A 229362-nucleotide genomic window follows, 5' to 3' on the forward strand; every position below is an offset into this window, starting at 1 on the left:
CGCTTGTCCGGGACGACGACCGCGTATGCGGTGACAGCGGGGCGCCATCCTTCCCCTCAGGGAATCCCTATCGTATGGTCGTGCCCAACACGCCCGAACCCACCGGGCCATCCGGAAACGCATATGCCCGAACCCGCCTGGTCGCTGCACTCCCGCCTGAAAGAGGACACGATCGACATCGGCGATTTGCCGCTGTCGAAGGTGCTGGTCATCAAGGACGCGCATTATCCCTGGCTGCTGCTGGTTCCTCGGCGCGCCGATGCGGTCGAGATCATCGATCTCGACGAGGTCCAGCAGGCACAGCTGATGACCGAGATCTCCCGCGTCTCGCGCGCGTTGAAGGAGATCACCAGATGCGACAAGCTCAATGTCGCGGCGCTCGGCAACCTCGTGCCGCAGCTTCACGTTCACATCATCGCGCGCCGCACCAGTGACGCCGCCTGGCCGCGCCCGGTCTGGGGCGTGATGCCGCCATTGGCGCATGACGCCGCAGAGGTTCAGAATTTCATCAGCGCGCTTCGCCGCAAGATCTGGTTGGGTTGAAAGAACGATAATGTCAGCATTCAACGCATTTCCGCTGGGACAGCCGGCCTTCGTCACCAACATCCTCGACCGCGCCGCGCATCTGCGCCGCGACGACCAGAAGCTGTTCGCGATGGAGCAGAAGCCGACCTCGCGCGCCTATGTCGTTTATCGCGACTCGCTGCTGGTCAAGCGCGAGGGCGACAGGATTCGCGCGCTGCTCTCGATCGACGAGGCGCTGAAGTGCGGCGCCAATCCCGGCACGATCTTCCTGGGGCTGCGCGACGGCGCCGCGATGTTCGGCATGGGTCTGTCGCAGGCCGCCGCCGAGAAGCTGGTCGGACGCGAGGACTACACCGTGACCGAGCTGCGCGGCATGGCGATGCAGGGCGCGATTCCCCCAGACGAGCTGTCGGCGATCGCGATGGCGAAGTCGATGGTCGGCTGGCACCAGCGCCATGGCTATTGCGCCAATTGCGGCACGCGCAGCGCGATGAAGGAAGGCGGCTGGAAGCGCGAGTGCCCGGCTTGCAAGGCCGAGCATTTTCCGCGGACTGACCCTGTCGTGATCATGCACGTCGCCTCCGGCGACAAATGCCTGCTCGGCCGCCAGAAGCAGTTTCCGGCAGGGATGTATTCCTGCCTCGCCGGCTTCGTCGAGGCCGCCGAGACCATCGAGGACGCGGTGCGCCGCGAGATCCTGGAAGAATCCGGGATCCGCTGCACCGACGTGCAGTATTACATGACGCAGCCCTGGCCCTATCCATCGTCGCTGATGATCGGCTGCAGCGCGCGAGCTGTGAGCGAGGACATCGTCGTCGATCACTCGGAGCTTGAGGATGCGCGCTGGTTCACGCGCGAGGAGGCAGCCCTGATGCTGACGCGGACGCATCCGGACGGGCTCGCCGGCCCGCATCCCTTCGCCATCGCCCATCACTTGCTCGGCCGCTGGGTCCACGACAAGAACTGACTGCCGATGGCGCTAGCTGTGACCGCGCCGCGCATCCTCTGCATCGGCATTCCCGTGCGCGACCTCACCTTTCGGGTCGAGGCCGTGCCGGCGCGCGGCAGCAAGGCCAACGCCAGCCACCTCGCCGAGATCTGCGGCGGCAACGCGCTCAATGCCGCGATCGCGATTGCGCGGCTTGGTGGTCACGTCTCGTTCGCGGGGCCGATGGGCGATGCGCGGGAGATGTCGAGCGGCTTCATCCTCGCGCAGATGACGCAGGAGGGCATCGACACCACGCATATCGTGCGCATGCCTGATATGACCACGCCGGTCTCGGCGATCATGATCGAGCCCTCGGGCGAGCGGACGCTCACGATCTATCGCGATCCCGGCCTGTGGCGCGTGAAGCTGCCCAATGCCGACGAATTGCTGGTCGACTGCCGCGCGGTCCTCGTCGAAAGCCGTTGTGCCTCATTCTGCGTTGATCTCTGCGCCGAGGCTCGGCGACGCGGCATTCCCGTCATCGTCGGCGTCGATCGCGCGATGTCGTTGCAGGACGGCCTGCTGACCGCCGCCTCGCATCTGCTGTTCGCCAGCGAGCAGGTGCAGGAGACCGCCGGCATCGCCGACGACGCCAAGGCGTTGCAACTCCTGGCCAGACTGACGCCGGCCTTCCTTGCCGCGACCCGCGGTCCGCTCGGTACGATCTGGCTGAACGAGGCAGGCGAGCCGAAAGAGACCGCGGCCTTCCCGGTTCAGGCGGTCGATACGCTCGGCGCCGGCGACGTCTTTCATGGCGCCTTCGCGCTTGGCCTCGCCGAGGGTAAGGGGGTGCCGGAGGCGCTGCGATTCGCCGCGGCCGCTGCAGCACTGAAATGCACCCGCCATGGCGGCGGCATGGCAGCACCCCAACGTATTGAAGTTGAAGGGTTTTTGCGAGGGAGGCCCTAGAGCAATTCCATCGATGCGCCGAGATTATGGGCTTGATGGGGAAAGATTTTCTCTATATCAGGGAAATCAGCCCCTGAAATGGAACAAAGTTCTTCAAATGACCGACCTCGCCGTCCAGATCCCCGAGACCAGCCGCCGCCTCGATGCCATCGACCGCAAGATCCTGATGGTGCTCCAGGAGGATGCCTCTCTGTCCGTCGCCGAGATCGGCGACCGCGTCGGCCTGTCCTCGACGCCCTGCTGGAAGCGCATCCAGCGCCTGGAGGCCGACGGCGTGATCATCAAGCGGGTGGCCCTGGTCGACCAGAACAAGATCGGGCTCGGCATCTCCGTGTTCGTGTCGGTCGAAAGCTCCGACCATTCCGACGCCTGGCTGAAGAAATTCGCCGAAGCCGTCAGCGCGATGCCCGAGGTGATGGAGTTCTATCGCATGGCCGGCGACGTCGACTACATGCTGCGCGTCGTGGTCGCGGACATGCAGGCCTATGATGTGTTCTACAAGAAGCTGATCAGCGCCGTGCCGCTGAAGAACGTCACCTCGCGCTTCGCGATGGAAAAGATCAAGTCGGTCACCGCACTGCCGATCCCGGCGGTGGTGGCGGCTTAGCTTCCGTCACGCCGCAGAGAAGGTGTCATCGCCCGGCTCGACCGGGCGATCCAGTATTCCAGAGACGGCGACGGGATACGGAGAAGCTGCGGCGTACTGGATGCCCCGGTCAAGCCGGGGCATCACAGCGAGAGGGGTTCGCCGTCGCCTCTCAAATCGTCTGATTGTACTCGCCGACTTCCGGATGCGTGCGCAGCACGCTGTTCACCATCTCGAACATGTCGTGCATGCGCTGCTCGGAGACCGGGCTCTCGACCACAACGACGAGCTCGGGCTTGTTCGAGGAGGCACGCACCAGGCCCCAGCTGCCGTCCTCGACCGTGACGCGCACGCCGTTGACGGTGACGAGGTCGCGGATCGCCTGGCCGCCGATCCTGGCGCCCTTGGCCTGCAAGCCCTCGAAGTGCTTCACCACCTGGTCGATGACGCCGTACTTGGTCTCGTCGGCGCAATGCGGCGACATGGTCGGCGACGACCATGTCTTCGGCAGCGCGTTCTTCAGGTCCGCCATCGACTTGCCCGGCGCGCGGTCGAGCATGTCGCAGATCGCGATCGCCGACACCAGGCCGTCGTCATAGCCGCGTCCATAGGGCTTGTTGAAGAAGAAATGGCCGGACTTCTCGAAGCCCGCCAGCGCGCCGGTCTCGTTGGTGCGGCGCTTCATGTAGGAATGGCCGGTCTTCCAATAGGCGACCTTGGCGCCCTGCTTCTGCAGCACGGGATCGGTGACGAACAGGCCGGTCGACTTCACGTCGACGATGAACTGCGCGTCCTTGTGGATCGCCGACATGTCGCGCGCCAGCATCACGCCGACCTTGTCGGCAAAGATCTCCTCGCCGGTATTGTCGACGACGCCGCAGCGATCGCCGTCGCCGTCGAAGCCGAGGCCGACATCGGCCTTGTGATGCAGCACCGCGTCGCGGATCGCGTGCAGCATCTCCATGTCTTCCGGATTCGGATTGTATTTCGGGAAGGTGTGATCGAGCTCGGTGTCGAGCGGGATCACCTCGCAACCGATCGCCTCAAGCACCTGCGGCGCGAAGGCGCCGGCGGTGCCGTTGCCGCAGGCCGCGACGACCTTGAGCTTGCGCTTCAGCTTCGGACGGGAGGTGAGATCCGCGATGTAACGCGCCGGATAGTTCTCGTGGAACTGGTAGGAGCCGCCGGCCTTGTTCTTGAAATCGGCATTGAGCACGATCTCCTTCAGCCGCGTCATCTCGTCGGGGCCGAAGGTCAGCGGACGGTTGGCGCCCATCTTCACGCCGGTCCAGCCATTGTCGTTGTGCGAGGCCGTCACCATCGCAACAGCGGGCACGTCGAGATCGAACTGCGCGAAATAGGCCATCGGCGTCACCGCAAGCCCGATGTCGTGCACCTTGCATCCCGCCGCCATCAGGCCGGAGATCAGCGCGTATTTGATCGAGGCCGAATAGCCACGGAAATCATGCCCGGTGACGATCTCCTGCTTGACGCCGAGCTCGGCGATCAGCGCGCCCAGCCCCATGCCGAGCGCCTGCACACCCATCAGGTTGATTTCCTTCTGGAACAACCAGCGCGCGTCGTATTCGCGAAAGCCCGTGGGCTTCACCATCGGCTCGGATTCGAAGGCGTAGGTGTTGGGCAAAAGGACGGATTTCGGCTTCGGGAACATTGAGACGGTCTCGTGAAGGGCGGGGACTGAGGCAGCCTTAGCGAATGCAGGGCCGCAGCGGAAGGCGGGAATGAAGGCTTATGGCCGATAATTGCGGCAGTTTGGTAACGAAGAAACGTTACCGCGAGGGCGGTCGAGGCAAATAGCTATCTTGAAATGGACGGCGCTTGATCGCGAAAGGCTCCGCCTACTGCTCCAGCACCATCTGGCCGTTGGAATATTCGAAACGCTTCAGGCGGGACAGGAAGGACAGGCCGAGCAGGTTCTCCGACAGCGCCTCGTCGGGCAGAACCATGGCATCGACGTCGCGCACGACCAGACCGCCGACTTCGAGCATCGCGATGCGGGTGCGTGCGGCCTTGATGGTGCCGTTGGCGGTGGAGACGGTGGCGTTGTAATCGCTGCGCGAAGGACGCAGGCCAAAGCGGGCCGCCGAGGTCTCATTCAGCGCAACCACGGAGGCGCCGGTGTCGAGCATGAAGCCGATGCGCTGGCCGTCGATCCGGCCCTCGGTCTGGAAATGACCGCGGCCATCGCGGGAAATGGCGAGGCTACGGCCCCCTGCAGGCGCATTCGCCGCGACCGCGGTGCGCGGCACCGAGCTCGCGGAGGCGGAGCTCATCTTGTCCGCCATCTGCGCCATGAAGGTGCCGAGGCCGATCATGACGGCTGCGATGATCATAATGTTACGCATCACACCACTTCCGAGCCGGAAAGCTCGATTTCAACACGCGGCACACCAGGCCGCGAGCATTGCTGCGGCCAGAGCGATGCTATTTTGACGAAAAGGATGAGCGGACGGTTAATGCGCCCTCACGTCCCGCGCGGCTTGGCCCGCCGGGTCGGCACTGCGCTGGCCGGATCGTCTGGCCAGGGATGGCGGGGATAGCGGCCGCGCAGGTCGGAACGGACCGCGGCGTAGCTGCCGCGCCAGAAACCGGGAAGGTCGCGCGTCACCTGCACCGGGCGCTGCGCCGGCGACAGCAATTCCAGCACCAGCGGCACCTTGCCGGCAGCGATCGAGGGATGGGCGTTGAGACCGAACAATTCCTGCAGCCGCACCGCGATGGTCGGCCCCTGCTCGGCCTCGTAGTCGATCGCGAGCACGCTTCCGGTCGGCGCCTCGAAATGCGTCGGCGCCTCGCGGTCGAGCCGCGCGCGCATCTCCCACGGCAACAGCGCCATCAGCGCGTCGGAGAGATCACCGGGGGAGATGTCCTTCAGCGCGATCTTGTCGTAGAGCGCCGGCACCAGCCAGTCGTCGCGCCGCGCGATCAATCCGTCGTCCGACAGATCGGGCCAGCTGTCGCCCTCGGCCTTGCGCAGGAACATCACCCGGTCGCGCCATTGCTTTGCAGCCTTCGACCAGGGCAGCCGATCGAGGCCGGCGGCGATCAATCCGTCTGCGAAGATGCGCGCGGTGTCCTCGGAGGGCGAGACGGCCAGTGTCGCTTCGGACAGCGTGATCGCGTGCAGCGCGCGCTTGCGCCGTGCACGCAGCGCCATGGCGCCGCGGTCGAACGAAATCTCGTCGACGGTCTCGATATGCTCGGCGAAATGCCGCTCGATGTCGTCCTCAGTGATTTGCGCAGCGAGCAAGATGCGCCCGCTCGCCGCCGTACCCGTCATCTCACCGATCGCGATGTAAGGCGCGCGGGCGAGCGAGGAGGTCTGCTCGACCGCGGCGCCACGGCCGTTGGCAAGCACGAAACTGCCATTGCCGCGGTTTCGCGCGACGCGATCCGGGAACGCATAAGCGAGCATCAAGCCGGTCGAAAGATCATCCTGCGGCCCGGCCTTCTCCGAAGCCGCCACTTGCGAGGCCCAGCGCCGCGCCAGATCGCGCGCGCTGGCGGCGCGCGGCGAACGATCGCGGCGGAACTGGTCGCGCCGGTGCTCGAGATCGACGCTGTCGCCGCCAAGCCCGCGTTCGGTGATGATGGCCGCGATCTCCGCGGCGGCCTCGCCCTCCCCGACGCGATGCGAATCCACGATCATGCGCGCGAGCCGCGGCGGCAGCGCCAGTGCACGCAGGCTCTTGCCTTCCGCGGTGATGCGGCCGTCGCCATCGAGCGCGTTGAGTTCGGTCAGAAGGCTCTTGGCTTCCTTCCAGGCCGGTGCGGGCGGCGGGTCGAGGAACGACAGCGCCGAGGGGTCGGCAACGCCCCATTGCGCGAGATCGAGCACCAGCGAGGACAGATCGGCGCTGAGGATTTCCGGCTGGGTGTAGGGCGCGAGCGAAGCGGTCTGCGGCTCGTCCCAGAGCCTGTAGCAGACACCCGGCTCGGTACGGCCGGCGCGGCCGCGGCGCTGGTCCACCGCCGCGCGCGCAGCGCGCACGGTCTCGAGCCGGGTCAGCCCGATGTCCGGCTCGTAGCGCGGCACGCGGGCAAGCCCGGAATCGACCACGATGCGCACGCCTTCGATCGTCAGCGAGGTTTCCGCGATCGATGTCGCCAGCACCACCTTGCGCATACCTTTGGGTGCGGGTGCGATGGCGCGATCTTGCACCGCGGCATCGAGCGCGCCGAACAGCGGCACGATTTCGATGCTGGCATCCTGCACGCGCTCGGAGAGGAAGTTCTGGGTGCGGCGGATTTCAGCGGCGCCCGGCAGGAACGCCAGCACGGAGCCGCCATCGGCGCGCAGCGCGGATGCGATCGCATCCGCCATCTGCCGCTCGATGGGCGCGTCCGCCTTGCGGCCGAGATAGCGCGTCTCGACGGGGAAAGCGCGGCCCTCGCTCTCGACGACGGGTGCATCGCCAAGCAGCTTTGCCACCCGCGCGCCGTCGAGCGTTGCCGACATCACGAGGATGCGCAGATCCTCGCGCAGGCCGGTCTGCGCGTCACGCGCCAGCGCGAGACCCATGTCGGCATCGAGCGAGCGCTCATGGAATTCGTCGAACAGGACGGCGGCAACGCCTGAGAGTTCGGGATCGTCGAGGATCTGGCGGGTGAAGATGCCCTCGGTCACCACCTCGATGCGCGTGGTGCGCGAGATCTTCGAGCCGAACCGGACGCGGTAGCCAACGGTCTCGCCGGCGCGCTCACCCAGCGATTTGGCCATGCGGTCGGCGCTGGCCCGTGCCGCGATGCGCCGCGGCTCCAGTACGATGATCTTCTTAGCCCTCGCCCAGGGCGCATCGAGCAGCGCCAGCGGCACGCGCGTGGTCTTGCCGGCCCCAGGCGGCGCCACCAGCACGGCAGCGTTGTGCGCCTCCAGCGTGCGCGAGAGGTCGTCGAGCACGGTATCGATCGGAAGGGGTGTGTCGAAGCTGCGGGGCAAGATCTCGCATCCGTCATCACCCGCCTTGCGCGCCGGGCGGGTGATCCAGTCAACTCAGATCCCGATCATCACGAAGATCGGGATTACTGGATACCCCGCCTTCGCGGGGTATGACAATCGTGTGTGGCGATCAGCCCTGCACAGGCGGCCGGCCAATGCTGTCATAGGTGAAGCCGGCGGCTTCCATGTCTTCGGGGCGGTAGATGTTGCGCAGGTCGACGACCACGGGCTGCGCCATGACGGCCTTCAGCCGGTGGAGATCGAGCGCCCGGAACTGCACCCATTCGGTGACGATGACGAGCGCGTCAGCGCCTTGCGCGCAGGAATAGGCGTCCTCGCAATAGGTGATGTCGGGCAGCTCGCCCTTGGCCTGCTGCATGCCGACGGGATCGAAGGCTTTGACCGTCGCCCCCATGTCGATCAGGCCCGTCACCAGCGGGATCGACGGCGCATCGCGCATGTCGTCGGTATCCGGCTTGAAGGTGAGGCCGAGCACCGCAATGGTCTTGCCGCGCAGCGAGCCGCCGAGCGCCTGGCTGACCTTGCGCGCCATCGCACGCTTGCGGTTCTCGTTGACCGCCAGCACGGATTCGACGATGCGCAAGGAGACGTCGTAATCCTGCGCGATCTTGATCAGCGCCTTGGTGTCCTTCGGGAAGCACGAGCCGCCAAACCCGGGACCGGCATGCAGGAATTTGGTGCCGATGCGGTTGTCCAGGCCAATGCCGCGCGCGACCTCCTGCACGTTGGCGCCGGCTTTCTCGGAGAGATCGGCGATCTCGTTGATGAAGGTGATCTTGGTCGCGAGGAACGCGTTCGCGGCGTATTTGATCATCTCGGCGGTGCGACGCTCCGTGAACATCAGCGGCGCCTGGTTCAGCGACAGCGGACGGTAGATGTCGCCCATCACCTTGCGGCCGCGCTCGTCCGAGGTGCCGACCACGACGCGATCGGGAAACTTGAAGTCACGGATCGCCGCGCCTTCGCGCAGGAACTCGGGGTTCGAGGCCACCACGACGTCCGCGTTGGGATTGGTCTCGCGGATGATGCGCTCGACCTCGTCGCCGGTGCCCACAGGCACGGTCGACTTCGTCACCACGACGGTGAAGCCGGTAAGCGACTGCGCGATCTCGCGCGCGGCGGCGTAGACATAGGAGAGATCGGCGTGGCCATCGCCGCGGCGGGACGGCGTGCCGACCGCGATGAACACGGCATCGGCATCCGCAACCGGCTTGGACAAATCGGTGGTGAAGTCGAGCCGCTTGGCCTTGACGTTGGTCGCGACAAGCTCGTCGAGCCCGGGCTCGTAGATCGGGATCTCGCCGCGACGGAGGCTGGCGATCTTCTTCTCGTCCTTGTCGACGCAGGTGACGTCGTGACCAAAATCAGCAAAGCAGGCTCCGGACACCAGTCCCACATAACCCGTGCCGATCATCGCGATGCGCATGAAAATCCCTGTTTTAGATTGGTTAACGAAACCCCGACGCGGGGCGGTTTAGCATTTTCCCGAGGGGAGGGAACAGTCCGCAGGCAAAAAAGCGGCATGGGACTTGAACCGGTAAAGAAGTCGGAAACCGTAGAGGCCCCACACTGCCCCACACCCGAACAGGACGGGGCGGAACACGCCTCGAAAAGGGACACCATGGCACCATCAGGCACAGTCGCAGGGAGCGGAGGCACCAAAGACCGGGCTGCCGCGCGTGTCGACTGGATCGACTACGCCAAGGGCATCTGCATCATCATGGTCGTGATGATGCATTCGGTGCTGGGGGTCGAGCTCGCCGCCGGTCAGACCGGTTTCATGCATGTCGCCGTAGCCTTCGCGAAGCCATTCCGGATGCCGGATTTCTTCCTGATCTCGGGCCTGTTCCTGCCCCTGGTGATCGACCGGGACTGGCGAACCTATCTCGACCGCAAGGTGGTGCATTTCGCCTATTTCTATGTCGTCTGGGTGACAATCCAGTTCGGCTTCAAGGCGCCCGCTTTCGCGGCGGAGACGAGTTGGCACCACGTTGGCCTGTTGTATCTCGAATCCTTCGTCGAGCCGTTCGGCACGCTGTGGTTCATCTATCTGCTGCCGGTCTTCTTCGTCGTCACAAAACTGACACGCAAATTCCCGCCGCTCGCGATCTGGCTGGTCGCCGCTGCACTGGAGACGGCCCGCATCTCGACCGGCTGGACCGCGATCGACGAGTTCTGCTCGCGCTTCGTTTATTTCTATTCGGGCTATCTGTTCGCGCCCTACGTGTTCGCATTGTCGGATCGCGCACGGAAGCATCCCGCCCTCGCGCTTGCAGCGCTCGCGGCCTGGGCGCTGATCAATGCCGGCCTCGTCGCGTCGGGGACCAGCGAATGGAAGATCGTCTCGCTCGTGCTCGGCTTTGCCGGTGCCTGCGCCATCATCACGATGGGCACGCTGCTCGCGCGCGCGCAGTGGCTGAACTTTCTCCGCTTCTGCGGTGAGCATTCGATCGTGATCTATCTCGTCTTCTTCCTGCCGATGGCGGCGACGCGGACGCTGCTGCTGCGCACCGGCATCATTCCCGATATCGGCACGGTGTCGCTGATCGTCACCATCGCCGGCGTGGTCGGCGCGCTCGCGATCTGGCAGGCCGCATTGCTGTTCAATGCGCGCTTCCTGTTCGAGCGGCCCGATACGTTCTGGATTGCGCCGAAGAAGGCTGGGCCGGTGTTGCAGGCGGCGGAGTAGCTGTCATGCCCCGCGAAGGCGGGGCATCCAGTATTCCAGAGGCAGCGGTCGTATACGGATAAGCCGCGGCGTACTGGATTCCCCGCCTTCGCGGGGATGACAGTGGGGATAGCGGCGCCAGCGAGGCAAAAATCACCCTCCCAAGGCTGTCAAAGCCCGCAAAAATTCATACATTGCGGCCATGCCCAAAACATCCCCGAAGACGACCGCCAAAGCTGACACCGCGCCCAAGGCCGCCGCCGATACCAAGCCCGCCGCGACAGCTAGTGCCAAACCGGTCGCGGCCAAGCCGGTTGCAGCAAAGGCCGCCGGCAAGGGCGACCACATCTTTCTGGTCGACGGTTCCGGCTACATCTTCCGCGCCTACCACGCGCTGCCGCCGCTGAACCGCAAGTCGGACGGGCTGCAGGTCAACGCCGTGCTCGGCTTCTGCAACATGCTGTGGAAGCTGCTGCGCGACATGCCCACCGACAACCGGCCGACCCACCTCGCCATCGTGTTCGACAAGTCGGAGGTCACCTTCCGCAACGCGATCTATCCCGAATACAAGGCCCACCGGCCGCCCGCACCTGATGATCTGATCCCGCAATTCGCGCTGATCCGCGAGGCCGTGCGCGCCTTCGACCTGCCCTGCCTGGAACAGGGCGGCTTCGAGGCCGACGACCTCATCGCAACCTATGCGCGGCAGGCCAGCGAACGCGGCGCCACCACGACCATCGTGTCCTCCGACAAGGATTTGATGCAGCTCGTGAACGACAAGATCATGATGTACGACACCATGAAGGACCGCCGCATCGGCATCCCCGAGGTGATCGAGAAGTTCGGCGTGCCGCCGGAGAAGGTGGTCGAGGTGCAGGCCCTGGCCGGCGATTCCACCGACAACGTCCCTGGTGTGCCCGGCATCGGCATCAAGACCGCGGCGCAGCTGATCACCGAATATGGCGACCTCGACCAATTGCTGTTCCGCGCCACCGAGATCAAGCAGCCGAAGCGGCGCGAGGCACTGCTCGAGAATGCCGAGAAGGCGCGGATCTCGCGCAAGCTGGTGCTGCTCGACGACAAGGTCGCACTCGACGTGCCGCTCGACGACCTCGCCGTCCACGAACCCGACGCACGCAAGCTGATTGCCTTCCTGAAGGCGATGGAATTCACCACGCTGACGCGCCGCGTCGCCGACTATTCGCAGATCGATCCGTCGAACGTCGATGCCGATGCGAGCAACAGCAGCGGCGCCAAGGCCGGCAACAAGGCCGGTGACGGCGCCGCCAAGGCAAGATCGTCCGAGGCCTCCGGCGATCTCTTCGCCGCGCCTGCGGCCACCGCAACGGGCGGTGACAAGGGCGACAAGGGTGCCAGCCTGAAGGGCGCGCCGATCTCGCTGGCCGCCGCGCGGGAAGAGGCGCTGCGCAAGCTTCCGGTCGATCGCGCCAAGTATCAAACGATCAAGTCGCTCGAGGAGCTCAACGCCTTCATCGCGCGCATCCACGATACCGGTCATGTCGCGGTCGAGATCCGCGGAAACTCGATCGATCCGATGCAAGCCGATTTCTGCGGCGTCGCGCTGGCGCTGGCGCCGAACGAGGCCTGCTACGTGCCGCTTGCGCACAAGCAAGCTGGCGGCGGGGCCGGCCTGTTCGACGCCGGCCTTGCACCCGATCAAGTCAAGCATGCCGATGCGATCGAGGCGCTGCGGCCCGTGCTGGAATCGGCGGGCATTCTCAAGATCGGCTTCGACCTCAAATTCACCGCCGTCATGCTGGCACAGCACGGCATCACCTTGCGCAACACCGACGATGCGCAGCTGATCTCCTACGTGCTCGACGCCGGCCGCGGCTCGCATGCGATCGAATCGCTGTCCGAGCGCTGGTTCGGACACGCCATGCTGAAGGAGAGCGAGCTGCTCGGCAGCGGCAAGGGCAAGATCACCTTCGACCAGGTGCCGATCGACAAGGCCGCGGCGCTGTCGGCGGAAGGCGCCGACGTCGCCTTGCGCGTCTGGCGCGTGCTGAAGCCGCGCCTGGTCGCCGAGCACATGACCGCGGTCTACGAGACGCTGGAGCGGCCGCTGGTCGCGGTGCTTGCGCGCATGGAGCGGCGCGGAATCTCGATCGACCGACAGGTGCTGTCGCGCCTGTCCGGCGACTTTGCCCAGACCGCGGCCCGCGTCGAGGCCGAGATCCAGGAGATCGCGGGCGAGCCGGTCAATGTCGGCAGCCCCAAGCAGATCGGCGACATCCTGTTCGGCAAGATGGGACTGTCCGGCGGCACCAAGACCAAGACGGGCGCATGGTCGACCACCGCGCAGGTGCTGGACGAGCTCGCCGAGCAGGGCCACGACTTCCCGAAGAAGATCCTGGAGTGGCGCCAGGTCTCCAAGCTGAAATCGACCTATACCGACGCGCTGCCGACCTACGTCAATCCGCAGACCCATCGCGTGCACACGACTTATGCGCTGGCCGCGACCACGACGGGCCGGCTGTCGTCGAACGAGCCGAATTTGCAGAACATCCCGGTGCGCACCGAGGACGGCCGCAAGATCCGACGCGCCTTCATCGCCACGCCCGGACACAAGCTTGTCTCCGCCGACTATTCGCAGATCGAGCTGCGGCTGCTGGCGGAAATCGCCGACATCCCCGTGCTGAAGCAGGCGTTCCGCGACGGTCTCGACATTCACGCCATGACGGCGTCGGAAATGTTCGGCGTGCCGATCAAGGGCATGCCGAGCGAGATCCGCCGCCGTGCCAAGGCAATCAATTTCGGCATCATCTACGGCATCTCCGCGTTCGGCCTCGCCAACCAGCTCGGCATCGCCCGCGAGGAGGCCTCGGCCTACATCAAGAAATATTTCGAGCGCTTCCCCGGCATCCGCGCCTACATGGACGAGACGCGCGATTTCTGCCGGCAGAACGGCTATGTCACCACGCTGTTCGGCCGCAAGTGCCACTACCCCGACATCAAGGCCTCCAACGCCTCGGTGCGTGCCTTCAACGAGCGCGCCGCGATCAACGCGCGGCTGCAGGGCACCGCGGCCGACATCATCCGCCGCGCCATGACGCGGGTCGAGGACGCGCTGGCCGCAAAGAAGCTGTCGGCGCAGATGCTGCTGCAGGTGCATGACGAACTGATCTTCGAGGTGCCCGACGCCGAGGTCGAGGCGACGCTGCCCGTCGTGCAGCACGTGATGCAGGACGCGCCGTTCCCGGCGGTGCTGCTGTCGGTGCCGCTGCATGTCGATGCGCGCGCGGCGAACAATTGGGACGAGGCGCATTGAGGCTGCTTTCCCCGGATGCTGCGCAGCGCGCCGCCCTTCGCGGCGTGATGCGCTGCTGATCCGGGGCCCACGTCGCGCCAACTGGGTCCCGGCTCTGCGGCGCACCGTTTCACGCTGCGCCGCGTCCGGGACACGCGAGCTCAATTGTCCTCCGAGCAATTGCGCGATGGCCCGAGAAGGCCTCGCATATTAGAACCGTGCCATCTCCCGCACCGGTTCACCCATGCCCCATACCTCCGCCCTGCTCGGCTTCGCCCTCGTCTGCCTTGGCCTCGTGCTCACGCCGGGGCCGAACATGATCTATCTGATCTCGCGCTCGATCACGCAGGGGCCGGCGGCGGGCATCGTCTCGCTCGGCGGCGTGGCGCTCGGCTTCGTGTTCTATATGCTGTGCGCGGCGTTCGGCATCACGGCGCTCTTGCTCGCCATTCCCTTTGCCTATGACGCGCTGCGCTTTGCGGGTGCCGGCTATCTGCTCTGGCTCGCCTGGCAGGCGGTGAAGCCGGGCGGACGTTCGCCATTCCAGGTGAAACAGCTCGCCATCGACAGTCCGCGCAAATTGTTCGCGATGGGGTTTATCACCAACCTGCTCAACCCGAAGATCGCGATGCTGTATCTGGCGCTGCTGCCGCAATTCATCGATCCCACCGCCGGCAGCGTGCTGACGCAGTCGGTGGTGCTCGGCGCAATCCAGATCGCGATCAGTGTCAGTGTCAATGCGATGATCGCGCTCGCGGCGGGATCGATCGCGCTGTTCCTGACGAGCCGGCCGAGCTGGATGCTGGTGCAGCGCTGGCTGATGGGCACGGTGCTGGCTGGGCTCGCGGTGCGGATGGCGGTCGAAGCGAAGAAGGTGTAGCCGACGTCAAACGGCGCGCTCGTGTCCCGGACGCGCTGCAGCGCTCTTGCGCTGCTGCGCAGAGCCGGGACCCAGAAAGCCAGGAACGAGATCGCGGAGCCATGGGCCCCGGCTCTGCGCCGCACCGCTACGCGCTGCGTCGCGTCCGGGGCACGAGGCGTGGGAGTTCGCTGCCAAACTAATCCAGCTTCGCCTCCATGCCCCGCTTCACCGCCGGACGGGCCATCAGGGCCTCGTACCAGCGCTTGACGTTGGGGAAGTCGGCCAGCTCAACCTTGTGGCGAGGGTGACGCCAGGCCCAGCCCAGGATGGCAAAATCGGCAATCGAGAGGTCGCCGGCGACGAAGTCGCGGTCAGCCAGGCGGCGGTCGAGCACGCCGTAGAGCCGGCGCGTCTCCGTCATGTAGCGCTTCAGGCCGTAGGCGCGGTCGTGCTCGTTCTCGAGCGCGATGAAATGGTGCACCTGGCCCGGCATCGGGCCGAAGCCGCCCATCTGCCACATCAGCCATTCGTAGACGGGGATACGCTGGCCAAGCGATTTCGGCAGGAATTTGCCGGTCTTTTCACCGAGATAGAGCAGGATCGCGCCTGATTCGAAGATGCTGACGGGCTTGCCGTCCGGGCCCTCGGGGTCGACGATCGCGGGAATCTTGTTGTTCGGGGAGAGCTTGAGGAACCCCGGTGCCATCTGCTCGCCCTTGGTGATGTTCACCGGGATCACCTTGTAGGGCAGCCCCATTTCCTCCAGCGCGACCGAGATCTTGCGTCCGTTCGGCGTGTTCCAGGTGTGCAGCTCGATGGTCATGCCTTGTTTCCTTCCCCAACAGGTTGGCATCCACCTACTCCAGAAGGTCGCGCCCCCACAACCGGCGGTCCGGGATGGCCGATCCCTGTTGACGAGGGACGCCCCCTCTGGAATGTCGCGGCGGTCGCGGATAAATTCCGCCACTTCCAAAAACGCTGTTCGAGGGACCGCCGTGTCGAAATCTGCCTCCCGCGCCCGCCTGTTCGAAATCATCCGCCGGCGCTCCTTCGGCCGCGGCGAGGTGACGCTCGCGTCGGGCCGCAAGAGCGATTTCTACTTCAACCTCAAGCCGACCATGCTCGACCCGGAGGGGGCGACCCTGCTCGCCGAGCTGACCTATGAGGCGCTGAAGGACGACAATCTCGATTTCATCGGCGGCCTCGAGATGGGCGCGGTGCCGCTCGCCGGCGCGCTGGCGCAGATCTCCTGGATCAAGGGCCATCCGATCGCGGCGTTCTTCGTGCGCAAGAAGCCGAAGGAGCACGGCGCCAAGCTCGCAATCGAAGGGCTGCCCAGAGGCGAGACGCTGGCAGGCAAGCGCGTCGTGATCGTTGAGGACGTCACCACGACAGGCGGCTCGGCGATGAAGGCGGTGGAATCGGTGCGCGAGACCGGCGCCGAGGTGGTGCTGGTGCTGACCATGGTCGACCGCGAGGAAGGCGCCACCGACACGTTCGGTGCGGCCGGTCTGCCGTTCCGCTCGCTGTACAAGGCCTCGGAATTCTTGAAGGCGTAACGACTCTCGTGTCCCGGACGCGGCGCAGAGCCGGGACCCAGAATGTCGCGAGCATAGGCCCCGGCTCTGCAGCGCATCACGCCGCGAAGGGCGGCGCGCGGCGCTGCGTCCGGGGCGCGACAGTCCGCGGAATCCGCGCTCGTTCAACCCTCATTTACCATCCCGCTTTATGGTGAATCACGTGCTGAGACCCCCTTGGGGTCCCAGCCGGTTCGGTAGCGTCGGGTGGAGTAAGCGTTTGCGTCCAGTCCTGTCCCATGCGCGCCGGCGGCGTCGCGCGATGCTTGTGGCCGCCACCCTTGGAGCACCGCTGCTTGCGGCTCCGGCCCCGGTTTCGGCCGAAGGCCTGTTCGATTTCTTCTTCGGCGGCATGCAGCAGCAGCGGCCGCAGCGCGAGGTGCCGCAGCAGGCGAGCTCCTACGCCGATCCCTTCACCGGGCAGCAAAATGCCGCAACCCCGCAATATGTGCCGCCGACCCGCTCGGCGGCGGCCGGAGGCTCCGGCCCGGCCTTCTGCGTGCGCAGCTGCGACGGCAAATATTTTCCGCTGATGCGCGGCCTCACCTCGCCGGCGCAGATGTGTCAGGCGTTCTGTCCCGCCAGCGCGACGAAGGTCTATTTCGGCTCCTCGATCGACGGTGCGGCGTCGCAGACCGGCGAGCGCTACGCCGACAGCGAGAACGCGTTCGCCTATCGCAAGGCGCTGCGCGCCGACTGCACCTGCAACGGCCGCGAGCCGGTCGGCCTTGCCCCGGTCGATCTCGCGCTGGACTCCTCGCTGAAAGCCGGCGACGTGATTGCCACCACTGACGGCCTCGTCGCCTATACCGGCATCCGCGTCGGCAACGACCAGGCTGCGGACTTCACCCCGGTTGCCTCCTATCCCGGCCTCACCGCCCAGGTCCGTGCCCGCCTCGGCGAGATGAAGGTGGCCCCGGTGCGGGCAGAGACGGTGTCGGCAGATGCGCCCGCTGCGGAGATCGTGCGTGGAACGCTGCCCGATGTGACGGTGCCGAAGACGACGGCACAGAAGCCGGCGAAGCGGGCGGGGCTGGATTGATCTCGTGTCCCAAACGGCGCGGCACCTAAAGCGCGTTTACGCGCGTCTTCGACGCGCTATGGCGACGCGACGCAGAGCCGGGACCCAGAATGCCGCGAGATGGGCCCCGGCTCTGCGGCGCATCGCTTGGCGCGCTGCGCTTTGTCCGGGGCACGGCGATCACCTCCCGATAATCACCCCGATCACGTTCGGCGCCGCCAGGTATTTCTCCTCGATCGCCGCGCGCGCGGCGGCGCGGTTGTCCGGGGTCAAGAGGCCGCGCTTCTCGGCCAGGATCATCCAGCAGAAGCCCCACCAGTCCGTCAGCATGCCCTGATCGCCGACGAGGTCGTAGCCCTGCTCAGCCGCGAAGATGCGCGCCTGGGCTTCGTCGAGCGTGTCCAGGAACAGATGATCCTCGGTCGAGAACAGCTCGTCGCTGACGTCGTCGATGGTGTAACCCCAGATCGACTGGCACACCGCGTTGAACTCGCGGTCGAACTGGTCGTCATCGATCCTCTGGCGCCGGGCCGCCTGATGCAGCCGCGACAGCGAGCGCGCGAAATCGGCGATCCGGGTGAGGGCAAATTGATCGAAGGCGATGGTGGACATGTAGTCCTCGCAAAGTCTGACAGACGCTAGATATTGTGTCGGCAATGCGCCGAATCACAATGATATATCAAAGACTTGCTAAAGTGTTCTTAATTTGTTCCGAACCCGGCAGCGGTCCTCGAAAGTTTTGACCGCCGGAAATGAAAGGGGCCGCCTCGCAGCGGCCCCTTGCCGGTTACAATCTTGTTCGGGATCAGAAATTCCAGCCCCGGCAAGCCTAACGTTAGAGCCGACAACGGGCTTGGGCGATTCCGGAAAACTACCGAACGTAGTGCTGTCCCAATTTTTGGTCTCAGGAGCAGCGCGAGGCTGCAATGGCGTGGACGCGGCGGTCGCCGAGCAGATGGGCGACAAAACCGTTGGCCGGAAAGATCTTTGCGAAGGCGGCGTCGCGGATGCTGAGGCCGCCGGCATAGGCGCCGAACGCCGGCATCACCGCACGCATCCCGTCGGAGGCGAAGCAGCGGCGCTCCATGAAGCGGCCACGCGCGGAGACGCGCGCCTTGGGATGGAGATGGCCGGCGATCTCGCCGCGCGCCCCGGTGGGCTCATGACGGAAGGTGATCGGGCCGATCGCGACCTCGTCGGCGACGGTGCCGCCGAGATCGCGCGGCAGCATCGGATCGTGATTGCCGGAGATCCAGATCCAGTCGCGGCCGGTCTGGAGCGCCGCGACCGCTTCGCGATCATCCGGCGACAACCGCTCATGCGCGGTGCGGTCGTGAAAGCTGTCGCCGAGTGCGATGACCACGCCGGGATCATGGCGGGAGATGACAGCAGCGAGACGGCTCAGCGTTGCCAGCGTATCATAGGGCGGCAGCAGCACGCCGCGGGCGGCGAAGCTGGAGCCTTTTTCCAGATGCAGGTCGGAGACGACGAGCAGGCGCTGCTCTTCCCAGAACAGCGCGCCGGAGAGATCGGCAGCGAACGTCACATCGCTGATGGTGACTGTGGACACGCGCATGTCGTCGACGTCTCCTGAAACCTGCGCGCCAATCGTCACGTAAAACCTGCTGCTATCCCATCGCCTCTTTGACGAGCTCAAAGGCGGCTTCCGCCAAAAGCTCGTCTGCAGCTTCGCCATAGACTGACTCGCGGCCGATTTCCAGCATCACCGGCACCGCCAGTGGAGAGACGCGGTCGAGTTCCCGGTGCGTGATGCGGCCTTGGATGCGGGCAAGCATGTCGCCCAAGCGGCGCAAATCGAGCAGGCCGGTGGCGGCATCGGCGCGCGCGGCGCGCAAGAGGACGTGATCGGCCTGATGCTTGCGCAAAACGTCGTAGACGAGATCGGTCGAGAACAGCACCTGACGGCGGCTCTTCTCCTCGCCGGTGTGCCGGCGTGTGATCAGGCCGGAGATGATCGCGCAATTGCGGAAGGTGCGTTTCATCAGGGCGGACTCGGCGAGCCAGGCCTCCAGATCGTCGCCGAGCATATCAGGGTCGAACAGCGCGTTGAGATCGATCCGGCCGTCGCGGATCATGGAGGAGAGATCGCCGAGCGCCCAGATCGCCACCGCATATTCGTTGGCGACGAAGCCGAGCGGCCGTGCGCGGGCGCGCTCCAGCCGGCGCGTCAGCAGCATGCCGAGGGTCTGATGCGCGAGGCGGCCCTCGAAGGGATAGCAGACGATGTAGTGCTTGTTGGCGCGCGGAAAGCTTTCGACCAGGAGTTCGCGCACCGCCGGCACGCGCGAGACATCCTTCTGCAGCGACAGCCAGTCGCGCACCTGCTCCGGCAAGCCGCCCCAGGCGCGGCCGTCATCGAGCAACCGGCGCACGCGCTCGGCGAGATAGGTCGAGAGCGGGAATTTGCCGCCCATATAGGACGGCACTTTCGGGTCCTTGTCGTTGGCGCGGGAGACATAGACCTGGTCCTCGACCAGGGTTTCATAGCGCACCACCTCGCCTGAGAACACGAAGGTGTCACCGGGGCTCAAGCCCTCGATGAAGGCTTCTTCGATCTCGCCGAGCAACCGACCCCCGCGCGCGATCACGCCGGTCGACCCCGCTCCGCCACGGCGCGAACGCACCAGGCGCACCTTCAGCATGTCGTCCTCGACGATGGTGCCGACATTCATCCGGTAGCTCTGCCGCACCTTGGGATTGGCAACACGCCAGCGGCCCTGCTTGTCCTGCTTGATGCGGGCGAAGCGTTCATAGGTCTTCAGCGCGTAGCCGCCGGAGGCGACGAAATCGACGACGTCATCGAAATCCGTCCGCGACAAGTCGGCGTAAGGCGCGGCGGTGCAGACCTCGCCATACAGATCATCGCTGAGGAACGGCTCGCCGCAGGCGCAGCCGAGCACGTGCTGGGCCAGCACGTCGAGCGCACCGGTGCGCAGGGGTGGCGTGTCCTGCGCGTTCTCGGCAATGGCATCAATGGCGACACGGCACTCCAGCACTTCGAAACGATTGGCCGGCACCAGCACGGCACGCGAGGCCTCGTCGAGGCGGTGGTTGGCGCGGCCGATCCGCTGCATCAGGCGCGAGGACCCCTTGGGCGCGCCGATATTGATGACGAGATCGACATCGCCCCAGTCGACGCCGAGATCGAGCGAGGAGGTGCAGACCACGCCGCGCAAGCGTCCCGCCGACATGGCGTCCTCGACCTTGCGGCGCTGGGCAACATCGAGCGAGCCGTGATGCAGCGCGATGGCGAGGCCGTCGTCGTTCATGCTCCAGAGATTCTGGAACAGCATCTCGGCCTGGCTACGGGTGTTGACGAAGACCAGCGTGGTCCTGTTCGCCTTGATCAGCTCGTAGATTTCAGGGAGCGCGTGGCGCGCGCTGTGGCCGGCCCAGGGCAGCCGCTCGCGCGTGTCCAGCATCTCGACCAGAGGTGGCGCCGCGCCGCCGGCGATGACGACGTCGGCGGCAGCTTCCTTGCCGTCGGGCTGCGGCACCAGGACGCGCGCGAGCTGGTCCGGCTCGGCGACGGTTGCCGACAGGCCGATCGCGCGCATCTGCGGCGCCAGCCGCCACAGCCGCGCCAGCCCCAGCGAGAGCAGATCGCCGCGCTTGGACGTCACCAGCGCGTGCAGCTCGTCGAGCACGATGCGCTTCAGGGAGGAGAACAGGAATGGCGCGTCATCCGAGGACAGCAGCAGCGCGAGCTGCTCGGGCGTCGTCAGCAACACATCCGGCGGATAGCGCCGCTGCCGCTGCCGCCGCGACACCGGCGTGTCGCCGGTGCGGGTCTCGACCTTGATCGGCAGCGCCATCTCCGCGATCGGTCGCTCGAGGTTGCGCGCGATGTCGACGGCGAGCGCCTTGAGCGGCGAGATGTAGAGCGTGTGCAGGCCGCCGGTGCGTTGCAGGCTACGGCCGGTGGAGACGAGGCTTTTCTTGTTACCTCCCCCCTTGTGGGGGAGGTCGGCAGCCGCAGGCTGACGGGAGGGGGGTAGCCCCACGAGCGGTGCGTGTGGCCACCCCTCTCCCCGCCCCTCCCCCACAAGGGGGGAGGGAGAAGACAGCTCCACCAGCGTCGGCAAAAATCCCGCCAGCGTCTTGCCGGCGCCGGTCGGTGCGATCAGCAGGGCCGAGCGGTCCTCGCGCGCCTTCTCCAGCAGCGCCAATTGATGCGCGCGCGGCGACCAGCCGCGGGCCGCGAACCACGCGTTGAAGCGGTCGGGCAGCAGCGCAGGCGTCTCGGCCTGAATTTTGGGGATACGGCGCGTCACACCATGACAGGTAAGCCGCGAGGATGGCTTCGTCGAGGGGTGCTGCCCTCCCCTGTACGAGGAGGGCCAGCGGTCTCACGCCCCGGCCGGCACCTGATCGAGAAATCCGGTCACGCTTCGGATGCGGCCGTCCTTCAGCACGGCAAAATCAGTGCCCTTGATCGGGCTGTCAGTGCCATCGGGACCAAGTCCCCACGAAAAGCGGATGTGGTCGCCGTAGCCGTTGGGTTCGCCGATCAGGCTGAACTTGAAATCGGGAAAGCGCTGCTGCACGCCAGCGATCAGCGCCTCGATGCCGTCGCGGCCCTCGCCCTTCATCAAGGGATCGACATAGCTCGCATCCGACGTCCAGCTTTCGCTGAGCAGCTCGCGACGTCGGCCGGCCGCGCGCTCGTTCCAGAGCTCGATGTAGCGGCGGGCGACGGTGATGGGGTCGGTCATGGTGCTCTCCTTCGATGACGCCGTGGTCGGCTGTCCCTGACTATCGAAGGATTGTGCGCGCCGATCGATTACCTCGCAGGTCATCGTTGCGCGAAAAGAATGGAGCGCGATGATGCTGTCATCGCGCTCCATTCGCATGCGAATTGGTCGTGAAGATTACTTCGCGGCCGTGACCATGATCTCGACGGTGTATTGCGGCGCCGCCAGCTTGGCTTCGACGGTGGCGCGGGCGGGGGTATTGCCGGCCGACACCCAGGCGTCCCACACCGCGTTCATCTCGCCGAAGGTCTTCATGTCGGTGATGTAGATCGTAGCCGAGAGCAGCTTCGACTTGTCGGTGCCGGCCTTGGCGAGATGGCCGTCGATGGTCGCCAGGATGTCCTGGGTCTGCTTCGTCACGCTTTCGCCCGCGGCCTTGTTGGCGACGACACCGGCGAGATAGACGGTGTTGCCGTGCACGACGACCTGGCTCATGCGCGGGCCGGCTTCGAAACGCTGAATGCTCATTTACGGATCTCCTGCTGGAATGGCGGCCCTGTCTAGCCCAGCACCTCGCGCCGTGCCACCCCGGGCACGCATGCGTTGCCAGGCACGCATGCGTTGCCGGCCACGCATGCCGTCACCGCCGGGCATGCGGCATTTAAGGAAGCTGACTGAAAAAAGCCCAGATCGTCTCGGCGCCATCGATGTCGCCGTTCTGCGGCCCGAGCAAGCCGGCTGCGACCCTTGGGAAGCGGGCATCCGGAGAAAATCCGGGCATGCGATGGCCGCCATGGTTGATGCGATAGAGCACGACGTCGTGTCCCCTGGGGCAGCGCGACGAGATCCGGGTCACTGTCGATTGGTCTGCAGGCGCCTTGTCGGGCATGTCGGTCACGCTGGCATCGTCGGTCTCACAGCCATTGAGCTTGCGCCAGAAGGCCAGCGTCTCCTCGGTCGACCAGAACCCGTCCGCCGCAAAATAGCTCGACCCGCGTCCACCGGCGTAGGGGACCAGCTGGTCAGCCGTGCCGTTCATGAGCAGCATCGGCAGCGGCCGTGACGGATGGCAGGTGACGGCGGCCTCGTCGGTGAGATTCATGATCACGCTCGCACCGGCCGCAAACAGATCGGCGCGGGCGCAGGCCATGGTCATCGCCATGGCACCGCCGTTGGAGACGCCCGCGACGAAGACGCGCTTTGCATCGGCCGTGCCGTCGGCCACCAGCTTCTCGACGAGCTTTGCGAGGAAGGCGACGTCGTCGGTGCCCGCCGGCGGTCCACGCAGGGCAGGCCCCGCCTTCGTTCGCGCATCCGCCCATGCATTGTTGAGCCCGTCCGGAAAGACCACGGCCAGACCCTCGCGCTTTGCGACCTGCGGCCAGGCCGTCCGCGTGATCATGTCGGCGCCGCGCTGGGTCTTGCCATGCAGCACGATCACGAGCGGCGCTTGCTTCCTGGCCGGCAATTGCGCGGCGTAGGAGCGCTTTGCGCCGTTGACGTCGATCGTCTCGGCGGATGCAGCCGAAGCGGCGGCCAATGCCGCGACCACCGCCCCGATGCGCATCCACAGCCGCACGATCTAGCCCACCGCTTTCGCCGCGGCCCGGCCCGCATTGCGGCCCGAGAACAGACAGCCGCCGAGGAAGGTGCCTTCCAGCGAGCGATAGCCATGCACACCGCCGCCGCCGAAGCCGGCGGCTTCGCCGACTGCATAGAGGCCGGGAATGACGCTGCCCTCGGCGCCGAACACACGCGAGTCGAGATCGGTCTCGAACCCGCCCAGCGTCTTGCGGGTGAGGATGTTGAGCTTGACCGCAATCAGGGGCCCCTGCGCGGGATCCAGGATCCTGTGTGGGGAGGCAGTGCGGATCAACCTGTCGCCAATATAGCGGCGCGCATTGTGAATGTTCATCACCTGCGCGTCCTTGACGTAGGGATTGGCGATCTCGCGGTCGCGCGCCTCGATCTGCATCCTGATGTGCTCGAGCTTGAGGAGGTCGCTGCCGGCAAGCTTGTTCATCTCCGCAACAAGGTCCTCGATCTTGTCGCGTACGATGAAGTCGACACCATGGCTTTTGAAGGCCTCCACCGGCGCCGGCGCGCCCTTGTTGGTGGCGCGGCGCAAGGTCATGCGCCAGCTCTTGCCAGTCAGGTCGGGGTTCTGCTCCGAGCCCGACAGCGCAAACTCCTTCTTGATGATGCTCTGGGTCAGGATGAACCAGGAATAATCATAGCCGGTCGACATGATGTATTTGAGCTGGCCGAGCGTGTCGGAGCCCGGGAATAGCGGCGCCGGCAATCGTGTGCCGGTTGCGTCGAACCACATCGAGGAGGGGCCGGGCAGGATGCGGATGCCGTGGCGCGGCCAGATGGGATTCCAGTTCTGGATGCCCTCGACATAATGCCACATGCGGTCGCGATTGATCAGCCGCGCGCCTGATGTCTCGGTGATGCCGATCATGCGGCCGTCGACATGTTCGGGCACGCCGGAGATCATGAATTTCGGGGGATCACCGAGCCGCTTCGGCCAGTTCTGCCGCACCAGCTCGTGATTGCCGCCGATGCCGCCGGACGCCACGATCACGGCCTGCGCCTTCAGCGCAAACTCGCCGACGACGTTACGCGAGGAGCTCTTGCCGCGCTCGACGTTGTCAGGTGCGAGCACGGCGCCGCTGACGCCATCCACCGTGCCGTTGGTGATCGAGAGCGCGTCGACGCGGTGGCGGAACCTGAAGCTCAGCCGACCGCTTTTCATCGCCTCGCGCGCGCGGCGCTCGAACGGCTCGACGATGCCGGGGCCGGTGCCCCAGGTGACGTGAAAGCGCGGCACCGAATTGCCATGGCCCATCGCGTCGTAGCCGCCGCGTTCGGCCCAGCCGACCACGGGGAAGAAGCGATGGCCCATCGCCCGCAGCCAGGCGCGCTTCTCGCCGGCCGCGAACGCCACATAGGCCTCGGCCCATTGCCGCGGCCAGAAGTCGTCGTCGCGGTCGAAGCCGGCGGCACCGATCCAGTCCTGCATGGCCAAGTCGAAGGAATCCTTGATGCCGAGCCGGCGCTGCTCCGGCGAATCGACCAGGAACAATCCGCCGAACGACCAGAACGCCTGGCCGCCAAGCGACTGCTCGCCTTCCTGGTCGACCACAATCACGCGCTTGCCCGCATCCGCGATCTCGGTTGCGGCAACCAGTCCCGATAGTCCCGCGCCGACAACGATGACGTCAGTCTCTTCAGCCATGTGTTTCCCCCTCCATGTTTCCCCCTCCACAGGTTCCCCCCTGTAGTCGCCCGGATTGAAGCCAGCGGTTGTAACTGAGATCAAGGGTGTGACGCATAAGACATCATTAACTTGTTCCACTTTGGGATAGAGACCCATCGGGTGCAGCGCGGACGCAACACTGGATTTGAATTTGTTTTGAGCGAGCGGGCCTGCCTAGACAAAACCTTGGTTACGACAGACGCTAGTCGCGCATCACCACCGAACACGCAGATTCGAATTCGACTGGGGCGGGGGACAATGAAGTTTCTGACGGGGTTGCTTGCGGCGGTTCTCCTGATTGCTGGCATGGGGGCTTCTCACGCGGTGGTTCGGATCGCGGATGACCGCGGTGGCCGGATTGGAACCTACGTCGACAAATACCAGGACCTGCGGCAGTCGGGTGACACCGTCATCATCGACGGCCTCTGCGCCTCCGCCTGCACCATCGTCCTCGGCGCCATCCCGCATGACCGCATCTGCGTGACCTCGAGCGCGACGCTCGGCTTCCACGCCGCCTGGGATTTCGGCAGCAATGGCCGCGCCGTCACCAATGCTGAGGCGACCCAGATGCTCTATGCGATGTATCCCTCGCAGGTGAAGCGCTGGATCAGCCAGCGGGGCGGCCTCACCCCGCACATGCTCTTCCTGAAGGGCAAGCAGCTCCAGGCCATGTACAAGCCCTGCTACCTGGACGCGCAAGCCTCGGCCAACAAGCCGTCGCGCAGGCCCCTCCCGCAAACGGACCAGATCGAATCCGCCCGCGGCCAGCTCCTGCACTGACGCTTCCAGCCTGACGAGATCGTTCCGGCCCGCCGGCGGCGCCTTGCCCGCAGGCGGGCTAAAGCTTATCTGAGGGCTGGGAACCGGGGCCTTCGCCCCCGATCGTTGTCATGGCTCAACCACTGCACCCCTCGCATCCGTTACAGGACAATTCGCCCACTGCCGGCCGAACGCCGTTCGTGCTCCTGTTGGCGGGCGCGGGGATCGGCGGATTGCTGGTGCTCGGCGCGCTGGCCCTGTGGTTCCACTACGGCACGCAGATGTTCTTCGAGATGATCAGGACCGGTTTCGCCGCCTGCTTCTGATCCACGACAGGAAGTTTTCCGCTCATGAGTTCCGCCGCCCGTCCGCTGGTGATCGCGACCGCCTTCGCCGCAAGCCTCGTTATCGGCCTCCTGATCATGTTCTGGGCCATGGGCGGGGTCAGCAAGATGGCGCAGCCGGCCGCGATCGGCGGCCCGTTCCAGCTGACCGACCAGAACGGCAAGGCCATCACCGACAAGAGCCTGAAGGGCAAGCCGACCCTGATCTTCTTCGGCTACACCCATTGCCCCGACGTCTGCCCGACCTCGCTGTTCGAGATCTCGGAAGTGCTGCGCGCGCTGGGCAAGGATGCCGACAAGGTCAATGCCGTCTTCATCTCGGTCGATCCCGAGCGCGATACGCCGGCGACCATGAAGGAGTATCTGTCGAGTTTCGATCCGCATCTCGAAGGTCTGTCCGGCGATCCCGCCGAGACGGCCAAGGTCATCACCTCCTACCGGGTCTACGCCAAGAAGGTCCCAACCAAGGACGGCGACTACACCATGGACCACACCGCGCTGATCTATCTGATGGATCGCGACGGCCGCTTCGTGTCGCCGTTCAACCTGAAGCGGACGCCGGACGAGGCGGCGGCGGATTTGAAGAAGTATCTCTAGTTCGGCGGATCAATCGCGCCTCGTGCGCGATGCACCTCGCCCGCTTGCGGGGGAGGGAGCAGACCTTCACCTTGGCCGCATTCCGCACTCGCGTTCCCGCCGGGATGGTCTATAACGCCCTCCGATCCCAATGAAATTCGTTCATTTCCGGCCGATGGCTCCATCGCAACAGGCGAAATCGTCCAAATCTGCCCGTATCTTGCTGGCGGGGCTAGCCGTCGGCGCCTGCCTGCTCGCAGGCCTTCCCGGCGCCGAGGCGCAGGCCCCGGCCCAGCAGCCTCCAGCGGCGCCCCAAGGAACACAACAGGGGACGCCACAAGCCGCGCCTCGGGCGGTGCAGGCCGCCCCGCAGGCCGTGCCCGGCTTCTGGGACCCGCGGCGGCGACCGGAGCGGCCGGACCTGTCGCGCCTGACCGTGATCCGCTTCCTGACCGAGACCGACTATCCGCCGTTCAACTTCACCGGCGCCGACGGCAACCCGGCCGGCTTCAACGTCGATCTCGCACGCAGCCTGTGCGAGGAGATCAAGGTCACCTGCACCGTGCAGATGCGCCGCTTCGAGACGCTGGTCGACGCGCTCTCCTCCAACCGCGGCGATGCCATCATCGCCTCGATGGCGGTGAGCCCGCAGCTGCGCGCCCGGGTCGACTTCACCGATCCCTATTACCGCGTGCCGGCGCGCTTCGCCTCGCGCAAGGACGCGGTGATGCCGGAGATCCGCCCGGAATATCTCGAGGGCAAGAAGGTCGGCGTCATCGCCGGCTCCGCGCACGAGGCCTACCTCAAGGCGATGTTCACCGACGCCGAGTTGCACCCCTATCCCAACGACGACGCGATGCGCGCCGCGTTGCGCAAGGGCGAGGTCGATTTCATCTTCGGCGACGCCATCTCGCTGGCGTTCTGGATCAACGGCACCGATTCCGGCGATTGCTGCGCCTTCTCCGGCGGTCCCTTCGTCGAGAGCCGTTTCTTCGGCGAAGGCATCGGCATCGCCGTGCGCAAGGGCAACGACGTGCTGCGCCAGGCCCTGAACTGGGCCCTGTTCCGCGTCTGGGAAAAAGGCCGCTACACCGATCTGTGGCTGCGGTATTTCTCGGTGAGCCCGTTCTGACCTGGTCGCTGCTCCCTCCGCCGTCATTGCGAGAAGCCCTTGCGACGAAGCAATCCAGACTGTTTCCGTGGAAAGATTCTGGATTGCTTCGCTCCGCTCGCAATGACGACGAAGGCGGCAACACCGCCCCACAAAATTGCATTCTGCCGGGAAATCGCTATTTTCCGCGGCCCGGAGGCCCTTCTGAATGTCCGTTATCGATCCCAACATGAGCCCGAGCGATCTTCGTGCGCTCGCCGAACAATCCAACGCCTGGCCGTTCGAGCAGGCCAAGGCCATCGTCGCGCGGCTGAAGAAGAGCCCGAAGGACGAGGTGCTGTTCGAGACCGGCTACGGACCGTCAGGCCTGCCGCATATCGGCACGTTCGGCGAGGTCGCGCGCACCTCGATGGTGCGCCATGCCTTCCACGTGCTGACCGAGAACAAGGTCAAGACGCGCCTGCTGGCGTTCTCCGACGACATGGACGGATTTCGGAAGGTGCCCGACAACGTCCCCAACAAGGAGATGCTGGCCGCGCATCTCGGCAAGCCACTGACGCGGGTGCCGGATCCGTTCTCCAACGAGTACCCTTCGTTCGGTGCGCACAACAACGCACGCCTGCGCGCGTTTCTGGATCATTTCGGCTTCGACTACGAATTCGCAAGCTCGACCGATTACTACACCTCGGGCCGCTTCGACGCGACGCTGCTCAAGATGTTAGCGGCCTACGACAAGGTGATGGCGATCATCCTGCCGACGCTCGGTCCCGATCGCCGCGCGACCTACTCGCCGTTCCTGCCGATCAGCAAGACCACCGGTGTCGTGCTGCAGGTGCCGATGATCCGCCGCGACGTCGCCGCCGGCACGGTGACCTATGTCGACCCCGACACCAACCAGGAGGTCGAGACGCCGGTGACTGGCGGCAACGTCAAGTGCCAGTGGAAGGCCGACTGGGCGATGCGCTGGGTCGCGCTCGGCGTCGACTACGAGATGGCTGGCAAGGATTTGATCGATTCGGTGAAGCTCTCCGGTGCAATCGCCAAGGCGCTCGGCGGCACGCCGCCCGAAGGCTTCAACTACGAGCTCTTCCTCGACGAGCAGGGCCAGAAGATCTCGAAGTCGAAGGGCAACGGCCTCACTATCGACGAATGGCTGCGCTACGCCTCACCGGAATCGCTGTCGCTGTTCATGTATCGCGAGCCCAAGGCGGCCAAGCGGCTGTATTTCGACGTCATCCCGCGCAACGTCGACGACTATCAGCAGTTCATCGACGGCTTTGCCCGGCAGGATGACAAGCAGCAGCTCGGCAATCCGGTCTGGCACATCCACAATGGCAAGCCGCCGCAGGGCGACATGCCCGTCACCTTCCAGCTCCTGCTGACGCTGGTGTCGTCGTCGAACGCGGAGAATGCGGAGACGCTGTGGGGCTTCATTGGCCGTTATCGTCCGGGCGTCTCGCCCCAGACGCATCCGAAGCTCGATGCGATGGTCGGCTACGCCATCAATTACTACCGCGACTTCGTCGCGCCGACGAAGCAGTTCCGGGTGCCGACGGACACCGAGCGCAGCGCACTGCAGGATCTGCGCGATGCGCTGTCACAGCTTGCACAGGACGCATCTGCCGAGGACATCCAGAACGTGGTCTACGAGATCGGCCGCCGCGAGCCCTTCCTCGATCAGGTCAAGAAGGGCAAGGACGGCCGTCCCGGCGTCACGCTGGACTGGTTCAACATGCTCTATCAAGTACTGCTCGGCCAGGAGAAGGGCCCGCGCTTCGGCTCCTTCGTCGCGGTGTACGGCGTGCAGAACGCAGTCAACATGATCGACGGTGCGCTGGCGCGGAGCGCGTGAGGCCACGACTTTCTCCATCGTCGTCCCCGCGAAAGCGGGGACCCATAACCACAGGGAGAAGTTGGGCGAAGATTCGTAGTTGCGCCAGCGTTGGTACGAAGACCGCCACTCTCCGAGAGATCACGCGGTATGGGTCCCGGCGTTCGCCGGGACGACAGCGTTCATTGGAGCGTTCGCTCAGGCCGAGCGCAATACGTAGCGCCTGTTATCCTTCTGCACCGGGCGCGCGTTCATCGGATAGAGCTTTGCGAACGCGGCGACGTCGGCGGCCGACACCTGAATCGGGGTGGTCAGCAGCAGCCATTCGACCACTTCCGAACAGGGCGGCGTCGTCAGCGAGCCGGGATAGCGGAAGTAGCTGAGCCTCGGTGGCAGCATGGCGTGAGGGTCGATGCCCGCATCCGCTTTCACCGCGGGGCCTTCCGCCGCCGGCATGGTCTTGACGATCTTGCCGAAGGCCGGGTTCGGCCTGCCCTCGGCCATCAGCACGCCGACCACGGCGAGGCCGCCGGCTTCGTTGCGATGGACGAAATGCGCCTCCATCGGAAAATTCTTGCCGCCGATCATGTGCTCGCTCGGCCGGTGGAAGTGCACCTGGAGCAGCTTGTACTTGACGTCGCCGAGCATCAACGTGCTGCCTTCGGCGAAGTTGAGCTGGATGGTGTGTCCGTTGTTGACGATGGTGTCGGCGCTCTTGCCCCAGTTCAGCTTCAGAACCGGCAATTGCGACTTGATCGTCCCCTCGATGTCGATCGGCGATTGCTGCAGGCCGACCGCGCAGGCCTTGTTGGCCGCATCGAGATCGCCCCATTTGGCCGGGCCGCCGACGCCCTCATAGCTCCAATGCGCGCCTTCGGCGGCGAAGGCCGGCTTGCAGAGCGGACAAAGCGCAAGACCCGCCAGAGCCTTCAATGCGTGACGGCGATTCATCATATTCCCCCTGAGATGAATTGGATTGGCAATCTCGGCCACAACCTATGCGAGAGCGGCGGTGAGTCGCAATGGCGATGCAGGCGATCGCGGGCCGGGAGCGGATTCAGACCTTCTGGCGAAAGGTCTCCAGCACGGCGGCGACGATCTTCTGTCCGTTTCTGCGCAGCTTCCTGGAATCGTCGGCGTGAGGCAGCAGCAATCCGATCTTGCAGATCATGGCGTCGATCATCCGGCTGAGCAGATCGACATCGTCCGCGTGCAACTCGCCATCGCGCTTCAAGGCCCGCAGGGTCGCGATCAGGAGCGCGGTCGGATAGGTCTCCTCGATCTCGCGATAGCGCGGCTCGCCGAGCACGGCTTGCGCTTCCTGGATGACGATGCGCGCGTAGTCCGGCTCTTCGCAGGCGTCGAGATAGGCGTCGATGCCGGCGCTGAGACGATCCCAGATCTTGCGCTCGTTGCGAGCCGCGGCCTCGATTCTGGCCGCCGCGTCGCGCTGCATGGCGACTACGACGGCGTCAAACAGCGCCTTCTTGTCCTCGAAGTGATGGTAGAACGCGCCGCGCGTGACCCGCGCCGCCCGCGAGATCGCCTCCATGCCCGCCGCCTGAAATCCATTGGCGGCAAACGCCTCGCGTCCAGCATCGAGCAGCGCCTGCCTGGTGGCCTCGCTGTACTCTTCCCGACGACTTCTCGGAGGATCCTTCGCCCGCATCGCGCGCAACCTAACGCTTGACGCGTTGGTATCAAACCGCATATAACATACATGATGTATGTATTAGACATGTAGAATGTTATGAGGCGGACCATGGACGGCAAGCGCATGTTCGAGCTGGCAGAAAGGCTGGCAATCGCGAAAAGCCGGCAGGACATCCCAGCGGCGCTGGAGGTTCTGCATCCCGACATGGTGCTGGAGACGCCGGCCTTCGGCACCAGGGCGCAAGGCCTCGCCGAAAACCAGCGCATCCTGACGCGCTTCTTCAAGTCCTTCCCGGACTATCACGTCACCCTCGACGGCCACGCCAATTCCGCTGACACGCTGGTCTGCTGGGGCACCGCGCGGATGACGATGACGGGGGATCGCTTCGGGGCCGAGCCCAACGGGCGCCGTGCGGAGCTGCCCGTGTTCATCGCCTTCGCCTTTCGCGACGACAAGATCGCGCATAAGCGCTTCGTCTTCGATCTCTCCGAGCTCTGCGCCCAATCCGGCGTTTCGACCGACGTGGTCAGGCGCAAGCTGTTCGGCGAAGCCACGCAGGCAGCGTAGCTCGCCGACGCAACACCATCCACGAAACAGGAGCGTCAGACCATGGCCGATCCCCGCATCAAGCCCGTCGGCGACCTCGCGACCAGGCTTCTCTTCGACATCGTCGTCGACCTCGATCCGCGCATCAATTTCGGCGCCGGGCCGATCGGGCAGCGCGTGCTGTTCGGGGCGGCCAAGGGCTCCTTCGAAGGCCCCCGCTTGCGCGGCGAGGTAATGCGGGGCGGCGGGGACTGGGCGTTATTCCGCGCCGACGGCACCATGACCCTCGATGTGCGGCTGTCGCTGCGGACCCATGACGGCGAACTGATCTACATGACCTATGGCGGCCGCTGGGTGACGCCGCAGGGCTTGCGCGCCGAGATGGCGGACCCTGCGCGGCGCACCAAGGTCGATCCCGCCGGATATTACTTCCGCACCAATCCAATGTTCGAAACCGGCTCGCAGACCTATGCCTGGGTCAATGACATCGTCTGTGTCGGCAAGGGTTATCTCGTCGAGGGCGCCGTCGCCTACAAGATCTTCGAAGTGCTGTGAGACTTCCGTGGGCGCGTTGAGCGAGCTGCGTCGCGCCGGCGACCGCAATGACAGCCCCTCGCTGGCGCGGTCGCTGGTCGCAGAGGGACTGGGCACCGCCTACCTGCTGATCGCGATCGTGGGCTCTGGTATTCTCGGCGAGAGGCTTGCGGCAGGCAATGTCGCGCTGGCCTTGCTCGCCAATGCGCTCTCGACAGGTGCCGCACTCTACGCCTGATCGTCTGGCTCGCGCCGTTGTCGGGCGCCCATTTCAATCCACTCGTCTCGCTGGTGCTGGCATTTCGCGGCGACATCGCACCGCGCGTCGCCGTATTCTACGTGCCAGCCCAGCTGGTCGGCGCCATCGCTGGTGTTGCCATCGCTGACGCGATGTTCGACATGCCGCCCTACTCGCTGTCATCCCATCTTCGTAGCGGTCCCTCGCAATGGCTGAGCGAATTCCTGGTCACATTCGGCCTGATCGGAATGGTGTGGACCTGCTCGCGCATGCGGCCGTCCGCTCTTGCGGGCGCGGTCGCCGCCTATATTGGAGCCGGCTTCTGGTTCACGGCCACGGATTTTGCCAATCCCGCCGTCGCCCTGGCGCGCGCATTCACCGATACGTTCTCCGGAATTCGCCCGATCGACGTACCCGGCTTCCTCGTCGCGGAAACGCTGGGCGCTCTGGCGGCCGTGGTGTTGTTTCGCTGGCTGGTGCCGAACTTGCGCTGACGAAGAGCGAGGTCACTGGCTCGCCCACATGATGCGCGCCACCCACGCCAAATCGCTCGCCGCCATCGTGCGTCCGGCCTGCGACGCATCGAGCGGCTGAAGCTCCAGCGCCTTCGCGGTGCGACGCCCCAGCGTCGCGACCATCACCTCGCCCGCCCTGGTCTTCACCACCACGCGATCGCCTTTGCGGATCGGCGCGCCGGGTGAGACCAGGATGAGATCACCGTCGCGATAGGCAGGTAGCAGCGCATCGCCGGAAATCTCCAGCGCAAAGGTATGGCTGTCCTCGGTGGGCAGCGCGATTTCGGTCCAGCCCTTGCCGGATGGAAAGCCGGCCTCATCGAAAGCGCCGCTCGCGCCGGCCAGCGCGAAGCCGAGCAGCGGTACCGAGCGGCCGTCACCGGCCTCGTCGTCGATCAGCCGCGCAAAGCTCTCGATCGAGGCGTCGGCCGCGGCCAGCGCCTTTGCGATCGATTCGGTCGAGGGCCAGCGCTCGCGGCCGTCGGAGGTGACGCGCTTGGACCTGTTGAAAGTGGTGGGATCGAGCCCGGCGCGCTTGGCGAGGCCGGACGGCGACAGACCGGCGCGCGCCGCCAGCCGATCCAGGGCCACCCAGATCTGGTCGTGCGTCAGTATCCTCTGCGCTTTGGCCTGCCTGACCATGCAAGGTCCAGCCCGTCGCAACCCAGGAAAACTGTCCTCAAATCAACCGGTTTTCCGTTTTTGGCGCAAGAGGCGGCAGAGCGAGCGCTTTCAAGCGAAGTGGATATCGGCTCACCCCAAGAAAACGCCGCAAGAAAACGCGCCAAAACAGGAATTTAGAGCCCCGTTCCGATTTCATCGGAACGGAATAGGCTCTAAGCCTTGAGTTCGGAAGGGGCGGCCTTTACGGTCGCGCCCGGGTTTCGGGGACCCGCACGCGGCGAAAAAACCCAAGAAACTCAAAGAGCTGACTCAAAGAGCAAACAGGGCTGCGCAAGCGGTGGTCAAGATCTACAAAATCTGTCCGGCCTCGGCCTGGCGCGAGGCGGAACGGCAGGGCGTCTATCTCGGCAGCGCGGACGATGCGCGCGACGGCTTCATCCATTTCTCGACCGCCTCGCAGGTTCCCGAGACCTTGCGCAAGCATTATGTCGGGCAGCGCGCGCTGTTCCTGGTGGAGGTCGATGGCGACGCGCTCGGCAGCGAATTGCGCTGGGAGCGCTCGCGCAATGACGAGCTGTTTCCACATCTCTACGGCGAGCTCGACCTCGGCGCGGTGCTGTCGGTGATGAACCTCAACATCCGCTCCGACGGCGGCCACGACACTCCGGAGCTGTTGCCGTGATCCGCGCTTTCGACGCCTTTTCGCTGCCGGTGCTGCGCTGGCTCGATCCGGAAGACGCCCATCGCCTCGCGATCCAGGGCCTGCGCTTCCTGCCGCCGGTCAAGCCGCGCGCTGACGATCCCAAGCTCGCGATGCGCGCCTTCGGGCTCAACTTTCCCAATCCGATCGGCATGGCCGCGGGCTTCGACAAAAGCGCCGAGGTGCCGGACGCATTGCTGCGGCTGGGCTTCGGCTTCGTCGAGATCGGCTCGGTGACGCCGAGGCCGCAAAGCGGCAATCCGCGGCCGCGGCTGTTTCGTTTGGAGCGCGACGAGGCCGTCATCAACCGCATGGGGTTCAACAATGACGGCGCCGACGTCGCCTTGCGCCGGCTGGCCGCGCGCGCGCAGCATGGCGGCATCGTCGGCGTCAATGTCGGCGCCAACAAGGATTCGCCGGACCGCGTCGCCGATTACGTCAAGCTGATCGAGACCTTTGCGCCGGTCGCGAGCTATTTCACCGTCAACGTCTCCTCGCCGAACACGCCGGGCCTGCGCAATTTGCAGGAAGGCGCCCTGCTCGACGATCTCCTCGCCAGGGTGATCGACGCGCGCGAGCGTGTGCGCCAGAAGGCCGGCGACACGCCGGTGCTGCTCAAGATCGCGCCGGATCTGAGCCTCGCCCAGCTCGACGACGTCGTGCAGGTGGCACGCTCGCGCCGGGTCGATGGCATGATCGTGTCGAACACGACGATCGCGCGGCCGAGCACGCTGCGGGAGGAGATGCGCGCCAAGGAACAAGGCGGCCTGTCCGGCCGGCCGCTGTTCCGCCTGTCGACCCGCATGGTCGCGGAGACCTATGTGCGCGTCGAGGGCGCGTTCCCGCTGATCGGCGTCGGCGGCGTGGATTCGGGCGGTGCCGCGCTGACGAAGATCCGCGCCGGCGCGAGCCTGATCCAGCTCTATTCGTCGCTGATCTACAAGGGCCTCGGCCTCGTCGACGAGATCAAGCGCGACCTCACCTCGACGCTGCTCCGCACCGGGCGGGATTCCCTGTCCGAGATCGTCGGCGCGGATGCAGCGACCCTCACCGCGGAAGACTGGCCGGGGATGTAAGGCGCTCTCGTGCTGCAGAGCCGGGGCCCATGTGACGGCGAGTTCGAGGAGGAATGGGTCCCGGCTCTGCGCAGCAGCGTTTCACGCTGCAGCGCGTCAAGGACACGAGAGCTACGATTTCGAGAACGTCGCCCTGAACTGCGCCGGGTAGCGTGCGGCCTGCAAGCCGCCACGCGAGAGGTAGGAGGCCATCAGCGCGCACCACAGTCCGGCATTGCCCAGCGATTGCAGCGCCCACCAGGCGGCGAGGAAGATCAGCAGCGAAGCCAACATCAGATTGCGCATCTCGCGCGCCCAGGTCGCGCCGATATAGATGCCGTCGAAGCCGAAGGCGAATACCCCGGGGATCGGCGCGAGCACGACGAACGGCAGGAATTCGCGCGCTGCACGGCGGACGTCGTCACTCGCCGTCATGAAATCGATCAAATGCGGCCCGAACAGCGCGAACAGTCCCGACACCACCAGCGCGAAGCCGAGGCCCCATAGCAGCACCAGCCGGGTCGAATCCGCAAAGCCCTTTGCATCGCGCGCGCCAACAGCGCGGCCGCAGAGCTGCTGCGCTGCGTTGGCGAGACCGTCGAGGAAGAAAGCGCTGACCAGCAGGAAATTGTTGAGCACCGAGTTGGCGGCCAGCGTGACGTCGCCGGCCTGCGCGCCCTTGGCGGTGAAGAACAGGAACACGGCGATCAGCGCCGCGGTGCGGATCAGGATGTCGGTGTTCACCGCCAGCAACCGCAACAGCTTCTGCCGGTCGAGCAGCGTCGCGTACGGCACGGCGAAGCCGCCATCGGCATAATGGCGGCAGACGATCAAGCCGAGGGCGAACCCGACCGCTTCCGACAACAGCGCGGCGATCGCGGCACCGGCGATGCCGGTGTCGTAGACCAGAACCAGCAGGATCGTCGCCGCCATGTTGACGAGGTTGATGACGACCTGAAGCATCAAGGCCGAATTGGCGCGGGCCTGGCCGATCAGCCAGCCGAGGATGACGTAATTGGCGAGCGCGAACGGCGACGACCAGATCCGGACCTTGAAGTAAGTCTTCGCGGCCTGCGTCACACCCTCGCTGCCCCCCATGAGGTCGAACAGCAATGCGGCCAGCGGCAGTTGCAGCACGATCAGCGCGGCGCCGATCAGGCCCGCAACGATGAAGCCGCGCGCCAGGATCGCGGTCGGCTCGCGCGTGTCACCCGCACCCAGCGATTGCGCGGTGAAGGCGAGCGTGCTCATCCGCAGGAAGCCGAACAGCCAGAACAGGCAGTCGAAGATCACCGAGGCCATCGCCACGCCGCCGAGCAGCGCGGCATCGTCGAGACGGCCGATCGCCGTGGTCGAGACGATGCCGATCAGCGGCGTGGTCAGGTTCGCGACCATCGCCGGACCGGCGATGGCGAACAGTTCACGTGTGCCGACTTTGGGATGGACGGGCGCGTGCATGGTCAGAACACGACGACCATGCCGTCCTCGGCCGCCATATGGGGCAGAGCTTCGAGGCGCGACAGCATGTCGTCGCTCATATGGGTGAGGACGAGCCGCTTGGCGCCGATCGCCGGCAGATGCTGTTCCAAGGTCTTCAGGCTGAGATGGTTCTTCACCACCTTCTCGTACATATAGGCCTCGGCGATGAAAAGGTCCGCGCCATGCGCCAGCGGAATGAGCGTCTCCGTCCATTCGGTATCGGCGCTGTAGGCGAGCGTGCGGCCCTCGGCCTCGACGCGGTAGGCAAGGAAGGGGCCACCGGATTCGCCGTGCACGACCGGATAGGGCGTGACCGTCACGGGGCCGAAAGTCCGGCTTTGCTCGGGCGAGAGCTCGACGACATTTAGCTCGAAGCGCTGCTGTGTCTTCGAGGAGTGCTCGAACAGCGCCTCCATCACCTCACGCAGCCGCCTCTCGATACCTTGCGGGCCGGCGATCGCGAGCGGCCGCGTCCGCCGCGAGAATTGCGCGTCGAGCAGGAGGAACGGCAGCCCGGCAAAATGATCACCGTGGAAATGCGTGATCAGAATGAGATCGATCTCGTCACGGTCGATCTCGAGCCGCTTCAGCGCCGGCAGAGCCGACGCGCCGCAGTCGATCAGGAAGTTGGCCTCGCGCCCCGAGACGTGGAAGCAGGTGTTGAGCCTGCCGCCGGAGCCGAAAGCATCGCCGCAGCCGACAAAGCGCAATTGCATCGGCTGCGGACCCTCAAAATCTCACCGGCCGCGCGGCGTGCCGAACACGCGCGAGAGCAGCCAGATCGGGATCACGATGACTGCGCCGAGCAGGAAGTAGCGCCACAGCCAGTTGATGGTGTCGAAGCCGAGATCCCACAGCCGCTGGAACAACAGGCGAATGCTGGTGAGGATGTTCCAGGGATCGAAGCCGATCGCGGCCAGCACGACACCGACCAGGATCGAGAGCAGGACCAGGCGAAACGCGACCGCCAGCGGCGAGCCGCCGAGAAAGCGGTTCAGCCCGTCGTTGCGGCCGGCCGGCAAATCTCTGACGTCTTGGACCATCTCAAACTCCTCAGGGGATTCGACCCCATTATAGGGCACGGCGAGGCAGATGGGGAACCCGCATCGGGGCTTCAATCGGGTTACGGGAGTTTAATTCGGGCGCCTCAGACCTCGATCTCCGCCGGCTCCACCTTCAGCATCCGCTCCAGCGTCTCCAGCCGATCGGCCTCCCGCGGCGGCTTGTCCCAGCGCAGGCGGCTGATGCGGGGGAAGCGCATGGCGACGCCGGATTTGTGGCGCGGCGAGCGCTGCAGGCCCTCGAACGCCACCTCCAGCACCAACCCCTTGTCGCCCTCGTGCACGACATGACGGACGGGGCCGAACTTTTCCGTGGTGTTGCGCCGGACGAAGCGGTCGATCTGCAGCAGCTCTTCGTCGGTGAAGCCGAAATAGGCCTTGCCGACCGGCACCAGTTCGTCGCCGCCCTCGCCCGCGGTCCAGACGCCGAACGTGTAGTCGGAATAAAAGGACGAGCGCTTGCCGTGACCGCGCTGGGCATACATCAGCACGGCGTCGATGATGTGCGGATCGCGTTTCCACTTCCACCACTGGCCCTTCGGCCGGCCCGGCAGATAAGGCGCATCGCGCCGCTTCAGCATCACGCCTTCGACGGCGTCCGCGTCTTCGCCGGCACCGGCACTCGCGGGATCGGCGCGTGCGGCGGTGAGCGCGTCCCAGCTTGTGAAGGAAACCGTGGGCGACAGATCGATGCGGGGATCGTCGAGCTTCCCGATGAACGCCTCCAGCCGCTCGCGCCGCTCCGCGAATGGCAGCTCGCGCAAATCATTCTCGTCGTCGCCGAGCAGATCGTAGGCGCGAAGGTGGATCGGAAACTCCTTGATCAGCTTGGGCGAGACGACCTTGCGGTTGAGCCGCTGCTGCAGGACGTTGAAACTCTGCACACGGCCCTCACGCAGGATCAGAAGTTCGCCGTCGATCGCGCCGGGCAGGCGCAGCGACGGCACGAGATCGGGAAAGCTCCCCGTGATGTCCTCGCCAGTGCGCGAATAGAGCCGCGCGGTGACGTGGCCGCGCTCGTCGCGCCCTGCCACCGCCTGCACGCGGATGCCGTCCCATTTCCACTCGGCGATGTAGTCGGCGGGATCGAGCGCCGCGAAATCGCTGTCCTCGATCGCATGTGCCAGCATCACTGGGCGGAACGGCGCGGGATCGCGGTTGACCGGCTTTTCGCCGCGGCCCTCCAGCCAGGCGAACAGGTCGAGATAGGGCGGGCTGAGCCCCGGCCAGATCAGCTCGACCTCATGCGGGTCCTTGTCGCCGAGCGCGGCGGCCGCGGTCTTGGCGAGGCGCGCAGAGATGCCGATGCGCAGCGCCCCGGTGACGAGCTTCAGGAGCGCCCAGCGGCCGGTCTCGTCGAGCTCGTCGAGCCAGCGCTCGAGCTGTTTCGGCAGCTCGGTCTTGCCGAGGGTGCGAAGCGTGGTGACGACTTCGGTGAGAGTTGGGGGCGGTGGGTTGTTGTGGTTGCGGGCGTGAGGGGACTCATCAGCATCTCGCCCGGGGTACCCCCCTCCCTGCCCCTCCCCCGCAAGGGGGGAGGGAACGGTGAGGCTCGTGCGTCCCTCACCTTGGGAATCGCCAAGAGATATTGTGCTCGCTGACAGCGCCCCACTCCGCTGCGCTCCCTCCTCCCTTGCGGGGGAGGGTTGGGGAGAGGGGTGGCCCGGAAAAGACTGCGCATTGTCTTGCGTCTTCGGCCACATCAGCGCCACCGTCTCCGAGAGATCGCCGACGTAATCGTAACTCAACCCGAACAGCACCGGATCGGTACGCGCCGCAATGAGATCGCGGATCAGGGCGGGCTTGGCATGCTTGAAGCTGAGCGCGCCGGTGAGCGCGGCCAGCGCGTAGCCGCGGTCGGGGTCACCGACCTCGCGGAAATAGCCGGTGAGCAGCCGCAGCTTGTTGTTGCGGCCGGGCTCGTAGGCGAGACGGTCCAGCAATTCGGCGAAGCGGTTCATGCCTCGGCCTCGTCGGTGGCCGGCGCCTCGCTCTCCTCCTCGTCGCCATAGCCGACGAGATCGAGCGGCTGCGCTTTGAGGCCTTTGCTCCGGCACCAATGCACCAGCGCATCTTCCTGGCCGTGCGTGACCCAGATCTCGCCGGCACCGGTCGCGGCGATGGTGGCGGTGAGACCGTCCCAATCGGCATGGTCGGAGATCACCAGCGGCAGCTCGATGCCACGCTGCCGCGCCCGGGCGCGCACGCGCATCCAGCCCGACGCGAACGCGGTGACGGGATCAGGAAAGCGCCGCGTCCAGAGATCTGACGTGGCCGACGGCGGGGCCAGCGTGATGGTGCCGGCAAGCGCCGCCTTCTTCACGCCCTTCACCGGCCTGAGCTCGCCGAGATCGATTCCGCGGCTCTGATAGTACTCCGTGATCTTCTCCATCGCGCCATGCAGATAGATCGGTGCGTCATAGCCGGCCTGCCGCAGCAGCTTGATCACGCGCTGGGCCTTGCCGAGCGAATAGGCGCCGACCAGATGCGCGCGCTCGGGAAACAGCGCGACGGAGGCGAGCAGCTTCTTGACCTCGTCGCTCGCATCGCCATGCCGGAATACCGGCAGCCCGAACGTCGCCTCGGTGATGAAGACGTCGCAGGGCACCAGCTCGAACGGCGTGCAGGTCGGGTCGGGCGCGTCCTTGTAGTCGCCGGAGGCGACGATGCAGGTGTCCTTGCACGTCACCGCGATCTGCGCCGATCCCAGCACATGGCCGGCCGGGTGGAATTTCACGCTGACATCGCCGAGCCGGATCTCCTCGCCATAGCTGATGGCTTGCGTCGATCCGGCAAAATTCTCGCCGTAACGCAGCCGCATCATGTCCAGCGTTTCCTGCGTCGCCAGCACCGCGCCATGGCCGGCGCGGGCATGGTCGGAATGGCCGTGGGTGATCACGGCCCGCTCGACAGGGCGGACGGGGTCGATATGGAAGCCGCCGGGCTTGCAGCACAGGCCGGCAGCAACTGGCAGCAGGATGTCTTGCGGACGCATGCCTGCTATATAGGTTGCGTCATCGCATCTTCTACTCATCACCGCTTCGTTCCCTGGTTCCCGATGCCCCTCCGCCTGTTCCTGACCTCCGGCGATCTCATGGCCGACCGCCGCTTCGAGTTCGCGCGCGATCTCCAGCTCAAGGGCGACCTGCCCGCCGCCGCCGACCTCATCGAGCAGGCGATCGAGCTCGCGCCGAACTTCACCTCCGCCTGGTTCACGCTCGGCGAAATCCGTGCCCAGCTTGGCGAGCGCGACAAGGCGATTGCTGCGTTTCGCGAAGCGAGGCGGGCTGACCCCGATGACCAGCACGGCGCCGCCCTGCACCTGATGCGGCTTGGCGACGCGCAACTCGCCGAAATGCCCAAGGCTTATGTGCAGGCCCTGTTCGATCAATATGCGCCCCGCTTCGAGCACACGCTGATCAACGACCTCGGCTATCGCGCCCCATCGCTGATCTTCAAGGCGGTGCTGGCCGCGCGCGTCGCCGCCAGGAAGCCCGCGCTGTTCAAGCGCGCCATCGATCTCGGCTGCGGCACCGGGCTTGCGGCCGCCGCCTTCGCCAAACAGGTCGACCATTTCATCGGCATCGATCTGTCGGCCGGCATGATCAAGGAGGCGCGCGCCACCAACCTCTACGCCGAGCTCGAAGTCGCCGACATGATCGAAGGGCTGCGGAGCAAGGCCGATGGATGCGCGAACCTCGTCGTCGCCGCGGATGCGTTCGTCTACCTCTCCGATCTCGCACCGGTCCTCAGCGAAGCCAGACGCGTGCTCGTATCCGGCGGCGTGCTCGCCTTCACGCTGGAGACGCACGATGGCAACGGCATCGTGCTCGGCGAAGGCCTGCGTTATGCCCATTCGGCGGAATATGTGCGCGGTGCCATCGCCAAGGCCGGGCTCAAGCTGCTGACGCTGGAGCCGGCCTCGCCGCGCATTGAGAATAACGAGCCGGTGCGCGGTCTCGTGATCGTGGCCGAGAAAACTTGAGTCTAGGCGCTAGCGCCCCGTGATTTGAGCGTCATTGCGTCGCAAAGCCGTGACTTCCCACTTGCGAGCCGTGCTGCGTTCCCAGCACAATGCGCATGCCAGGGAGAAACAAATAATGACGAAGAATCCATCGCGGCGCGATTTCAGCGCCGCCGCGCTCGCCACCATCGCCGCCTCCACCTTGCCCGCCCCTTACGTCTGGGCCGCGGAGAAGAAATACGATGCGGGCGCCAGCGACACCGAGATCAAGATCGGGCAGACCGTGCCGCATTCCGGCCCCGGCTCGCTCTATGGCGTATTGGGCCGCATCGGCGAAGCCTATTTCCAGATGCTGAACGAGAAGGGCGGCATCAACGGACGCAAAGTCAAGTTTCTCACCATGGACGATGCCTATAGCGCGCCGAAATGCGTCGAGGCGACGCGGCGCCTGGTCGAGCAGGAGGAGGTGCTCGCGCTGTACGGCTCGCTCGGCACCGCGCCGCAGACCGCCGTGCACAAATATCTGAACTCCAAGGGCGTGCCGCAGCTGCTGCTCAACACCGGCGCATCGAAGTGGAACAATCCGAAAGAGTTCAAATGGACGATGGCGGGCCTGCCGCTTTATCCGACCGAGGCGCGCATCCTTGCGCGCCACGTCGTCAGCGTGAAGCCGAACGCCAAGATCGGCATCCTCTACCAGAACGACGACTTTGGTCGCGACTTCCTCGGTCCCTTCAAGAAGGTTTTGGAAGACGCCGGCGGCACCGCAAAGGTGATCATGGAGCAGACCTACGATCTCACCGAGCCGACCGTCGATTCCCAGCTCATCAACCTCTCGAAGTCGGGCGCCGACGTCTTCTACAACATCTCGACCGGCAAGGCCTCGTCGCAGTCGATCCGCAAAGTCGCCGAGCTCGGCTGGAAGCCGCTGCAGCTTCTGTCCGCCGGCTCGACCGGCCGCTCGATCCTCAGTGCCGCGGGCCTCGAGAACGCCACCGGCATCGTCGCCATCCGCTACAACAAGGAGGTCGGCCTGCCTAAATGGGAGAAGGACCCCGACGTGATGGCGTTCGAGGAATTGCGCAAGAAGTACACCCCGGCCATCGACCCCGACAACACCATTGCCTTCGCCGGCTACGGCCAGGCCGTGACCATGGGTGAGATTTTGCGCCGCTGCGGCGACGACCTCACCCGCGCCAACGTGCTGAAGCAGGCCTCGAATCTCAAAGGCTTCCACTCGCCCTACTTCCTCGACGGCGTCACCTACAGCTACACGCCCGAGGACTATACGCCGATGAAGACGCTCTTCATCTCCACCTTCACCGGCAAGGACTGGGACATCTCCGACAAGCCGATGTCGGAGTAGTCAGGGGCGCACGCCGCCGCTGGCTTCCCCTCTCCTGCTTTGCCAGGAGAGGCAGGAAGCAGGAGCGCGCTCAGGCGCTAACTTGCGACAGCCAACCGATACGCCCGCGTCGCATTCACACCAAACGCCTTGTCCCGCGGCTGCGGGCCGAGCTTTGCCAGGCAGGCCTCCAGCGCGCTCTTGATCTCGCCGTAGCTTCCCGCGAGCAGGCACACCGGCCAGTCCGAGCCGAAGATCAGCCTGTCCTCGCCGAAACAGCTCGCGGCGTGCGCGACGAACGGAAACAGCCGCTCCGCATCCCAGTCGTTCCAGACCGCTTCGGTCGCGAGCCCGGAGATCTTGCACCAGACATTGCCGCAAGCCCCGAGCGCCTTGATGCGATCGGCCCACACCTCGCTTCCGCCGTCGGCGATCGGCGGCTTGGCCGCGTGGTCGAGCACGAACCGCGCGTGCGGAAAGGCCTGCGCGGTTGCGATGGCGGCGGGCAGCTCGCGGGTGCGGACGAGGAAATCGTAGGCGAGATCTCGGGCGAAAACAGCGGTGAGGCCGCGCTGGACGTCCTCGCGCAGCAGCCAATCGGGATCGGCTTCATCGTGGACCTGGTGGCGAATTCCGACCAGCTTGCCGCCGCCGGGTGAAGCGCGAAGCCGATCGAGCGCTTCGCCGAGCGTACCATCCGTCAGATCAGCCCAGCCGACCACGCCGACGACGAAGGGATTTTCGTGCGCTATCCGCAGGAACTCCTCGGTCTCCTCGAGAGAGGAGCGGCATTGCACCATGATGCTGGCATCGATGCCGTTCGCTTTCAGAAGCGGCGCGAGGTCGGCGGGACCGAAGGCGCGGCGGATCGGCGTCAGCTCGTCCGCTGCCATCCAGGGATAGTCCGCGCGCGCCGGGTCCCAGAAATGCTGATGGGCGTCGATGATCATGTCTACGCCCCACCCGGCAGCGGCGCGCGCGCATCGACGAGGTTTCGAGCCCGCAGCTCCTGCCAGAAGGCCGCCGACACCGCCGTCTCCGACATCGCGATGTTGTCGGCAACCTCCGCGGCGTTGCGCGCGCCCATCACGGCGACCGTGACGGCCGGATGCGCCATGCAGAACTGGAGCGCGGCGGCCTTCAGCTCGGTGCCATGCTTGCGGCAGAGCGCCTCCAGCTCCAGCGCCCGCGCGACCAGCGCAGCATCGGCGTCCTGATAGTTGAACTTCGCGCCCGCATGCGGATTGGCGAGAATGCCGCTGTTGTAGATGCCGCCGAGCAGGATGCCGATGTTCTGCGCCGTGCAGAGCGGAAACAGCGCATCCAGCGCGCCTTGATCGAGCAGCGTGTAGCGCCCGGCCAGCAGGAAGCAATCGACCGGCACGGCCTCGGCGAAACGAACCGGCATCTCCGACTGGTTCATGCCGGCGCCGATCGCCTTCACCGTGCCCTCGCTGCGCAGGCGCTGGAGCGCGCGGAAAGCACCGGCGACGGCGTCGTCATAATGATCATCAGGGTCGTGCACGAGCAGGACGTCGACGCGATCGAGCCCGAGGCGCGCGAGACTCTCCTCCACCGAGCGCAGCACGCCGTCATGGCTGAAATCGAACACCGGCCGCTCGCGTGGCGTGCCCTTGTAGTGCTCGTCCTCGGCGGCGCCGCCATTCGGTGCGCGCAGCAGGCGGCCGACCTTGGTCGAGATGACGTAGGAGTCGCGATTCTGTTGCCGCAGGAATGCGCCAAGCCGCCGTTCTGCAAGGCCGAAGCCGTAGAGCGGCGCGGTATCGAAGAATCGCACCCCGAGCGACCAGGCGCGCGCGATCGTCGCCTCCGCGTCGGCATCGCTTACGGGGGTGAACAATCCGCCGAGGGGGGCGGAACCGAGACCGATTGAGGTGACGTCGAGCGAGCCGAGCCGCGACCGTTTCATGCCATATCCTTCCAACAAAACACCTCTCCCGCTCGCGGAAAATGCAAGCGGGAGAGGCACGCAGGAGCGCGGGGCTGGCGGCGCTCCTACTTCAACATCTGCGCGACGTTGTCCTTGGTCACGAGATCGAGACCGGTATAGACGATCTCCGGCACCTTCTCGCCTTTCTTGATGGCGAGCAGCGTGTCCATCGCCTTCTCGCCCATCTCGAGCGGACGCTGGCCGACCAGCGCATTGGCATAGCCGTCGCGCAGCAGCTCGAGCTGCATCTTCAGCGTATCGGCGACGACAAGCGTGAACTTGCCGGAATCGATGTCCTTCTTGTTCCTGCTGGCGAAAGCCTTGAAGCCTTCGGGCGCGAACATCGGCCAGCCGCCGATGGGAACGATGGCGGCGAGATCAGGCGTTGCGGTACGCATGTCCGTCATCTGCTGGACAGCGAGTGCGGGATCGTCGTTGCAGAAGGTCGGGGAGCCCGCGACCTCGGTCCATTTCGAGCCCTTCAGCGCCTCGCGCACGCCGTCGACACGCTCGGCGAGGTTCTTGGCGCCTGGGCCGCCCGAGACCATGGCGTATTTGCCGCCGTCGGGGCGCATCTTCACCAGCTGCTTGCCGAGCGCGACGCCGAACTCCTTATTGTTGGTGCCGATATAGGCGATGCGCTTGGAGCCGGGCGCATCGGCATCGAAGGTGATGACGGGGATGCCGGCGGCCGTCGCCGCCTCGATCGACTTGGTCATGGCCGCGACGTCGGCGACCGAGATGGCGAGACCGTCGACCTTCTGGGTGACGAAGTCCTGGATGATCTGGGCCTGCGTCGCCGGCTCATGCTCGACCGGCCCCTTGTAGATGCACTCGATGTTGCCGAGCTCCTTGGCGCGCTTCAGGCAGCCGTCGCGCGCGAAGTCGAAGAACGGATTGTTCATCGCCTTGGGCACGATGACGAAGCGGTAGTTCGCGGCCAATGCCGGCGTTGCCATCATGGCGACGGCGATGCCGGCAAGAATAAATTTCCTCATTGTCTCCTCCACCCTTGTTTGGTGCCTATCCTCTCGAAAGCGCCCGGGAAGCGGACAGGCAACATTTTATTTGTCTTCCCGAAGCGACGTCACGTCAGCTCATCCGCGAGCGGATGCGATCGACCAGCACGGCCAGGATGATGATCACGCCCACCAGCGTCTGCTGCCAGTAGGAGGAGACCTGCGCCAGCACGAGGCCGTTGCGGATCACCTCCAGCAGCACGCAGCCGACGATGGCCCCGAGCGGGCCGCCGATGCCGCCGGCGAGGTTGGCGCCGCCGATCACGGCCGCCGCGATCACGTTGAGCTCGTAGGACGTCGCCATGTTGGCGGGCGCCGATCCGAGCCAGCCGGAGATGATGATGCCCTGCAGGCCTGCTGCGAGCGCGCAGATCACATAGACCTCGATCTTCACCCGCACCACCGGAATGCCGGTCAATTCGGCCGCCTTCTCGTTGCCGCCGAGCGCGAAGACATGGCGACCGAACGCGCTGTGATGCAGCACGACGGCCATCGTCAGCGCGAGGACCACGAGATAGATGAAAGGCACGGGCACGCCGAGCACGTCGCCCGACGTGAGCGCGTAGAAACGATCGGCGTCGGGCCCGCCCGGAAAGCTGCCGCGGCCGTTGGAGACGACATAGCCGAGCCCGCGCACAATCGAGAGCATGCCGAGCGTGGTCACGAAGGGCGACAGGCCGAGCACCGCGATGCAGAAGCCGTTGACGAGCCCGGCGATCAGCGCGACGCCGAGGCCGGCGAGGATCGAGATCAGCAGGATCAGGCCGGGCACGTTGGCAATTACGGTCTTGCCGTCAGCCGCCATGTGCACGAACAAGGCCCCCGCGGGTGAGCCGGGCGCCGACAGCTCGGTCATCACCATCGAGGTGATCATGGCGGAGAAGCACATCATCGATCCCACCGACAGATCGATACCGCCGGTGATGATGACGAAGGTGACGCCGAGGGTGGCGATGGCGATGAACGAAAAGTTCTTCGCCACGTTCTGCATGTTGCCTTCGGTGAAGAAATACGGGCTGGCGAAATGCATGATCACCAGCAGCACGGCGAGCGCGAGCAGCACGTAGCCGGTCTGCGAGGCGAAGATGCCGCGCTGCCACCACCTGATCTTGCCGACATTGGTGAAGCTGATCGGAGATTCCATGGGCACGGCCATCACGCCGCCTCCTTCGCGCCGGTGATGAGGGCGGTGACTTCCTCTGGCGAGGTCTGGTGGATCGGCTTGTCGGCCCGCTTCTCGCCGCGGCGCATGACGATGACGCGGTCGCACACCGCGAACACGTCGGGCATGCGGTGCGAGATCAGCATCACCGCGACACCCTGCTCCTTGAGCCGGTGGATCAGGCCGAGCACCTGCTCGACCTGGCGCACCGAGATCGCGGCGGTGGGCTCGTCCATCATCACCAGCCGGGCATTGGAGAGCCGGGTCCGCGCGATCGCGACCGCCTGGCGCTGGCCGCCCGACATCTGCTTGACGAGATCGTCGGGGCGCGTCTCCGAGCGCAGCTCGCCGAACAATTCCAGCGCGCGCGCCGCCATCGCCTTGTGGTCGAGCAATGCGATGGGTCCGAATTTGCGCTTCAGCTCGCGTCCGAGGAACACGTTGGCCGCCGCCGTGAGATTGTCCGACAGCGCGAGGTCCTGGTAGACGACCTCGATGCCGACCGCGCGGGCGTCGACCGGTCGGCTGAAATGAACCGCGTTGCCGGCAAAGCGGATCTCGCCATGGCTGGGGCGGAAATTGCCGGCGATGATCTTGACCAGCGTCGACTTGCCGGCGCCGTTGTCGCCCATCAGGCCGACGACCTCGCCCGGCATGACCTGCATGTCGACGCCGTGCAGCGCGCGGATCGCGCCGAACTCCTTGCCGATGCCGGTCAGCTCGAGGACCGGTGTCGCGTCAGCCTTTGTCATCAGCGGCCTTCCTCAGACGTAGCGGTTGACCAGGGATTCCAGATATTCCTGCCGGCCCGAGCGCGGCTGCGGGTCGAAGCCGGGACGAAGCGCATGGTCGGCGAGATCGGCGAGCGAGCGCTGGCCGCCGAGAATGGCGCGGCCCTCGGGGCCGGCCCATCCCTGGTAACGCTCGGTGAGCGGCGCCGTGAGGGCGCCGGCATCGACCATGTCGGCGGCGGCGAGGAACGCGCGCGCGCAGGCGTCCATCGAGCCGACATGGGCGTGGATCAGATCGTCCGGATCGATCGACTGCCGCCGGATCTTGGCGTCGAAATTGAGCCCGCCCGAGGTGAAGCCGCCGCGGTTCAGGATCTCGTGAAACACCAGGGCGAGCTCCGGGACGTTCATCGCGAACTGGTCGGTATCCCAGCCGAGCAGATCGTCGCCGCGGTTGACGTCGAGCGAGCCGAACACGCCGAGCGCCTCGGCCAGCGCCACCTCGTGATGGAAGGAGTGGCCGGCGAGGATGGCGTGGTTCTGCTCGATGTTGAGCTTGACGTCTTTCAGGAGGTCGTAGCGCGCAAGGAAGCCGTAGCAGGTGGCGACGTCGAAATCATATTGATGCTTGGTCGGCTCCTTGGGCTTCGGCTCGATCAGGATCGGACCCTTGAAGCCTATTCTGTGCTTGTGCTCGACGACCAGCGAGATGAAGCGGCCGAGCTGGTCGAGCTCGCGCTTGAGATCGGTGTTGAGCAGCGTCTCATAGCCCTCGCGCCCGCCCCACAGCACGTAGTTCTGGCCGCCGAGCCGGTGCGTCACCTCCAGCGCGGCGCGGACCTGGCCTGCCGCATAGGTGAAGATCTCCGGGTCCGGATTGGTCGCCGCACCCGCCATGTAGCGGCGATGCGTGAACAGATTGGCGGTGCCCCAGAGCAGGCGGACCTTAGCTGATGCCATCTTCGCTTCGAACAGATCGGCGATCGCGTTGAGATTGGCGACGGATTCGGCGAGCGAGCTGCCTTCCGGCGCCGCATCGACGTCGTGGAAGGTGAAGAACGGCACGTCCAGCAGGCGGAACAGCTCGAAGGCGACATCGGCCTTGGCCCGTGCCTGCGCCATCGCGTCACCGCCCTGGTGCCACGGCCTCAGGAACGTCTCGCCGCCGAAGGGATCGCCGCCCGGCCAGCAGAACGAATGCCAATAGCAGACCGCAAAGCGCAGATGATCCTCCAGCCTGCGGCCATGCACGAGGCGGTCCTTGTCGTACCAGCGGAACGCGGGCGCCTGTCCCGCCTCCTTGCCGGCGAAGGCGACGGGTGCAGTTGCATCGAAGAATTTGGCTGACGCGTTCACTTAAGGGGTCTCCTTCAATGCGGGATAAAGCGCGCGCCATCGCCGATAGGCCTCGTCATAGGCCTCAGTGACGGATGCGCGGGGCGTGAAGCTCGCGAGCCGCCGCGGGCGGGTGCAGACGTCCGCGGGATCTTCGCCGGTGGCAGCGAGCCGGCCGAGCCGCGCGGCGCCGAGGGCCGCCCCCACCTCGCCTTCCTCGACGCGGTGAACGGGAATGCCGAGCACATCGGCGCAGATCTGCGCCCACAGCGGCGAGCGCGAGCCGCCGCCGACGAGATCGAGCTCGGCAACAGGCCCGCTCGCCGCACTCAGCGCCGCCAGATTGTCGCGCGCGGCAAAGGCCACGCCTTCGAGCACGGCCTGCACGATCTGCGTCCGCCCGGTCGCACCGCGCAGGCCGACGAAGGCGCCGCTCGCGGCGGCATCGTTGTGCGGCGTGCGCTCGCCGTCGAGATAGGGCAGGAATTTGATCGGGCTCGGCCCGTCGACGCGCTCGCCGAGCGGCGCCAGCAGCGCTGCGGCCGGCGTCTCCATTACGCCGGCGAGCCAGGCCAGCGAGGCCGCTGCCGAGAGCATCACGCCCATCTGGTGCCAGAGGCCGGGCAGCGCGTGGCAGAACGCATGCACCGCCGTTTCAGGCGCCGGCGCGAACCGGTCGGTGACACGGAACACCACGCCTGACGTTCCCAGCGACAGGAACGCATCGCCCGGCGCGATCGCGCCGAGCCCGATCGCGCTCGCGGCATTGTCGCCGGCGCCCCCCGCGACAACGACATCCTTCGCCATGCCCCAGCGCTGGGTGAATTCCGGCGCGAGCACTGCGCTCACCGCGCTGCCCTCGACGAGGCGCGGCATGTGGTGCAGATCGAGCCCGGTGGCATGCAGCAACAGGGGCGACCAGCGGCGCAGACCGACATCGAGCCACAGCGTGCCGGCCGCATCGGACATGTCCTCAATCAACTCGCCGGTCAGGCGATAGCGCACATAGGCCTTCGGCAGCAGCACCTTTGCGACGCGCGCGAAGATTTTTGGCTCATGCCGCGCGACCCACAACAGCTTCGGGGCGGTGAAACCGGGCATCGCCAGATTGCCGGCCATCGCGTGCAGCGAGGGGCAACGCTGCTCCAGCACGGCGCATTCGGCCTGGGAGCGCCCGTCGTTCCAGAGGATCGCCGGACGCAGCGGCCGTCCGTTCTCGTCGAGCAGCGTCGCGCCATGCATCTGGCCCGACAGGCCGATGCCGCGGACCCGCACCACCTCGCGCGGATGGCGGGCGGCGAGATCGTCCACCGCGCCGATGACTGCATCGACCCAGGAATCGGGGTCCTGCTCGGACCACAGCGGCGCCGGGTGCGACAGCGCAAGCTCGCGCGCCGCCGTCGCGAGGATCGCGCCGGCTTCGCTCACGAGCACCGCTTTCACACCGGAGGTGCCGATGTCCAGTCCGAGATACAAATCGTCCTCCCATTGCCCATTGCGGTGCGCGAGCTTGCGTCGCCTTCCCGCCAGGCCGTTCCATATTCATCTGCCGCTAAGGCAGATTGTCCCGCATCACGATGTCGATCCTGATCTTCTCCTGTTCGCGCAGGATCGGCTCGCCGCGGGCGAGCGCGAGCAGCACGCGCACGGCGGCGCGCGCTTCATGTCCGGGGTTCTGCGAGATCGCGGCATCCATCACGCCCTGCAGCAGCAGCCGGCGCGTCAGCATGGTGACGTCATGACCGACGAACACCACCTCGTCGCGGCCGGCATCGCTCAACGCTTTGGCGACGCCTTGCGTGCCGGCACCGACGTTATAAAGGCCGACAATGTCGGCATGCTTGCCCAATAGCCGCGCCAGCACCTGCTCCGAACGATCGTCCTGGTCGCGCCCTTCCAGCACCGGCAGCACGTTGAGCCCGGGGAATTCCGACGCCATCACCTGGTTGAAGCCGAAGATGCGCTCGGCATGGTCGCGCAGGCCCTGCGAGCCCGCGACGATCGCGACCTTGCCGGACCTTTGGCCGGCCAGCCGCCCGACCAGCGCGCCGGCGGTGCGCCCGGCGGCAATGTTGTCGATGCCGACATAATGGTGGCGGCGCGACGACGGCACGTCCGACACCAGCGTCACCACCTTGGTGCCGGCATCGACGAGATCGTTGATCGCGGCGCGGACGCCCGGATGATCCAGCGCCACCACGGCGACGCCGTCGTAATCGCCCGACAGCGCCTCCAGTGAGGCCGCAAGCACGGAGGGATCGAACACGTCGGTCGCGACCATCTCGACATTGAGGCGGCGGACCGAGAGCCAGGCCGACATCTCGCCGAGATAGGCCTCGATCTGCTGCATGAACGGGTTCGGCCCCGACGGCATCACGAAGGCAAAGCGGCGGGCGCGGCCGCGGGCGAGCTCGGCGGCGGCAACGTGCGGCTGGAACGCGTTGCGCTCGATCGCCGCCTTGACGCGCCGCACCGTGTCCGGCCGCACCCCCGGGCGGTTGTGCAGCACGCGATCGACCGTCGCCAGGCTGACGCCCGCCTCGCGGGCGATGTCCTTCAGCGTCAGCGCGGTCGCGGCGAGGGTATCGGCCATCGCTGAAGGTTAGCAGAGGTGTTTTGAGGTACGCAACTCATTTTGAGGACCATCGCAGCCGCAACTCAATTTCCGATTGCAGATACAGCCATCAGCTCGCCATCGGCGTCTCGCTCGAACGCAGGACGCGCGGTCCGGCCGCCTTGCCTATGGTTGCCGTTCACCGACGGCGCCACAACGGGCGTTCGCGGCAAGATCATGAGAGAGAGCCTTATGAATTGGTTGCTTGATATTTCCGAGCAGTACCGGTCACAGCTCCGGGAAGGTCCCTTCTTCAGACAAGTTGCCGGCGCGACGCTGCCAAGCGATTTGCAATGGGTTCACCAGCTCATCCACCAGTCGCGCGAATTCACCCAGGCGCTTTGTCTGCGGTCCGCGCTGTGTCAGGACAGGCGTTATCAGCCCGTCTTCGCCGAACACGCCATGGAGGAAGCCGACCATCCCGATCAGCTCGTGGCCTGGATGACCGAGCACGGATTTCTGCAAGACACTGAGCCCGGCGACGTGCCGCCGACGATCGAAACGATGAGCGCGATCTCATATTGCTGGCGCAGCGCGATGCGCGATCCGCACGATGTGCAGGTCGTCGCCCTGAACCTGCTCAGCGAGGGCGTTGCGCTGGACTTCTATTCAGCCGTGATACCGGTGCTGGACCGGCTCAGGATTCTGAGCGGACGCTACTGGAGGACCCACACCGACGTCGATGCGCACCATCTGTCGATGGGGCTGGATATTTGCGGCGATGTCGCCAGGGATTCGGACAAAGGCAAGCTGTATCAGCGCGTGTTGTGGCAGTCCGCGACGCTCTATCATCAGATGCTCAACTCCTGGGCCGGCGAACGGGTCCAACCGCTCCCGCAGCTGGCCTGAGCGTCGACCGGACCTGTCGACAGGCCATGACAGGTCTGCTCCGATCTCACAGCTTCCCGTAGGAGGCGCCGCGCCGCGTGATGATGACGTAGCGCGCGTCCTGCCTGGTTTCGTTCTCGAAGATCACCGCGCGCATCACGTCGAAATCCAGGCAGTCGCCTTCGCGCAGGCGCACCGCCTTGGCGTCGATGTGCACGGCGATCGCACCCTCCAGCATCAGGAGCTGCTGGGTGAAGGCGTTGCGGCCCCAGGGGCTGTACGGCACCCGCGCACCGGCCGGCAGATCGACGACGATGATCTCGATCCCGCTCGCCGCATCCGTCGGCGAGGCGTGCCGGCGGCGATAGCCGCTGTCGGGATCGCGCCAATGCGGCTGGTCGGCGAGCCGCACCAGCCGCTCCGGCGGCTTCTCGGCGAGCGCGACGACATCGCTCAGCGACACGTCCAGCGCCGCGCAAAGCCTGCCGAGCAGCGCCGCCGTCGCACTGCTCTGCGCCCGCTCCACCCGCCCGATCATGGCGCGGCTGACGCCGGAGCGCGCGGCCAGCTCGTTCAACGTCATGCCCGCCTGTGTCCGCAGCGTCTTCAGGCGGCGTCCGATCGCGCGGTCGAGTTTCTGCTGGTCCATGGCTTTCATCCGAACGTTGCCCGGTGTAGGGACCGCATCCACGGGGCGGGAGGGAGCTTAGAGCGGGCGGGGCATGCATGCCGAGAGCGAGAGGCTAACATATTAGAATCTTCGCCGGCGGCCACTCGCTGGGAATACTCGGGCTCGATGGACAAGCCGCAGCAGCGGAGTAGTCCCGAAGCTGATCAATATCGGCGAGCACTTCCAGCGACCAATGACCGGAAGCTTACGCGCCACCACGCAGTGAATTCTTTTCGCGCAGAGACTCTTCCATATTCAGGGTGTCGCCCTTGCCTGCATCGAGCGAATGGATGCCGCGGTCTATTTCCGACCGCAGGGCGTTGAGCTTCTCGACATGCGAAAGCAATTTCCGGCCGATCTCTTCCTGATCGGCGGCCGGCAACCGGGAAATTTGCGCAAGGGCTTGTTCGAGCGTCCTGACCATGGCTTCAGCCTACCACATTCACATTCCGCAGACTGGCCGGCCGAAAACTTGGAGCGGGCGAAGGGAATCGAACCCTCGTATGCAGCTTGGGAAGCTGCCGTTCTACCATTGAACTACGCCCGCGGATGCTCGATGCGCCTATCACTAATACAGGGTCCCACTGCCGGCGATCAAGGCATTCCTTGAAATCCGCAGAACACCCCTTGCGATGGCTAAACCAAGTTTTTAGGTACTGGGGCTTTAATACACGCTATAATTGTGCATAGTATCAGACTTATTCAATTGAGCGTTCCGAAAGCCGCGCTAGCCGCCCCGGCAAATGCGTTTGCAATAGCCCCCAAAACCTTGCCGACCGACGACCAAACTTGGGTGGCAGTTATCCACTGCTGTGTGACCCCATCCTGAGATTTGAACAACAGGATCAAACAATGACTACTGACCGTGTGAAGTTCGACATTGCTTGCGCACTAGCGGTCGTCACCCCCAGTTCAAGCCTTCCAAACATCTTCCCAAATAAGCTCGCGATTGAAGGCGAACTCAGCCGCATTCTGAGTAGCTGCATTCAAAAGGGATCGATCGGCGACTCTAGCTGCAAGCTAAGCACAGACGTCCCCCAAACGGACAACTATTCGCTCAACATTGGAAAGGACAAACTCAGACTGGCCCCTGGGGGAGCCATCATTTTAGGCGGATCCGGAGTAACGATCCAGCTACATGACCCTCGCATCAAGCGCTTCTTCGCGCTCAAAGTCCCGCGTGTAAGCGTCTTAGCCTATAAGTTCCCGCTATTCGAAGAACTGGACCAGAACAATTTTCAAACTCGATTTGAAAACGAAGTCAGGGCTTTCGAGAACGAACGGCTCATCTTCCGCCGATTATCTCATGAACACATTGCGCAGCACCTCTATGGAGGAGACAAGTCATGCGCTTTTACAGCCAACAACGCACTTACAGCCCATCTGCCATTCAGCGTCTCTGAATGGATTGACGGCGCCCGACCTCTGCACAAGTATCTTCACTCTTTTCTGACTGACACTCCTCCAGAGAAATTGTCATTTGATCGCGTAATTTCGCTTATCATTCAGAGCTTTCAGGCTTTGAGCCACCTCCAAGAGAGAAAGGTTCTTCATTGGGACATCAAGAGCGACAATCTCTTGGTGTCTGATAAGCACGCAATTAAACTAATCGATTTTGGAAATGCCAAGACGTTAGACGTATTGGACAACAGTCTGGACCTGCTAGTCACGACTACGGAGGGGAAATATCCCGCACTCTCGCAGTTCGACAAAGTTGACACTGGGCAAAGCGAGAGCCGTCGATTTCAGATAAGATTACCCCATCTTAGTTGGAACGACCCATTCATAGACTTATGGATGCTCGCTCAAGAATGGAATCGATGCCTAGCGATATCCCCGCATTTCCTCGAGGGCGACGAGCGGAACGAAGGAAGAGGGCAATTAGCTCAAGCAGATCGGACCAAACTCAACGACATCCTATCGAATGCTCGGAACTCAAAAGATATCGACCGCTTCGACTGCCTGAGACTCATCTTCGACAGAATACTGTTTCCGTTTAAGGATCGTTATCGCACGAGGTTTTCTAATGGAGCCAAGTTTAGGCCAGACGAACTTTATTTCGGAAGCCAAGACTCCTATTCCGGAGCCACCGAGGTCGTCGAAGAACTAACACGCGTAATTCTGCCCTTCGGTGATGGCTCCAGCGTACCCGAACTTCAGGTTTCGTTAGATGATATAGTTAGGTTGCCGGTCACAGGGAACAGTGTTTTCACGCCCAGAATTCAGGCCCTGATCGAGACAAGCCTTGTAAGCCCGGCAGACAAACACATTCAGCTAGCGCAGGTTAGACGAGTATTTCCAGGCGCGACCCACACTCGGTTCGAACACTTGCTAGGAACGGTGACCACAGCAACCTACTTCATACGGTCGCTCTATCTCAATGAAATGAACGCCTTCTGGCGTACATCTGTCACCGCGGATGACATCGACGCCACGCTGATCGCAGCGATCCTACACGACGTCGGACACATCGCCTTCGGACACTTTCTGGAAGAGATGTCGGACTTCTTCTCGGGACTTAACCATACCGACTATACTCTGGCGGTGCTGGACAAGTGCCTATCGTCTCTCGGAGACCCCATCACAAACTCCGTAGCGACAAAGCTCTTTGACGTGACCGAGGATTTAGCCACAGAGCTCATAAGCGTCGTCGAAAACTATTGGCTGAGACCTAATGAGAGAGACAATGGAGACGCTCGACAAGCATCCATTTTGCTCCGGAAGGTCCGCGACGTATTCAAGCAACAAACTTTCTCATCCGATCTGCCAACATATATCTCTCGTAGGGGAACACGCCAAGCAGTGAAATCTATCATGCGGTCGATCATCGATGGGCCGCTCGACGCAGACAAACTCGACTATCTGCGACGCGACGCGCTGCATGCGGGAGTGCACTTTGCTAATGGGATTGACCTTGAGAGATTCTTTGAGAGTCTCAGAGTTTGCATACACACTGACGAGAAGCAAATCGAAGCGTCATGCGCAATTGGCGTATCAGAAAAGGGCATCGCCTCTATAGAATCTATCATCACCGCGAGGTATCAACTCTTCGCAGTTGTGTACTGGCATAGAATTACGCGATCCATTACTGCGATGCTTCAACGTTTGCTCTGCGAGGCATTTCTTGCACAGACTGATAACGAATGGATGGAATTTCTCAAAGAGCTTCTCTTTATATTCCGTGAGCAAAGTGACGACCAAGCATTAGAGTGGCTGGATCGCAAACTGAGTCACATGTCGACAAGAGTGCTCTCAGAGAAGAGGGCACATTCGACCTCTCCGGGTAAGACAGTCCAGTCGCTTGTCAGCGCTTTGCGGGGCGACCGAAGAGAATATTTCAAACTCGCCTTTGAGCTGAGCTATATGACGCCAATAGCGACCGAGAATCGACAGGTCGGTTTCCCGCGAAAACGCCTGAACGAGGAGATCAGCCATAGAGTTCATGGCGACCGGAAGCAGCAGAGCGGCTTTACTGACCTCACGAAGGCGCGGCGTCATCAGATGAATCTGGCTACGTTTAGAAAAGAGCTTGAGCAGAAATTCCAAGAGACGGTACGTAGCCTAACGCGCACCGATTTTCATATCGATACGATCTTGTTGGATATTCCGGAACCTGGCAAAGATCAAATCTCGGCAATTCAGGTTGACACGCGCACCAAACGCTTTCGACCTCATCAAGAAATCCCGCAAAAGCTAGCAAAGATTTTCGGGGGAGGAGCCCCTTCGAGCAAAAAGGAGTTCGTGGAGCTTACGCGGCTGTCTCCGATAGCAAGTAGTTTGGACAGCGCACTCAATCTGTGGGCTCGGAAAATAAGAATATTTATGTCTCCTACTGATCTAAAGGCGCTTGTTTCGTTAGGACTAGCCCCTGGCGATATTTCGCTCATTTGGGAAAGGGTTCTGTTCGATCAGTTCCACATTCAGGATGAAGACCAGTCAGAGCTAAATCTCGCTCCAGCGCCGTAGCGCACCATCGATCGGAATTGCGATCCATCCGCCGCAGGTGAGCTTTTGCTTCTTGCGTAGCTGAGACGGCGCCGCGCGCCAAGCGCTTTGGCGCCGCCAGCCTCACGCTCCTTAACTTTTCGGCAAGATTTTGGGTGCGCCGGATTGTGGCGGTGTTATGATCTCGTGTCTGGGGAGAGACGTGCACTGAGTGGGGCGTGTGCATGGTGGGGCGTGGCTATTCGATATTCGACACGGCGATCGGGCGCTGCGGCATCATCTGGAGCGACACCGGCGTGGTGGCCGTGCAATTGCCGGGGGCGCGGGAGATCGACACCCGCCGCCGCATTTTTGCAGTCCATCCCGAGGCGCGCGAGCAGCGCCCCTCCGACAATGCCGAGCTTGCGATAGAGGGCATCGTGAGCCTGCTGCAGGGCAACGATCCCGATTTTTCCGAGGTCAGCCTGGATGCCGGCGGGGTGCCCGGCTTCAACCGCCGCGTCTATGAGTTCGCCTGCTCGATTCCGCGCGGGGAGACGCGGACCTATCACGAGGTCGCCAAGGCGCTGGGCGCTTCAGGCGCGGCGCATTCGGTGGCACAGGCGATCGCCAAGAATCCCTACATGCTGATCGTGCCCTGCCACCGGATGTTGGAGGCCGGCAATTACACCGACCGGCTCTCGCCTTACGGCGGGGTGATCTCCAAGCGGCGGCTGCTGGCGCTCGAAGGCGCCCATCCCGTCGCCAGCAAGACGCTGTTCGAGGTGCTGCTGCCCGTTGCCCCACCAAGGCCGTCCACCTAGATAAGGCGGCATGGACGCGACCACGCTGCTGACGTCACAATCGATGACCGTCTCCGAGTTCCGCTGCGACGCGGGACCGGGCGATACGCCATTTGCCGAATGCCGCACCGGGCATTCCATCGCCTATGTGCGCTCGGGCAGTTTTGGCTGCCATTGCCGCGCCGGTTTCTTCGAGCTGGTGGCGGGCTCGATGCTGGTCGGCGCGCCGGGCGAGGAATACACCTGCACGCATGAGCATGTCAGCGGCGACGTCTGCCTGGGCTTCTTCTTCGGCGAGGACATGGTCGACGCCCTCGGGGGACGACGCGAGGTCTGGCAGGTCGGCGCCACGCCGCCGCTGCCCGAATTGATGGTGCTGGGCGAGCTCGCCCAGACGGCGGCAGATGGCAACAGCGACATCGGCCTCGACGAGGTCGGCCAGATCCTGGCCGGCCGCTTCATTGATGTTGTGTCCGGCAGGGCGCGCAAGCCGGCGACACCCACCGCGCGCGACCGCCGCCGCGCCGTCGAGGCCGCGCTGTGGATCGACGACAATTCGCATGCCGAGCTCGATCTCGAACAGGCGGCAAAGCAGGCGGGCCTCAGCCCGTTCCATTTCCTGCGGCTGTTCTCGAGCGTGCTCGGCGTCACCCCGCATCAATATCTGGTGCGCTCGCGGCTCCGGCACGCAGCGCGGCTGCTCACCGATGACGACATCGCAGTCACCGATGTCGCCTATGACGTCGGCTTCGGCGACCTCTCCAATTTCGTCCGCACCTTCCACCGTGCCGCCGGCGTATCGCCGACCAAATTCCGCCAGGCCTCGAAGGGAGAGCGCAGCATCTTCGCCGAACGCCTCGTCCTCAACTGAGACAGGTCGGCTGCGGGGGCGGGTAATAGTCTGTTGACCAGACGGGCGCGACGCGCTGGGCTTACGGCACGCCGCGCGATATTACAACCAAAGAGCGAATCAACGCTCTTTCAGTGCGGCGACCCGGCAGATGAACAGTGCCCCGAATGACGTGATTGCGGCCACATTGGTTGCGCTTGCCGTCGGCCTCGCTTTCATCGCCGGCTGCGCCGTCTATTATGGCCGCCGGATCACCTCGCACAGGATTCCGATGCAGTGGGGCACCGACGGCCAGCCGGCCTGGTTTGCCCCACGTCTCATCGGGCTCTGGTTCAGCTTCGCCGTCACGGCGGCCCTGTCCGCGTTCCTGCTCATTCTCGCCCTTCACGACCCGCAGAAGCTCACGGCCCTGATCGTCGCCACGGTCAGCGTGATCGGAACGAACATGTGGGTTCACGTCTATCACCTGAAACGGGTGATCCGGTGGCAGTCGGAGGCGCCGGCGAACTAGCCGGGTGCCAAGCGCAAGATTCTCCAAGAGCCGCCCGCCTCGTCCCGACTAGGGTCGTCTCCGGCGCGCGCCATTTGCGGCGCGCTTTGGAAATGGAGACCACCATGTACGACCACATCGGGCTTCGCGTTGCCGATCTCGACGCCGCCACGCGCTTCTACACGGCGGTGCTGGCGCCGCTCGGTTACGTCCTGTGCTCCAGCGGCGACGGCTATGCCGGCTTCGGGCCGAAGGGCGAGCCGGCGCTGTGGCTGCACCTGAACAAGGGACGCAAGGCCGACGGCGTGCACATTGCGTTCCGCGCCGGAAATCATGACGCGGTCAAGACGTTCCACAACGAGGGCCTCAAGAGCGGCGGCCGCGACAATGGCGGCGCCGGGCCGCGCAAGGATTACAGCCCGACCTATTACGCGGCGTTCCTGATCGATCCTGATGGCAACAATGTCGAGGCGGTCTGTGCGTGAGCTTTAGCCGCCAGCGAGATCTCGTAGGGTGGGCAAAGCGACTTGTCCGACGTAGCTCGAAGAGCGAAGGCGGAAGCGTGCCCACCGACTGCTCGCGTCAATCCAAATGGTGGGCACGGCGCTACGCGCCTTTGTCCACCCTACAAAACTGTTTTTGAGGAAACTCCATGGCCTCCATCCACAACGACATCCCCCTCAATGCCCCGGCGCGCGACGTCTGGGACGCCGTGCGCGACTTCGGCGCGCTGCATGAGCGGCTGGCGCCCGGCTTCGTCACTGCCTGCACGCTCGACGGCGATGCGCGTATCGTCACCTTTGCCAACGGCTCGGTGGCACGCGAGGTGCTGGTCGATTGCGACGACGTGCGGCAGCGCCTCGTCTATGCCATCAGCAACGAGCGGCTGAAGCATTACAGCGCCTCGGTGCAGGTGCTCGCCGATGGCGAGCGGAGAAGCCGTCTGGTGTGGATCATCGATATGCTGCCGAACGAGCTTGCTGCCTATGTCGAGGGGCAGACCAAGGAGGCCGTCGTTGCGATACATAAGGCGTTCCCGCCCGATGCGGCGTGAGCCGCGGTCCACGCTTTGCCGTTCCGTGAGTTTTCTCACAGAGCTCCGCCCTCGCCAGCCGTAACCATCGCGGCGTGCGTCCGGTCGGCTCCGCGCTCCCGGCGGTGCCACGCACGCGAGGAGCATGCCATGAGAGGTGCGGACAAGGTGATCTGCCAGGCGGCCGCCGTGCTGCTGCTGTTTTCCGTCGCGAGCTCGCCGGCGAAGGCGCAGTTCCTCGGCGGCGGAGGTGCCGGTGGCGAGGACATGATGACCCAGATGGCCCCGATGCTGGAGATGATGAAGGCGAAGATGGGCAAGCGCCGCTTCGCCATGATGATGCAGACCATGGGCCCGATGATGAGCCGCATGATGGAGAATGGCGGCGGAGGGCTTGGTGGCATGATGGGCGGTGGCCTCGGTGGCCATCTCGGCGGCGGCTTTGGCGCACCCAATTACGGCGGCTACACCCCGACAGGGGGCGGCACCATGCCGGCCGGTTATGGCGGCGTTGGTGGCGGCGACATCATGGGCATGCTCGGCGGCGCCAGTGGCGGCGACATGATGGCGATGATCCCGCAATTGATGCGGCTCGCCAATGTCGGCGGCGGTAGCAGTCATCGCCGCCACAGGCATCGCTAGAGCATGATCCGGAAAAGTGCGCAGCGGTTTTCCGAAGAGATCATGCTCAAACGACAACCTGAAGCGCGATGACGATTCGACCCAATCTCATCGCGCTTTAGTCGGCAGCGCCCGATAGCACCGGCCTGATCGCAGCCTTGTTCGTGCGCGGTCCCCAGCGCGTCAGCACCACGCTGGAGAAGGAGAGCAGGCCGAGCACGACCATCGAGCTCGCGGCCAGCCAGAAGAAGCTCTGCGCGGTCGCCCCGTGGGTCGACAGCCACCAGCCGGCCGCCGAGATGTAGATCAGCCGCGCCGTCTGCGCCAGCACCGGCCCGATCACCTTGGCCGCGCCTTGCGAGGAGAAATACATCGTCGTGGCAATGCCGAAAAACGCGTAGAACGGTCCGACCGTCGAGAGATATTGATGGCTCGCCGCGCGCACGGCTGCGCTGTCCGTGAAGATGTTGATCCAGAGATCGGGGAACATCGCAACGACGCATGCCGGCGCGCCGACGGCCACGAATGCGGATGCACCGGCGATCCAGGCGACGCGCCGGGCGCGCGCAATGTTGCCTGCGCCGATCGCCATCCCCACCATTGGCACACAGGCGATGCCGAACGAAAATGCGATCGAGGTCAGCAGGAATTCGAGCCGCGCGCCGATGCCGTAGCCGGCGAGGATCGCGGTGCCGAACTTCGCCAGCATGTGGGTGAAGATCGAGATCGTCAGCACCGATTGCAGCGGCGAGAAGCAGGCGATGGCGCCGACCTTCAGGATGTCGAAAAACATCGCCCATTGGATCCGCAGGCCGCGCAGCTTCGGTGTAACCCGGGCGCGACCGGAGAACAGGTACCAGCCCATGATGCCAATGTTCATGGAATAGGCGATCAGCGCGCCGGCCGCGACGCCGCGCATGCCGAGCTGCGGCACCGGCCCGAGCCCGAGGCCGAGCGTGCCGCCGAGCACGATCTGCCAGGCCGCGGAGTTTAGGATCAGGAACGACGGCAGCTTCATGTTGCCGGTGCCGCGCAGCACGCCGGCCATGGTGTTGAGCAGCCAGGGCAGCACGGCGCCGCCGAAAAACACCTGCGTGTAGGCGACCGCATGGGTCAGCACGTCGCCGCGGCCGCCGAGCATTTCCAGTACCTTTGGCCCGAAGATCAGCATGCCCAGCATGAAGACGAGGCCGAAGCTGATGCCGATCAGGATCGCATGCACAGCGAGCGTGGCGGCGCGCTCGCGATCGCCGGCGCCCAGCGCACGGGCAATGGCGGACGCCACCGCCCCGCCCATGGCGCCGCCCGACATCGTCATGGTCAGGATGACGGTCGGAAACACCAGCGCCATCGCCGCCAGCGCCTCGACGCCGAGCCGGCCGATATAGGAGGTCTCCGCGATCACCGTACAGGTGCCGGCCGAGAGCGCGATCACGTTGGGCCAGGCGAGGGAGAGCAGCGTGCGCAGGATCGGCCCGTCCGTCAGCGCGCTTCGCAGCGGCCGCGGGGGCGGCGGCAGCGGACGCTCTTGCTCATCGACCGGGATTTCGGCGATGTCGGACATGTCCTCTCCGGGGCGCGAGCGCCATTTGCGGCGCGGCAATGCGTAGGTGTGCCATTATTTTCTTCGCGCAGAAGGCGCGGCGAGAGGCTTGTTAGCACGGCCCGCAGCGATTCCTCCTGCGCTAGCTGCAGGCGTGCCCTGCGGCAGCGCATTTCAACGGATGAAGGCTATTCGATCGTCCAGACCAACGGCGGACGGCCGCCTGCGGCGGCGCGCATGTGCACGCCGATGTGCCGCCCGCATCCCGCAGCCAGGCCTTCGAACAACCCCTCCAGCACCCTGGCGCAGGCGGGGTGATAGTCGGCGACGTCGTCCATCAGCTTCCAGCTCTGCTGGCGGATTTCGAACGTGCCTTCGGATTGCGAGGTCTCGGCCGTGTCATCCTGCGCCGCGAACAGCGCGTTCAGGAACGACGCGAATTCGCTTGCCCCGCCGCGGCTCATCTCCAGCGCGGCCGCGACGTCATCGAAATATTGCATCCCGATCAGCTTGCCGGTGAGATGCAGCAGATAGCCGGCGTCTTCCGGACCGAACAGCTGCACCATCACGGGTGCGGCGGTGCGCACATATTCCATCGCGTAGTTGCGATAGGCTTTTTCCAGGCGCGGCTTCGGCCAGCTTGCGACCGGCAGAGCCGGTGCGGTGTTGGCGTCGAACAATGGCGCTTCGAGGTGGCGCGCGAACACGAGGCGCTGGTCGAGCTCGAGCGGATGGTCGTACTGGTGATAGTAGCCTTCCAGCCCGTCCTGCCCGTCGACGCTCTGCTTGGTGCAGACGAAGCCGAGCCTGAGATCGCCGAGCGCGACACCGTTATTGGCGTGCCATCCCCGCAGCATGGCGCGCGAGACCTCGCCCGGCACGCCGCAGATCGCGGTGCCCTTCCAGATCCAGCGTGGCGGCGGATAGCGGATCCAGGCCTTGGCATCGCTCTCATACATGTATTCGACGTGCACGCCGCCGATCCAGTTGGAGAGATAGTGATATTGCGCGGCCGCCACCGCCGGCGGCAGATGATCGATCCCGAGCTTCCTGAGCCCGGGCAGGAAGCGCTCCTGCTGCTGGCGGCGGAATACGCGGAAGACGAACTCGGCGGCATCCGCAGGTCCGCGCCGCGTGACGACGGTGAGGATGAGGCCGGTGAAATAGGCGTGATAGAGGTCGGCGACCGCACGCCAGCGCTTCCATTGGGCTTGCTGCGCGGCATCCGCTGCGGCGGTCATGCGTTTCGCTCCCGATCGTTGTTGCGATCGAGTGTGTCACCGCAGCTTTCGGCAAGCAATATGACGCCCGTGCAGGGCGCCCTGCGCGATCGCCGACCAATTCCGCATCACGAAGTTTGCGGCGGCGCCTTGGCCGCGCGCTCTCGCTCGACCCGTTCGGTGACATCGCGCGCCATCGCGACCGATCCCAGAACGTTGTCGCCGGAATCCCGCACCAGCGCAAAGGTCATCTCGATGTAGAGCTTGCGCCCGCTCTTGTGCAGCGCGCGGGTCAGCGTCGGCCTGCCTGCAAGCTTCATGCTGCCGCTCGCGAGTGCGGCCTCGAAACCCTTCCAGTGCGCGGCACGCAGATGCTCGGGAATGATCAGATCGAGATTCTGGCCCAGCGCCTCCGCCGCGGAGAAGCCGAACAGGGCCGTCGCTGCACGGTTCCACCGCATGATCGTGCCGGAGCGGTCCGAATAGATCAGCGCATCCGCGACGTCTTCGGCGATCTTTGCGTCGAGTTCGGATGGGTTGCTCATGTCGTCACCTCGCATGTAGCCCGGATGGAGCGGAGCGTAATCCGGGATCGTGCCACGAGTGAGACTGCCCCGGATTACGCTTGCGCTCCATCCGGGCTACAGGATCGGGCTACACCCGAAAATGCTTCGATAGTTTGAGGCCCTGGGCCTGATAGTTCGAGCCGATGCGTTGGCCGTACATCGCGTCGGGACGGGCCAGCATCTTCTCGTAGACGAGGCGGCCGACGATCTGGCCGTGCTCGAGGATGAACGGCACTTCACGCGAACGCACTTCGAGCACGGCACGCGATCCTAGCCCGCCCGCGCCGGCATAGCCGAAGCCGGGATCGAAGAATCCGGCATAGTGCACGCGGAATTCGCCGACCAGCGGATCGAACGGCACCATCTCCGCGGCGTAGTCGGGCGGCACCTGCACGGCTTCCTTCGACGCCAGGATGTAGAACTCGCCGGGATCGAGGATCAGGCTGCCGTCCGGGCGGGCCGAGATCGGCTCCCAGAAGTCCTCGACGGAATAGCCGGAGCGACGATCGACGTCGACCACACCGGTGTGGCGCTTGGCGCGGTAGCCGACGAAGCCGTTCGCTTTCTCGCCGGAGAGATCGACGGAGACGGCGACGCCGCCGGAGAGATCGGCATCGTCGATATCGACGAGGCGCTCGGCGGCATGAAGCGCATCGAGCTCGTCGGCGTTGAGGATGGCATCGCCGGTGCGGAAGCGCACCTGCGACAGACGCGAGCCCTCGCTGACCAGCACCGGAAACGTCTTCGGGCTGATCTCGGCATAGAGCGGGCCGTGATAGCCGGCGCCGATCATGTCGAAGCGGCGGGTGCCGTCGGCGATCACGCGGGTGAAGACGTCGAGCCGGCCGGTGGAGCTCTTCGGGTTCGCGGCCGCGACGATCTCCGGAGGCAGCGCGAGGCTCTCCAGCAGCGGCACGATGTAGACGCAGTTGGTCTCCAGCACAGCGCCGTCGGCGAGGCTGAACTCGTGCAGCTTCAATTCGTCGATGCGCTCGGCGACGGTGGCGCCGGGACCGGGCAGGAAGCTGGCACGGACGCGATAGGCGATGTCGCCGAGACGCAGATCGAGGCTCGCCGGCTGGATCTGGCTCTCGACGAAATCATAGGCGGGCAGGATGAGCCCGGCCTTCGCCATCGCCGCGATCATGCGGTCGGGCAGGATACCATTGGCGTCGGGCGCGACCGTGAACGTCAACCGGGGGTCCTCATCAGGGGTCAAATGCATCCGGACATGCCGGAAATACAAGTCTTTTACGGCTATCCGATGGACGGCTTGACGGAAAGGGCATTGCGGAATATGAGCATCACTTATCCCGTGGTGATTTGAGCCGGCCGGCTTGCAGCCACGTTAAATAAGTCGCTAAACAGGCCGGGGACCTCTGTGATCCCGGCCCGTGGAGATATCCAGGCCGGTTTTTTTGTGACCGTTTTCGACAAGACGGTCATGTCGGAGGTACCTATGTCGAAGTCGACCACCAACTACCGTCCCGAAACCCGCCTGGTCCATTCCGGCACCCTGCGCTCGCAATATGGCGAGACGTCGGAGGCGCTGTTTTTGACGCAAGGCTACGTCTACGACACCGCGGAGCAGTGCGAGGCGCGGTTCAAGGGCGAGGATCCGGGCTTCATCTATTCGCGCTACTCCAATCCCACCATCGCGATGTTCGAGCGCCGCATGATCGAGCTCGAAGGCGCCGAGGCCGCGCGCTCGGCGGCGACCGGCATGGCCGCGGTGACGACCGCGATCCTGGCGCCGCTCAAGGCCGGCGACCACGTCGTGGCCTCCCGCGCCCTGTTCGGCTCTTGCCTCTACGTCGTGCAGGACCTCTTGCCGCGCTACGGCATCGAGACCACGCTGGTCGACGGGCTCGATCTCGACCAATGGCAGCGCGCCGTGAGGCCGAACACCAAGACGTTCTTCCTGGAGAGCCCGACCAACCCGACGCTCGACGTGCTCGACATTCCCGGCATCGCCGAGATCGCGCACAAGGGCGGCGCGCGGCTCGTCGTCGACAACGTGTTCGCAACGCCGATCTGGCAGAGCCCGCTCGCGCTCGGGGCCGACGTCGTGGTCTATTCCGCGACCAAGCATATCGACGGCCAGGGCCGCTGCCTCGGCGGCATCATCCTGTCCTCGGAAGCCTTTATCGCCGAGCACATCCACAATTTCATGCGCCAGACCGGCCCGTCGATCTCGCCGTTCAACGCCTGGGTTCTGCTCAAGGGCCTGGAGACGCTGGGCGTACGCGTGCGCGCGCAGACCGAGACCGCCGCGCGTATCGCCGACGTGCTGGCGAGCCACCCGAAGATTTCGCGACTGGTTTTCCCGGGCCGCGCCGATCATCCGCAGGCGGCGCTCGTGAAGAAGCAGATGCGCGGCGGCTCGACGCTGGTCGGCTTCGAGGTCAAGGGCGGCAAGCAGGCGGCGTTCCGCGTGCTCAACGAACTGAAGCTGGCGAAGATCTCCAACAATCTCGGCGACGCCAAGAGCCTCGTCACGCATCCGGCCACCACGACGCATCAGCGTCTGAAGCCGGAAGACCGCGCCGCGCTCGGCATCAGCGAGGGTTTTATTCGCTTCTCGGCAGGGCTCGAGCATGCCGATGATCTGATCGAGGATCTGACCGCGGCGCTGGAGAAGGCGTGAGGCTTTGTAGGGTGGATTAGCCGAAGGCGTAATCCACCAACTTCGTTCGGCATTCGCTGAAGCATGGTGGGTTACGGCTTCGCCTAACCCACCCTACGGCACCGCGCCTACATCGGCCGATACGTCCGCACATCCCCCGGCACGTTCACGCCTAGCTTGATCTGGCCGACGGAGCGGATGATGTCGTCGCCGAGCAGCTGGGCGAAGCAGGCGTAGCCCCAATCGTTCATGTGCAGGCCGTCGGCGATGACGAAGCTCTCGACCGGGATAGCCTGCTTCTCGTGCCAGTCGCGCATCACCTCGAAGCGCGGGAAGATGCCGACGTGACGGAGCTCGGCGACCTTGCCGAGCAGCTTCACCATCTTGCCGGCGCTCTCGGCGCGCTGGTTGACGGCCGGCGAATATTGCGGATCGACCAGCACGATGTCGGCGCCGCCGGCGGCCTGGATACGGCTGATGCCGTCCTCGACCAGCTTTGCGGTGTCGCCGGGATCGAGGTTGCGCAGCACCGCGTTGGTGCCGACCTGCCAGATCACGAGATCCGGATGCACGTCGATCACCTCGGTCTGGAGGCGCTTCATCATCTCGGGCGCATCCTCGCCGCCGACGCCGGCATTGACGACGGTGATGTCGGCGGTCGGATAGTGCCGGTGCAGCTGCGCGGCGAGGCGATTGGGATAATTGAATTCCGGCGAGCTGGCGCCGAATCCTGCGGTCGACGACGAGCCGAACGCGACGATGAGGACGGGCTTGCCGGCGACGAGCTTGCCCGCGACATGCGGCAGCGAGCCCATCGCCTTCGCACCGCCCTTCGGCGGCAGGCAGGGCACGCGATTGAAGACGTCACCGGCGGATTTGGCGACCTGCTTCACCTTGTCGATGGCGCGCGCGGTGATGCCGCGCTGCTCGGGAGAGGTTGCGGCGACATTGGTCTGTGCGGGCGAGGCGGGCGCCGGATCAACTGACTGCGCGGGTGCGGGCGTCGCCTGTGCGGCTTGCGTCTGCGCATGGGACTGCACGGCCGGCGCCAGCGACAACAGCACTGCTGCTGCAGGCGCGGCCAGCCATGCCGTCAGGCAAAAAGGGCGGAGAGAACTCATTAACGCTAGACCTCAATTTTGCTGCTGGACCGGCTCCAGATGGGCTGCGTCGATCACGAACTGTGCCAACGCCCGGCCAAGGCAATCATGAACCTGCTTCGCCAGCTCGGGCCCGCGGGACGGGCTGAACAGGTCGAACTGACCCTGATCATTCCACTGCCGCATGATCGCGAAACGATCGAACAGCGGAATATCGTGCTCCTGCGCCACGACGCGCATATTATCGAGAAATGGTTGGGCCGAGATCATCGTTTCGGTACGCGGGCTGTACTGCAAATTCATCAAGACGACGTCGGCCCCTGCCTTTTGCAACGCAATAACACCTTCGGTGACGGCGCTGCGGAATTCGTCGGGATCGATGGATCTGATGGCATCCACGGTCCCGGTCTGCCAGACGACCAAAGTAGGCGTTTTTGCTTCCATCAGCTTAACGAAGGTCGAGGCGGCCTCCTCCGCCGTTCGCTTGCTCTGTATTTCTACGGAGACGTGCAGCAGCTCTGACGGCGGCAGCTTTTCCTTCAGAATCGCTTCCATGCGCGCCGGATAGGAGCTGCCCTCCGAGGACGGAATCGTGGTCGAGCGGCTGCCGATGACCAGGATTTCGAGCGGCTTGCCGGCCTTGACGGCCTCGGCGACCTTGGGAAGCTGGCTTTCGCTGGTAAGCAGATAAGACGGCAATTCGCACGCCGCGGGCGCGGTGGCAGGCGCAGCATCGCCCGCGCGCGCCAAAGGCGCGGCGAGGCTACCGCATAGCAGGACCAGGCTCAGGAGAACCTTCGCCTTCATCAGCCCCCTCCCGCCAGATCGGCGTTGCCGACGGCGTTTTTGGTTTTCGCACCGCTCTTGTCAGCCACGCGCTTGTACCACGAAATCACCCAGGCCACGCCCCACATGATCAGGACCCCGGAGAGACTAATCAGCGCATGCATGGCTGCCCCGCCGGAGACTTCGGCGAGAATGAAATGCCCGGCGAAGGCCAGGAAGACGCCGAGGCAGAAGATCTCGAGAGAATGCTGGCCACATAGAATCAATGGTCGCAACCAGCGCGATTTCAAGCCCGGCCAATCCCGGGGGAGGAAGCGCACGGTGAGCGCGGCCAGCGCCAGGAAATGCGTGAAGCGCAGCACGTCGAGGTCGGTCTTGTCGATCGGATACATCCACTGCTCGACCCGCTTCGGCATGAATTGGGAGAGCTGCGGCACGTACCAGGTCAGCGTCACGTAGAACGCCGCGGCGAGATAGGCGATCGAGATCCACATCGTCACCGGCGAAGCCAGGATACGCGACATGCGCCGCGCACCGCCGAGCGCGCACCATGCCCCGAAGACGAACAGCAATTGCCAGGCCAGCGGATTGAACGCCCAGAAGCCGTTCGGATAGGCGGAGAAGTAGAGATCGTATTCCCAGGTGACCGCGTAGAGCACGACCGAGAGGCCGAGCGTGACGTCGGGTCGCCATTTCATCGACCACAGGATCAGCGGCAGCGCCAGCATCAGCACGATGTAGAGCGGCAGCACGTCCATGTTGACGGGGCGGAAACGCAGCAGCAGCGCCTGCACGATGGTGACGTCGGGCTGCTTGAGGAAATCCATGATCCCCATCTCTTCGGTGTAGAGCGGGTTCTCGAACCGGGTTGCGACGTAGGAGATTTCGGCGAGGAAGATCGTGAACAGGAAGACGTGGGCGACGTAGATCTGCCAGACCCGGCGCAGGATGCGCGCGGTGGCGATGACGACGCCGCTCTCCAGCATTGCCCTTCCATAGACGAAGGCGGCGGTGTAGCCGGAGATGAAGATGAAGATCTCGGTGGCGTCGCTGAAGCCGTAATTGCGGATCGTGAACCAGGTCAGCAGACTCGGCGGCAGATGGTCGATGAAGATCAGCCACAGCGCCAGCCCGCGGAACAGGTCGAGCCGGAGCTCGCGCTCGCCGATGGCAGGCAGCGTGATGGCCGGCGCCCTCGCGCGCGGCGTCGCCCCCGCGGGCCTGCTGTCCACAGCCATGCTGTCTGCAGGCCTGACATCAGCGGGCTTGACGTCAGCAGGGTTGGCGGTTCCCGCGATCGTCGATCCCGTCACTTGGTCGGCAATGGTCATCGGGGCCTAAAAACCCTTCGGCAAATCGCGACGTTGAGGAGTGTACCGGTCCGGTCGTCGTCTCGCAAAGCGGCCGGATCACGTCCGGGTGTCATTCCCCTCGAATTCTGGCGGGACGATGTCGCCAAAGCCGCCTCCGGCGTTTGGTTCCAGCGCCGGATTTCGGTATGATAGCAACCATGTACCGCGCCGTGACCCGCCAGATCGAAGTGACCGTCGAGCCGAACTTTGTTCCGGAGCAGTCGTCGGCCGACCGTTCCCGCTACTTCTGGTCCTACACCATCGTCATCGTCAATTCGGGCGAGGAGACCGTGCAGCTCAAGACGCGGCACTGGATCATCACCGATGCCTCCGGCCGCCAGCAGGAGGTCAAGGGCGAGGGCGTGGTCGGCGAGCAGCCGATCCTGGCCCCCGGCGAGCGCTTCGAATACACCTCGGGCGTTCCGCTCTCCACCGCCTCCGGCTTCATGACCGGCCGCTACCAGATGGTCACCGAAAGCGGTGAGCGCTTCGAGATCGACGTTCCCGCGTTTTCGCTGGATAGCCCGGACAACAAGCGGGTGTTGAATTAAGGCCTCGCTCTCGTGTCCGGACGCGCTGTCATTCCCCGCGAAGACGGGGAATCCAGTACGCCGTGGCTTATCGGTTCAATCACCGCCGTCTCGGAGTACTGGATCGCCCCGGTCAAAGTCGGGCGATGACACCGAGTGTATGGCTGCAGACACGCCATCGCAGCCTCGCGGCTCAATTCGCCCGAGCTTTGCTTCATCTTTCGCCCTCTAAAGCCAAGAGGGCGCAGGGAAGACCGGGTGCCGGCTCGCACCCGCGGTCCGCTGCGCGAAAGCACGCGCAAAAAGAACCGCACAGCAGCATACAGGTGGTGCCGATCACTCGGCCTTCCCTGCGCGATGGTTGGACGGCTTATGCCGTGCTCTCCCGGGAGCCGAGTTCCCTCTGGCCTCCCTCGCCGTTCGAATTGACGATGCCGTCTGCCCGGTTGGGCTCGCGCGCACCTTCGAAAGGCTTGACCGTAGCAACGACGGCCAGGACCACACGGTTTTGCCGTACGCGCGTTCGCTGGTCACCACATTATCTCCCGGCCTTGTCGACGTTGCCGAAAGAATGTCGCGAGACGAACTGAACAGCGCCGCTCATCCGCACGAAGCCTCGGGCTCACAGGGACTACCCGCCCTGCCCGCGCCTCTCGTGCCGACGCTGCCGCGTCCACCGCAAGCCCGGCTCGCGATGCGTGACGACACAAGATCGCCCCTCTTGGTGAGCCGGGATGGACGACACATACGCCGAAACCGAATTTCGGTAAAGTGGAATATTTTTGTGCTGGTGGATTGACAGCGGGCGACACAGCGGCTCCCCGCCAAGCTGTCGTAGGGTGGGCAAAGCGAAGCGTGCCCACGTCTTTCGCCGCCGTCGAGAGCTCGTGGGCACGGCGCAGGTGCGCCTTTGCCCACCCTACGAGAGCTCGCTCACGCGTCCTCCACGCCCGCCTCGTCCGGCGTGAAATCGTACACCGAGGAGCAGAACTCGCAGGTGACGACGACCTTGTCGTCCTTGACCATGGCGGCGCGGTCGTCGGGCGAGAAGCTCTTGAGCATGGAGGCGACCGCGTCGCGCGAGCAGGAGCACTGCGCCTTGAGCACCATCGGATTGAACACGCGCACGCCGCGCTCGTGGAACAGGCGGAACAACAGCCGCTCGCCGGAGAGCTCGGGATCGATCAGCTCGACGTCCTCGACGGTCTCGATCAGCGAACGCGCCTCGACCCACGCATCGTCTTCGGCAACGCTGTGCACCTCGACGCCATCGGGGGCATCGCCGGGATGCAGATCAGCCTGCCGCGCGCGCTCCGGCGCCTTCGGCAGAAACTGCATCAGCATGCCGCCGGCGCGCCAGCGATGCTTGCCGCCGTCGTTCGAACGCCACTCCTCGCCGACCGCGAGGCGCACGCGCGTCGGGATCTGCTCGGAGCGCAGGAAATATTCGTGAGCGGCGTCTTCCAGACTGCCGCCATCGAGCGCGACCAGGCCCTGGTAGCGGCTCATGTCGGGTCCCTGGTCGATGGTCATGGCAAGATGACCGCGGCCGAGCAGCGTGCCGGAATCCTTGGTATCGCCGAGACGCGCGGCATCAAAACGCGCATAGGCGCGCAGGCGATCCGGCGCCATGTAGTCGACGACCAGGAACGACACCGGGCCGTCGGTCTGGGCCTGCAGGATGAAGCGACCCTCGAATTTCAGCGCGGTGCCGAGCAGCGTCGTCAGCACGATGGCCTCGCCGAGCAGCTTGCCGACCGGCGCCGGATAATCGTGCTTGGTCAGGATCTCGTCGAGCGCCGGGCCAAGCCGCACCAGGCGCCCGCGCACGTCGAGCGCGTCAACCTCGTAGGGCAACACGGCGTCATCGATCGGAACCGCTGATGGCGCGCGAACCGGGCCTTCGGGGCCGGCTTTCATCTCAGGGGATTGGGAAACCATGGGGCGTTATCTGGGGTCGGAGGGCGGAAATGGAAGGGGGTGCGGGCGGTGTGTTCCGGATACAAGTCGAACTGAACGAAGCAACCTCAAACTCGGTGTCGTCCCGGGGCGCGCGAAGCGCGAGCCCGGGATCCATAACCACAGGATGACGTGATGGCGCGAGCTGACAACTCCGAGTCCTCGCCAAACTCAGTCCTGTGGCTATGGGTCCCGGATCGGCGCTCCGTTCTGGACAACGCTACGCGTTGCCAGAAGCTGCGCTTGTCCGGGACGACACCGTATGTGAGGTGATCGCCGGGCCTCCAGCGAAGCTACTTCACCGCGTCAAAACACCAGGCCAGAATGCCCTTCTGCGCATGCAGGCGGTTTTCGGCCTCGTCGAACACGACCGATTGCGGACCGTCGATCACTTCATCCGTGACCTCCTCGCCGCGATGGGCGGGCAGGCAGTGCATGAACAGCGCGTCGGGCTTGGCCAGCGACATCAGCTTGCCGTTGACCTGATAGGGCTTGAGCACGTTGTGACGGTGCTCGCCTTCCTTGTCGCCCATCGACACCCAGGTGTCGGTGACGACGCAGTCGGCGCCGCGCACGGCGGCCTCCGGATCGGTGCCGAGCATGATCGGCGCGCCGGTCGCCTTGATGAAGTCGCGCATCGCTTTTTTCGGCGCGAGCTCCGGCGGGGTTGCGACATTGAGCTGGAACTTGAAGCGCTCGGCGGCGTGAGCCCAGGACGCCAGCACGTTGTTGTCGTCGCCGGTCCAGGCCACCGTCTTGCCCTCGATCGGGCCGCGATGCTCCTCATAGGTCATGAGGTCGGCCATCACCTGGCAGGGGTGCGAGCGCCGCGTCAGGCCGTTGATGACCGGCACGGTGGCGTTGGCCGCGAGCTCCAGCAACGCGTCGTGGTTGAGGATGCGGATCATGATGGCGTCGACATAGCGCGACAGCACGCGCGCGGTGTCGGCGATGGTTTCGCCGCGGCCGAGCTGCATCTCCGCACCGGTGAGCATGATGGGCTCGCCGCCGAGCTGGCGCATCGCGACGTCGAACGACACGCGTGTCCGGGTCGACGGGCGCTCGAAGATCATCGCCAGCGTCTTGCCTTCGAGCGGCCTGACCGGCTGCTGCGCCTTCTGCTTCGCCTTCATGGCGGAGGACGCCGCGAGCATGTTCTTGAGCTCGGACAGCGGCAGCTCGTTGATATCGAGGAAGTGCTTTGGAGTTTTATTGGGGGACTTGCTCATCAGCTTGCCGCCCGCTTGGTCTGGCTGGACGAGATTGCGGCGCAGGCGCGCTCGAGCCGCCCGACGCTGTCCTCGATCTCGGCTTCGGTCACGATCAGCGGCGGCAGGAAACGCACGACATTGTCGCCGGCCCCGACGGTGAGCAGCTTTTCGTGACGCAGCGCCGCGACCAGATCGCCGGAGGGCACCACGGCCTTGATGCCGATCAGAAGGCCTTCGCCGCGCACTTCGCTGACGACATCGGGATGGCGGTCGATCACGGAGGCGAGCTTCTGCTTCAGCAGCAGCGACATTCTCTGCACGTGGTCGAAGAAGCCGGGCTTGAGCATGACGTCGAGCACGGCATTGGCCGCGGCGACCGCCAGCGGATTGCCGCCGAAGGTCGAGCCGTGCGAGCCGGGCCCCATGCCGGCCGCCGCATCCGCGGTCGCCAGCACCGCGCCGATCGGGAAGCCGCCGCCGAGCGCCTTCGCCAGCGACATCACGTCCGGCGTGACGCCGGTGCGCCGATAGGCGAACAGATCACCACTGCGGCCCATGCCGGTCTGCACCTCGTCGAAGGCGAGCAGCAGGCCCTTCTCATCGCAAAGCTGGCGCAACGCCTTGAGGAAGGTCGGCGTTGCCGAACGCACGCCGCCCTCGCCCTGGATCGGCTCGATCAGGATGCCGGCGGTCTCCGGACCGATCGCCTTCTTGACGGCCTCGATGTCGCCGTGCGGCAGCTGGTCGAAGCCATCCATGGGCGGGCCAAAGCCTTCGAGATATTTTGCAGATCCGGTCGCGGCGAGCGTTGCCAGCGTACGGCCGTGAAAGGCGCCTTCGAAGGTGATGATGCGATAACGTTCCGGATGCCCCTTGGAGAAGTGATGATGGCGGACCAGCTTGATCACACCCTCCAGCGCTTCGGCCCCCGAATTGCAGAAGAACACGAAGTCGGCAAAGCTCTCGTTGCAAAGCCGGTTGGCGAGCTTCTCGCCATCCGGGCTCTGGAACAGGTTCGACATGTGCCAGAGCTTCGTCGCCTGCTCCTGCAACGCCTTGATCAGATGCGGGTGGCAATGGCCGAGCGCATTCACAGCCACGCCCGAGGTGAAATCGAGATAGCGATCGCCATTGGTCGCGATCAGCCAGCAGCCTTCGCCGCGCTCGAAGCCGAGGTCGGCTCTGGCGAAAACGGGGAGCAAATGCGGCGCTGCGCTGTTAGTCATGATGTCACTTGAATGTTGCGGACGGTGTGACGCGTGCATTGCGCAACGCACCATCGACCGGCCCGGAAAACGAAACGTGCCGCCTTTTAAGGGCGGCACGCGCGACTATCTTATGCCTGGCAAGACGGGTGTCAATGCCGCCCGGAAAGCCTCGCGAAACGCTGAATCCGTAGTCTTGCGGTGCCGATTTTGCGGGTTTTCACCACGGAACATGTGGAAGCGAGTCGGCGGACTCTTGCGCGGGAGTCACGCCATATTGTAGCGTTTGGATTGTCAGATACGACATCTCGTGCAGCGGTTCTGATCCCAAGAGTCCTCATGTACCGGCGTAAACGTTCGGGCGTCAGTCACGCGCCCGGCGAGCCTTAAGGGATTCTGACGGCACGGGTTTTTGAAGGCTTAGGCAATCGCTGCGAGGCCCCAGGATGGCTGGCGCGTAGCGAGGGAAAGGGTGCAATGACGGTTTTGACCTGGTCCGACGATCGCGTCGAGCAGCTGAAAAAGCTCTGGGAGGCCGGACTTTCGGCCAGCCAGATCGCAGCTGAGCTCGGCAATGTGACCCGCAATGCCGTGATCGGCAAAGTGCACAGGCTCGGTCTGTCCGGCCGTGCCAAGAGCCCTTCATCGGCAGCGCCCCGGCCGCGCAAGGCGCGTCCCGCGCAGCACATGATGCGGGTGACCCGCCCCATTGCGCGCGGCAACACCGCGCTGGCGCAGGCCTTCGAGGTCGAGGTGGAGGCTGAACCCGTCACCTACGACAACGTGGTGCCGATGAGCCAGCGGCTGTCGCTGCTCGAGCTGAACGAGGCGACCTGCCATTGGCCGGTCGGCGATCCCTCCAGCCCGGATTTCTTCTTCTGCGGCGGCCGGGCGCTGTCCGGCCTGCCCTACTGCGCCCAGCACTCGCGCGTGGCCTATCAGCCGGCGGCGGATCGCCGGCGTGCCCCGGCAAAGCCGGGCCCGCGGTGAGCGGATTTAGCTGATCGCAAAGACGGCAGCCGTCACACGACGGCGCCTCAACCAACTCGGTGTCATCCCCGCGAACGCGGGGATCCATAACCACAGGGCGCAGTTGTCGCGCGAGATGGTCACTCCGAGTCTTCGCCAAATCACTGCCTGTGGTTATGGGTCCCGGATCTGCGCTGACGCTTGTCCGGGACGACGCTGAGTGTGAGGCGACAGCCCACCAACTCCAGCGCTTGCAAACCCTACGCCTGCTCCGCCTTCGCGAAGCGGTCGTCCAGCGCGTAGCCGGCACCGCGGACGGTGCGGATCGGGTCCTGCTCGCGGCCGAGATTGAGCAGCTTGCGCAGGCGGCCGATATGGACGTCGACGGTGCGCTCGTCGATGTAGATGTCGCGGCCCCAGACGCTGTCGAGCAGCTGCTCGCGCGAGAACACGCGGCCGGGATGCTCCAGGAAGAACTCCAGCAGGCGATATTCGGTCGGACCGAGATCGATCGGCCGGCCCGAGCGCGCCACGCGGCGCTTGTCGCGATCGAGCTCGATGTCGCCATAGGCCAGCACTGTCGCGAGCCGCTCAGGACTGGCGCGGCGCAGCAGGCCCTTCACGCGGGCGAGCAGCTCCGGCACCGAGAACGGCTTGACGATGTAGTCGTCGGCGCCGGTCGCAAGTCCCCGCACCCGCTCGCTCTCCTCGCCGCGCGCGGTGAGCATGATGATCGGGAGCTGCTTGGTGTCGGGCCGGGTCCGCAGCCGGCGGCACAGCTCGATGCCCGACAGGCCCGGCAGCATCCAGTCGAGCACGATCAGGTCCGGGATGTGTTCCTTGAGGCGGGTGTCGGCGTCGTCGCCGCGCATCACCGTCTCGACGTCATAGCCGTCGCCTTCGAGGTTGTAGCGGAGAAGCTCGGTGAGAGCTTCCTCGTCCTCAACCACCATAATGCGTGCGCCCATGGTGTCGTCGCTCCTTAAGACTTCAGGTATTCGGGATCGTGGTGGCGAAGGTGGTCATGTCGCCCTTCGGCCGCTTGTCGGTCATCGCCTGGCCCTCGATCATGTAGAACACGGTCTCGGCGATGTTGGTGGCGTGGTCGCCGATCCGCTCGATGTTCTTGGCGCAGAACATCAGATGGATGCAGAACGAGATGTTGCGCGGATCCTCCATCATGTAGGTGAGGAGCTCGCGGAACAGCGAGGTGCAGATCGCGTCGACTTCCTCGTCGCCCTTCCACACCGCCATCGCCGCCGGCAGATCATGTGCGGCATAGGCGTCCAGCACCGACTTGACCTGCTGCTGCACGAGGTCGGTCATGTGCTCCAGGCCGCGGAACAGCTTCAGCGGATGGAAGTCGGTCTCCAGCGCGGCGACGCGCTTGCCCATGTTCTTGGCGAGGTCGCCGATGCGCTCGAGGTCGGTCGCGACGCGCATCGCGCCGACGATCTCGCGCAGGTCCACCGCCATCGGCTGGCGGCGAGCGATGGTGAGCACGGCGCGTTCCTCGATGCGCTTCTGCAACGCGTCGAGCTCGGCGTCGATGGTGACGACGCGCTGGCCGAGCGCGACGTCGCGGCGGATCAGCGCGTCGACGGAATCGACGATCATGCGCTCGGCGATGCCGCCCATCTCGGCGACCAGGCGGGTGAGCTCCTGGAGGTCGGTGTCGAAAGCCTTTGCGGTATGTTCGGTACCCATATTGCGTCTCCTCAGCCGAACCGGCCGGTGATGTAATCCTGCGTGCGCCGGTCGGTCGGCGACGTGAAGATCTTGCTGGTGTCGTCGAACTCGATCAGTTCGCCGAGATACATGAAGGCGGTCTTGTCGGAGACGCGCGCCGCCTGCTGCATGTTGTGCGTGACGATCGCGATCGTGTAGTTCTCGGACAGTTCCTGGATCAGCTCCTCGACCTTGGCGGTCGAGATCGGATCGAGCGCCGAGCAGGGCTCGTCGAACAGGATCACTTCAGGGCGCACCGCGACGGTGCGGGCGATGCACAGGCGCTGCTGCTGGCCGCCGGAGAGCGACAGGCCGGAGGCGTTGAGCTTGTCCTTGACCTCGTTCCACAGCGCGCCGCCGCGCAGCGCCTTCTCGACGCGGTCATCCATCTCGGACTTCGAGATCTTCTCGTAGAGGCGGATGCCGAAGGCGATGTTCTCGTAGATCGTCATCGGGAACGGCGTCGGCTTCTGGAACACCATGCCGACCCGGGCGCGCAGCAGGTTGAGGTCGAGCCTGGGGTCGAGGATGTTGGTCTGGTCCAGCATGAGCTGGCCGGTGGCGCGCTGGCCCGGATAGAGGTCATACATCCGGTTGAAGATGCGCAGCAGGGTCGACTTGCCGCAGCCCGACGGGCCGATGAACGCCGTGACGCGGTTGGCGCCGAGCGTCAGGTTGATGTTCTTCAGCGCGTGGTGCTCGCCGTAATAGAAATTGAGATTGCGCACCGTCACCTTGGCCGGGGCTTCCGGCAGCGGCTGCGAGGCCAGATGGGCGCTGGAACTCATGGATACGGACAGGTCGGTCATTTTGCAGTCCTCTCGGCGCCGAGGATGCGCGCGCCAATGTTCAGGGCAAGCACGGTGAGCGTGATCAGCAGCGCGCCGCTCCAGGCGAGCTGCTTCCAATAGGCGTAGGGGCTCTGGACGAAGTTGTTGATGGTGACCGGCAGATTGGCCATCGTCTTGTTCAGGCCGAGGCTGAAGAACTGGTTCGACAGCGCGGTGAACAGCAGCGGCGCGGTCTCGCCGGCGACGCGGGCGGTGGCGAGCAGCACGCCGGTGATGAGGCCCGAGCGCGCGGCGCGATAGGCGATCCGCTTGATCACCAGCGAGCGCGGCAGGCCCAGCGCCGAGGCCGCCTCGCGCAGGGGATTCGGCACCAGCAGCAGCATGTCCTCGGTGGTGCGCAGCACGACCGGGATCACGATGACGGCGAGCGCGAGCGCGCCTGCGATCGCGGAGAAGCCACGCATCGGCACCACCACCGCGCCATAGATGAACAGGCCGATGATGATCGAGGGCGCCGAGAGCAGGATGTCGTTGATGAAGCGGATCACCGAGGTCAGCTTGTCGTTGCGGCCGTATTCGGCAAGATAGGTGCCGGCGAACAGGCCGAGCGGCGCGCCGATGCCGACGCCGATCACCGTCATGATGATCGAACCGACGATCGCGTTGCGCAGACCGCCTTCGGTCGAGCCCGGAGGCGGCGTATCCGCGACGAAGAGCTCAAGATTGAGGCCGGCCAGGCCGTTGAAGAGCAGCGTGATCAGGATCAGCGCGAGCCAGGTGACGCCGAAGGCGGCCGCGGCGAAGCAGAGTCCGCGGATCACGATGTCCTTGCGGCGGCGACGCGAATAGATCGGATTGAGCGCCATGACGTTACTTCCCCGCCTTCTTGTCCAGCCGCATCAGCATCAGCCGCGCGGCGGCCAGCACAAAGAACGTCAGCACGAACAGCAAGAGGCCGAGCAGGATCAGGCCGGACTGGTGCAGACCGTCGCTCTCGGCGAACTCGGATGCGATCGCCGCCGAGATCGTGGTGCCCGGCGCGAAGATCGATGAGGAGATGCGGAACGAGTTGCCGATGATGAAGGTCACCGCCATGGTCTCGCCGAGCGCGCGGCCCAGCGCCAGCATGACGCCGCCGATGATGCCGACGCGGGTGTAGGGGATCACCACGCTGCGGACGACTTCCCAGGTGGTGCAGCCGACGCCGTAGGCGGCCTCCTTCAGAACCGGCGGCACCGTCTTGAACACGTCGACCGAGATCGAGGTGATGAAGGGCAGCACCATGATGGCGAGGATCAGCGCGGCGTTGAACGTGCTGAGATAGGACGGCGGACCGGCGAAGATCGCGCCCAGCACCGGGACGCCGTCGAAGATCCTGATCATGAAGGGCTGGAAGGTGTTGGCCAGGAACGGGCCCAGCACGAAGAAGCCCCACATGCCGTAGATGATCGAGGGAATGCCGGCGAGCAGCTCGATCGCCATGCCGATCGGGCGGCGCAGCCATTGCGGGCAGAGCTCGGTGAGGAAGATCGCAATGCCGAGACCGACGGGAATGGCGATCAGCATCGCGATGAAGGAGGTGACGAGCGTGCCGTACATCGGTCCGAGCGCGCCGAGCACGGGCGGATCGGCCGACGGCGCCCAGCGCTGTGTCCACAGGAAGGAGAAGCCGTATTCCTTCATCGCCGGGAACGCGCCGACGATCAGCGAGACGATGATGCCGCCGAGGATGAGCAGCACCGAGATCGCGGACAGCCGCGTGATCCAGTAGAAGGTGACGTCGCCGAGCTTGAACGCGCTCAAGGCCTTGGCGCGGTCATACGGTCCGGCGTCGTCGATTACATCGCTCTGAACGGCCATCTCTGCCACGCCGATCCCCTGTGCCCGTTATATACGCTTGTTGTCAGTCTTTTTGTCGGTCTCGCGCTCCGGACGCGGCGCACGCCGATCCGGAGCGGAAGTCTTGCGGGTCCCAGCGCGGCGTCCGGGACAGGAGCACCTTAGCTCTTGATCTCGGCAGCCCAGGTCTTCTCGATCAGGGTCACGACGCCCTCGGGCATCGGGATGTAGTCGAGCTCTTCAGCCGCCTTGCCGCCGCTCTTGAAGGCCCAGCGGAAGAACTTGATGGCTTCCTGCGAGGCCGCCTTGTCGGTGGCGTCCTTGTGCATGAGGATGAAGGTCGCCGCCGTGATCGGCCAGGACTTCTCGCCGGGCTGGTCGGTCAGGATGACGTAGTAGCCGGGCGCCTTGGCCCAGTCGGCGTTGGAGGCGGCCGCCTGGAAGGCTTCGACGGTCGGCTGCACCGGCTTGCCGGCCTTGTTGACGAGACCGGTGTAGGTCAGCTTGTTCTGCTTGGCATAGGCGTACTCGACGTAACCGATCGAGTTCTTGGTCTGGCTGATGTTGCCCGACACGCCTTCGTTGCCCTTGGCGCCGACGCCGACCGGCCACTCGACCGCGGTGCCCTCACCGACCTTGCTCTTCCAGTCCGCGCTGGCCTTGGCGAGATAGTTGGTGAAGTTGAAGGTGGTGCCCGAACCGTCCGAGCGGCGGACCACGGTGATGGCTTCCGAGGGCAGCTTCACGTTCGGATTGAGCTTCTTGATCGCGGCGTCGTCCCACTTGGTGATCTTGCCGAGATAGATGCTGGCGAGCGTCTCGCCGTCGAACACCATCTCGCCGGGCTTCACGCCCTCGAGGTTGACGACGGGGACGATGGCACCCATCACCATCGGCCACTGCACGAGGCCGTCCTTCTCGAGCTGCTCGGCCTTGAGCGGCGCGTCGCTGGCGCCGAAGGTCACGGTCTTGGCCTGGATCTGCTTGATGCCGCCGCCGGAACCGATCGACTGGTAGTTCAGACCGTTGCCGGTCTCCTTCTTGTAGGCGTCAGCCCATTTGGAATAGATCGGGAACGGGAACGTGGCGCCGGCGCCGGTGATGTCGGCAGCAAAGGCCGCTGTCGCCGATGCGGCGACCAAGCCGGCAGCGACGATCGTCTTGAGGAAATTCATGCTGGTCTCCATACAGGGGAGCGAAGCGCCATCAGCGCCCGATCGCGCTCCCCGTGCCGCCCCTTTAGGAGCGGTCGGCTGTGCTTTTACGAAGGTTTCGTGACAGCTGAATGACTATCTTAAGCGACTGAAATCGTTATAAATTCAGCTCAGAGCAGCAGGCTTGCCCTGGGGAAAACAGGCGGTGAAAGTGGCGCCCTGCTTGGGCACGCTCTCGATCAAAAGCCGGCCGCGATGACGGTTAAGAATATGTTTCACCAGCGATAATCCGAGCCCGGTGCCGCCCTGCGAGCGACTGTCGCCGACGTCGACCCGGTAGAACCGCTCGGTCAGCCGCGGCAGGTGCTCGGGCGAGATGCCGGGGCCGAAATCGCGGACCATGATCCGGATTTCCTGAGTTCCATCAATGGCCGCGCCAGATGTCAGCGTCACGATGACGCGTCCGCCGGAGGCGCCGTATTTGAGCGCGTTCTCGATCAAATTCTCGAACAGTCGGAGCAGCTCCTCGCGGTCGCCCGCGATCATCACCGGGCCATCGGGCAGATCGATCTCGACCTCGACCTGGCGCTCGCGCGCCAGCGGCTCGAGCCCGTCGGCGACCTGGCGGATGATCGGCAGCAGGTCGACCAGCGTGTCGGGCCGGACATGGGCCGACAGCTCGACCCGCGACAGCGACAAGAGATCGTCGATCAGGCGCGCCATGCGGGTGGCCTGGTTGTGCATGATGCCGAGGAAGCGCTCGCGCGCCTTGGGATCGTCCTTGGCCTGGCCCTGCAGCGTGTCGATGAAGCCCGACAGTGCGGCCAGCGGCGTGCGCAGCTCGTGGCTGGCATTGGCGACGAAGTCGGCGCGCATCTCCTCGACCCGGCGCAGCGGCGTCTGGTCGTGGAAGGTCATCAGCATGCATTTGTCGGCGCCGCCGAAGCTGGTCGGCACCGGCACCGGCGTGATCATGAGCTCCATCCAGCGGTCGACCGGGACGTGGTCGAGATAGGTCGCGCGCCGCGGCTCGGTGGTCGCGATCGCCTCGCGCAGCGCCGTGATGATCTCCGGCGAGCGCAGCGCGAACTGGGCGAGCTCGTTCCGGCGCAGCGCCGGCGCGAGCTGGGCGGCGGCGGCGTTGAGGTGGATGACGCGGCCGGCGCGGTCGAGCAGCACCGCCGGATCCGGCATGCCGGCGACGACCGCGGCCACCGCCGCGCTCTCGACCGGGGTGATCCGCCTGACGTCGTCGCGCGAGGCGGCGGGATCATGCAGGCGCCACGGGATCAGCGCCGCCGCCGCGATACAGAGGAATACGATCGCGGCGTGCAGCGCCGACAATTCGCCGAGCGAGACCACGACGGACAGCGCCAGCGCCGCGGCGATCAGGATCACGGTCGAATGCCGCAGCCGGTCGGACCAGGGCTGGGCGGAGGGAGAAGAAGATGGGGCGTCGATCGCCATCGGGGCGGACTTCTCCTGGTGGTTTGTCCTTAAGACTTCACTCCTAAGGCCTGACTCCTAAGGCCTTACTCCTAAGGCTTGGCGCCGTCGCTGCGCTCTCTCACGTAAGCGGCTTCACGCGCCGGGCCGGGGTCGAGCTTGAGCGCCGCCTGCTGCAAGCGCTTCGATCGTGCGCCGATGATAACTTCGCGAAACGTCAGCAAGATTACAGATATGACGAAAGGGGACAGATAATAGAGGACGCGGAACAGCAGCATGCCGCCCAGAAGTTCCTCGCGATCCATCTGCCAGAGACCGACCAGCATGGCGGCGTCGAACACCCCGAGCCCGCCGGGCGAGTGGCTGGCGAAGCCGAGCAGGGTGGCCGAGACGAAGATCACCGCGACCACGACAAAGCCGAGATTGGGCTCGTCCGGGACCAGCACGTACATCGCGAGCGCGCAGAAGCCGAGATCGACGATGCCGATCGCGATCTGGAGCAGCGTCAGCGGGCCGCCGGGCAACACCACGGTCCAGGGCCCGCGGCCGACCACGCGCGGCTGGGTCCAGACCCAGACCACGTAGCCGACCAGCCCGACGATGATCATCAGCGCCATCACCCGGTTCAGCCAGGGCGGAAGCAGGTCGATCGAGGCGGCGGCCTCCGGATGATAGGAGATGCCGAGGCCGAGCACGGCGGCATTGCCGAGCCAGAAGGTCAGGCCGGCAAGGAAGCAGATCTTTGCGACGTCGATCGCGTTCAGCCCGTAGGCCGAATAGATGCGATAGCGCACCGCACCGCCGGTGAAGACGCTGGCGCCGACATTGTGGCCGATCGAATAGCTGGTGAAGGCCGCCAGCGCGTTGATGCGATAGGGCACATGGGCATGGCCGATCGCGCGCACGGCGAACAAATCGTAGAAGGTCAGGGTGAAATAGCCCGCGGTGACGAACAGCGCCGCCATCGCAATCTGGGTCGGCTCGGTGCTCTTGATCGCCTCGAGGACTTCGTTGAAATCGATGCCTCGCAGCATGTGGTAGAGCACATAGCAAGCGATGCCGATAACCGCGACGCTGATCACAACGCCAAGCTTATGCAGGATTTGCTTCTGGCGCAGAAACGACACCGCCCTGCGTATGGCTTCCAGCATCTAGACCTCGAACAACGCTTCAGCGGCCAGGGTGGCCGGCGAACAGGCGGACGACGCACAGGCACTCAACGAACGGCACTCGACGATCCCTTGCCGCCGGCTCCGGCATCGCGCATGCCCCCCGCCCCTCCACTAGCGCGTTTTGGGGCGGAGTGGAATTCGCCAATTCGAACAAAAACACGTGCATTCAATATTTTAGGCAGGGTTGCGGGCTCCTGATGCACGGTTTGGCGCCTTCGGCGGCAGGACCTGAGGCGAATCTCCATGGCGATCCTGCGCAGGCGCCATGAAGTTTTGATGATTTCGGCCGCATAATGTTCCTTCACGCCTTAAGCCGACGTCAATCTATGGACCGCGCCCGCCTGTTGAAAGAGGGCGGTCGACGCTGCCGTTCACGGATTTCCGGCGCGCCGTAAGGCCGCGGCGGCCCCGCTCCAGCGCCTCACTCCGACCGAAGGGGTCGGGTGCGTAGCAACGTCACAGAGCGGCGGGCGGTGCGGTGCGCGCAACCACCCGGTCGCGCAGCCAGGCGCCGATGGTGCAGCCGACGAGGTAGCAGGCGAACATGATCAGGCCGAGATCGAGCCAGTAGCCGAAGCGGCCGGGAACGACGTGTGCGAACGAGGCCGCGACCAGGGCGGCAGCAAGCGCGGCGAGCCAGCGCGCCGTCACCTTCGAGGTGCCGTTGCCGCGCTGGACCACCGAGATCCAGCCCATGCAAAAGCCCAGCAGCAGCGAGCCGATCAGCCAGCCCAGATGGAACGAGACGAGATAGGGCATCGTCACCTCACCAGAAATTCGATGCGGCGGTTCTGCGCCTTGCCTTCGTCGGTGTCGTTGCCGGCGAGCGGCTGCGTGCTGCCATGGCCGACCGCGGTGAAGCGGCTGGCGGGCAGGCCGGCCTTGACCAGATAGTCGATCACCGCCTGTGCGCGCTTCTCCGAGAGAGCCCGGTTGAAGCCGTCCTCGCCGTCGGCGTCGGTATGCCCGGCAACCTCGACATTGGTGGTGGGGCAGCGCAGCGCCGTCTCGATCAGATGATCGAGGATGGCGGCGGAATCCGGATCGATGTCGGCGCGCTTGGCCGCGAAGCGAATCTTGCCCTTGGCGAGAAGGTCCGTGAACAATTGCTGGCACACGGTGCCGTCGACCGGGCCCGCCGCGGGCTTCACGGTGATCTCCGGCTTGTACTGCCAATTCTTCGGGAAGTCCTTGCCGAGGCCGGCGCGGATGTCGTTGGCGGCCGCCTCGTAGAGCGCGTCGCCCGACAGCTTCACCTCGCGGTCGGAGACGACGAGCGTGCCGGTCGACAGCCGCGACAGCGCGCCGAGCGCTGCGACCACGGCGGTGTTGAAGGAGCCGGGCGCGCCGACGCTGGCCTTGAGATTGTCGACGACCTTCTCGGTGAAGAATTTTCGCGCGGCGCTGGTGGCGATCGCGGCGTGGATGGTGTTGTCGGGAACGTAGCCGGTCAGCGTCACGGTCGCGGCGACCGGATCCTTGTAGGCCTGGAAGATATAGGGCGGCGCCTTGACGTCGTTGGCGGCGACCGAGAAGCCCTCGGGCAGGTTCTTCAACGCAGCCACGATCGCCTCGCGGCCGCCGAGATCGCGCGCCATGCCCGACAGATTGACCTTGGTGTCCGTGATCGTGATCTTGCCGTCCTTCAGCTTGCCGATCTGGTCCAGCAGCAGCATCGCGGCGGCCTCGAACCGCGGCGGCGCACCGCGCGCCAGCCCCATCTGGTCGGCCACCTCGACGCCGCCGACCTCCTTGCGGGCCGCCTCGGTCAGCCGGCCCTTCATCGACGGCAAGGGCGCGGAGCCGGACAGCGTCACCCGCACCACGTCGCGCTCGGCGTTCCAGACGAAGGGTTTGGCCTCGGGAACAAGGCGGGTCCGGTCGTCGACCAGGCGCACGCCCGGGACGGTCTCGACCGCCACCACGGCATCGCGGCGCCCCTCCTCGGAGAAGGCGTCCGCGGCCAGGCTGACGTCGCGGCCGTCGACCGCGATCCGGGTCTTGTCCAGAACGGTGTCCTTCAGCGCCGCCGAGCTGCGGGCCGACAGGTCGGCTTCGACCGGTAAGGTGTTATTCCAGGCCGCAAATCCCCACATGACGGCCAAGGGGATCAGCCCCGGCCACCATTTGCTGGCCCACTTGAAAAGCTTCTGCATTCGACGACCCGAACTCTGGAACCGGAGACAAAACAAACCCTTGGCAGGCTGTCAAACCGGAAATGGTGCCCTTGCGAAGGCCCCGCCTGGACAATCGGAATAACTTTTTCTTCAAGGGTTCTTCCGTAAGTTGAAAGTGGAATGCCAGAGTCCGCCAGCGGGTCATGAAACAACTGCGTAACAACGTCATCCGCGCCGGGCTGGGAGCACTCTATTTCAGCGGGGCGCACCACCTGCTGCGCCCGCTTTTGTCGGGCGTCGGCGCCATTTTCATGCTGCACCACGTGCGGCCGGCCCGTGAGGCCGCGTTCCAGCCGAACCGGCATCTCGAAGTCACCCCCGAATTCCTGCGTGCGACGCTGTGCCATCTGCGCTCGCGCGACATCGACATCATCAGCATGGACGAGCTGCATGAGCGGCTGGTGCAGGGCCGGTTCGACCGCCGCTTCGCCGCCTTCACCTTCGACGACGGCTATCGCGACAATCTGGACTACGCGCTGCCCGTGCTGCGCGAATTTGACGCGCCTCTGGCGGTCTATGTCGCGAGCGATTTTGCCGAGGGCACTGGACGGCTGTGGTGGGCGGCGCTGGAGGCCGTGATCGCCAAGGTCGAGCAGATCGACGTCAGAGTAGGCCATTCCGTGCTGCGGCTCGATGCGACGACGCCAGCCGCCAAGCAGGCAACGTTCGACCGGCTGCACGATTGGCTGCGCGCACTGCCGGGCGAGCACGATCTCAAACGGGAGATCGAGGCGCTCTGCGCGACATACGATGTCGACATGGCAGCGCTGTGCCGCAGCCTCTGCCTGTCCTGGGCCGAGCTGAAGACCTTTGCCGCCGATCCGCTGGTCACGATCGGCGCGCACAGCGTCAGCCATTGCAACCTCGCCAAGCTGGCGGAAGACATCGCCGCGCAGGAGATCGCCACGAGCCGCGCGCGGATCGAGCAGGCGCTGGACCGCCCCGTGCTGCATCTCGCCTATCCCTATGGCGACCGCGAGGCCGCGGGGATGCGCGAATTCGGCCTTGCTGCAACGGCGGGCTTCAAGACCGCGGTGACGACGCGGCCCGGCATGCTGTTCGCCGACAATGCCGCCCACATGACGGCGCTGCCGCGCGTTTCGCTCAACGGCAACTACCAGGACGCGCGAATCCTGCCGGTGCTGACCTCGGGCGCCGCAACCGCGATGTGGAACGGTTTTCGCCGGATCGCGGCGGCGTAGGCGCTCCGATCACCGCCGTCGTCCCTGCGAACGCAGGAACCCATACCGCGTGATCTATCGGTTTGTGATCGGTGGGCGGACCGAACGACTAGCCTTCGCCAAACTTCTCCCTGTGGTTATGGGTCCCTGCGTTCGCAGGGACGACACTGAGCTGGTTGAACGGCTCATGCATTCCACGCGCGGCCTTCCTTGACTCCCCACCCCTCCCCGCTCAAAACATCGCCAACCCAGGGAGGCACCATATGTTCAACGATCTGTTCTCGCTCAAAGGCCGCGTCGCGCTGGTGACCGGCGGCTCGCGCGGCATCGGCAAGATGATCGCGGCGGGATTTCTCAGCGCCGGCGCTGCGAAGGTCTACATCACCGCGCGCAAGGCGGGGCCGTGCGAGGCCACCGCCAAGGAGCTCACTGCGCAATATGACGGCGAGTGCATCGCGCTCCCGATCGACATCTCGACCGTCGAAGGTTGCGACAGGCTCGCCGGCGAAATCATCAAGCTGGAGCCGAAGCTCGACATCCTCGTCAACAATGCCGGAGCTGCCTGGGGCGCGGAGTTCGACGAGTTCCCCGAAAGCGGCTGGGACAAGGTGATGGATCTCAACGTCAAGTCGCTGTTCTTCCTGACCAAGGCGCTGGCCAAGCCGCTACGCGCGGCGGCGTCGCACGAGCGGCCGGCGAAGGTGATCAACATCGCCTCGGTCGACGGCATCTTCGTCAATCCGGGCGAGACCTATTCCTACGCCGCCAGCAAGGCCGCCGTGATCCACCTGACGCGGCGCATGGCGACGAAATTGATCAAGGACAACATCAACGTCACCGCGATCGCGCCGGGCGCGTTCAAATCCGACATGAACCGGGCCGCGCGCGACCATTCGGACGAAGTCGCAAAGCGCATTCCGGCGCGTCGGATCGGGACCGACGAGGACATGGCAGGGCTGGCGATCTATCTCGCCTCGCGTGCGGGTGATTACGTGGTCGGCAACACCATCGCCGTCGATGGCGGCGTGGTGTATGCGAATGCCGGGCTGGAGATCGCGGGGTAGGTGGCGCGAGCTAGCATAGAGCGCGCCTCATACTCGCTGTCATGCCCCGGCTTGACCGGGGCATCCAGTACGCCGCGGCTTCTCGGCTCTATCACAACCGTCTCTGGAATACTGGATCGCCCGGTCAAGCCGGGCGATGAGAGTGAGTGCGTGGCGCGGTCGTCGCGTCTCGCAGGCGCCCCTACGACTCGATCTTCACATACTCGAAATCGCCGGGCTTGTTGTCGATGCCGACCTTCGGCGGCGAAATCCAGGAGGCGAACTTGCCGCTCTCCGTGACGGGCTGCATCAGGGAGGTGATGAAGTCGCCGTCGGCGGTCGAGGGCAGCCATTCGTCCTTGCGCTTGGCCCAGGTGGCATCGTCGATCAGGAGGCCGTCGGGCGTCGCGTGCACGTCCTTGAACTCGCCGATATGGCGGTGGAAGGCGACGTTCGGCAGCTTGAGCTGGAAGTCATATCCGGCGGTCGAGATCACCTTGTTCCAGCGCAGCATGCCCTTGACGCAATCCTGGCTGTAATCGTCGCGCAGGCGCATGTTGAGCGCGGTCAGCGCCGGCTCGTCGACCAGCTTGATCTCGCCGTTGATGAACTTCAGCACCGGATAGGTGGCGTTCTTGAGCTGGTGATCATCCTCGATCTGGGTCTCGTGATAGCGGCCCTTGATGCCGGCGTTGAAGGCGTTCGCCGCGTTGGTCGAGACCTCCGAGCCAAACAGATCAAGCGACAGCGTGTAATGCAGGTTCAGCTTCTTCTGGATGGTCGGCAGGTCGATCACCCCGAGCGCGCGGACTTTCGCGATGTCGGTGGGGTCGGTGATGCCGGCCTCGCGCATCGCATCGCAGGTGCGCTGCACGACGCGGGTGATGCCGGTCTCGCCGACGAACATGTGGTGCGCTTCCTCGGTCAGCATGAAGCGGCAGGTGCGCGACAGCGGATCGAAGCCGGACTGCGCGAGGCTGTGCAGCTGCATCTTGCCGTCGCGGTCGGTGAAATAGGTGAACATGAAGAACGACAGCCAGTCCGGCGTTGCCTCGTTGAAGGCGCCGAGCATGCGCGGTGCGTCGGCATCGCCGGAGCGGCGGCGCAGCAAATCATCGGCTTCCTCGCGGCCGTCGCGGCCGAAATATTTCTGCAGCAGGTAGACCATCGCCCAGAGATGGCGGCCTTCCTCGACATTGACCTGGAACAGGTTGCGCATGTCGTAGAGCGAGGGCGCGGTCTTGCCGAGATGGCGCTGCTGCTCGACCGAGGCAGGCTCGGTGTCGCCCTGAATCACGATCAGGCGGCGCAGCATGGCGCGATGCTCGCCCGGGACTTCCTGCCAGGCCGGCTCGCCGTAATGCTCGCCGAACGGCACGACGCGGTTCTCTTCCTGCGGCGCAAGCAGGATGCCCCAGCGATAGTCGGGCATGCGGACATAGTCGAACTTCGCCCAGCCGCGCGGATCGACCGAATAGGCGGTGCGCAAATAGACCAGCGATTCCTGGAAGCCTTCCGGCCCCATGTCGCTCCACCAGTCCATGTAGCCGGGATGCCAGCCTTCCAGCGCTTTGAGCACCTGGCGGTCTTCGGCGAGATTGACGTTGTTGGGAATCTTGGTCGAGTAGTCGACGTTCATGATGTTCATGTTCATGGCCGTGCTCCTTGCTCCCTGTCGTGTCCCGGACGCAGTGCTGCACTGCTGAGCCGTGACCTGTGTCTGGTCCGTCTGGGTCCCGGTTCTGCGTCGCACCGCTTCGCGTTGCGTCGCGCCCGGGACACGAAAGTCGCTAAACCCGCGTCATATCGAATTTCGGCTTCTGCCCGCTGCCATAGCGGCGCAGCGCGCCTTCCTCGCCGACCGCGTTGGGGCGCTGGAAGATCCAGTTCTGCCACGCGGTCAGGCGCGAGAAGATTTTCGATTCCATCGTCTCCGGGCCGACGAAGCGCAGGCTGGCTTCCATGCCGGTGAGGCTGTCGGGCGAGAAGCTGGCGCGCTCCTCCAGGAACACGCGGACCTCGTCGTCCCAGTCGATGTCGTCGAGCGCGAAGGTGACGAGGCCGAGCTCTTCGGCCTGTTCGGCATCGAGCGCGGTGCCCATCGTGGCCTCGGCGCGTTCCACATCGGAGGGATCGGCCTGGAAGCGCGACTCCAGCCGGGTCAGGCCGTGGCTCATCGGATACGGGCCGAAATTCATGGCGGAGAGCTCGATCGACGGCGGCGGACGGTTGTCGCCCTGGCGCGTGCCGATCAGCATGTAGGAGCGGTCGGCGGCGAAGACGAGTTCGGCCAAGGTGCCGGCGAAGCAGGAGCCGGGCTCGACCAACGTCACCAGCGTGCGCGAGGTGACGTCGATGCGCTTGAGCACGCGCTTCCAATAGTGGCGGATCTCGTTGACCAGCCAGTGCGCCTTGTTGGCTTCGAGGAACGCGTCGTGCGCGAGCACATGGGCGCGGTCGCCATGGCTCTTGAACACCAGCATGGCGATCTCGAGCTCGTTGATGCGCAGATGAAGGATGGCGTCGTCGAGCTCGCGCGCGACCTGGAGCGGCCAGAACGAAGCGCCCTGCGCCATCATGCCGTCGATGTCGGCGGGCGGCGCGGCCTCCGGCGCCTTGATCGCAATCGTGGCGATGCGGGCGGCACGGTCGATGTCGACGGTGACGAAGCCGTAACGGATGCTGGTCGCGTCGATCGCGCGCTTGAGCTGTGTCAGCGCGATGCCCTTGCCGCTGCCCTTGCGCTTCGAGGCGGCCGCAAATTCCTTGGCACGCTCGGCGATCTTGCCTTCGAGCTTCGAGTTCGGCGCGATCTCGTCGACGAGGCGCCACTGCACGGCGCGCTTGCCCTTCACGCCCTCCTCGATGGTGCAGAAGAAATCGGCATGGTCGCGGCGCACCTTGCGCTTGTCGACCACGCGCGTCAGCCCGCCGGTGCCCGGCAGCACCGCGAGCAGCGGCACTTCGGGCAGCGCCACCGAGGAAGCGCCATCGTCGGCGAGGATGATGTAGTCGGTCGCGAGCGCCAGCTCATAGCCGCCGCCGGCGGCCGAGCCGTTCACCACGGTGATGAAGCGCTGGCCGGAATTCTCCGACGAATCCTCCATGCCGTTGCGGGTCTCGTTGGTGAACTTGCAGAAGTTCACCTTGTGGGCATGGGTGGAGCCCGCGAGCATGCGGATGTTGGCGCCGGCGCAGAACACGCGGTTCTTGGCCGAGCGCATCACCACGACCTTCACGTCCGGATGCTCGAAGCGCAGGCGCTGGACCGCGTCCGCCAGCTCGATGTCGACGCCGAGATCGTAGGAATTGAGCTTGAGCAGATAGCCCTCGAACAGGCCGCCGTTCTCGTCGACGTCCATGGTCAGCGTCGCGACGTCACCCTCGACCGCGAGCTTCCAGTGCTTGTAGCGCGACGGTTCGGTCTGGAAATCGATGAATGTCGCGCCGCCTGCGAGGCGCCGATCTTCCCCGGCCATGGGCCACCCTTGAGCTCGTTTTGGTTTACCGTTAGATGCACAATAGTGCATCTTTTTGAATGCGTCTAGCCCTTAACCGCTCATGCATGCACTTTGTTTCATGCAGTCGGTCAGAACCGCACAATCGCGCCAAGCGCGATCCAGTCGGCCTTCGACAGCTGCGGGCGGCCGATCTTGGCCTGGAGCAGCGCCACCAGGGCCGCGACCGGAAAGCTCTCGACAAAACCGTCGCCGCCGCTGGCTCCCTTGCGCGCGCTCAACGCTCGCAGCTCCGCCAGCGCGTCGCCGAACAGGCGCGCGGCCGAATGCGCCTTCTGCATGCGCAAGCGCAGATTGGCGTTGGCGATATGGATGCAGGCGCGCAGCAGGATGCGTTCGCGGCCGCTCTGCGGGGCTGCGGCCCACACCGTCTCCAGCACCTCCTGCGCTTCCCAGAAATAGCCGCGGTCGTTGAGCGCGAGCCCGTAGCGCAGCGCCGGATGGCGCGCCGGCACGAAGCCGCGAAAGGCCGAGGGCACCAGCGCCTTGGCCAAGCCAAGCGTTTCGTTATCGGCCTCGATGCCGCCGGTCTCGCCCGGCACATAGGCCCATTGCGGCCATGGCAATGGGCCGGCCGCATGTGAAGGCACATTCATGGATGTGCCTCCGCATGGTCATGCGGCGCGTCCCCCGAGTCCCTGATCGTCGCGCAGGGCCGCTTTTGCAAATTGCTCAATCGCGTCAAGCGTCGCCCCCGGCGCTTCACGATGCGGGGAATGGCCCGCGTCTGAAATGACTTTAAAATCTATCGGACAGTAACACTCTTCCTGCGCAATTTCGACCTGACGCAGTGTCCCATATTGGTCGCCCGCACCTTGCAGGACCATGATGGGAACGCGGATATAGGCCAGATATTCCGAGATGTCCCAGTCGCGGAATTTCGGATCGAGCCAGGCGCCGTTCCAGCCGTAGAAGGCGTTGTCGACGTCCTTGTGCCAGCGCGCGAGCTTGGCCTTCAGGTCCGTGGTCTCAAAGCTCGCCTTGATCGCGGCGATCGATTTCACCGAGATGTCCTCGACGATGAAATGCGGCGCGATCAGCACGAGGCCGCTGACACGGTGATCCTGATGCGCGCCGGCATAGATCGTCGCGATCGAGGCGCCGTCGGAATGGCCGAGCAGCAGGCCGCGCTTGAAGCCGATCGCATCGAGCAGCTTCGGCAGCACGTCCAGCGCCTCGCGCTGCATGTAGTCCAGCGGACGCGGCAATGTCACCGGGCTCGACTGGCCGTAGCCGGCGCGCGAGTAGAGGAAGATGCCGGCACTGGTCGCTTGTTGCAGCTTCTCAGGGAAATCGCCCCAGAGCCCGACCGAGCCGAGGCCTTCGTGCAGCATGACGATGGTGGGGGCGTCGGCGGATGGCGGCGCGAGCCATTTATATTCGAGGCTGGCGCCGCCGATGCTGAGGAAGCCGGTGGGGGTGAGGTTGGTCATGCTGTCACTCTTCGTCCGTCGCATTCAACGTGGGACGCCGTCACGCGCCACTTGCTCAGTCGTTCCCTCCCCCCTTGCGGGGGAGGGCTAGGGAGAGGGGTGCCACACGGGGACTCCCGATGCGACGAAGAACGTCTGGTGCGCGACGACGAACACCTTTTGCTGGGCTACCCCTCTCCCCCGCCCTCCCCCGCAAGGGGGGAGGGAGCGCAGTGGAGTTTGCCGCGACGGTGTCAGTCACCATCAACATGCGCGCATGCTCAATTCGCGCCTTCCCGCAGCTTGAACCGCTGGATCTTTCCCGTCGCCGTCTTCGGCAAGGACTCCACCACGTCGATCCAGCGCGGATATTTCCAGGGGCCGATCTTCTGCTTGACGTGCTCCTTGAGCATCTCCTGCAGCCCCGTCGTCGTTGCGCCCGGCCGCAGCACGACGAAGGCCTTTGGCTTCAACAGGCCTTCGGGATCGGCCTCGGGCACCACGGCGGCTTCCAGCACGGCGGGATGGGTGATCAGCGCGCTCTCGACCTCGAACGGCGAGACCCAGATGCCGGAGACCTTGAACATGTCGTCGGCGCGGCCGCAGAAGGTGTAGCGGCCGTCAGCGTCGCGGACATATTTGTCGCCGGTGCGGGTCCAGGGGCCCTCAAAAGTGCGGCGGCTCTTGTGGCGCTGATTCCAATAGCCCTCGCCGGCCGAGGGCGCATCGACCAGGAGCTCACCGACCTCGCCGTCGGCGACGTCCTGGCCGGCCTCGTTGACCAGCCGCACCGCATAGCCCGGCACCGGCTTGCCGGATGAGCCGTATTTGATGTCGCCGGGCGCATTCGACAGGAAGATGTGCAACAGCTCGGTCGAGCCGACGCCGTCGAGAATGTCGACGCCGAAGCGCGATTTCCAGCTGGTGCCGACGGATTCCGGCAGCGCCTCGCCGGCCGAGGTGCAGATGCGCAAGGCACCGCCGCCACGTTCCGCCTTCATCGTCTCGTCGTTGAGCATCGCCGCGAACAAGGTCGGCACGCCGTAGAAGATCGACGGCTTGTAGCGGTTCATCAAGTCGAACATCCGCGCCGGCGTCGGCCGTTCGCTGTTCAGGATCACGCTGGCGCCGACCGACATCGGGAAGGTCAGCGCGTTGCCGAGCCCATAGGCGAAGAACAGCTTGGCGGCGGAGAGACACACATCGCTCTCGCGGATGCCGAGCACCTGTTTGGCGTAGGTGTCGGCGGTTGCCTGCAAATTGGAATGGATATGGCGCACGCCCTTGGGCATGCCGGTCGAGCCGGACGAATAGAGCCAGAACGCCGGCTCGTCAGGATGCGTCGCGGCGGTGGCGAACTGATCGCTTTCGCCGTTGAGCTCCTCGGCAAGCTGCTTGTGCCCGTTCTGCTTGGCGCCGGAGACCACGACATGCTCGAGATCGGGCATGCGGCCGACCACGTCCTTGATGACGGGATAGAGTGCCTCGGAGACGAACAGCACGCGCGCGCGGCAGTCGGCGAGGATGTAGGCGTACTGGTCCGCGGTCAGCAGCGTGTTGAGCGGCACCGGCACGATGCCGGCGCGGATCGCGCCCAGGAACAGAAGCGGGAAATCGACGGTGTCCAGCATGATCATCGCCACGCGCTCCTCGCGGCGGACGCCGAGCCGGCGCAGCATGTTGGCGGCGCGCCGGCTCTCGCGCTGAAGCTCGCCATAGGTGAGCCGCGAGACGGTGTCGTCGAAGGCGAGCTTGTTGCCGCGGCCCTGCTCGACGTTACGGTCGAGCAGCCAGGTCACCGCGTTATAGGATCCCTCGCTCACGGACTTCTCCCCCGAATTTAGAATTATAATTCATAGAAAGACACCGCATTGGCTTGCTGTCAATGCTAGCAGGCATTATGTTTCATTAAAATGCGCCGCAGGACACCCTTCAAAGAGACATCCCTTAAAGAAGGCTCATGACCGACAGTCCCGACGCAGAATCCCGATTTCTCGAACAGCTCGGCCAGCGCGTGCGCACCATGCGCGCGCTACGCGGCATGTCGCGCAAAGTGCTCGCCAAGGTATCAGGAATCTCGGAGCGCTACATCGCGCAGCTCGAAAGCGGCAAGGGCAACGTCTCCATCGTGCTCTTGCGTCGCGTCTCCGACGCGATGGGCGCGCATCTCGAAGATCTGCTTCCCAGCGCCGATCCGACGCCGGATTGGCAGATGTTTCGCGACCTGCTGCGCAAGGCCACGCCTGCCCAGATCGCGCAGGCAAAAGATCTGCTCGCCGGCGGCAGTGCAACCGCACCGCGGCGCGCGCCGTTCTGCGGCATCGCGCTGATCGGCCTGCGCGGCGCCGGCAAGTCGACGCTCGGCCGGATGCTGGCGAAGAAGGTCGGCTGGAGTTTTGTCGAGCTCAACAAGGAGGTCGAGCAGCAGAACGGGCTCTCGGTCGCCGAGATCATCGCGCTGTACGGCCAGGAAGGCTTTCGCCGCATGGAGCAGGCGGCACTGCAACAGCTGCTCGCGCGCAACGAGCTGATGGTGCTGGCGACCGGCGGCGGCATCGTCTCCGAGCCTTTGACCTTCGACCAGATCCTGACCTCGTTCTACACGATCTGGCTGAAGGCCGAGCCCGAAGAGCACATGGCCCGCGTCCGCCGTCAGGGCGATTTGCGTCCAATGGCGGACGACCGCTCCGCGATGGCGGAGCTGCGCAACATCCTGCTCAGCCGCGAGCCCCTGTATTCGCGCGCGACGGCGGTGGTGGACACGGCAGGTCTCAGCGTCGACGCAGCGGCCGCGCGGCTGATCGATGCGGTGCGGCCCGTGCTGCAGAACGAAGCCCGCAGTTTTGGCTTGCGCAGCGTGGCGCTGTAGGTAATTGACCAGCCTCGGCCGTCGTCCCGGACGAGCGAAGCGAAGATCCGGGACCCATACCGCGTGATCTATCAGTTGCGATCGGTAGAAGTACCGAACAGCGAGCCTTCGCCAAACTCCTCCCTGTGGTTATGGGTCCCGGATCTGCGCGCGCTTGAGGCGCGCTTGTCCGGGACGACAGCGGGGATTTTGCACGACCTCCGGCAACACTATATCAAAGCGTCACAGCGAGTTTTTTGGACAGATCATGACCTCCACCGACGTCACCACCATGTTCGAGCGGATCGGCGGCAGTGCCACGATCGACGCCCTTGTCGACCGCTTCTACGACCGCATGGACACGCTGCCGGAGGCGCAAGTGATCCGCGCCATGCATGCGGACGACCTCGGCCTGATCAGGGACGTGCTGAAGCGCTATCTCACCGAGTGGACCGGCGGCCCGCGGCTTTACTCCGTCGAGAAGGGCCATCCGCGGCTGCGCCAGCGGCACATCGGCTTTGCCATCGGCGATGCCGAGCGCAATGCGTGGATGCTGTGCATACGCGGCGCGATGGAGGAGACGATCGCCGACCTCGCTGCGGGTCAGGACCTCGACAAGGCGATATCAGGCCTCGCCGACTGGATGCGTAACCGGCCGTGACGCTGCTTACCGGAGCGTAGCCCATACTTCCGACGCGGCTAGATCGACCAGTAGTTCGGATGCTGGTAGGGCCGCGAGCGGTCGCCCCAATCGAACTCCTCACCATCGACTTCGCAAGGACCGCTGCTCAATTGCTCCGGCGTCAGTTCGACCTGGAAGGCCTGACGTCCCGGATCATATTTGAGCGCGCTCCATTGCACGGGGTAATGGTGATGTGTCCCGAGCGGCCTGCCGGTCTTGATCACGGCGTAAGCGACCGTTCCACTGACCTTGTCGAGCATCAATCGCTCGATCGTGCCGAGCTTCGTGCCGTCGCCACCATAGACGGCGACGTGCTCGACGCGATCACTGGGAACCATGGTGTGTTGCATGGCGTGCTCCCTGGTGTTGTGTGGAGCGCATTATAGCACAGACGGCGGACTGTAGGGTGGGTTAGCGTCAGCGTAACCCACCTCTTTAGGTCTCGGGGCGCGAGAAGTGGTGGGTTACGCCAAGCGACTGCGCTTCGCGCAGCCGCCAAGGCTAACCCACCCTACGCTTACAGCAGCTGCGAACGCACGGACTCCGCGCCTTCCCGCAACAGCGGCAGGAAACGGCCGATCAATTCCTGCGCCGGCACCCGATCGACATGGGCGCCCATGTTGATGGCGGCGACGATGACATCGTCGTAGCGGCACACGGGGACCGAGATCGAGCGGAAATGCGGCTCGGCCTCGCGGTCGACCAGCGAATAGCCTTGCGCGCGATCAGCCGCAATACGCGCAAGCAGCGCCTTGGGATCGGTCACCGTCTGCGGCGTCAGCGCCTCGCGTTGCATCGCCTTCAGGCGGGCAACAAGATCGGCATCGTCGAACTGACCGAGCATGGCGCGGCCGACCGAGGTGCAGAAGGAAGGCAGACGGTAACCGATCTCCAATCCGCCCGAGAACATGCGCGCCGGACTGCTGCGTGCGACGAACACGACGTTGTCACCATCAAGCACCGCGAGCGACGATATTTCGTTTGCCGCCGTCGCGACCCGATCGAGCACCGGCTGCAGCACCGTGACGAGCTGGTTGGATCGCAGATAGGACGCTGCGAGCGTCAGCACATGCGGCGTCAGCGAAAATAGTTTTCCATCGCCAGAGACAAAACCGCCGCGCTGGAGCGTGAACAGCATGCGCCGTGCGGTGGCGCGCGGCAGCTCGGCGGCGCGGGCGAGATCGCTCAAGGTCATCGGGCCTGCCGTGGTGCCGAAGCATTGCAGCAGGCGCAGGCCACGATCGAGGCTCTCGACGAAATCCGTCGCACGCTCGTCGCTCTCGCTTCGCTTCAGCTTGGGCATGCTCGGGACAATCCTGCAAAATAGTGCTTGCTGCTGGTTCAAGGCATGTCATAATTCGCCCATTCGTTCAATAGGCGAACAAACGCCACTCCACAAAGGGATGTCCTCGCCATGATGAGCCAGGAGCAGAACGACCTGATCACCCGCACCGGTCCGAAGGACCCCTGCGGAAAGCTGATGCGGAGCTACTGGCAGCCGGCGGCCCTGGTGGATGAACTCGAAGGCGATCGTCCCATCCGCCCCGTCAAACTGCTCGGCGAGAATCTGGTGCTGTTTCGCGACGAAGCTGGCCGCTACGGCCTGATCGACCGTCACTGCGCCCATCGCGGCGCCGACCTCGCCTTCGGACGGCTCGAGCACGGCGGCCTGCGCTGCGCCTTCCACGGCTGGCTGTTCGACGCCACCGGCCAGTGCATCGAGACGCCGGCCGAGCCGAAGGACTCGAAACTCTGCCAGAACATCAGGCAGCGCTCTTATCCTGTGGTCGAGAAGAGCGGCATCCTCTGGGCCTATCTCGGCGAGGGCGCCCCGCCCGCATTCCCGGAGATCGACTGCTTCGTCGCGCCCGGCACCCACACCTTTGCGTTCAAGGGCCACATGGCCTGCAACTGGCTGCAGGCGCTGGAGGTCGGCATCGATCCCGCGCACGCCTCTTATCTGCACCGCTTCTTCGAGGATGAGGACACCTCGACCGCCTACGGCAAGCAGTTCCGCGGCGCCTCCGCCGGCTCCGACCTGCCGATGACGAAGATATTGCGCGAGTACGACCGCCCGATCATCAATGTCGAGCATACCGAATACGGCCTGCGGCTGATCGCGCTGCGCGAGATCGACGAGGAGCGCACCCATGTGCGCGTCACCAATCAGCTCTTCCCCCACGGCTTCGTCATCCCCATGAGCACGGAGATGACGATCACGCAGTGGCACGTCCCGGTCGACGACGAGAACTGCTACTGGTACGCGATCTTCACCAGCTATTCGAACCCGGTCGACAAGCAGAAGATGCGCGACCAGCGGCTCGAGCTCTATGAGCTGCCGGACTACAAATCGCGCAAGAACCGAGCTAACGATTACGGCTTCGATCCGCACGAGCAGCAGACCGCGACTTATACCGGCATGGGCAACGACATCAACGTCCACGACCAGTGGGCGGTGGAGTCGATGGGCGCGATCCAGGACCGCACCCAGGAGCATCTCGGATCGAGCGACAAGGCGATCGTGCAGTATCGCCGCCTGCTGCGGCAGGAGATCGAGAAGGTCGCAGGCGGCGAGAAGCCGATGCTGCACCTCGACGAGAGCAACGCACGTTCGATCCAGGGACCGGCGACCATGGACGGCATCGGGCCGACCCGGGGCTGGGAGACCTACTGGATGGAGGTCGACGTCAAGCGCCGCCGCGGCGCGCCGTGGACCGCACCTGTGCCGAAGGAGATCGCGGACAATGTGCACCGGTTGACGGCGGCGGAGTGAGGATGCCAATCGCCGCCGGCGGGTCGCGACGGCGGCCCCACGTTCTCCACTGTCATGCCCCGCGCAGGCGGGGCATCCAGTACGCCGCGGCCTCTCGTGGACCGTCTCTGGAATACTGGATCGTCCGCCTTCGCGGACGATGACAGTGTGCCCCATACTCTCATCGAGCGAGAAGGAGCAACCAAAGTGACTTTCGTCGCGCATCATGCGCTGTGGTCGGATGAGCAGAGGGACGCCGCGTCGCGCATGCGGCGCATCGTCGAGGAGAAGAACCTCGAGGTCATCCGCCTCGCCTTCCCCGACCAGCACGGCATCCTGCGCGGCAAGACCCTCATCGCCTCCGAGGCGATCGCCTCGCTGGAGAGCGGCTGCTCCATCACCACCACCATGCTGGCCAAGGACACCTCGCACCGCACGGTGTTTCCGGTGTTCACCGCGGGCGGCGGCTTCGGCATGAAGGAGATGGAGGGCGCGGCCGACGTGCTGATGGTGCCTGATACCACCACGTTTCGCGTCTTGCCGTGGGCGCCGGCCACGGGCTGGGTGCTGTGCGACCTCTATTTTGGCGACGGCCGCCCGGTGCCGTTCGCGACGCGCTCGCTGTATCGCAAGGTGCTCGACCAGCTCGCGAGCCGCGGCCACGATTTCGTCGCCGGGCTCGAGGTCGAATTCCACATCTTCAAGCTCGACGACCCGCATATGCGCCCCGAGGACGCCGGCCAGCCGGGCACGCCGCCGTCGGTGAGCCTGCTCAGCCACGGCTATCAATATCTCACCGAGCAACGCTTCGATCAGATGGAGCCGGTGCTGGAGATCTTGCGCCGCGACATCATCGCGCTCGGCTTGCCCTTGCGCTCGGTCGAGGTCGAGTTCGGGCCGAGTCAGTGCGAGTTCACCTTCGCGCCGAAGAAGGGCCTGGAGCCCGCCGACAACATGGTGCTGTTTCGGAGCGCCGTGAAGCAGATCGCGCGCCGCCACGGCTATCACGCCACCTTCATGTGCCGGCCGAAACTGCCGAATGTGTTCGCGAGCGGCTGGCACCTGCACCAGTCGATCGTGTCGCGCGCGAGCGGCGAAAACACCTTCATGGCCAAGGACGGCAGTGAGCCGCTCAGCGCGTTTGGCCGGGCTTACCTTGGCGGCCTGCTCGACCACGCCCGCGCCTCGACCGTGTTCACCACGCCGACCATCAACGGCTACAAGCGCTACCGCTCCTATTCGCTGGCACCCGACCGCGCGATCTGGGGCCGCGACAATCGCGGCGTGATGATCCGCGTGCTCGGCAGCGCCAATGATGCCGCAACGCGCCTGGAGAACCGCATCGGCGAGCCCGCCGCCAATCCCTATCTCTACATGGCCTCGCAGATCCTCTCGGGCCTCGACGGCGTCGACCGCAAGCTCGATCCCGGCCCCTCCGCCGACACGCCCTACGAGACCAAGGCGCCGCTGCTGCCGAAGAGCTTGCGCGATGCGGTCAGCGCCTTGAAGGACGATCCCTTCTTCCGCGACAAGCTCGGGCCTGAGTTCGTCGACTACTACACCCACATCAAGAACGCCGAGATCGACCGCTTCCTGTCCGAAGTGACCGACTGGGAGCACCGCGAATATTTCGAGGTGTTTTGACGCCCTGCCCTGGGGATTCCTCAAGAGAGTAACGGCTCACGGCCGTGTGAAGCGGCTTCGTCGCGCCGGTTCCGACGACATCGCACCGCTGCCGGACGAAGCCATTTTCCATCCCCGCGAAAACCCACGGAAAGACTCCTGCGCTAGGATTCCTGCATGTGATCAACAGTGGAGTTCGATCATGTGGGACCAATTATTCAGCCTGATCTACCGCCTGTCGTGCCGGGCAACCTTGATCAACATCGGTCGGCACCATCTGGCGCGCTGAAACTCAATGGATGCGCGATAGGTAAGACGGATTGACCAGATTAGGAGCGTTTCCATGCGCAAGCTGATCCTGATCGCAACGGTGTCTCTGCTCACAAGCCAGGCCTATGCGGGTGGGTCGCGGAGCCTCAGTCTCGCAGCGAGCAATTCAAGCCAGCAGGCGAGCGAACAGCCCGCCACGGCGGCAACGGTCTCGCCGCAAACCACCCAGGCGCCGTCGCAGCCGGCAAACGTCCAGACCACCGCACCAAACTCAGCAACGGCACCGGCGGCCACGACGGCACCAGCCACGAAGGCATCAGCCACGCCATCACCGCCGCCGGCAAGCTCGGCCGGAACGACCAAGCCGAAGCGGCGTCAGCTGTCCACCGACGCCCAAATCGTCCGCGCGCTGCATCGCCACGGGATCTATTGGTAAGATCGGCAGCCAGCTCCGGTCTTCGCCATCGCCATACTCACCAACGGTAGCCGAGCGTTGCGATGACGGTCAGCGGTGCGCCGCGGTAGCAATATCCGACCTGGCACGTCGTGTAGTGCAGATTGAACAGGTTCTTGGCATTGACCTGAAACTGAAGGCCCTTCAGCTCCTTCGCCGCCTGGCCGAAATCATATTTCAGCGCAGCATCGACCAGGGTCACCGAGCTGTTCTTGAACGTGTTCAGATCGTCGCCATAGCTCCAGGACATGTAACGCGCGCCGCCACCGATGCTCAGTCCTGCAAACGGGCCTGACAGCGGCAGGGCATAGTTGCCCCACAGCGTCGCGGTGTGCGGAGGATTGCCCGACGGAAACTTGCCGATCTGCGCGCTGTCGCCGGCCTGCCTGGTGACCATATCGAGATAGGTATAGGACGAGGTGATGTCGAAACCGCCGCCGAGGCTCGCGAGCGCCTGCAATTCGAAGCCGCGGCTTTGAATCTCGCCGCGCTGGACCGTCACGCCGGTCCCGGTCGTGACCAGGCCGCCGCTCTGGGTCAGATCGAACACCGCAGCAGTAATGAAGCTCCTCGTCCCCGGCGGCTGATACTTGACGCCGATCTCGGTCTGCTTGCCGGTGGTGGGCTTGAAGAAGGCGCCCGTGGGATCGACGCCGAGATTGGGAAAGAACGAGGTTGAATAGGCAACGTAAGGCGCAACCCCGGAATCGAATACATAGGTCAGCCCGGCTCGCCCGCTATAGGCCTGATCGGACTGCTGCTGCCGGGTCAGTGCGAACTGATCCTCGCCCGTGGTGCGAACCCAATCGCTGCGGCCGCTCAGCGTCAGGATCCAGTGGTCGAGCTTGGCCTGGTCCTGGATATACACGCCGGATTGAGTCTGCCGCTGCTGCGTCGAGGACGAGATCGCCGGATCGGGAATGGATTCCGGCGCGTAGACCGGCGCGGCCAGATTGAGAGGGGAAACCCCGAAGCCGAATCCCTGCTTGTCGTTGAATTTCGATGCCGTGTAGTCGGTGCCGACCAGGAGCGTGTGCTGCACCGGGCCGGTCGAGAGTTTCGCCTCGACCTGGTTGTCCATGATGGCCGATTGCAGCGTGTCGTGGACGTAGCCGGTATAGCGCGAGACGACATTGCCGACGGGAGCGCCGAGAAAGCCGACATAGCGCGTGACCGCATCGACGTCGACATAGCGGAATTTCTGGCGAACGGTCACGGCGTTGTTGAACGCGTGCTCGAACAGATAGCCGACGCGTCCCTGCTCCTGGTCGAGCGAATTGTAGGACGGGCTGCCGGTGGAGATGTCCGTGGTGGTGCCGGTCCCCGAGGAATAGGTGAACATGGACCCCGGCGTCTTCGATTTCTGGTAGGCGCCGAGAATGGTGAGGGTGGTCGATTGGTCCGGCCTCCAGGTGACGGCGGGAGCGACATAGACACGATTGTCCTTGCCGCCGGGCACGAACACGTCGGCGTCGCGCACGACGCCGGTCAGCCGATAGGAAAATTGACCGTTGGGATCGACCGGCCCCGAGAGATCGAAATTGCCCTGCACGCGCTCGCGGTCGCCGAACAGCGTCTGCACCTCGTGGAACGGCTGGCTGGTCGGCAGCTTGCTCTGCAGGTCTATCAATCCGCCGGGCGAACCGAGGCCGTAGAGGGCCGAGCTCGGCCCGCGCACCACGGTGATGCTGTCGGCGCCATAAGGCTCGGTCTTGAACACGCTGAGACCGGCCCCGACGAGGCGCAGGCCGTCGAGATAGACACCGTTATAGGTGATGTCGAAGCCGCGGATCGAGATGGCGTCGAAGCGCGGATCGTAGCCGGAGGCATCGATGCGGACGCCCGGTTCATAGCCGACCGCCTCCGTCAGCGTCTGCACGGCGCGATCGTTGAGCTCCTTGCGTGTCACGACCGAGATCGACTGCGGCGTCTCGAGTAATGGCGTGCTCGTCCTGGTGCCCGCCGAGCTGCTGCTTGCGACATAGCTGTTCTCGCTCGACGCGTTGGCGCGGCCGCTTCCTGCCTCGCGCGTATCCGCGTTTCTGGCTTGTCCGGACCCGGCATTGCGCGGGATCGCGACGCGGCCGCGCTGCGATTGCGAGGCGCGCTGGGCAGATTGGGCACGCGGACGCGCCTGGCTCGGTGCCTCCACCGTGACCGGAGGCAATGTGCCCGCCGTCGAAGGCGAATTGGTTCCGGAGACCTGCGCCGCCGAGGGCGTCGCGTGCAGGACCACTCCCAAGCCGGCCGCGCCCAGACCAGTTCTCACCATCCGTTCCCAGCCGGGCGTCTGCCCGTCGTTGCGCCGCATCGCCGTCCCCGAGTTCCGTGTTCAACAACCCGGGTGTAACCAGATCAAAGCGGCCGCCGCCTTTGCGCGCGCGCAAATCGCCTTTGATCACACGTGGAGGCTTTCGAGTTTACTGATAGCTGTTCGGCGAATGGCCGAAACGCCTGCGGAAAGCCGTCGCGAAATTTGCCGGATGGGCATAGCCGACCCGATAGGCCGCTTCGGTGACGGACAAGCGCTGATGAATCAAGAAGGCCCGTGCGGCATCGAGCCGCTGAGCCCTGAGATAGTCGATCGCGCTCTGGCCATATGCCATCCGGAATTTCTGGTTGAAGGACCTGCGGCTCAGCCCAGCGTTCCGCGCCAGCTCGTCGATGCTCCAGGGATAGGCGAGATCGGCATCCATCCGCTGCTTGACCGATTGCAACCGGGTCCATTGGAGATCGGTGGCGGAATCGGCCGCAATCCGGCCGCGTTCGCCGAACAAGGCGTGGACCATGATCTCGGCGGCATGCGCCGACAGCAACAACTGCGCCGCGTTTCCGGCGACCGGCGGCGAGAACATTTCTGCCGCGACAGCCTGTATGCGCGCAGACGCCCTCAGAGAGACGATCGCTGCGCCCGCGACGTCGTTCGCAAACAGCGCCCGAAACTCGTCGCCGAGTCCGAGTCCATCGATCGAGGTCTGGGGAAACGCCAGGCCGATCGCGGGACGCTCGCCGAAGTGAGCGGCGCGTTCCGTCGCGCCGCTCTCGCGCACGGCAATTGCCGTCATCTGCCGTTCGCCGCCAGTTGCTCGCGTCAGAATGCCGCGGCCTGCGCCACCATCGAGGGCCACCGAGATGAACAGGCCCGGCGCTGCGATCGCGGTGCCGTCGGCGCCGGCTCGGAACTCGCCTTTGACAAACACGCAGCCCGGAAAATCCAGCCATTGCGCTGTCGAAGCGCCGGGCTGTGCGGAACCGATATCGTCCTGAGGCCGTCCGACAATTTGATCGTAGAAGTCCCGCATCGAATCCGCTTACGCCGCGGCTTCTTTGACCGCTGGCGGCGGCGCGCTCAAGAGCGCTGCGCGCGGTTTGGAGGGATTCGAAACTGGATTCGCTCGAAGAGAGTCCGCGCATTGCGCGCGGTCGGCAGGAACGCGCTTCAGATGCCCAGATATTTGTGCTGGAGATCCGGTTCCGCCAACAGCTGATCGGAAGTACCGCTCCACATCGTCTTGCCGCGCTCGATGATGAAGTGGCGGTCGCAGATACGGGCGAGGTGGTCGACGTTCTTGTCGACGACCAGGATCGACTGCCCGCGGCTCTTGAGCAGCGACAGGCAGTTCCAGATTTCTTCGCGGATCAGCGGCGCGAGGCCTTCGGTCGCTTCGTCCAGGATCAGGAGCTTTGGATTGGTCATCAGCGCACGGCCGATCGCGAGCATCTGCTGCTCGCCGCCGGAGAGCTGGTTGCCCATGTTGGCGGCACGCTCGGCAAGGCGCGGAAACATCACGTAGATCGCGGCCAGCGTCCAGGGATTGGGGCTGCTGAAGCGGTCGGCGGCGGCCGCGACCAGGTTTTCGCGCACGGTGAGGTTCGGGAAGATCTGGCGCCCCTCGGGGACCAGGCCGACACCGAGCTTTGCGATCCTGTAGGAGGGAAGCTGCCTGACCTCGGCGCCCGCGAAACGAATGCTGCCTGATCGCGCCGGCGTCAGGCCCATGATGGAACGGATGGTCGTGGTCTTGCCCATGCCGTTGCGGCCCATCAGCGAGACCATCTCGCCCGGCTTGATCGACAGCGACAGGCCGAACAGCACCTGGGAGAGGCCGTAGCAGGTCTCGATGCCGTCGACCTCGAGCAGCGTGTCAGCCATGATGCGTCACCACGTGCTGGTCACCGAGATAGGCGCGCTTGACGTCCTCGTTGGCACGGATCGCGGCCGGATCGCCCGAGGCAATGACGCGGCCATAGACCAGCACCGTGATGCGGTCGGCAAGCGCGAACACCGCCGGCATGTCGTGCTCGACCAGCACGATCGAGACTTCCTTCCGCAGTTCCTGGAGCAGCTTCACCATGCCCTGGGATTCGGTGACGCCGAGACCGGCCATGGGCTCGTCGAGCAGCAGCAGCTTCGGCTTGCTGGCGAGCGCGACCGCGAGCTCGATCTGGCGCCGCTCGCCATGGCTGAGTTTCGACACCAGGACATCGGCGCGATGCAACAGGCCGACGCGATCGAGCGCGGCGTGGGCGGTATCGCGCAGACCCTTCTCCTTGCGGGCATCGGCGAAGAAGCGGAACGAGGTGCCGGCATGGGCCTGCGCCGCCAGCGCGACATTGTCGGCGGCGGTGAAGTCGAGCAGCAGCGAGGTGATCTGGAACGAACGCGCGAGGCCCAGCGCGCAGCGGCGATAGGCGGGCAGATAGGTGATGTCGCGGCCGCCCAACGAGACGCTGCCGGAATGCGGTTCGAGATGCCCGGTGAGCTGGCTGATCAGCGTGGTCTTGCCGGCGCCGTTCGGGCCGATGATGGCGTGCAGTTCGCCGCTAGCGACGTCGAGCGAGACGTTATCCGTCGCAACGATGCCGCCGAAGCGGCGCACCAGCTTTTCGACACGAAGCAGGGGTTCAGCCACGGCCGGCCCTCCCCAGCATGCCCATGATGCCGCCGCGCCCGAACAGCACGATCAGCAGCAGCAGCGGTCCCATGATCAGCGCCCAATATTCGGTGATCTGCGACAGAAATTCCTCCAGCAGCAGGAACACCACCGCGCCCATGATCGGGCCGAACAGCGTGCCCATGCCGCCGAGAATCACCATCACCATGAGGTCGCCTGAGCGGGTCCAGTACATCACGGCCGGACTGACGAAATCGGTGTTGTTGGCGAGCAGCGCACCGGCGAGGCCGCACATGGTGCCCGATATGACGAAGCAGACGAGCTTGTAGCGCTTTGCCGGGAAGCCGATCGCCTGCATGCGCTGCTCGTTGGAGCGCAGGCCCTGCAGGACGAGGCCGAAGCGCGAATTGACGATGCGCCAGATCAGGAAGATGACGCCGAGGAGGCAGGCGAGGCAGAGATAATAGAACTGCGTGCGGTTCGACAGGTTGACCAGCCCGGAGAAGTCGCTGCGCTTGTAGACGGTGAGGCCGTCATCGCCGCCGTAGCGCGCCAGCCCCGAGGCGACGTAATAGGCCATCTGCGCGAAGGCGAGCGTGATCATGATGAAATAGACGCCGCGGGTGCGCAAGCTGAGCGCGCCGATCACGAGCGCATAGAGCGCGGACGCCGCGAGCGCGACCGGAAACTGGATGAAGCCGCTGCCGACGCCTTCCTGCGCCAGCATGCCGACGGCATAGCCGCCGATGCCGAGATAGGCGGCGTGGCCAAAGCTCATCATGCCGCCAAAACCCATGATGAGGTTGAGGCTGGCGGCCGCCAGCGCCAGGATGATGATGCGGGTGAACAGCGTCAGGATGAAGATGTTGCCGGAGAGCTGCGAATAGAGCGGCAGCAGCACGAGGCCCGCCAGCATCAGGGCCGTGACGGCCTTGCTCACAGTGAAAGACTTCATCGACGGTTGGCCGGAAACAGCCCCTCCGGCCGAACCACCAGCACGATCGCCATGAGGAGATAGATCAGCATGGAGGACAGCGCGGGCGCGGCGGTGGAGGCAGCGGCGCCGCTCAGCACCTGCCGCAGCAGATTGGGCAGGAAGGCGCGGCCGAGCGTGTCGATCATGCCGACGAAGATCGCGGCGAGGAACGCGCCGCGGATCGAGCCGATGCCGCCGATCACGATGATGACGAAAGCGAGGATCAGGATGTTCTCGCCCATGCCGATCTGCACGGTGAGGATCGGCGCCTGCATCAGGCCGGCCAGGCCCGCGAGCGCGGCACCCAGGCCGAACACCAGCGTGTAGAGCAGCTTGATGTTGATGCCGAGCGCCCCGATCATCTCGCGGTTGGAGGCGCCGGCGCGGATCAGCATGCCGATACGGGTGCGCATCACGCCGAGATACAGCAGCAGCGCCACCAGCAGCGCCACCACGATGATGGCGAGCCGATAGGCGGGATAGTGAATGCCGGGCAGGATCGGCACCGGCACGGTGAGCCAGGCCGGCAGCGGCAGCGCAAGGCCGGCCGGGCCCCAGATCAGCCGCACCGCTTCGTTGAAGAACAGGATCAGGCCGAAGGTCGCCAGCACATGGTCGAGATGGTCGCGGCCGTAAAGATGCCGCAGCGCGCTCATCTCCAGCACGATGCCGAGCACCAGCGTGGCCCCCAGCGCCATCAGCGCCCCGAGCAGGAAGCTGCCGGTCCACGCCGCAAAGGTCGCGGCGAAATAGGCGCCCATCATGTAGAGCGAGCCGTGCGCGAGGTTGACGAGATCCATGATCCCGAACACCAGCGTCAGGCCGGCGGCGAGCAGGAACAGCAGCAGGCCGAACTGCAATCCATTCAGGAACTGTTCGACGACGAGCAGCATCAAGACTCTTTCAGGCGCACGCGGTGTCGCGCCGATGTTCGAACACGGTCGCCATCAGTGAAAGAGCTCCCCCTGCCTGTTCAAGGCGGAAAAATGGGTAATGGCAGTATCGTTCCGAGGCAAGAGCGATTCGACACCAAACATGCACTTTGTTGCATGCCGATGCATGCGGTCAAAATGATCCTGCAAGAAGGCTGCCGCGCCGGCTGGGGCAACCTGCCGCACCCAAACGATGACCCTCTCGCCGGTGGGCCGGCGAGAGGGTGCGACTTCGTCGGAATGCAAGGAAGGATTGCGTCTAGTGCGACGTCATCTGCTGGGGAAGGTCATCCGGTTCGGCGAGCACGCTGTTGGCCGTCGAGGCCTCCAGCGCCGCCATCCGGAACAGATAGGCGAGCGTCGCCAATCCGGTGTCTTCCGCCATCTGCGCCAGCTCGAGCGCCATGTCCGACATGTAGCCGAGATTCTCGTCCCTGGTCTGCGCCATGATCTGGCTGTCCCGCATCATGTCCGACATCTCAGGCACTCTTTCGTTGTGCGGCAGCAGCGCCGCAGAGGTTGGCACGGGCGACGGCGTCCAGACGCGGGCCGTCCTGGCACACGACATCCTTCATCCCGATACGTTCGCGCACGACATCGAGCGATTCCTGGCGGACCTCGATGGACGCCGCCATGGTCCAGGAGTTCTCGATCAATGCCGGCAATCCCAGCGGTGTCACGACGAAGCCGATGTCATGGAAGCGGGGCAACCACCAAGTCTCCATGACGAGACAGAGACGCTCGATCCCCTGATCCAGACAGAACTCCTGCGCCGCCGCCATCAATTGCAGATTGAACGCGCCGTCGCGGCGCTCGCGCGAAACGAAGAAGCGCGACCACTCCCAGACCAGCGGGTCCGAGGGGCAACCGCGCACCGCGGCGAGATGCGGGAAGATCTCACTCATCATCGTCGGCTTGGTGGTCGGATACAGGCGGGAGCCGCCGAGCACCCGGCGGTTTTCGAGAGCCAGCAGGTAGATCGCGTCCTCATTGTCGTAAGTGTCGATCTCGCGGCCATCGGGCTTGCGCAGCGCCTCCCATTTGCGCTCCTCGACGAAAATCTCGTGGCGCACCCTGAAATGTTGCTCAAGAACATCCTCGTAGAGGTGCCGGTTAACGGCAGAAATCACATGAATCATTTACTCCCCCATTGTTCGAAATAATGGGGGAATCCTCACGGAAAACGGCGAAACCGACTATTGGGAAATTTCCCAGTAGGCGCGGATTTCAGGGAATGATGATTCTGTGGCGGATCGCGATCGCGACCGCATGCGTCCGGTTGACGGCACCAAGCTTGCGCGCAGCGGTTGCAAGATGCTCTTCGGCCGTGCGCTGCGTGATGTGCAGGATCTCGCCGATTTCCCAGGCCGACTTGCCCTGCGAGGCCCAGGCGAGCACCTCGCGCTCGCGCGGGGTAAGGCGCATCGATGGATGCGGCGCCGGATCGAGCAGACGGCGAATGTGGTCAAACCCGTACATCCCGATCAGGTGCAGCGCCGGCTTACTGCGCGCATTGAGATCGAGATGAACGCCACCGAGCGAGACGCCGGCCTCGTAGCCAGTCAAGCCGTGGATCGGCACGACGAAGCCGCGCGACATGCGGAAATCGGCAGCGCGCCGCATCACCTCCACCGCGCCCGGCTCCAGCTCCGGATCATACGGCGCCTCGGACCACTCGAAAGGATTCACCGTCTGCCGGCATTTGCGGATCACGGGATCGACACGGTCGTAGCTCTTTTGGGTGTAGAGGCTGAACCACTCGGCCGGCCACTTCTTGGCGAGCACCATCTGGGAAAAGCGCTGATCGGGATTCGGCAATCCTGTTACGATGATATGCTCGAAGCCGTACCGGCCGAACGCGGTTGCAAGCGCGTCCATGGCGTCCGGAACCTTGGTATAGGCTCCAAGCCCCTCAATGAAGTCGAGCGCTTCGCGGCCATAATCGACGGCGGACATCGGTGCGTTTCCTGACCCACACGGCCCTCGTATAGCACGTATTCGGCGACTGCCTCAATTCGCTGCGGCCGTAGTTTCCCGGTGCTCATCCGCCCTGAAGATTTAAACTACTTGTGGCAGAATTGACGTCACGATACACCTGAGGCGACCGAAGCGGGAAAACCACGATGGAAGACGAGGACATCGCCCTCAACAGCGTGCTCGGCCTGGAATTGAACCGCGTGTTTTTCGCCGTCCGCGAAACGGCAAACAAGCAGAAGATCATCGAGTTCGCGCGCGAGGTGCTGCAAGGCGAGCGCGAGGACCTGGCTGAGAGCGCATTGCCGGGAGGGCCGGCGAGCTAGAACGCTGCTGCGCTGGACGACGCCGGCGAGACAGGTCGCGCAACGATGCAGCCCTTTCATCCGAACGCGCGGATTCTAGTCGAAACCGTCTGACAGCGAAGTTCAGCTCCCTTCTCGTGAAGAAGGTTGATGAAGCCGGCTCTCGCGCCCCGGACGCAGCGCAGCCTCTCTTCGACGATGCGCCGCAGAGCCAGGGCCCATCCATCCGCAACAAATCCTCCGGCTTCCTGGGTCCCGGCTCTGCGCCGAAGCGCTAGACGCGTTGCAGCGCGTCCGGGACACGAGAGCGGCTTGCCGCTTCCGTCCACATCGTCACCCACTTGCCGCTGGATGCCATCACGGCTCTCGTGAGATGATCGCCGCCACGATCCTCTTTCGGGTGCCAAGAGCATGATGACGCTGCGCCAGGTTGAAGTGATCCGTGCCGTGATGGTGACGGGGACCATCGGCGGCGCGGCGAAGCTGCTCAACGTCTCGGCGCCGGGCATCAGCCGCCTCGTCAAGTACACCGAGCGCTCGCTCGGCATCCGCTTCTTCCAGCGCCAGAACGGGCGTTACTTCCCGACGCCGGAAGCCGAGAGCATCTTCGAGCAGATCAACGGCGTCTACAAGAAGGTCGACGATCTCTCCGAGATCATCTCCAAGATCGGCCGCGGCGGCCTGTCGGAGCTGCGGATCGGCTCGGTGCCGAGCATCTCGCAGGTGATGGTGCCGCGCGCGATCGAGCGCGTCCGGCGCCGCTATCCCGATCTCGGCATCGATATCAACATCCTCAAGCTCGAGGAGGCCATCGACTATCTCCTGCTCGGCCGCGGCGAGTGCGTGGCGATGAGCTACCGGCTGGAGCATTCCGGGCTCGACTTCATGCCGCTGGCCTCGGGCGAGCTGTACTGCATCGTGCCGCCGGGGCACGAGCTCGCCGGCCGCAAGCAGGTCTCGGCCGCCGAGATCACCCGCTATCCGCTGATCGGCATCGATCCCAACGATCCCTACGGGCGGATCATGGCCGAGATCTTTGCGCGCAACCGTCTCGCCTACGACATCACCATCCGCGCGCGGTTCGGCACCACGGTCTGCGCGCTGGTGAAGGCGGGCCTCGGCATCGCCATCATCGACCAGTTCACGGTGGCCCATGGCGGCTATCCCGGGATCGAGCTTCTGAAGATCACCGAGCCGACGCGGTTCGATACCTACATCGCGGTCAAGCGCGGCGCGCCGCTGTCGCTCCATGCCGAGTATTTCATCGAGCAGCTGCGTACCGAGATGCGCGCGGTCGAGCCGTCGCGCGGCAACGGCAAGGCCGGCGGCGCGCGCGGACGGAAGAAATAACATCATGTTAGGTTTGCCGGATAAAAGGGTAATTGTGTTAGCCGGGGGAAAGGCTATCGTCGCATCAGGAACTGCCCTTGGACTTGCGGGGATTTCCCCGCTAATGGCCGGGACCGAACGTTCCCTTTGAGACGATAGCGAACCATGTCCAAGCGCGGATACGCCGCCAGCAAGAAGCTCCTCACCGGCCTGATCGGCGCGCCGATCGCGCATTCCGCGTCCCCCGCCATGCATGAGCGCGCGGCCGAAGCGCTCGGACTGCGCGGCCACTACCAGCTGATCGAGGTCGCCGGCGCCGATGCGGCGGGGCTTCGCATGATGCTCGAGGGCGTGCGTCGGCTCGGCTTTGCCGGCGTCAATGTCACCTACCCCTACAAGGAAGCTGTGGTTCCGCTGCTCGACGAGCTGGCGCCGGGTGCAGCCAGCATGGGCGCGGTCAATACCGTCGTCGTCAAAGACGGCCGCCTGACCGGCCACAACACCGACACCACGGGCTTTGCGCGCGCGGTGGCGCCGCTGCTGGCGCCCGCGGGGAACGCCGTTGCGGTGATCGGCGCCGGCGGCGTCGGCAAGGCGATCGCGTTTGCGCTGGCGAGCCTGAAAGTTTCCGACATCCGCATTTTCGACAGCGAGCCGGCGCGCGCAGCGACGCTCGTCTCCCTGCTTGCACCGCGGGGTGGCGCGAGGATCGCCGCGAGCGTCGAGGATGCGCTGCGCGGCGCAACCGGTCTCGTCAACGGCACGCCGGTCGGCATGCTGCCGGACCGCGGCATGCCGGTTGCGGCCGCGCTGCTGCATGAGAAATTGTGGGTGGCGGATGCCGTCTACTCGCCGTTGATCACGCCGCTGCTGGCGGCGGCACAAGCCAAGGGCGCGCGGATCATGACCGGGCGGGAGCTCGCGATCTATCAGGCGGCCGACGCTTTTGAACTGTTCACGGGCCTTGCCCCATCGACCGAGGTCATGGGAGAGGCATTCGACGAGGTGATGGCGGCACGAAGCTCGGCCTATCACGCAGCGTAAACCGAAGCGGCCGACACAAGGCCGCGAATAACATCAGAGGAAATGGGAGGAGAAACCATGAAATCGACCATCCTGGCAGGCGCTCTGCTTGCCTTCGCGACTGCAACCAGCGTCCACGCCCAGGCGATCAAGCTCGCCGACGTCGCCGAGCTCTCGGGCGGCGGCGCCACCGTCGGCACCAACTGGAAGAACGGCATCGACCTCGCCATCGAGGAGATCAACGCCAAGGGCGGCGTGCTCGGCCGCAAGCTGGAAGTGACCCATGCCGACTCGCAATCCAACCCCGGCGTCGCCCGCGCCCAGGTGCAGAAGGCGCTCGACGCCGAGCCCTACGTGCTGCTCGGGCCCGGCTATTCCGGCTCGGTGAAGGTCACAGCGCCGCTCGCGGCCGAAGCCGGCATCGCGCAGATCATGGGCGGCGAAGCCGCCGAGCTGACGCAGGCTGGCAACAAATTCCTGTTCCGCACCTCGTTCGGCCAGCAATCCTCGATGCCGAAGGTCGCAAAATACATCCACGACGACATGAAGGCGAAGACGGTCGCGGTGGTCTGGGTCAACAATGACTTCGGCCGCGGCGGTCGCGACGTCGTGGTGAAGGAGCTTGACCGGCTCGGCTCCAAGGTGGTCGCCGATCTCTCGACCGAGGCGGGCCAGGCCGATTTCGCCGCCGACGTCGGCAAGATCAAGGCCGCCAATCCGGATGCCGTGTTCGTCTACCTGAACGAGGAAGAGAGCGCACGCATCCTGAAGGAGCTGAAGCGCCAGGGCGTCACCGCGCCGCTGATGGGCGAGACCACGCTGATCGGCCAGAAGGTGATCGAGCTCGCCGGCGACGCCGCCAACGGCGCGCGCGGCCATGTCGGCCTCACCACCGACGCGCCGGTCGATTTGATCAAGGCGTTCCGCGAGAAGTTCTCCAAGAAGTACAATTACGTGCCCGACCATAACGGCCTGAAAGGCTATCTCGCCGTCTACATGGTGAAGGCCACCACCGAGAAGATGGGCAAGGTCGACCCGAAGAAGTTCGCCGACACGCTGCATGGCCTCACCATCAAGGCCGCGGACGAGCCGGGCATCCTGATGGACGTCACCTTCAGCGACACCGGCGACATCGACCGCCAGAGTTTTCTGGTCGAAGTGGTCGAAGGCAAGCAGGTCGTGAAGCAGGTGCTGCCCAAGGTGAAGTGAAGGTTTCTTCGCCTCTCCCCGCACTTGTCCCGCCGAAGCTTTAGCGAAGGCGGATGCGGGGAGAGATCTCTCGCTCCCTCACCCCGCTCTTCGCGGGGAAAGGGTGGGGTGCGGGGGTGGTTCTGCGAAGACGGTGAGAGATGAGCTTGCGGAAAGAGCCCCTCACCATAGCCGATGCCCTGCATCGGCTTTCTTTAGAACGGCGGCCACAGGCCGCCTATGCCTCTCCCCGTAAGAACGGGGCGAGGGACACGAGGGGAGAAAATGTCCAACCTATTCGATCTACTGGTCGCAGGGCTCGCCACCGGCGCGATCTACGCGCTGGTCGCGGTCGGCTTCACGCTGCTGTGGCAGACCTCGCAAACCATCAATTTCGCGCAAGGCGAGTTCGTGATGCTGCCGGCGTTCCTGATGCTGGCGGCGATGCATGCCGGCGCGCCGTTCTGGCTCGCGATCATCCTCGGCATCCTGCTCTCGATGATCCTGCTCGGACTCGGCTTCAAGCTGCTGCTGGTCGACCCGATGATGCGCCACGGCGTGCTGCCGCTCGCGATTGCCACCATGGCGTTGGCGATCGGTCTCAAGGAAGCCGTCAAGCAGTTCTTCAGTGCGGAGGCATCGCCCTTCCCGTCGATCGTGCCGACCGGTGACATCTCCATCCTCGGCCATTCCGTGTCGCTGCAAAGCATCGGCGTGCTCGTCGTCGCCATCGTTGCCGTGTTCGGCTTGACCGCGCTTCTCAACCGCACCTCGCTCGGTCACCAGATGCAGGCGGCGGCGCAGAACCCGACGGTGGCCCGCATCATCGGCGTGCCCGTCGAGCGGATGATCCTGCTGACGTTCCTGATCAACGCCTTCCTGGTCGCGCTGGCCTCGCTTTTGATCACGCCGATTTATCTCGCAAAATTCTCCTCCGGCGAGGTGCTGGGCCAGGCGGCCTTCATCGCGGCGATCGTCGGCGGCTTCAACCAGGTGCGCGGCGCGATCGCCGGCGGCCTGCTGATCGGCGTGCTCGACAATCTCGCGGCCAGCTACGTCTCGACGCAATACCGCGCTGCAGTGCCGCTGATCTTCCTGATCGTCGTCATCCTGTTCCGGCCGCAAGGACTGCTCGGCCGCGCCGAGGAGCGCACGGTATGAGCAGCTTTGCCAAGCCCCTGAAGATCGCGCTCGGCCTGATCGTCATCGCCGGCCTGATCATCGTTCCCATGAACTTCAACCGCTACGGCCTGTTCATTCTGAGCCAATGGGCGGTGATGACCATCGCTGCGATGGGCCTCAACCTCACGCTCGGCTATGCCGGCCAGGTCTCGCTGGCGCAGGGCGCGTTCGTCGGCATCGGCGCCTATGCCGCCGCGATCATGACCACGCATGGCTGGCCTTTGCCGGCGGCGATCCTGGTCGCGATCGCGTTGAGCTTCGCGGTCGGCTGGGTGCTCGGCTACCCCGCGCTGCGCGTGCAGCACCACTACCTCGCCTTCGTCACCCTCGCCTTCTCCACCCTCGCCTTCCTGGTGTTCCGCAACGAGAGCTGGCTCACCGGCGGCATCTACGGCATCTCCAACATCCCGCGTCCGCACATCTTCGGTCTCGCGACCAACAAGCCGCTGCCTTTCTATTATGTCTGCCTCGGCGCGCTCGCGATCGTGTCGCTGGCGGTGTGGTGGCTGATCCGATCCCCCTGGGGCCGCGCCTTCATGGCGCTGCGCGAAAACCCGCTGCGCGCGCAGTCGCTCGGCATCGACACAAGGCGCTACACGCTGATGGCGTTCGCGATCGGCTCGGCGCTCGGCGGCGTCGCCGGCGCGCTCTATGCGCCGCTGACGCAATATATCGACCCCGTGCCGTTCAACCTGTCGCTCTCGCTCGACCTTCTGATGATGGTGATCGTCGGCGGCGCGGGCTTCTATCTCGGACCGTTCCTTGGCGCGATGATCGCGGTGCTGCTGCCGGAATGGCTGCGCTTCACCGAAGGCTATTACCTGATGCTCTACGCGGTGGCGGTGATGCTGCTGCTGATCTGGTCGCCGACCGGCATTTTGGGAATCCTCGACCGCTATCTCGCCGAGCGCCGCACCAAGGCGGCCTCCGCGCTGCGCGCCGTCGCAAAATCCCGCCTGGAGACGGCGCAATGAGTGCGGTCCTCGAAGTCACCGACATCAAGAAGAATTTTGGCGGTATCAGCGCCGTCGACGGCGTCTCCTTCGACGTCCGCGAGGGCGAGATCCTCGGCCTGATCGGTCCGAACGGCTGTGGCAAGTCCACGCTGTTCAACTGCATCCTCGGCCAGCTCACCCCGTCAGGCGGCGAGGTCAAGCTCGACGGCAAACTCGTCACGGGCCTGCGCCCCGCCGAGCTCAACAAGCTCGGGGTCAGCCGCACCTTCCAGCTGCTGCAGGTGTTTCCAAAGCTCTCGGTGCGCGAGAACCTGATCCTCGCGGGCCAGGAGCACCAGGGCAACATGGCCTCGCGCCTGGTCGGCCGCTCCGATGCCGGATTGACGGAGCCCGCCAACCAGATGATCGGCTTCTTCAAGCTCGATCATCTCGCCGACGAGCCGGCCGGCGGATTGTCCTATGGCCAGCAAAAGCTGCTCGACGCCGCCATGGCCTTCATGGGCGGCCCGCGCCTGGTGCTGCTCGACGAGCCCGCCGGCGGCGTCAACCCGTCGATGCTGGCCGATCTGAAGGACCGCCTGGTCGCGATCAACCGCGAGAAGAACGCCACCTTCGTCGTGATCGAGCACAACATGGAGTTCGTGATGTCGCTGTGCTCGCGCGTGATGGTGATGGCGGAAGGCAAGGTGCTGGCGATGGGGCGGCCCGACGAGGTCCGCAAGAACCCTGCCGTCATCGAAGCCTATCTCGGACATTGAGGAGCCGACCATGAGCGAGCCAATCCTCTCGGTTCACAACCTCGTCGGCGGCTACGGCAAGATGACGATCTTGAACGGCACGACGTTTGCCGTGCCGGAGGCCACGATCACGACGATCATCGGCCCGAACGGCGCCGGCAAGTCGACCGTGTTCAAGGCGATCTTCGGCCTGTTGAAGCTGCGCGATGGCAAGATCAGCTTTGCCGGCCGCGACGTCACCAATTTGAGCCAGCGCGCGCTGCTCAATGCCAGCATCTGCTACGTGCCGCAGGGCCGCAACATCTTTCCCGAGCTGTCGGTGCGCCACAATATCGAGCTCGGCGGCGTCGCCGCCGGCAAGGGCCTCGACCTGCCGACGCGAATCGAGGCCGCGCTTGACCTGTTCCCGGCGCTGCGGCGCAAGTCGACGCAACAGGCGTCCACGCTGTCCGGCGGCGAGCAGAAGCAGCTCGAGATCGCCCGCTCGCTGCTGCTCGAGCCGAAACTCGTGCTGATCGACGAGCCCTCGATCGGCCTGTCGCCGCTGATGGTGCAGCAGACCTTCGACATTCTCAAATCCTTGCGCGACCGCGGCGTCACCATCCTGATGATCGAGCAAAACGCGCGCTCGGCGCTGGAGATCTCCGACATCGGCATCGTGCTCGAGCTCGGCCAGACCCGCATGATCGACGACGCCAAGCGCATCCTGAACGATCCCCGCATCGGCCAGCTCTTTCTCGGGGGAGCCATGGAGGAGAGCGCGGCATGAGTGTGCGAATGCGCATCGCCGTCGCCGGCGCCGGCCTGATCGGCCGCCGCCATATCGAGTTGATCGAGGCCTCACCGGATTGCGAGCTCGCCGGCATCGCGGACCCCTCGCCTGCGGCGCGGGACTATGCGCAAGCCCACAACGTAGCCTGCTATGCCGACCATCGGGCGCTGCTGGCGCAGGAAAAGCCCGACGGCTTGATCATCGCCTCGCCCAACACACTGCACCTGCCGATGGCGCTCGATTGCGCCGAAGCGGGCGTGCCGGCGCTGATCGAGAAGCCGGTGACGGAGACGGTTGCCACCGCACAACGTCTGTGCGACGCCGTCAAACGAACCGGCGTGCCGATGCTGGTCGGGCATCACCGCCGGCACAATCCGGCCATCAAGGCTGCGCGTCAGACGGTGACGAGTGGCAAACTCGGCCAGCTCACCGCCGTGGTCGGGCTCTGGCTGCTGAAGAAGCCCGACGATTATTTCGAAGTGGCCTGGCGCCGCGAGCAAGGCGGCGGGCCGCTGCTGATCAACCTCATTCACGACATCGACAATCTCCGCTTCATCTGTGGCGAGATCAATGAGGTGCAGGCGCTGACCTCGAACAAGGCGCGCGGCTTCGCCGTCGAGGACACCGCGGCGCTGCTGCTGCGCTTTGCGAATGGTGCGCTGGGGACGGTGACCGTGTCGGATGCGACACCGGCGCCGTGGAGCTGGGAGCTCGCCTCCGGCGAGAACACCGCTTATCCCAAGCAGGATCAGCCCTGCTACATCCTCTCCGGCACGGAGGGATCGCTCTCCGTGCCGAATATGGAGCTGTGGTCCTATGCGCGAGAGCCCGGCTGGTACGCGCCGCTGTCGCGCGAGACCGTTGCGCCGACCGCTTTCGATCCGCTGGTCGAGCAGCTCCGTCATTTTTGCGCGGTCATCAGCGGCCGCGAGCCGCCGCTGATCCCGGCCGAGGACGCGATGGGAACGCTCGCCGTCGTCGAAGCCGTTAGCGAGGCCGCGCGCACGGGCCAAAAAGTCTCACCGGGGCGGATCATGGAGCAGGCAGCATGAACAAGCGCTCGATCGCAACGGTCTCCCTCTCAGGCGCGCTGGACGAGAAGCTCCGCGCCATCGCCGCCGCCGGCTTCGATGAGGTCGAGATTTTCGAGAACGATCTGCTGTCGTTCGGCGCCGGCCCGCGCGATATCGCAAAGCTCTGCGGCGATCTCAACCTGAAGATCTCAGCGTTCCAGCCGTTCCGCGATTTCGAGGGCATGCCCGAGCCGCAGCGTGCGCGCAATTTTGCCCGTGCGGAACGCAAGTTCGACTTGATGCAGGAACTTGGCACCGACCTGCTGCTGATCTGCTCCAACGTCTCACCCGCCTCGCTCGGCGGCATCGACCGCGCTGCGGACGATTTTCGCGAGCTTGGCGAGCGTGCCGCCAAGCGGGGCTTGCGCGTCGGCTACGAGGCGCTGGCCTGGGGCCGCCATGTCCACGACTATCGCGATGCCTGGGAGATCGTGCGCCGCGCCGATCATCCCGCGATCGGAATCATCCTCGACAGCTTTCACGCGCTGGCACCTGGCTTTCCGACCCGCGCGATGGCCTCGATTCCCGGCGACAAGATATTTCTGGTGCAGCTTGCCGATGCGCCGAAGCTCGAGCTCGACATCCTCTCCTGGAGCCGGCACTTCCGCTCCTTCCCCGGACAGGGCGATCTGCCGGTCGGTGAGTTCATGGCGGCGGTCGCGGCGACCGGCTATGCCGGACCACTGTCGCTGGAGATCTTCAACGACCAGTTCCGCGCCGGCTCTGCCGCGCAGACCGCGCTCGACGGCCTGCGCTCGCTGATCCTGTTGGAGGACCAGCTTGCGCCGGATTGGCCGAAATTCGCCGCCGAGCCGCTGGCGCCGAAGGCGAAGAGCCGCGGCACCGGGTTCATCGAGTTTGCCGTCAACGAGACCAAGGCCGGCGAGCTCGGCCACCTGTTTGCGCAACTCGGCTTCCGCAAGACCGGCGCGCATCGCAGCAAGGCTGTGGAGCGCTGGTCGCAGGGCAAGGTCGAGCTCGTCATCAACAGCGAGACCGACGGCTTTGCCCATTCGCACTACGTCACGCACGGCCCCGGCGTTTGCGCGATTGCGCTCGATGTCGACAATGCCGGCCTTGCCATGCAGCGCGCGGAGATGCTGAAGGCGCGCACCTTCTACCAGCCGGTCGGGCCGGGCGAATTGGAGATCCCCGCGATCCACGGCGTCGGCGGCAGCCTGCTGTATTTCCTCGACCAGGCCGGCAAGAACTGGGACACGGATTTCGAGCCTGTTGCGAGCGAGGCAAACGGCGACGCGCTGCTCGCCGTCGACCACATCGCACAGTCGATGCCCTATGACGAGATGCTGTCCTGGCTGCTGTTCTACACCGGCATCCTCGACCTGAAGCGGCTGCCGCAGATGGAGATCGCCGATCCCAGGGGGCTCGTGCAAAGCCAGGCCGTCGTCAATGCCGACCAGAGCCTGCGCTTCGTGCTCAACGGCTCCTCCGCCAACCGCACGCTGCCGGCGCGCTTTATCTCGGAGTTCTTCGGCTCAGGGGTGCAGCACGTCGCGTTTTCCTGCAAAGACATCTTCGCGACGGTCGCGGACATGCGCAAGCGAGGTGCGGATTTCCTGGATATCCCCGACAACTACTACGACGACATCGAAGCCAAATACGACCTTGCGCCCGAGCTGATGGCGCAGCTGCGTGCCAATCACATCCTCTACGACCGCGAGGGCGACGGCGAGTTCTTCCAGGTCTACACCCACATTTTCGACGAGCGGTTCTTCTTCGAAATCGTCGAGCGGAGGGATTATCAGGGGTTCGGTGCTGCCAATGCCGGCATCCGGCTGGCAGCACAGGCTCGCGAGGTGCGGCCGGCGAGCATGCCAAGGGTGTAGGCTCGCCTTGCCGTCATTGCGAGGAGCGACCTGACCCTCTCCCCGCAAGCGAGGAGAGGAAGAAGAGAGAGCTCACTTCATCTTGCACTTGTCGTGGAAACGATCCTGGTCGTTCTCCACGATGGTCGCGACCGTCTTCAGCGAGAGCTGGCCTTCTGCGTCCTTCACGACGTCCTGGAGATAGAAGCTCTGCACCGGGATGTGGTTCTTGCCGTATTTGAACGCGCCGCGCAGCGACTTGAAGTTGGCCTTCTCCATCTCGGCCTTCATCGCGTCCTTCTTGCTGGTGTCGCCCTTCACCGCGACCACCGCGCTGTTGATGAGCTGGGCCGCGTCATAGGCTTGCGCACCGTAATAGGTCGGACGCAGGCCGGTGTACTTCTTGCGATAGTCGGCGACGAAGCGCTTGTTCTGCTCGTTGGGGAGGTCGTTGACCCATTCCTGCGCGCCGGGCACGCCGAGCGCGTTCTCCTTCTGCAGCGGCAGCGAGAGCTCGTCCACCGTGAAGGCGGTGTAGAGCGGCATCGTGCTCTTCAGGCCGGCCTGCGCATATTGATTGAGGAACTGCACGCCGGCGGCGCCCGGATAGAACACGAAGATCGACTCCGCGCCCGAGGCGCGGGCCTTGGAGAGCTCGGCAGAGAAATCGAGCTGGCTCGGCCAGACCGTGTATTCCTCGCCCTTGATCTCACCCTTGAACGTGTTCTTCAGGCCCGCGAGCATGTCCTTGCCGGCCGCGTAGTTCGGCCCGATCAGGAACACGCTCTTGACGCCCTTCTGGTTCATGTAGAGGCCCATGGCCTGCGGCGTCTGGTCGTTCTGCCAGGAGGTCGAGAACACGTATGGGCTGCACAGCTCGCCGGCGAGCTGCGACGGGCCGGCATTGGCCGAGATCAGGAAGGTCTGCGAGTCGACGGCGGTCTTCAGCGAGGCCAAAAGCACGTTCGACCAGATGTAGCCGACGATGAAATCGACCTTGTCGGACTGCACCAGCTTCTCGGTCTTCTGCTTGCCGACATCGGGCTTCTGCCCGTCATCCTCGTAGATGACCTCGACCGGCTTGCCGTCCATCTTGCGGCCGATGTGATCCAGCGCGAGCTCGAAGGAGTTGCGCATGTCGTTACCGATCACGGCGGTCGGGCCGCTGAAGGTCGAGACGAAACCGATCTTGATGGTGTCGCCGGCGAGCGCCGGATTTGCCAGCACCAGCGCCGCTGCGCCCGCCAGCCAGAATGCCGTCCTCATAACCACTCCCCTCCCTATTATTGAGCCCGGAAACGGGGTGATCGCCGCCCCGGGTCTGTCTCTATTGAACGCAAAATCCATCGAGCCGCCAATGGCTCAGCGCCTGCCCCTGCACCATATTTCGCCCCAATCGGGGATGGCAAGAAATATAATTCTACTTACTTAGACCAACCCTGCGGCACTTTTTCGCGTCTGATCGATACATCCGGCCTATGCGGCGATTGATGACAGCTATTGGACCGCAGCGTCCGATCCGCACTTAAATGGGAGTGTGGAGCAGCGAGATTCGAGGGTACATCATGACCACGGCACCGCATCGCGTCGTCATCGTCGGGGCCGGCTTCGGCGGGCTGGAGGCGACCTACCGGCTTGCGGGTGCGCCGGTCGAGATCACGCTGATCGACCGCCGCAACCATCATCTGTTCCAGCCGCTGCTGTACCAGGTCGCGACCGCCTCGCTCGCGACCAGCGAGATCGCCTGGCCGATCCGTCATCTCATGCGCGACCGGCCCGAGGTGACGACGCTGTTCGCGACGGTCAGCGGCGTCGATGCGGCAAGACGCCGCGTGCTGATCGACGACGGCAGCGAAGTGCCTTACGACACGCTGGTGCTCGCGACCGGCGCGCGTCACGCCTATTTCGGCCATGACGAATGGGAGGCATGGGCGCCGGGCCTGAAGACGCTGGAGGACGGCACCACGCTGCGCCGTCACATCCTGGTGGCGTTCGAGCGCGCCGAGCGCGAGACCGATCCGGACAAGCGCGCAGCGCGGCTGACCTTCGTCATCGTCGGCGCCGGCCCGACCGGCGTCGAGCTCGCCGGCACCATCGCCGAGATGGCGCGTCACACCTTGCCCGGCGATTTCCGCAACATCGACACGACCAAGGCGCGCGTGGTGCTGATCGAGGCGGGGCCGCGCGTGCTCGCGGGCTTTGCCGACGATCTCTCGGCCTATGCGCAGGCCTCGCTGGAGAAGATCGGCGTCGAGGTCGTGCTGGGACAGGCCGTCACCGAGATCAATCGCGAGGGCGTGGTGTTCGGCGGCAAGCTGCTCGAGGCCAAGACGCGAATCTGGGCCGCCGGCGTCCGCGCCTCGCCCGCCGCCGAGTGGCTGGGTGCACCGGCCGATCGTGCTGGCCGCGTCCAGGTCGAAGACGATCTGAGCATCCCTGATCATCCCGAGATCTTTGCGATCGGCGACACCGTCTTGATCAACGCCTGGGAGGGCAAGCCGGTGCCCGGCATCGCACCGGCCGCCAAGCAACAGGGCCGTCACGTCGCCGAGACCATCAAGGCGCGGCTGCGCGGAGAGCCGACAGGCCCGTTCCGTTACAAGCACTCCGGCAGCCTCGCCCAGATCGGCAAGCGGCTCGCGGTGATCGACTTCGGCCGCATCAAGCTGCGCGGCACCATCGCGTGGTGGATCTGGGGCATCGCCCACATCTACTTCCTGATCGGCCTGCGCCACCGCCTCAGCGTCGCGCTCAGCTGGCTATGGATCTACGCGCGAGACCAGCGCGCGGCGAGGTTGATCACGCAGGGGAGTAGCAAGGTGGTGTAGGGAGGCTCCTCTGGTGTCCCGGACGCGGCGCGGCATGAAATGACGCGACGCAGAGCCGGGACCCAGCAGTCAGGGGCCCCGGCTCTGCAGTGCACCGCTGCGCGCTGCGCTGCGTCCGGGGCACGAGACTCACTTCACGAGCTCGCACCCGCCTTCCGCCAGCGGGCGAAATGCCTGGTCGGCTGGAATCGTCGAGACCAGCTTGTAATAGTCGTAGGGATATTTCGACTCCTCCGGCTTCTTCACCTCGAACAGGTACATCGGATGCACGACGCGGCCGTCCTGGCGGATCGCGGTGTCGCCGAACAGTTTGTCCTTGCCCTTGAACTTCTTCATCTCGGGCACGGCGTCCTTGGCATTATCGCTCCCGGTGGCGGCGACGGCGTTGAGATAAGCGAGCGTCGAGGCATAGACGCCGGCCTGGTTGCCGCTCGGCATCTTTCCGTTCATGCCCGGCCGCGCGGCGAAACGCTTGGCGAAGGCGCGGGTGTCGTCATTCATGTCCCAGTAGAAAGCTTCCATGAGCTGGAGGCCCTGCGCGACCTTGATGCCCATGCCGTGGACGTCGTTGATGAAGAGCAGGAAGGCGACGAGCCGCTGCCCGTTCTGCTGAATGCCGAACTCGGCGGCCTGCTTCACCGCGTTGATGGTGTCACCGCCGGCATTGGCAAGGCCGATCACCTGGGCCTTCGAGCCCTGCGCCTGCAACAGGAAGGAGGCGAAGTCGGAGGTGCCGAGCGGGTGCTTGGAGGAGCCAAGCACCTTGCCGCCATGCGCCTCGATGTATTTCTGCGCTTCCGATTCGATGCCCTTGCCGAGCGCGAAATCGACTGTGAGGAAATACCAGTCCTTGCCGCCGCGCGACACCATGGCGGCCGCCGTGGTGTTGCCGGTCGCCCAGGTGTCGTTGACCCATTGGATGGTGTTGGGCGAGCAGGCCCTGCCGGTGAGATCGGAGCTTGCGGTCGAGGACGCCAGGAACGTCATGCGGCTGTCGCGCAGCAGCGTGTTGATGGAGAGGCCGACGGCCGAGTTCGGCACGTCGACGATGGCATCGACGCCCTCGACATCGAGCCATTTGCGTGCGATGGCGTTGCCGACATCGGCCTTGTTCTGGTGGTCGGCATAGACGATCTCGACCTTGATGCCCTTGCCGCCGCCGTTGAAATCCTCTGCGGCCATGCGCGCGGCCTCGACCGAGCCCATGCCGTTGGTGTCCTGGAAGATGCCGGAGATGTCGTTGAGCACGCCGACGCGCACGACATTGTCCGAGATCTCCGCGCTCGCCGCGCCGGTCACCAGGCTCGCGGCCAGCGCGAGCGTCCACTTCAGATGTTTCATCGTTCCCTCCCCTGTTGATGATTTGCCACGCCGGTCGTTGCCGGCGTGTCGAGACTCAGACCTGCCGCTCCGGCAGCTTCAGCACGAGCCCGTCGAGCTCGGACGTGACCGCGATCTGGCAGGACAGCCGACTTGTCGGCCGCCGCTCGGCGGCGGCGCCGTCGAGCAGCGCATCCTCGTCGTCGGCTACCGCGGGGAGCCGCGCGAGCCAGCTCTCGTCGACATAGACATGGCAGGTCGCACACATGGCGTTGCCGCCGCATTCGGCCAGAATGCCGCCGAGGCCGTGGCGGGTCGCGGCCTGCATGGCGCTCTCCCCGTCCGCGGTCTCGACACGTTCCGACTTGCCGTCGGGATGAACGAAGGTGATGGCGGGCATGAAACTCCTCGTCAGGCCGGGGTGATGGTCACCGGCAGGCTATCGAGCCCGCGCAGCGTGTTGTTGAAGCGGCGCTTCGGCTCGCCCGTGATCTCGATCTTCGCGATGCGCCGGGCCAGCGCGGTCAGCATCACCTCGCCTTCGAGGCGGGCGACGAGCTGGCCGACGCACATGTGGATGCCGGAGCCGAAGCCGACATGGCCGGAGGTGCGGCGGGTGATGTCGTAGCTGTCAGGCTGGTCCCAGCGCCTGGGATCGCGATTTGCGGCAGCGAGGAACATCAGCACCTTCTCGCCCTCACCGATCTGCGCGCCGGAGAGCTCGACCTCCCGCGTGGTGGTGCGGAAGAAGGTCTGCACCGGACTTTCGAACCGCACGGCCTCCTCGAAGGCATTGCGCGCCAGCGTCGGATCGTCGCGCAGGCGCTGCCACTGGTCCGGGAATCGCGCGAGGCAATAGACGGCCGCACCGATGCCGTTGACGGTGGTGTCGAGGCCGGCCGACAGCAGCGAGCGCACCAGCAGCGGCGCCTCGGTGGCAGTGATCGCGCCGTCGTCGACCTGCGCATGGATGCAGGCCCCGAAGCCGCCGGGCGAAAGGTTGTCGCGCTGGCATTGCTCGGCGACATAGGCCTGGTGCGGCGCCGAGCGCGCGATCGCCTGCTGGCGCAGCTCATTGGGCGGACCGAACGCGTTGAACACGACGCTGGCATAGGGAATGAGATGCTCGCGTCCCTCCGCCTTCAGGCCCAGCGCATCCGGAAAGATCGAGAGCGGATAGGCTTCCGCGAGATCGGCGATCGCATCGAAGCTGCGCCTCTCGACCAGCGCGTCCACCCGCTGTTCCGCCGCCGCCGCAAAACGGTCGCGGACCTGCTTCATCACGGTGGGCGACAGCACCTTCGACAGCACGGCGCGGGTGCGGGTGTGCGCGGGCGGATCGGCCTCCAGGATCAGGCTTGGCGGCCGCCACGGCGTCTCCTTCTTGAAGTCGGACAGGCCGACACCGCGGCTGGAGCAGAACGTCGCGGGATCGTTCAGGACCGCATGGACCTCGGCATAGCGCGCCACGCCGTAGACGTTCCACTTGTCGAGATAGACGACCGGACCGGCCTCCCGCAGCAGCTCATGCGTGGGATAAGGGTCGGCAAAGAAATTCATCGCAAAGGGATCGATGTCGAGATGCGGGACGGACGCAAGGCCCGTCGACGCAGGGGTGCCGGATGCGGTCATGGGAGACCTCCCTCATTTTGATCTTGTGAAAGGGCGGCGCATGCCCTTAGGTCGGTGGCTCCACCGCGAGTCAGATTCCCGACATGCCTGCGCCTTCGACCAGATCCCGCCAAAAGCCCGCGCCCAGCGATGCCGGACCAACGCTCGATCTCGACCGTTACGTCCCGGCTTTCGTCACCTTCATCGCCAACAAGCTCTCGAACAGCGCGACCGCGTTCTATCAGCGGGAGTTCGGCGTCAACGTCACGGAATGGCGGATCATGTCGCTGCTGGCGATCGAGCCCGGCATTCCGGCCTCGCGCATCTGTCACGTCATCGGCTTCGACAAGGGGCCGGTGAGCCGGACGCTGGCTGGGCTGGAAAAGCGCGGCCTCATCTCGATCCGCACCGACCCGAACGACGGCCGCACCCATTCGATTTCGCTGACGACGAAGGGCCGCGCCACCCATGACAAGGTGATCGTCGCGGCGCTCGAGCGCGAGCGGCGGCTGCTGTCGTGCCTGAACAAGGACGAGCGCGAGGTGCTGATCGATCTGCTGCGCCGGCTGCACGAAAATCTCGGCGCGGTCACGGACAGCAGCTACACCTGACGCACCGCACCGCGGCCGCGCCCTGTCGCCACCTCCAGGCATGCGCCCGCGCTTGCCCGCGGCACCCTTCCTGCCGAGCATCGTTTCCTCCGAGATCGGACGCGGCGGTTTCCCCGCCGTCGTCCTGGTCTGGAACGGTTCGCACAGATTAGTTGCTTAGGCAACAAAAGAATCAGCAATATATTGCGGCAGTGGGATTGGCCTATCCGCTCGTCATTCCGGGGCGCGCGTAGCGCGAACCCGGAATCCATCGTGCAACACCCCTGCGGTGAAATGGATTCCGGGCTCGCGCCAAGAGGCGCGCCCCGGAATGACAGCGGAATGTGGCTTCGCTAACTCGGCCTTTACAGCCCAATCCACTCCGCCGACGCATCATCGTTCAGCCGAGCCGCGGCATCCGCTCGCCGCGTCAGCACGGCGCGCTGGTTGATGTAGCCTTTGTCGGTGATCTCGCCGCCATCGACCGATGGCGGCTCGGCGAGCAGCAGCGCGCGCGTGGCGTGGCCGGAGGAGTTGGGGCCTTGCTGCTTCAGTTTCGCCAGGCCCTGTGCGATCGCGGTCCTGATCTTGTCATGCGCAAGCACCTCGTTGACATCAGCCGTCTCGCCCAAGCCGGCATGGGCGCGGCAAGCCGCGATGTTCGGGATCACCAGGAAGCGCGCCTCGTCGCCACCGTGGCCTGACACGACGATGTCCTGCGCCAGCGGCGCCAGCGCGGCGATGCCGGCGACGCGCAGCGTGCCGACGCTGACCCAGGTGCCGGAATTGAGCTTGAAATCTTCAGCGACACGGCCGTCGAAGAACAGGCCGCGCTCCGGCCGCGCGTGATCGGCAAGCTTCACCGCATCGCCGATCAGATAAAAGCCCTCTTCATCAAAAGCCTGCTTCGTCAGCTCCGGCGCCTTCCAGTAGCCCGGCGTAACGTTGGGACCACGTACCCGCACCTCGAGCTTGTCGCCTGACGTAACGAGCTTCAGCTCGGTGCCGGGAATGGGCACGCCGATATTGCCAGAGCGTTCGGCGAGGAAATGGCAGTCGGTCGCCAGCGGCGACGTCTCGGTCGAACCCCAGGCCGAAACCATCGGCAGCGCGCGGCCGATGGTCTTGATCGAGAGCTCTCCGAGCGCATCCCAGAGATTCTGCGGCAGCGCCGCGCCGGCATAGAAGGCGAATTTCACCTCGTTGAAGAAGCGGCGGCACAGCTCCTCGTCGCCGCGCAGCGCCGCGATCAGCATGTCGAAGCCGCGCGGCACATTGAAATAGACCGTCGGCATCACGCTTTTCAGATTGGCCAGTGACGTCGCGAACAGGCCGGGCGCCGGCTTGCCGCCGTCGATATAGAGCGAACCGCCGTTGCGCAGCACGAGGTTGAAATTGTGGTTGGCGCCGAAGGTGTGGCTCCAGGGCAGCCAGTCGAGAATGACGAGGTCGCGACCACCCTGCTCCAGAAATGTCCAGGTCTGCGCCTTGGCCTCTTGGCTCGAGGTCAGCATGCGCTGGGTGTTGATGACGGCCTTGGGCGTGCCTGTTGACCCCGAGGTGAACAGGAATTTGGCGATCGTATCCGGCGTCACCGCGGCGAACGCCGTTACAACGTCGGGACTCTCCGGCGTTGCCACGACGGTGCGGAAGGCGAGCGCATCGCCATCGTCGGCGTTCCCGCTGATGATCTGCGCCTTGTGCAGCGGCTTGATCGCGGCCAGTGCTGCCGCGAATGACTTGGTCGCGGAGACATAGATCGCGCCCGGCTCGAGCAGCGCGATCATGCTCTTGAGCTTGTCGAAATCTTTCGACATCAGCGAATAGGCCGGCGAGATCGCCGCCGAGGGCACGCCGACATGCTGGGCGGCAAGCGCGAGCAGAGCATGGTCGATGCTGTTGTCGGAGAGGATCGCGAGCGGGCGTTCGGCGCTCAGACCCTGCGCCAGGATCCAGGACGCCGCCGCGCGCACTTGGCGCAGCGCCTGCGCATAGCTGACGGCGGTCCATGGCGCCTCGGCGTTGGCGCGCTCGGCAAGGAAGATCGCATCCGGCGTTTGCCGCGCCCATTGCTCCAGCCAGTCGCCGACGCAGCGCGCGCCATCGCGCAACGGTTCGGGCGAGCGCAGCACGATGCTGCCGTCGGCGCGATGCTCGGCGACGGTCCGTGGCGTTGCAAACAGGCTTGCGGCATCGCCGCGTGCGGCGGTTGTCATGATTTCCTCCTCCGCCCGGATCCCGGATCGGCCGCAGCCTCGTTCCGGGCTGCTTTGGCCATAATGTTGGGCATGACAATTGTTGTCGTCAACAACAATCTTCCGCCCGCGCTATAATGACGTTACAAGAATAGTCCGGCAGGAGACGCGATTTGACAGCCACCTCAGCCCAGACTTCCGCACGCAGGCGCGCCGGCAACGGCGCGGCGCCTCGGGACATGGCCGACGATATCGGCCTCGACGCACTGGTCGGGCACGCCGGCTATGCGGTGCGGCGCTTCCAGATCTGGATCTTTCAGGACTTCATCAGAACGCTCGGCGATGTCGACATCCGGCCGACGCAATATTCGGTGCTGACCGTGATCGGCGCCAATCCGGGCCTGTCGCAGATGGCGGTGGCAAAGCGCCTCGGCATCGAGCGCGCCCGGCTGGTGCACCTGCTCGACAGCCTCGAACAGCGCAAGCTCGTGAAGCGGGTCAAATCGAAGGCGGACCGTCGCTCCCACGCGCTGCATCTCACGACCCAGGGCGAGACGGCGCTGGCGAAATTCAAGCGGCTCGCGGCCGAACACGAGCGGCACGTCGAAGAGAAGATCGGCAAGGAAAACCGGGCGCAGCTGCTGCGGATCCTCGCTGGCTTCACCTGACCTCGACTGCCCAAGATTTGGGCAGATGCCCGTCACGGGGCGCTGACGTCACGGCCCGCCCGCCTGCCAAAATATCCCGCAAGCCACTGATCCCACGGATAATATCCGCAGCTTCCGTCCTGCCCGGATAATGTACACAATGGCACATCGCTTGCTTCACTCCGGGGGTGAAGCAGTTGCGGGAATTTTGTCGCCATGGGGGCTGAGATGGGGGCTGAGCAGCCTGAAACGATCGCCGCGATTGTGGCCGCACATCGCGCGGGCACGTTGACGCCGGTGCAGACGGTCGCGCGGACCTATCAGCGCATCCGCGACCACAATGATCCCGCCATCTTCATCAGCCTGCGCGACGAAAGGGACGCGATCGCCGAGGCCGAGAAGCTTGCTGCGAAGGACGCCGCCGGCCTCCCGCTCTACGGCGTGCCGGTTGCGGTGAAGGACAATATCGACGCGCTGGGCTTTCCGACCACGGCGGCCTGCCCGGCCTTCTCCACTACGCCGACGCATGACTCGACAGCGGTGGCGCGGCTGCGCGCCGCCGGCGCCATCATCATCGGCAAGACCAATCTCGACCAATTCGCGACCGGCCTCGTCGGCGTGCGCTCGCCCTACGGCGTTCCCAAGAATTCGATCCGCGAGGATCTCATTCCCGGCGGCTCCAGCTCGGGCTCCGCTGTCGCGGTCGGCGCGGGGCTCGTGCCGCTGTCGCTGGGCACGGATACCGCCGGCAGCGGGCGCGTACCGGCGATGCTCAACAACATCGTCGGGCTGAAGCCGAGCCTCGGCATGGTCTCGAACGCGGGGCTGGTGCCGGCCTGCCGTACGCTCGATTGCATCTCGGTGTTTGCGCTGACCGTGGACGACGCCGCGCTCGCGCTGTCAGTGATGGCGGGGCCGGACCCGGCCGATCCGTTCTCGCGCGACCGGCCGCTGGGCGCGATCAGGCCGCTCCCCTCAGACCTGCGCCTCGGCGTGCCGCGCAACGGACAGCTGATCTTCTTCGGCGACAAGAAGGCGGAAACCGCTTACGCCGATGCGCTGAAGCGCTGGACTGCGCTTGGCGCAACGCTGGTCGAGTTCGATCTTGAGCCGTTCTACGAGACGGCGCGGCTGCTCTATGAGGGACCCTGGGTCGCCGAGCGTTATCTCGTGATCAAGGACCTGCTCGCCTCCGCGCCGGATTCGATCCATCCCGTGACGCGCGAGATCACCGCGGCCGGCGCGCGGCTCACTGCTGCGGACACGTTCTCGGCGCTCTATCGCCTGCAGGGCCTGCGCAAGATCGCCGAGCGCACGTTCGCCAATATCGACGCGCTGGTGCTGCCGACGGCGCCGACCGCCTATACGACCGCGCAGGTGCTCGCCAATCCGATCGAGCTCAACAGCCGGCTCGGCACCTACACCAATTTCGTCAATCTGCTCGACCTCTGCGGCCTCGCGCTGCCGGCTTCGATGCGCAGCGACGGCATTCCGTTCGGCATCACGCTGCTCGCGCCCGCCGGACATGACGCGCTGCTGGCGAGCATCGGCCGCGTCTTTCATGCGGATACCAGGTTGAGCCTCGGCGCGACGGGCGCGGCGCAAGCTCTGCTGGCGGCGCTGCCGGCAAGCAGCGGCGACGAGATCCCCATCGCCGTGGTTGGCGCGCATCTGTCCGGCATGGTGCTCAACGGCGAATTGAAGGCACTGAACGGGCGCCTGATCGAGGCAACCAGAACTGCGCCCGACTACAAGCTCTACGCGCTCAAGACCACGCCGCCGAAGCCCGGCATGTTGCGCGTGGAAGCCGGCAAGGGCGCCGCCATCGAGCTGGAGCTCTGGTCGCTGTCGTCTTCCGCCTTCGGCAAATTCGTCAACGCGATTCCTTCGCCGATGGCGATCGGCACCGTGCGCCTTGCCGATGGCCGCAGCGCGAAGGGATTTTTGGTCGAGCCGGAAGTGCTGGGCGAGGCGCGGGATATTACGGCCTATGGGGGCTGGCGGAAATTCATGGCGGAAGCTACCAAGACGTAGGTCTCGTGTCCCGGGTGCAGCGCATCACGCAGTGGTGCGCTGCTGAACCGGGACCCATGCAGCAGCTTGCAAGACGGAAGTTGGGTCCCGGCTCTGCGGAGCAGCGCTACGCGCTGCACCGCGTCCGGGACACGGACGTGCCTTACACCGACACCGCGTAGATCTCATACTCCCCGCGCACCAGCTCGATATGCGCGCGCATCGCGGCGGCGGCGCCCTGCTTGTCGCCGCGCATGATGGCGACGACGACGCGGTCGTGCTCGGCCTGCGACTTGGCGAGACGGCCGAGGTTGCGGAACTGGGCGCGGCGGAACGGCTGCACGCGCACCCGCGTCGCCAGCGTGATCTCGGCGATGTAGCCGTTCTGCGAACCGGCATAGATCGCGTTGTGGAAGCGTTCGTTGACCTCGTGGAAGCGATCGGGATTGCCGGTGTAGCTCAGCACCCGCAGCTCTTCGTGGATGGCCTCCAGGCCGTGACGCTCGGCGGCGGACATGCGCTCGGCGGCAAGGCCTGCGCACAGCGCCTCGAGCTCCGCCATCGCCTCGAACATGCTGGTCAGGCGCTCGATCGAGGGCTGCGCCACCACCGCGCCGCGATGGGCGCGCGCCTCGACGAGGCCGCTGGCCACGAGCTGACGCAGCGCCTCACGCACCGGCGTCCGCGAGACGCTGAAGCGGCGGGCGATGTCGGTCTCGTCCAAGGGCGAGCCGGGGGCCAGGGCGCCGCGCACGATCTCGTCGGCGAGCTGCAGGCGCAGCTCCTCGGCGCGTGTGACCTTCTGCACCGATGGCGAGGCACGGTCGACGCGGGGCACCACCGGCTCAGTCGGCAGTGCTCCCTGGGGAAGATCGTCGAGCGTCATGCGGTCAGGTCTCTTTCGGCTCGTCGATGATGCTGACATGGGCGGCGACGACGCGCCAGCCCTCGGGGAAGCGAATCCAGGTCTGCATCTGCCGGCCGACCTTGCCGGGCGCCGTATCGCGATAGAACAGGGTGGAGGCCACCGCCGTGTCGCGGCCATAGCTGGAGATGACAGTCCTGGCGGTGCGGCGGTTGAGGCCGACCGGCGAGCGGCCGGCGCGGAAGCCGCTGATCGCCTCATAGCCATAGAGGTTCTCGCCGATGCCGTAGCGCAGCGTGCGGGGATCGTTGCGGAACAGCTCGCCGAGCACGGCGACGTCGTTACTGATGAGGGCCTGCTCATACCGATCGAACGCGGCTTTGACGTCCGCGATCACTTCGGGGAGATCGAGCTCCATTTTAGATTCCTCTCGGCGCGGGTGCTGCGACGACGCCCATCTTTTCCAGGGCGTGCGCGACGCGGAGCGCGATGTCCTCGCGCCAGGGCGCAGCAATGATCTGCACGCCGATCGGCATCGGCTCGAGCGGCACTGGAACGGCCACCACGGGCAGGCCGATGAAGGAGATCGGCTGGGTGTGGATGCCGATATTGGCGCGCACCGGCAGCTCGACGCCGTCGAGGTTGAAATTCACCTGGCCGAGCTTTGGCGCGGTGCAGGGCGTTGCCGGCGCGAGCAGCACGTCGACGGTCTTGAAGATCTCGGCGAGCTGCGCGCGGTACCAGCGGCGGAATTTCTGCGCGCGGTCGACCATCGGCGCAGGCACCATCGCGCCCGCGATCAGCCGGTCGCGCACGGCCGGATCGAAATCGTTCGGCCGCTTGCGCAGACGATCGAGATGCAGCGAAGCGCCCTCGGTCGTGGTGATGACGTAAGCGGCCGCGCGGGCGCGCGCGGCCTCGGGGATCTCGATCAGCTTCGTTGCGCCGAGCGCCTTGGCAACGCGGCTGACGGCCTCGACCGCTTCCGGAAACACGTTGTTCTGGAAATACCCGCCGGCGATGGCGATACGCAGATCCGAGACCGGATTGGCGATCAGCGGCAGCGTCGGCTCCAGCCCGCGCGTCGTGCAGGCGCTGTCCTCCGCGTCAGGGCCCTGCATCACGTCATAGACGCGTGCGAGATCGGCGACGGAGCGCGCGAACGGGCCGAGATGATCGAGGCTCGCGACGAACGGGAACGAGCGCGCGCGAGAGAGCCGGCCATAGGTCGGCTTCAAACCGAAAATGCCGCAGAACGAGGACGGCACGCGGATGGAGCCGTTGGTGTCCGAGCCGAGCGCGATTGGCACCAGCGCGCCGCCGACCGCGCTGCCCGAGCCGCCGGAGGAGCCGCCGGTCATCCGCGTGGTGTCATGCGGATTGCGCGAGGGACCGTCATGGACGTTCTCGCCCGTAAAATCATAGGCGTATTCGCCCATGTTGAGCGCGCCAACCAGCACGGCGCCGGCGGCCTCCATGCGCTCGATCAGCGTGGCATCGCGCGCTGCGGGCGCGCGATCGCGATTGATCTTCGAGCCGGCGCGCGTCGGAAGCCCTGCGACGTCGAACAGATTCTTCACCGCGAAGGGAACGCCGGCGAGCGGGCCGACTTCCTTGCCGGCGGCGATGTCGGCATCGACTGCGCGTGCTTTCGCACGGGCGCGATCGGCGGTGACGTCGGTGAAGGAATTGAGGACGCCGTCGTGCTGCTTGATGCGCGACAGCGCCGCCTCGGTGGCATCGAGCGCGGACATCTTGCGGGCCGCAACCGCACCTGCGATTTCGGAGGCCGTCATCTCTGGCTTGCTGGTCATGGCAACATCAAGCGGTGAAAATCGGCGCCGGCTCGGTCTCGTCCGGCAGCGCGAATTCGTCGACGAGGCGAGCGAGCCGCAGCGAGACTTCGAGGTTGGCGCGCACCGCAGGCCTCCAGGCCTCCTCGATCGGCAATGCCAGCGCTTTCGATACGGCGTCGATATAATCGTCCAGCGGCTCGGCCATCACGCTCCCAAACTATCTCTCTAGGTTGTCATTTGAGCATGATCTTTTCGGAAAACCGCGTCACACTTTTCCGGATCATGCTCAGTGGACCGGCAACGGCGGATGCGGGATCGCCGTCAGCAGCTCCTTGGTGTAGTCGTCCTGCGGATCGCTGAGGACCTGCTCGGAAGAGCCCTCTTCGACGATTCGACCGGTCCGCATCACAATGACACGATCGCACAGCAAGCGCACTACGTTCAAATCATGCGAGACGAACAGATAGCTCATACCTAGCCGCGCCTTGAGGTCCTGCAGCAGATTGAGGACGACGGCCTGCACCGAGACGTCCAGCGCCGCCGTCGGCTCATCCAGGATGACCAGCTTCGGATGCAGCGCGATGGCACGGGCGATGCCGACACGGGCCTTCTGGCCGCCGGAGAGCTGGTGCGGAAAACGATCGAGCAGATTGTGCGGCAGGCCGACCATGGTGGCCAGCTCCTCGCAGCGGGCACGCAGCGCGTCGCGCCCCCTGATATCGCCGAGCTGCATAATGGGGTCGGCAATCGCGCGCGCGGCGGTGAAGCGCGGGTTGAGGCTGTCGGTCGGATCCTGGAACACCATCTGGATGCGGCTGCGCTGCGGCAGCCGGGCGAAGGCAGCAGGCTGAATAGCGCCGATGTCCTCGCCGTCGAACTGGATCAGGCCGGAGGTCTGGTCCAAGAGGCGCATCACCATCATCGACGTGGTCGATTTGCCGCATCCGGACTCGCCGACAAGGCCGACGCTCTCGCCATGGCCGATCGAAAAGCTGATGCCGTCGACGGCGCGGAACACGTCCGGCTCCAGCGGCGGCTTGCGGCCGAACAGCTTTCCGAGCGTCGCGGTGGCGCCCTGGCGGGGGTATTCCTTGACGAGCTTTTCGATGAGCAGGAGCGGCTTCGCGCTCTCTGCGCTTGCCGTGGCAGGCACAGCGGGCTCGGCGGGCGCGGTGCCCTCCTCCTCCGGCAGCAGATCCCGCAGGCTCACGCCGAGCCGCGGCGTCGCGCGCATCAGCTTCTTGGTGTAGGGGTGCTGCGGGTTGGCGAAAATGTCGGCGGCCTTGGCGGTCTCGACCACGCGGCCCTTCTCCATCACCACGACGCGGTCGCAGTAGGCGGCGGCGAGGCCGAGGTCGTGGGTGATCAGGATGGTGGACATCGCGCGGCGCTTGGTCAGCTCGACGATCAGGTCCATCACCGCCTTCTGCGTGGTGACGTCGAGACCCGTGGTCGGCTCGTCCGCGATCAGCAGCTGCGGATTGCAGGCGAGCGCGAGCGCGATGACGACGCGCTGGCACATGCCCCCCGACAGCTCGAACGGATAGGCGTGATAGCGCTCGCGCGGGCGGGCGATCTTGACCTGCTCCAGCGCCTCGATCGCCTTTTCTCCATGGTCCGAAACCATCGCCTGCTGCACATGGGTGCGCAGCACGTCCTCGATCTGGTCGCCGACCTTGCGGATCGGATTGAGTGCGGCGCGCGGGTTCTGGAAGATCATCGACACTTCGCGGCCGCGCAGGTCGCGCATCTGGTCTTCGGTGGCGGCCTTCACGTCAATGCCGGAGAACATCACCGAACCCTCGGCGATCCGCCCGGCGCGGTCGAGGATGCGCATCACCGCGTACGACGTCACCGACTTGCCCGAGCCGGACTCGCCGACGATGGCAAGCGTCTCGCCCTTGGCGACGGAGATGTTGACGTGCTGCACGGCTTTGACGATGCCGCGGCGGGTGGTGAATTCGACGGTGAGGTCCTGGACGTCGAGCAGCGGCTGGGCGGTCATGAGGGCCTACCAAGCAAAAAATGCGAAAACAACCCCATGCACCGTAGAATGGCATTGGAATCATTGGAGAATTTTTGGCGTAAATTGACGCGTGAGGGAGGCACTGGTTTCTCATTCCCTCCCCCCTTGTGGGGGAGGGGCAGGGAGAGGGGTGGCCACAAACTCAGACCTCGCTTGGGGCTACCCCCCTCCCCAACCCTCCCCCACAAGGGGGGAGGGAGCGCAGCGGTACTTGTGGAAACAGCCATCACGTCCTCCGCTGAGGGTCGACGATGTCGCGCAGGCCGTCGCCGAGGAGGTTGAAGCAGAACACGGCGATCATCAGCGCAAGGCCGGGGAACAGCGCGATCCACCATTCGCCCGAGACCATGAAGCCCGCGCCTTCCGCGACCATGATGCCCCATTCGGCGGTCGGCGGGCGGACGCCGAGGCCGATGAAGGACAGGCCGGCGGCGTTGAGGATGGCGTAGCCCATGGTCAGCGACATCTGCACGATCATGATCGGCATGATGTTGGGCAGGATGTGCACCAGCAGGATGCGGAATTCGCCGTTGCCGGACAGGCGCGCGGCCTGCACGAAGCCGGCATTGCGGCGGACATTGGCCTCGGCACGCGCGACGCGGGCATAGAGCGGGAAGTTCACGATCGCGGTCGCAAGAATGATGTTCTGCACCGTGTTGCCGAGCGCCGCGACGATGCCCATCGCCAGCACGAACAGCGGAAACGCCATGATGGTGTCGGCGATGCGGCCGACGATGCGGTCGGTCCAGCCGCCAAAGTAGCCCGCTGCGATGCCGGCGAGGCCGCCCATCAAAAACACCAGCACGACGGAGGCGACCGCGATGAACGTATCGAGCCGCGTCGCCACGACGACGCGGCTGAAGATGTCGCGGCCGAGCTGGTCGGTGCCAAACCAGTGCGCCGCCGACGGCGGCTTCAGCGCCGCGGCGGTGTCGGAGGCGAGCGGATCGTAGGGCACGACATAGGGGCCGAAGATCGCGGCGGCGAGGATGAGGATCAGCAAGGCGAAGGCAAAGCCCGTGACCTTGTTTTCGCCGAGCACGTAACGGGTCTGTTCGAGGATCGCGGCCAACCCGGAGGTGCGGGCAGGACCGACGGGTTCAACAGCAGGCGCAACGGAGCTCATGAGATCACCCGGACGTTGTTTGACCGAACAAGCAAGCCGCGACGGCGGTTTACCTCCCCCGCTTGCGGGGGAGGTCGGCGCAACGCGCCGGGTGGGGGCTCTCTCCACATTGGGGCTCTCGCCCGCGGAGATACCCCCTCCCCAACCCTCCCCCGCAAGCGGGAGAGGGGGCGCACCTTCGTCGGAGCTTGCAGAGCACAAGACCCCATCATGGTTCAGCCCTCCAGCCGTACGCGCGGATCGATCACGCCGTACAAGATGTCGATCACGAGATTGAGCAGCACGTACATGACCGCCATGGTCAGCACAAAACCTTGCACCGGCGCGAAGTCCGACGAGATCAGCGCTTCCACCGCGTATGAACCGATGCCGGGCCAGGCGAACACTTTCTCCACCAGCACGTTGGCGCCCAGCAGGAACGAGAACACCATGCTGAGCGTGGTGATGACCGGCAGCATCGCGTTGCGGAAGGCGTAGGTGACGATCACGGTCGCCGGCGACAGGCCGCTGGCGCGGGCGGTGCGGACGAATTCCGACGACAGCACCGCCAGCATCGAGGCGCGCGTCATGCGCGCGATCGGCGCCAGCGAGAAGATCGCCAGCGTCGTCGCCGGCAGGATCAGCTGGCTCAGCGCCGAGCGGAACGCTTCGAGATCGCGCGCGATCAGCGTGTCGATCAGATAGAAGCCGGTCACCGTCGGCGGCGCACTGTAGAACACGTCGAGCCGGCCGAGCGGCGCAGGCGACCAGCCGAGGCGGAAGTAGAAGACGTAGACCAGCACCAGGCCGGTGAAGAACACCGGCAGCGAGACGCCGGCTGTCGTCGTCACCCGGCAGAGATGATCGACCCATGACCCTGGCCGCGTCGCAGCGAGCACGCCGAGTGGGATGGCGATGACGACCGAGACGATGAGGCCGAGCAAGGTCAGCTCGGCAGAGGCCGGCAGGCGGTTGCGGATTTCGGCCGCCACCGGCTGGCCCGTCGTCAGCGAGTTGCCGAAATCGCCATGGGCGAGATCGCCCGTGTAGCGGAAGAACTGCTCGATCAGCGGCTTGTCGAGGCCGAGTTTTTTCCGGATCTGCTCGACGGCTTCCTTGGTCGCGGCGGGACCGGCGAAGTAGGCGGCGGGATCACCCGGCAGCGCGCGCGTCAGCAGGAAGGTGACGATGACGACGCCGATCAGCGATGGAATCGCGAACATCAGGCGCTTGCCGATCATGGTCAGCATGGGGCGCTCCTGCGCTGCGTATGGGAACGAGATCGTGCGGCACGTTCGGCTGCGTTCCCTCCCCCCTTGTGGGGGAGGGCTAGGGAGGGGGGTGGCTCCGGGAGAGGTCTGAGTTTGTGGCTACCCCTCTCCCCAACCCTCCCCCACAAGGGGGGAGGGAGCCTGAAGAGCGTGCTCACCTCACCCATGACACCTCACCCCTTCGCCATCGCGCGATAATCCAGCCTCCGGTGGAACCAGTACTGATAGCCGCTGATGTTCTTCTGCATCGCGACGTTGACGAAGGGCTGGTACAGCGGGATGCGCGGGATGTCGGTGAAGGCGAGATCGACAAAACCCTTCACGTCCTTGTCGTAGGTGGCGGTGTCGCCGCTTGCTGCCGCGGTGCGCGCGCCGTCGATCAGACTGTCCATCTCCGCCGACTTGTAGCTCATGGTGTTGAAGACGGAATTGTTGCCGTGATAGCACCAGTAGAAGAAGTATTCGGGGTAATCGAGCCAGCCCGAGAACACGTTGGTGAAGAGCGGCATCTCTTTCTTGTTCAACTCGGTGCGCCAGTTGGCGCCGGGCACCTTGTTGATGGTGGTCTTGATGCCGATCTGCGCAAGACTCTCCTGCACCAGCACGCAGAGCGGCTCGTTGACGCCGGCGAAATTCAGGTCGAACGAGATCGTGGTCTCGAAGCCGCCTGCGTAGCCGGCTTCCGCCAGAAGCGCCTTCGCCTTCTCCATATCGGTGTTGAATTTGTGCGGCTGCGGCCAGGCGACCTCGGTCGGCTTGTCCTTCGGCGCGCCGAACATCGGGTTGGCGAGGCCGAACATCACGGCGTCCATGATCTTCTGATAGGGCAGCGCATAGGCGACCGCCTGACGGACTTTTGGATTGTCGAACGGCGGCTTGGTGACGTTCATGCCGATATACTGGATGCCGTTGGAGAACGGCAGCGACACCACGTTGAGCTTGCCGTTGGCCTTCATCTCCTGGAAGTCCTTGTTCGGCAGCTCGTAGGAGATGTCGGCATCGCCGCGCTCCAAGAGCGCGCGGCGGTTTCCGGCCTGCGGCACCATGCGCCAGATCACGCGCTTGATCTTCGGCAAGGGGCCGCCGACCCAATCCTCGTTGCGCTCCATGATGACTTCGGTGCCCGCGGTCCACTTCGTCACCTTGTAGGCGCCGGAGCCCGCGGTCTGCTGCTTGGTGAATTCGAGGCCCCAGGGGTCCTTCTCGCTGGCGTTCTTCTTCACCAGCTCGGAGTTGACGATGCAGGGCACGATCACGGCGAGATCGGGGATCGTGAGCTTGTCCTTCTTCAGGAAGTCGACGCGGACAGTATAGTCGTCGACGACGACGAACTGCTCCGGCTTGGTCAGCGAGCCCGCGCTCATCTGGAAGGTCGGGAAGCCGCCGACGCTGACGGCGCGGTCGAGCGACCATTTCACGTCCTTGGCGGTGACAGGCGCGCCATCGTGGAACTTGGCGTTCTTCTTCAGCTTGAAGGTGACCGACATGTCGTCGATCTTGAAATCTTCGGCGAGCTCGCCCTTGAACTTGTCGCGGTCGTAATAGGGCACGCCGCCGGGGCCGCTCTTCATCTCGTGGCTGATCAGCCGGTCGTAGCAATTCCAGGACACTTCATAGCCGGGCACGTTGGTGCCGACGCCGTGGATGTCGAGATTGTTGGGGCCGCCTTCCGAGACGATCAGCAGCGTCTCCGAACGGGCGTCGGCATAGGCGGTGGAGATCACGGACGGCATCGCCGGAAGCGCCGCTCCGGCGGCCAATCCGGAAACGGATTTGAGGAAATCGCGGCGCTTCATCGGGAATGCTCCAACTCAAAGTTTTTGGTTGGAACCGGATTCGCAAGGTTCGTGCCAAGGCTTAATGGAGCGTTATGATTCCCGTAACCGACTGACTTAAAAGGATATTAGTTGATTTTGGCCGAGTGATCGCTTCCTGAGCAGCCCGGCTTATTGCATACAAAGCGGAGATATTGCTTTAAAATTAGGCTGACGAAATGAAGCGCCGCGGAGTTGAGCAAAGCCGGAGCTGGGGACCGCTCATCCCGCCCAGATCAGCTCCTGCAGCTCGATCAGGTCATCCGCCTGCTCCTGCCAGCCCTCGATGCAGATGTGGCTGTTGAGGTCGCTGGCCCGGTGCAGCAGCATCAGGGCCATCAGGCGGCGCTTGAGCGTGTCATCGAGCTTCGCATAGCCAAAACCTTCGAGCAGGCTCTTCACCCTCCCCGGCCGGCCCGCCGCCATGAACGCGCCGGGACCGAGCAGGTCGTAATCGCACCATCCCGCGAGCACGTCGCCGAAGTCGAACAGGCCGTTGAGCGACCACTGGCCGTCATCGCAGGCGAGCAGGAAGTTCTCTGGAATGTATTCGCCGACCAGAAAGACCGGCGGCGCATCCATCGGAATGAGTTTTTCCGCATCGCGCAGGAGATCGTCGAGGCCTTTGAGGAATTTCGGCGCAAGGCCAAGGCGCGTGTGCCGGGCACGGCAGCCTAGCATCTGCGCACGCATGAAGTCGTTCCAGCGCGGCTCGATTTGCGCGAGCGGTCCGAGCGGGGCGCGCTGGACGCTCGCGATGGTCTCGCCGATCTGGCGCAGCAGGCGTTCCTTCTGCACTTCGGGCAGGTGCGGCCAGACCTCCGAGCCGAGCGTGCCGGCAAGACGGGTGATGACGAGATAGGGCCAGCCGTCTCGCGTTCCTTCGGCGACGATCTCGGGGATCGGCAGATCGAGATGGCCTTTGAGCTGCATCAGCGACGCGCGCTCGGACACGAATTGTTCACGCAGCATCGGCGGGAAGATTTTGAGGATCAGATTTTCGCCAAGGCCGACCACGAGATTGGTGCCGGTCGCAAACACATGCGGCGCGCTGGTATCGAGGCGGTGGCTGCGTGCGATGTCGAGCGCGATGGGGAGCCAATGCGCGGAATTGGCGCGAAAGGCGCGAAAGCTTTCCGCGTCGATGAAGCCGGGGAGTTGTTGCGGCGGCATGGTCGTCATCTGCACTCGCGTATCGAAGGCAGGATTAGCTTTGCTTGGCTCGATGCAAGCCAAGGAGACGGTGCACCTCTCCCGCTTGCGGGAGAGGTCGACGCGAAGCGTCGGGTGAGGGCTTTCTCCTCTGGGGGATTGTCCCGTTGCGGTGACATCCTCTCCCCAACCCTCCCCCGCAAGCGGGGGAGGGAGCGCACCTCCGTTGCGGGCACAGCTAGGCTCATTCGCAATACGCTACCGCTCCGGACTTGCGCGCTCGAACTGGCGGAGCAGCTTGTTGCCGCGCTCGACTGCGGAATCCAGCGCGGCTTGCGCGCTCTTCTGCCCGGCGAACGCCTGCTCCAGCTCGTCTTCGATCGCGCCGCGGATCAGGACGAAGGAGCCGAGCCGGATGCCCTTCGAGTTCTCCGTCGGCGGATTGAGCGTGATCTCCTCGAACGAGATCGCCGAGCCCGGATTGCGCTCGTAAAAACCCTGCGCGCGCGTCAGCTCGGACGCTGCGCGGGTGATCGGAAGGTAGCCGGTGTTCTGGTGCCAGGCGGCCTGCACGCCGGGTTGCGACAGATAGGCGAAGAACCGCGCCACACCCTTGTATTCCTCGCGCGGTCGGTCGCGCAGCACCCACAGCGTGGCGCCGCCGATGATCGAGTTCTGCGGCGCGCCCTTCACGTCGGGCCAATACGGCATCATGCCGTAGCCGATCTCGAATTTCGAATTCGCTCTGATGTCCGCGCGCGTCGCCGAGGAGCCGATGAAGATGCCGCATTCGCCGCTCTGAAAGCGCGGCTCGGCCGCTTGTCCGCGGCCGCCATAGTCGAACAGTTTTGTCTTTTGCCATTCGGCGAGCTGGGCGATGTGCTTGACCACGACCGGATTGTTGATGGTCAGTTCGGCATCGAGCCCGGCAAAGCCGTTGCCGCGCGTCGCCAGCGGCAAATTATGGAAGGCGGAGAAATTCTCGACATGGATCCAGGACGGCCAGGACGTGGTGAAGCCGCACGCCGCACCGCGGTCGCGCAGGCGCTTTGCGGCCGCGCCCAATTCCGGCCAGGTCTTCGGCGGCGCCTCCGGATCGAGGCCGGCGTCACGGAACATGGTCTTGTTGTAGTAGAGGATCGGCGTCGAGGAGTTGAACGGGAACGACAACAGATTGCCGGCCGCGTCGGTGTAATAGCCGGAGACCGCGGGCAGGTAATCGGTCAGCGAGAACGGCTCGTGCATGTCCCGCATCAGGCTGAACACCGGATAGATCGCGCCCCTGGCGGCGGTCATGGTGGCGGTGGCGACCTCGTTGACCTGAACGATGGCGGGCTGGCTGCGCGAGCGGAAGGCGAAGATGGCGGCGGTCACCGTCTCGGTGTAGTTGCCTTTGTAGACGGGCACGATGCGGTAATCGGACTGCGAGGCGTTGAAGTCCGAGGCCAGTTTCTCGAGCTGCCGTCCGAGCTCGCCGGACATCGCGTGCCACCAGGCGATGTCGGTTGCCGCCTGCGCCTTCGAGATGAATGTGAGGGCCGCGAGGGCGGCAACGACCGGCAAAAGGCGCAATGCTGAAATCACGACGGCTCTTCCATCTGGCGCGGCAAGCGGCGACCGCCCCTGCTTAAGGGGCGGCCCTTGCGGTTTCAACCGGGAATGCGCGCCGGCCGCGCCGCACAATCGGTCCTGGCCCCGCGGCGGGATGGCCTTCCCCCGACCATCTGCTAGATTGCATTGAACCTTTTGCTCCCGCCATAGACTCCACCACTGAGGGGTTGAGTGTGCCAGTGTTGAGCCGTGCCGAACTCTCGCGGACCGGAGTGATCGTCGTCGCGCTTCTGCTTGCCGTCTGTTCGACGGGCGCCGTTGCACGCGAATTTCGCGCCGCCGATACCCAGACCGAGGATTACCCGACCGTCCAGGCGCTGCGCTACATGGGCGCGCTGATCGCCGAGCGCAGCGGCGGCCGCCACGAGATCAAGGTGTTCCACTCCCGCCAGCTCGGCGAGGAAAAGGAGACCATCGAGCAGACCCGGGCCGGTGCGATCGACCTCAACCGGACCAACGTGGCGCTGATCGGCAACTTCGTTCCGGCGATGAACGTGCTCGCCATGCCGTTCCTGTTCCGGTCCATCGAGCACATGCAGAAGGTGCTGGACGGACCGATCGGCAGCGAGATCCTCGATAGCTTCGAGCCCTATGGCTTCGTCGGGCTCGCCTTCTACGATTCCGGGGCGCGGTCGATCTACAACGGCGTCCGGCCGGTGAAGACCATCGCGGATCTCAAGGAATTGCGGATCCGGGTGCAGCAGTCGGAGTTGATGAGCCAGATGATCCGCTCGCTCGGCGCCGAGCCGGTCGAGATGCCCTACGGGCAGGTGCTCACCGGGCTCGCCAACCATCTGATCGACGGCGCCGAGAACAACTGGCCATCTTTCGTGACGACGGACCATTACAGGCACGCCGGCCATTATACGCTCACCGAGCATACGATGAGCCCCGAAGTGCTGGTGATCTCGCTCAAGGCCTGGCAGAGCCTGTCGCCGGACGACCAGAAGATATTCCGGGAGGCCGCGCAGCGCTCCAGCCGGTTCATGCGCGAGAAATGGCGCGACCTCGAAGAGCAGTCGCAGCGCAAGGCGCTGGAAGCCGGCGTCACCATCATCAGGGATATCGACCGCAAGCCGTTCGAGGACGCGATGGCCCCGATCTACGCCAAGGCCGGGCGCGAACCCGTCGCGGCAGCACTGATCGAACGCATTCGCAAGGTGGAGTGAGCCGCGTTGGCTGCACTTGGACATACCGAGCACGCAGACAGGCCGTCCGGCCCGATCGGGCGGCTGCGCGCACGGCTGGTCGGCGTGCTGCGCGCGGTGCCGATCCGCTGGCGCATCCTGTCGATCGCCGCGCTGAACTCCGCCGTCGTGGTGGTGCTGGTCGCCATGATCTGGAATGGCGCGCAGGTGCTGGGCTCGGCCTGGGACGACGTGCGCCAAGTGCGCGAATCCGACCGCATCCTGGCGCTGCTCGAAAGCGAGACCGGGCGCCTGCACAATCTGATCCACCGCTACATCAACCAGCCGAGCCCGGACCTGTTCGCCGAGATCCTGCTGCTGCGCGAGGCGGTGCTGGGCACGCTGACCAACCGCGCCGCCAAGGACCCGATGCTGTCGGGCTCGGTCGAGGAGCTGGAGCGCACCACCGACCGCTTCCTCAACGGCTTCGGCGAGCTGCGCAGCGTGCAGGCCACCATCGCCAAGACCTATGAGGACCAGGTGCAGGGCCCGGCCAGGGACATGGCGGGCCTCTATTCCATCATCGAAGGCGCCACCGGCCATCGCGACGCGCTGATCTGGCCATCGCTCGGCAAATCCCGCGAGGCCTTCACCGCGATGCTGGTCGCGGCCAATTCCTATTATCTGTCGCTGTCATCGGGCGCGGCCGACGACGCGCGCCGCAACACCGAGACGATCGAGAAGACCATCCCCGTGATGATCGATCTCGCCGACAACGACCTGCAGAAGATGGCCTTGCGAAGGCTCGGGGCCCGCACCGCCGCGCTGCGCGAGGGCTTTGCAAAGCTCTCCGAGCAGCTTGCAAGCCGCACCGAGCTGCTCCGCAACACCATCGACGCCAGCCAGGCCGAGGCGATCGGCGCCATCGACGACCTCTCGACCAAGATGCGCCAGCGCGAGCAGAAGGCGCAGGAGACATTTGACCGCACGCTGGCGGATATTTCTCGCCGTGTCCTTTCGATCGCGGTGATCTTCCTCGGCATCATCCTCACCGCCGGCGTGATGATCGCGCTGTCGATCCGCCTGCCGCTGCAGCAGATCATGGCGGCGATGCGCGCCATCACGCTCGGCGATCTCGACCGCGAGGTGCAGGGCACCAAGGCCCGCGACGAGGTCGGCGCCATGGCGCGCGCGGTGGAGGTATTCCGCGAGAACGCGATCGCGAAGCGGCAGACCGAGGACGAGCTGCGCGCGTCGAAGGAGAAGGCCGAGAGCGCGCTGCTTGAGCTCAATACCGCACAGCAGAATTTGATCGATGCCGAGAGGCTGGCGGCGCTCGGCGGCCTGGTTGCCGGCGTCGCGCATGAGGTCAACAATCCGATCGGCATCAGCCTGACGGTGGCTTCAAGCTTTGCCCGTCGCAGCGAGATCTTCGAGGCCCAGCTCAAGGGCGACGGCGGACTGCGCCGCTCGCAGCTGGAGGAGTTCGTGCAGTCCTCGCGCGACGCCTCGCAGCAGCTGGTCGCCAATCTGCAGCGCGCCGGCGAGCTGATCCAGTCGTTCAAGCAGGTCGCGGTCGACCGCTCCCATGCCGAGCGGCGGCAATTCTCGCTCAGCGAGGCCACCGACCAGATCATCGCCAGCCTGCGGCCGGTGCTGAAGCGCTCGCCGATCACGCTCCAGGTCGACGTGCCCGAGGGGCTGCTGCTCGACGGCTATCCGGGCTCCTATGGCCAGATCCTAACCAACCTCTTCCTCAACGCCGCCAACCACGCCTTCGCCGACGGGCGCGCCGGCACGATCATCATCTCGGCGCGGCCGCGCGGGGCCGACGACGTCGAGCTCATCTTCACCGACGACGGGGCCGGCATGACCTCCGACGTGCAGCGCCAGGCCTTTGACCCTTTCTTTACCACCCGGCGCAATGAAGGCGGCACGGGACTTGGGCTTCATATCGTCTATAACCTCGTCACCCAGCAGCTCGGCGGGCGCATGATGCTGGAATCCAAGCTGGGACAAGGCACCACTTTTCGCATTATCATGCCCCGGGTCGCCAAGGGCGGCGCGCAAAGCACAGAAAGTGACGGGACTTCTCAATGGCCGAACAGGACGATGTCCTCCACCTGATCGACGATACCGGTACCGCGTCGGAGGATGCCAACGCCCGGAAATGGAAGATCGCCGTCATCGACGACGATCCGGCCGTGCATGACGGCACCCGTTTTGCTCTCTCGGATTACAGCCTGAACGGCCAGGGCCTGGAGATCCTGTCGGCCTATTCCGCCGCCGAAGGCCGCAAGCTGATGGCCGCGCACAGCGACATCGCCGCCGTGCTGCTCGACGTCATCATGGAGACCGACGTCGCCGGCCTCGAGCTGGTCGAGTTCATCCGCAACGAGATCCGGAACGAGACGGTGCGCATCATCCTGCGCACGGGACAGCCCGGCCAGGCGCCCGAGCGCCGCGTGATCGTGCAGTACGACATCAACGACTACAAGGCCAAGACCGAGCTCACCGCCGACAAGCTGTTCACCTCGCTGACCGCGGCGCTGCGCTCCTATCAGCAGCTCGAGCGCATGGTGCAGACACGGCGCGGGCTCGAGATCATCATCGACGCCGCCTCGACGCTGTACGACTTCAAGTCGATGCAGCGGCTCGCCGAGGGCGTGCTGACCCAGCTCGCCTCGCTGCTCAACGTCGATTGCGCCGGTATACTGGTCTTGCGCGACAATGGCGGCATCGACCCCGAACTCTCGGTGCTCGCCGGCAGCGGCTGCTACAGCCGCTTCATCGGCACCACGACGTCGAAGGCGCTCGACCCCGAACTGCGCGAGATGGTGGAAGCCGCGTTCCAGCGCCGCAAGAACGAATTCGCCGACCACCGCAGCGTGATCTATTTGCGCACCGGATCCGGCCGCGAGGTCGTGGTGCTGCTGCAGGCCGAACGCGAATTGTCCGAGACCGACCGCTCGCTGGTCGAGATCTTCTCGAGCCGGCTCTCGATCGCCTTCGACAACGTCATCCTCTATCAGCAGCTTCAGGCCGCCAACACCCAGCTGGAGGATCGCGTCGCCCAGCGCACCCGCGCGCTGATGCAGGCCAACCGCCGCCTCTCGGCGCAATGGCTGCGGCTGCAGCGCGCCAACGGCTTCAAGAACGAGATTTTGGGCACGGTCGCGCACGATCTGAAGAATCCGCTCGGCGTCATCCTCGGCCGCACCGAGATGCTGAAGGAGCTGATCTCGACGGGCGCCTCGGAAAGCGGCGTGGTCGCCCAGGTCGACCACATCCGCGACGCCACCAAGCGCCTGACCACGATGGTCGACCATCTGATCTCGGATGCGATGGCCGATGCCTTCGACATCACCATCCGCCGCGAGCCGGTCGACGTCGCCGCCCTGGTCAAGGAGGTCGCCGAGGCCAACCAGCCGCTCGCCGTCAACAAGCAGCAGGCCATCAGCGTCGCCGCGCCGACCAACATCGTCACCATGTGCGACACCGACCGCATCCGCGAAGCGATCGACAATCTCATCAGCAACGCCATCAAATACTCGCCGATCGGCGGCAGGATCGGCGTGATCGTCAGCCACGAGGGCAGCGACACCATCGTCCGCGTCAGCGACGAGGGCGCCGGCCTGTCCCCGGAAGATCTCGCTCGCCTGTTCGGCCGGTTCCAGCGGCTGTCGGCAAAGCCGACCGCGGGCGAGAGCTCGACGGGGCTTGGGCTCTCCATCGTCAAGCGTATCGTCGACATGCACGGCGGCGAGGTGACCGCCGACAGCGAAGGGCCCGGCAAGGGCTCGACCTTCACCATCACCCTTCCCGCGACCGAAATGCCGTGACGTAGAGACCATGACCCAAAGCCAGCACATCATGATCGTCGACGATGAAGCCCCGGCCCGGGAGATGGTCGGCGATTATCTCAAGATGCACGGCTTCACCGTGACGCTGTGCGACGGCGGCAAGTCGTTGCGGGCCGCGATCCAGGGCGGCATGCCCGATCTCGTCGTGCTCGATCTCAACATGCCCGAGGAAGACGGCCTCTCGATCATCCGCGACCTCAAGAGCCGCATCAACGTGCCGGTCATCATGCTGACGGCGACCGCGAGCCCGATCGATCGCGTCGTCGGGCTCGAGCTCGGCGCCGACGATTACGTCGCAAAGCCCTGCGAGCTGCGCGAGCTGATGGCGCGCATCCGCTCGGTGCTGCGGCGGAGCATGCCGGCCAAGGCGGCCGCGCCCGAAGCCGCAGCGGCGAAATCGGACAAGGAGCAATTGGTACGGTTCGGGACAAAGTGGCTCGATCTCGAAGCCCAGGCCTTGCGCGACGACGAGGGCAACGAGCATCCGCTGACCGCATCCGAGTTCGGATTGCTGAAGGTGTTCGCGGCCAATCCGAAGCGCGTGCTGTCGCGCGAGCGCCTGCTCGAGCTCGCCAATGCGCGCGACGCCGAAGCCTTCGACCGCGCGGTTGATCTCCGCATCATGCGCATCCGCCGCAAGATCGAGCCCGATCCGGCCAAGCCCGCCGTGATCCGCACCATCCGCGGCGGCGGCTATCTGTTCTCGCCGGCGGGCGAGAAGGCGTAAGCCTCACACTCCGCCGCCGTCCCGGACAAGCGCGCCCTCAGGCGCGCGCAGATCCGGGACCCATAACCCCAGGCCGTGGTTTGGCGTGAAAGCGCCCACTCCGAGTCCCCGGAACCACTCCTCCCTGTAGGTATGGGTCCCGGGTTGGCTTCGCGCCCCGGGACGACAGCGGTGGGGTCTGGCGCGACCGAACGCAAGTCACCGAGATTCGTTCCGTGGCGCCGCCGTCCGCCTCAACACCCCCTCCCCCGTATTTTCCGTACATTGAAATTCCACGCTTTTTTGCCCCGAATGTTTCGTCGTCCCCCCTCCGACGAAACAATTTGGCGGCGCACGAAACCATTTTCCGCTTTTCGTGCAGACGTCCCGAAACGTTGGCTCATTAACACTTTGGTCCAAGGAAACGCCGCTCGGTTGCGGCGCTACGGGGAGCCAAGTCAATGCGGAACGTCATCGCCATCAACGCCCAGGCCAGCCAGAGCATCATCGCCGCTCAGGCGACTTCGGACGACATGCTTCTCGAGAGCATTGCCGACGGCAACCGGACGTCGATGCATATCCTTTATTGCCGCCACAATGTGCGGGTGTACCGCTTCATCCTGCGCATCGTGCGTGACGCAACCGCGGCGGAAGACCTCGTCAGCCAGGTGTTCCTGGACGTGTGGCGGACCGCCGGCCAATTCCAGGGCCGCTCCCAGGTTTCGACCTGGCTGCTGTCGATCGCCCGCTTCAAGGCACTGACCGCGATGCGCCAACGCCGCTTCGAGGACATCGACCAGGAAGACGTGCGCCAGATTCCCGACGATTCCGATACGCCGGAGACCTCGCTCGACCGCAGCGACACCAGCGCCATCCTGCGCGCCTGCGTGCAGAAGCTGTCGCCCGCGCATCGCGAGATCATCACCCTCGTCTACTACCACGAGAAGTCGGTGGAGGAGGTCGGGCAGATCATCGGCATCCCCCAGAGCACGGTGAAGACGCGGATGTTCTACGCCCGCAAGCAGCTTGCCGAACTGCTTAAGGGCTGCGGCGTCGAGCGCTTCGCTGCCTAAGCTCAATCAATTCAAAGGGATAGGGCCGCCGATCTGGCCCTCTCCCGGGACACGGAAGTGTTACCGCCGACGAAACAATTGAAACAAAGCACAACATCAGGCGGAAAAACTTCCCCCCTATAAAGCTCTCATACGGTTTCGTTAAACCTCCCAAGGACTTCCACGACCCGGACGGGATGCCCCCCCTCCGGGTCGTTTTGTGTTTGGGGGTGCCCCGAGCTTTGGCCGCACGCTGACTGAGGCGGGCACCGCTCTCTCATTCCCTCCCCCCTTGCGGGGGAGGGGCAGGGAGAGGGGTCCGCACGGGGACTCTCTCGATATCGTGCCCGCCGCACAACGTGGATAGACCATTTGCTGGGTACCCCTCTCCCCCGCCCTCCCCCGCAAGGGGGGAGGGAGCGCGCTTCCCGTGTTGCTCGCAGGGTCGCATCGTCACGACCGCGTGACGCCACGTAACGTCCGGCACATCCACCCCGAACTGCCCTCGTGACCTCCACCACGAGTGCCCCATGCTCGAACTCACCTTCGCCGTCCTTGCCGGCATCCTCACCATCGCCGCGCCCTGCACGCTGCCGATGCTGCCGATCCTGCTCGGCGCCTCGATCGGGCGCGCGGGACATCTGCGCCCGGCGATGATCGCGCTCGGCTTTGTCGTCTCCTTCTCCGCGGTCGCGCTGCTGCTCGGTGCGCTGACGCGGCTGTTCGACTTCGATCCGAACGTGCTGCGCGAAGCCGCCGCGATCCTGCTGCTCGGCTTCGGCCTCTTGATGCTGTGGCCGGCGCCGTTCGAATGGCTGTCGAGCCGGCTCAATGGCTGGCTCGATCTCGGCAACGCCGGAGCCACTCAGCGCGAGGGTGCGCTCGGCGGGCTCGTGCTCGGCACCACGCTGGGCCTGGTCTGGACGCCCTGCGCAGGTCCCGTGCTCGGCTCGATCCTGACACTGGTTGCGACCTCGAAGAACCTCAGCTGGGCCGGCACGCTGCTGATCGCCTATGCCATTGGTGCTGCGATCCCGATGCTGGCGATCGCCTATGGCGGGCAGGCCGCGACCACGCGCGTGCGCAGCCTCGCGCGGATCTCGCCGCGGCTGCAGCAGGGCTTTGGCATCGTCGTGATCGCCTTCGCGGTCGCCGCCTATTTCCAATACGACACGCTGATCGTGGCGTGGCTCACCGGCTTCTATCCCACCGGCCAGATCGGCCTGTGATCATCCCTCATCTTCACCGGAGGACGCTTCCATGACTTTCAAGCTGCTCGCCGTCTCGGCCGCCCTGATCGGCTTCACCGTCACCGGCGCCGTCATTCCCGGCATCTGCGAGGAGGCCGCGCGCGCCGCGCCTGTCCTCACCGCCGCCGCAAGCCAGCAGACCGCGCCGGACTTCGCCGGCGTCACCAACTGGTTCAACTCGAAACCGCTGAACATGGCCGACCTTCGCGGCAAGGTCGTGCTGGTCGACTTCTGGACCTATGGCTGCGTCAACTGCGTCAACACGCTGCCGCACGTCACCGAGCTCTATGCGAAATACCGGGATAAGGGCCTCGTCGTGGTCGGCGTCCACACGCCGGAATTCCCGTTCGAGCGCTCGGCCTCCAACGTCCAGGCGGCGCTGAAGCGCCACGGCATCACCTATCCGGTCGCGCAGGACAATGAGTCCAAGACCTGGAACGCCTATCGCAACCAGTATTGGCCGGCGCAATACATCATCGACCAGACCGGCAAGATCGTGTTCCAGCACGCCGGCGAAGGCCGCTACGACGAGATCGACCGCACCGTGGCCGGACTGCTGAACGCCAGCAGCTAGGCTCGCCTCACCTTAAGTTGTCGGCAAGCCCTTTTTGCCACGATCGCTTGACTTCCCGCGGCGCTCCGTGAAGTTTCACGCCAATGGAAGTGCAGGCGATGGGCGAGGCAATACGAGAGAACAAGATTCATCTTCGCGGCGGCCCCTCGCTCCAGGAGCGCCTGCTCGGCGCGGGCTTCGGGATTGCGGCGCTGCTTTTCGCTGTCGCGGAGTCAGGCATCTCGGCATTCGTGTCGATGGCGATTGGCGCGACGATCCTCGGCTACGCGGCACTCGCGACCGAATTGCTCTGGAGCATCTCTGCCAATGGCATCGTGATCGGGAGGATGCGCCCGTTCAGCCGGCCTCAAACGCAGGTCATCAGGCGCGACGACATCGCAACCATTGAGGTTCAGAACGACAAGACGGACGCCACGGACTTCCGCATCTCGCTCAAGCTCACGTCCGGGGATTACCTGCTGTCGCCACCGATTGCAGAGATCACGCGCGTCAGCGAGACGAGCAATCTGATCGCCGACCTGCTCAGGCAGCCCCGCGGCAATCCTCCAGCCAATCCCCTGGACGCCACGAACGCGGAGATGCGGATCGGCGCACCGGTCCGAAAGGCCGTCGGCGCCCGGGCGCGAATTCTCACGCTGGTCATCGCTGGTCTTTGCGCCGTCCCTTGCGCATCCAAAGTCTGGAATGGCCTGCCTCCTTCCATTGGCGAAATGATCCTCCTGCCGGTCGGTCTTGTCGTCGCTTTCGTGGTTTTCCGATATGCGCACGTCTTTGCCGGGACCTCGTGGGTCGTCCGTCAAGGCGAGCTTCGCATCGAACGGATGTCCCGAGGCTCCGTACCCACTGCCGACACCATTTCGGGTCCCGATGTCGAAGCCATCGCGATCGAGTGCCCTCCCGAAGGAAACTATCTGGTCAGGATCGAGCTTCACGGCGGGAAGAAACTCTACAGCCCCGAGATAGGCACGCAGGCGCAGGCACGGGCTGTCGGCGATGAAATCGGCCGAAGGCTGGCGATCGCCCCGGAGAAGGTGCGCCAATGAACTCCCTTCATCCCGATCAGGGTCTCGCCCTTGTTGCTTGACTCCACGGACCCGTCCGTGGAGTTTCGCGACAACGCAATCAGCCGCCCGCAATGGACGACACGCCTCCCAACAACGACATCCGCCTTCGTGAAGGCGCCTCGATCGCACAGCGGCTGGTGATGTCCGCTTTTGCGGCCGCCGTCGCGCTGTGCTTCACGCCGGGCCTGTTCACGCACGACACTCTGGAAATCGTCATATCGGTGGTGGCGCTGCTGGTGGGAGCCGGGTTCGTCGTCGGCATCATGATGGCGCCGGCGGTGGTGTGGATCATCACGGCGAACGAGATCCTGATCGGGCGGCAAAGCCCTTTTGGGAAGCTGCGCACACGCATCGTCGCGAAGGACGACATCACGGCGTTGCAGGTTCCCGGCAACAAGCGGGTGAAGGCCCGCTTTCAACTCGTTTTCACGCTGACCTCGGGGGAACGGCTGACGTCGCCGCCGATCTCCGACGTCACGCATGTTCATGACACCGTGGCCCGGATCGCCACGCAATTCGACGTTCCCAATGTCGAGGAACCCGTCAATCCGCTCGATGCCAGCAATCCCGAGATGCATCTTGGCGAGCCTCTCGAGGCGTTTCCCGCACGGGACATCCGCATCGTCGCGTTGATCGCCGTCGCGTTGTCCGCTGTGCCCTACGCCTACAAGCTGTGGCGCGGATGGCCGCCCACCCATGTCGACATCCTGCTGCTGCCGCTCGGCGTGCTCGCGGCGTTTGCCGTGCATCGCTATGCCAATCTCGTGACCGGCGCGTTCTGGATCGTCCGCGAGGGCGATATCCGTATCGAACGCCTGTGGGGCGACGGCACGGCGCGGGCCGACCATATCGAGGGGCACGAGGTGAAGACGATCACCGTCGACCGCCGCGGGCGGTCCGAGGACGAGCACTGCATCGTCACGATCCGCCTGCGCTCGGGGCGACGGTTTCGTAGCCCCCGGATCGGATCGAGGCTGGAGGCGCGGGCGGTCGGGACAGAGATTGTGAGGCGGCTGGGGATCGCTGCGGAGAGCAACAAGATCTAGCTGGCATCGAGTGCCAATTGGCGCAGTTCGATTTCTCCGCGAGTTCGGTCTGAGCCTCTCCCGCTTGCGGGAGAGGTCGCGCCGAAGGCGCGGGTGAGGGCTCTCTCCTCTGAGGGAGTCTCCCTGGAGGCGAAACCCTCTCCCCAGCCCTCTCCCGCAAGCGGGAGAGGGAGCTCACCTCCCGAGCGGTGACAGACTAAGCTTTTCGCGCCATCCCCTGTTTGTGGCATTGCTCCGGCCCCGTCAAAAAACCAAAGCATTCTCGTGACATATCAGGGCGGCGCGCCATCAACTTGCCATGAACATGCCCCTCAGGTTTGATGGTTCCAAATGATTTGCGCCGTGGCAGTGGGGAGAGCTTGAAATGACGGATTTTCGTCGCCTGACCGGGATGTTCGTGGCCGCGATCGGCCTGATCCTGTCCGCACCACAGGCCATCGCGCAGCAGCCCGACCGCGGCGACGAGCCGGGTCTGGTCGCCGACGACGGCTACCAGCTCGAGCCGGAATGGCAGAAGCAGGTGGTCTACTTCCGCACCACCGAGACGCCGGGCACCATCATCATCTCCACCGCCGAGCGCCACCTTTACCTGGTGCAGCCGGGTGGGCGCGCGATCCGCTACGGCATCGGCGTCGGTCGCGACGGTTTCCAGTGGCAGGGGCTGGTGAACATCACCAACAAGAAGGAATGGCCGGACTGGACGCCGCCGCCGGAGATGATCCAGCGCCAGCCCTATCTGCCGCGCTTCATGGCCGGCGGCCCCGGCAATCCGCTCGGCGCCCGCGCCATGTATCTCGGCACCACGGTCTATCGCATCCACGGCACCAACCGTCCTGACACGATCGGCACCAAGGTGTCCTCGGGCTGCTTCCGCCTCGTCAACAACGACGTCGCCGATCTCTACGACCGCGTTCCTGTCGGCACCAAGGTCGTGATCCGGCAGAAGCCCGAACTGTAAGGCTATCGTCGGAGCATGATCCCCCAGGGATCATGCTCCGCGCCCTCCTCCCAATTCCTTTTCCCGATTTTTCGAGAGAGCAACATGATGCGCACTTTTCGTGGCGGCCTGCTGATCGGGCTCGCGGTCGCCGTGCTGGTCGCCGTTCTGGCCATCATCTATGAATTCTACGACACCCGCACGCTGAAGCGCACCGTGCGCCGCGGTGAGGTGCTGTGCGGCGTCAACAAGGGGCTGCCGGGCTTCTCGTACTCGGAAGACAACAAGAACTGGGCCGGCTTCGACGTCGATTTCTGCCGCGCGGTGTCCGCGGCGATCTTCAACGACCCGGGCAAGGCGAAGTTCATCCCGCTCGATGCCAGCGAGCGCTTCAAGGAATTGCAGAGCCGCAAGGTGGACATCCTCTCGCGCAACTCGACCTGGAGCATGGCGCGCGAGCTCGACTACGACCTCTATTTCCCCGCGGTCGCCTATTACGACGGCGCCGGCTTCATGCTGCCGCGTTCGCGCAACAAGGAGACCTCGCTGGACCTGACCGGCAGCAAGGTCTGCGTCCAGGCCGGCACCACGACGGCGCTCAACGTCGCCGACTACTTCCGTGCCAACAACATGAAGTATGACGAGGTGAAGTTCGACAAGCTCGACGACGTCGTGAAGGCCTACGACACCGGCAAGTGCGACACGTTCTCCGCCGACGTCTCCCAGCTCTACGCGCTCAGGCTGAACCTGGCGAAGCCGGCCGATCACATGATCCTGCCGGACATGATCTCCAAGGAGCCGCTCGCCCCCGTGGTGCGCCAGCGCGACGACGACTGGATGATGATCGTGAAGTGGACGCTCTACGCGATGATCAACGCCGAGGAGCTCGGCGTCACCTCGGAGAACATCGACGAGGCCCTGAAGTCCAAGAAGCCCGAAGTGATGCGCCTCGTCGGCACCGAAGGCAATTACGGCGAGCAGCTCGGCCTCACCAAGGACTGGGCCGTCCGCATCATCCGCCACGTCGGCAATTACGGCGAGATGTACGAGCGCAATATCGGCGAGAAGTCGAAGCTGAAGATCCCGCGCGGCATGAACCAGCTGTGGAACGCGGGTGGTGTGCAGTACGCGCCGCCGATGCGGTAAGGGCGGTCTACGGCCGTAATTGCGCTGACAGCGTTGCCAAATCGTACGCTGCGTTCCCTCCCCCCTTGCGGGGGAGGGCTAGGGAGAGGGGTGCCACACGGCACACTCTATCGTTCGCGCTCCACGTGAGGCGAGCTGTCCTCTCGCAACGGATATACCTTTTCCTGGGCTACCCCTCTCCCCCGCAAGGGGGGAGGGAGCGCAGGGTGCCGTGTCGCACGAGTGGCGCCTCAATACCCCCGCGCCCGCGCCAGCTGCTCGGTGTGGTAGTTGGCGTCGCCGAACAATTCCTCGCACACCCGCGCGCGCTTCATGAAGAAGCCGATGTCGAACTGGTCGGTCATGCCCATGCCGCCGTGCATCTGCACGCCTTCCTGGACCGCGCGCGTGGCGGTGGTGCCGGCGCGCGCCTTGGCGACTGCGACGGCTGACGCCGCCTTCGTAACATCGCCGTCCAGCGCCTGAAGCGCCTTCATGGTGGCGGCGCGGGTGATCTCGATGTCGACATAGAGCTCGGCGGCGCGATGCTGCAGCGCCTGGAATTCGCCAATCAGCTTGCCGAACTGCTTTCGGTTCTTGAGATACTCGACGGTGCGGTTGAAAACCTCTTCGCTGAGGCCGACCATTTCGGCAGCGACCGCGCCACGGCCGATGTCGAGCACGCCGTCGAGCAGGGAAGAGCCCTGATCGACCTCGCCGAGCACGCTGTCGGCATTGACCTCGACATTCGCAAGCTCGATCCGCGCCGCGTTGTGCGAATCGACCATGATGGTGCGCTCGATCGCAACGCCCTTGGCCGCAGGGTTCACCAGGAACAGCGTCAAGCCTTCGCGCTCGCCGGCGGAGCCGGCCGTGCGCGCGGCGACGATGAGCAAATCGGCAACGTGGCCATCGACGACCAGCGCCTTGGCGCCGGAGAGCTTGAACCCGTTGCCGGCGCGCACGGCCTGCAAGTTGGTCTGCAGCGGACGATGCTTTGCGCCTTCGTCGATCGCGAGCGTCGCGAGCAGCGAGCCGCTCGCGATCTTCGGCAGATACTCCGATTTCTGCGCGGCATTGCCGCCGCGGTTCAGCGCCGAGGCCGCGATCACGCTGGTGGCAAGGAACGGCGACGGCATCAAGGTGCGGCCGATCTCCTCCATCACGACGCCGGCCTCGACATAGCCGAGCCCGCTGCCGCCGAACTCCTCCGGCACCAGGAGGCCGGCAAAGCCCATCTCGGCGAAGGAATGCCAAAATTCCTTGGAGAAGCCGGTGGGGTCTTTGCTGTCGCGCAGATGCCGCAGGTGCGACACCGGCGCCTTGTCGCTGATCAGCCCGCGTGCGCTATCGCGGAGCATCGATTGTTCTTCGGTGAGGACGAGGGCCATGTGCGTGTTTCCGATTCGAAATCTATTGTTAGTTCGTCATTCCGGGATGGCCCGAAGGGCCAGGCCCGGAATCCATAACCACGATCGGGAGTATGGATTCTCAGATGCGCAATTGCGCATCATAGCTCGCGCGATGCGCGCCCCGGAATGACGGGTGGTGAGAGTGCGCCTCACGCCCCCGGCAAATCCAGGATGCGCTTGGCGACGATGCCGAGCATCACCTCGCTCGTGCCGCCCTCGATCGAGTTGGCCTTGGTGCGCAGCCAGGCGCGCGGGCGGGCGCCCTGCTTGGAGCGCTCGCTCTCCCATTCCAGCGCATCGACGCCGCCGGCCGACATCAGGATCTCGTAGCGGCGCTTGTTGAGCTCGGTGCCGTAATATTTCATCGCCGAGGAGAACGCCGGATGCGCCTGTCCCGCCTTGGCGAGATCGACGGCGCGCTCGGCGCACGCCGCAAGCGCGGCTTCATCGACGTCGAAGCTGGCGATCTTGCCGCGCAGCATGGAATCGTCGAGCCGCCCCTGCGTATCGGTGCCGACGGAGTCGGCCGCGATCTGGCCGAGTGGACGGCCGACGCCGCGCTCGCCCATGCCCGAGATCATCGCGCGCTCATGCTGCAGCAGGTATTTCGCGACGTCCCAGCCGCGGTTGACGGTGCCGACCACATGCGATTTCGGCACGCGGACGCCGTCGAAGAAGGTCTCGCAGAACGGCGAATAGCCGGAGATCAAGAGGATCGGCTTGGTCGTCACGCCCTTCGAGGTCATGTCGAACAGGATGAAGCTGATGCCGTCATGCTTCTTCGCGGCAGGATCGGTGCGGACGAGGCAGAAGATCCAGTCGGCGTAATTGGCGTAGGAGGTCCAGATCTTCGAACCCGTGATGACGAAATCGTCGCCGTCGCTTTCGGCGCGGGTCTGCAACGAAGCAAGATCGGAGCCGGCGTTCGGCTCGGAATAGCCCTGGCACCAGCGGATCTCGCCCGCGGCGATCTTCGGCAGGTGCTCCTGCTTCTGCGCGTCGTTGCCGTATTTCAGCAGCGCCGGTCCGAGCATCCAGATGCCGAAGCTCGACAGCGGCGGCCGCGCGCCGATTCTTCCCATCTCCGCGCGCAGCACCTTGTGCTCGGCCGCGCTGAGACCGCCGCCGCCATATTCCTTCGGCCAGTCAGGCACGGTCCAGCCCTTGTCGCGCATGCGCTCGAACCAGATGCGCTGCGGCTCGGAGGAGAATTTTGCGTTGCGCCCGCCCCAGAACACGTCGGCATCCGACGTCGCGGGCTTGCGCATCTCCGGCGGGCAATTGGCTTCCAGCCAGGCGCGCGTCTCGCTGCGGAATGTTTCGAGTTCGGCGGTCTCAGAATCGCTCATGGTCGTTTCCATCAATCAAAATCGACTTGTTGGGCACGACTCTGGGCCAAGCTCCCGCGGAATTCAACCACTTCCGCGACCCGCATTCCGCTATAGTCGCGACCAAGACGGTGCTTGAAAACAAAGAGGAAACGACGATGCGCCTGAAACTTCTTTCGCCTGGCGAAATGAACGAGAGCCAGCGGCAGACCTATGACGAGTCGATCGCCGGCAAGCGCGGCAGGCCGCCGGCGCCGATGATGGCCTGGCTGAGCAGCCCGGAGATGGCGCGCCACGCCACGCGGCTCGGCGAGGTGCTGCGCTTCGACACGATATTCCCCGCAAAGCTTTCGGAGATCGCGATCCTGGTCACGGCGCGACACTGGACCGCGCATTACGAATGGTACGCGCATAAGCGGCTGGCGCTGGCGGGGGGCATGGATCCCAAAATCATCGACGCCATCCGCGACCGCCGCACGCCCGAGTTCGACGATCCCAAGGGCAGGATGATCTACGACGTGGCGAAATCGCTGCACGAGGGCCACGGCGTCGAGAAGGGTCTCTACGACGAGGCCGTGAAGCTGCTCGGCGCGCGCGGCGTGGTCGAGGTGATCGGGCTGTGCGGTTACTACACGATGGTGTCGATGACGCTGAACACGTTCGAGTTCGGCCTGCCGGAGGGCGAGGTGCCGGAACTGGCTTAGTTCCCGGTCCTGATGCGCAATTGCCCATCAGGAAACGCTGGGTTTCGGGATCGGCCGTAGCACAGCCCCGCAGCCCGCCCTATGTGCATGCTTTCAACGGAGCAGTCCCATGTCGCAAAGCCCAGCCGTCGATGCCGGAACCAGGATCGGCCACGTCCATCTCAAGGTCGCCGATCTCGATCGCGCGCTCGGCTTCTATTGCGGCGTGCTCGGCTTCGAGCTGATGCAGCGGATGGGCTCGGGCGCGGCCTTCATCTCGGCTGGCGGCTATCATCATCACATCGGGCTCAACACCTGGGAAAGCAAGGGCGGCTCGCCGCCGCCGCCGGGCACCACTGGGCTCTATCACACCGCGATCCTCTATCCGACGCGCGCGGCGCTCGCCGACGCGCTGCATCGTGTGCTCACGGCCGGCATTGCGCTGGATGGCGCCAGCGATCACGGCGTCAGCGAGGCGCTGTATTTGCGCGATCCCGACCAGAACGGCGTCGAGCTCTATCGCGACAGGCCGAAAGAGCAATGGCCGTTCGGGCCGGATGGCAAGCTTGCGATGGTGACGAAGCGGCTGGATCTGGAGGCGCTGCTCAGGGATCGCGAGGGGTGAACTCCGCTCCCTCCGCTCGTCGCGCGTCGCGCCTTTGCCCACCCTACGAGAGCTTTGCTTTTGGCTTGCCCCGCACCATGATCAGCGCTGCGGCCGCCACCTCCAGCGCGATGCAGAGATAGAACGGCAGCGCATAGCCGCCGGACCAATCGCGCAGAAAGCCGACGATACCGGGCCCGAACGCATAGGTGACCTGGTTGATCGCGGTGTTGAGACTGATCAGCACGCCGAATGACGCCGAATCGAACTCCCGCTGCACGATCAGCGACGGCAGCGTGATGAGGTTGCCGACGGAGAAGCCGAACAATGCGCAGGCCGCGATCAGCACGTAATCATTGTGCAAATTGATGACGACGAGAAGCGCCGCGGCCTGGCTGAGGAACGACAGCGCGGAAGCCAGCCGCTGGTTGAGGCGGTCGATCACCAGCGAGAACAGCACGCGGCCGACCACCGCCATCGCGGTCAGCACCGCGACGGCGACCGCGGCACGCTCGCGGCCGATCACGGGATCGAGGAACGAGATCAGGTGCACGATGAAGCCGACCTGCGCGAACAGCACCAGCGCAAACGCAATCGTCACCGTGAGGAAGCCGACGTCGCGCAGCGCCCAGGCGCGAATTTGCGTCGATGATTGCGGCTTCGCCTTCGCCGCCGCGTGCCAGCCATGGTGATCGGGCGGCCGGCCGACGACAAGAAGGATCACCGGCAGCAGCAGCACCAGCATGGCGCCGGCAGCGGCATACATCGCGCCGGCGAAGCCGACATGGCCGATCAGGGTCACCAGCAGCGGTACGCCGACGATGCCGCCGAAGCTGGCGCCGTTGAGCGCCAGACTGATCGCCATGCCGCGCTTGTGGTCGAACCACAGGCTGATCGTGTTGGTGATCATGGCGAGGCTGGTGCCGGCCCAGCCAAAGGCGAGCACGGCGTTGGCGAGATAAAGCTGCCAGGGCTCGCGCACCGCGCCGATCGCAACGCTAGCTGCCGCCATCGCCAACGTGCCGGCGATCAGGCAGAGGCGCGCGCCGTATCTCCTGACGGCTTCGCCGACGAACACGACGAGCAACGCGCCGAACAGATAGAAGAACGTGGTGCCGGACGAGATCAGCGAGGCCGGCCAGCCCCGCGCGCGCTGCAGCTCGGCGACATAGACGCTCTGGCCGTAGAAGCCGAGCCCCCAGCCGAAGGTGGCGAGCAGGAAGCAGACCGCCACGATGCGCCAGCCTTCGTAACGCAGGGAGGATTCGTCGATCGGAGACATCTGATGGGGGTTGTCGAGCACGCGCCTCTCCTTCGCATCCCCCGCGAGCGCCTTGCTTCACGCTCGTCTGTTCATGACGAGCATCATGTAACAACGCCGGCCCCGGAAATCACTTCGACCTGGATCGAAGTATCAACGCTGCTGACAATCTCTTGCCAGTCAGATCGCGTCCGGGAACTCGCCCATCGCCGCTTCCAGCCGCGCCTTGCGGCGGCGGGCCCAGCAGACCAGCGAGAGCACGACGAGACCGAGAACCACCGGCGGGAACACCACCAGGTTCACCGCCGACCAGCCGTAATTGGCGAGCAATTGCCCGGAGGAGAACGAGCCGATCGCCATCATGCCGAACACCAGGAAATCGTTGAAGGCCTGCACCTTGTTGCGCTCCTGCGGCCGGTGCGTCTCCAGCACCAGCGCGGAGGCGCCGATGAAGGAGAAATTCCAGCCGACGCCGAGCACGATCAGCGTGGCCCAGAAATGCATCGCGGTGAGGCCGGAGAGACCGATGCCGGCGGCGCCGGCCTCCAGCAGCAGGCCGGCGGCCACGATCTTCGGCGCACCAAAGCGAGCGATCAGCGCCCCCGTGAAGAAGCTCGGCCCGTACATCGCGACGATGTGCCATTGAATGCCGAAATTGGAATCGGACACGGACAGGCCGCACATCTTCATGGCGAGCGGCGCCGAGGTCATCACCAGATTCATCATGGGATAGGAGATGATGCCGCACAGCGCCGCCGCGACGAAGCGCGGCTGCGTCACGATCGCGAGCAGCGGCCGGCCGCCATGCAGATCGGCCGGTGCGGGCTTTGGCATGTCGACGCCGGCGACGATGCCCATGGCGATCAGCGCCACCGCGGCCTGGACCAGGAAGCTGAAGGCGAACAGATAGGGCTGCCAGACGTCCATGGTCCATTGCACGAGCTGCGGACCGAGCACGCCGGCGAACACGCCGCCCGCCATCACCCAGGACACCGCCTTGGGCCGGTAGGCCGCGCTGGCGCCGTCGGCGGCGGCGAAGCGATAGGATTGCGCGACGGAGCCGTAGAGGCCGCCGAGGAAGGTCGCGATGCAGAACAGCGCGAACGAGCCGTGCAGGATCGCGAACGAGCCGAGCAGGCCCGTGAGCGTGCCGAGGCCGGTGCCGATGACGAAGGCCACGCGGCGGCCGAAACGGCGCGAGATCGCGCCGGTCGGCAGCGTGCCGGCAGCAAGTCCGACCACATACATCGAGATCGGCACGGTCGCGAACGACATGTCGGACGCGAGCGTGGCGCCGACGATGGCGCCGGTGGCGAAGATCACGGCCGAGTTGGCACCGGTCAGCGCCTGGGCTGCGGCCAGGCGCACCACATTGGCACGCACGCGGGCGTCGTCGGCGATCTGATGGGCAGAAGTCACGTCAAGCATCGGCATTTCCGCCCCAACGGGCTCAAGGGCGTTGTTGATTCCCGGCACTATGGAGGGACGCAGGGAGACGGGCAACCGGCGCAAACGGGCGCAGGCCATGCCTCTGACGCAATCGCTGCGATGATAGCGGGCCGCGCGCTTGACGGCTTGCGCTCGATCAAATCCTATCCGCCGCACCTTTTCGGAGTCTCGTTCATGTCCGTCGACGACAGGCCCACGCTCAGCGCTCCCGACGACGATCCCTGGCTCTGGCTGGAGGAGATCGAGGGCACGCAAGCGCTCGATTTCGTCGGGCGGCAGAACCAGCTGACGCTCCAGGCGTTCGGTGGCAAGGCCTTCGAGCACGACCGCGACATCCTCGCGGCGATCTACGATCGCCCGGACAACATCCCCTATGTCAGCCGGCGCGGCACCGATCTGCACAATCTCTGGAAGGACGCCGCCAACCCGCGCGGCCTGTGGCGGCGGACCACGCTGACGGAATTTCGCAAAGCTGCTCCCGCGTGGGAGACCATGCTGGATATCGACAAGCTCGCAGCGCGCGAAGGCGAGGATTGGCTGCTGAGCGGGATCGCCACGACGCCGGGAAGCTCGCGCGCCATTTTGAGCCTGTCGCGCGGTGGCAGCGACGCCGTGACATTGCGGGAATTCGACCTCGTTACGAAGAGCTTCGTCGCGGACGGCTTTACTCTGCCGGAAGCCAAGGGCGGCGCGGACTGGCTCGATGCCGATACGCTGCTGCTGTCGAGCGCCCATGGCGAGGGCATGGTGACGGACTCCGGATACTCGCGGACAGTTCGCCTGTGGCGGCGCGGCCAGCCGGTCGATCAGGCCGAGGTGATCACCGAGACCACCGCCGATCACATGGTCATCTATGGCATGGTCGACGACACCGGACCTCGGCCGCGGGTCTGGATCGTCGACCAGATCGACTTCTTCAATCACGCCATCTGGCTGCGCGATGCGGCAGGCATGCTGACGAAGCTCGATCTGCCGACCGGGATCTGGCTGCAGGCCCATGGCGACTGGTTCGCGATGAAGCTGCGCAAGGACTGGGCCGTGCAGGGGCGGACCTACGCCACCGACACCGTGCTCGGCATCTCGCTGTCGGCGTTCCTGAACGGCAGCCGCGATTTTGCGGTACTGTTCGAGCCGGCGCCGCGGCGCGCTTTGCAGGGCCTGTTCTGGGCGGCGGGCAAGCTCGTGCTGTCGATCCTCGACGAGCTGCGTCCGCGCTTTGAGATCTGCACGCCGTCGGCCGCGGGCTGGAGCCGCGAGACGCTTGGCGGCCTGCCTGAGATCGGCGTGGTCGACGTCTGGCCGCTTGATCGTCATCCCAGCGAGAGCAATGGCGATCTGCTCGCCAATGTGCAGGATCCGCTCACCCCGCCGTCGCTGCTGTTGATCGCGCGCGGCGTCGCAAGCCCGGTGGTGCTGAAGCAGGCACCGAAGACGTTCACCGCGGACGGGCTCGTGGTGACGCAGCACGAGGCGGTCTCTGTTGACGGCGAGCGCATTCCCTATGTCCAGACCGGCCCGGGAGGCGAGACCGGCGATGCGCCGGTCTATATGAGCGCCTATGGCGGCTTCGGACATTCGGTGAAGCCGTATTACAATTCCTCGCTCGGCAAGCTCTGGCTGGAGCGCGGCGGCACCATTGTGCAGGCCAATCTGCGCGGCGGCGGCGAATTCGGCACGCGCTGGCACGATGCCGGCCGGCTCGCCGCCAAGAAACTCTCGCATGACGATTTCGCCGCGGTCGCGGCCGATCTCGTGCGCCGCGGGGTAACGCAGCCGAAGCGCATCGCGGCCCAGGGCGGGTCGAACGGCGGTATCCTCATCACCAACATGCTGGTGCGCTATCCCGAGCGCTTCGGCGCGCTGTTCTGCACCATCCCGCTGATCGACATGCGCCGCTACACAAAACTGCTCGCGGGCGCGAGCTGGATCGCGGAATATGGCGACCCCGACAAGGCCGAGGAGTGGGAGTGGCTGAAGACCTACTCGGCCTATCACAACGTGAAAACCGGTCAGACCTATCCGCCGATCCTGATCGCCACCACAAGGCGCGACGACCGCGTCCATCCCGGCCACGCCCGCAAGATGGCGGCCAAGCTCCAGGTCATGGGCTACGAGGCCTGGTTCTACGAGCCGGAAGCCGGCGGTCACGGCTACGGCAAGGACAACAGGGAGCGCGCCGGCTTCGAGGTGCTCGGTTTCCGGTTCTTGAAGGAGAAGATCGGGTGGGGGGATGGCGAGGCGTAGCCGCGACGTCGCGTCGAGGCTTGATCGTAGCACGATGTGAGGGAGGCGCGGCTCTCTCATTCCCTCCCCCCTTGCGGGGGAGGGGCAGGGAGGGGGGTACCACACGGGGACTCTCTCGACTTGCACGCGCGTCACGAGCACAGATGGATAGACCGTTTGCCGGGCTACCCCTCTCCCCCGCCCTCCCCCGCAAGGGCGGAGGGAGCGCATCGCCGTTGTGGCGCGCCGCCCGGACTTAAGTCGGCAAAGCCTCAGCTACCGCTCGAACACCAGCGTCAGATTGTTCGCGGGCATGTCGAGCGTATCGACGAGGCGAAGACCCGCACCGCGCGCGAGCATCTCGACATCGCTGATGTCACGCACGCCCCATTCGGGATTGCCTTCACGCAGGGAGGTGTCGAACACCGCATTGCTGAGCGCGGTGTGCTTGCCGTCGCGCTTGAACGGGCCGTAGAGGAACAGCTTGCCGTCGGGGCGTAAGTAGCGGCCGGCGCCGGCGAACAGGCCCTCGGCCACGACCCAGGGCGCGATGTGGATGACATTGGCGCAGAACACGGCCGCAAGGCTCGTCGGCGCCTGCCCGCTTTTCATCTCCGGACACCAGTCGGGATCGGTGAGATCGATCCGCAGGGGGCTGCGTATGTTCGCGAGGCCCGCATGAACGCGCCAGGCTTCGATGCTCTTGAGGTGGCGTTGGTTGAGGTCGCTCGGCCACCAGATCAGGCCGGGCGTGTGACGGGCGAAATGGACCACATGCTGGCCGGTTCCGCTGCCGAGCTCGACCACGTTGCCGGTCAGCCCGGTGAGGTGCTTTTCCAGCGCTGACCAGATCGGCACATGGTTGCGGTGAAACGCCGGTGCATCGAGCCGCCCATCCGGCTCGACCCGTCCGCCATCCCTGCCAAATTCGACGACATATTCAGCCAAATGAGTCCCCAATGAATGTGAAACAGCAAAGACGGCGGTAAGGGCCAAACGCCCTAGAATAATTTGCTAGTGCCGACCTGTTAGATGAACAAACTATCTCATCGGTTGCAATGCGGAGGATATTAACTCCATTTTGCCGCGTGCATAGTCTTGATTGTCAGGCGATGCCCTTTGTGCTTTGGAACGCTTATATTTCCGCAAACGAGATCATCGACATAACGCTTGGGACGATGCCTTGACCGCCTTTCCTTGCAAGCTTGCCGTCGTGGTGGCGCTGGTCCTCGCCGCCGGCGCGGCTGCGGCTCCGGCACGGGCACAATCCGCTGTCGCCGACGGCCAGAAGCTCGCTTTCGATCGCGGCAAGGGCAATTGCCTGACCTGCCACGTCATCAAAGGCGGCGACCTGCCGGGAACAATCGGGCCGGAACTGAAGGACCTCAAGGCCAGGTACCCCGATCGCAACGAACTCACCGCGATCATCTTCGACGAGACCAAGCGCAATCCGCAGACCATGATGCCGCCGTTCGGCCGGAACCGGATTTTGACCGAACAGGAGATCAGCGCGATCGTTGATTTCCTGCAGACCCTGTAACGGCCGGCTGCCCAGGAGACCCCCGATGACCACGACCACCGGCCCGCTTGCGACAAGGCGCCTGATCCTTCAGGGCGCGGCCTCGGTCGCCCTGCTCGGCCTCGGCAATCTGCCGTTCGCGGCGACGCCCGCGCGTGCTGCGGCCAACGACAAATATCCGGAAGAGGCCTTCAAGCAGAAGAACGAGGCCGACGCGATCAAGGCGCTCTATGGCAAGACCGCCGAGCCCTCCGACAAGGTCAAGCTGGATGCGCCCGAGATCGCCGAGAACGGCGGCGTCGTGCCGGTGTCGGTGACGACCACGCTCGAGAAAGTGAGCTCGATCTCGTTCTTCGTGACCGAGAACCCGTACGCGCTCGCCGCGTCCTACAAGATCGCCGACGGCACGATTCCGGGCGTCGCCAACCGGCTGAAAATGGCCAAGACCACCAAATTGGTCGCCATCGTCGAGGCTGACGGCAAGCTCTACAGCGCGACCAAGGAAGTGAAGGTCACCGTCGGCGGCTGCGGCGGCTAGGAGGATCGGTCCGATGGCATCAAGCATTCGCGTGCGCGCAACATCCAATGGCGACATCACCGAGGTGCAGGCGCTGATCCAGCACCCCATGGATACCGGCCTGGTCAAGGATCCCAAGGGTGAGCTGATCCCTGCGCACTTCATCCAGCAGCTGAAATTCGAATGTAACGGCAAGGACGTCTTCGTCGCCGATTGGGGCACTGCGGTCTCCAAGGATCCCTACGTCAAGTTCAGCTTCAAGGGGGCCAAGAAGGGCGACGACCTCAAGATCTCCTGGACCGACAACAAGGGTGCGTCGGATACGACCACCGCGAAGATTTCGTGATGAAGACCCGATCCGCCCTGTTGCTTGGCTCGCTCGGCGCCGCGCTCGTTGCGTTCGCCCTCACCTCTCCGCGCGTCATCGCGGCGGACAAGGTCGATCCGGTCGCCGATGCCAAGGCGTTCCAGAACTTCTTCTTCCAGAAATTTCCCGATGTGAAGCACGAGGACTTCGTCAACGGTCCGTATTCCATGAACGCGGACATGAAGCGGCAGTGGCAGGAGAAGGAGGAATTCCCGCCTTACGAGTTCGCGCTCGACGCCGGCAAGGAGATGTTCGCCACCCCGTTCAAGAACGGCAAGACCTACGCCGATTGCTTCCCCAACGGCGGCATCGGCATCCGCCAGAACTATCCTTACTTCGACGAGAAGGAGGGCAAGGTCGTCACGCTGGAGCTCGCCCTCAACCGCTGCCGCGAGGCGAATGGAGAGGCGCCCTATTCCTACGTCAAGGACGAGATGGCCTCGCTCACCGCCTACATGGCCTTCACCTCGCGCGGCAAGCCGATGGACATCAAGATTCCCGATGATCCCCGCGCGCTCGCCGCGTTCGAGAACGGCAAGCGCTATTTCTATACGCGGCGCGGCCAGATGAACTTCTCCTGCGCCAGCTGCCATGTGCAGAGCCCGGGCGAGCGCATCCGCGCCGAGATCCTGGCGCCGGCGCTCGGCATCCTCAACGCGATGCCGATCTACCGCTCCGAATGGAGCGGCATGGGCACGACCAGCCGCCGCTTCGTCACCTGCAACAGCCAGACCCGCGCGGTTCCGCTGGAGCCGCAGTCCGACGAATATCGCGACGTCGAGTATTTCCTGTCCTACGTTGCCAACGGCCTGCCGATATCGGGACCGGGAGCGCGGCCATGAAGCGGTCACTTCCCCTCGCCATGCTGCTGGCGCTCGGCCTCGCGCCAGCGGCGCGCGCGGCAAATGAAGCGGATTACAAGGCGGCCTACGCCACCGCCGAAGCCGCATCGAAGGAGGCTGCCGGCTTGCGCAATCAGTGGACCGTGACCGTCTCGGCGCTGGCCGCGGCCAGGAAAGCGGCGGATGGCGGCGATTTCGACCGCGCCGCAGCCGCAGCCAGGGAGGCCGAGGCGCTGGCAAAGGCGTCGATCTTCCAGGCGACCTCTGAAAAAGAAGCCTGGAAGGCGATGGAAATCCGCTAGACTGGCATCAACTGAAACAGTCTTGCGACATTGAGGGCGCGGAGAATTTTGATATGGCGATCCGCCGCCGCGATTTCCTGAAGAGCGCAGGCCTTGCCGCTGCATCGCTCAGTCTGTCGCGGCTTGCGCGGGGCACTGAGTCCGCGGGCATTTACGACCTCGAGCGCTTCGGCAACGCGCGGATCCTGCACATCACCGATACGCATGCGCAGCTCAACCCGGTTTATTTCCGCGAGCCCAGCGTCAATATCGGCATCGGTGAGATGGCCGGGCGGCCGCCGCATCTGGTCGGCCGCGCCTTTCTCGACCGGTTCGGCATCCGTCCCGACAGCGCCGATGCTTATGCCTTCACCTGCGTCGAGTTCGAGAAGTCGGCAGGCCGCTTCGGCAAGCTCGGCGGCTTTGCCCATCTGAAGACGCTGGTCGACCGCTTGCGTGGCGAGGTCGGCGAAAAGCGCTCGCTGCTCGTCGACGGCGGCGATCTCTGGCAGGGCACCGGGCTCGCCAACGTCATGCAGGGCCGCGACATGGTCGAGGTCGCCAATCTGCTCGGCATCGAAGCGATGACCGGGCATTGGGAATTCACCTATGGCGAGCAGGTGCTGCGCGATAATCTCGAGCGCTTCAAGGGCGAGTTCCTGGCGCAGAACGTGTTCCTGACCGAGGAAGCCGCGTTCAACGACGCGCCCGCCTTCGACAAGGCCACCGGGCGCGTGTTCAAGCCTTCGATGATCAAGGAGATCGGCGGTCATCGGATCGCGATCGTCGGCCAGGCCTTCCCTTACGTGCCGATCGCGCATCCCAAGCGGTTCACGCCGGACTGGACCTTCGGCATTCGCGAGGAGGAGTTGCAGAAGCATGTCGATGCCTTGCGCGGCACCGACAAGGTCGATGCGGTCGTCCTGCTGTCGCACAACGGCATGGACGTCGACCTCAAGCTCGCGAGCCGCGTCACCGGCATCGACGTCATTCTCGGCGGCCATACCCATGACGCCGTGCCGCAGCCGATTGCCGTGAAGAACGCGGGCGGCACCACGCTCGTCACCAATGCCGGCTCCAACGGGAAATTCCTCGCCGTGCTCGATCTCGCGATCGACAAGGGCAAGGTCAGCGACATTCATTATCATCTGCTGCCGGTTTATTCCGAGCTGCTGAAGCCAGATCCCGCCATGGCCGAGCTGATCGGCCGGCTGCGCGCGCCGCACGTGACCGACTGGTCGGCGAAGATCGCAACGCCCGACCGCCTGCTTTATCGGCGCGGCAATTTCTCTGGGCCCATCGACGAGCTGATCTGCACCGCGTTGCGCACCGAGCTCGATGCCGAGATCGCGCTGTCGCCGGGCTTCCGCTGGGGCGTCACCGCGCTGTCGGGCCAGGCGTTGACCATGGAGGATCTGCTCGCGGAGACTGCGATCACCTATCCCGAGACCTATGTGCAGGAGATGACGGGAGCCCAGATCAAGGACGTGCTGGAAGACGTCTGCGACAACCTCTTCAACGCCGATCCCTATTACCAGCAAGGCGGCGACATGGTGCGCGCCGGCGGGCTCAGCTACACCTGCACGCCGACCGCCGCGATCGGCGGCCGCATCTCGGAATTGAAGCTCAGTGGTGGCAAGGCGCTCAGCGCCAGCCACCGCTACAAGATCGCAGGCTGGGCTTCGGTCACCGGCCAGCAAGGCGCGCCGGTGTGGGATGTCGTCGGCAAATATCTGCGCGCGGGCCGGATGTTTCAGGAGCGGCTCGGCTCCGGCGTGACGCTGAGGGGCGTCGAGGACAATCCGGGCATTGCGGGACAGGGATGATGCGAGCGCAGACCTTATTTGCGCTGATGCTGGCGCTGGTCGTCCGGGCCGCGATCCTGCCGGCCTCGGCGCAGCAGGTGCCACTTCAGGACAAGCCGTTCGCCGAGCACAAGATCGTGCTGCAGCTCTCCGACGGCGATGCGAAGAAGCAGGCGCTGGTGCTGAGCGTCGCCAACAATCTTCTGAAAGCCTACGCCCCCGACAAGATCGCGATCGAGGTGGTCACGTTCGGTCCCGGCATCGATCTTTTGCTGTCAGGCAGCGAGCGTCGCAAGCAGGTCGAAAGCCTGATCGCGCAGGGCGTGCGCTTCGACATCTGCCTCAACACGGTGGATACGCTCGAGCGTGAGACCGGCAAGCGGCCGGAGTTCATTGCCGCGGCGACGCCGGTGCAGGTCGGGGTCGGGCAGATCCTGTTCCTGGCGGAGAATGGGTACACGGTGGTGCGGCCGTAGGGGGCGCTAGGGCGTCACACTCCCCTGTCGTCCCGGCGCAGGCCGGGACCCATACTCGCAGGCAGGAGTTTGGCGAAGATCAGTCGTTCGGTACTCCCACCGCCCCTCCCGAGGGATCACGCGGTATGGGTCCAGGCCTGCGCCGGGACGACACTGAGTGTGTGGCGCTTGTCCCCACCTCACCTGCAATAAAAATCTTCTAAATTTACCTGTTCATACAGTGAATTGCTTCTCTTTCTGACCCGTAGCGTAGTAGAATTTTGGAAGTCAGTTCCAAGCCGGGTCCTGCCATGATCTTTCGCCAGCTCTTCGACAGCGTTTCGGGCACTTACAGCTACGTCCTGGCCAGCCGCCCCGGCGGCGAGGCTCTGATCCTCGATCCCGTGCTGGAGAAAGTCGACCGCTACTGCCAATTGCTGCGCGAGCTCGACCTCAAGCTCGTCAAGGCGGTCGACACCCATCTGCATGCCGACCACGTCACCGGCCTCGGCGAGCTGCGCGACCGCACCCATTGCATGACCGTGATGGGCGACCAGACCAAGGCGGACGTGGTGGCGATGCGTGTCGCCGACGGCGACAAGGTGACGATCGAGGGCCTGTCGCTCGACGTGATGTACACGCCCGGCCACACCGACGATTCCTATTCCTATCTGATGGGCGATCGCGTCTTCACCGGCGACACGCTGCTGATCCGCGGCACCGGCCGCACCGATTTCCAGAACGGTTCTTCGCGCGCACAGTACGATTCGATCTTCAACCGGCTGCTGAAGCTGCCGGACGAGACGATGGTGTTTCCGGCGCACGACTACAAGGGCGACACCGTCTCCACCATCGGTGAGGAGAAGCGCTACAATCCCAGGCTCCAGGTGCGTTCGGTCGACGAATATATCGAGCTGATGGCGAACCTGAAGCTGCCCAATCCGAAGATGATGGACGTCGCGGTGCCCGCCAACATGCATGTCGGCCTGCATCAGGAGGAACTGGAGAAGGAAGGCCGCGCGCTCAGCGCGGTCGAGGCGATCCGCATCCTCGGCCGGCCCGACATGCTGCTGGTCGATCTGCGTGAGACCAACGAGCGGATGAAGCACGGCATGCTCGAAGGCGCGCTGCACACGCCCTATCCCTCCATCGAGGAGAGCCTCAAGCCCGGCGGCATGCTGCGCGAGGTCGCGGCGGCCACCGGCCGCCGTATCGTGTTCTTCTGCGCCTTCGGCGAGCGCTCGGCGATGGCGGTGGCCGCCGCCAAGGCGGCCGGCCTTTCCAACACCGCCCATATCGCCGGCGGCGTGGATGCCTGGAAGAAGGCAGGCGGGCCGCTCGTGCACTGACGGCCGCAGGCCATCCCCAAGTGCGATTGTTGCGCTAAGTCAGGGACGGCTCATATTTCCGGGGTAGGATCGGGTGCAGCATCACCATCCGGGACCAGCCATGACCAAGATCAAACCAGCCGAGCCGCCCAAGATCGCCAACAAGAAGCCGGCGGAAGGCAAGGCGAAGACACCCCCGCCTCCTCTCGATGACGATGACTACGAGGACGGCGACATCGCAACGCCCAAACGCGACCGCTACGGTGTGGACGACGAGCCGTTGTGAGAGTGCGATCGTGCTCCGCGCACGCTGCGTTCCCCCTTGCGGGAGAGGGAACACAGTGCGCCTCGCTGCACCCCCGGGCGCTTATCGAGGACGGTGCGTCCCCACCCGCACTACCTGCCATGCGCCTGCGTTCATGGACAAATAACCGCTCTCCCCGATAGTTTGCGCGCCTCCCAGGGAGTGAAACCGAAACTGCAATGGTCGACGTTCTCGCCGCACCGCAGCAAAGCAAGGCGGACAGCGCGCTACGGACGCTGACCGGAATCTCGATCGCGCATTGGGTCAGCCATTTCCATCTGCTGGTCCTGCCGATGCTGTTCCCATTCCTCAAGGCACAACTCGGCGTCGGCTATATCGAGCTCGGCTTCGCGCTCACCGTGTTCGCGGTGGTGTCCGGACTGACGCAGGCGCCGACCGGTTATCTCGTCGACCATTTTGGCGCGCGCAGGATCCTGCTGATCGGCCTCACGCTCGGCGGCTTCGCGCTGATTCTGCTTGGCCTGCACCTCAGCTACGCCTCGCTGATCGCCTGCGCCGTGCTGCTGGGTCTCGCCAATAGCGTCTATCACCCCGCCGACTACGCGATCCTGGCCGAGCATATGGACGAGGCACGGATGGGCCGCGCTTTCTCGATTCACACCTTTGCCGGATTTCTCGGTGGCGCGGTGGCGCCGGCGATCGTGGCGGCACTCGTCACCCTGTCCGGCGGCACCGGCGCGCTGATCGCATCGGGTGCGATCGGCATTGCGGTGGCGTTGCTGCTGCTCGTCATGAACATTCCCGACGCCGGCGCCAGCAGGACGAAGCCGGGCGCGGAGAACGCGCCGAAGCAGGCTGTCATCACACCCGCGCTGATCGTGCTGACGGCGCTGTTCATGCTGCTCAGCCTGTCGGTCGCCGGTATCAACAATTTCGGCGTCGTCGCGCTGATGAGCGGCTATGGCACGTCCTACTCGGCAGCCAACGTCATGCTGACGGCATTCCTTGGCGCCAGCGCCGCCGGCGTGCTTGCCGGCGGTTTCCTCGCCGATCACACCGAACGCCACGGCTATGTCGCAGCGGCCTGCTTTGCCGTGAACGCGGCCATCGTGCTGCTGATCGCGCTGGTGACGCTGCCCGGCTGGGCCCTGACCGCGGCGATGACGCTCGCAGGCTTCCTGTCCGGCGTGATCGCCCCCTCGCGCGACATGCTGGTGCGCAATGCGGCACCTCCCGGCGCTGCGGGGCGCGCCTTCGGCATCGTCTCGACCGGCTTCAATCTCGGCGGCATCGTCTCACCGCTGCTGTTCGGCTGGATCATGGACCAGAGCGCGCCGCACTGGGTGTTCGGCGCGTCCGTGATCTTCATGGTCGCGACGGTGGTGCTGTCGCCATTCACGGAGCGGAAGCGACAAGCCGGTTCTTGAGGAGCGAGAGCGGCTGCCACAAATTCAATCGTCGTCCCCGCCTAGTGCGCAATTGCGCACGGGGGCGGGGACCCATAACCCCAGGGAGCGGTTGTGGAGCGAAGCTGCCAACTACGAGTCTTCGCCAAACTCCTCCCTGTGGCTATGGGTCCCGGATCTGCGCTGCGCTTGTCCGGGACGACGAAAGAAGACTTAGAAAAACAAAACGGGAAGAAACACATGAGCACCCCTGATCTCGTCATCCGCGGCGGCACCGTTGCGGATGGAAACGGCGGCGAGCTGTTCGAGGCCGACGTCGCCATTACCGGCGGCAGGATCAGCGAGGTCGGCAAGGTTTCGGCCAAGGGCAAAGAAGAAATCGACGCGCGCGGCAAGCTCGTGACGCCGGGCTTCGTCGACGTGCACACCCATTACGACGGCCAGGTCACCTGGAGCCAGGACATCACGCCGTCGTCGCAGAACGGCGTCACCACCGCGATCATGGGCAATTGCGGCGTCGGCTTTGCGCCGTGCAAGCCCGCCGACCACACCCGCCTGATCCAGCTGATGGAAGGCGTCGAGGATATTCCCGAGCCTGTCCTGAGCGCCGGCATTCCCTGGGCCTGGGAGAGCTTTCCGGACTACATGAACTGGCTCTCCAAGCGCGATTTCGACATCGACGTCGGCGCCCAGCTGCCGCACGCGGCGCTGCGGGTCTATGTCATGGGCGAGCGCGGCGCCCGCCGCGATCCCTCGACCACGGAGGACAATGCCGCGATGGCGAAGCTCGCGGGCGAAGCGGTGCGCTCCGGCGCACTCGGCTTCTCGACCTCGCGCACGCTCAACCACCGCACCTCGACCGGCGACTTCACACCGACTCTGAAGGCCGGCGAGGACGAGCTCACCGCGATCGCCGGGGCGATGCACAGCCAGGGCCACAGCGTGCTGCAATTCGTGCTCGATCTCTCCACCATCCACGAAGATCTGCCGATGATGCTACGGGTCGCCGACACGACGAAGTGTCCGATCTCGTTCTCGATCACGCAGAACGACAGATCGCCAAACCGCTGGCGCCAGACGCTGGACGAGATCAACGCGGCGGCCAAACGCGGCCTCTCCATCACCGCACAGATCGCGGCGCGCCCGGTCGGCCTGCTGCTCGGGCTCGAGCTGTCGCGCAATCCGTTCCAGACCCATCCGAGCTACAAGGCGATCGCGCATCTTCCGTTGAAGGAGCGGCTGGCACGGCTGCATCAGAGCGATGTGCGCAAGGCCATTCTGAGCGAGACGGCGACCGCCACCGACGATCCGCTGTTCTTCCGGCCCAATTACGACAAGATGTTCCTGCTCGGCGATCCCCCCGATTACGAGCAGCCGCCGGAAAACGCATTGGGGCCGCAAGCGCGCAAGCAGGGCCGCCAGCCGGAAGAGCTCGCTTACGAGGCGATGCTGTCGGACGAGGGCCGCGGCATGCTCTACGTGCCGTTCCTCAACTATTCCGACGGCAATCTCGATGCGACGCGCGAGATGCTGATCGATCCGCAATCGGTGCCGGGCCTGTCCGATGGCGGCGCGCATTGCGGCATCATCTGCGATGCGAGCTTCCCGACCTATCTGCTGACGCACTGGACGCGCGACCGCACGCGCGGCGAGAAACTGTCGATCCCGTTCGTGGTCGCGGCGCAATCGCGCAAGACCGCGCTGTCGGTCGGCCTCGCCGATCGCGGGCTGATTGCGCCCGGCTGCAAGGCCGACCTCAATGTGATCGACTATGACCGGCTGCACCTGCATCCGCCCAAGGTGCATTACGATCTGCCGGTCGGCGGGCGGCGGCTGTTGCAGGACGTCGACGGCTATGAGGCCACGATCGTCTCGGGCGTGGTAACGCGGCGGCAGGGTGCCGCCACGGGCCGCCGGCCGGGGAAATTGATTCGGGGCGCGCAGGGGATCAATTAAGCGCGGCTCCATGTGAGACACGAAAGCGTCTCACCAATCTCGCTGTCGTCCCCGCCTAGTGCGCAATTGCGCACGTGGGGCGGGGACCCATAACCACAGGGAGTGGTTGTGGAGCTAAGCTGCCAACTCCGTGTCTTCACCAAACCACGCCCTGTGGTTATGGGTCCCGGATCTGCGCTTCGCTTGTCCGGGACGACAGTGTGCTTGGAGCAATCGCTCGGTCGCCCACTCCTTACGTCGGCGACACCGCGCCCTTCAGCGCAGCAGCCTGCGTCGCCGCACCACGCGTCAGCCTGGCCTTTTCCGTGTTCGGCCACAGCAGCAGCAGGCCGAGCAGGCCGGAGCCGACCATGATCACGGCGTTGATGGTGAAGCCGGTCAGGTAGCCGTCGAGAGTGCTGCCGGCACGCTGGATCATCGCCCCCATCACGGCCGGCGCGGCGATGCCGGCGAGCGTGTAGAGCGCGCCGTAGATGGCGAGGATCGCGCCGCGCTGCGACGTCGGCGTGAACTCGCCGAGCATCGGCGGGCAGACGACGTAGATCGCTCCGCACAGGCCCGAGCCGACCACGAGCAGCGCGATCTGCAGGCCCGCACCCTGAACATGCGGCATCATCGCCAGGATCAGCCCGCCGATCACCAGCGGCACCGAGCCGAGCACGCCGCGAGCCACGCGGGTGTTGTAACCGCGCGCCATCATCACCTGCGAGATCCACCCGGTGAGAATGACCGTGGTAGCACCGAACACCCAGGGCAGGATCGAGATGAAGCCGGCCTGGCTCTGCGAGAAGCCGAGCCCCTTGACGATGAACGGCGTGAACCAGGTCAGGCCGAGCGACAGCGCCCAATAGGCACCGAACGTCGCCGCGACGCAGCCGATGAAGGTGCGCGAGGTGAGAAGCTGCAAGTAGGGGATCTTCTGCTCGGTCGCGGCCAGGACCTGCGTGTCCTCCAGCGGGCCTTCCTTGCCGAGCGCGAGCCAGGCACAAACCCAGATCAGACCGACGATTCCGAGCGCGCCGAAGGCATAGTGCCAGGAATGATTGACGATGACCCAGTTCAGCGCCGGCACTGCCAGGATCACGCCGAAGGCCGAGCCCTGCGACAGGATCGCGGTCGGCAGCGTGCGCTTCTCGTCGGGAAACCATTTGTAGATCGCGTGCGCGGCGACCGAGAAAGCCGGGCCCTCGCCGGCGCCCAGCACGATGCGGCAGATCAGGAGCGTGGTGAAGGAGACGGTGCCGACCATCGGAAACTGCGCCAGCGCCCAGATCACTGCGAGCACGAGCAGCACCCAGCGCGTCGGCACCTTGTTGACGATGAAGCCGACCACGATGGCGGCGATCGAGAACAGGAAGAAGAACGAGGAGCCGAGCAGGCCGAACTGCTCCGGGGTGAGCTTCAGATCGGTCATGATCGGCACGCCGGCGAGACCGACGACGATCTTGTCGGCGAAGTTCACGACCATGAAGAGAAAGAGGAGAAACGTCACGGTCCAGGCGCCCTTCGGCGTTCCCTTGGCCCCGATCGTCTTGCCGGCCACCTCCGTCGTTCCCTCAACGCTCATGATTTTATTCTCCCCCGCCGATGTCTTTTGGCACTTTTTTGATTTGGCTGTCTTGGGAGCTAACAACGGCTTCGAGACCAACGCAACCCGGCATTTCCGCAGCAGGTGTGCTACGCAGCAATTCCGCTAATTCCGTCCGGCGCCATTCATCGTGTTGAGCATCAAGAATCTCTCCAAGTCCTTCTCCTCGGCCGGCGAGCCGGTCCAGGTGCTGCGCGGCGTCGACCTCGACCTCAAGGAGGGCGAGCGCGTCGCGCTGACCGGCGAGTCCGGCAGCGGCAAGAGCACATTGCTGCACCTGATCGCTGGGTTAGACGCCGCCGATGGCGGCACGATCCGGCTTGAGGACATCGAGGTCACCGCGCTGTCCGACGCAGGGCGCGCCCGTTTGCGGCGCGACCGGATCGGGCTGGTGTTTCAGCAATTCAACCTGATCCCGAGCCTGTCGGTCGCGGACAATCTGGCCTTTCAGGCGCGGATCGCCGACCGTCACGATGCGGCCTGGACCAAGGAGCTGGTCGAACGGCTCGGTCTCGGCGCGCTTCTGAAGCGCTATCCCGAGCAATTGTCCGGCGGCCAGCAGCAGCGGGTCGCGATCGGCCGGGCGCTGGCAACAAAGCCGTCGCTGCTGTTGGCGGACGAGCCCACCGGCAATCTCGACGAGGCCACCGCCGAGAACGTCCTGGCGCTGACGCGCGACCTCGTCGCGCGCACCGGCTGCGGCTTCCTGATGGTGACGCATAGCCTGCATCTGGCCGGTACGCTCGACCGCCATCTCACTTTGCATGCGGGTCGGATCGCATGAGACGCGCGCTCTGGGTCCTCGCGGTGCTGCTCAGCCATTGGCGGCGTCACAAGATGCAGTTCGCGACGCTTCTGGTCGGACTGATCGCGGCGACCGCGTTGTGGAGCGGCGTGCAGGCCATCAACCAGCAGGCCCGCAACGCCTATGACCGCGCCGCCGCGACGTTCGGCGGCGCGCGCACGGCCATGCTGGTCGCGCCCCATGCGGCGACTTTTCCGCAAGAGCTGTTCGTCAAGCTGCGCCGCGCCGGCTGGCCGGTGTCGCCGGCGCTGGAGGGCCGGGTCCAGATCAACGGCCGCTCGGTGCGGCTGCTGGGGATCGAGCCGGTCACGCTGCCGGTCGAAATCGGCAACGCACCGCGCCTCGGTGCTGCGGATCTAAGCAGCTTTGTGGCGCCGCCGGGCCAGACATTGGTGGCGCGGGAGACGCTCAGTGACCTGCAGGAAACAGAGGGCGCGGCGCCCCCGATCAGTGACGGCACAACATTGCCGCCGCTGCGCGTGCTGCCGCAGCTGGTGCCCGGCGTGCTGGTGGTCGATATCGGCGTGGCGCAGCGTCTGCTCAACAAGCCGGATCAGGTCTCGCGGCTTCTGATCGGCAAGCCGAAGAGCAGGCCTGCGCCGCTGGCGAGCGTGGTCGGCGATCAGTTGCAGCTGGTCGAGCCGACCGCGGAGACCGAGCTGGAGCGCCTGACCGACAGCTTTCACCTCAACCTCACGGCGTTCGGCCTGTTGTCGTTCTTCGTCGGCCTGTTCATCGTCAACTCGGCCGTCGGCCTTGCCTTCGAGCAGCGGCTGCCGATGCTGCGGACGCTGCGCGCCTGCGGCGCCTCGGCACGGCTGGTCAACACCGTGATGGTGGTCGAGCTCGTGGCGCTGGCGCTGATCGCCGGGCTGATCGGGCTCGTCTGCGGCTATTTCATCGCGGCCGTGCTGCTGCCCGACGTCGCGGCGTCATTGCGCGGGCTCTATGGCGCACAGATCCCGGGGCAGCTGACCTTACAGCCTGAATGGTGGCTCGCCGGCATCGGCATCAGCATTGCGGGCGCGCTCGTTGCGGCGGCGACCAGCCTGATCAAGGCGATCAGGATGCCGGTGCTGGCGACGGCGCAGCCGCACGCCTGGCAGCAGAGGCAGCGCCGCTGGCTGATCCTGCAAAGTCTGGCCGCCTGCGCCGTGTTCGCGGTCGCGCTGCTGTTGCTTCGTTATGGGGAATCGCTGATCGCGGGCTTTGGCGTGCTGGCGGCGCTGATGCTCGGTGCGGCATTGATCCTGCCGGCGTTGCTCGAGATCATCCTGCTCGCGGGCCAGCACGCCGCGAGGAAGCCGCTCGCGCAGTGGTTCTGGGCGGACAGCCGGCAGCAGCTCTCCGGCTTGTCGCTGGCGCTGATGGCGCTGCTGCTCGCCCTCGCCGTCAATGTCGGCGTGTCCACCATGGTGGAGACGTTCAGCCGCACCTTCCTCGGCTGGCTCAACGGTCGGCTGGCGGCCGACGTCTACATCAGCGCCTCCGACAATGCGCAAGGTGTTGCCATCCGCGACTGGCTGCGCGAGCGCAGCGACGTGCAGGCAATCCTGTCGGGCGGCCGCGCCGAGACGCAGCTTCAGGGCCAGCCGGTGGAATTGTTCGGCCTGCCCGATCACGCGCTGTATCGCGAGCGCTGGCCGTTGCTGGAAACCGCGCCGCGTGCCTGGAGCCGGCTCATGCCGGGCAATGCCGCCTTCATCAGCGAACAACTGAGCCGCCGCCTCAACGTCCGCATCGGCGACGTCGTCGAGGTGCCGGCGCCGAGCGGGACCTGGGAGCTCGACATCGTCGGCGTCTATGCCGATTACGGCAATCCTAAGGGGCAGCTGACCGTCAACGTCGCCGCGCTGATCCGGCAATTTCCGCAGACGCCGCAAACCCGGATCGGCCTGATCGTCGCGAAGGAGAACATCCCCGGCCTGATCGCGGCGTTGCAGAAGCAGTTCGCGCTCGACGACCGCAGCGTCGCCGACCAGGCGACGGTGAAGGCGGAATCGATCCGCATCTTCAACCGCACCTTTGCGGTGACCTCGGCGCTGAACGCCTTCACGCTCGGTGTCGCAGGGATCGCGCTATTCACGAGCCTGTTGACGCTGGCGAATTCCCGTCTGCCGCACCTCGCACCGCTGTGGGCGATCGGCATCACCCGGCCGCGCCTTGCCGCGATCGAATTGACCAAGACGCTGTCGGTCGCGCTGTTCACGGCGCTGCTCGCCGTGCCGCTCGGCCTCCTGGTGGCGTGGTGCCTAATCGCGATCGTGAACGTGAAGGCGTTCGGCTGGCGGCTGCCGTTCCACTTGTTTCCGCTGCAACTGGTCGAGCTGGTCGCGGTCGCGCTGCTGGCGGCGCTGCTGGCGGCGCTGTTGCCGGTGGCACGGCTGGCGCGGATGCAGCCGGCAAGTCTCGTCAAGGTGTTTGCCAATGAGCGCTGATCGCATGTCGCGCCGCGCCTTCGCCAGCGGCATCGCTGCGCTGGCGCTGGCACGCCGCGCCAGCGCGCAAGGCTATGCCGGGCTCGGTGAGACCGCGGATGGCTTTGCGAAGGTCGTGCCGGGAAAGACCTTCACGTTCCCGGGCGATCACGGGCCGCATCCGGAGTTTCGGATTGAATGGTGGTATCTGACGGCAAACCTCGTCGATTCCAGCGGCGCGGCTTGCGGCCTGCAATGGACGCTGTTCCGTCAGGCGGCGCAGCCAGGACCGCATGGCGAAGGTTGGGCCAATCAGCAGGTGTGGATGGCGCACGCCGCGGTGACGCGCGCCGACACCCACCGCTTCAACGAAGTCTTTTCACGCGGCGGCGTCGGGCAGGCCGGCGTCACGGCCAAGCCGTTCGATGCCTGGATCGACGATTGGGAGATGAAGGCTCTCGAGCGCACCGACGATCGCACTTTGGCGCCGCTGGCACTGAAGGCGTCCAGCACCGATTTCAGCTACGCCCTGACGCTGGAGGCCGATCGTCCGGTCGTGTTGCAGGGCGATCGGGGCTACAGCCGCAAATCGGAGCGCGGCCAGGCGTCCTATTATTACAGCCAGCCGTTCTACCGCGCTCGCGGCACGCTCACCATCGACGACAGACCGGTGGACGTCACGGGCCAGGCCTGGATGGACCGCGAATGGAGCAGCCAGCCGCTTGACGCCGACCAGACCGGCTGGGACTGGCTGTCCCTGCATCTGTCGTCCGGCGACAAGCTGATGCTCTACCGGCTGCGGCAGAAGGACGGCCGGGACTATCCGTTCGGCAACTGGATCAGCGCTGCCGGCGAAACGCAGATGATCACAGGTGGCGACGTCCAGATGATTCCGAAGGCGACGGCGGAGGTTGCGGGACGCAAGCTGCCGGTGGAATGGCAGATCGCGATCCCGTCGCGATCGTTCTCGATCCTCTGCAAGCCGCTCAATCCCAGGGCCTGGATGGGGACCGGCTTCTCCTATTGGGAGGGGCCGATCAGCTTTGCCGGGACGCATGACGGCGTTGGCTATCTCGAGCTGACCGGGTATTGAGGCGCGGTCTGTTTGAAGGGATCCCGCGATGTATCATTTCACCGCCCTCGTCACGCTGCTGGCGATTGCGTTTTATTTCTTCGTCACCATGAACGTCTCGCGGGCACGCACCAAGACCGGCATCAAGGTGCCGGCGATATCGGGCCATCCGGATTTCGAGCGCGCCTTCCGCATCCAGGCGAACACGCTGGAATGGATGCCGATTTTCCTGCCTGCGCTATGGCTGTTCGCGATCTACATCAGCGACGGCATCGCGGCGGGGATCGGTGCGGTCTGGATCATCGGCCGCGTCGTCTATTTCATTGGTTATTCGCAAGCGGCCGCCAAGCGCGGTCCGGGCTTTGCGATCCAGGGCATCGCGGCTATAGCGCTGTGGGCGGGGGCGCTGGGAGCGGTGGTGTTGCGGCTGGTGTAGTGAATCACATCACGCGTGCTCGTGTCCCGGGCGCGGTGCAGCGTGTAACGCTGCGCCGCTGAACCGGGACCCAGTCAGGCCTCCACGCCCGGAGAAGCGTGGATCCCGGCTCTGCGCAGCAGCGTTTCACGCTGCAGCGCGTCCGGGACACGAGAGCCTCACTTCGTCAACGGACACCCGCTGTCCTTGGCGGCGAAGAAGGCCTTGTCGCCGGGGACCGTGGCGAGCAGCTTGTAATAGTCCCAGGGCTTCTTCGATTCCGACGGCTTCTTGACCTCGAACAGATACATGTCGTGGACCATGCGGCCGTTCTCGAGCACCTTGCCGCCTTGCGCGAAATCGTCGTCGACCGGCAGCTCCTTCAGCTTCTTGGCAACCGCATCCGGATCCTTGGTGCCGGCGGCCTTGACCGCCTTCAGGTAGCTCAGCGTCGCCGAATAGGTGCCGGCCTGAATCATGTTCGGCATCCGGCCGGTGCGCTTGAGGAAGCGTTCGCCGAGATTGCGGCTCTTGTCGTTGACATCCCAGTAATAGCCTTCGGTCAGCACCAGGCCCTGCGCGGCCTGCAGGCCGAGGCCGTTGACTTCGGCAAGCGTCATCAGCAGGCCGGCAAGCTTCTGGCCGCCGGAGACGATGCCGAACTCGGACGCCTGCTTGATCGAGTTGGTGGTGTCGAGGCCGGCATTGGCAAGGCCGACGATCTTCGCCTTGGAGCTCTGCGCCTGCAGCAGGAAGGAGGAGAAGTCCGAGGAATTGAGCGGCACGCGCACCGAGCCGACGACCTTGCCGCCATTGGCGGTGACGATCTCGCTGGTGTCCTTTTCCAGCGCGTAGCCGAAGGCGTAGTCCGCGGTGAGGAAGAACCAGGTGTCGCCGCCGGCCTTGGTCAGCGCACCGCCGGTGCCGACGCCGAGCGCGCGGGTGTCGTAGGCCCAGTGGAAGCCATAGGGCTGGCAGGCATCGCCGGTCAGCCGCGAGGTCGCGGCGCCCACAACGATGTCGATCTTCTTCTTTTCCTTGGACAGCTCGTGGATCGCGAGCGCAACCGAGGAGGTCGTCAACTCCGTGATCATGTCGACGTTCTCGACGTCGTACCAGCGCCGCGCGATCGAGGTCGCGAGGTCGGCCTTGTTCTGGTGGTCGGCGGTGACGAGCTCGACCTTCTGCCCCAGCACCTCGCCGCCAAAATCCTCGATCGCCATCCTGGCCGCCTCGACCGACCATTTGCCGCCGTAATCGGCATAGACGCCAGACTGGTCGTTGAGGATGCCGATCTTGACGCCTTGCGCGGACGCCGGCGCCGCCAGCACCAGAGCAGAGGTTGCGACGGCGGCCAAAAGTGCTGATTTCATCTGTTATCTCCCAGCAGTTTTCTGTTTTGAAATCGCGCGGATATTAGGGAAGAACCCCGACCCTGCCCATCCATTTCACGTTGGTCGTTAGTTGGTCGTTAGTATGGGATTCTGCGCGCCAAACAATCGGTGTCGTCCCGGACAAGCGCGCCTCAAGCGCGCGTAGATCCGGGACCCATAGCCACAGGGAGGAGTTTGGCGAAGACCCGGAGTTACCACCTTCGCTCCACACTCCTCCCTGAGGTTATGGGTCCCCGCGTTCGCGGGGACGACGGCGGAGCGTGTAGCACGATCGTGGCCACCACTTGCACTTAAGGAGCCACCACCTCCGGCTTCTTCCCCTCATTCCGCCCTTCCGCCAGGTTCCGCACCACCACGTAGAAGATCGGCGTGAACAGAAGGCCGAACAAAGTGACGCCGATCATGCCGAAGAAGACGGCGACGCCGACCGCCTGCCGCATCTCCGAGCCGGAGCCGCTCGATATCACCAATGGCAAGACGCCGAGGATGAAGGCGAAGGACGTCATCAGGATCGGCCGCAGGCGCAGCCGGCAGGCCTCGATGACGGCTTCCAGCCGCGGCTTGCCCTCGTTCTCGATGTCGCGCGCGAACTCGACGATCAGGATCGCGTTCTTGGCCGCCAGTCCCACCAGCACGACGAAGCCGATCTGGGTGAGGATGTTGACGTCCTGGCCCATGATGCGCACGCCGATGGTGGCCGCGAGCAGGCACATCGGCACGATCAGGATCACCGCGAACGGCAGGGTCCAGCTGCCATATTGCGCCGCGAGCACGAGGTAGACGAACAGCACGCAGATCGGAAACACGTAGAGGCCGGCATTGCCGCCGGTGACCTGCTGATAGGACAGATCGGTCCATTCGAAGGTGAAGCCGCTCGGCAAGGTGTCGTCCGCCAGCTTCTTGATGGTGTTGAGCGCCGTGGTCGAGCTGGTACCCGGCGCCGGCTCGCCCTGGAGCTCGGACGCGGCATAGAGATTGTAGCGCGCGACGCGGTCGGGACCCGAGACATCCCTGAACTCCACCACGCTGCCGAGCATCACCATGTCGCCGGTGGCGTTGCGCGTGCGCAGGCGTGCGAGGTCGCTGGGCTCTTTCCGGAACGGGAAGTCGGCCTGCGCGGTGACGTGATAGGTGCGGCCGAACAGGTTGAAGTCGTTGACATAGGTCGATCCGAAATAGCTCTGGATCGTGTCGTTGATATTGGAGATGGGAACGCCGAGCTTCTGCGCCTTGGTGCGGTCGATGTCGACGAAGAGCTGCGGCGTGTTGGCTGAGAACGGCGAGAACACCGAGGGGGCCAGCAGCAAGGACGATTTGCGCGCTGCTGCGACGAGCTCGTCGGTGGCCGCGGCGAGCATTTCGGGCCCGCGGCCCTGGCGGTCCTGGATGCGGATGGTGAAGCCGCCGCCGGTGCCGATGCCGGGCACGGCCGGCGGCGGAATCACGATGATGAAGGCGCCCTGGATCGCAGCCAGACGCTTGCGCAGCTCGACCGTGATGGCGTTCGCAGACAATCCCTTCTTCATCCGCGCCTCGGGCTCGTCGAACACCGGAAACAACGCGGCCGCGTTGCCGGCCTGCGTGCGGGTGGCGCCGGAGAAGCCGGCAAACGCGGCGACGCGGATGATGCCCGGCGTATCCAGCGAGATGCGTTCGATCTCGCGCACGACCTCCGTTGTGCGCGCCAGCGAGGCCGCGCCCGGCAATTGCACGGATATGATGACGTAGCCGCGATCCTGCGCGGGGATGAAACCCTGCGGCGTGGTCACGATCAGCCAGCCGGCGCTGCCGATCAGCACGACGTAGATCAGGATCATCACCACCGAATGCCGGATCACGAAATTGGCGAGGCCGGCATAGCCGTGCGCGAGACGGTCGAACACGCGATTGAATACACCGGTGAAGGCATTCCAGCCGCGCGCGATGACATTCCAGCTCGCGGGCGGACGCTTCTCCTCGTGCGGCACCAGGATCTGCGAGGCCAGCGCCGGGGACAGCGTCAGCGAGCAGAAGCAGGAAATCGCGGTCGCAACCGCAATGGTGACGGCGAATTGCTGGAAGAACTGCCCGGAGATGCCGCCAAGGAAGGCGGTCGGGACGAACACCGCGCAGAGCACCAGCGCAATCGAGACCAGTGCGCCGCCGACCTCCTCCATGGTCTTCAGCGCCGCGTCGCGCCGGCTCATGCCGTGCTCGAGATGTCGCTCGACATTCTCGACCACAACGATGGCGTCGTCGACCACGATGCCGACCGCGAGGACGAGGCCGAACAAAGTGAGGTTGTTGATGGAGAAGCCGAGCGCCGCCATCACCGCGAAGGTGCCGACCAGCGACACCGGGATCGCGATGATCGGAATGATCGCGGGCCGCCAGCCCTGCAGGAACACCAGCACGACGATGACCACGAGCAGCATGGCTTCGTAGATGGTCTTGATCAGCTCGTGGACGGACTGCGCGATGAACTCGGTCGGGTTGTAGCCGATGTTGTAATCAAGCCCCTTCGGGAAGCTCTGTTTGAGCCTCGTCATCGTATCGGAGATGTTCTTGGCGGTCGCCAGCGCGTTCGAGCCGGGCCGCTGCGTCACCAGCATGGCGACCGCGGATTTGCGCAGCAGGAAGCTGTTGGTGGAATAAGCGAGCGCACCGAGCTCGATGCGGGCGACGTCACGCAGACGCACCGTTCGGCCGTCGGAGCCGGCCTTGATCAGGATGTCCTCGAACTGCTTCTGGTCCTTCAGGCGGCCCGTGAAAGTGAGGTTCGGCTGGAAGGCGCGATCGGCAATCGGCGGCTCGGCGATCTGGCCGCCCGCGATCTGCACGTTCTGGGCACGGATCGCGGCCAGCACCTCCGCAGAGGTCAGGCCGAGATTGGCAATCCGATCAGGATCAAGCCACAACCTCATCGAATAATCGCGTGCGCCAAAAATCTGGATGTCGCCGACGCCGTCGAGGCGCAGCAGCTGGTCGCGGACCTGGAGCAGCGCGTAGTTGGAGATGTAGAGCTGGTCGAAGGTGTCGTCCGGCGACAGCATGAACACGACCATCAGGATGTCGGGCGAGTTCTTGCGGGTGGTGACGCCGTTGCGCTGGACCTCCTCGGGCAGCCGCGGCTGCGCGATCGCGACGCGGTTCTGCACCAGCACCTGGGCCTTGTCGAGATCGGTGCCGAGCTTGAAGGTGACGGTGATGGTGAGCTGGCCGTTCGAGGTCGCCTGGCTGTAGAGATATAGCATGTCCTCGACGCCGTTGATCTCCTGCTCGATGGGAGCCGCGACCGTGTCGGACACGGTCTGCGCGGAGGCGCCGGGATATTGCGTGGTGACGACGACGGTTGGCGGCACCACTTGCGGATATTCGGACACCGGCAACGTGGTGTAGGCGAGCGCACCGACGATCAGGAGCACGATCGACAGCACCATCGCCAGGATGGGCTGGTTGATGGAGAGACGACCGAGATTCATGACTTGTCACCGGGCTTGCCACCGGCCGGCGCTGGCGCAGTCTGCGGGGCAACCTTGGCGCCGACACGGGCACGCTGGATGCCGTTGACGATGACGCGGTCCTCGGCCTTCAATCCTTCGCGGATCACGCGCAGGCCGTCATCCAGCGGCCCGAGCACCACGGGGCGCGCCTCGACGGTGTCGTCCGGCTTCACCACGAACACGATCTTGCGGGATTGGTCGGTCGCAACAGCGACGTCCGGAACCAACAGGGCCTCATAGGGCGCGCTGCCGATCAGCCGGACGCGACTGAACTGGCCGGGCAGGATCGACAGATCGGTGTTCTTGACCACGGCGCGGCTGCGCAACGTGCCGGTCGAAACGTCGAGCCGGTTGTCGAGGAAGTTGATGGTGCCTTCATGCGACGGCTTGGTTTCGCCGGCCAGCGTCACCTGCACCGGATTCGCCGTGTCGCGCGAGCTCGGGCGCCGCCCTTCGAACCACAGCTTGCTGTATTTGATGAAGGTCGCCTCATCCATGTCGAAATAGACGTAGATCGGGTCGAGCGTGACGATCGAGGTCAGGAGGGTCGAAGAGCCATTGTCGCTGCCCTGCACGAGATTGCCGGGGCTGACGAAATGGCGGCTGACGCGGCCGGTCAACGGTGCCGTCACATGCGTGAACTCGATGTTCAGTCTGGCGGCTTTCAGCGCGCCTTCAGCCTGCACCTCCGCGGCATGCGCAGCTTGCAGGGCCTGACGGCGTTGGTCCACGACCTGCTCGGAGACCGCGCTGGTCTGCACCAGGCTGAGGCCGCGGTCGAGCTCGCGCTTGGCCAGCTCCACCTTGGCGCGGGCATCCGACAGCTGTCCCTCGGCCTGCGTGGCCACCGCCTCGAACGGACGCGGGTCGATCACGTAAAGCAGATCGCCCTGATGCACGATGGCGCCGTCCTGGAATTCGACCGAGTTGACGAAGCCGCCGACGCGCGGGCGCACCTGCACCTCCTCCACCGCTTCGAAGCGGCCGGTGAACTCGTCCCAATCGGTGACGGTGCGCTTGACCGGCTGGGCGACCGTCACGGGCGCGGGCGGCGGGGCAGCGCCTTGCGAGGCAGGCTGCCCGCAACCGGTGAGCGCGAATGTCGCGCCGACAAACGCGGCGATTGCGCCCAGTCGAGCCAGAACGAAATCGTGCTTTTTGACAAACTGCTCGCTTCCGTCCGGTCCGCTCATCTCAGGTCCTCGCCTAAAAGCCGCAGAAACAGCAGGGTACTCGCCTACCCGCGGGGGACACAAGATGGGTTTCAATGATGAACTCTTCAAGACCGCAGGGTGTGCAACGCTCGGACGGACGCCCTGGCCGGATGGCGGGTTGACAGCCAGATAGCGGGCTTGGCGCAAGGTGATTAGTGGGCGGATTGCGAATGGCGTTATTCGCCGTGCTCATGAATTGGGGAGATGCGATGCGAGCGTTCTGCTCACCCTCCCTGGAGGGGGAGGTAAGAAGCGCCAGCGCCTTCACACATGACGGGCGCGATGGGCTGGGCTAGATTGCTCCCACAAGAACAAGACGAATTGTCCGGGGAGGACAGGCGTGCACCAGGGACGTGTCGTTTTCGGCGCGATAGAGGAGGTCGTGTTCGGCCATCCTGCAACTGAGGCCATCGTCGCGCAGATGGACCGGCTGGGAACGCGCCGCGCCTTCCTGATGGTTTCGGGCACGCTGAACCGGCAGACCGACGAAATCGAGAAGATCAAGCAGGCTTTGGGCTCCCGCTGCGCCGGCCTGTTCGACGCCATGCCGGCGCATACGCCGCGCGAGGCGGTGATCGCAGCCACCCACGCGGCGCGCGAAGCGAGCGCCGACCTGATCGTCACCATCGGCGGCGGCTCGATCACCGACGGCGCCAAGGCGGTGCAGCTTTGCCTCGCCAACGGCATCACCGATGTCGACGGCATCGAGCGCATCCGCGTCCACAAGGGCGTCGCGCCGGAGATGAATGCGCCGACGGTCCGTCAGGTCAGCGTGCCGACCACGATTGCCGGCGGCGAGTTCAGCGCGATCGCGGGCGTCACCGACCGAACTGCGCATGTGAAGCAGATGCTGCGGCATCCGCTCGCGGTGCCGCGCGCGACCATCCTCGATCCCGCGATCACCGTCCACACCCCGGAATGGCTGTTCCTGTCGACCGGCATCCGCGCCATCGACCATTGCGTCGAGGCGATCTGCTCGCGCGAGACGCATCCTTACGCCGATGCGCAATCGGTCAAGGGCCTCGCCATGCTCGCCGACGCGCTGCCGCGGGTGAAAGCCGATCCCGCCGATCTCGACGCGCGGATGGACGCGCAGATCGGCACCTGGCTGTCGATGGGCGCGCTCGCGGCGGGCGTGCCGATGGGCGCGAGCCACGGCATCGGCTACGTGCTCGGCGCAGCCTTCGACGTGCCGCACGGTTACACCTCCTGCATCATGCTGCCGGCGGTGATGCGCTGGAACGCGCGCGACAATGCGGAGCGACAGATGATCGTCGCCGCTGCCATGGGCTATCTCGGCCACGCCGCTGCCGATGTGCTCGATGCCTTCATCCGCTCGCTCGGCATGCCGCGCAGCCTCGCGGATGTGCGCGTCTCGCCGGAGCATTTCGATGATATCGCCGAGCAGGCAATGCGCACGAACTGGATTCCGCGCAATCCGCGCAAGATCGAGGGGCCCGCCGACGTGCGCGAAATCCTGCTCCTCGCCGCCTGATCCAAGCCGGAGGATAGATGTACCCAGGTCAGCATGCCCGCCTACGCCCGCTGCAGCCCGCCTTCATCATGGCGGCCACAGGCGAGGCCGTCACCTATCGCGAGCTCGATGCGCGCAGCAACCGTCTGGCCCATCTGTTCCGCAAGCACGGCTTGAGGCGGCTCGACCATTATTCGATCTTCATGGAGAACAATTCGCGCTATCTGGAGGCCTGCGGCGCCGGCGAACGCTCCGGGCTGTACTACACCTGCATCAACTCCTTCCTGACGCCGGGCGAGCTCGCCTATCTGCTCGTCAACAGCCAGTCGAAAATCCTGATCACGTCGATGGCGAAGCTCGACATCGCCCGCGAGGCGATAAAGGCCTGCCCCGAGATCAAGCTCTGCATCGTCGCCGACGGCCCTGGCGAGAGCGAGCGCATCGTCGGCCTTGCCGACGTAACCGCGGATATGGCGGCGACACCGATCGCGGACGAATGGCTAGGCACCGCCATGCTCTATTCGTCCGGCACGACGGGACGGCCGAAAGGCATTTTGCGGCCGCTGCCGGAGGAGCCGCCGAGGCACAATCTGCCGCTGTTCGATTTTCTGACCAAGCTCTGGCACTACCGCGAAGGCATGGTCTACCTCTCGCCGGCTCCGCTCTATCATTCGGCGCCGCAGGCCGCGGTGAACCTCACGATCCGCATGGGCGGCACCGTGATCATCATGGAGAGTTTCGATCCCGAGCGTTACCTCGAGCTGGTTCAGCACTGGGGCATCACCCACACCCAGCTGGTGCCGACCATGTTCTCGCGGATGCTGAAGTTGCCGCCGGAGGTGCGCAAGCGCTACGACCTGTCCTCGCTGGAGATCGCGATCCATGCCGCTGCGCCCTGCCCCGCTTTGGTCAAGGACGACATCATCAAATGGTGGGGACCCATCATCCACGAATATTACGGCGCCACCGAAGGCCTCGGCTTCACCGCCTGCAACAGCGAGGAATGGCTCGCCCACCGCGGCACCGTCGGCAAGGTGCTGCTCGGCGACCTTCACATCCTCGACGAGAACATGCGGGAATGCCCGACCGGCACGCCCGGCCAGGTCTGGTTCAAGACCGCCTCGCCGTTCGAATATTTCAACGATCCGGAGAAGACCAGGGAGGCACGCTCGGCGGACGGCAGCATGAGCACGGTCGGCGATGTCGGCTATGTCGATGCCGACCGATACCTGTATCTGACCGACCGGGCGACCTTCATGATCATCTCCGGCGGGGTGAACATCTATCCGCAGGAATGCGAGAATCTCCTGATCACCCATCCGAAGGTCGCCGATGCCGCAGTGTTCGGCGTGCCCAATCCCGATCTCGGCGAGGAGGTGAAGGCGGTGGTGCAGCCGATGCCGGGCATCGCGCCGGACGAGGCGCTCGCCGAAGAGCTGATCGCCTTCTGCGCAAAATCGCTATCGCGGCAGAAGGTGCCGCGCTCGGTCGACTTCGAGAAGGAATTGCCGCGGCTGCCGACGGGGAAGCTGTACAAGCGCCTGCTGCGGGACCGGTATTGGGGGAACAAGGTGTCGCGGATCGTGTGAGGGCGTCTGTCCGCTCGTGGGGCATCATGCGCGAGACGTGACCAGAGGAAAGGTGTCGTCCCGGGGCACGACGAAGTCGCGAACCCGGGACCCATAACCCCAGGGAAGAGTCGTCGCGCGAGCAGGTCACCCCGAGTCTTCGCCAAACGTCTCCCTGTGGCTATGGGTCCCGGAGCTGCGCTTCGCTTGTCCGGGACGACAGTGAGTTTGTTGATTCTGCATCGCGCAACATCACCGCAGGAACCATCTCTTCGCACTGCACTCTCACATTGTGAGACGATGAAAGCCCTGCGGCCTTGCGTCATCCGAATTGTCGAGGCGGCCTGTGGCCTTACGGGTTGCCTCCCTCGACTTGCGTGCTATCGTCAGCACAAACAGGCCGCAAAAGGCCCAAAAGACTAGTGTCCAGGGAGGATGAGCATGCGGAGCGTGTGGGCGCTCGCCGCGATGGCGGCGCTATCTGTGCTGACGGCCTCAACCACCACGCTCGCCGGCGAACCCAAGCAGGGCGGTGTCCTGCGGATGTATCACCGCGACAGCCCGGCCAACGCGTCCATCCTCGAAGGCGCGACCTATTCGGTCAACGTGCCGTTCATGGGCGTCTTCAATAACCTCGTCATTTACGACCAGCACATCGCGCAGAACAGCCCTGACACCCTGCGGCCGGAGCTCGCCGAAAGCTGGTCCTGGGGCAACGACAACAAGAAGCTGACGTTCAAGCTGCGCCAGGGCGTCAAATGGCATGACGGCAAGCCGTTCACATCGGCCGACGTCAAATGCACCTTCGATCTCCTGATGGGCAAATCGCAGCAGAAGCTTCGGCAGAATCCGCGCAAGGCCTGGTACAATGAAGTCAACGAGATCACGACGAGCGGCGATTTCGAGGTCTCCTTCGACCTGAAGCGGCCGCAACCCTCGCTGCTGGCGATGCTCGCCTCCGGCTATACGCCGATCTATCCCTGCCACGTCTCGCCCGCGGACATGCGCACTCATCCGGTCGGAACCGGACCGTTCAAGTTCGTCGAGTTCAAGGCCAATGAATCGATCAAGCTGACGCGAAATCCGGACTATTGGAAGAAGGGCCTGCCCTATCTCGACGGCATCGAGTACACGATCATCACGAACCGCTCGACCGCGATCCTCGCCTTCGTCGCCGGCAAGTTCGACATGACCTTCCCCACGCACATCACGATCCCGCTCCTGAAGGATATCAAGTCTCAGGCGCCGAACGCGACTTGCGTCGTCGAGCCGACCAACGTTTCGACCAACATCATCGTCAATTCGACCTCGGCGCCGTTCGACAACCTCGATATTCGCCGGGCGGTGGCGCTTGCGCTCGACCGCAAGGCGTTCGTCGATATCCTGTTCGAAGGCCAGGCCGATATCGGCGGCACCATGCTGCCACTGCCTCAAGGCGTCTGGGGCATGCCAAAGGACAGGCTCGAGACCATTCCCGGCTATGGCCGCGACGTGAACGCGAACCGGGAAGACGCGAAGAAGCTGATGCAGAAGGCGGGCTACGGCCCCGACAAGCACCTCGCGGTGAAGGTCTCGACACGCAATCTCGCGGAATATCGCGACCCCGCCGTGATCCTGATCGACCAGCTCAAGAGCATCTATATCGACGGCGAGCTCGACGTCGTCGAAACCGCGAACTGGTTCCCGAAAGTCGCGCGCAAGGACTACATGCTCGGCCTCAACCTGACCGGCAATTCCGTCGACGATCCCGACCAGTCCTTCTACGAAAACTATTCCTGCGGCTCGGAGCGGAACTACACCAATTACTGCAACAAGGAGATCGAGAAGCTGTTCGACGTGCAATCGCAGGAGACCGACACCAGCAAGCGCAAGCCGCTGGTCTGGGATATCGACAAGAAGCTGCAGGAGGACGTCGCCCGCCCGATCATCTTCCATGCACGGGCCGGCACGTGCTGGCAGCCCTATGTCAAGGACATCACGATCATGTCGAACAGCTCCTATAACGGCTTTCGCTACGAGGACGCGTGGCTCGACAAGTAGCGCGGCAAGCTGAAGCCTTTGGGATTTTGGTCTTGAGCATGATCTTGTCGGAAAACCGCTGCGCACTTTGCGCTAGCGCGGCCCTTCGGGTCCGGATCATGCTCTAGCGGCTCGCGGAGGGCGAAGGATGTTTGCCTATCTGGTGCAACGCCTGTTCCTGATGCTCGTGACCCTGTTCGGGATCTCGATCGTCATCTTCCTGCTGCTGCGCATCGTGCCCGGCAATATCGTCGACATCCTGTTCGCCGCGGCCGGCTATGTCGATCCCGCCGACAAGGCCAACCTGGAGAAGGAGCTCGGCATCGACCAGCCGCTGATCGTGCAATATTGGCATTGGATCAGCGGTTTTCTGCGCGGCGATTTTGGTTATTCCTACGTCTCCGAGAAGCCCGCGCTGCAGGAGATATTGCCGCGGATCCCGATCACGGCGCGGCTCGCCGGCCTCGCGCTGTTGTTCTCGACCTCGATCGGCATTCCGCTCGGCGTCATCAGCGCCGTGAAGCAAGGCACACGGCTGGATTACGCGTTGCGTGTCGTCAGCTTGAGCGGCTTGTCGCTGCCCTCGTTCTGGCTCGGCCTGCTCATCCTCACCGCGTCGGTGGCGATGTTCGGCCAGATGCCGATCTTCAATCCGAATCCGCAGACCTGGCTCGAGGCGTTCGCAACCTATGCCGTGCCCGCTGCCGCCGTCGGCTTCCGCAGCGCGGCGCTGACCATGCGCATCACCCGATCCTCGATGCTGGAGGTGCTGCGGCAGGACTACATCCGCACCGCCCGCGCCAAGGGCGCCTCCGATGCCGCAGTGAACTATCAGCACGCGCTGAAGAACGCGATCCTGCCAGTCATCACCGTGATCGGCATCGAGGCGGCGTTCCTGATCGGCGGCCTGATCGTCACCGAGACGGTGTTCAACATCCCCGGCGTCGCCCGCTTCCTGGTCGAGGCGATCCGCTGGCGCGACTATCCGATCGTGCAGAACCTCGTGATGCTGATCGCCGTCGTGGTGGTGAGCGCGAATTTTATCGTCGACATGCTCTATGCCGTGTTCGATCCGCGCATCAGGTACACGGATTAGGAGATCAGCTTGGCTGCGATTGACTATGATCTCGAACTGCGGCGGGCCGGCGCGTACGCGACGGGAGGCTGGCGGCGCGTGCTGTTTCTGGCACAGCGGCATGTGCTGGGCGCGGCTGGCCTCGTCATCATGACCGTGTTCGTGTTCACGGCCATCTTCGCCGATTTCATCGCGCGCTATGATCCCCTGTCGATCGATTCGGCCCGCGCTCTGGCCCGCCCGAGCCTGGCGCACTGGATGGGAACGGACTCCTTCGGCCGCGACGTGTTCAGCCGCATCATCCACGGCGCGCGGATCTCGCTTGCGGTCGGGATCGGCTCGACCGCGCTCGGGGGCACGATCGGCGTCATCGTCGGGCTGACCTCCGGCTATCTCTCCGGCTGGGTCGATCTCGTGTTCCAGCGCGTCTCCGACGTCCTCCAGGCGCTGCCGCTGCTGGTGCTGGCGCTGGTGATGACGGCGGCACTCGGCCCGTCGCTGCCGAACGTGATCATTGCGATTGCCATTCCGCTGATCCCGACGGTCGCGCGTGTCATCCGCGCCAACACGCTGGCACTGCGCGAACTCCCCTTTATCGAAGCCGCCAAGTCGATCGGCATGAGCGAAGTGCGCATCGCGCTCCGCCACGTGCTGCCGAACACGCTGGCGCCGCTGATCGTGCTCGCGACCGCGCAGCTCGGCTCGACCATCCTGACGGAAGCTTCCCTCTCCTTCCTCGGCCTCGGCATTCCCGAGCCTTATCCGTCTTGGGGCCGCATGCTCTCCGAGTCCGCCGCCGAGTATGTCCGCACCGCGCCGTGGCTGGTGATCTTCCCGGGCATTGCGATCAGCCTCGCCGTGTTCGGCGCCAACCTGTTCGGCGACGCCCTGCGCGACATCCTCGATCCCCGGCAGCGCGGCTGATGGCACAAAAATCCGATCTCGTGCTCGAAGTGAAGAACCTGAAAACGGTGTTCTTCACCAATTCCGGTCTGTTCAAAGCCGTCGACGACCTCTCCTTTACCGTGAAGCGCGGCGAGACGCTGGCGATCGTCGGCGAATCCGGCTGCGGCAAGAGCGTCACCGCGCTGTCGCTGATGCGGCTCGTGCCCGATCCGCCCGGCCGCATCGTCGGCGGCTCCGTCTCGCTCGAGGGCACCGACCTGCTGACACTGGATGAAACGCAGATGCGCGCCGTCAGGGGCAACCGCATCTCCATGATCTTCCAGGAGCCGATGACCTCGCTCAATCCGGTGATGCGGATCGGCGACCAGATCGTCGAGGCGGTGCGGCTACACCGGAACATCCCGGCCAAGGAGGCCCGGAATATCGCCGTCGAGATGCTGCGCCTGGTCCGCATTCCCGAACCGGCGCGACGCGCGAGAGAGTATCCGCATCAACTCTCCGGCGGCATGCGCCAGCGCGCGATGATCGCGATGGCGCTGGCCTGCCGGCCGGCGCTGCTGATCGCGGACGAGCCGACCACCGCGCTCGACGTCACCATTCAGGCGCAGATCCTGGCGCTGATCCTCGACCTTCAGACGGAGCTCGGCACCGGGCTCGTGCTGATCACGCACGATCTCGGCGTCGTCGCGCAGACCGCGCAGCGCGTGATCGTGATGTATGCGGGCCGCAAGGTCGAGGAGGCCAGTGTCGAGGCGCTGTTCGCCGCGCCAAAGCATCCCTATACGCGCGGGCTGATGGCCTCGATCCCGGCGGTGCCGGCCGCCGGCGTCCCGGCACAGGCGCGGCTGAACGAAATTCCCGGCACCGTGCCGTCGCTGGTGCGGCTGCCGAAGGGGTGCGCCTTCGCGCCGCGCTGCAAGCTCGCGATCAAGCGCTGCGAGGCCGAATATCCGCCGCTGGAGGATTGGGGCGGCGGCCATCTCGCCGCCTGCTGGCGCGCGGCAGAAGTCGCGGAGGTGGCATGAGCGAGGCACTGCTCGAGGTCACCGACCTCAAGAAGCATTACCCGGTGCGCGCCGGCGTGCTGCGGCGGCAGGTCGGCACCGTGCATGCGGTCGACGGTGTCTCGTTCTCGGTTGGCACCGGCGAGACCCTCGGCCTCGTCGGTGAATCCGGCTGCGGCAAGTCGACGGTGGCACGCAGCGTGCTGCGGCTGGTCGAGCCGACCTCGGGCCAGATCCGGCTCGACGGCGAGGACATTACCCATCTGTCCAAGGCGGAGCTGCGGCCGCACCGGCGCTCGATGCAGATCGTGTTCCAGGACCCGTTTGCCTCGCTCAATCCGCGCATGACGGCCGGCGACATCGTCGGCGAGCCGCTTATGGTGCACGGGCTCGCCAGCGGCAAGGAGCTGGAGGCCCGGGTCGCGAAGCTTTTCGAACAGGTTGGCCTGCGCCCTGACCAGATGCGCAATTTCCCGCATCAATTCTCCGGCGGCCAGCGTCAGCGCATCTGCATTGCGCGGGCGCTCGCGCTGGAGCCGCGGCTGATCGTCTGCGACGAGCCGGTCTCGGCGCTCGATGTCTCGATCCAGGCGCAGGTCATCAACCTCCTGATCGACCTGCAACGCCAGCACGGCTTCTCCTATCTCTTCATCGCCCACGACCTCGCCGTGGTCGCTCATATCAGCCATCGCGTCGCCGTGATGTATCTCGGCCGCATCGTCGAGATCGCAGGCAAGGACGAGCTGTTTCGCAATCCCAGGCATCCCTACACGCAAGCGCTGCTCGCCTCGGTGCCGGTTGCCAACCCGCTGGCGAAGAAGCTCGCGCCGCTGGTCGACGGGGATGTGCCGAGCCCGGTCAATCCGCCGCCCGGATGCGCGTTTCACACCCGCTGCCGATATGCGATGGAGCGATGCGGGGTTGAGCGGCCCGCACTGCTGGATGCGGGCAACGGGCATCAGGTCGCGTGTCTGCTCAATGAGGGGACGGGGCGGAGCAACACGCTTTCGTAGGGTGGGTAAGCGGAGCGTGCCGACCACGCCTCTCCACATTTGACATCGATGGTGGGCACGGCGCTTTGCGCCTTTGCCCGCCCTGCGATATCGCGTTCGTTGCGCTAACCTGCCCCGATCTCCGCGACGATCCGCCCCGTCGTCACCTGCTCGCCCTCGGCAACATCGATCGCGGCCACCACACCGTCGATGCCGGCTTTATGGACGTGCTCCATCTTCATCGCTTCCAGTGTCATCACGGGTTGGCCGGCTTTGACACGGTCACCCGGCTTGACCAGCACGGCGACGACACGCCCGTTCATGGCGGCGCGCACCTTGCCGTCGCCGCCGTTACTTGCGGCGGCCTTCGGCGCGGCGAGGGTGAGATCGGTGACCGCGAGCGGGATGCCGCGGTGCTGGAGGTAGAGCCGGTCACCGTCGCGCAGGAACTTTGCGCTGTCCATCACACCATCGTGGCGGAAGCGGACGGCATCGGCGTCGAGTTGGTCGATCTCGAACTTGTCTTGCCGGCCGTCGGTGGCGACGATGTAGCTGCCGTCGCGCTCGCGCGTGACTTCGAGTTCGTATGTCTGACCGGCGATCTCGATTTTCGCTGGCAACGGAAAGGTGGCGGCGAGGCTCCGCCCGCCCTGCCATGACGGTGTGCGCGGGTTGGTGACATAGAGCAGCAGGCCCGCGAGCGTCATGTCGAATGCCGCGTTCGCACGCGGCGCCAATAGCTCGTCGCGATGCGTGCCGATGAAGGCCGTCGTCGCCTCGCCCTTGGCAAAGCCGGGATGGCGCAGGCACGACATCAGGAACGCCTGATTGGTGGTCACGCCGAAAGCCGTGAGCTGCTCCAGGCCGACGACCAGCCGCCCCCTCGCCTCCTCGCGCGTGGCGCCATGGCTGATCACCTTGGCGATCATGGAATCGTAGAACGGCGGGATCTCCGAGCCCGATTGCAACGCGTGCTCGACGCGGATGCCATCAGGCACCTGCCAGCGCGCCATGCGGCCCGACTGCGGCATGAAGTCGTGCCCGGCATCCTCCGAGCAGAGCCGCACCTCGATGGCATGGCCGGAGAAGTTGATGTCCTGCTGCTTCACCGGCAACGGCTCGCCGCGCGCGACGCGCAGCTGCAGCTCGACCAGATCGAGTCCGGTGATCGCCTCCGTCACGGGATGCTCGACCTGGAGACGCGTGTTCATCTCCATGAAGTAGAACGCGCCGCTCGCATCGAGCAGGAATTCCAGCGTGCCGGCGCCCTCGTAACGCAGCGCCTTCACCGCTGATACCGCGACCTCGCCCATTTTCGCGCGCAGCTCCGGCGTCACCGCGGGCGACGGCGCCTCCTCGATCAGCTTCTGGTGGCGTCGCTGCACCGAGCAGTCGCGCTCGCCGAGATGGATGGCGTTGCCGTGGCTGTCGCCGAACACCTGAATCTCGATGTGGCGCGGGTTCTGGATCGCGCGCTCGAGGATGACGGTGGGATCGCCGAACGCCGCCTTCGCCTCCGACCGCGCGCTGCGCAGGGCATCAGGGAACGAGGCGGCGTCGATCACGAGCCGCATGCCACGACCGCCGCCGCCGGCGACCGCCTTGATCATCACGGGAAAGCCGATCTTGCCGGCCTCCGCCAGCATGACTTCGTCACCCTGATCGGCGCCTTGATAGCCGGGCACGACGGGCACGCCGGCCTTCTTCATGATCTCCTTGGCGCCGGCCTTGTTGCCCATCGCCTCGATCGCCTGCGGCGAGGGACCGATGAAGATCAGGCCGGCATCCTTGCAGGCTTGCGCAAAATCCTCGTTCTCGGCGAGGAAACCATAGCCGGGATGAACGGCATCTGCGCCGCTCGCTTTCGCCGCGGCGATGATTGCGGGGATGTTGAGATAGGATTGCGCGGGCAGGGCTTCGCCGATGCGCACGGCCTGGTCAGCCTGTTGCACGTGGAGCGCGTCGCGATCCGCGTCCGAATAGACCGCGACGACGCCGAGGCCCAGCTGTCGCGCGCTGCGCATCACGCGAAGCGCGATCTCACCCCGATTGGCGACCAGGACCCTGAAGAACGGCCGGTGCTGCACTGATCCGTTCCTCATGGGCGGGCCACCGAAAACTGCATGCGCTGGGGCGTCCGTGCGTCACCCTCGCGGCAGATCGCGAGCACTTCGGAGAGGACCGCGCGGGTGTCGCGCGGGTCGATCACGCCGTCGTCGAGCACGCGGGCGCTGGTCGAGAACACGTCCATCTGGCCGTCGAACACACCGACGATCTGCGCCTTCATGGCATCGAGTTTTTCCTTTTCGACCGGCTTGCCGCGCCTCGCGGCGGCGGCCTCCGTCACAATAGCCATGGTTTCAGCCGCCTGCTCGCCTCCCATCACGGCGGTCTTCGCGTTCGGCCAGGAGAAGCAGAAACGCGGATGGAAGCCGCGGCCGCACATGCCGTAATTGCCGGCGCCGAACGAGGCGCCGCAATAGACCGTGATCTGCGGCACCGTCGCCGAAGTCACCGCCTGGATCATCTTCGAGCCGTGCTTGATCATGCCGGCTTCTTCGTAGGCTTTGCCGACCATGTAGCCGGTGGTGTTGTTGAGATAGAGGATCGGCGTGCGGGTCTGACAGCAGGCCTGGATGAAATGCGTCGCCTTGTTGGCGCCGGCGGGATCGAGCGGCCCGTTGTTGGTGATGATGCCGATCGCCTGTCCTTCGATGCGGGCGTGGCCGCAGACGGTGGCCGGACCGTAATTCGGCGCCATCTCGGTGAAATCGGAATCGTCGACGATGCGTGCGATCACCTGCTTCATGTCGACGGAGCGCTTATGGTCCATCGGCATGATACCGAGCAGTTCGTCCTGGTCGTAGCGCGGCGGCTTGAATTCCGACGCTGTCCTGCCCGGGCGTTCCCATTGCAGCGCCGCCATGATCTCGCGCGCGATACGCAACGCGTCGCGATCGTCCTCGGCGAGATAGTCGCCGAGGCCAGACACCTGCGTGTGCATCTCGGCACCGCCGAGCTCTTCCTCGGTCGCGATCTCGCCGGTCGCGGCCTTCAGCAGCGGCGGCCCGGCGAGGAAGGCGCGGGTACGGCCGCGCACCATGACGATGTAATCGGACAGGCCGGTCTGATAGGCGCCGCCGGCGGTCGAGGAGCCGTGCGTCACGGTGACCACGGGCAGGCCCGCCGCCGAGAGCCGCGCGAGATTGCGAAAGATGTTACCGCCGCGGACAAAATCCTCGACGCGGTAGCGCAACAGGTTGGCGCCTGCGCTTTCGACGAGTTGCACGTAAGGCAGCTTGTTCTCCAGCGCGAGCTCCTGCACCCGCAGCGTCTTGTCGAGGCCGTAAGGCTGCAGCGCGCCGGCGTCGATGCCGGCGTCATTGGCGCTGACCATGCAGCGGATGCCCGAGACGAAGCCGATGCCGGCGATGACGCCGCCACCGGGCACGCTCTTGGCCGCATCCGGCACATCGAACATGTAGCCGGCGAGCGTCGACAGCTCGATGAAGGGCGCGCCGGGATCGAGCACCAGCGCGACGCGTTCGCGCGGCAGCAGCTGCCCGCGCTTGTGGAAGCGGTCCTTCGCCGCCGCCGATGCCGCGCGCGTGCGCTCTTCCAGCGCGCGCATGCGGTCGATCAAGCCGAGCATGCCGTCGCGGTTGGCGTGGTAGGCGGCGCTGCCGGGGGAGATTGTGTTTTCGAGAATGGACACGTTTACTCCGTCATTCCGGGGCGATGCGCAGCATCGAACCCGGAATCTCGAGGTTCCGGGTTCGCGCCATGCGCGCCCCGGAACGACAATTACCTGTTCGTCCCAAAGATCTTCCGCGCTTCGGCCGGAGACGCGATCTCGCGGCCCGCACGCCTTGCGCAGGCGGCGATGGCCTCGATCAGCTGGCCGTTCGACGTCACCTTCTTGCCGTCGGCGAGATAGAAGGTGTCTTCGAGACCGGTGCGCAGGTGGCCGCCGAGCTCGGCGCAGCGCTGGTGCAGCGGCCAGATCTCCTCGCGGCCGATCGCGGTGACTTGAAAATGCGCCTCGGGACGTTTCAGCTTGATCAGGATCGGCAGCAGCTCCGGGTCCGAAGGCATTCCCGAAGCGACGCCCATCACAAAATTATACTCGAGCGGTCCCTTGTACATGCCGACCTGGGTGTACATGCCGACGCAGCGGACGATGCCGACGTCGAAGCATTCGAACTCGGGGATGGTACCGACCGCGTTCATGACGTCGAGATAGTCCTTCACCTTCTCGACCGCGTTGTCGAACATCATCGGCGGCCAGGCCCAGGTATTGTCGGCCTTCACCTTCAGGTAATTCAGCGAGCCGGCGTTGCAGGCGGCGATCTCCGGCCTGGTCTCACGGATGCAGTCGAGCGCGCCGGAGTAGTTCGGCCCCGACACCCCCGAGGTGTGGTTGATGATCACGCCGGGACAGGCTTCGCGGATCGCCTGCTGGATCTCCCTGCTGACGGCGACCTCCCAAGACGGCAGATGTCCCTTGCCGGGCGCCTGCTGGCGCAGGTGGATGTGCATGACGGACGCGCCGGCATCGAACGCAGCCTTTGCCTCGCGCGCCATCTGCTCGGGCGTCACGGGCACGTTGTGCTGCTTCGGGTCGGTGAGCACGCCGTTCAGCGCGCAGGTGATGACGGCCTTGTCGCTCATGCCAAAAATGTCTCGCACGTTGAGAATTCAACGCTTGCGATCATGTGATGGGTGGCATGCGGCTTCTTGCGCGGAGAAGCTGAAGAAGGACGAGCTTTCGTAGGGTGGGCAAAGGCGCCTTGCGCCGTGCCCACCACGTCTCGATAGTTGGCGAAGATGGTGGGCACGCTCCGTTTTGCCCACCCTACGGCAGCGGAGCTAACTCGCCTCCGCCAATCGCACCGTCTCGGTGCTGCGATAAATCGCAAGGTCGCGCGAGCCAACGAAGATCGCGCGCGGCTTCAATCCGTAGAAGCGTCGGATCGAATGGCTGAAATGCGTGGAATCGGGATAGCCGATATCCTGCGCGAGATGGGCGAGGTTGAGGTCCTGATTGGCGAAGTGCAGCAGATGCCGCGCGCGCTTCCAGGCGCGGAAGGAGCGGAACGAGATGCCGGTCTCCTCCTTGAACAGATGCAGGAAGCGCGAGGCCGAGAGCCCTGCTTCCGCCGCGCAGGTGTCGGCCGTCACCGGCTCGCCGGAGAACCGCCCGATGCGGGCGACCGCCCGGGTCACACGCGGATCGAGCACGCGGCGGGCGAGCGCCTCGCCGAAGCACATCTCGTCGAACTCGGCGGTGGTGATGTCGCCATAACGACGCTGGCGCAGCAGCGCGTAGGCGGCGAGGATCTTGCGGGCATAGGCGGCCTTGTCGGGCCCGCGCAGCCGCTCGGCCAAGGCCTCGATCACGCCATCCGGCATGCTTTCCGGTTCAAGCGTCACGCTGATCACGGTGCGATAGTCGCTGGCGATGGTGTGCCGCTGGTTCGGCAGGGTCACGATCAATTCGTCCGACGTGTGGACGTCGTCGATCGTCAGATGCAGGCTGCCTTTCACCGCGACGTAGATATGGCAGCAGCCGGGGGTCCGCTTGCGAGGGCGGCCGAGCAGGCCAGCATAGAATACCCGCTCCGGCGTGATCAGCATCAGATGGTCGGATTCGCGACCTATATCTTCCATTGGGGTCCTCCTCGCGCGGCTCTCTGGCCGCTGCGGACGGGGTCACCTTAGCGGAAATTTGGGCGCTGTCACGACGGGATAGCGCTGTCATGGCGCAAAGCGTTGGCATCCCAGGACGGCGCTGTGTCAGTCCGGAACCATGGTGAGGCTTATAGTCCTGACCTGCGGAGGTTCACGCTCTCACGCGCGGTGCAACATTCTGCTCTGCGCCAGCCTTCTGTTCCGCAGCAACTGCGCGCTTGAAACCGTCGCGCTGCTGCAGGCGCGCCCAATATGCTGCGACATTTGGCCCGAAATCCTTGGCTAGCCCGATATTGTCGGCCAGCCGAAGCGCATAACCGATGACAATGTCAGCCGCGGTGAAGCGGCCCGCGCACAAGGTTTCGGCATTGGCGGTCGCTGCCTCGACGGCGCGCAGTCTCCCTAGGAACCATTTCGCATAGTCGCCGGCGACCTGCGGATTGCGGCGCTCTTCCGGCTCGAGCTGGGTGTATCGGAGCACCAGCGTCTGCGGAAAGGTTAACGTGGCGTCGCTGAAATACATCCAGTTCAGGAACGCGCCATAGGCGGGATCGTCCGGTCCGACCATCAGCGGCGTCGGACCGTGCTTGATGCCGAGATAGTGGCAGATGCCGGAGGATTCGGTCATCTTCGTCTCGCCGTCGACCATGAAGGGGATCGTGCCGAGCGGATTGAGCGCGAGATATTCCTTGGCGAAGACGCGCGGCGGAAACGGCAGCATCTTCAACTCGTACGGCAGCCCCATCTCTTCGAGCATCCAGAGCGGGCGAAACGAGCGCGCGGCGTCGCAATGATAGAGCGTGATCATCAAGAGCTTCCTTTGCTGCCGGGCAGCGTGCCCATCATCTTGCACAGGACCATCAGCATGACCTCGTCGGCACCGCCTCCGATCGAGGTCAGGCGGCTGTCGCGATAGGCGCGGCTGACCGGCGTCTCGTTGGTAAAGCCCATTCCGCCCCAATATTGCAAGCAGGCGTCGGTGAGCTCGCGGCCGAGCCGGCCAGCCTTGAGCTTGGCCATGGTCGCAAGCTTCGTCACGTCGTCGCCGGCGACCAGCGCCTCGCCCGCACGATAGATCAGCGCGCGCAGCAGCTCGACCTCGGTCTGCATCTCCGCCAGCTTGAAGTGCACGACCTGGTTGTCGAGGATGCTCTGGCCAAAGGCCTTGCGGTTGCGGGTATATTCGATGGTCTGATCGATGATGTATTCATGCGCCTTCAGGCAGGCCGCCGCGCCCCACAGCCGCTCCTCCTGGAACTGGATCATCTGGTAGGTGAAGCCCTTGCCCTCCTCGCCGATCCGGTTGCGCTTGGGCACGCGGACATTGTCGAAGAAGATCTGTGCGGTGTCGGACGAGCGCATGCCCATCTTGTCCAGCTTGCGGGCGACAGTGACACCCTTGGCCTTCATGGGCACGCAGATCAGCGACTTGTTGCGGTGAACGGGTCCATCGCCGGTGTTGGCGAGCAGGCAGATCCAGTCGGCCTGGGTGCCGTTGGTGATCCACATCTTGCCGCCAGTGATGACGTAATCGTCGCCGTCGGAGCGCGCCTGGGTCTTGATCGAGGCAACGTCGGAGCCTGCGCCGGGCTCGGAGACGCCGATGCAGGCGACGAAATCGCCTGAGATCGAGGGCGCCAGAAACTCGCGCCGCACCTCGTCGGAGCCGAACCGCGCCAGCGCCGGCGTCGCCATGTCGGTCTGCACCCCGATCGCCATCGGCACGCCGCCGCAAGTGATGGCGCCGAGCTCCTCGGCCATCATCAGCGCATAGGAGTAGTCGAGGCCGGAGCCGCCGAACTCCACGGGCTTGTTCAGGCCGAGGAAGCCGAGGCTGCCCATCTTCTTGAACAGCTCGTGCGCCGGGAAGATGTCGGCCTTCTCCCAGTCATCGACATGAGGGTTGATCTCATTGGCGATGAACTTTTGCAGGGAACGGCGGATGTCGTCGTGGTCGGCGGTGAATAGCATTTTGTTTCCTGTCATTCCGGGGCGCGCAAAGCGCGAACCCGGAATCTCGATGTATTAGGACTCATCTCTGGGTCCCGGGTTCGCGCTCTGCGCGCCCCGGGACGACGGTTGTCACAGCCCCATCTGCCGCGACGCCAGATCCTTCATGATCTCCTCGGTGCCGCCGCCGATGGCGTTGACCTTGACCTCGCGGTAGATGCGCTCGGCCTTGATACCGCGCATGAAGCCGGCGCCGCCGAAGATCTGCACGGCCTCCGAGGCGCAGAAGGCCATGGTCTGCGTCGCCTGGTTCTTCATCATGCAGATTTCCGCGACCGGGCTTTCGCCCTGCTCCAGGCGCCAGGCCAGCATCTCCAGCATCGCCTGTGAGGCCGCGACTTTCTGCGCCATGTCGACGATCTTGTGCCTGATGACCTGATGCTGCGCGAGCGGCTTGCCGAAAGTCTTGCGCTCCCTGGCGTAGGCGACGGCCTCGTCGAGGCAAACCCGGGCGAAGGCGGTGCAGCCGGCCGCCATGCCCATGCGCTCGCTGTTGAAATTCTGCATGATGATCTTGAAGCCCTGGCCTTCCTCGCCGATCAGATTTTCGGCCGGCACGCGGCAGTCGTCGAAATGCAGCGTCGCGGTGTCGGAGGCCCACCAGCCCATCTTCTTCAGCTTGGTGCGCGACAGGCCGGGCGTGTCGCCCTCGATCAGGAGCAGGCTGACGCCGCCGGCGCCCTCGCCGCCCGTGCGCACCGCAACGGTCAGATAATCGGCGCGCATCCCTGAGGTGATGAAGGTCTTCTCGCCGGTCACGACGTAGTGATCGCCGTCGCGTCGCGCCCTTGTGGCGAGGTTCGCGACATCGGAGCCGCCGCCCGGCTCGGTGATCGCGAGCGCGGAGATCTTGTCGCCTGACAGCACCTGCGGCAGCACGCGTGCCTTCACCTCCGGCCGCGCCGCCCGTGCGATTGGCGGCGAGCCGATGGTATGGCTCATCAAGCTGGCGCTGACGCCACCGGCACCCGCTCGCGCCAGCTCCTGGCTGGCCACGATCTTCATGAACTGGTCGGCGGCGATCCCGCCATATTCCTCGGGAAATCCGAGCCCCAACAGGCCGATCTCGGCCGCCTGGCGATAGAGCGCGCGGGGAAATTCGCCGGCCTCGTCCCATTCATGGGCAAACGGGGTGATCTCCTTCTCGACGAAGCGGCGCATCATTTCACGGAAAGCGTCATGCTCGGCGGTATAGAACGGGCTCTTCATCGCACTCTCGCCTCGCGGACGGATTCGTCTCGCTCACCATGGCCGGAACATCGGCGGCCCACTTGCGCAGAGTGGCTGACCGGCGAACCACTCTGGCGCAGGCCCCGGCCTAGCAACTCAACGCAAGACGATTTTGCCCCCTCGCGCGCCAACTCCAAATAAAAAAAGACGTCGATGCACCAACTCCGGCTGGCCCAAGGCCATGCCGGGCATGGTGCACGGCAATAAGGATGCAGGCGGCACAAGACCGCCGAGGGAGGAATTCTTGGCCGTTCGTTACTACGACTGGATCGTTCATCATGGCCGCCGCACGCCTGACAAGGTTGCGGTGATCGACCTCGCGAGCGAGCGCCGCTTCACCTATGCGCAGCTTGACGCCCGAGTCTCGCGCCTCGCCTCTTTCCTGCGCCACACGCTGAACGTCTCACGCGGCGACCGTGTCGCAGTGCTGGCGCTGAACACGACCGATACGCTGGAGGTGCAGTTCGCCTGCGGCCGCCTCGGTGCTATCTTCGTGCCGCTGAACACCCGGCTCACCGTTCCCGAGCTTCAGTTCATCACCGGCGATTGCGCGCCGAAGGTGATGATCCACGACACCGATCTCGCCGAGACCGCGCTTGCCGTCGCAAAGCTGTGCGGCATCGCGACCAGCCTGCTGCTCGGCCCCGGCGGGTCCTATGAGGCCGGCATCGCCGGCGCAAAGCCGCTTGAGGCGATCGAGCAGGTCACGCTCGATGACGTCTCGACCATCATGTACACGTCGGGCACGACAGGACATCCGAAGGGCGCGACCATTACCCATGGCATGACCTTCTGGAATTGCGTCAATCTCGGCGGTCCCGCCTGTATCGGACCGTCCTCGGTGCTGCTCACCGTGCTGCCGCTGTTCCACACCGGCGGGCTGAATTGCTACACCAATCCGGTGCTGCATGCCGGCGGCACCGTGATGATCATGCGCGCGTTCGATCCCGGTACCGCGCTCGGCCTGATCAACGATCCCGCCCAGGGCATCAACGTGTTCTTCGGCGTGCCCGCGATCTACCAGTTCATGGCGCAACACCCCGCTTTCCCAACGACCGATCTCGGCCGGCTGATCGTCGGCGGTGTCGGCGGCGCGCCGATGCCGGTACCGCTCTTGAAAGTCTGGGAAGCGCGCGGCGTCGCGCTCCAGCAGGGTTACGGCATGACCGAGACCTCGCCGGCCGTGCTGGTGCTCGACCGCGAGGATGCGGCGCGCAAGGCCGGCTCCGCCGGCAAGCCCGTGCTGCACACGGAAGTGCGCATCGTGCGGCCCGACGGCAGCGATGCAGATGTCGGTGAACTCGGTGAGCTCTGGGTCAAGGGGCCGAACATCACACCGGGCTATTGGAACAGACCGGAGGCGAACAAGTCTTCCTTTACCGACGGCTGGCTGCACACCGGTGACGCGACGCGCGTCGACGAGGAGGGCTTCTACTACTACATCGTCGACCGCTGGAAGGACATGTACATCTCGGGCGGCGAGAACGTCTATCCGGCCGAGGTCGAGAACGTCCTGCACCAGCTCGCGGCCGTCGCCGAAGCCGCCGTGATCGGCCTTCCCGATCCGCAATGGGGCGAAGTGGGCCTGGCCATCGTCGCGGCCAAGCCGGGCCAAAAGCTGACCGAGGCCGACGTCTTCGCGCATTGCGCGGCCAATCTGGCGCGCTTCAAATGTCCACGCCAGATCCGCTTCGTCGACGCGCTGCCCCGCAACGCCACAGGCAAGATCCACAAGCCAACCTTGCGCAAGGAGTTCTCGGTGGCCTCCGAAGTCGACAGGAAAGTCGCCAACGCCTGACCCAAGCGCCCCTCGCGGGCGCTTTTTCTTTTTGAAGTGCCTGCCCTACCCAACAAGAAACCCCAAGGAATTTCCATGAAGAACAAGAAACTCATCCTGCTCGCCGCGGCAACTGCCCTGACATTGCTCTCCACCCAGGGTGCTTTCGCGCAGAAGAAATACGACACCGGCGCCAGCGACACCGAGATCAGGATCGGCAATGTCGAGGCCTATTCCGGTCCCGCTTCCGCCTACGGCATCATCGGCAAGACCGAGGAAGCCTATTTCAAGATGATCAACGACCAGGGCGGCATCAACGGCCGCAAGATCAACTGGATCTCTTATGATGACGGCTATTCGCCGCCGAAGACCGTGGAGCAGGTCCGCAAGCTGATCGAGAGCGACGAAGTGTTCCTGATCTTCAACGCGCTGGGCACCCCGACCCAGACCGCCGTGCAGAAATATCACAATTCCAAAAAGGTGCCGCAGCTGTTCCTCGCCACCGGCGCCAGCAAGTGGAACGACCCGAAGAATTTTCCCTGGACGATGGGCTTCCAGCCCAGCTACCGGGTCGAGGCCCAGATCTTCGCCAAGTACATTCTGAAGGAGAAGCCGGACGCGAAGGTCGCGATCTTCTATGCCAACGACGACTTCGGCAAGGACTACCTCGCCGGCATCAAGGACGTGTTCGGTGACAAGGCATCGAAGCTGATCGTGGCCGAAGAGAGCTACGAGACGTCGGAGCCGTCGATCGACGCCCATATCGTCAAGCTCAAGGGCACCGGCGCCGATGTTTTCGTGAACATCGCCACCCCCAAATTCGCGGCGCAGGCCATCAAGAAGATCGCTGAGCTGGAATGGAAGCCGATGCATTTGATGACCGACGTTTCGGTGTCGATCGGCGCAGTGATGAAGCCGGCCGGCCTCGAGGCATCCGAAGGCGTGCTGTCGGCCGGTTATCTGAAGGACGCGTCCGATCCGCAGTGGAAGGACGACGAGGGCATGAAGAAGTTCATGGCCTTCATCGACAAGTACATGCCCGGCGCGAACATTTCGGACGCCAATCTGGTTTACGCCTACGCCGCGGCCCAGACGATGGTGCAGGTGCTGAAGCAGTCGGGCGACAACCTGACCCGAGAGAACGTGATGAAGCAGGCCGCCAGTCTCAAGGACTTCGTCCCCGACACCTTGATCCCGGGGATCAGGATCAACACCTCCGCCACGGACTTCGCGCCGATCGAGCAGCTCAAGATGTGGCGCTTCAAGAAGGGCCAGTGGGAACTGTTTGGCGATATCATCAGCGCCGAAACCGGAGGCTAGCTCGACGCCCACCAACCTTGCGGGACTGAAGCGCGATGCGATCAGGATGAATTGTCATCGCGCTTCAGCTCGTTGCTGTTGCATGCGGATTCTCTGAAAACCGCCAGGCACTTCTCCGGATCAGGCTCTAGGCTGAGATTGAAGCTCCGGCATCCTGGCTCACCTCGATGGATGCCATGGAAAGGCCAAGACGGCGGGAATCGCCAATCCCCGTCAACACGGGGCAGGACCATGCCAGGATGGCGATGCCCGAGGGCGGCAGATCGAGGTCCATCGTATAGCTATCGGGGCCGATTGCGATCGCGGAGGCATCAACGCGCACGCCGTCGAGATAGAAATGCGCACCGATCTGGCGCAGCGGCGCGCGCAAGGCGGGACTTCGGATCCGAACGGTGTTGCGGCCCGCGCCCCCCTGGATGCGAACGGCGGCCTGGGGCTCGCTCCAGCGGAAGGTGTGCCCCGCTGACGATTCCAGGGCATGGAATCCGGCTTGCCCGAGAACGCGATATCCCAGGAATTTCACAGCCGGCCCGGCATGGCCGCGAATGCGACGAATGCATTCGAGCCGCTGCAGATGGATCAGCGAGGCGATGTAGCGTCTCATCCATCGCGCGATCGCTTCGCTCGACCCGATCATCGTCAGCGCTCTCAGACCGAGATGAGATTGCAGGACGGCCAGGCGCGCGGCGAAGCGCGCCGGAAGATCGCCGCACAGAGCCAGTGCCCCCCAATGCCAGAAGGCGCGCAGTTTTTCCCCAGGCTGCCTCCAGCCGCGGCCTGCAAAGCAGTAATGCACGAGCGCATTCAACGCCGCGCGGGCGAGCGATACGTCGAATCCGGCCCATTCGACCCATTCGACCGGAACTTCGAGCAGCTCGCTGCCGGGCTCGCGGCGAGCCTCGCCGAGATAGCGGATCTCGCCCTCGACGAAATCGAGCGTGAACGTCTTGAGCTCGCCGATTTCGCCGATGTAATAATGATGGAAGCGCGCCTCCTCCAGATAACCGATGGCGTGGCCTCTCGCGTGATAGGCGGCGGCCAGCACCCATTCGGCGAAATGGCCGAGCTCCTCGCGCAGGCCTCCGCATTCCCAATAGACGTCACGCCGCGTCACGAAGCACTGATCGAGCACCTTGCGCCAGGGATGCTGCTTCATGCCGAATTCGATGTCGGCCTGGTACATTGTGGCCTCGGCTTCCGAGAGCCTGTTATGGCAGATCGGCACCGAGCGGCAGGAGAAGGCGGCCCAGTCGGGATGCGCGTCGATCGCGCGGATGCACAGCTCGATTACGTCGGGTTCGGGCCAGCAATGCGACTCCGTGAAGAACAGATAACTACCGCGGGCCTTGGCGGCGCCAAATGCGCAGAGCCCGATGTCGTGATCCGAAGCGGTGAATTCCAGGCGCGCCTCGTCGCCAGCCAGCACCTTCAGCCCCTCGCGCGCGGCGAAGCCCGGCGGCACCACCAGGATTATTTCGTAAAGCGATCTATCTGCGGTCTGCGACGTCCAACCGAGCCAGGACTGCTCCCATTGCCCGCGGTGATATTCGAGCGGGATGATGATGGAGAACAGCGGAGATTCGCCGCTGCATGGCGCGGGCGCGTCCTGCATGCCCCCTTATAGACGCAGGCAACGCCATTCCGGATTCTTTCTCGCGGACTATACCGACAGAAACTGTGCGAACGATTCTTCCACCGTGCGGCGCAGATGCTTTCCGTACAACGTATGATTGATGTCGCCGGGCCCGACCCGTCCCAGCGATGGCTTCGGGACGTTCCGGAGCGGCACATAGGCGATCGGCGCCGCGATGGGTGTCAGTTGCGAGCCAGGACCGGCCCGGAGCGTCGAGATGATGCCGTACATCTCGCCGGCAACCGTCGGCCGCGACACCGTGATCACGCGATGCTGGCCGTGCTTGATGATGACGAGGTAGATGAAGCCTGACTGATGCGGGACGGCGACCTCGCCGGTGTGCTCGTAGGCGGCATCGGTCCGATCGCCCTCCCGGAAGACCAGCGAAGACACCTTCGGCTCCCAGACGATCTCGGTGCGGTACGCGAAAATCGCGTCCTTGTCGCCGAACGACGGCCGCAGCGTGATGTAGACGTCCTCGAGCCAGGTCACGGCGCGATGCGCATAGGAGCCAAGACTGTCGGGAGCGACATCGTTGGCGGCCTGAGGCGCCGCCACGACCGGGCTTTTGCGCAAGGAGACGCCCAGCGCCTGCTCCAGCCGCACCGTCGTCGCCAGCGTAAACGGCCGCCGGCCGCCGAGCACCTTCTCCAGCGTCGACAGGCTGAGCTTGGCCTGCTCAGCCAGGGCCTGCCGGGAAATCCTGCGCCTGGCGAGTTCCTCGCGAATCGTCTCGGCGATCTCGCGGCTCTGCTCGTCCGAAAGCTGCTTGTCGGTGAGTTTATCCTGCGTCTGCATTGTCGACCCTGCCCTGGGAGCGTCATTCTAGCAGGGCGGACAAACCAGCACAAAACCGCACATGAGCGCCCCACGGCGGCCTGCCCGGGCCGGCCGCGGCGGAACATGACCGATCATTCTGCTCGCGAAATCGGCCCCTCCCGGCGAATGCTCAGAGCCAGCAAACGTCCTCCGGGAGCAGGCCAAATGAACACCTACGACACAGCCGATAGCGACGAGCACCCCATGTTAAAGGGGCTGATCAAGCTCGGATTGTTTCTTCTCGCGCAGGGCGTCGCCGTGATGCTGATGGCCTTCGTGGCCCTGCTCGTCAGCTTCGGGACGAGCTGGTCGGCAACGAGCGAGCAGGCCAGCCTGCTCCAGCCCGGCGATGCCAAATCGGGCTCCCTCCTCCTGAAGGAGGACGGCGCCTATACCGAAGCGGTCCGCCTCGGCATCGATGTCGACATCACGGTATCGGGCCCGACGCTGCGCGCGCGGGTCACCCAGATCTTCCGCAATCCGACCAAGGACTGGGTCGAAGCAACCTATGTCTATCCGCTCGCGACCGGCGGCGCCGTCGATACGCTGAAGATGGTGGTCGGCGACCGCGTCATCGTCGGCGATATCAAGGAGCGGCAGCAGGCCCGCGTGATCTATGAAGAGGCGCGCCGCACCGGCCAGAGGGCGGCGCTCACGGAGCAGGAGCGGCCGAACATCTTCACCAACTCGGTCGCCAATATCGGCCCCGGCGAGACCGTGCTGGTGCAGATCGAATATCAGGAGCCGGTGCATCAATCCGGCAATGAATATTCGCTCCGCCTGCCGCTGGTGGTCGGACCGCGTTACAATCCGGCGCCGATCGTCCAGAGCGTCGACTTCCGCAAGGACGGATCGGGCTGGGGCGCGGCGACGTCGGATCCGGTACCGGACCGCGACCGCATCTCGCCGGAAGTCATGGATCCCGCCAAGAATGCACCGGTCAATCCGACCAGCATCACGGTGCGCCTGAAGGCCGGCTTTGCGCTCGGCGAGGTCAAGAGCCACCACCATAATGTCAAGATCGAGAGCCCGGACAACATGGCGCGTATCATCACGCTCGCCGACGGCGTCGTCCCCGCCGACCGCGACTTCGAGCTGACCTGGAAGCCCGCCGCCGAGAAGGCGCCGTCGGTCGGTCTGTTCCGCGAACATGTCGGCGATGCCGATTACCTGCTCGCCTTCGTCACTCCGCCCAGCGCCGAGCAGACGACGCAAAAGCCGCTGCCGCGTGAGGTCGTGTTCGTGATCGACAATTCGGGGTCGATGGGCGGCACGTCGATCGTCCAGGCCAAGGCGAGCCTCGCCTACGCTCTGTCCCGGCTCCAGCCGACCGACCGTTTCAACGTCATTCGCTTCGACGATACCATGGACATGCTGTTCCCCGCCTCCGTGCCGGCAGACGCTGCCCATGTCGGCGAGGCGACCTCGTTCGTGAGCGCGCTGCAGGCGCGCGGCGGCACCGAGATGGTGCCGGCGATGCGCGCCGCGCTGGCCGACAAGCTCGGCGACACCGGCATGGTACGCCAGGTCGTCTTCCTGACCGACGGCGCAATCGGCAATGAGCAGCAATTGTTCGAAACGATCACGGCGATGCGCGGCCGCTCGCGCGTCTTCATGGTCGGCATCGGATCGGCGCCAAACACCTATCTGATGACACGCGCCGCCGAGCTCGGCCGTGGTGCCTTCACCCATATCGGTTCCGTCGAGCAGGTGGAGGAGCGCATGCGCGGCTTGTTCGCCAAGCTCGAAAATCCGGCCGTCACCGGCCTTACCGCGAAATTCTCCGAGGCCAAGGCCGACGTGACCCCGGCGATCATCCCCGACGTCTATCGCGACGAGCCGCTGGTGCTGGCAGCAAAGCTCGACAAGCTCGCAGGCTCGCTCGAGATCAAAGGGCGCATCGGCGATCGTCCATGGTCGGTGACGCTACCGCTGCAAAATGCCGCCGAAGGCAACGGCCTGTCGAAACTCTGGGCCAAGCGCAAGATCGGCGACGCCGAAGTGGCGCGCGCCATGCGGGAACTCGCGCCCGAGGAGGCCGACAAGGCGATCCTGGCGCTGGCGCTCGACCATCAGATCGTCACGCGCCTGACCAGCCTTGTCGCCGTCGACAAGACGCCGAGCCGACCCGAAGGCGCGCCACTCAAGCTCAGCGAATTGCCGATCAACCTGCCCGCCGGCTGGGATTTCGAGAAGGTGTTCGGCGAACGGCCGCAGATCCCCGCGCAGTTGCGTGAACGCCATGCCGATGCGCGTACCTCACCGCCCGCGCGGCGTCCAACACCTGCAACGCCTGACGCAGTCCGTCTGCCCAAGACGGCAACCTCAGCCGAGCTGAAGATGATCGCAGGCCTGGTCCTGATCGTGCTTGCCCTGATCCTGTTCGTGTTCAACCGGCGTCGGCTCTTGCTCACCGACGCCGCTTGAGAGAGGAGCCTCCCCGAACTCCTCTGTTAGCGCGCGCGGCTGCCCGTCCCACAGCAACGGCCGCGCGCGCCTTTTTGGGTCACTGCGAGTGCAGAGACAAATGCCCCGCCTCATATCGCCCCTGGTTCTGACACTGATCGGCCTCATCCTGTTCGGCGACGGCGCCTACATCCATGCCAAGGCGTGGCTGGCGCAGGTGCTGCTGGAGCGCGCCTTCGACAAGAGCCTTGCGACGGGCGAGGTGATCAAACCCTGGTCATGGGCCGACACCTGGCCGGTCGCGCGGATCGAGGTGAAGCGGATTGGCGCCAGCGCGATCGTGCTGGAAGGCACGAGCGGCCAAGCGCTTGCCTTCGGGCCCGGCCATATCATCCGAACGGCTGATGCGGGCGAGCGCGGTGTTGCCGTATATGCAGCGCATCGCGACACACATTTCCGCTTCTTGCGGAACGTTTCCGTCGGAGACGTCCTTGAAGTCACCCGCCGCGACGGCAAGCATTTCCGCTATCGGGCGGATTCTTCGGCGGTCGTCCGTTTCGACGCGTCGGGCATCGATCCCTCGACGCAGGGTGTGGAACTCGTGCTCACGACCTGCTGGCCGTTCGACGCCGTTACGTCCGGCCCGGAGCGCTATGTGCTGCATGCCACCTTGATCGAATCGCGTGAATAGCGGTTCGCAATCGCGCCCGTCCGGGAACAATCGAGCCCTCCCGAATCGCGCCGGACGCGCCGGACCATCGGGTTTGACGCGACCGTGAACTGGCGCTGCCGGCCAGGACCTGCAACAATGGTCCATTGATTTTTGTACGTTGTGATTTGCGGAAGATCGATAGATGGACGACGAGTTCAGGCAGCGCCTCGAACAGCGGTTGGAGCAGCTCGAAAATCGCGTCGCGCTGCTGGAAAGGAATCAGGATCTCATCGCCGCCGGGCAAAGGCGATCTTCGCTCCGGAGCCTCTGGCGGCGTCCGCCGATGTGGACCTTCGAGCAATATCCGCCGCGCCTGCTCAACCTGACGGCTTTCCCGCCAGCACCCTCGATCCACCAGAATGCACCGCGGATCGCGATGGTGACGCCGAGCTACAACCAGGCGCAGTATCTCGGCGCCACGATCGACAGCATCGTGAGCCAGAACTATCCGAACCTGTATTATCACGTGCAGGACGGCGCCTCGATCGACGGCACCGCTGACCTCCTGAAGGGCCGCGGCGAGAGCATCAGCTGGAAGAGCGAACCTGACAGCGGGCAGTCGCACGCCATCAATCTCGGCTTCGCCGGCGTCGACAGCGAGATCATGGCCTATCTCAACAGCGACGACATGCTGCTGCCGGGGACTCTGGCTTATGTCGCCAACTACTTCACGTCGCATCCGCATGTCGACGTCGTCTATGGCCATCGCGTCTTCGTCGACCGCGAGGGGCTCGAGGTCGGCCGCGCCGTGCTGCCGCCCCATGACGGACGCGCGCTGCAATATGCCGACTATATCCCGCAGGAGACGATGTTCTGGCGCAAGCGCGTGTGGGACAGGATCGGTCCGATCGACGAGAGCTTTCACTACGCGATGGATTGGGACTTCATCCTGCGGGCGCAGGCCGCGGGATTCAAATTCGTGCGCCTGCCGCGATTTCTCGCCTGCTTCCGAATCCACGATGCCCAGAAGACCGCATCGACCTACGCGATCGGCGTCCGGGAGATGGGCATCTTGCGGCGCCGCGCTCTCGGCTTCGATCCGACACAGATGCAGATCCGCCGCGCCATAGCACCCTATCTCGCGAGGCAGGCCGTCTTTCACTACGCCCACAAGCTGAGCCTGCTACGGTACTGAGCAGCCGGCGATCACCGGCCTCGAGACGCACGGACATCGTGATCGAGCCAGATCCGCTCGAGGCCGATGCCGAGGGGGCGCGCGTCGGAGCTCAGTCCGAGATCCGCGGGCGAGCGTGGATCGGAGAGCGACAGGCTGATGGTCAACGTCCCGTCGGCGGCAATTGCGGCGGGATCGAGCATCAACCTGCGCATGCCAGCGAACGCCTCTCTCGAGAATGTCAATTGCTGCAGCGCTCCGTTGCCGACGCGGCAAACCGCCAGCAATTGCGGATTCCTGTCGGAAACGAAGGCCCGGCACGCCAGCACAAGCTCGACCGGTCGTGACGGAATGGGGTGGACCTCGAACCGGAGCACGCAATTCCTGGCAATGGACCAGGTGCCCCATTGCTCCGGCTCGCTCCACCCCTCGATCAACGCGGCGACGCCCGCGCCGCCGTGCGCGAATTCGAGCTCCTCTGCGCCGAGGACCGGCGCGGAGGAGGAAGCCTCCAGAGCGGCCGGATCGAGCGGCCCCTGACCCGGAACGAACTGCGCGATCACGCGCACTGCATCGGCAACCGAATTGAGCCCAAGCGCAGAACCATCCAGCTCGTAAACCACACGGTTCGGTCCGGTCACGCGAACACCCCGGCCGGGTGGCGGCCGATCCGCAAGGCGGGCAGGAATGATGATGTCGGCGACGTCGAACCCATGCGTGCGGGCGAGTTCGCCGATGGTCTGCACGGTTCGATCAAACAGGGACGGCCGATCGTTGATATCGGTCGCGAGCGCCTGTGCCAGCGCCTTGAAGTCGAGCCGCACATCGTCGTCATCCGCCAGCAGCAGACGTTTGAGGACAAGCATGTCCTTGGCGATGAAGAGCTGGAGCGCGTTGAGATCGGGGAGCCAGGGCTCGTTGTCAATGGTTCCGAAATCGCGCGCCCCTCGCGGCGTCTCGAGCAGATCAGTGGTCTCGAAGAATAGTGCGTGACCGGTGCTGTGCTGCGAGATCCCGGCCATGCTCAGCGGCCGCGACAGTCGGATGAAATTGTCAGTCAGCGCAGCGTTGGCGATACCGGATGCCACGTCGGGCGACAGGCCGATGAAATAGCGGCCACAGATCGCACGCATCCGATCGATGACGCTGCGGCGGACGAACGAATTGTAGATCATCGGCAGACGCGCATAATGCGCCTGGAAGCCGAAGATGCGCGCCAGCTCGTCGCGTGACGACACTCGCTTCACGGACGAGGTCAGATCGATCTCGGCGAGCAGCCGGTTGCGGAAGGCCGGATGGTAGTAGCTCGGCCAGTGATAGGTGTAGGCGCTCCAGCTCAGGAGATCGATGTTTCGGCCGGAGAGCATCTCCGATGCCGTGGCACATGCATAGGGCATCAGCCCGTCGTCGTCGCCGATGAAGGCGACGTACTCGCCTGAGGCGTGGCCGAGTGCCGCCTCCCAATTGTCGGTCATGGTCAGAACGGTCTCACTGGCAAAATGCCTGAAGCGCTCGTCCTGGAGGTCTGCGACGATCTTCGCGATCTCGGGATTGCCGCCATTGTTCTGAACGATAAACTCGCAATCCGCATGCGCAGGCTGGTTCGCCATGGTCGCGAGCGCGTGGCGAAGCGTGTCGGGACGATCGAGGGTCGGCACCACGATGGACAGCAGCGGCATGATCACCATTTGAGAGAATGAGGGTCAGGGTTTCCTAGCATCTTGCCAGACCGTTCGCACTTTCGCCAAAAGTCACGTGATGCTAGCCTTATCGTCAAATTCTGCCCATTCCGTCTCGCGGCATGGAGCGGCCACGATCAGCCCCCGAAGCAGGCGCGCGACGGCGCGTTGCAACAAGAACAAGAAGTGAGGGAAGCGCATGGAAGCTCAAGTGCCCGCCGCATCGGTTTCTCCGCGCCCATGGTCTCCTTCGCCCGACGCCGGAGACATCGTCAAGGGCATCCACGCCATGCTGCACCCGCACAACATCGTGCTGGTGGGCGCGACCGACAAGCCCGGCAATTATGCCGAACGCATCTGGAATAATCTGATCAAGTACCGTTACGAGGGCGGCCTCTATCCGGTCAACGCCAAGCGGGAGACGATCTGGGGCGTCCCCTGCTACAAGGACTTTGCGAGCCTCCCCGAAAAGCCGGATCACGTTCTGGTGCTGGTGCCGGCGCGCTTTGCGGTCCAGGTGATCCGCGATGCCGCCGCAGCCGGCGCACGATCGGCCACCATCGTCACCTCGGGCTTCAGCGAATTGCAGGACGAGGAAAGCCAGAAGCTCGCGGCCGAATTGCAAGCGGCGATACGTGAGACCGGACTTGCCGTCACCGGCCCGAATTGCCTCGGCAACTTAAGCGCCGGCGAAAAGCTCTTCACCAACATCGACGATCGCGTCGTCACCATGGAACAGGGCGCGGTGGCGATCGCCGGGCAGTCCGGCGCCATCGTCATGGCAATCCGACAGGCGCTGGAGGATCGGGGTGTCGGCGTCGGCTACATGGTGACGACCGGCAATGAGGCCGGGCTCGAGACGCCGGATTTGATGCGCTATTTCGCCGAGGATCCGAGCATCAAGGTCATCGTCGTCTACCTCGAAGGCGTGCGCAACACCAAGGCGTTTCGCGATGCCTGCAAGGCGGCGCGCGCTGCCAGCAAGCCCGTGATCGCACTTAAGCTCGGCGCGTCCGAGGGCGGCCGCGCCGCGGCGATGGCGCATACCGGCGCGCTTGCGGGCTCGATCGAGACGTTCGACGCCGTCGCGACGCGCGAAGGCGTGATCCGCGTGGGTGGCCTCGACGAGCTGATCGAGACGACCGAATGCTTCGTTCATTCCGCCGTTCCCGGGGGCGACCGGCTTGCCGCCGTCACGCTGTCCGGCGGCAAGCGCGGCATGCTGCTGGATGCTTTCTATGCCGAGGGCCTGAACTTTGCGCCGCTCAGCCCGCACGTCGGCTCCGAACTTGCGAAGATGCTCGGGCCGGGGTCTATCGTCGGCAACCCGCTCGACGCCGGCTTTGCCGCGGTGGTCGATCCCTCCGTCTACATGAAGTCGATCAAGCTCATGATCGACGATCCCGATATCGACATCGTCATCGTCGATGCCGAACTGCCGAAGACGCCGCACGAGCTGCGCGAGCGCAACTTGCGCATCGTCAACGAGATGGCGGGCCGCGCCGGCAAGCCCGTGATCTATGTCAGCGCGATGTCGATCGGCTTCACCGAGTTCACCAAGGCCTTGCGCAAATCGCTGCCGCATCTGGCGGTCATGCAGGGCATGGACCGGGCGGTGACCGCGATCAAGTCGCTGCTCGACTACGCCAAGCTGCGCAAGGAGGTGCCCGATATCGTCTCGAGCTCGAAACCTGCCGCGCGCGCCGTGCTGGAGAAGGCGCTGAGATCGGCGAGCGGCGCCGCGCTCGACGAAGTTGCCTCGAAGAAGCTCCTGAAAGCCTATGGCATTCCGATCTCGAAGGAGGCGATCGCACAGACGGCGGCCGAAGCAGTGAAGATCGCCAAGCAGATCGGCTTTCCGGTCGTGGCAAAACTCGTCAGCGCCGAGATCCTGCACAAGTCCGACATCGGCGGCGTGGTGTTGAACCTCAACAGCGCCGCCGAGGTGAAGAAGGCGTTCGCCGATATCACGTCCCGGGTGAGCAAGTTGAAAGGCAAGCCGAGGCTGGACGGCATCCTGATCGCGCAGCAGGTCAAGGCCGAGCTCGAGCTCGTGGTCGGCGCCTCGCTCGATGCCGAGATGGGGCCTGTCGTGCTGTTCGGTACCGGCGGCATCGACATCGAGTTGATGAAAGACGTCGCGCTCGCCGGCGCGCCGCTGGACGAGGCTGAGGCGCGGCTCCTGATCGGCCGCACCAAGGCTGGCATCAAGCTGCGCGGCTATCGCGGCAAGCCAACCCTGCACGAGGCCTCCGCGGTGAAGGCGCTGGTCGGCCTGTCCAATCTGATCGCGGATGCCGGCGACCGGATCGCCTCGATCGACATCAACCCGTTCCTGATCAACACCAGGACGGGCGTAGCGGTCGATGCCCTCATCGTCCTCAACAACGCCGCGGCGAAGCGCGCGTCCGGGCATTGAGGCCGTCGGGCGGATCAGCGCCAGCGTAATCCGCCAATTTGCACGACTGCTGAGGCGAAAACGGCGGGTTACGCTTCGCTAACCCGCCCTACGTACCATCCGGGCTCCTTCCAACTTTACTGCTTTGGCCGTAAAACCTTCCCCGCATGGCACGCGCGAGCAATCTGGTGATCGGAACGGCAACGCTGGCGGTGATCGCCGTGGCGTTCGGCGGCCTGCTCGGCGTGCAGAAATGGCGCACCATCCAGAGCCGCAGCCAGTTGCGTGTGGTATTCGAAGGCGGCTCGGCCAGTGGACTGCGCCGCGGCGGGCCGGTCAATTTCGACGGCGTGCCCGCGGGCCAGATCCTGTCGATCAAGCTGGATAATCCGCGCAGGATCGTGGCGCTGGTGATGCTCGACAACACCGCGCCGATCCGCAAGGACACCGTGGCGGGCATCGAGTTCCAGGGCTTGACCGGCGTTGCCGCGATCTCGCTGATCGGGGGCGCGCCCTCCGCGCCGCCGGTGCCGCTGGACTCGGACGGCGTCCCCGTGCTGACCGCCGATCTCAGCGACGCCGAGTCCATCGTCGACACCCTGCACGGCGTCGACCGCACTATCGTCAGCAACGCCCCCGCGATCAAGGAAGGCCTGCGCACGTTCGAAGACTACACCGCCGACCTCCGGAGCAAGGGTGGCGAAATCGACTCCGTCATGGCCAAGGTCGACAGCGCCTTCGCGGGCTTCGACAAGGCGGTCACGAAGATCGAGGGCGTGGTGCCCGGCTTCGTCGACGGCAAGGCCGACGAGCTGTTCGAGAAGATACAGGGGCTGCACGAGCTCGCCGACACCATGAGAAAGAAATCGGCCGGCTACCTCGAGGACATCCGTCGCTCGCTGCTCGACGTCAGCGAGGCCGCCAACAAGATGAGCGGGACGCCGGCCCCCGCCGCCCCCTCGCGCCCGCCGCGCAAGCCTGCACAGCAGAAGCGGTGACGCTCTGCCCTCCCCGCCCGCGGGAGGCGGTGACCACCCCTCACCAGGCGTAGCGCACGACGCCCTTGCCGGCGTAGGAGCGGGTGAGGTTCGAGAACTCCCCCTCGAAGGTCGCCGACGCAGACCAGCCGTTCATCCAGTTCATCTGCGCTGATGCCGTGGTCAGAGCCGAATCGCGCGCCTGAGCGGCACCGTTCACGACGAAAGCCGATCCCGGGAGCGTCTGGAAAACAGCGCCGACGTTGCGGTCCGGGTTGTAGTCATGCGCCCAGGCGAGGCGGCCGCGCAGGGTCACCAGGCCGCCGGCCGCGGCAAACGACCTGTCCGCGCGCAGGCCGAGTTCGGTGCGGGTGCTGGTCACGTCCTTGGCGGCATAGTTGAGTGCGAAGACGTTGCTGCCGACCACGGCTGCCTCTGCATAGCTCGGAAGGCTGAACAGGGTGGCCTGGAGCGCGGCATAGGGCGTGACGCCGGCCCACTGCATGGCATAGCGATAGCCGCCCTCGATGCGGCCCGAGAGCGCATTGGCGTTGAACTGCGCCCGCAACTGGTCGTAGCCGGCCGCGGTCACGACGCGGTTGGTCGTGACGTCCTGCCAGCCATAGGCGAGCGCCGCCGTGATGTAGGCCGGCCCGGCCGTATGACGCACGAACGCGCCGGCTTGGAAGAGATCGGAGCGCCCCCAACCGAGTCCGCTTACATTGAAGCCGGTTCCGCCGCCCGCGAGCGCAAAGCCCGCAATCGTCGACGGCGAGAAGCGGTAATCGAGGCCCACGGCAGTGCCGTAGACGCTGCTGCTCGTGTTGTTCGAGCCGAGGCCGGCATTGCCGTCGGTGGTCTGCGAGCCGCCATAGCCGGCCGCCCACACATCCCAGCGCTGCTCGAACGTTACCGCCGGTGCCTTGCGGTAGATCGAGGCGAAGGCGTCGCGTGCGTTACCGCCGGCCGCGCCCTTGCCGGTCGCAGCATAGGCATTCGCGTTCGTCTCGTCGGCATACGGCGTCGTACCCGATGTGCCGCTGCGCCCCGCACCGACGACGTCGGTCAACAGACTCATGAACAGGTTCATCGCATTGAACGTCGTCTGCTGCGATCCCGTTACGGATTCACCCGAGGCCTGCGTCAGGCCCCCGGGACCAAGGCCCGCGAGTTCGGCCTGCAGGAAGCCGTTGGTGTTGAAGAAATTCTGAAGCGTCGTGGCGACGTTTTGCTGGTTGACGTTGAGCGCGTATTTCGCGCCGTAGTTCAACGTGAAATCAAGGAAGACCTCGTTCGACCCAACGGTCGTCGTGCCGATGAGGCCACCCGGCGCGGCAACGCCGGCAAAATTGCCAGCGGCGGTGCCGAAAAAATCCACGATCGAGTAGTGCTTCATCACCGCAGCGCCCGGATAAAGCGAGACGCCGACGGTGCCGTCCAGCGCGACATTGCCGGTGACGAGCGCGTGGCTCGTGCTGGATCCGCTGCCGACCTGCACCGCATAGACCGAGCCGGACTGAAGGGTGAGATCGCCCTGAACCTGCATGCTCGAGCCCGGGCCGCCGTCGCCGGGCGCATAGATGCCGCCGTTGGCGATGAGGGTATTGCCGACGATTCCGGCGCCGAACAACGCACCGCCTGCATTCACGGTGGTCAGGCTCGACTGCGAGATGTTGCCATCGACCCGCAGGATGCCGCCGTTCACCGTCGTGGTGCCGGTGTAGGTATTCGTCCCCGAGAGGATCAGCGTGCCGCTGCCGACCTTTTCCAGCGAGCCGGGGCCGGCGGGACCGCAACCGCAGGTATCACCGATGACGCCGCTGACCTCGGTCGAGAGGTTGTTACCGCCGACGACGAGGGTATTGCCGCCGCCGATGTAGTAGAAGCCGCTGCCTTCGATCGATCCTGCGGTGATGCGACCATCGCCGGCCGGACCGGTGCCTCCACCGAAATCGACGACGCCGGTCCCGGTGGTGATGAAGCGTGCGTTGCCGCCGGTGGAGTTGTCGAAGAATTCGGTCCTGCCGCCGTCCTTGGTGATGATCGTGGCATTGCCGGCCGTGGTGAACGCGCCGAAGTCGGTGAGACCATCCGCTTCATTGATGATGGTTGCATTGCCGGCGGTCGCCGTGTCGGAGCCGGCGAACGTCCCGAACACGGTCCCGCCAAAATCCTTGTTCACGATCGTCGCCGAGCCCGCCGAAGATTGCTCGATGAATATCGTGCCGCCGCCATTCTGGTTGGTGATGTTGGCCGTGCCTGCATTAGTCCGTCCGAAGAAGCCGATCAGGCCGCTGTCATTGATGATGGTGGCCCGACCGGCCGTCGCGGTGTCGGCTCCACCCCCGAGTGGATCGCCGAAATACACCTGGCCGTTGTTGGTGATCACGATCGAACTGGCGGAGCTGGCGTTGAGAAAGATCGTCGTGCCGGAGAAGTCGTTCAGGATCGACGTGATCCCCGACGTGTCGGCATTGACGATAGTGAAGAGGCCTTCGTTGGTGACGGCGCCGACAATGCTCGCGGTATGGGTCGCGTCGCCGAGTTGCAGGGATCCGCAATTGCAGATGAAGGTGCCACCGGCATAGGTATTGGCGCCGAGCAGCGCCAGGATACCTGAGCCCTGAACATTGATCCCGTCGCTGCCGACGATGCGCGAAGCGATGATGGCCGACGGATCGGTGGTGCCGGTCACGTCATTGGTGACGAATATGGTGCCCCCCGAGGCCAGCCTGAGATCGCCGCCCTGGATGGTGTAGATCGAACCATCGGCAGTGAGGTCGAAACCCACGAGACCGGTGAGCTGAACACCTCCCGGTGTGACCGTCACCGTGCCGCCTGTGGCCGGTGTCGAAGGACCGCTGCTGCCGAATAGCGTGCCGACTGACGCGGGATTATAGGCGGTGCTGACCGCGCCGAAGAAGTCGGTCCAGTTGGTCGTGGTGTCGTCCCAAACGCCGCCTCCGCCGTTGACGGTGCCGTTCGGCGTAGTCTGAGATCCGTTGAAGACCTGTTGTGCCTGGACGGGATCGATCAGAGCGATCGCGCTCAAGACGAGGCCCGCCCCGGATGCCGCGCGCATGACCGCGGCACTCCGAAGCAGGCAACCCCGCCCGCCTGCTCGCAACCAAGCCCCCAAAGCTCGTCCCCCAACCTGCGGCGCTCCCCAATGGCGCCGCGGGAACTTAGGCGATGAAGGCGGGCGGTAGAACTACGGAGGCATGAGAATCCGCCAACGCGACCGCAACTCGGGCAGATTCAACAGCCCATGTTGCAGCCGCGCCACGATTTTACCGAGAGCGACCCCGTCCCGCCCATAGGCGGACGCGCCAGAACGTCCGCCATTATGGACGGCCATTCACATCCCTGGCTTGTCGTCCCACGCGTGGCACCGGCAGGGGCTCAATAGTTGCTCGGAGAGGACCCGTTCGGGATGCCGTCGATCGGACACTCATCGGTCCCCGGCGTCGCGCGGGTCATGGCCTCGACCATGTCGCGCGTGCCCTCGGGGTCTTTGATCCAATTCTTGTAGAAATCATACGGGCAGGCTGCGACGCCGCGCGGGCTTTCGCCGGAATTGATCATGCCGGTGTAGCCGCGGTGAACCAGCTTGTAGAGATGGTTCTGCGACTGGCCGTTGCGGCGCGCGTCGCGGATCAGATGTTTCGACAGCTGCGCGTATTGGATGCCGTAATCCTCCTCGCCGCATTCGCCGAGCGTGCGGCCGTCGAAGCCGATGATCGCGGAGTGGCCGAAGGACCTGCTGCTCCTTGGCCGGATACATATAGCCTTGGCAACGCACGATCAGCTCGGCACCCTTCATGGCGCAGTCGCGCCAGATCTCCGGAAAGTTGCCGTCGTCGCAGATGATCAGGCTGACCTTCATCCCCTTCGGGCCCTCGGAGACATAGGTACAATTGCCGGGATACCAGCCCTCGATCGGCACCCATGGCATGATCTTGCGGTACTTCTGCACGATCTCGCCCTTGTCGTTCATCAGGATCAGGGTGTTGTAGGGCGCCTTGTGCGGATGCTCCTCATGGCGCTCGCCGGTCAGCGAAAACACGCCCCACACCTTGGCCTTGCGGCAGGCCTCGGCGAAGATCGCGGTCTCTTCGCCGGGCACGGCGCATGCCGTCTCGTACATCTCCTTGGAGTCGTACATGATCCCTTGCGTGGAATATTCGGGGAAGATCACGAGGTCCATGCCGGGCAGGCCGGACTTCATGCCCACCACCATGTCGGCGATCTTGCGGGCGTTGTCGAGCACCTCCGCCTTGGTGTGCAGGCGGGGCATCTTGTAGTTCACCACCGCGACGCCGACGGTGTCGTTGCTGCTGGAAATGTCGCCGTGAAGCATTTGAGCGCTCCTGCCTTCTATTCGTTCGAGGTCATCGCGGGCGTTAGTGGCTGATCATCCAGGGCCGCGCCGTGGGGAAACCCTTGGCGCCGCTTTTGGTCTTGGTCACCAGTCGCGCCGGCTTCTTGCTGTCCGGGGCGCTCTTGTCTTTCGCGGTCTTGCCCGACGAGCAGCAACCGCAGCCTGGGCCGTGCGAGGCCTTGTATTGCGCGAGCGTCTGCGGCGCGTGGGTGCTGCGCTCGTTGACGGCATGCGCCTTGCGCTTGTCCGACGGCATGCAGAAGAAATTCGGCGCGGTCAGGATCACGCGCGGCGCCGAGGTCTCGCAGTGCGGACAGCTTTGCGGATCGTCGCACTCGGCCATCGGGCGCAGATCCGTAAAAGGTCCGCAGTCGTCACAGAGATATTCGTAGACCGGCATCGCATGATCCCCACGCTCTTGGCTGTTCAGAAATGATCCGGCGGCGGGTGCGGGGCAGCAGAAAGACGCCGCCCCGCATCCTGTCGCGCAGGGACTACTTGTCGGGCGAGATCGGCATCTGGATATCGCCGGTGATGTGCTTGATGGGACCTGCCGCCGACGGCATCACGTCGAAGTCGAAGATCTCCGTCGGCAGCCACAGCGTGGCGCAGGCATTGGGCACGTCGACAACACCCGAGATGTGGCCCTGGCACGGCGCGGTGCCGAGGATCGAATAGGCCTGGGCGCCGGAATAGCCGAACTTCTTCAGGTACTCGATCGCATTCAAACACGCCTGGCGATAGGCGATGTGGACGTCGAGATAATGCTGCTTGCCGGCCTCGTCGACCGAGATGCCCTCGAAGATCAGATAGTCCTTGTAGTTCGGCGTGATCGGCGACGGCTTGAAGATCGGATTCTTGATGCCGTATTTCGCCATGCCGTCCTTGATCACCTCGACCTTCAGATGCAGCCAGCCGGCCATTTCGATGGCGCCGCAGAAGGTGATCTCGCCATCACCCTGGCTGAAGTGCAGATCGCCCATCGAGAGACCCGCGCCGGGCACATAGACCGGGAAATAGATCTTCGAGCCACGCGAGAGGTCCTTGATGTCGCAATTGCCGCCATGCTCGCGCGGCGGCACGGTGCGCGCGCCTTCCGCGCCGATCTTGTCCTTGACGTCGCCCTTGGCACGGCCGCCATGGGCGGTCGCCGCGAAGGGCGGATTGGCAAGGCCCGGCACGCGGGTCGGATTGGTCGAGATCAGCTCGGCCTCGCGCTTGTTCCAGGTCTCCAGCATCTTCGGATCCGGAAGACAGCCGATCAGGCCGGGATGGATCAGGCCGGCGAAGTTGACGCCAGGCACGTGGCGCGATGAGGTGTAGAGACCCTTGATGTCCCAGATCGACTTCTGCGCCAGCGGGAAGTGGTCGGTGAGGAAGCCGCCGCCATTCTGCTTGGAGAAGAAGCCGTTGAAGCCCCACAGGCTTTCCTTCATCGGGCCGACGTCGAGCAGATCGACGACGAGGAGATCGCCGGGCTCCGCGCCCTTGACGCCGATCGGGCCCGACAGAAAATGCACGATCGACAGATCGATGTCGCGCACGTCGTCGGCGGAATCGTTGTTCTTGATGAAGCCGCCGGTCCAGTCATAGGTCTCGATGATGAAATCGTCGCCGGGATTGACCCAGGCCACGATCGGGATGTCGGGGTGCCAGCGATTATGCACCATGTCATTTTCGTAAGCCGACTTGGTGAGATCGACCTTGATCAGTGTCTCTGGCATCGAGATGCTCCCCTTTTACTACGGTTGGTTAGACGGACAGATATTTCGAGACCTGCGCGGCATCGACGGCGTCGCGCGGGTCGTCGCGCACGATCTCGCCGTTCTCGATCACCAGCACGCGGTCGGCGATGTCGAGCGCGAAGCTCAGGACCTGCTCGGACACGACGATCGAGAGCCCCTTCTCGTCGCGGATGCGCTTCAGGGTCCGCGCCATCTCCTTGATGATGGAGGGCTGGATGCCTTCGGTCGGCTCATCCAGCAGCAGGACCTTCGGCTTGGTCGCGAGCGCACGCGCAATCGCGAGCTGTTGCTGCTGGCCTCCCGACAGATTGCCGCCGCGGCGGCCCTTCATCTCGAGCAGGACCGGAAACAATTCGTAGATGTCGCCGGGCACCTCAGATTCGCCCGCGACCACGAGGCCGGTCTCGATGTTCTCCTTCACCGTCATGGTGGAGAAGATCATGCGACCCTGCGGCACATAGGCGAGGCCCTTGGCGACGCGCTCGTAGCTCTTGAGGTTACCGAGCTCGGCGCCGTCCATGGTCACCGAGCCGCTTTTCGCGGGCAGGATGCCCATCAGCGACTTCATCAGCGTGGTCTTGCCCATGCCGTTGCGGCCCATGATCGCCACGATCTCGTTGGGCGCGACCTTGACGTTGAGCCCGTGCAGCACCTCGCTCTGGCCGTAGGCGACGTGGAGGTCCGAAATTGCCAGCATGA

199 protein-coding genes, 1 tRNA gene, 2 pseudogenes and 1 riboswitch are annotated in these 229362 nt (G+C 65.0%); of the genes and pseudogenes, 96 read left to right on the forward strand and 106 right to left on the reverse strand.

Going from position 1 to position 229362, the window contains the following annotated elements; all coding sequences use genetic code 11:
- The first annotated feature begins 123 nt into the window (after nt 1–123).
- From AABA86_RS04500 to AABA86_RS04515, 4 genes are all read left to right on the forward strand, one after another.
- Entirely contained in the window at nt 124–543 is a 420-nt protein-coding gene (locus AABA86_RS04500) for an HIT domain-containing protein (protein WP_028140850.1), read from the forward strand.
- A gap of 10 nt (nt 544–553) precedes the next feature.
- Complete coding sequence (gene nudC / locus AABA86_RS04505) at nt 554–1492, forward strand: NAD(+) diphosphatase (protein ID WP_338305879.1); 939 nt, start codon at nt 554–556, stop codon at nt 1490–1492.
- Nucleotides 1493–1498: 6 nt separating this feature from the next.
- The gene (locus AABA86_RS04510) at nt 1499–2422 is read left to right on the forward strand and encodes a sugar kinase (protein WP_338305880.1); all 924 of its coding nucleotides are present in this window, start codon (nt 1499–1501) and stop codon (nt 2420–2422) included.
- A gap of 97 nt (nt 2423–2519) precedes the next feature.
- Complete coding sequence (locus tag AABA86_RS04515) at nt 2520–3029, forward strand: Lrp/AsnC family transcriptional regulator (RefSeq protein WP_212246206.1); 510 nt, start codon at nt 2520–2522, stop codon at nt 3027–3029.
- 151 nt (nt 3030–3180) lie between these two features.
- On the opposite strand, the gene AABA86_RS04520 is transcribed toward AABA86_RS04515, so the two are convergent.
- The 4 genes from AABA86_RS04520 to AABA86_RS04535 form a co-directional block, all read right to left on the reverse strand.
- Nucleotides 3181–4680: a phosphomannomutase/phosphoglucomutase gene (locus tag AABA86_RS04520; RefSeq protein ID WP_338305881.1), complete on the reverse strand. Its 1500-nt coding sequence runs from the start codon at nt 4678–4680 to the stop codon at nt 3181–3183.
- Between the two features lie 187 nt (nt 4681–4867).
- Nucleotides 4868–5374 (reverse strand): TIGR02281 family clan AA aspartic protease, encoded by a 507-nt coding sequence (locus AABA86_RS04525; RefSeq protein WP_338305882.1) that lies wholly within the window; start codon nt 5372–5374, stop codon nt 4868–4870.
- A 119-nt stretch (nt 5375–5493) separates the two neighbouring features.
- Nucleotides 5494–7968: an ATP-dependent helicase HrpB gene (gene hrpB, locus AABA86_RS04530; RefSeq protein WP_338305884.1), complete on the reverse strand. Its 2475-nt coding sequence runs from the start codon at nt 7966–7968 to the stop codon at nt 5494–5496.
- A gap of 130 nt (nt 7969–8098) precedes the next feature.
- Nucleotides 8099–9415: a UDP-glucose dehydrogenase family protein gene (locus AABA86_RS04535; protein WP_212244088.1), complete on the reverse strand. Its 1317-nt coding sequence runs from the start codon at nt 9413–9415 to the stop codon at nt 8099–8101.
- A gap of 195 nt (nt 9416–9610) precedes the next feature.
- Between AABA86_RS04535 and AABA86_RS04540 the strand changes: the two genes are divergently transcribed.
- The 3 genes from AABA86_RS04540 (at nt 9611) to AABA86_RS04550 (ending at nt 14808) form a co-directional block, all read left to right on the forward strand.
- Nucleotides 9611–10678 carry an acyltransferase family protein gene (locus AABA86_RS04540; RefSeq protein ID WP_338305885.1) on the forward strand — a complete coding sequence of 356 codons (1068 nt, stop codon included), beginning with the start codon at nt 9611–9613 and terminating at the stop codon, nt 10676–10678.
- Between the two features lie 181 nt (nt 10679–10859).
- Nucleotides 10860–13949 carry a DNA polymerase I gene (gene polA, locus AABA86_RS04545; protein ID WP_338305886.1) on the forward strand — a complete coding sequence of 1030 codons (3090 nt, stop codon included), beginning with the start codon at nt 10860–10862 and terminating at the stop codon, nt 13947–13949.
- Between the two features lie 223 nt (nt 13950–14172).
- Nucleotides 14173–14808 carry a LysE family translocator gene (locus AABA86_RS04550; RefSeq protein WP_338305887.1) on the forward strand — a complete coding sequence of 212 codons (636 nt, stop codon included), beginning with the start codon at nt 14173–14175 and terminating at the stop codon, nt 14806–14808.
- Nucleotides 14809–14986: 178 nt separating this feature from the next.
- Here the strand turns inward: AABA86_RS04550 and AABA86_RS04555 are convergent, their stop codons facing one another.
- Nucleotides 14987–15613, reverse strand: coding sequence for a glutathione S-transferase family protein (locus AABA86_RS04555; RefSeq protein ID WP_212244081.1), 627 nt, complete (start codon nt 15611–15613; stop codon nt 14987–14989).
- Between the two features lie 172 nt (nt 15614–15785).
- On the opposite strand from AABA86_RS04555, the gene pyrE reads away from it, so the two are divergent.
- Nucleotides 15786–16349, forward strand: a complete 564-nt coding sequence (pyrE, locus tag AABA86_RS04560; protein ID WP_212030191.1) for an orotate phosphoribosyltransferase — start codon at nt 15786–15788, stop codon at nt 16347–16349.
- Between the two features lie 280 nt (nt 16350–16629).
- Nucleotides 16630–17409: a DUF2865 domain-containing protein gene (locus AABA86_RS04565; protein ID WP_212244079.1), complete on the forward strand. Its 780-nt coding sequence runs from the start codon at nt 16630–16632 to the stop codon at nt 17407–17409.
- A gap of 159 nt (nt 17410–17568) precedes the next feature.
- Here AABA86_RS04565 and AABA86_RS04570 read toward each other — a convergent pair whose 3' ends face one another.
- The 7 genes from AABA86_RS04570 to AABA86_RS04600 all read right to left on the reverse strand — a co-directional run bounded on the left by AABA86_RS04570 (nt 17569) and on the right by AABA86_RS04600 (nt 25344).
- Nucleotides 17569–18000 carry a hypothetical protein gene (locus AABA86_RS04570; RefSeq protein ID WP_338305888.1) on the reverse strand — a complete coding sequence of 144 codons (432 nt, stop codon included), beginning with the start codon at nt 17998–18000 and terminating at the stop codon, nt 17569–17571.
- 292 nt (nt 18001–18292) lie between these two features.
- The gene (gene pdeM, locus AABA86_RS04575) at nt 18293–18964 is read right to left on the reverse strand and encodes a ligase-associated DNA damage response endonuclease PdeM (protein ID WP_338305890.1); all 672 of its coding nucleotides are present in this window, start codon (nt 18962–18964) and stop codon (nt 18293–18295) included.
- A gap of 52 nt (nt 18965–19016) precedes the next feature.
- Nucleotides 19017–21683 carry a ligase-associated DNA damage response DEXH box helicase gene (locus AABA86_RS04580; RefSeq protein WP_338305892.1) on the reverse strand — a complete coding sequence of 889 codons (2667 nt, stop codon included), beginning with the start codon at nt 21681–21683 and terminating at the stop codon, nt 19017–19019.
- 75 nt (nt 21684–21758) lie between these two features.
- Complete coding sequence (locus AABA86_RS04585; RefSeq protein WP_212244073.1) at nt 21759–22124, reverse strand: nuclear transport factor 2 family protein; 366 nt, start codon at nt 22122–22124, stop codon at nt 21759–21761.
- Between the two features lie 156 nt (nt 22125–22280).
- Complete coding sequence (locus AABA86_RS04590; protein WP_212244071.1) at nt 22281–22631, reverse strand: RidA family protein; 351 nt, start codon at nt 22629–22631, stop codon at nt 22281–22283.
- A gap of 133 nt (nt 22632–22764) precedes the next feature.
- Nucleotides 22765–23682 (reverse strand): alpha/beta hydrolase family esterase, encoded by a 918-nt coding sequence (locus tag AABA86_RS04595; RefSeq protein ID WP_212244068.1) that lies wholly within the window; start codon nt 23680–23682, stop codon nt 22765–22767.
- 3 nt (nt 23683–23685) lie between these two features.
- Complete coding sequence (locus tag AABA86_RS04600) at nt 23686–25344, reverse strand: FAD-binding dehydrogenase (RefSeq protein WP_212244066.1); 1659 nt, start codon at nt 25342–25344, stop codon at nt 23686–23688.
- A 279-nt stretch (nt 25345–25623) separates the two neighbouring features.
- Between AABA86_RS04600 and AABA86_RS04605 the strand changes: the two genes are divergently transcribed.
- The 5 genes from AABA86_RS04605 to AABA86_RS04625 all read left to right on the forward strand — a co-directional run bounded on the left by AABA86_RS04605 (nt 25624) and on the right by AABA86_RS04625 (nt 30007).
- On the forward strand, nt 25624–26145 hold the full coding sequence (locus AABA86_RS04605) for a hypothetical protein (protein WP_338305896.1): 522 nt from the start codon (nt 25624–25626) through the stop codon (nt 26143–26145).
- Between the two features lie 110 nt (nt 26146–26255).
- Entirely contained in the window at nt 26256–26450 is a 195-nt protein-coding gene (locus AABA86_RS04610) for a hypothetical protein (protein ID WP_028140870.1), read from the forward strand.
- Nucleotides 26451–26474: 24 nt separating this feature from the next.
- Entirely contained in the window at nt 26475–27065 is a 591-nt protein-coding gene (locus AABA86_RS04615; RefSeq protein WP_338305897.1) for an SCO family protein, read from the forward strand.
- Nucleotides 27066–27219: 154 nt separating this feature from the next.
- Nucleotides 27220–28176: a transporter substrate-binding domain-containing protein gene (locus AABA86_RS04620; protein WP_338306149.1), complete on the forward strand. Its 957-nt coding sequence runs from the start codon at nt 27220–27222 to the stop codon at nt 28174–28176.
- A 187-nt stretch (nt 28177–28363) separates the two neighbouring features.
- A complete protein-coding gene (locus AABA86_RS04625; protein ID WP_338305898.1) occupies nt 28364–30007 on the forward strand; it encodes a lysine--tRNA ligase in 1644 nt (547 codons plus the stop codon).
- A 177-nt stretch (nt 30008–30184) separates the two neighbouring features.
- Here the strand turns inward: AABA86_RS04625 and AABA86_RS04630 are convergent, their stop codons facing one another.
- Entirely contained in the window at nt 30185–30937 is a 753-nt protein-coding gene (locus AABA86_RS04630) for a carbonic anhydrase (RefSeq protein WP_038973208.1), read from the reverse strand.
- Between the two features lie 106 nt (nt 30938–31043).
- A complete protein-coding gene (locus tag AABA86_RS04635; RefSeq protein WP_212244060.1) occupies nt 31044–31655 on the reverse strand; it encodes a TetR/AcrR family transcriptional regulator in 612 nt (203 codons plus the stop codon).
- 93 nt (nt 31656–31748) lie between these two features.
- Between AABA86_RS04635 and AABA86_RS04640 the strand changes: the two genes are divergently transcribed.
- The 3 genes and pseudogenes from AABA86_RS04640 (at nt 31749) to AABA86_RS04650 (ending at nt 33452) form a co-directional block, all read left to right on the forward strand.
- Complete coding sequence (locus AABA86_RS04640) at nt 31749–32207, forward strand: ester cyclase (protein WP_338305901.1); 459 nt, start codon at nt 31749–31751, stop codon at nt 32205–32207.
- 42 nt (nt 32208–32249) lie between these two features.
- A complete protein-coding gene (locus AABA86_RS04645; RefSeq protein WP_212244058.1) occupies nt 32250–32741 on the forward strand; it encodes a DUF3237 domain-containing protein in 492 nt (163 codons plus the stop codon).
- A gap of 61 nt (nt 32742–32802) precedes the next feature.
- Nucleotides 32803–33452, forward strand: a pseudogene (locus tag AABA86_RS04650) (aquaporin).
- A 12-nt stretch (nt 33453–33464) separates the two neighbouring features.
- Here the strand turns inward: AABA86_RS04650 and AABA86_RS04655 are convergent.
- On the reverse strand, nt 33465–34115 hold the full coding sequence (locus AABA86_RS04655) for a S24 family peptidase (protein WP_212244057.1): 651 nt from the start codon (nt 34113–34115) through the stop codon (nt 33465–33467).
- A 319-nt stretch (nt 34116–34434) separates the two neighbouring features.
- On the opposite strand from AABA86_RS04655, the gene AABA86_RS04660 reads away from it, so the two are divergent.
- Nucleotides 34435–34779, forward strand: coding sequence for a DUF952 domain-containing protein (locus AABA86_RS04660; protein WP_338305902.1), 345 nt, complete (start codon nt 34435–34437; stop codon nt 34777–34779).
- A complete protein-coding gene (locus AABA86_RS04665) occupies nt 34776–35873 on the forward strand; it encodes a quinone-dependent dihydroorotate dehydrogenase (RefSeq protein WP_018320828.1) in 1098 nt (365 codons plus the stop codon). Before AABA86_RS04660 ends, AABA86_RS04665 begins: the two co-directional genes overlap by 4 nt.
- A 111-nt stretch (nt 35874–35984) precedes the next feature.
- Here AABA86_RS04665 and AABA86_RS04670 read toward each other — a convergent pair whose 3' ends face one another.
- The 5 genes from AABA86_RS04670 to AABA86_RS04690 form a co-directional block, all read right to left on the reverse strand.
- Nucleotides 35985–37310, reverse strand: a complete 1326-nt coding sequence (locus tag AABA86_RS04670; RefSeq protein WP_338305903.1) for an MATE family efflux transporter — start codon at nt 37308–37310, stop codon at nt 35985–35987.
- Between the two features lie 2 nt (nt 37311–37312).
- The gene (locus AABA86_RS04675) at nt 37313–38047 is read right to left on the reverse strand and encodes an MBL fold metallo-hydrolase (RefSeq protein WP_338305905.1); all 735 of its coding nucleotides are present in this window, start codon (nt 38045–38047) and stop codon (nt 37313–37315) included.
- A 21-nt stretch (nt 38048–38068) separates the two neighbouring features.
- Nucleotides 38069–38374 carry a DUF6460 domain-containing protein gene (locus tag AABA86_RS04680; protein WP_018320831.1) on the reverse strand — a complete coding sequence of 102 codons (306 nt, stop codon included), beginning with the start codon at nt 38372–38374 and terminating at the stop codon, nt 38069–38071.
- A 104-nt stretch (nt 38375–38478) separates the two neighbouring features.
- Nucleotides 38479–40353: an ATP-dependent DNA ligase gene (locus tag AABA86_RS04685; protein ID WP_338305907.1), complete on the reverse strand. Its 1875-nt coding sequence runs from the start codon at nt 40351–40353 to the stop codon at nt 38479–38481.
- On the reverse strand, nt 40350–41387 hold the full coding sequence (locus AABA86_RS04690) for a ligase-associated DNA damage response exonuclease (RefSeq protein ID WP_338306150.1): 1038 nt from the start codon (nt 41385–41387) through the stop codon (nt 40350–40352). Before AABA86_RS04690 ends, AABA86_RS04685 begins: the two co-directional genes overlap by 4 nt.
- A gap of 63 nt (nt 41388–41450) precedes the next feature.
- Between AABA86_RS04690 and AABA86_RS04695 the strand changes: the two genes are divergently transcribed.
- Nucleotides 41451–42377: a class I SAM-dependent DNA methyltransferase gene (locus AABA86_RS04695; protein WP_338305909.1), complete on the forward strand. Its 927-nt coding sequence runs from the start codon at nt 41451–41453 to the stop codon at nt 42375–42377.
- 115 nt (nt 42378–42492) lie between these two features.
- A complete protein-coding gene (locus AABA86_RS04700) occupies nt 42493–43722 on the forward strand; it encodes an ABC transporter substrate-binding protein (protein ID WP_212244047.1) in 1230 nt (409 codons plus the stop codon).
- A gap of 77 nt (nt 43723–43799) precedes the next feature.
- Here the strand turns inward: AABA86_RS04700 and AABA86_RS04705 are convergent, their stop codons facing one another.
- The 8 genes from AABA86_RS04705 to AABA86_RS04740 all read right to left on the reverse strand — a co-directional run bounded on the left by AABA86_RS04705 (nt 43800) and on the right by AABA86_RS04740 (nt 52492).
- Entirely contained in the window at nt 43800–44651 is an 852-nt protein-coding gene (locus tag AABA86_RS04705; protein ID WP_338305910.1) for an amidohydrolase family protein, read from the reverse strand.
- Nucleotides 44652–44653: 2 nt separating this feature from the next.
- The gene (locus tag AABA86_RS04710) at nt 44654–45631 is read right to left on the reverse strand and encodes an aldo/keto reductase (protein ID WP_338305911.1); all 978 of its coding nucleotides are present in this window, start codon (nt 45629–45631) and stop codon (nt 44654–44656) included.
- 86 nt (nt 45632–45717) lie between these two features.
- Entirely contained in the window at nt 45718–46650 is a 933-nt protein-coding gene (locus AABA86_RS04715; protein ID WP_338305912.1) for a sugar-binding protein, read from the reverse strand.
- A 94-nt stretch (nt 46651–46744) separates the two neighbouring features.
- Nucleotides 46745–47827, reverse strand: a complete 1083-nt coding sequence (locus AABA86_RS04720; protein ID WP_338305913.1) for an ABC transporter permease — start codon at nt 47825–47827, stop codon at nt 46745–46747.
- Nucleotides 47827–48585 (reverse strand): ATP-binding cassette domain-containing protein, encoded by a 759-nt coding sequence (locus AABA86_RS04725; protein WP_212244037.1) that lies wholly within the window; start codon nt 48583–48585, stop codon nt 47827–47829. The genes AABA86_RS04720 and AABA86_RS04725 overlap by 1 nt, the downstream gene beginning before the upstream one ends.
- 12 nt (nt 48586–48597) lie before the next feature.
- Nucleotides 48598–49920: a xylose isomerase gene (gene xylA, locus AABA86_RS04730; protein WP_338305915.1), complete on the reverse strand. Its 1323-nt coding sequence runs from the start codon at nt 49918–49920 to the stop codon at nt 48598–48600.
- A complete protein-coding gene (gene xylB, locus AABA86_RS04735; RefSeq protein ID WP_338305916.1) occupies nt 49921–51375 on the reverse strand; it encodes a xylulokinase in 1455 nt (484 codons plus the stop codon).
- Nucleotides 51376–51451: 76 nt separating this feature from the next.
- Nucleotides 51452–52492: a LacI family DNA-binding transcriptional regulator gene (locus tag AABA86_RS04740; protein ID WP_338305917.1), complete on the reverse strand. Its 1041-nt coding sequence runs from the start codon at nt 52490–52492 to the stop codon at nt 51452–51454.
- A gap of 213 nt (nt 52493–52705) precedes the next feature.
- Here AABA86_RS04740 and AABA86_RS04745 point away from each other — a divergent pair, with 213 nt between their 5' ends.
- Nucleotides 52706–53362, forward strand: coding sequence for an iron-containing redox enzyme family protein (locus AABA86_RS04745; RefSeq protein ID WP_338305918.1), 657 nt, complete (start codon nt 52706–52708; stop codon nt 53360–53362).
- Nucleotides 53363–53408: 46 nt separating this feature from the next.
- Here AABA86_RS04745 and AABA86_RS04750 read toward each other — a convergent pair whose 3' ends face one another.
- The 3 genes from AABA86_RS04750 to AABA86_RS04760 form a co-directional block, all read right to left on the reverse strand.
- Complete coding sequence (locus AABA86_RS04750) at nt 53409–53990, reverse strand: helix-turn-helix domain-containing protein (RefSeq protein WP_212244028.1); 582 nt, start codon at nt 53988–53990, stop codon at nt 53409–53411.
- 226 nt (nt 53991–54216) lie between these two features.
- Nucleotides 54217–54435, reverse strand: coding sequence for a hypothetical protein (locus AABA86_RS04755; RefSeq protein ID WP_338305919.1), 219 nt, complete (start codon nt 54433–54435; stop codon nt 54217–54219).
- A gap of 49 nt (nt 54436–54484) precedes the next feature.
- Nucleotides 54485–54558 (reverse strand) — tRNA-Gly (locus AABA86_RS04760).
- Nucleotides 54559–54863: 305 nt separating this feature from the next.
- Here AABA86_RS04760 and AABA86_RS04765 point away from each other — a divergent pair.
- The 7 genes from AABA86_RS04765 to AABA86_RS04795 all read left to right on the forward strand — a co-directional run bounded on the left by AABA86_RS04765 (nt 54864) and on the right by AABA86_RS04795 (nt 61753).
- Nucleotides 54864–57977 carry a protein kinase domain-containing protein gene (locus AABA86_RS04765; protein ID WP_338305920.1) on the forward strand — a complete coding sequence of 1038 codons (3114 nt, stop codon included), beginning with the start codon at nt 54864–54866 and terminating at the stop codon, nt 57975–57977.
- A 203-nt stretch (nt 57978–58180) separates the two neighbouring features.
- Nucleotides 58181–58759, forward strand: a complete 579-nt coding sequence (locus tag AABA86_RS04770) for a methylated-DNA--[protein]-cysteine S-methyltransferase (protein WP_338305921.1) — start codon at nt 58181–58183, stop codon at nt 58757–58759.
- 10 nt (nt 58760–58769) lie between these two features.
- On the forward strand, nt 58770–59609 hold the full coding sequence (locus AABA86_RS04775; protein WP_338305922.1) for a helix-turn-helix transcriptional regulator: 840 nt from the start codon (nt 58770–58772) through the stop codon (nt 59607–59609).
- A 130-nt stretch (nt 59610–59739) separates the two neighbouring features.
- Nucleotides 59740–60099 carry a hypothetical protein gene (locus AABA86_RS04780; RefSeq protein ID WP_212244020.1) on the forward strand — a complete coding sequence of 120 codons (360 nt, stop codon included), beginning with the start codon at nt 59740–59742 and terminating at the stop codon, nt 60097–60099.
- Between the two features lie 104 nt (nt 60100–60203).
- The gene (locus AABA86_RS04785; protein WP_212244019.1) at nt 60204–60563 is read left to right on the forward strand and encodes a VOC family protein; all 360 of its coding nucleotides are present in this window, start codon (nt 60204–60206) and stop codon (nt 60561–60563) included.
- Between the two features lie 167 nt (nt 60564–60730).
- Nucleotides 60731–61132, forward strand: a complete 402-nt coding sequence (locus tag AABA86_RS04790) for an SRPBCC family protein (protein ID WP_338305924.1) — start codon at nt 60731–60733, stop codon at nt 61130–61132.
- Between the two features lie 129 nt (nt 61133–61261).
- Nucleotides 61262–61753 carry a hypothetical protein gene (locus tag AABA86_RS04795; protein WP_338305926.1) on the forward strand — a complete coding sequence of 164 codons (492 nt, stop codon included), beginning with the start codon at nt 61262–61264 and terminating at the stop codon, nt 61751–61753.
- A gap of 97 nt (nt 61754–61850) precedes the next feature.
- Here the strand turns inward: AABA86_RS04795 and AABA86_RS04800 are convergent, their stop codons facing one another.
- From AABA86_RS04800 to AABA86_RS04815, 4 genes are all read right to left on the reverse strand, one after another.
- On the reverse strand, nt 61851–63296 hold the full coding sequence (locus tag AABA86_RS04800) for an MATE family efflux transporter (protein WP_212244016.1): 1446 nt from the start codon (nt 63294–63296) through the stop codon (nt 61851–61853).
- Between the two features lie 167 nt (nt 63297–63463).
- Nucleotides 63464–64516, reverse strand: coding sequence for a hypothetical protein (locus tag AABA86_RS04805; protein ID WP_338305929.1), 1053 nt, complete (start codon nt 64514–64516; stop codon nt 63464–63466).
- Nucleotides 64517–64623: 107 nt separating this feature from the next.
- Nucleotides 64624–65040 (reverse strand): PAS domain S-box protein, encoded by a 417-nt coding sequence (locus tag AABA86_RS04810; protein WP_338305931.1) that lies wholly within the window; start codon nt 65038–65040, stop codon nt 64624–64626.
- 109 nt (nt 65041–65149) lie between these two features.
- Nucleotides 65150–66286 carry a 2'-deoxycytidine 5'-triphosphate deaminase gene (locus AABA86_RS04815; RefSeq protein WP_433960960.1) on the reverse strand — a complete coding sequence of 379 codons (1137 nt, stop codon included), beginning with the start codon at nt 66284–66286 and terminating at the stop codon, nt 65150–65152.
- Between the two features lie 80 nt (nt 66287–66366).
- Nucleotides 66367–66446, forward strand: a riboswitch (SAM riboswitch).
- Between the two features lie 74 nt (nt 66447–66520).
- Here AABA86_RS04815 and AABA86_RS04820 point away from each other — a divergent pair.
- Entirely contained in the window at nt 66521–67708 is a 1188-nt protein-coding gene (locus tag AABA86_RS04820; protein ID WP_212244009.1) for an O-succinylhomoserine sulfhydrylase, read from the forward strand.
- Between the two features lie 107 nt (nt 67709–67815).
- On the opposite strand, the gene AABA86_RS04825 is transcribed toward AABA86_RS04820, so the two are convergent.
- From AABA86_RS04825 to AABA86_RS04835, 3 genes are read right to left on the reverse strand one after another with little or no spacing between them, the layout of a single operon-like run.
- Nucleotides 67816–68808, reverse strand: a complete 993-nt coding sequence (locus AABA86_RS04825) for an SGNH/GDSL hydrolase family protein (RefSeq protein ID WP_338305932.1) — start codon at nt 68806–68808, stop codon at nt 67816–67818.
- A gap of 12 nt (nt 68809–68820) precedes the next feature.
- Nucleotides 68821–69594 (reverse strand): SGNH/GDSL hydrolase family protein, encoded by a 774-nt coding sequence (locus AABA86_RS04830; protein ID WP_338305933.1) that lies wholly within the window; start codon nt 69592–69594, stop codon nt 68821–68823.
- Complete coding sequence (locus AABA86_RS04835; protein ID WP_212244005.1) at nt 69594–70904, reverse strand: OpgC domain-containing protein; 1311 nt, start codon at nt 70902–70904, stop codon at nt 69594–69596. The genes AABA86_RS04830 and AABA86_RS04835 overlap by 1 nt, the downstream gene beginning before the upstream one ends.
- Before the next feature lie 179 nt (nt 70905–71083).
- On the opposite strand from AABA86_RS04835, the gene apaG reads away from it, so the two are divergent.
- Nucleotides 71084–71476 (forward strand): Co2+/Mg2+ efflux protein ApaG, encoded by a 393-nt coding sequence (gene apaG / locus AABA86_RS04840; RefSeq protein ID WP_026202434.1) that lies wholly within the window; start codon nt 71084–71086, stop codon nt 71474–71476.
- A 912-nt stretch (nt 71477–72388) separates the two neighbouring features.
- Here apaG and AABA86_RS04845 read toward each other — a convergent pair.
- The 3 genes from AABA86_RS04845 to AABA86_RS04855 form a co-directional block, all read right to left on the reverse strand.
- Nucleotides 72389–73396, reverse strand: a complete 1008-nt coding sequence (locus AABA86_RS04845) for an Hsp33 family molecular chaperone (protein ID WP_212244004.1) — start codon at nt 73394–73396, stop codon at nt 72389–72391.
- Between the two features lie 311 nt (nt 73397–73707).
- Nucleotides 73708–74643: an ornithine carbamoyltransferase gene (argF, locus tag AABA86_RS04850; RefSeq protein WP_212244003.1), complete on the reverse strand. Its 936-nt coding sequence runs from the start codon at nt 74641–74643 to the stop codon at nt 73708–73710.
- Nucleotides 74643–75851: an aspartate aminotransferase family protein gene (locus tag AABA86_RS04855; RefSeq protein ID WP_338305934.1), complete on the reverse strand. Its 1209-nt coding sequence runs from the start codon at nt 75849–75851 to the stop codon at nt 74643–74645. Before AABA86_RS04855 ends, argF begins: the two co-directional genes overlap by 1 nt.
- A gap of 456 nt (nt 75852–76307) precedes the next feature.
- Between AABA86_RS04855 and AABA86_RS04860 the strand changes: the two genes are divergently transcribed.
- Nucleotides 76308–76820 (forward strand): GcrA family cell cycle regulator, encoded by a 513-nt coding sequence (locus tag AABA86_RS04860; protein ID WP_028139786.1) that lies wholly within the window; start codon nt 76308–76310, stop codon nt 76818–76820.
- A 239-nt stretch (nt 76821–77059) separates the two neighbouring features.
- Here the strand turns inward: AABA86_RS04860 and phoB are convergent, their stop codons facing one another.
- The 10 genes from phoB to AABA86_RS04910 form a co-directional block, all read right to left on the reverse strand.
- Nucleotides 77060–77767 carry a phosphate regulon transcriptional regulator PhoB gene (phoB, locus tag AABA86_RS04865; RefSeq protein WP_094976360.1) on the reverse strand — a complete coding sequence of 236 codons (708 nt, stop codon included), beginning with the start codon at nt 77765–77767 and terminating at the stop codon, nt 77060–77062.
- 22 nt (nt 77768–77789) lie between these two features.
- Nucleotides 77790–78506 (reverse strand): phosphate signaling complex protein PhoU, encoded by a 717-nt coding sequence (phoU, locus tag AABA86_RS04870; RefSeq protein WP_212244001.1) that lies wholly within the window; start codon nt 78504–78506, stop codon nt 77790–77792.
- Between the two features lie 11 nt (nt 78507–78517).
- Nucleotides 78518–79336 (reverse strand): phosphate ABC transporter ATP-binding protein PstB, encoded by an 819-nt coding sequence (pstB, locus tag AABA86_RS04875; RefSeq protein WP_212243999.1) that lies wholly within the window; start codon nt 79334–79336, stop codon nt 78518–78520.
- The gene (gene pstA / locus AABA86_RS04880) at nt 79333–80184 is read right to left on the reverse strand and encodes a phosphate ABC transporter permease PstA (protein WP_212243997.1); all 852 of its coding nucleotides are present in this window, start codon (nt 80182–80184) and stop codon (nt 79333–79335) included. The genes pstB and pstA overlap by 4 nt, the downstream gene beginning before the upstream one ends.
- A 4-nt stretch (nt 80185–80188) precedes the next feature.
- Nucleotides 80189–81178 (reverse strand): phosphate ABC transporter permease subunit PstC, encoded by a 990-nt coding sequence (gene pstC, locus AABA86_RS04885; protein WP_026201750.1) that lies wholly within the window; start codon nt 81176–81178, stop codon nt 80189–80191.
- Nucleotides 81179–81318: 140 nt separating this feature from the next.
- Nucleotides 81319–82332 carry a phosphate ABC transporter substrate-binding protein PstS gene (pstS, locus tag AABA86_RS04890; RefSeq protein ID WP_028139782.1) on the reverse strand — a complete coding sequence of 338 codons (1014 nt, stop codon included), beginning with the start codon at nt 82330–82332 and terminating at the stop codon, nt 81319–81321.
- Between the two features lie 144 nt (nt 82333–82476).
- Nucleotides 82477–83778: an ATP-binding protein gene (locus tag AABA86_RS04895; RefSeq protein ID WP_338305935.1), complete on the reverse strand. Its 1302-nt coding sequence runs from the start codon at nt 83776–83778 to the stop codon at nt 82477–82479.
- A gap of 71 nt (nt 83779–83849) precedes the next feature.
- Nucleotides 83850–84908, reverse strand: a complete 1059-nt coding sequence (locus AABA86_RS04900; RefSeq protein WP_212243993.1) for a YbhN family protein — start codon at nt 84906–84908, stop codon at nt 83850–83852.
- Between the two features lie 477 nt (nt 84909–85385).
- Complete coding sequence (locus AABA86_RS04905) at nt 85386–85688, reverse strand: hypothetical protein (RefSeq protein WP_212243991.1); 303 nt, start codon at nt 85686–85688, stop codon at nt 85386–85388.
- A gap of 2 nt (nt 85689–85690) precedes the next feature.
- Nucleotides 85691–87085, reverse strand: a complete 1395-nt coding sequence (locus tag AABA86_RS04910) for an OmpA family protein (RefSeq protein WP_212243989.1) — start codon at nt 87083–87085, stop codon at nt 85691–85693.
- Between the two features lie 164 nt (nt 87086–87249).
- Between AABA86_RS04910 and AABA86_RS04915 the strand changes: the two genes are divergently transcribed.
- Nucleotides 87250–88308: a polysaccharide deacetylase family protein gene (locus tag AABA86_RS04915; protein ID WP_338305938.1), complete on the forward strand. Its 1059-nt coding sequence runs from the start codon at nt 87250–87252 to the stop codon at nt 88306–88308.
- A gap of 242 nt (nt 88309–88550) precedes the next feature.
- A complete protein-coding gene (locus AABA86_RS04920; protein WP_212243979.1) occupies nt 88551–89351 on the forward strand; it encodes an SDR family oxidoreductase in 801 nt (266 codons plus the stop codon).
- A gap of 181 nt (nt 89352–89532) precedes the next feature.
- Here AABA86_RS04920 and boxB read toward each other — a convergent pair whose 3' ends face one another.
- The 5 genes from boxB to AABA86_RS04945 all read right to left on the reverse strand — a co-directional run bounded on the left by boxB (nt 89533) and on the right by AABA86_RS04945 (nt 96083).
- Nucleotides 89533–90984 carry a benzoyl-CoA 2,3-epoxidase subunit BoxB gene (gene boxB, locus AABA86_RS04925; protein WP_212243978.1) on the reverse strand — a complete coding sequence of 484 codons (1452 nt, stop codon included), beginning with the start codon at nt 90982–90984 and terminating at the stop codon, nt 89533–89535.
- A 136-nt stretch (nt 90985–91120) separates the two neighbouring features.
- Entirely contained in the window at nt 91121–92809 is a 1689-nt protein-coding gene (gene boxC, locus AABA86_RS04930) for a 2,3-epoxybenzoyl-CoA dihydrolase (RefSeq protein ID WP_338305941.1), read from the reverse strand.
- A gap of 110 nt (nt 92810–92919) precedes the next feature.
- Nucleotides 92920–93444, reverse strand: a complete 525-nt coding sequence (locus AABA86_RS04935) for a DUF309 domain-containing protein (RefSeq protein ID WP_338305942.1) — start codon at nt 93442–93444, stop codon at nt 92920–92922.
- Nucleotides 93445–93462: 18 nt separating this feature from the next.
- Nucleotides 93463–94281 carry an alpha/beta fold hydrolase gene (locus AABA86_RS04940; RefSeq protein ID WP_338305943.1) on the reverse strand — a complete coding sequence of 273 codons (819 nt, stop codon included), beginning with the start codon at nt 94279–94281 and terminating at the stop codon, nt 93463–93465.
- A gap of 260 nt (nt 94282–94541) precedes the next feature.
- A complete protein-coding gene (locus tag AABA86_RS04945; protein WP_338305944.1) occupies nt 94542–96083 on the reverse strand; it encodes a benzoate-CoA ligase family protein in 1542 nt (513 codons plus the stop codon).
- Between the two features lie 137 nt (nt 96084–96220).
- Between AABA86_RS04945 and AABA86_RS04950 the strand changes: the two genes are divergently transcribed.
- Both AABA86_RS04950 and AABA86_RS04955 read left to right on the forward strand, forming a co-directional pair.
- Complete coding sequence (locus tag AABA86_RS04950; RefSeq protein WP_211415534.1) at nt 96221–97129, forward strand: helix-turn-helix transcriptional regulator; 909 nt, start codon at nt 96221–96223, stop codon at nt 97127–97129.
- 247 nt (nt 97130–97376) lie between these two features.
- The gene (locus AABA86_RS04955; RefSeq protein ID WP_338305946.1) at nt 97377–97769 is read left to right on the forward strand and encodes a group II truncated hemoglobin; all 393 of its coding nucleotides are present in this window, start codon (nt 97377–97379) and stop codon (nt 97767–97769) included.
- A gap of 38 nt (nt 97770–97807) precedes the next feature.
- On the opposite strand, the gene AABA86_RS04960 is transcribed toward AABA86_RS04955, so the two are convergent.
- Nucleotides 97808–98140 carry a PRC-barrel domain-containing protein gene (locus tag AABA86_RS04960; RefSeq protein WP_338305947.1) on the reverse strand — a complete coding sequence of 111 codons (333 nt, stop codon included), beginning with the start codon at nt 98138–98140 and terminating at the stop codon, nt 97808–97810.
- A gap of 167 nt (nt 98141–98307) precedes the next feature.
- Nucleotides 98308–99093 carry an IclR family transcriptional regulator domain-containing protein gene (locus tag AABA86_RS04965; protein ID WP_338305948.1) on the reverse strand — a complete coding sequence of 262 codons (786 nt, stop codon included), beginning with the start codon at nt 99091–99093 and terminating at the stop codon, nt 98308–98310.
- Nucleotides 99094–99204: 111 nt separating this feature from the next.
- On the opposite strand from AABA86_RS04965, the gene AABA86_RS04970 reads away from it, so the two are divergent.
- The 3 genes from AABA86_RS04970 (at nt 99205) to AABA86_RS04980 (ending at nt 102871) form a co-directional block, all read left to right on the forward strand.
- Nucleotides 99205–100563 (forward strand): aromatic ring-hydroxylating dioxygenase subunit alpha, encoded by a 1359-nt coding sequence (locus tag AABA86_RS04970; RefSeq protein WP_338305949.1) that lies wholly within the window; start codon nt 99205–99207, stop codon nt 100561–100563.
- 186 nt (nt 100564–100749) lie between these two features.
- A complete protein-coding gene (locus tag AABA86_RS04975; RefSeq protein ID WP_338305950.1) occupies nt 100750–102186 on the forward strand; it encodes a glutamine synthetase family protein in 1437 nt (478 codons plus the stop codon).
- A gap of 322 nt (nt 102187–102508) precedes the next feature.
- A complete protein-coding gene (locus AABA86_RS04980; RefSeq protein WP_338305951.1) occupies nt 102509–102871 on the forward strand; it encodes a hypothetical protein in 363 nt (120 codons plus the stop codon).
- A gap of 37 nt (nt 102872–102908) precedes the next feature.
- On the opposite strand, the gene AABA86_RS04985 is transcribed toward AABA86_RS04980, so the two are convergent.
- The 9 genes from AABA86_RS04985 to AABA86_RS05025 all read right to left on the reverse strand — a co-directional run bounded on the left by AABA86_RS04985 (nt 102909) and on the right by AABA86_RS05025 (nt 111648).
- Nucleotides 102909–105200 carry a TonB-dependent siderophore receptor gene (locus AABA86_RS04985; RefSeq protein WP_338305952.1) on the reverse strand — a complete coding sequence of 764 codons (2292 nt, stop codon included), beginning with the start codon at nt 105198–105200 and terminating at the stop codon, nt 102909–102911.
- Nucleotides 105201–105309: 109 nt separating this feature from the next.
- Entirely contained in the window at nt 105310–106089 is a 780-nt protein-coding gene (locus AABA86_RS04990; RefSeq protein WP_338305953.1) for a helix-turn-helix transcriptional regulator, read from the reverse strand.
- 239 nt (nt 106090–106328) lie between these two features.
- Nucleotides 106329–107042 (reverse strand): ABC transporter ATP-binding protein, encoded by a 714-nt coding sequence (locus AABA86_RS04995; protein ID WP_212243960.1) that lies wholly within the window; start codon nt 107040–107042, stop codon nt 106329–106331.
- A complete protein-coding gene (locus AABA86_RS05000; protein WP_212243959.1) occupies nt 107035–107802 on the reverse strand; it encodes an ABC transporter ATP-binding protein in 768 nt (255 codons plus the stop codon). The genes AABA86_RS04995 and AABA86_RS05000 overlap by 8 nt, the downstream gene beginning before the upstream one ends.
- Nucleotides 107795–108739: a branched-chain amino acid ABC transporter permease gene (locus AABA86_RS05005; protein WP_212243957.1), complete on the reverse strand. Its 945-nt coding sequence runs from the start codon at nt 108737–108739 to the stop codon at nt 107795–107797. The genes AABA86_RS05000 and AABA86_RS05005 overlap by 8 nt, the downstream gene beginning before the upstream one ends.
- On the reverse strand, nt 108736–109653 hold the full coding sequence (locus AABA86_RS05010) for a branched-chain amino acid ABC transporter permease (protein ID WP_028139755.1): 918 nt from the start codon (nt 109651–109653) through the stop codon (nt 108736–108738). Before AABA86_RS05010 ends, AABA86_RS05005 begins: the two co-directional genes overlap by 4 nt.
- 298 nt (nt 109654–109951) lie before the next feature.
- On the reverse strand, nt 109952–110170 hold the full coding sequence (locus AABA86_RS05015; protein WP_338305954.1) for a hypothetical protein: 219 nt from the start codon (nt 110168–110170) through the stop codon (nt 109952–109954).
- Between the two features lies 1 nt (nt 110171).
- Nucleotides 110172–110831, reverse strand: coding sequence for an acyl-homoserine-lactone synthase (locus tag AABA86_RS05020; RefSeq protein ID WP_212243953.1), 660 nt, complete (start codon nt 110829–110831; stop codon nt 110172–110174).
- 88 nt (nt 110832–110919) lie between these two features.
- Nucleotides 110920–111648, reverse strand: coding sequence for a LuxR family transcriptional regulator (locus tag AABA86_RS05025; RefSeq protein ID WP_091965875.1), 729 nt, complete (start codon nt 111646–111648; stop codon nt 110920–110922).
- A gap of 167 nt (nt 111649–111815) precedes the next feature.
- Between AABA86_RS05025 and AABA86_RS05030 the strand changes: the two genes are divergently transcribed.
- The 10 genes from AABA86_RS05030 to AABA86_RS05075 all read left to right on the forward strand — a co-directional run bounded on the left by AABA86_RS05030 (nt 111816) and on the right by AABA86_RS05075 (nt 122078).
- Nucleotides 111816–111992: a hypothetical protein gene (locus AABA86_RS05030; protein WP_338305955.1), complete on the forward strand. Its 177-nt coding sequence runs from the start codon at nt 111816–111818 to the stop codon at nt 111990–111992.
- Between the two features lie 390 nt (nt 111993–112382).
- A complete protein-coding gene (locus AABA86_RS05035) occupies nt 112383–113321 on the forward strand; it encodes a LysR family transcriptional regulator (RefSeq protein ID WP_212243950.1) in 939 nt (312 codons plus the stop codon).
- A 144-nt stretch (nt 113322–113465) separates the two neighbouring features.
- On the forward strand, nt 113466–114344 hold the full coding sequence (locus tag AABA86_RS05040; RefSeq protein WP_212243948.1) for a shikimate dehydrogenase: 879 nt from the start codon (nt 113466–113468) through the stop codon (nt 114342–114344).
- Between the two features lie 57 nt (nt 114345–114401).
- Entirely contained in the window at nt 114402–115532 is a 1131-nt protein-coding gene (locus AABA86_RS05045; protein ID WP_212243946.1) for an ABC transporter substrate-binding protein, read from the forward strand.
- 264 nt (nt 115533–115796) lie between these two features.
- The gene (locus AABA86_RS05050; RefSeq protein WP_338305956.1) at nt 115797–116672 is read left to right on the forward strand and encodes a branched-chain amino acid ABC transporter permease; all 876 of its coding nucleotides are present in this window, start codon (nt 115797–115799) and stop codon (nt 116670–116672) included.
- Entirely contained in the window at nt 116669–117667 is a 999-nt protein-coding gene (locus AABA86_RS05055; protein WP_338305957.1) for a branched-chain amino acid ABC transporter permease, read from the forward strand. Before AABA86_RS05050 ends, AABA86_RS05055 begins: the two co-directional genes overlap by 4 nt.
- Nucleotides 117664–118407 carry an ABC transporter ATP-binding protein gene (locus AABA86_RS05060; RefSeq protein WP_338305959.1) on the forward strand — a complete coding sequence of 248 codons (744 nt, stop codon included), beginning with the start codon at nt 117664–117666 and terminating at the stop codon, nt 118405–118407. Before AABA86_RS05055 ends, AABA86_RS05060 begins: the two co-directional genes overlap by 4 nt.
- Before the next feature lie 10 nt (nt 118408–118417).
- Nucleotides 118418–119155, forward strand: a complete 738-nt coding sequence (locus AABA86_RS05065) for an ABC transporter ATP-binding protein (protein ID WP_338305960.1) — start codon at nt 118418–118420, stop codon at nt 119153–119155.
- On the forward strand, nt 119152–120210 hold the full coding sequence (locus AABA86_RS05070; RefSeq protein ID WP_338305962.1) for a Gfo/Idh/MocA family protein: 1059 nt from the start codon (nt 119152–119154) through the stop codon (nt 120208–120210). Before AABA86_RS05065 ends, AABA86_RS05070 begins: the two co-directional genes overlap by 4 nt.
- Entirely contained in the window at nt 120207–122078 is a 1872-nt protein-coding gene (locus tag AABA86_RS05075; RefSeq protein WP_212243938.1) for a bifunctional sugar phosphate isomerase/epimerase/4-hydroxyphenylpyruvate dioxygenase family protein, read from the forward strand. The genes AABA86_RS05070 and AABA86_RS05075 overlap by 4 nt, the downstream gene beginning before the upstream one ends.
- A 72-nt stretch (nt 122079–122150) precedes the next feature.
- On the opposite strand, the gene AABA86_RS05080 is transcribed toward AABA86_RS05075, so the two are convergent.
- Nucleotides 122151–123323, reverse strand: a complete 1173-nt coding sequence (locus AABA86_RS05080) for an ABC transporter substrate-binding protein (RefSeq protein ID WP_338305963.1) — start codon at nt 123321–123323, stop codon at nt 122151–122153.
- A 299-nt stretch (nt 123324–123622) separates the two neighbouring features.
- On the opposite strand from AABA86_RS05080, the gene AABA86_RS05085 reads away from it, so the two are divergent.
- Nucleotides 123623–124885 (forward strand): NAD(P)/FAD-dependent oxidoreductase, encoded by a 1263-nt coding sequence (locus tag AABA86_RS05085; RefSeq protein ID WP_212243936.1) that lies wholly within the window; start codon nt 123623–123625, stop codon nt 124883–124885.
- A gap of 129 nt (nt 124886–125014) precedes the next feature.
- Here the strand turns inward: AABA86_RS05085 and AABA86_RS05090 are convergent, their stop codons facing one another.
- From AABA86_RS05090 to AABA86_RS05100, 3 genes are read right to left on the reverse strand one after another with little or no spacing between them, the layout of a single operon-like run.
- Nucleotides 125015–126226 (reverse strand): ABC transporter substrate-binding protein, encoded by a 1212-nt coding sequence (locus AABA86_RS05090; RefSeq protein WP_338305964.1) that lies wholly within the window; start codon nt 126224–126226, stop codon nt 125015–125017.
- Between the two features lie 55 nt (nt 126227–126281).
- On the reverse strand, nt 126282–126605 hold the full coding sequence (locus AABA86_RS05095; protein ID WP_338305966.1) for a 2Fe-2S iron-sulfur cluster-binding protein: 324 nt from the start codon (nt 126603–126605) through the stop codon (nt 126282–126284).
- An 11-nt stretch (nt 126606–126616) separates the two neighbouring features.
- Nucleotides 126617–127837: a cytochrome P450 gene (locus tag AABA86_RS05100; RefSeq protein ID WP_338305967.1), complete on the reverse strand. Its 1221-nt coding sequence runs from the start codon at nt 127835–127837 to the stop codon at nt 126617–126619.
- 83 nt (nt 127838–127920) lie between these two features.
- Between AABA86_RS05100 and AABA86_RS05105 the strand changes: the two genes are divergently transcribed.
- Complete coding sequence (locus AABA86_RS05105) at nt 127921–128427, forward strand: MarR family winged helix-turn-helix transcriptional regulator (protein WP_212243932.1); 507 nt, start codon at nt 127921–127923, stop codon at nt 128425–128427.
- A gap of 344 nt (nt 128428–128771) precedes the next feature.
- On the opposite strand, the gene AABA86_RS05110 is transcribed toward AABA86_RS05105, so the two are convergent.
- Nucleotides 128772–130622 carry a feruloyl-CoA synthase gene (locus tag AABA86_RS05110; RefSeq protein ID WP_338305968.1) on the reverse strand — a complete coding sequence of 617 codons (1851 nt, stop codon included), beginning with the start codon at nt 130620–130622 and terminating at the stop codon, nt 128772–128774.
- A 152-nt stretch (nt 130623–130774) separates the two neighbouring features.
- On the opposite strand from AABA86_RS05110, the gene AABA86_RS05115 reads away from it, so the two are divergent.
- Both AABA86_RS05115 and atzF read left to right on the forward strand, forming a co-directional pair.
- A complete protein-coding gene (locus AABA86_RS05115; protein WP_028139737.1) occupies nt 130775–131269 on the forward strand; it encodes a MarR family winged helix-turn-helix transcriptional regulator in 495 nt (164 codons plus the stop codon).
- A 207-nt stretch (nt 131270–131476) separates the two neighbouring features.
- A complete protein-coding gene (gene atzF, locus AABA86_RS05120) occupies nt 131477–133282 on the forward strand; it encodes an allophanate hydrolase (RefSeq protein WP_338305969.1) in 1806 nt (601 codons plus the stop codon).
- A gap of 142 nt (nt 133283–133424) precedes the next feature.
- Here the strand turns inward: atzF and AABA86_RS05125 are convergent, their stop codons facing one another.
- The 10 genes from AABA86_RS05125 to ugpB all read right to left on the reverse strand — a co-directional run bounded on the left by AABA86_RS05125 (nt 133425) and on the right by ugpB (nt 144874).
- Nucleotides 133425–134147: a GntR family transcriptional regulator gene (locus AABA86_RS05125; RefSeq protein ID WP_338305971.1), complete on the reverse strand. Its 723-nt coding sequence runs from the start codon at nt 134145–134147 to the stop codon at nt 133425–133427.
- A gap of 4 nt (nt 134148–134151) precedes the next feature.
- Nucleotides 134152–134544 carry an oxalurate catabolism protein HpxZ gene (hpxZ, locus tag AABA86_RS05130; RefSeq protein WP_338305972.1) on the reverse strand — a complete coding sequence of 131 codons (393 nt, stop codon included), beginning with the start codon at nt 134542–134544 and terminating at the stop codon, nt 134152–134154.
- 1 nt (nt 134545) lies between these two features.
- Nucleotides 134546–135940 (reverse strand): AtzE family amidohydrolase, encoded by a 1395-nt coding sequence (locus tag AABA86_RS05135; RefSeq protein WP_338305973.1) that lies wholly within the window; start codon nt 135938–135940, stop codon nt 134546–134548.
- A gap of 7 nt (nt 135941–135947) precedes the next feature.
- Nucleotides 135948–136127, reverse strand: coding sequence for a DUF4089 domain-containing protein (locus tag AABA86_RS05140; RefSeq protein WP_165637650.1), 180 nt, complete (start codon nt 136125–136127; stop codon nt 135948–135950).
- Between the two features lie 81 nt (nt 136128–136208).
- Nucleotides 136209–137927: a dipeptide ABC transporter ATP-binding protein gene (locus tag AABA86_RS05145; protein WP_338305974.1), complete on the reverse strand. Its 1719-nt coding sequence runs from the start codon at nt 137925–137927 to the stop codon at nt 136209–136211.
- A 247-nt stretch (nt 137928–138174) separates the two neighbouring features.
- Complete coding sequence (locus tag AABA86_RS05150) at nt 138175–139074, reverse strand: ABC transporter permease (protein WP_338305975.1); 900 nt, start codon at nt 139072–139074, stop codon at nt 138175–138177.
- 215 nt (nt 139075–139289) lie between these two features.
- On the reverse strand, nt 139290–140303 hold the full coding sequence (locus tag AABA86_RS05155) for an ABC transporter permease (protein WP_338305977.1): 1014 nt from the start codon (nt 140301–140303) through the stop codon (nt 139290–139292).
- A 194-nt stretch (nt 140304–140497) separates the two neighbouring features.
- Complete coding sequence (locus AABA86_RS05160; protein ID WP_338305978.1) at nt 140498–142120, reverse strand: ABC transporter substrate-binding protein; 1623 nt, start codon at nt 142118–142120, stop codon at nt 140498–140500.
- A 240-nt stretch (nt 142121–142360) separates the two neighbouring features.
- Nucleotides 142361–143320 (reverse strand): aminoglycoside phosphotransferase family protein, encoded by a 960-nt coding sequence (locus AABA86_RS05165; RefSeq protein ID WP_338305980.1) that lies wholly within the window; start codon nt 143318–143320, stop codon nt 142361–142363.
- Nucleotides 143321–143548: 228 nt separating this feature from the next.
- Nucleotides 143549–144874, reverse strand: coding sequence for a sn-glycerol-3-phosphate ABC transporter substrate-binding protein UgpB (gene ugpB / locus AABA86_RS05170; protein WP_338305982.1), 1326 nt, complete (start codon nt 144872–144874; stop codon nt 143549–143551).
- 200 nt (nt 144875–145074) lie between these two features.
- Between ugpB and AABA86_RS05175 the strand changes: the two genes are divergently transcribed.
- From AABA86_RS05175 to AABA86_RS05225, 11 genes are all read left to right on the forward strand, one after another.
- Nucleotides 145075–146070, forward strand: coding sequence for a TRAP transporter substrate-binding protein (locus AABA86_RS05175; RefSeq protein ID WP_338305983.1), 996 nt, complete (start codon nt 145075–145077; stop codon nt 146068–146070).
- A 6-nt stretch (nt 146071–146076) separates the two neighbouring features.
- The gene (locus tag AABA86_RS05180; RefSeq protein ID WP_338305984.1) at nt 146077–148155 is read left to right on the forward strand and encodes a sensor histidine kinase; all 2079 of its coding nucleotides are present in this window, start codon (nt 146077–146079) and stop codon (nt 148153–148155) included.
- Nucleotides 148125–149870, forward strand: a complete 1746-nt coding sequence (locus AABA86_RS05185) for an ATP-binding response regulator (RefSeq protein WP_338305985.1) — start codon at nt 148125–148127, stop codon at nt 149868–149870. The genes AABA86_RS05180 and AABA86_RS05185 overlap by 31 nt, the downstream gene beginning before the upstream one ends.
- 10 nt (nt 149871–149880) lie before the next feature.
- Nucleotides 149881–150618, forward strand: a complete 738-nt coding sequence (locus AABA86_RS05190) for a response regulator (RefSeq protein WP_212243905.1) — start codon at nt 149881–149883, stop codon at nt 150616–150618.
- A gap of 440 nt (nt 150619–151058) precedes the next feature.
- On the forward strand, nt 151059–151670 hold the full coding sequence (locus AABA86_RS05195) for a sigma-70 family RNA polymerase sigma factor (RefSeq protein WP_212243903.1): 612 nt from the start codon (nt 151059–151061) through the stop codon (nt 151668–151670).
- Between the two features lie 509 nt (nt 151671–152179).
- Nucleotides 152180–152878, forward strand: a complete 699-nt coding sequence (locus tag AABA86_RS05200; protein WP_212243899.1) for a cytochrome c biogenesis CcdA family protein — start codon at nt 152180–152182, stop codon at nt 152876–152878.
- Nucleotides 152879–152909: 31 nt separating this feature from the next.
- On the forward strand, nt 152910–153473 hold the full coding sequence (locus tag AABA86_RS05205; RefSeq protein WP_338305986.1) for a thioredoxin family protein: 564 nt from the start codon (nt 152910–152912) through the stop codon (nt 153471–153473).
- An 83-nt stretch (nt 153474–153556) separates the two neighbouring features.
- Nucleotides 153557–154516, forward strand: coding sequence for a hypothetical protein (locus AABA86_RS05210; RefSeq protein WP_338305987.1), 960 nt, complete (start codon nt 153557–153559; stop codon nt 154514–154516).
- A gap of 92 nt (nt 154517–154608) precedes the next feature.
- A complete protein-coding gene (locus AABA86_RS05215; protein WP_338305988.1) occupies nt 154609–155583 on the forward strand; it encodes a hypothetical protein in 975 nt (324 codons plus the stop codon).
- Nucleotides 155584–155947: 364 nt separating this feature from the next.
- The gene (locus tag AABA86_RS05220) at nt 155948–156541 is read left to right on the forward strand and encodes a L,D-transpeptidase (RefSeq protein ID WP_212243891.1); all 594 of its coding nucleotides are present in this window, start codon (nt 155948–155950) and stop codon (nt 156539–156541) included.
- Nucleotides 156542–156628: 87 nt separating this feature from the next.
- Nucleotides 156629–157666, forward strand: coding sequence for an amino acid ABC transporter substrate-binding protein (locus AABA86_RS05225; protein WP_212244129.1), 1038 nt, complete (start codon nt 156629–156631; stop codon nt 157664–157666).
- A gap of 230 nt (nt 157667–157896) precedes the next feature.
- Here AABA86_RS05225 and AABA86_RS05230 read toward each other — a convergent pair whose 3' ends face one another.
- Nucleotides 157897–159036, reverse strand: coding sequence for an acyl-CoA dehydrogenase family protein (locus AABA86_RS05230; protein ID WP_338305989.1), 1140 nt, complete (start codon nt 159034–159036; stop codon nt 157897–157899).
- Between the two features lie 170 nt (nt 159037–159206).
- A complete protein-coding gene (locus tag AABA86_RS05235; RefSeq protein WP_338305990.1) occupies nt 159207–160406 on the reverse strand; it encodes an acyl-CoA dehydrogenase family protein in 1200 nt (399 codons plus the stop codon).
- Between the two features lie 137 nt (nt 160407–160543).
- Here AABA86_RS05235 and AABA86_RS05240 point away from each other — a divergent pair, with 137 nt between their 5' ends.
- Together AABA86_RS05240 and AABA86_RS05245 are read left to right on the forward strand one after the other, a co-directional pair.
- Nucleotides 160544–161089 carry a carboxymuconolactone decarboxylase family protein gene (locus AABA86_RS05240; protein ID WP_212243887.1) on the forward strand — a complete coding sequence of 182 codons (546 nt, stop codon included), beginning with the start codon at nt 160544–160546 and terminating at the stop codon, nt 161087–161089.
- Nucleotides 161090–161198: 109 nt separating this feature from the next.
- Nucleotides 161199–161693, forward strand: coding sequence for a VOC family protein (locus AABA86_RS05245; RefSeq protein ID WP_212243884.1), 495 nt, complete (start codon nt 161199–161201; stop codon nt 161691–161693).
- 43 nt (nt 161694–161736) lie between these two features.
- Here AABA86_RS05245 and AABA86_RS05250 read toward each other — a convergent pair whose 3' ends face one another.
- On the reverse strand, nt 161737–162975 hold the full coding sequence (locus AABA86_RS05250; protein ID WP_338305991.1) for an MFS transporter: 1239 nt from the start codon (nt 162973–162975) through the stop codon (nt 161737–161739).
- Between the two features lie 138 nt (nt 162976–163113).
- On the reverse strand, nt 163114–164361 hold the full coding sequence (locus AABA86_RS05255) for an MFS transporter (RefSeq protein WP_338305992.1): 1248 nt from the start codon (nt 164359–164361) through the stop codon (nt 163114–163116).
- A 195-nt stretch (nt 164362–164556) separates the two neighbouring features.
- Between AABA86_RS05255 and AABA86_RS05260 the strand changes: the two genes are divergently transcribed.
- A complete protein-coding gene (locus tag AABA86_RS05260; RefSeq protein WP_338305993.1) occupies nt 164557–166626 on the forward strand; it encodes a prolyl oligopeptidase family serine peptidase in 2070 nt (689 codons plus the stop codon).
- 255 nt (nt 166627–166881) lie between these two features.
- On the opposite strand, the gene AABA86_RS05265 is transcribed toward AABA86_RS05260, so the two are convergent.
- Nucleotides 166882–167553 (reverse strand): DUF938 domain-containing protein, encoded by a 672-nt coding sequence (locus AABA86_RS05265; protein WP_212243876.1) that lies wholly within the window; start codon nt 167551–167553, stop codon nt 166882–166884.
- A gap of 265 nt (nt 167554–167818) precedes the next feature.
- Here AABA86_RS05265 and soxX point away from each other — a divergent pair, with 265 nt between their 5' ends.
- The 11 genes from soxX to AABA86_RS05320 all read left to right on the forward strand — a co-directional run bounded on the left by soxX (nt 167819) and on the right by AABA86_RS05320 (nt 177346).
- A complete protein-coding gene (gene soxX, locus AABA86_RS05270) occupies nt 167819–168145 on the forward strand; it encodes a sulfur oxidation c-type cytochrome SoxX (protein ID WP_212244127.1) in 327 nt (108 codons plus the stop codon).
- Between the two features lie 25 nt (nt 168146–168170).
- The gene (gene soxY, locus AABA86_RS05275; RefSeq protein ID WP_338305994.1) at nt 168171–168662 is read left to right on the forward strand and encodes a thiosulfate oxidation carrier protein SoxY; all 492 of its coding nucleotides are present in this window, start codon (nt 168171–168173) and stop codon (nt 168660–168662) included.
- 13 nt (nt 168663–168675) lie between these two features.
- Complete coding sequence (soxZ, locus tag AABA86_RS05280) at nt 168676–168987, forward strand: thiosulfate oxidation carrier complex protein SoxZ (RefSeq protein ID WP_028139707.1); 312 nt, start codon at nt 168676–168678, stop codon at nt 168985–168987.
- The gene (gene soxA / locus AABA86_RS05285; RefSeq protein ID WP_338305995.1) at nt 168987–169850 is read left to right on the forward strand and encodes a sulfur oxidation c-type cytochrome SoxA; all 864 of its coding nucleotides are present in this window, start codon (nt 168987–168989) and stop codon (nt 169848–169850) included. The genes soxZ and soxA overlap by 1 nt, the downstream gene beginning before the upstream one ends.
- On the forward strand, nt 169847–170152 hold the full coding sequence (locus AABA86_RS05290; protein WP_338305996.1) for a hypothetical protein: 306 nt from the start codon (nt 169847–169849) through the stop codon (nt 170150–170152). Before soxA ends, AABA86_RS05290 begins: the two co-directional genes overlap by 4 nt.
- 53 nt (nt 170153–170205) lie before the next feature.
- Nucleotides 170206–171957, forward strand: coding sequence for a thiosulfohydrolase SoxB (soxB, locus tag AABA86_RS05295; protein ID WP_338305997.1), 1752 nt, complete (start codon nt 170206–170208; stop codon nt 171955–171957).
- Nucleotides 171954–172412, forward strand: coding sequence for a DsrE family protein (locus AABA86_RS05300; protein ID WP_212243866.1), 459 nt, complete (start codon nt 171954–171956; stop codon nt 172410–172412). Before soxB ends, AABA86_RS05300 begins: the two co-directional genes overlap by 4 nt.
- Nucleotides 172413–172702: 290 nt before the next feature.
- Nucleotides 172703–173740 carry an MBL fold metallo-hydrolase gene (locus AABA86_RS05305; protein ID WP_212243864.1) on the forward strand — a complete coding sequence of 346 codons (1038 nt, stop codon included), beginning with the start codon at nt 172703–172705 and terminating at the stop codon, nt 173738–173740.
- A gap of 100 nt (nt 173741–173840) precedes the next feature.
- Nucleotides 173841–174005, forward strand: a complete 165-nt coding sequence (locus tag AABA86_RS05310; RefSeq protein ID WP_212243863.1) for a hypothetical protein — start codon at nt 173841–173843, stop codon at nt 174003–174005.
- 197 nt (nt 174006–174202) lie between these two features.
- On the forward strand, nt 174203–175411 hold the full coding sequence (locus AABA86_RS05315) for an MFS transporter (protein ID WP_212243862.1): 1209 nt from the start codon (nt 174203–174205) through the stop codon (nt 175409–175411).
- A gap of 219 nt (nt 175412–175630) precedes the next feature.
- Nucleotides 175631–177346 carry an N-acyl-D-amino-acid deacylase family protein gene (locus tag AABA86_RS05320; protein WP_338305999.1) on the forward strand — a complete coding sequence of 572 codons (1716 nt, stop codon included), beginning with the start codon at nt 175631–175633 and terminating at the stop codon, nt 177344–177346.
- A gap of 232 nt (nt 177347–177578) precedes the next feature.
- Here the strand turns inward: AABA86_RS05320 and AABA86_RS05325 are convergent, their stop codons facing one another.
- Nucleotides 177579–178913 (reverse strand): MFS transporter, encoded by a 1335-nt coding sequence (locus tag AABA86_RS05325; RefSeq protein WP_338306000.1) that lies wholly within the window; start codon nt 178911–178913, stop codon nt 177579–177581.
- Nucleotides 178914–179064: 151 nt separating this feature from the next.
- On the opposite strand from AABA86_RS05325, the gene AABA86_RS05330 reads away from it, so the two are divergent.
- The 4 genes from AABA86_RS05330 to AABA86_RS05345 are packed head-to-tail and all read left to right on the forward strand — an operon-like array spanning nt 179065 to nt 183664.
- The gene (locus AABA86_RS05330) at nt 179065–179718 is read left to right on the forward strand and encodes an ABC transporter ATP-binding protein (protein ID WP_338306001.1); all 654 of its coding nucleotides are present in this window, start codon (nt 179065–179067) and stop codon (nt 179716–179718) included.
- The gene (locus tag AABA86_RS05335; RefSeq protein ID WP_338306003.1) at nt 179715–182177 is read left to right on the forward strand and encodes an FtsX-like permease family protein; all 2463 of its coding nucleotides are present in this window, start codon (nt 179715–179717) and stop codon (nt 182175–182177) included. Before AABA86_RS05330 ends, AABA86_RS05335 begins: the two co-directional genes overlap by 4 nt.
- Entirely contained in the window at nt 182167–183249 is a 1083-nt protein-coding gene (locus AABA86_RS05340; protein WP_338306004.1) for a lipocalin-like domain-containing protein, read from the forward strand. The genes AABA86_RS05335 and AABA86_RS05340 overlap by 11 nt, the downstream gene beginning before the upstream one ends.
- A gap of 28 nt (nt 183250–183277) precedes the next feature.
- Nucleotides 183278–183664 (forward strand): MAPEG family protein, encoded by a 387-nt coding sequence (locus AABA86_RS05345; protein WP_212243853.1) that lies wholly within the window; start codon nt 183278–183280, stop codon nt 183662–183664.
- Nucleotides 183665–183822: 158 nt separating this feature from the next.
- On the opposite strand, the gene AABA86_RS05350 is transcribed toward AABA86_RS05345, so the two are convergent.
- From AABA86_RS05350 to AABA86_RS05360, 3 genes are all read right to left on the reverse strand, one after another.
- Nucleotides 183823–185016 carry an ABC transporter substrate-binding protein gene (locus tag AABA86_RS05350; protein ID WP_212243852.1) on the reverse strand — a complete coding sequence of 398 codons (1194 nt, stop codon included), beginning with the start codon at nt 185014–185016 and terminating at the stop codon, nt 183823–183825.
- A gap of 311 nt (nt 185017–185327) precedes the next feature.
- Nucleotides 185328–188498, reverse strand: a complete 3171-nt coding sequence (locus AABA86_RS05355) for an efflux RND transporter permease subunit (protein ID WP_212243850.1) — start codon at nt 188496–188498, stop codon at nt 185328–185330.
- Nucleotides 188495–189712, reverse strand: a complete 1218-nt coding sequence (locus AABA86_RS05360; RefSeq protein ID WP_338306007.1) for an efflux RND transporter periplasmic adaptor subunit — start codon at nt 189710–189712, stop codon at nt 188495–188497. Before AABA86_RS05360 ends, AABA86_RS05355 begins: the two co-directional genes overlap by 4 nt.
- 361 nt (nt 189713–190073) lie before the next feature.
- On the opposite strand from AABA86_RS05360, the gene AABA86_RS05365 reads away from it, so the two are divergent.
- The 7 genes from AABA86_RS05365 (at nt 190074) to AABA86_RS05395 (ending at nt 198792) form a co-directional block, all read left to right on the forward strand.
- Nucleotides 190074–191228, forward strand: coding sequence for an iron-containing alcohol dehydrogenase (locus AABA86_RS05365; RefSeq protein ID WP_338306008.1), 1155 nt, complete (start codon nt 190074–190076; stop codon nt 191226–191228).
- Between the two features lie 17 nt (nt 191229–191245).
- Nucleotides 191246–192796, forward strand: coding sequence for an AMP-binding protein (locus AABA86_RS05370; protein WP_338306010.1), 1551 nt, complete (start codon nt 191246–191248; stop codon nt 192794–192796).
- Between the two features lie 420 nt (nt 192797–193216).
- Entirely contained in the window at nt 193217–194815 is a 1599-nt protein-coding gene (locus tag AABA86_RS05375) for an ABC transporter substrate-binding protein (RefSeq protein WP_338306011.1), read from the forward strand.
- A 127-nt stretch (nt 194816–194942) separates the two neighbouring features.
- Complete coding sequence (locus tag AABA86_RS05380; protein WP_338306012.1) at nt 194943–195890, forward strand: ABC transporter permease; 948 nt, start codon at nt 194943–194945, stop codon at nt 195888–195890.
- A gap of 9 nt (nt 195891–195899) precedes the next feature.
- Entirely contained in the window at nt 195900–196793 is an 894-nt protein-coding gene (locus tag AABA86_RS05385; protein WP_212243843.1) for an ABC transporter permease, read from the forward strand.
- On the forward strand, nt 196793–197800 hold the full coding sequence (locus tag AABA86_RS05390; RefSeq protein WP_338306015.1) for an ABC transporter ATP-binding protein: 1008 nt from the start codon (nt 196793–196795) through the stop codon (nt 197798–197800). Before AABA86_RS05385 ends, AABA86_RS05390 begins: the two co-directional genes overlap by 1 nt.
- Entirely contained in the window at nt 197797–198792 is a 996-nt protein-coding gene (locus tag AABA86_RS05395; protein ID WP_338306017.1) for an ABC transporter ATP-binding protein, read from the forward strand. The genes AABA86_RS05390 and AABA86_RS05395 overlap by 4 nt, the downstream gene beginning before the upstream one ends.
- A gap of 104 nt (nt 198793–198896) precedes the next feature.
- Here AABA86_RS05395 and AABA86_RS05400 read toward each other — a convergent pair whose 3' ends face one another.
- The 7 genes from AABA86_RS05400 to AABA86_RS05430 form a co-directional block, all read right to left on the reverse strand.
- Nucleotides 198897–200873: an acetyl-CoA carboxylase biotin carboxylase subunit gene (locus AABA86_RS05400; RefSeq protein ID WP_338306019.1), complete on the reverse strand. Its 1977-nt coding sequence runs from the start codon at nt 200871–200873 to the stop codon at nt 198897–198899.
- Nucleotides 200870–202486, reverse strand: a complete 1617-nt coding sequence (locus AABA86_RS05405; RefSeq protein ID WP_338306020.1) for an acyl-CoA carboxylase subunit beta — start codon at nt 202484–202486, stop codon at nt 200870–200872. The genes AABA86_RS05400 and AABA86_RS05405 overlap by 4 nt, the downstream gene beginning before the upstream one ends.
- Nucleotides 202487–202575: 89 nt before the next feature.
- The gene (locus tag AABA86_RS05410; RefSeq protein WP_212243834.1) at nt 202576–203442 is read right to left on the reverse strand and encodes a 3-keto-5-aminohexanoate cleavage protein; all 867 of its coding nucleotides are present in this window, start codon (nt 203440–203442) and stop codon (nt 202576–202578) included.
- A gap of 198 nt (nt 203443–203640) precedes the next feature.
- Entirely contained in the window at nt 203641–204441 is an 801-nt protein-coding gene (locus AABA86_RS05415) for a helix-turn-helix domain-containing protein (protein WP_212243832.1), read from the reverse strand.
- Between the two features lie 172 nt (nt 204442–204613).
- Complete coding sequence (locus AABA86_RS05420; protein ID WP_212243831.1) at nt 204614–205270, reverse strand: glutathione S-transferase family protein; 657 nt, start codon at nt 205268–205270, stop codon at nt 204614–204616.
- Nucleotides 205270–206433 (reverse strand): acyl-CoA dehydrogenase family protein, encoded by a 1164-nt coding sequence (locus AABA86_RS05425; protein WP_338306022.1) that lies wholly within the window; start codon nt 206431–206433, stop codon nt 205270–205272. The genes AABA86_RS05420 and AABA86_RS05425 overlap by 1 nt, the downstream gene beginning before the upstream one ends.
- 111 nt (nt 206434–206544) lie before the next feature.
- Nucleotides 206545–207681 carry an acyl-CoA dehydrogenase family protein gene (locus tag AABA86_RS05430; protein WP_338306023.1) on the reverse strand — a complete coding sequence of 379 codons (1137 nt, stop codon included), beginning with the start codon at nt 207679–207681 and terminating at the stop codon, nt 206545–206547.
- A 265-nt stretch (nt 207682–207946) separates the two neighbouring features.
- Here AABA86_RS05430 and AABA86_RS05435 point away from each other — a divergent pair, with 265 nt between their 5' ends.
- Both AABA86_RS05435 and AABA86_RS05440 read left to right on the forward strand, forming a co-directional pair.
- Nucleotides 207947–209500 carry an acyl-CoA synthetase gene (locus AABA86_RS05435; protein ID WP_338306024.1) on the forward strand — a complete coding sequence of 518 codons (1554 nt, stop codon included), beginning with the start codon at nt 207947–207949 and terminating at the stop codon, nt 209498–209500.
- A 75-nt stretch (nt 209501–209575) separates the two neighbouring features.
- A complete protein-coding gene (locus AABA86_RS05440; RefSeq protein ID WP_338306025.1) occupies nt 209576–210799 on the forward strand; it encodes an ABC transporter substrate-binding protein in 1224 nt (407 codons plus the stop codon).
- Nucleotides 210800–210926: 127 nt separating this feature from the next.
- Here the strand turns inward: AABA86_RS05440 and AABA86_RS05445 are convergent, their stop codons facing one another.
- Together AABA86_RS05445 and AABA86_RS05450 are read right to left on the reverse strand one after the other, a co-directional pair.
- Nucleotides 210927–212411 (reverse strand): glycosyltransferase family 2 protein, encoded by a 1485-nt coding sequence (locus tag AABA86_RS05445; RefSeq protein WP_338306027.1) that lies wholly within the window; start codon nt 212409–212411, stop codon nt 210927–210929.
- Between the two features lie 48 nt (nt 212412–212459).
- Nucleotides 212460–213230, reverse strand: a complete 771-nt coding sequence (locus tag AABA86_RS05450; protein ID WP_212243819.1) for a helix-turn-helix transcriptional regulator — start codon at nt 213228–213230, stop codon at nt 212460–212462.
- A gap of 186 nt (nt 213231–213416) precedes the next feature.
- On the opposite strand from AABA86_RS05450, the gene AABA86_RS05455 reads away from it, so the two are divergent.
- The 3 genes from AABA86_RS05455 (at nt 213417) to AABA86_RS05465 (ending at nt 217504) form a co-directional block, all read left to right on the forward strand.
- Complete coding sequence (locus AABA86_RS05455; protein ID WP_338306028.1) at nt 213417–215678, forward strand: marine proteobacterial sortase target protein; 2262 nt, start codon at nt 213417–213419, stop codon at nt 215676–215678.
- 100 nt (nt 215679–215778) lie between these two features.
- Nucleotides 215779–216348 (forward strand): class GN sortase, encoded by a 570-nt coding sequence (locus AABA86_RS05460; RefSeq protein ID WP_338306029.1) that lies wholly within the window; start codon nt 215779–215781, stop codon nt 216346–216348.
- Between the two features lie 163 nt (nt 216349–216511).
- Nucleotides 216512–217504, forward strand: coding sequence for a glycosyltransferase (locus tag AABA86_RS05465; RefSeq protein WP_212243814.1), 993 nt, complete (start codon nt 216512–216514; stop codon nt 217502–217504).
- An 11-nt stretch (nt 217505–217515) separates the two neighbouring features.
- Here AABA86_RS05465 and AABA86_RS05470 read toward each other — a convergent pair whose 3' ends face one another.
- A complete protein-coding gene (locus AABA86_RS05470) occupies nt 217516–219162 on the reverse strand; it encodes a glycosyltransferase family 2 protein (protein ID WP_338306032.1) in 1647 nt (548 codons plus the stop codon).
- 199 nt (nt 219163–219361) lie between these two features.
- Here AABA86_RS05470 and AABA86_RS05475 point away from each other — a divergent pair, with 199 nt between their 5' ends.
- Together AABA86_RS05475 and AABA86_RS05480 are read left to right on the forward strand one after the other, a co-directional pair.
- Nucleotides 219362–221581 (forward strand): acetate--CoA ligase family protein, encoded by a 2220-nt coding sequence (locus tag AABA86_RS05475; protein WP_338306033.1) that lies wholly within the window; start codon nt 219362–219364, stop codon nt 221579–221581.
- A gap of 146 nt (nt 221582–221727) precedes the next feature.
- Nucleotides 221728–222558, forward strand: a complete 831-nt coding sequence (locus AABA86_RS05480; protein WP_338306034.1) for an MlaD family protein — start codon at nt 221728–221730, stop codon at nt 222556–222558.
- Between the two features lie 40 nt (nt 222559–222598).
- On the opposite strand, the gene AABA86_RS05485 is transcribed toward AABA86_RS05480, so the two are convergent.
- From AABA86_RS05485 to urtE, 5 genes and pseudogenes are all read right to left on the reverse strand, one after another.
- Complete coding sequence (locus AABA86_RS05485; RefSeq protein WP_338306035.1) at nt 222599–225619, reverse strand: autotransporter outer membrane beta-barrel domain-containing protein; 3021 nt, start codon at nt 225617–225619, stop codon at nt 222599–222601.
- A 320-nt stretch (nt 225620–225939) separates the two neighbouring features.
- Nucleotides 225940–226897: pseudogene (locus tag AABA86_RS05490) on the reverse strand (aliphatic amidase).
- 43 nt (nt 226898–226940) lie between these two features.
- On the reverse strand, nt 226941–227318 hold the full coding sequence (locus tag AABA86_RS05495; RefSeq protein WP_338306037.1) for an FmdB family zinc ribbon protein: 378 nt from the start codon (nt 227316–227318) through the stop codon (nt 226941–226943).
- A 94-nt stretch (nt 227319–227412) separates the two neighbouring features.
- Nucleotides 227413–228642, reverse strand: coding sequence for a formamidase (gene fmdA / locus AABA86_RS05500; RefSeq protein WP_212243802.1), 1230 nt, complete (start codon nt 228640–228642; stop codon nt 227413–227415).
- Between the two features lie 28 nt (nt 228643–228670).
- Nucleotides 228671–229360: an urea ABC transporter ATP-binding subunit UrtE gene (gene urtE / locus AABA86_RS05505; protein ID WP_038949525.1), complete on the reverse strand. Its 690-nt coding sequence runs from the start codon at nt 229358–229360 to the stop codon at nt 228671–228673.
- Between the last annotated feature and the right edge of the window lie 2 nt (nt 229361–229362).

This window comes from Bradyrhizobium sp. TM233 (assembly GCF_036247965.1).
Lineage (GTDB): Bacteria > Pseudomonadota > Alphaproteobacteria > Rhizobiales > Xanthobacteraceae > Bradyrhizobium > Bradyrhizobium ottawaense.

Excerpts from the sequence above, each read along its gene's own strand:
- AABA86_RS04500 (WP_028140850.1), top strand. The coding sequence starts at position 124 with ATGCCCGAACCCGCCTGGTCGCTGCACTCCCGCCTGAAAGAGGACACG.
- nudC (WP_338305879.1), top strand. The coding sequence starts at position 554 with ATGTCAGCATTCAACGCATTTCCGCTGGGACAGCCGGCCTTCGTCACC.
- AABA86_RS04510 (WP_338305880.1), top strand. The coding sequence starts at position 1,499 with ATGGCGCTAGCTGTGACCGCGCCGCGCATCCTCTGCATCGGCATTCCC.
- AABA86_RS04515 (WP_212246206.1), top strand. The coding sequence starts at position 2,520 with ATGACCGACCTCGCCGTCCAGATCCCCGAGACCAGCCGCCGCCTCGAT.
- AABA86_RS04520 (WP_338305881.1), bottom strand. The coding sequence starts at position 4,680 with ATGTTCCCGAAGCCGAAATCCGTCCTTTTGCCCAACACCTACGCCTTC.
- AABA86_RS04525 (WP_338305882.1), bottom strand. The coding sequence starts at position 5,374 with ATGCGTAACATTATGATCATCGCAGCCGTCATGATCGGCCTCGGCACC.
- AABA86_RS04535 (WP_212244088.1), bottom strand. The coding sequence starts at position 9,415 with ATGCGCATCGCGATGATCGGCACGGGTTATGTGGGACTGGTGTCCGGA.
- AABA86_RS04540 (WP_338305885.1), top strand. The coding sequence starts at position 9,611 with ATGGCACCATCAGGCACAGTCGCAGGGAGCGGAGGCACCAAAGACCGG.
- polA (WP_338305886.1), top strand. The coding sequence starts at position 10,860 with ATGCCCAAAACATCCCCGAAGACGACCGCCAAAGCTGACACCGCGCCC.
- AABA86_RS04550 (WP_338305887.1), top strand. The coding sequence starts at position 14,173 with ATGCCCCATACCTCCGCCCTGCTCGGCTTCGCCCTCGTCTGCCTTGGC.
- AABA86_RS04555 (WP_212244081.1), bottom strand. The coding sequence starts at position 15,613 with ATGACCATCGAGCTGCACACCTGGAACACGCCGAACGGACGCAAGATC.
- AABA86_RS04565 (WP_212244079.1), top strand. The coding sequence starts at position 16,630 with ATGCTTGTGGCCGCCACCCTTGGAGCACCGCTGCTTGCGGCTCCGGCC.
- AABA86_RS04570 (WP_338305888.1), bottom strand. The coding sequence starts at position 18,000 with ATGTCCACCATCGCCTTCGATCAATTTGCCCTCACCCGGATCGCCGAT.
- pdeM (WP_338305890.1), bottom strand. The coding sequence starts at position 18,964 with ATGCGCGTGTCCACAGTCACCATCAGCGATGTGACGTTCGCTGCCGAT.
- AABA86_RS04585 (WP_212244073.1), bottom strand. The coding sequence starts at position 22,124 with ATGACCGACCCCATCACCGTCGCCCGCCGCTACATCGAGCTCTGGAAC.
- AABA86_RS04590 (WP_212244071.1), bottom strand. The coding sequence starts at position 22,631 with ATGAGCATTCAGCGTTTCGAAGCCGGCCCGCGCATGAGCCAGGTCGTC.
- AABA86_RS04600 (WP_212244066.1), bottom strand. The coding sequence starts at position 25,344 with ATGGCTGAAGAGACTGACGTCATCGTTGTCGGCGCGGGACTATCGGGA.
- AABA86_RS04605 (WP_338305896.1), top strand. The coding sequence starts at position 25,624 with ATGAAGTTTCTGACGGGGTTGCTTGCGGCGGTTCTCCTGATTGCTGGC.
- AABA86_RS04610 (WP_028140870.1), top strand. The coding sequence starts at position 26,256 with ATGGCTCAACCACTGCACCCCTCGCATCCGTTACAGGACAATTCGCCC.
- AABA86_RS04615 (WP_338305897.1), top strand. The coding sequence starts at position 26,475 with ATGAGTTCCGCCGCCCGTCCGCTGGTGATCGCGACCGCCTTCGCCGCA.
- AABA86_RS04620 (WP_338306149.1), top strand. The coding sequence starts at position 27,220 with ATGGCTCCATCGCAACAGGCGAAATCGTCCAAATCTGCCCGTATCTTG.
- AABA86_RS04625 (WP_338305898.1), top strand. The coding sequence starts at position 28,364 with ATGTCCGTTATCGATCCCAACATGAGCCCGAGCGATCTTCGTGCGCTC.
- AABA86_RS04630 (WP_038973208.1), bottom strand. The coding sequence starts at position 30,937 with ATGAATCGCCGTCACGCATTGAAGGCTCTGGCGGGTCTTGCGCTTTGT.
- AABA86_RS04635 (WP_212244060.1), bottom strand. The coding sequence starts at position 31,655 with ATGCGGGCGAAGGATCCTCCGAGAAGTCGTCGGGAAGAGTACAGCGAG.
- AABA86_RS04640 (WP_338305901.1), top strand. The coding sequence starts at position 31,749 with ATGGACGGCAAGCGCATGTTCGAGCTGGCAGAAAGGCTGGCAATCGCG.
- AABA86_RS04645 (WP_212244058.1), top strand. The coding sequence starts at position 32,250 with ATGGCCGATCCCCGCATCAAGCCCGTCGGCGACCTCGCGACCAGGCTT.
- AABA86_RS04655 (WP_212244057.1), bottom strand. The coding sequence starts at position 34,115 with ATGGTCAGGCAGGCCAAAGCGCAGAGGATACTGACGCACGACCAGATC.
- AABA86_RS04670 (WP_338305903.1), bottom strand. The coding sequence starts at position 37,310 with ATGCACGCGCCCGTCCATCCCAAAGTCGGCACACGTGAACTGTTCGCC.
- AABA86_RS04675 (WP_338305905.1), bottom strand. The coding sequence starts at position 38,047 with ATGCAATTGCGCTTTGTCGGCTGCGGCGATGCTTTCGGCTCCGGCGGC.
- AABA86_RS04680 (WP_018320831.1), bottom strand. The coding sequence starts at position 38,374 with ATGGTCCAAGACGTCAGAGATTTGCCGGCCGGCCGCAACGACGGGCTG.
- AABA86_RS04685 (WP_338305907.1), bottom strand. The coding sequence starts at position 40,353 with ATGAACCGCTTCGCCGAATTGCTGGACCGTCTCGCCTACGAGCCCGGC.
- AABA86_RS04690 (WP_338306150.1), bottom strand. The coding sequence starts at position 41,387 with ATGCGTCCGCAAGACATCCTGCTGCCAGTTGCTGCCGGCCTGTGCTGC.
- AABA86_RS04695 (WP_338305909.1), top strand. The coding sequence starts at position 41,451 with ATGCCCCTCCGCCTGTTCCTGACCTCCGGCGATCTCATGGCCGACCGC.
- AABA86_RS04700 (WP_212244047.1), top strand. The coding sequence starts at position 42,493 with ATGACGAAGAATCCATCGCGGCGCGATTTCAGCGCCGCCGCGCTCGCC.
- AABA86_RS04705 (WP_338305910.1), bottom strand. The coding sequence starts at position 44,651 with ATGATCATCGACGCCCATCAGCATTTCTGGGACCCGGCGCGCGCGGAC.
- AABA86_RS04710 (WP_338305911.1), bottom strand. The coding sequence starts at position 45,631 with ATGAAACGGTCGCGGCTCGGCTCGCTCGACGTCACCTCAATCGGTCTC.
- AABA86_RS04715 (WP_338305912.1), bottom strand. The coding sequence starts at position 46,650 with ATGAGGAAATTTATTCTTGCCGGCATCGCCGTCGCCATGATGGCAACG.
- AABA86_RS04720 (WP_338305913.1), bottom strand. The coding sequence starts at position 47,827 with ATGGCCGTGCCCATGGAATCTCCGATCAGCTTCACCAATGTCGGCAAG.
- AABA86_RS04725 (WP_212244037.1), bottom strand. The coding sequence starts at position 48,585 with ATGACAAAGGCTGACGCGACACCGGTCCTCGAGCTGACCGGCATCGGC.
- AABA86_RS04740 (WP_338305917.1), bottom strand. The coding sequence starts at position 52,492 with ATGGCCGATACCCTCGCCGCGACCGCGCTGACGCTGAAGGACATCGCC.
- AABA86_RS04745 (WP_338305918.1), top strand. The coding sequence starts at position 52,706 with ATGAATTGGTTGCTTGATATTTCCGAGCAGTACCGGTCACAGCTCCGG.
- AABA86_RS04750 (WP_212244028.1), bottom strand. The coding sequence starts at position 53,990 with ATGGACCAGCAGAAACTCGACCGCGCGATCGGACGCCGCCTGAAGACG.
- AABA86_RS04755 (WP_338305919.1), bottom strand. The coding sequence starts at position 54,435 with ATGGTCAGGACGCTCGAACAAGCCCTTGCGCAAATTTCCCGGTTGCCG.
- AABA86_RS04765 (WP_338305920.1), top strand. The coding sequence starts at position 54,864 with ATGACTACTGACCGTGTGAAGTTCGACATTGCTTGCGCACTAGCGGTC.
- AABA86_RS04770 (WP_338305921.1), top strand. The coding sequence starts at position 58,181 with ATGGTGGGGCGTGGCTATTCGATATTCGACACGGCGATCGGGCGCTGC.
- AABA86_RS04775 (WP_338305922.1), top strand. The coding sequence starts at position 58,770 with ATGGACGCGACCACGCTGCTGACGTCACAATCGATGACCGTCTCCGAG.
- AABA86_RS04780 (WP_212244020.1), top strand. The coding sequence starts at position 59,740 with ATGAACAGTGCCCCGAATGACGTGATTGCGGCCACATTGGTTGCGCTT.
- AABA86_RS04785 (WP_212244019.1), top strand. The coding sequence starts at position 60,204 with ATGTACGACCACATCGGGCTTCGCGTTGCCGATCTCGACGCCGCCACG.
- AABA86_RS04790 (WP_338305924.1), top strand. The coding sequence starts at position 60,731 with ATGGCCTCCATCCACAACGACATCCCCCTCAATGCCCCGGCGCGCGAC.
- AABA86_RS04795 (WP_338305926.1), top strand. The coding sequence starts at position 61,262 with ATGAGAGGTGCGGACAAGGTGATCTGCCAGGCGGCCGCCGTGCTGCTG.
- AABA86_RS04800 (WP_212244016.1), bottom strand. The coding sequence starts at position 63,296 with ATGTCCGACATCGCCGAAATCCCGGTCGATGAGCAAGAGCGTCCGCTG.
- AABA86_RS04805 (WP_338305929.1), bottom strand. The coding sequence starts at position 64,516 with ATGACCGCCGCAGCGGATGCCGCGCAGCAAGCCCAATGGAAGCGCTGG.
- AABA86_RS04810 (WP_338305931.1), bottom strand. The coding sequence starts at position 65,040 with ATGAGCAACCCATCCGAACTCGACGCAAAGATCGCCGAAGACGTCGCG.
- AABA86_RS04815 (WP_433960960.1), bottom strand. The coding sequence starts at position 66,286 with ATGCATTTGACCCCTGATGAGGACCCCCGGTTGACGTTCACGGTCGCG.
- AABA86_RS04820 (WP_212244009.1), top strand. The coding sequence starts at position 66,521 with ATGTCGAAGTCGACCACCAACTACCGTCCCGAAACCCGCCTGGTCCAT.
- AABA86_RS04825 (WP_338305932.1), bottom strand. The coding sequence starts at position 68,808 with ATGAGTTCTCTCCGCCCTTTTTGCCTGACGGCATGGCTGGCCGCGCCT.
- AABA86_RS04830 (WP_338305933.1), bottom strand. The coding sequence starts at position 69,594 with ATGAAGGCGAAGGTTCTCCTGAGCCTGGTCCTGCTATGCGGTAGCCTC.
- AABA86_RS04835 (WP_212244005.1), bottom strand. The coding sequence starts at position 70,904 with ATGACCATTGCCGACCAAGTGACGGGATCGACGATCGCGGGAACCGCC.
- apaG (WP_026202434.1), top strand. The coding sequence starts at position 71,084 with ATGTACCGCGCCGTGACCCGCCAGATCGAAGTGACCGTCGAGCCGAAC.
- AABA86_RS04845 (WP_212244004.1), bottom strand. The coding sequence starts at position 73,396 with ATGGTTTCCCAATCCCCTGAGATGAAAGCCGGCCCCGAAGGCCCGGTT.
- argF (WP_212244003.1), bottom strand. The coding sequence starts at position 74,643 with ATGAGCAAGTCCCCCAATAAAACTCCAAAGCACTTCCTCGATATCAAC.
- AABA86_RS04855 (WP_338305934.1), bottom strand. The coding sequence starts at position 75,851 with ATGACTAACAGCGCAGCGCCGCATTTGCTCCCCGTTTTCGCCAGAGCC.
- AABA86_RS04860 (WP_028139786.1), top strand. The coding sequence starts at position 76,308 with ATGACGGTTTTGACCTGGTCCGACGATCGCGTCGAGCAGCTGAAAAAG.
- phoB (WP_094976360.1), bottom strand. The coding sequence starts at position 77,767 with ATGGGCGCACGCATTATGGTGGTTGAGGACGAGGAAGCTCTCACCGAG.
- phoU (WP_212244001.1), bottom strand. The coding sequence starts at position 78,506 with ATGGGTACCGAACATACCGCAAAGGCTTTCGACACCGACCTCCAGGAG.
- pstB (WP_212243999.1), bottom strand. The coding sequence starts at position 79,336 with ATGACCGACCTGTCCGTATCCATGAGTTCCAGCGCCCATCTGGCCTCG.
- pstA (WP_212243997.1), bottom strand. The coding sequence starts at position 80,184 with ATGGCGCTCAATCCGATCTATTCGCGTCGCCGCCGCAAGGACATCGTG.
- pstC (WP_026201750.1), bottom strand. The coding sequence starts at position 81,178 with ATGGCCGTTCAGAGCGATGTAATCGACGACGCCGGACCGTATGACCGC.
- pstS (WP_028139782.1), bottom strand. The coding sequence starts at position 82,332 with ATGAATTTCCTCAAGACGATCGTCGCTGCCGGCTTGGTCGCCGCATCG.
- AABA86_RS04895 (WP_338305935.1), bottom strand. The coding sequence starts at position 83,778 with ATGGCGATCGACGCCCCATCTTCTTCTCCCTCCGCCCAGCCCTGGTCC.
- AABA86_RS04900 (WP_212243993.1), bottom strand. The coding sequence starts at position 84,908 with ATGCTGGAAGCCATACGCAGGGCGGTGTCGTTTCTGCGCCAGAAGCAA.
- AABA86_RS04905 (WP_212243991.1), bottom strand. The coding sequence starts at position 85,688 with ATGCCCTATCTCGTCTCGTTCCATCTGGGCTGGCTGATCGGCTCGCTG.
- AABA86_RS04910 (WP_212243989.1), bottom strand. The coding sequence starts at position 87,085 with ATGCAGAAGCTTTTCAAGTGGGCCAGCAAATGGTGGCCGGGGCTGATC.
- AABA86_RS04915 (WP_338305938.1), top strand. The coding sequence starts at position 87,250 with ATGAAACAACTGCGTAACAACGTCATCCGCGCCGGGCTGGGAGCACTC.
- AABA86_RS04920 (WP_212243979.1), top strand. The coding sequence starts at position 88,551 with ATGTTCAACGATCTGTTCTCGCTCAAAGGCCGCGTCGCGCTGGTGACC.
- boxB (WP_212243978.1), bottom strand. The coding sequence starts at position 90,984 with ATGAACATGAACATCATGAACGTCGACTACTCGACCAAGATTCCCAAC.
- boxC (WP_338305941.1), bottom strand. The coding sequence starts at position 92,809 with ATGGCCGGGGAAGATCGGCGCCTCGCAGGCGGCGCGACATTCATCGAT.
- AABA86_RS04935 (WP_338305942.1), bottom strand. The coding sequence starts at position 93,444 with ATGAATGTGCCTTCACATGCGGCCGGCCCATTGCCATGGCCGCAATGG.
- AABA86_RS04940 (WP_338305943.1), bottom strand. The coding sequence starts at position 94,281 with ATGACCAACCTCACCCCCACCGGCTTCCTCAGCATCGGCGGCGCCAGC.
- AABA86_RS04950 (WP_211415534.1), top strand. The coding sequence starts at position 96,221 with ATGACCGACAGTCCCGACGCAGAATCCCGATTTCTCGAACAGCTCGGC.
- AABA86_RS04955 (WP_338305946.1), top strand. The coding sequence starts at position 97,377 with ATGACCTCCACCGACGTCACCACCATGTTCGAGCGGATCGGCGGCAGT.
- AABA86_RS04960 (WP_338305947.1), bottom strand. The coding sequence starts at position 98,140 with ATGCAACACACCATGGTTCCCAGTGATCGCGTCGAGCACGTCGCCGTC.
- AABA86_RS04965 (WP_338305948.1), bottom strand. The coding sequence starts at position 99,093 with ATGCCCAAGCTGAAGCGAAGCGAGAGCGACGAGCGTGCGACGGATTTC.
- AABA86_RS04970 (WP_338305949.1), top strand. The coding sequence starts at position 99,205 with ATGATGAGCCAGGAGCAGAACGACCTGATCACCCGCACCGGTCCGAAG.
- AABA86_RS04980 (WP_338305951.1), top strand. The coding sequence starts at position 102,509 with ATGCGCAAGCTGATCCTGATCGCAACGGTGTCTCTGCTCACAAGCCAG.
- AABA86_RS04985 (WP_338305952.1), bottom strand. The coding sequence starts at position 105,200 with ATGCGGCGCAACGACGGGCAGACGCCCGGCTGGGAACGGATGGTGAGA.
- AABA86_RS04995 (WP_212243960.1), bottom strand. The coding sequence starts at position 107,042 with ATGGCTGACACGCTGCTCGAGGTCGACGGCATCGAGACCTGCTACGGC.
- AABA86_RS05005 (WP_212243957.1), bottom strand. The coding sequence starts at position 108,739 with ATGAAGTCTTTCACTGTGAGCAAGGCCGTCACGGCCCTGATGCTGGCG.
- AABA86_RS05010 (WP_028139755.1), bottom strand. The coding sequence starts at position 109,653 with ATGCTGCTCGTCGTCGAACAGTTCCTGAATGGATTGCAGTTCGGCCTG.
- AABA86_RS05015 (WP_338305954.1), bottom strand. The coding sequence starts at position 110,170 with ATGTCGGACATGATGCGGGACAGCCAGATCATGGCGCAGACCAGGGAC.
- AABA86_RS05020 (WP_212243953.1), bottom strand. The coding sequence starts at position 110,831 with ATGATTCATGTGATTTCTGCCGTTAACCGGCACCTCTACGAGGATGTT.
- AABA86_RS05025 (WP_091965875.1), bottom strand. The coding sequence starts at position 111,648 with ATGTCCGCCGTCGATTATGGCCGCGAAGCGCTCGACTTCATTGAGGGG.
- AABA86_RS05030 (WP_338305955.1), top strand. The coding sequence starts at position 111,816 with ATGGAAGACGAGGACATCGCCCTCAACAGCGTGCTCGGCCTGGAATTG.
- AABA86_RS05035 (WP_212243950.1), top strand. The coding sequence starts at position 112,383 with ATGATGACGCTGCGCCAGGTTGAAGTGATCCGTGCCGTGATGGTGACG.
- AABA86_RS05040 (WP_212243948.1), top strand. The coding sequence starts at position 113,466 with ATGTCCAAGCGCGGATACGCCGCCAGCAAGAAGCTCCTCACCGGCCTG.
- AABA86_RS05045 (WP_212243946.1), top strand. The coding sequence starts at position 114,402 with ATGAAATCGACCATCCTGGCAGGCGCTCTGCTTGCCTTCGCGACTGCA.
- AABA86_RS05050 (WP_338305956.1), top strand. The coding sequence starts at position 115,797 with ATGTCCAACCTATTCGATCTACTGGTCGCAGGGCTCGCCACCGGCGCG.
- AABA86_RS05055 (WP_338305957.1), top strand. The coding sequence starts at position 116,669 with ATGAGCAGCTTTGCCAAGCCCCTGAAGATCGCGCTCGGCCTGATCGTC.
- AABA86_RS05060 (WP_338305959.1), top strand. The coding sequence starts at position 117,664 with ATGAGTGCGGTCCTCGAAGTCACCGACATCAAGAAGAATTTTGGCGGT.
- AABA86_RS05065 (WP_338305960.1), top strand. The coding sequence starts at position 118,418 with ATGAGCGAGCCAATCCTCTCGGTTCACAACCTCGTCGGCGGCTACGGC.
- AABA86_RS05070 (WP_338305962.1), top strand. The coding sequence starts at position 119,152 with ATGAGTGTGCGAATGCGCATCGCCGTCGCCGGCGCCGGCCTGATCGGC.
- AABA86_RS05075 (WP_212243938.1), top strand. The coding sequence starts at position 120,207 with ATGAACAAGCGCTCGATCGCAACGGTCTCCCTCTCAGGCGCGCTGGAC.
- AABA86_RS05080 (WP_338305963.1), bottom strand. The coding sequence starts at position 123,323 with ATGAGGACGGCATTCTGGCTGGCGGGCGCAGCGGCGCTGGTGCTGGCA.
- AABA86_RS05085 (WP_212243936.1), top strand. The coding sequence starts at position 123,623 with ATGACCACGGCACCGCATCGCGTCGTCATCGTCGGGGCCGGCTTCGGC.
- AABA86_RS05090 (WP_338305964.1), bottom strand. The coding sequence starts at position 126,226 with ATGAAACATCTGAAGTGGACGCTCGCGCTGGCCGCGAGCCTGGTGACC.
- AABA86_RS05095 (WP_338305966.1), bottom strand. The coding sequence starts at position 126,605 with ATGCCCGCCATCACCTTCGTTCATCCCGACGGCAAGTCGGAACGTGTC.
- AABA86_RS05100 (WP_338305967.1), bottom strand. The coding sequence starts at position 127,837 with ATGACCGCATCCGGCACCCCTGCGTCGACGGGCCTTGCGTCCGTCCCG.
- AABA86_RS05105 (WP_212243932.1), top strand. The coding sequence starts at position 127,921 with ATGCCTGCGCCTTCGACCAGATCCCGCCAAAAGCCCGCGCCCAGCGAT.
- AABA86_RS05110 (WP_338305968.1), bottom strand. The coding sequence starts at position 130,622 with ATGACAACCGCCGCACGCGGCGATGCCGCAAGCCTGTTTGCAACGCCA.
- atzF (WP_338305969.1), top strand. The coding sequence starts at position 131,477 with ATGGGGGCTGAGCAGCCTGAAACGATCGCCGCGATTGTGGCCGCACAT.
- AABA86_RS05125 (WP_338305971.1), bottom strand. The coding sequence starts at position 134,147 with ATGACGCTCGACGATCTTCCCCAGGGAGCACTGCCGACTGAGCCGGTG.
- hpxZ (WP_338305972.1), bottom strand. The coding sequence starts at position 134,544 with ATGGAGCTCGATCTCCCCGAAGTGATCGCGGACGTCAAAGCCGCGTTC.
- AABA86_RS05135 (WP_338305973.1), bottom strand. The coding sequence starts at position 135,940 with ATGACCAGCAAGCCAGAGATGACGGCCTCCGAAATCGCAGGTGCGGTT.
- AABA86_RS05140 (WP_165637650.1), bottom strand. The coding sequence starts at position 136,127 with ATGGCCGAGCCGCTGGACGATTATATCGACGCCGTATCGAAAGCGCTG.
- AABA86_RS05145 (WP_338305974.1), bottom strand. The coding sequence starts at position 137,927 with ATGACCGCCCAGCCGCTGCTCGACGTCCAGGACCTCACCGTCGAATTC.
- AABA86_RS05150 (WP_338305975.1), bottom strand. The coding sequence starts at position 139,074 with ATGAGCTCCGTTGCGCCTGCTGTTGAACCCGTCGGTCCTGCCCGCACC.
- AABA86_RS05155 (WP_338305977.1), bottom strand. The coding sequence starts at position 140,303 with ATGCTGACCATGATCGGCAAGCGCCTGATGTTCGCGATTCCATCGCTG.
- AABA86_RS05160 (WP_338305978.1), bottom strand. The coding sequence starts at position 142,120 with ATGAAGCGCCGCGATTTCCTCAAATCCGTTTCCGGATTGGCCGCCGGA.
- AABA86_RS05165 (WP_338305980.1), bottom strand. The coding sequence starts at position 143,320 with ATGACGACCATGCCGCCGCAACAACTCCCCGGCTTCATCGACGCGGAA.
- AABA86_RS05185 (WP_338305985.1), top strand. The coding sequence starts at position 148,125 with ATGGCCGAACAGGACGATGTCCTCCACCTGATCGACGATACCGGTACC.
- AABA86_RS05190 (WP_212243905.1), top strand. The coding sequence starts at position 149,881 with ATGACCCAAAGCCAGCACATCATGATCGTCGACGATGAAGCCCCGGCC.
- AABA86_RS05195 (WP_212243903.1), top strand. The coding sequence starts at position 151,059 with ATGCGGAACGTCATCGCCATCAACGCCCAGGCCAGCCAGAGCATCATC.
- AABA86_RS05200 (WP_212243899.1), top strand. The coding sequence starts at position 152,180 with ATGCTCGAACTCACCTTCGCCGTCCTTGCCGGCATCCTCACCATCGCC.
- AABA86_RS05205 (WP_338305986.1), top strand. The coding sequence starts at position 152,910 with ATGACTTTCAAGCTGCTCGCCGTCTCGGCCGCCCTGATCGGCTTCACC.
- AABA86_RS05210 (WP_338305987.1), top strand. The coding sequence starts at position 153,557 with ATGGAAGTGCAGGCGATGGGCGAGGCAATACGAGAGAACAAGATTCAT.
- AABA86_RS05215 (WP_338305988.1), top strand. The coding sequence starts at position 154,609 with ATGGACGACACGCCTCCCAACAACGACATCCGCCTTCGTGAAGGCGCC.
- AABA86_RS05220 (WP_212243891.1), top strand. The coding sequence starts at position 155,948 with ATGACGGATTTTCGTCGCCTGACCGGGATGTTCGTGGCCGCGATCGGC.
- AABA86_RS05225 (WP_212244129.1), top strand. The coding sequence starts at position 156,629 with ATGCGCACTTTTCGTGGCGGCCTGCTGATCGGGCTCGCGGTCGCCGTG.
- AABA86_RS05230 (WP_338305989.1), bottom strand. The coding sequence starts at position 159,036 with ATGGCCCTCGTCCTCACCGAAGAACAATCGATGCTCCGCGATAGCGCA.
- AABA86_RS05235 (WP_338305990.1), bottom strand. The coding sequence starts at position 160,406 with ATGAGCGATTCTGAGACCGCCGAACTCGAAACATTCCGCAGCGAGACG.
- AABA86_RS05240 (WP_212243887.1), top strand. The coding sequence starts at position 160,544 with ATGCGCCTGAAACTTCTTTCGCCTGGCGAAATGAACGAGAGCCAGCGG.
- AABA86_RS05245 (WP_212243884.1), top strand. The coding sequence starts at position 161,199 with ATGTCGCAAAGCCCAGCCGTCGATGCCGGAACCAGGATCGGCCACGTC.
- AABA86_RS05255 (WP_338305992.1), bottom strand. The coding sequence starts at position 164,361 with ATGCTTGACGTGACTTCTGCCCATCAGATCGCCGACGACGCCCGCGTG.
- AABA86_RS05260 (WP_338305993.1), top strand. The coding sequence starts at position 164,557 with ATGTCCGTCGACGACAGGCCCACGCTCAGCGCTCCCGACGACGATCCC.
- soxY (WP_338305994.1), top strand. The coding sequence starts at position 168,171 with ATGACCACGACCACCGGCCCGCTTGCGACAAGGCGCCTGATCCTTCAG.
- soxZ (WP_028139707.1), top strand. The coding sequence starts at position 168,676 with ATGGCATCAAGCATTCGCGTGCGCGCAACATCCAATGGCGACATCACC.
- soxA (WP_338305995.1), top strand. The coding sequence starts at position 168,987 with ATGAAGACCCGATCCGCCCTGTTGCTTGGCTCGCTCGGCGCCGCGCTC.
- AABA86_RS05290 (WP_338305996.1), top strand. The coding sequence starts at position 169,847 with ATGAAGCGGTCACTTCCCCTCGCCATGCTGCTGGCGCTCGGCCTCGCG.
- soxB (WP_338305997.1), top strand. The coding sequence starts at position 170,206 with ATGGCGATCCGCCGCCGCGATTTCCTGAAGAGCGCAGGCCTTGCCGCT.
- AABA86_RS05300 (WP_212243866.1), top strand. The coding sequence starts at position 171,954 with ATGATGCGAGCGCAGACCTTATTTGCGCTGATGCTGGCGCTGGTCGTC.
- AABA86_RS05305 (WP_212243864.1), top strand. The coding sequence starts at position 172,703 with ATGATCTTTCGCCAGCTCTTCGACAGCGTTTCGGGCACTTACAGCTAC.
- AABA86_RS05310 (WP_212243863.1), top strand. The coding sequence starts at position 173,841 with ATGACCAAGATCAAACCAGCCGAGCCGCCCAAGATCGCCAACAAGAAG.
- AABA86_RS05315 (WP_212243862.1), top strand. The coding sequence starts at position 174,203 with ATGGTCGACGTTCTCGCCGCACCGCAGCAAAGCAAGGCGGACAGCGCG.
- AABA86_RS05320 (WP_338305999.1), top strand. The coding sequence starts at position 175,631 with ATGAGCACCCCTGATCTCGTCATCCGCGGCGGCACCGTTGCGGATGGA.
- AABA86_RS05325 (WP_338306000.1), bottom strand. The coding sequence starts at position 178,913 with ATGAGCGTTGAGGGAACGACGGAGGTGGCCGGCAAGACGATCGGGGCC.
- AABA86_RS05335 (WP_338306003.1), top strand. The coding sequence starts at position 179,715 with ATGAGACGCGCGCTCTGGGTCCTCGCGGTGCTGCTCAGCCATTGGCGG.
- AABA86_RS05340 (WP_338306004.1), top strand. The coding sequence starts at position 182,167 with ATGAGCGCTGATCGCATGTCGCGCCGCGCCTTCGCCAGCGGCATCGCT.
- AABA86_RS05345 (WP_212243853.1), top strand. The coding sequence starts at position 183,278 with ATGTATCATTTCACCGCCCTCGTCACGCTGCTGGCGATTGCGTTTTAT.
- AABA86_RS05350 (WP_212243852.1), bottom strand. The coding sequence starts at position 185,016 with ATGAAATCAGCACTTTTGGCCGCCGTCGCAACCTCTGCTCTGGTGCTG.
- AABA86_RS05355 (WP_212243850.1), bottom strand. The coding sequence starts at position 188,498 with ATGAATCTCGGTCGTCTCTCCATCAACCAGCCCATCCTGGCGATGGTG.
- AABA86_RS05360 (WP_338306007.1), bottom strand. The coding sequence starts at position 189,712 with ATGAGCGGACCGGACGGAAGCGAGCAGTTTGTCAAAAAGCACGATTTC.
- AABA86_RS05370 (WP_338306010.1), top strand. The coding sequence starts at position 191,246 with ATGTACCCAGGTCAGCATGCCCGCCTACGCCCGCTGCAGCCCGCCTTC.
- AABA86_RS05375 (WP_338306011.1), top strand. The coding sequence starts at position 193,217 with ATGCGGAGCGTGTGGGCGCTCGCCGCGATGGCGGCGCTATCTGTGCTG.
- AABA86_RS05380 (WP_338306012.1), top strand. The coding sequence starts at position 194,943 with ATGTTTGCCTATCTGGTGCAACGCCTGTTCCTGATGCTCGTGACCCTG.
- AABA86_RS05390 (WP_338306015.1), top strand. The coding sequence starts at position 196,793 with ATGGCACAAAAATCCGATCTCGTGCTCGAAGTGAAGAACCTGAAAACG.
- AABA86_RS05395 (WP_338306017.1), top strand. The coding sequence starts at position 197,797 with ATGAGCGAGGCACTGCTCGAGGTCACCGACCTCAAGAAGCATTACCCG.
- AABA86_RS05400 (WP_338306019.1), bottom strand. The coding sequence starts at position 200,873 with ATGAGGAACGGATCAGTGCAGCACCGGCCGTTCTTCAGGGTCCTGGTC.
- AABA86_RS05410 (WP_212243834.1), bottom strand. The coding sequence starts at position 203,442 with ATGAGCGACAAGGCCGTCATCACCTGCGCGCTGAACGGCGTGCTCACC.
- AABA86_RS05415 (WP_212243832.1), bottom strand. The coding sequence starts at position 204,441 with ATGGAAGATATAGGTCGCGAATCCGACCATCTGATGCTGATCACGCCG.
- AABA86_RS05420 (WP_212243831.1), bottom strand. The coding sequence starts at position 205,270 with ATGATCACGCTCTATCATTGCGACGCCGCGCGCTCGTTTCGCCCGCTC.
- AABA86_RS05425 (WP_338306022.1), bottom strand. The coding sequence starts at position 206,433 with ATGCTATTCACCGCCGACCACGACGACATCCGCCGTTCCCTGCAAAAG.
- AABA86_RS05430 (WP_338306023.1), bottom strand. The coding sequence starts at position 207,681 with ATGAAGAGCCCGTTCTATACCGCCGAGCATGACGCTTTCCGTGAAATG.
- AABA86_RS05440 (WP_338306025.1), top strand. The coding sequence starts at position 209,576 with ATGAAGAACAAGAAACTCATCCTGCTCGCCGCGGCAACTGCCCTGACA.
- AABA86_RS05445 (WP_338306027.1), bottom strand. The coding sequence starts at position 212,411 with ATGCAGGACGCGCCCGCGCCATGCAGCGGCGAATCTCCGCTGTTCTCC.
- AABA86_RS05450 (WP_212243819.1), bottom strand. The coding sequence starts at position 213,230 with ATGCAGACGCAGGATAAACTCACCGACAAGCAGCTTTCGGACGAGCAG.
- AABA86_RS05455 (WP_338306028.1), top strand. The coding sequence starts at position 213,417 with ATGAACACCTACGACACAGCCGATAGCGACGAGCACCCCATGTTAAAG.
- AABA86_RS05460 (WP_338306029.1), top strand. The coding sequence starts at position 215,779 with ATGCCCCGCCTCATATCGCCCCTGGTTCTGACACTGATCGGCCTCATC.
- AABA86_RS05465 (WP_212243814.1), top strand. The coding sequence starts at position 216,512 with ATGGACGACGAGTTCAGGCAGCGCCTCGAACAGCGGTTGGAGCAGCTC.
- AABA86_RS05470 (WP_338306032.1), bottom strand. The coding sequence starts at position 219,162 with ATGCCGCTGCTGTCCATCGTGGTGCCGACCCTCGATCGTCCCGACACG.
- AABA86_RS05475 (WP_338306033.1), top strand. The coding sequence starts at position 219,362 with ATGGAAGCTCAAGTGCCCGCCGCATCGGTTTCTCCGCGCCCATGGTCT.
- AABA86_RS05480 (WP_338306034.1), top strand. The coding sequence starts at position 221,728 with ATGGCACGCGCGAGCAATCTGGTGATCGGAACGGCAACGCTGGCGGTG.
- AABA86_RS05485 (WP_338306035.1), bottom strand. The coding sequence starts at position 225,619 with ATGCGCGCGGCATCCGGGGCGGGCCTCGTCTTGAGCGCGATCGCTCTG.
- AABA86_RS05495 (WP_338306037.1), bottom strand. The coding sequence starts at position 227,318 with ATGCCGGTCTACGAATATCTCTGTGACGACTGCGGACCTTTTACGGAT.
- fmdA (WP_212243802.1), bottom strand. The coding sequence starts at position 228,642 with ATGCCAGAGACACTGATCAAGGTCGATCTCACCAAGTCGGCTTACGAA.
- urtE (WP_038949525.1), bottom strand. The coding sequence starts at position 229,360 with ATGCTGGCAATTTCGGACCTCCACGTCGCCTACGGCCAGAGCGAGGTG.